The following is a 226,165-nucleotide window of genomic DNA, read 5'->3' as shown; positions in this document are numbered from 1 at the left end:
CGTACTTCATGAAGAGCCCGCCGGAGCAGTACAGCGACTCCGAGGCCCGCGACGCCGTCGAGGCGTTCATCCGCGGGGACGTCGAGCGCTGACCGTCGCGCGCTGGTTATCGCGCGCTGATCACCGGGCCGGCGTGCCTCCCTACCCTGGGGGCATGCCGGCCCGACCTCGTCTGCTCGCCCTGCTGCTCGCCCTCACCGTGGCCGTGCTGGCCGGGTGCAGCAGCGGCGGGTCCGCCGCCGACCGCACCCCCGGCGACCCGATCACCGAGGACGAGGCGCAGACGCTGGCCGGCCTGCTGCACCGCAACTACACCGAGGGCGGCGCGGACTTCACCATCACCGCGCCCTACGCGGAGGGCACGGTGCTGACCCTCACCGGCGAGATGGACTTCCGCCAGGGGATCGGCCGCGCGCAGGCGGTCACCACCTACGGCAACGGCCAGCCCGACGACACCCGCACGCTGTTCTTCACCACCGCCGACCTCTGGTACGGCGACGTCCCCGGGCTGACCGAGGCGATGGCCGCGGCCGGGCGGCCGGGCACCACCTACCTGGAGCGGCCGATCGCCACCACCCAGGCCAACGGGACGGCGTCGCTGGTCGACGTCCTGGTGCAGCTGCTGCCCAACCTGTCGCAGCGGGCCGACGACGACCCCCGCTCCTTCCTGGAGCGCGACTACACCTGGCAGGGCCAGCGGTCGGTCAACGGACAGCTCGCGGCGGCCTACCGGACCGGCAACGGCGCGACGATCGTCGTGTCCGCCGAGACCCGGATGCTGCTGCAGTACACGACCCGGCTGCCCGACCAGACCTTCGAGGTCACGATCACCCTCAGCGACCCGGGCCCGCGCACGATCACCGTGCCCGGCGAGGCCGAGACCGCCCTCGCGTCGGACTACCCGCAGGTCGCCTCCGAGCTGGGCTTCTGACCCCGGTCACGCAGAACGGGAGGGACGGTCTCTTCCCCAGACCGTCCCTCCCGCAGCCCCCAGTCTGCCAGACCGGGGAGCCCCCGGCGAGCCTCCTGGGGCGCTAGTTCTGCGTGGGGTCGGACGTCGCCGTGGCCAGCACCGCCCGGGCCCCGGTCTGCCGGCGGAGCACCCGGTGCCACAGCGCGGCGCCCTCCTCGGCCGACAGCACGTCCTCGGCCCGCGCGGCCACGCAGGCCCACGCACCCTCGGCCATCTCGCCGCCCAGCTGGCCCGGTGACCAGCCCGCGTAGCCCGCGAAGACCCGCAGGCCCTGCACCGCGGGGGCCAGGTCGTCGGGGTCGCCGTCCAGGTCGACCAGGTGCACGTCGGCGTCGACCGGCTGCAGGCCCGCGCCGCCGTCGGCGCACACGGCCAGCCCCAGCGCGGTCTCGCTCTCGCACGGCCCGCCGACGTGGAACACCCCGGGCGCGGTGGCCAGGTGCGCCCAGCCGGGCAGCACGTCGGAGATGCGCACCTCGCTGGGCCGGTTGAGCACCACCCCGACCGTGCCGGTGGCCGAGTGGTCGACGACGTAGACGACGGTGCCGGCGAAGTTCGGGTCGCCCAGCACCGGCATCGCCACCAGCAGGCACCCGGGCCGGACGTCGGCGATCCGCCCGAGGGTCAGCGGGGGGGCGGCCGCACCGGGCGCCCGGCCGGCCGCCGGGGCGGTCGGCCGGCGGTCCGGGTCTGGCGACGGGGGCACCGCGTTCATCGCGCCCAGTGTGCCCCAGGACGGTCGCCTCCGGGGGCGAACACCGCCCGCCGGCCGACCGTAGGGTGCGCGGGTGTGGGGGGACGGACGGCGACGGCACGCCGGTTGCTGGGGCGGCCGGACTTCCGCCGGCTGCTGCTGACCCGGCTGACCGCGCAGTTCGGTGACGGGGTCTTCCAGGCCGCGCTGGCCGGTACCGTGCTGTTCAACCCGCAGCGGGCCGCCGACCCCGTCGACGTGGCCGCCGGGTTCGCCGTGCTGCTGCTGCCCTACTCCGTGGTCGGCCCCTTCGCCGGCGTGTGGCTGGACCGCTGGAGCCGCCGGCAGGTGCTGCTGGTGGCCAACGTGCTGCGCGCCGCCCTGGTCGCCGTCGTCGCCGCGCTGACCGTCGCGGGGGTGGACGGCCCGGCCTACTACCTGGCCGGCCTGGCCGTGTTCTCGGTCAACCGGTTCGTGCTCTCGGCGCTCTCGGCGGGGCTGCCGCACACCTGCGACCGGGCCGAGCTGGTCCCGGCCAACGCGCTGAGCACCACCGCCGGGGCGGTGGCCGGGGTGCTGGGCGGCGGGGTGGCCATCGGGGTGCGCGCGCTGGTCGGCGGGGACGACGCCGGCTACGCCGCGCTGGCGCTCGCCGCCGCGCTGCCCTACCTGGTGTCGGCGACCGTCGTCGCCGGGTTCGCCCGCGCCCACCTGGGCCCCGACCACTCCTCCCGCGCCGCCACCGTCTCCGCCCGCGACGTGCTGCACGGCATGCTCGCCGGCGCCCGGCACGTGCTCGCCTCGCGGGCGGCCACCTGGGTGCTGTCGGTGATGGCGGTGCAGCGGGTCTGCTTCGGCCTGCTCACCCTGCTGACGCTGCTGCTCTACCGCGGCGACCTCGAGCCGGTCGGGCCCTTCCCGGTGGGGCTGGCCGGGCTGGCGCAGGTGCTCGGCGCCGGGGCGCTGGGCACGCTGCTGGCCGCCGCGGCGACCCCGCCCGCCGTCCGCCGGTGGGGCAAGGCCCGCTGGACGACGGCGGCGCTGGTGCTCGGCGGGGTGGGCCAGCTGGCCCTGGGCCTGCCGTTCCTGGCCCCCACCGTGGTGGCCGCCGGGTTCGTGCTCGGCTTCGTCGGCCAGGCGGTGAAGATCTGCGTGGACAGCACGCTGCAGGAGGTCGTGCACGACGACTTCCGCGGCCGGGTGTTCTCCGTCTACGACACCCTGTTCAACGTCACCTTCGTGGCCGCCGTGGTGGTCGGGGCCCTCGCGCTGCCGGGCTCCGGCCGCAGCGTGCCGGCGCTGGCCGTCGTCGCCGCGCTCTACCTGGCCGCGGCGCTGGCCAACGGCCTGCGCGGGGCGCGGGCGGTCAGCGCGCCCGCCACCAGCTGAGCAGCTCGGCCTCGGCGACGTCGGGGTCCAGCGGGCCCCGCTCCAGGCGCAGCTCCTTGAGGAACCGCCAGGCCTCGCCCACCTCGCGGCCCGGCGGGATGCCCAGCAGCTCCATGATCCGGTTGCCGTCGAGGTCGGGCCGGACGCGGGCGAGGTCCTCGGCCGCGGACAGCTCGGCGATCCGGCGCTCGAGCGAGTCGTAGGTCGCCGACAGCTGGGCCGCCCGCCGCTTGTTGCGGGTGGTGGAGTCCGAGCGGACGAGCTTGTGCAGCCGGGCGAGCAGGTCCCCGGCGTCGGTGACGTAGCGGCGCACCGCGGAGTCGGTCCACTCGCCGGACCCGTAGCCGTGGAAGCGCAGGTGCAGGAAGGTCAGCCGGGAGACCTGCTCGACGACCTCCTTGGGGTACTTCAGCGCGGTCAGCCGCTTGCGCACCAGCTTGGCGCCGACCACCTCGTGGTGGTGGAAGGACACCCGGCCGCGCGGTTCGTGCCGGCGGGTGGCCGGCTTGCCGATGTCGTGCAGCAGGGCGGCCAGCCGCAGCACCAGGTCCGGGGACGGCGAGTCCGGGTCGGCCAGGTCCAGCGCGATGGCCTGGTCCAGCACGGTGAGCGAGTGGGCGTAGACGTCCTTGTGCTGGTGGTGCTCGTCGATCTCCATCCGCAGCGCGGAGAGCTCGGGCAGCACGACGTCGGCCAGCCCGGTGGACACCAGCAGCTCCAGCGCGGCGCGCGGGGCGTCGTTGCACAGCGTCCGGGACAGCTCCTGCTGCACCCGCTCGGCGGTGATCCGGCCCAGCTCCGGGGACAGCGCGGTCATCGCCGCGACCACCTCGGGGGCGGGGACGAGCCCGAGCTGCGCGACGAACCGCACGGCGCGCAGCATCCGCAGCGGGTCGTCGGCGAAGGAGTCCTCCGGCGTCCCGGGGGTGCGCAGCCGGCCGGCCAGCAGGTCGCCCAGCCCGCCGAAGGGGTCGGTGACCGTGCGGTCGGGGCCCAGCGAGACGGCCATCGCGTTGACCGTGAAGTCGCGGCGGGCCAGGTCGTCCAGCAGCGAGGTGCCCCAGGCCACCTCGGGGTTGCGCGACTCCCGGTCGTACCGGTCGGCGCGGAAGGTGGTGATCTCCAGCCGCTCGCCGCGCACCTCGGCGCCGACCGTGCCGAAGGCGATCCCGGTGTTCCACGTGGAACTGGCCAGGCCCTGCAGGACGGCGAGGGTCTGCTCGGGGGTGGCCGAGGTGGTCAGGTCCAGGTCGCCGATCCGGGGCTGCCCGGACCCGGCGGCGAGCAGGGCGTCGCGGACCGACCCGCCGACCAGGTGCACCTCGTGCCCGGCCGCGGTGAACCGCTCGCCGACGAGGCCCAGGACGGGGGTGAGGTCGACCAGCGAGCGGACGGTCTCCTGCACGGCCTCGGGGACCGGCTCGGGCTCGGGACGCGGGGGCTGCTCGGACACGACCAACCAGGCTACTGAGCCCGGTCGCGCTACCCTGCAGGCATGGCTCCGACGGGCGGACGACGGCGCCCGGGCCGACGTCTGCGCCGGGTCGACGAGACCTCCGCCGGCGGTCTGGTGGTCGCCGACGACGACGGCACCGGCCCCCGCGCCGCCCTCATCGGGCGCACCGACCGGCGCGGCCGGCTGCTGTGGTCGCTGCCCAAGGGCCACATCGAGGCCGGGGAGACCCCCGAGGACACCGCCGTGCGCGAGGTGGCCGAGGAGACCGGCATCCTCGGCGAGGTCGTCGCGCCGCTGGGGATCATCGACTTCTGGTTCGTCGCCGACGGCCGGCGGGTGCACAAGACGGTGCACCACTTCCTGCTCCGCGCCGTGGGCGGCGAGCTGTCCGACGAGGACGTCGAGGTCACCGAGGTGGCCTGGGTACCGCTGAGCGAGCTGTCCGGACGGCTGGCCTACGCCGACGAGCGGGCCCTGGTCGAGCGCGCCCCCGGCCTGCTGGCCGACAGCGCGTGACCCGGCGGGCTGCCGGCGGCGCCGGACGCCCCGCGACCCGGGTCCTGCTCGGGGTCACCGTGCTGACGGCGGTGCTCGGTGCCCTGCTGCTGCCCGTCCCCGCCGCGCAGGCCGCCCCGGCCACCGGCGCGACCGCGGCGGCCCCGGTGGCCATCACGATCACCACCCTGGAGCCGCGCACGGTCACCCCGGGCAGCACCGTGGTCGTCGGGATGACGCTGACCAACGACGGCGACGACACCATCACCGACCTGTCGGTGCGGCTGCAGCGCGGCGACCGGCTCACCACCCGCGACGAGCTGACCGCCGACGCCGCGCAGCCCTCGGCCGGGGACGCCGCGCAGGCCCCGTTCCAGCCCATCCCCAGCACGGTCCTCGAGCCCGGCGACGACGCGTTCTTCCAGTTCTCCACCCCCGCCGCCGACCTGGCGCTCACCGCCGACGGCGTCTACCCGGTGCTGGTCAACGTCAACGGCACCCGCGCCGGCCTGGTCGAGCGGGTGGGGGAGCTGTCCACCTACCTGACGGTCTTCGCCGGCACCACCAGCCGGACGACGGTGTCCTGGCTGTGGCCGCTCACCGACCGGCCGCACCGCGACGCCGACGGCACCTTCACCGACGACGACCTCGCCGACGAGGTGTCCGCCGACGGCCGCCTGGACCGGGCGCTGGCCGCACTCGAGGGCCTGCCCGACGGCGGCCGCACGGTGCCGGTGACCCTGGCGGTCGACCCGGCGCTGGTCGAGGAGCTCACCGCGATGTCCGGCGGCTACACCGTCGACGGCGCCCCGGGCGGGGGCGTGGCCGCGGCGGGGGAGTGGCTGTCCCGGCTGCGGTCGCTGGCCGTCGTCCACCCGGTGGTCGCGCTGCCCTACGCCGACGTCGACGCCGACGCCCTGCAGGCCGCCGGGCTGCCGGGTGCGCTGACCCGCTCCCTGCCGGGCACCGTCGAGGGCACCGCGGCCCAGCCCGCCAGGGGCAGCGCCCCCGCGACGCCGTCGGCCACGGCGACGGCGACCACCGAGCCGCCGGCCCCCACGACCAGCGCGGGCGAGCAGGTCCTGGCCGACGCGCTGGACACCACCCCCCGGACCGACCTGGCCTGGCCGGCCGGCGGCGCGGTGCGCACCGACACCCTGGCCACGCTCACCGCGGGCGGGGTCGACCAGCTGGTGCTGGGCCAGGGCGGCTACACCGACGCCGACGCGGCGGTCGGCCGCACCGGCCGGGCCGCCGCCGCCCGGGTGCCGGTCACCACCGCCGGCGGCACGCTGACCACCCTGGTGGCCGACTCCGCGCTGGCCGAGGTGGTCGCCGGCGCCGACACGGCGGTCGGCGGTCCCCGCGTGGCCGAGCAGCGCTACCTGGCCGAGCTGGGCGTGCTCACCTCGCAGCTGGCCGCCGTCGACCCCGCGGTCGCGCAGACGGTGCTGGTGGTGCCGCCGCGGGAGGTGCAGGCCGACCCGGACTGGACCACCCCGATGATGGCCGACACCGCCACCGAGCCGTGGCTGGCGGCGGCGTCCCTCGAGGACCTGGCGTCCGGGCCCGTCGCCGACGCCGGTGACCTGGTGGCACCGGCGGACGACGCCCGCCTGGCCGGGCCGGGCATGGCCTCGGTGGCCGCGGCGGTGGCGGTCCGCGACGACGTCGCCGGCGCGGTGGTGGGCGACCCGGGCACCGTGCTCGCCGGCTACGACGCGGCCGTCTCCCGCGCGGTGTCGGTGTCCTGGCGGGACGACCCGGACGGCTTCACGGCCTCGGCCACGGACCTGCAGCAGACCCTCGCGGCGCTGCGCGGCGAGGTGGGCCTGGTGGCCCCGGCCGACGGCGCCTACAGCCTCGCCTCCAGCGACGCGCCCCTGGTGCTCACCGTCCGCAACGACCTGCCCTTCGCCGTCGACGTGACCCTGGACCTGCAGACCCGCAGCGGCGTGGGCTTCGAGGCGGAGACCGTGCCGGCGCAGCGGCTGGACCCGCTGACCCGCACGGTCATCACGGTGCCCACCTCGGTGCGGCAGTCGGGCAGCTTCACCGTGGTGGCCCAGCTCGCCACCCCGGCCGGCGGGCCGCTGGGCACCGAGGTGCAGCTGCGGGTGAGCAGCACCGCCTACGGCCCGATCACGCTGGCCATCACCATCGGGGCGACCGCGCTGTTGGGGCTGCTGTTCCTGCGCCGGCTGGTCCTCTTCGTGCTGCGCCGCCGGCGCGGTGGGCCCGCCCCGGTCGACGACGACGTGCTGGTGCCCGTGGACGGCGACGCCGCCGGCCCGCAGTCCACCCCGCCCACCCGGAGCCCGGTGTGAGCGGCGGCGGCCACCGCCCCGACGGCGGCCCGGCCTCGGGCGAGGGCCCCACCGTGGCCGAGATCGTGGAGCGCGCCGCCGAGGAGCGGCGCAGCGGGGAGCAGCCGGCCGCGCGGCCCGCGAAGCCCGCCCGCCCGCTGCCGCCCGCGCCCTACGGCGCCGTCCCGCCGCCGCTGGCCGCCCCCTCGGCCAGTGCGCTGGCCGGTCACCCGACGACCGACGACCCCGCCGTCCCGCAGCAGCGCCCCCCGCGCCGTCCCGGGCCCGGCCCGGACCCCCGTCCCGCCGAGCGGCCCGAGCGGCCCGAGCGGCGGCCGGAGGGTGCCAGCGGGCCGGGGACCCGGTTCAGCCCGCTCGGCGCGGCGCTGGCCCCGCCGACCCCGGCGCCGCGGCCGGCCGCCCCCGTGCCACCGCCCGTCGTCCCCCCGCCCGCCGTGCCCCCGCCGCCGGCTCCGGGGCCGGCCGCCCGGTCGGGGGAGCAGGTGTCCTTCCGGACCCGCTTCGTCCCCGGGCCCGACGACACCCAGATCATCCCGGTGCTGCCGCCGGTGCCCGCCCGCGTCGACGAGGACGAGGACACCGGCACCGTCGTCGCCCGCGAGGGCACCCCCGGCGGCAGCCGCGGCATCCTGCGCGCCGCCGGCACCATGGCCGTGGCCAGCCTGGTCTCCCGCATCACCGGCCTGCTGCGCACCGTCGTGATCACCGCGGCGCTGGGTGTGGCCGCGGTCAACGACGCCTACAACACGGCCAACACGCTGCCGAACATCGTGTACGAGCTGCTCCTGGGCGGGGTGCTGACCTCCGTCGTCGTCCCGCTGCTGGTGCACGCCCAGGAACGGGACCGCGACGGCGGGGTCGGCTACGCCCAGCGGCTGACCACGCTGGCGATGGCCGGGCTGGTGGTGATGACCGGTGTCGCGGTGCTGGCCGCACCGCTGCTCACCCGGGCCTACGGCATCGCCGGCGACCCCGACCAGGTCGCGCTGGCCAACTGGCTGGCCCGGCTGCTGCTCGTGGAGATCGTCTTCTACGGGCTCGGCGCCCTGGCCACCGCGATCCTCAACGCGCGCGGCGTCTTCGGCTGGCCCGCCTGGGCGCCGGTGCTCAACAACGTCGTGGTGATCGCCACCGCCGGGCTGTTCGTGGCGGCCAGCGGGCCCGGGCCGCTCACCCCCGTCTCCATCACCCCGACCCAGGTGTGGCTGCTCGGCGTGGGGACCACCCTGGGCATCGCGGTGCAGGCCCTCGTGCTGGTGCCCCAGCTGCGCAAGGTCGGGGTGCCGCTGCGTCCCCGGTGGGGCCTGCGGGGCTCGGGTCTGGGCGAGGCCGGCACGCTGGGCCTCTGGGTGGTCGGCTACGTCGCGATCAGCCAGGTCGGGGTGCTCGTCGCCACCCGGGTGGCCAACGCCGCCGGGCGCATGTCCGAGCAGGCCGGCCAGGAGGGCGGCCTGGGTTCCGCCGGCTTCGCGAACGTGAGCCTGCTGTTCCAGATGCCCTACGGGATCATCGGCGTCGCGCTGCTGACCGCCCTTGTGCCGCGGATGAGCCGGGCGGCCAGCCGGCACGACGTGCCCGGCGTGGCGGCCGACCTGTCCCTCGGCATGCGGCTGTCCGCGGTCGGCCTGCTGCCGGTCACCGCACTGCTCGTCGTGCTCGGGCCCGCGCTGACCACCGTGGCCTTCGGGCACGGGGAGACCTCGCTGGAGCAGGCCCGGGCGATGGGCACCGCCCTGGCCCTGGGCGCCTTCGGCCTGCTGCCGATGGCGGTCACGCTGCTGCAGCTGCGGGTCTTCTACGCGATGAAGGACGCCCGCACGCCCACCCTCATCCAGGTGGCGATGGTGCTGGTCCGGGTGCCGCTGCTGCTGCTGGTCCCCGTCCTGGTCGAGCCGCAGCACGTGGTGGCCGGCCTGGTGGTCGCCACCTCGCTGACCTACGTCGCCGGCTGGGTGGCCGGGGACGTCGCGCTGCGCCGCCGGCTGGGCGCCGTGCGCACCGGCGACACCGCCGGCCCGGTGCTCAAGCTGCTGGCCGTCTCGGTCGTCGCCGGCGGCGTCGGCTGGGGTGCGGTGCACCTCACCAGCGGAGTCGTCGGGACCTCGGTCACCGGGTCGCTCGTGACCCTCCTCGTCGGTAGCCTGGTCATCGGCGTCGTGGTCGTCATCGGCGTCGTGCTGGCGAAGGTCCCGGAGGTCTCGGGGCCGGTCGCGGCCGTCCGGGCACGTCTGGGCGGGGCACGGCGGTGAGCGACCCGGCTCCGCGACCGGCGCGCGACGGTGCCGGCAGGGGACCAGGGAGGTCGGCAGCGTCCGTGACGTCGACGACCACCGGCCTGCCCGACCGCTACCGCCCGATCGACCAGCTCGCCCCCGACGAGCCGACCGCCACCGGCGTCATCCGGTCCTGGCGGGCCCGCGACCGCGTGCTCAACCGCGACGTCGCGCTGCGCGTCCACACCCCCGGTGGCCCGGCCGCCCGCGAGTGGATCGCCCGCGCGCTGACCGCCGGCGGGCTGGCCACCCCCGCCCTGTCGATGGTCTACGACGCCGCCGAGGGCACCCCCGACGACAGCCCCGCCGCCTACGTCGTCAACGAGTGGATCGAGGGCCAGTCCCTCGCCGACCGGCTGGCGTCGGGCCCGCTGCCCGAGCGCGAGGCCCGCACCGTCGTCCGCCGGCTGGCCGAGGGCGTCGCCGAGGCGCACCGGGTGGGCCTGGCCGTCGGCGGGCTCACCCCCGAGCACGTCGTGCTGCGGCCCGGTGGCCTGGTCGGCCTGCTCGCCGTCCCCGCCGCCGAGGGCACCGTCCCCGGCGACATCGCCGCGCTGGGCGCCCTGCTCGAGCTCTGCCTGACCGGCCGCCGCGGCGACGAGCCCGGCAGCGAGCCGCCGCACATCGTGCAGCCCGACCTGGCCGCGCTGGTCCGCCGCGCCCGCTCCACCGAGCCGGGCACGGCGCTGTCCAGCGTCGCGGCGATGGCCGCGCTGCTGGGCGACCGGCCGCGCACCGGCCACACCGCCCCCCAGCTGGCCGTCCGCGGCGACGAGTCCGAGAGCGGCTGGCTGCGCAAGCTGCGCGACCGCCGGGACGCCGAGGACGCCGCCGCGGCCGCCGCCGGCCGCCCGCTGCGCCGCGACGACGACGCCGTGCCCCTCTCCCGCGACAGCTACCCGCCGGTGCCGCGGGTCACCGCCGAACGCGACGAGGAGGACGACCTCGACTGGGGCTCGGCCTTCGCCGGCGAGGACGACGACGAGGTGGTCGAGGACGACACCCGGGCCGCCAGCTGGCGCCGCAGGCTCGTCGTGGTCGGCCTGCCGCTGCTCGCGCTGGTGATGGTCGTGGCCGCCGGCTGGTGGCTGGGCACCAACGTCATCTCCGCGGCCAGCAGCGTCGACGACGTGCAGGGCTCCACCCCCAGCGCGTCGGCCGGCGCCGGCGGCGAGGACGAGGGCGGCGACGAGGGCACCGCGGCCGGCACCCCGCTGCAGATCAGCACCGCCGAGGTGTTCGACCCCTTCGGCGACGGCGAGCCCGAGAACGACCAGGACGTCCCGCAGTCCTACGACGGCGACCCGGCCACGTCCTGGCCGACGCTGACCTACCGGGGCTCGGCCGAGTTCGGCAACCTCAAGCCCGGCGTGGGCGTGGTCTACGACCTGGGGTCGGAGCAGTCGCTGTCCGGGGTCACCGTGACCGGGTCCGAGGGCGCGACCGTCGAGGTCCGCACCGGCGACTCCGCCGACGGCGACCTGGACTCCTACGCGGTGGGCGCGCAGGGCGACCTGACCGGTGGCGCCGACGAGCTGTCCTTCGAGTCGCCGGTCACGACCCGCTACGTGCTGGTCTGGGTCACCGGTCTGGTGCCCACCGACGGCGGCTTCCAGGCCGACCTCGCCGAGGTGTCCCCGCTCGCAGCGGGCTGAGCCCCGGGAATGCTCGCCCTAGGCTGTCCGTTGTGCCGCCCGTGACGAACGACCAGCCCACCCCCGGCCCCGCTGTCTCGGCCCCCGGCGACCCCGGGCAGTCCCCGGCGATCCCGCCCGCCGAGCACGACGGCGTGCGCGACCTGATCATCATCGGGTCCGGTCCGGCCGGGTACACCGCCGCCACCTACGCCGCCCGCGCGAACCTGCACCCGCTGGTGTTCGAGGGCTCGCAGTTCGGCGGTGCCCTGATGACCACCACCGAGGTGGAGAACTTCCCGGGCTTCCCCGAGGGCATCCAGGGCCCGCAGCTGATGGACGACATGCGCACCCAGGCCGAGCGCTTCGGCGCCGAGCTGGTGCCCAGCGACGTCACCGAGGTCGACCTCACCGCCACCCCCAAGGTGGTCAAGGTCGGCGACGAGGTGCACCGCGCGCACGCCGTCATCGTGGCCACCGGGTCCAAGTACCGGTACCTGGGCCTGGAGAACGAGGCCCGCCTGCTCGGCCACGGCGTCTCGGCCTGCGCCACCTGCGACGGCTTCTTCTTCCGCGACCAGGACATCGCCGTCGTCGGCGGTGGCGACTCCGCGATGGAGGAGGCCACCTTCCTCACCCGGTTCGCCAAGTCGGTCACCGTGGTGCACCGCCGTCCCGAGCTGCGCGCGTCCAAGATCATGCAGAAGCGCGCCCAGGAGAACGAGAAGATCCGCTGGGCACTGGGCAAGCAGGTCACCGACGTGCACGGGGAGAACCAGGTGCAGTCGGTGACGCTGACCGACACCGAGACCGGCGACACCGAGACCATGGACGTCAGCGGCCTGTTCGTGGCCATCGGCCACGACCCGCGCAGCGAGATCTTCGCCGGCCAGCTCAAGCTGGACGACGAGGGCTACATCCAGGTCGAGCACCCGACCACCCGCACCAACGTCGACGGCGTCTTCGCCTGCGGCGACGTCGTCGACCACATCTACCGACAGGCCATCACCTCCGCCGGCACCGGTGCCGCGGCCGCGATCGACGCCGAGCGCTGGCTCGCCGACACCTTCGACGAGCGCTGACCCCCCACCCCCCGCGCACGACCCGAGAACAAGGAGCACCCCATGGCAGGCAACACCGTGAAGGTCACCGACGACAGCTTCGCCACCGACGTGCTCGGCAGCGACAAGCCGGTGCTCGTGGACTTCTGGGCCGAGTGGTGCGGCCCGTGCAAGATGGTCGCCCCGGTCCTCGAGGAGATCGCCTCCGAGCACGGCGACAAGCTCACCATCGCCAAGCTGAACATCGACGAGAACCCGCAGATCGCCCGCGACTACCAGGTCATGTCGATCCCGACCATGACGGTGTTCCAGGGCGGCAAGCCGGTCAAGAGCATCATCGGCGCCAAGCCCAAGGGCGCGATCCTCTCCGACCTCGCCGACTTCATCTGACGCACCCGGACGGGGGGTGCGGGCCGAGCGGCCCGTACCCCCCGTTCGTGCGTTCCGGGGGCCCCCGCCCTCGCCGCGACCGCCCGGCAGGACGACAATCGGTGCTGACCCGGACACACCCAGACTGGAGCGACCCCCGCGTGCAGATCCTGCTCCCCGGCAGCGCCGGCCCCGCCGTCGCGGAGGTCCAGGCGGCCCTGCGCGGTCTCGGCCTGCTGACCACGCCGCCCGGTGGTCCGGACGTCTACGACGAGGCCACCGCGCTCGCCGTCCGGCACTTCCAGCAGGTGCGCGGGCTGTCGGTCGACGGCAGGGTGGGCGAGGAGACCTACCGCGCGCTCACCGAGGCCCGCTGGTCGCTCGGCGACCGGCTGCTGCGCTACGACCCCGAGCGCCCGATGCGCGGGGACGACGTGCACAGCCTGCAGGAGCGGCTGCTCGAGCTCGGCTACGACGCCGGCCGCGCCGACGGCATCCTGGGTGCCGAGACCGAGGCCGGGCTGCGCGGGTTCCAGCGCGACTACGGGCTCACCGTCGACGGCACCTGCGGCCCGGGCACCCTGCGCGCGCTGCGCCAGCTGGGCCGCCGGGTCACCGGCGGGCGCCCGCAGCTGCTGCGGCAGAGCGCCGGCATGGTCGAGTCCGGCCCGCACCTGATCGGCCGGATCATCGTCATCGACCCCGGCCACGGCGGCGAGGACACCGGCTTCACCGTCGGCGAGACCACCGAGGCCGACCTGGTCTTCGACCTCGCGTCCCGGATCGAGGGCCGGCTGGCCGCCGCCGGCGCCACCGTCTACCTCACCCGCGGCCGCCGCGGCGGGCCCTCGCCGGAGGAGCGCACCGGCTTCGCCAACTCCGCCCGCGCCGACCTGTTCGTCTCCCTGCACATGGAGGCGCACGGCTCCCGGCACGCCCGCGGGGTGGCCAGCTACTACTACGGCACCGGGTCCGGGGCGTCGTCCACGGTCGGCGAGGAGTTCGCCAACCTGCTGCGCCGCGAGGTCATCGCCCGCACCGGGATGCTCGACTGCGGCTCGCACGCCAAGACCTGGGACCTGCTCCGGCTGACCCGCATGCCGGCGATCCGGCTGGACTGCGGGTACCTGTCCCACCCGGTCGACCGCCAGCTCCTGCTGGACGCGCGGCTGCGCTCGACCATCGCCTCCAGCGTGCTGGCCGCCGTCCAGCGGCTGTTCCTGCCCGCCGAGGCCGACCCGCCGACCGGCACCTACCAGCTCTCCACCCCGGCCTAGCGGCCTACACTTCCCCGGGTGACCTCGACGCCTGACCGCCCGGTCAGCGCGTCGGCCCCCGTGCCGGCGCGTCACCCGCGGCTGGACCCGCTGGCCGACCGCTACGCCGCCCGCACCCACGGCATGAAGAGCTCGGAGATCCGGGCCCTGTTCTCCGTGGTCAGTCGGCCCGAGGTGGTCTCGCTGGCCGGCGGCATGCCCGCCGTCACGGCCCTGCCCCTGGACGCCGTGGGATCCATGATCGGCGAGCTGGTCTCGGGCATGGGCGCGCAGACCCTGCAGTACGGCTCCGGCCAGGGCGACCCCCGGCTGCGCGAGCGGATCTGCGACGTCATGGCGCTGGAGGGGATCACCGACGCCTCGCCGTCCGAGGTCGTCGTCACCGTCGGCTCCCAGCAGGCCCTCGACCTGGTCACCCGCGTCTTCTGCGACCCCGGCGACGTCATCCTGGCCGAGGCGCCGTCCTACGTCGGCGCGCTCGGGGTCTTCCAGGCCGCGCAGGCCCGGGTCCAGCACGTCGCGATGGACGACGACGGCCTGGTGCCCGAGGCCCTCGAGGACGCCCTCGTCGAGTGCCGCGCCCGCGGCGACAAGGTCAAGTTCCTCTACACGATCCCGAACTTCCACAACCCGGCCGGCATCACGCTCACCGAGGAGCGCCGGGCGAAGGTCATGGAGATCGCCGACCGCTACGACCTGCTGGTCGTGGAGGACAACCCCTACGGCCTGCTGGGCTTCGACCGCGAGCCGATGCGCGCGCTGAGGGCCCGCGACGCCGAGCGGGTCATCTACCTCGGCTCGTTCTCCAAGACCTTCTCCCCGGGCCTGCGCGTGGGCTGGGTGCTCGCGCCCCTCGCCGTCCGGGAGAAGCTGGTGCTGGCCACCGAGGCGCAGGTGCTCTGCCCGCCCTCGCTCACCCAGTACGCCGTCGCCCGGTACCTGGACACCCAGCCCTGGCAGCAGCAGATCAAGACCTTCATCGAGCTCTACCGCGAGCGCCGCGACGCCACCCTGGAGTCGCTGGCCGCGCTGATGCCGCCGGGCACCACCTGGACCAGGCCCGACGGCGGGTTCTACGTCTGGCTCAAGCTGCCCGACGGCCTGGACGCCAAGCTCATGCAGCCCCGCGCGGTGAGCGCGCACGTGGCCTACGTGCCCGGCATCGGCTTCTACGCCGACGGTCAGGGCAAGGAGTACATGCGGCTGTCCTACTGCTACCCCGAGCCCGACCAGATCCGCGAGGGCGTGCGCCGGCTGGCCCGCGTCGTGGAGGCCGAGCTCGACCTGCACACCACCTTCGGCGCGGTCGACACCGGGCGCTTCCGCGCGGTCCGGCCGGCCACGCCGCAGGTGCCCGCCGTCGAGCCGATCACCGGCCCGGCGTCCTCCGACCAGGTCGGTGACCAGCCGTGACCACCCAGCCCGTCGACACCGACCCCGGCACCGACCTGCTCCGCGCCGTCGTCCTGGCCGGGGGCCTCACCTTCGAGCGCGAGGTCAGCCTGTCCTCGGGCACCCAGGTGGTCGAGGCCCTGCTCCGCGCCGGCCTGGACGCCGAGCTGCGCGACGCCGACGCCGACCTGCTGCCCGGCCTCGCCGCGGCCCCGGCCGACGCGGTCTTCATCGCCCTGCACGGCTCCACCGGTGAGGACGGCGCCGTCCGCGCGGTGCTGGACCTGGCCGGCATCCCCTACGTCGGTTCCCCCGCCGCGGCCTGCCGCCTGGCGTGGGACAAGCCGGCCGCGAAGTCCGTCGTCCGCTCCGCCGGGGTGACGACGCCGGACTGGGTGGCCCTGCCGCACTCCACCTTCCGCGAGCTCGGCGCCGGTGCCGTGCTCGACCTCATCGTGGCCCGGCTGGGTCTGCCGCTGATGGTCAAGCCCGCCTCCGGCGGCTCGGCGCTCGGCGCGCAGAAGGTCACCCGGGTCGAGGACCTGCCCGCCTCGATGGTCAGCTGCTTCGCCTACGGCGACACGGTGCTGGTCGAGCGGTTCGTCGACGGCATCGAGCTGGCCGTGTCGGTGGTCGACCTGGGGGAGGGCCCGCGGGCCCTGCCGGCCGTGGAGATCGCGCCCGAGTCCGGCGTCTTCGACTACACCTCGCGCTACACCCCCGGGCTGACGGAGTACCACACCCCGGCCCGGGTGGACGACGACGTCGCGCAGCGGGCGGCCGACGCCGCGGTCACCGTGCACCGCGCGCTCGGCCTGGCCGACCTGTCGCGCACCGACCTGATCGTCGACGCCGAGGGCGCCGTGCACTTCCTCGAGGTGAACGTCTCCCCGGGCCTGACCGAGACCTCGATGTTCCCGATGGCGGTCGAGGCGGCCGGTCACCGGCTCGGCGACGTCCTCACCCGGTTGCTGCACCAGGCCGCCGCCCGGCGCTGACCGCTGGTTCCGTCGGTGACGGAACCAGCGGTCAGGCCGGGGGCTGGCTCCGGCCGGTGATCTCCGGCGCCATCATGCCGACGATGCGCTGCAGGTCGTCCACCGAGCCGAACTCGACCACGATGCGGCCCTTCGCCCGGCCGATCTGCACCTTGACCTTGGTCTCGAAGGCGTCGGACAGCCGGTGGGCGAGGTCCTCCACCCCGGGTGCGGTGATGGTGCGCCCGGACTTCCGCTTGGCCTCCGGCTCGTGCGCGACGGCGAGGGCGACGGCCTCCTCGGTGGCGCGCACGCTCATGCCCTCGGCGACGATCCGGGTGGCGAGGGCGTCCATGGCCTCCGGGGTGGGCAGGCCGAGCAGCGCGCGGGCGTGCCCGGCCGACAGCACGCCGGCGGCGACCCGGGTCTGCACCTTCACCGGCAGCTTCATCAGCCGGATGGTGTTGGTGACCTGGGAGCGGCTGCGCCCGATCCGGCCGGCCAGCTCCTCGTGGGTGGCGCCGAACTCCTCGAGCAGCTGCTGGTAGGCCGCGGCCTCCTCCAGCGGGTTGAGCTGCACCCGGTGGATGTTCTCCAGCAGCGCGTCGCGCAGCATGGCGTCGTCGGAGGTGTCCCGGACGATCGCCGGGACGGTCTCCAGCTCGGCGGCGCGGGCGGCACGCAGCCGCCGCTCGCCCATGATGAGCTCGTAGCCGCCCTCGCTGCGCTCGCGGACCACGATGGGCTGGAGCAGGCCGAACTCCTTGACGGAGTGGGTGAGCTCCTCCAGCGCCTCGTCGTCGAAGACGAGCCGGGGCTGCTTGGGGTTGGGGACGACGTCGGTGACGGCCACCTCGCGCAGCTGCGCGCCGGGGATGCCGGCCACCTCCTCGGGGCGGTCGGCCACCGGGGCCAGCGCCGGTGCCGGCGCGAGGCCTGCGGCGGCGCGCTCGGCGGCGGCCTCCACGGCCTCGGCGGCCCGGGCGGCCGGGGTCGCGGTCGCCGCGGGGGCGCTGGTGGGGATCAGGGCCGCCAGGCCCCGGCCGAGTCCGCCGCGCTTGGTCATGAGTCCTCCTGGGTTCGGGTCGCCACGGACTGACCGAGGACGAGGGCGTTGAGCGGCGGGGCGGCCGGGGGAGCCGCGGCGGGCGAGGGCTGGGCCGGCACGAGGGGCTGCAGCGCGGCCCCCCGGACGGCGAGCTCGCGGGCGGCCTCGACGTAGCTGGTCGACCCCCGGGAGCCCGGGTCGTAGGTCAGCACCGACTGGCCGTAGCCCGGCGCCTCGCTGACCCGGACGTTGCGCGGGATGACGGTGGACAGCACCAGCTCGCCGAAGTGGTTGCGCACCTCGTCGGCCACCTGGTCGGCGAGCTTGGTGCGACCGTCGTGCATGGTGAGGAGGATGGTGCTCACGGTGATGCCGGGGTTCAGGTGCGCGCGGACCAGCTCGATGTTGGAGAGCAGCTGGCCCAGACCCTCGAGCGCGTAGTACTCGCACTGGATGGGGATGAGCACCTCGTCCCCGGCGACCAGCGCGTTGAGGGTGAGCAGCCCCAGCGACGGCGGGCAGTCGATGAGCACGTAGTGCGGCCGCTCGTCGGCGGGCAGCGCATGCAGGTGCGCCTCGATGGCCCGGCGCAGCCGGTGCTCGCGGGCGACGACGCTCACCAGCTCGATCTCGGCGCCGGCCAGGTCGATGGTGGCCGGCACGCAGCGCAGGTTGGGCGAGGCGGTGGTGGGGTGGGTGACCTCGCCGAGCGTGGCCTCCCCGACGAGGGCGTCGTAGACCGACGGGGTGCCGACGACGTGCTCGACGCCGAGGGCGGTGCTGGCGTTGCCCTGCGGGTCGAGGTCGATCACCAGCACCCGGAGGCCGAACAGCGACAGCGCCACCCCGAGGTTGACCGTCGAGGTCGTCTTGCCGACGCCGCCCTTCTGGTTGGCGATCGTGAGCACCCGGATCCGCCCCGGCGGCGGGAACGGGTCCTGCTCCCCGGCGTGCAGCACCCGGGTGGCGCGCATCGCCTCCATCGCGATGGGGCTGTCGAACTCCGCTCCGGCCGGCGGGAGGTCGGCGGCCAGACTGCTGCGCAGCCGTTCGCCCGGGTCCGTCATGCCGAAGTCCTCCTCACCCGGGACGGGTTCCACGTGGAACACGCTCGGGTCGCTGTAGCCAGTTCCACGTGAAACGCCAACCGTGGAATTCCGCGGTCCAGCCTACGGGTCGACGAGTCGACGGCGGGTGGTCCGCTCAGCGGCCGGTGCGGGTCATGACGACGACCTGCGTGGCCGCCTCGCCCAGGTCGGCCCCGACCGGGCGGACGTGCACGTCGCGCATGCCCGCGGCGGTCAGCTCGGGCACCAGGTCGGGCACCTCGGCCGCGGCCTTCGCCCCGACCAGGGCGACCAGCTGTGCACCGGGCCGCAGCATGCCCCGCACCCAGCCCACGAGCCGGGGGAGCGGTGCGACGGCCCGGGCCGTGACGACGTCGACCTGGCCCACCGCCCGGACGACGGACCTCTCCTCCGCCCGGCCGCGGACCACCGACCAGTCGGTGCCCAGCTCCTCGACGACGTGGGTCAGGAACTCCACCCGGCGGGCCATCGGCTCCACCAGGGTCAGTGCGAGGTCGGGCCGGGCCAGCGCGAGCGGGATGCCGGGCAGACCCGCCCCACTGCCCACATCCACCACACGCGCCCCGTGCGGCACGGCCTCGGCGACCGCGACGCTGTTGAGCACGTGCCGCTCCCACAGCCGCGGGACCTCGCGCGGGCCGATGAGCCCGCGCACCACGCCCTCGCCGGCGAGCAGCTCGACGTAGCGGCGAGCGCCGGCCAGCTGGTCGCCGAAGACCCCCGCCGCCGTGGGCGGCTCCATCGGCAGCGCCGCGGTCGGCGGCTCGACCGGCAGCTCGCCGGCCGGGCCGCCCACGCCGTCGGTCACGAGGCCGGCAGGACCACGACGCGGCGGTTCGGCTCCTCGCCCTCGGACTCGCTGCGGACGCCGTCGGCGGCGGCGATGACGTCGTGCACGACCTTGCGCTCGAACGGGTTCATCGGCGCCAGGCGCTCAGCGGTGCCGCTGGCGGCGACGCGGGCGGCGGCCTGGCCGGCCAGGTCGGTGAGGTCGGCGCGGCGCTTGGCCCGGAAGCCGCCGATGTCCAGCATCAGCCGGCTGCGGGTGCCGGTGGACTGCGCGACCGCGAGGCGGGTCAGCTCCTGCAGGGCCTCCAGGGTGGCGCCGCCGGCGCCGATGAGGGTGGTCAGCTCACCGCCGACCACGGCCACCGAGGCGCGGTCGCCCTCGACGTCGAGGTCGATGTCGCCGTCCACGTCGAGGATGTCGAGCAGGCGCTCGAGGTAGTCGCCGGCGACGTCGCCCTCCTGGACGAGCAGGTCGTCCTCCTCGTCGTCGTCCTCCTCGTCCTCGCCGTCCTCGTCGGTCTCGTCCTCGGTCTCCTCGTCGGTGTCCTCGAGGACGTCGACGGGCTCGACCACGGCGTCCGCGTCGACCGGGTCGGCGTCGGGCAGGGCGGTCTCGGTCCCGCTGGTGTCCGGTGCGGTGCTGCTCTGCGGGGTGCTCACGTGGTCTCCTCCTGGGGGAGTGCCGGCGGCCGGGGGTGGACCCGGAGGTGGGGGAGGCGCGCCGCGCGCGCCGGGGGTGGGCTCAGCGCCGTTTGCGCTTGCCCCGGTTGGCGGGGCCGGCCGAGCCGCCCGAGGTGCGCGGCCGGCTGCCGCCGCCGGGACGCCCGCCGTTGCTGCCGTTCGCGGTCCCCGGGTCGGTCGGCGTGGGGTCGACCGGCGTGGCCCCGGCGTCGGGGGTGGGGTCGGCGGTCGGCGCGCCGTCGGCGTCGACGGTCGAGGACGGCGCGACCGGGCCCCGCTTGGGCCGGACCGGCTTGGCGCCGGGCTTCGGGGCGAGCAGCTTGGGGTCGATCCTGGGCTTGTCGGCCTCGGCCTTGGCCAGCGCGGCCGGCGACCCGGGCGGGGGCATCTTCTTGAGGATGTAGAACTGCTGGCCCAGGGTCCACAGGTTGTTGGTGAACCAGTACAGCAGCACCAGGATCGGGAAGAAGAAGCCCGAGACGAACAGGCTGATCGGCATGCCGTAGAGCAGCAGCTTCTGCACGGTGGCGGCCTGGCCCTCGACCGGGCCGGAGCGCTTCTGGATCTGCTTCTGCGTGTAGTACGTCGTGAAGCACATGATCAGGATCAGGATCATCGCGACGACGCGGATGTTGGTGTAGCTGCCCCCGGTCAGGCCGAGGATGGCCTGCTCCTTGTCGCCCACCATGTTGAACGAGGCGGCGATCGGGGCGCCGAACAGCTTGGCGTTGGCGGCCTGCTGCGTGAGGTCGAAGTCCCAGCTGTACAGACCCGGCTTGCCCGGCGCGATGCGGCGCAGCACGTGGAACAGACCGATGAAGATCGGGATCTGCGGCAGGATCGGCAGGCAGCCGGCCAGCGGGTTGACCCCGCGCTCCTTCTGCAGCGCCATCATCGCCTGGCTGAAGCCCTGCTTGTCCGCGCCGTACTGCTTGCGCAGCTTCTGGATCTCCGGCTGGATCTCCTGCATCGCCCGCTGGCTCTTGACCTGCTTGACGAACAGCCGGAACAGCAGGATGCGGATGGTCACCACGAGCATGACCACCGACAGCGCCCAGGCGATGCCGCCCGCCGGGTCCAGGAACGTGGAGAACAGTGCGTGCCACTGCTTCATCACCCACGCGATCGCGGTGTACAGCCAGTCAAGCAACGCGGGCCTCCGTGGGCGCGGGCGAGGGTGGGGACGCTGTGCCAGACGAGTGGACCAGCTGGGCGGTTCCGGGGACGAGGTCGATGCCGCCACGGTGCCAGGGCGCGCACTTGGCGATGCGCACCACGGTCAGCCAGCCCCCGCGGGCGGCGCCGTGCACCTGCACCGCCTCCTGCGCGTACTCGCTGCAGGTGGGGGTGAAGCGGCAGCGCGGGCCCAGCAGCGGGCTGATGCCGCGCCGGTAGAAGCCGATGAGGCCCAGCAGGGCCCGGGCGCCGGTGCTCACCGGGTGCCCAGCACGCGGTCGAGACCGCGGGACAGGTCCCGGCGCAGGGTGTCGGTGTCGGCGTCGGCCGCCTCGGGGCGGGCCCGCACCACCAGGTCCGACCGCGGCGGCAGACGGTGCAGCTCGTCGCGCACCAGGTGCCGCAGCCGGCGGGTCACCCGGTGGCGGCAGACCGAGTTGCCGACGGTCTTGCCCACCACGAAACCGGCCCGCGGCCCGGGAGGGGGGTCACCAGGACCCCCGCCACGGACGACGGGCCGTTCGGGGAGGTAGTGCACGACCAGGGTCGGGCGCCCGGCACGCCGGCCGGAGCGGACGACCACGGTGAACTCCGGACGCCGGCGCAGGCGGGCCTGCGCAGGCAGCACGTCAGGCGGAGAGCTTCTCGCGGCCCTTGCGGCGACGGCCGGCAAGGATGGCGCGGCCCGCGCGGGTACGCATCCGGAGCCGGAAGCCGTGGGTCTTGGACCGGCGACGGTTGTTCGGCTGGAACGTGCGCTTGCTCACGAGGTGCTCCCACTGACGACGACGAGGTGGTGACCACCGGTCGGGCGGTCACGCGGCGGTGCCGGGCGGCGACCCGGCGGTGCGCCGGACCCCTGCCTGCACCGAGGCTGGTGGCCTGCACCCAGCGCCGGGACCGCGTGGCGGGCACGCAGCAACCGTCCGCTGTGCACAGACGCGGACCAGCATAGCCGAGCCGGCGACCTGGCCGGTGGACGGCCGCCGGGGACCCCGGGAGGGCCCGTCGCGGGGACCCACCGAACCACACCGGTGTCGTTGCCCGCCTGTGGACGGTGCTGTTAGCGTCGCCTCGCTCTCCACCGGTCGACACGGCCGCCCCGGGCGGTCCCGACCGCGGTCGGACCCTCCCCGGCAGCCGGCCCGGTCCACACCCCCCGCCTGCACCCTGACCTGGGCGGACAACCCGGACCGGCCCGACCGGGGCACGCCCGGCCACAGCACGTCCCCAACCGTCGTCCACACTCTGTGGACAGTGGTGTGGACCCCGCCCGGACCCCGGTCCACACCGGTGGATCCACCCGGGGACGACGCACCGGCACGGCAGCCGCGCACCGGGCGCACAGCAGGGGCACGACGGGGACGGAAGGGACGGAAGTCGATGGCCGACACCACCGGCGAGCTGGGACCGGTCTGGGACCGGATCCGGGAGCGCCTGGCCGGCGACCTGACCCGCCAGCAGAACGCGATGCTCGGGCTGACCCGGCCGCTGGGCCTGGTCGAGGGCGTCTTCGTGCTCGCCGCGCCGAACGAGTTCACCCAGACCGTGCTGGAGTCCCGGATCCGCACCGCGCTCACCGAGGCCCTGACCGCCGAGTTCGGCAAGGAGACCAAGGTCGCCGTCCAGCTCGAGGACGCCCCGCCCAGCCGGCCGGAGCCGACCCGGCCCGAGCCGCGCCCCGAGCGGGAGCGCGCCGAGGACCGTCCCGCCGAGCGCCCGGCCGACACCTGGGACGGCGAGCGCCGCGAGCCCGACCGGTACGACGCCGACCGTTACGACGCCGACCGCCGCGAGCCCGACGGCTGGGACAGCGACGCCCGCCAGCGCGGCGAGCGCGACCGCGACGCCGAGGACCGCGCCGCCCGCGCCCAGGTCGACGACGGGCGCACCGCGTTCGGCGTCCGCACCGACGTCTGGCTGCCCGAGTCCGGCGACGGCCGCGACTGGTCGCGCGGCAACGGCAACGCCCCGGCCTGGGACATGCCGCGCAGCGACCCCCGCCGGCCCGCGCCCTGGGACGGCCCCGACACCGACGCCGACCCCGCCACCGGCCCGTCCCGCCGACCGGCGGCCGGCCGCCCCGGTGGCGGTGACCTGGGGCTGAACCCCAAGTACGTCTTCGACAGCTTCGTCATCGGCAACAGCAACCGGTTCGCCCACGCCGCGGCCGTCGCCGTCGCCGAGGCGCCGGCCCGGGCCTACAACCCGCTGTTCGTCTACGGCGACTCCGGTCTGGGCAAGACCCACCTGCTGCACGCGATCGGCCACTACGCGGCGCGGATGTTCCCCGACGTCCGGGTCCGGTACGTCTCCACCGAGGAGTTCACCAACGAGTTCATCAACCTGGTGCACTCCGGCCGGGCCGAGGACTTCCGCCGCCGCTACCGGGACATCGACTTCCTGCTCATCGACGACATCCAGTTCCTGGAGCGCGCCGAGCGGACGCAGGAGGAGTTCTTCCACACCTTCAACACGCTGCACAACGCCAGCAAGCAGATCGTGATCACCTCCGACCGGCCGCCGAAGAAGCTGACGACGCTGGAGGACCGGCTGCGCACCCGCTTCGAGTGGGGGCTGATCACCGACGTCCAGGCGCCCGACCTGGAGACCCGCATCGCGATCCTGCGGAAGAAGGCCTACGGCGAGCGGCTGCAGGCCCCCGACCCGGTGCTGGAGTTCATCGCCAGCAAGGTGCAGACCAACATCCGCGAGCTCGAGGGCGCGCTGATCCGGGTCACCGCCTTCGCCAGCCTGAACAAGCAGCCGGTCGACCTGGCGCTGGCCGAGCTGGTGCTCAAGGACCTGATCAGCGACGAGCAGGGCCCGCAGATCACCGCGGCGATCATCATGGCCGCCACCGCCGAGTACTTCTCCGTGACGATGGAGGAGCTGCAGGGCGCCAACCGCAGCCGCACGCTGGTCAACGCCCGGCAGATCGCGATGTACCTGTGCCGCGAGCTCACCGAGCTGTCGCTGCCGCGCATCGGGGCCTCCTTCGGCGGCAAGGACCACACCACGGTCATGCACGCGGTCAAGAAGATCACCGGCCTGATGGGCGAGCGCCGCGCCACCTACACCCAGGTCACCGAGCTCACCGCCCGCATCAAGTCCCGCGCCCGCCAGTAGCGGCCGCCGCGGGTCGACAAACCCGTTCATCCCCAGATCTGTGCACAGGGTGGGGACTGCCGGTCCCCATGTCGACCGGCCCCGTACCCAGGCCACCCACGGGTTCTCCCCGGTCCGTCCCCCGGACGGGTGCGTTGGGGATCCACCGGGGGTGGGGGCGGGACAGCGGGTGGACCGACCGTGGACGCGGACGGTCACCGGTGGAGAACGGCCGACGAATCCCCATGTCGACCCCAGGTGACCGGTCACCGGCCCACACCGCGCCAACAGCCGCGCACCGGCCCTGACCTGCACGGACGGCCCCGGTCCCCAGTACCCACACCTGTGATGACGAGGATGAGGGAGTTCTCTCGAGGAGTTCTCGAACCACACCCTGGGTGTGCACGTGCGGTCGACGAGTCGACCCGAGCAGCACCAGGAGGAGCGGGGAGGGGCATTCGACGCCGACCGCCCCGGCAGGGGAGACTGTCGCCCGCACCGAGACAGGACCCGCAGGACGACGAGCAGGGGTGGACGACGACATGAAGTTCCGGGTGGCGCGCGAGGTGCTCTCCGACGCGGTGGCGTGGACGGCGCGCAGCCTGCCGCCGCGGCCGTCGGTCCCCGTCCTGGCCGGCATCCTGCTGGAGGTGCAGGGCGCCTCCCTGTCGGTGTCGGGCTTCGACTACGAGGTCTCCGCCCGTGCCGAGGTCGACGTCTCCTCCACCGAGGACGGCCGCGCGCTGGTCCCGGGCCGGCTGCTCGCCGAGATCGTCCGGGCGCTGCCGCCGCACCCGGTCGACGTCGTCGCCGAGGGCGCCCGGCTGGCGATCAGCTGCGGCAACGCGAAGTTCTCCCTGCCCACCCTGCCGGTCGAGGACTACCCGTCCCTGCCCTCGCTGCCCTCGACCGCCGGGGTCGTGGACAGCGACGCCTTCGCCGAGGCGGTGGGCCAGGTCGCCGTCGCCGCCGGCCGCGACGACACCCTGCCGATGCTCACCGGCGTCCGGCTGGAGATCGAGGACGACCGGGTCACCCTGGCCGCCACCGACCGCTACCGCCTCGCCGTCCGCGAGTTCGCCTGGCGCCCGGAGGTCTCGGGCCTCTCGGCCGCCGTTCTGGTCCCCGCGCGCACGCTCGCCGACGCGGCGAAGACGCTGACCGGCGGGCCGGAGGTCGTGCTGTCGCTGTCCTCGGGCGGTGCCGGCGAGGGCATCCTGGGCCTGTCGGGCAAGGACCGGCAGACCACCACCCGGCTGCTGGACGCCGAGTTCGTCAAGTACCGCGCGATCATGCCGAACGAGTCGGCCTCCCACGCCCTGCTGCCGGTGGGTGCCTTCACCGACGCGGCCAAGCGCGTCGCGCTGGTCGCCGAGCGCGGCACCCCGCTGCGCTGCGAGTTCACCCCCGGCCAGGTCACCCTGCGCGCCGGCGGCACCGACGACGAGGGGCAGGCCGAGGAGCGCTGCGACGTCGAGTTCGACGGCGACCCGCTGACCATCGGCTTCAACCCGACGTTCTTGCTCGACGGCCTGGCCTCGGTGCACACCGAGCGCGCCCGGATGGACTTCACCAGCGCGCTCAAGCCCGCGGTGCTGTCGGGCCACGAGGAGCCAGCCGAGGACGGCGCCCCGCGCCCGGGTTCCTACCGCTACCTGATCATGCCGGTGCGCCTGCCCGGCTGACCCGCCGCGCGACCCCGGCCCGGGGCGAGCACGATGGGCACCGCCCGGGGGCAGTGCCGCCCGCACCGGGGACGAGACCGACTCGAGGAGGACCGGCGTGCAGCTGGGGTTGATCGGACTGGGCAAGATGGGCGGCAACATGCGCGAGCGTGTCCGCCGGGCCGGGCACGAGGTGGTCGGCTACGACCGCTCGCCCGAGCTGCAGGACGTCGACAGCCTCGAGGCGCTGGTCGGCGCCCTGCAGGCGCCGCGCGTGGTGTGGGTGATGGTCCCCGCCGGCGACCCGACCCGCGAGACCGTCGAGGCGCTGGGCAACCTGCTCGAGGACGGCGACGTGGTGGTCGACGGCGGCAACTCGAAGTTCACCGACGACCAGGTGCACGCCGACCTGCTGGCGAAGAAGGGCATCGGCTACGTGGACGCCGGGGTCTCCGGTGGTGTCTGGGGCCTGCAGAACGGCTACGCCCTGATGGTCGGCGGCTCGAAGGAGGACGTCGCCAAGGTCCAGCCGATCTTCGACGCCCTCAAGCCGCCGGTCGACAAGGAGAGCGATTCCCCGGCCGGCGAGGGCGCGGGCTTCGTGCACGCCGGGCCGGTGGGCGCCGGGCACTTCGCCAAGATGGTCCACAACGGCATCGAGTACGCGATGATGCAGGCCTACGGCGAGGGCTACGAGCTGCTGGCCGCCGTCGACCTCATCGAGGACGTCCCCGGCGTCATCGCCTCCTGGACCCAGGGCACCGTCATCCGCTCCTGGCTGCTGGACCTGCTGGTCCGCGCGCTGCAGGAGGACCCGGGCCTGGAGGACATCACCGGCTGGGCCGCCGACTCCGGCGAGGGCCGCTGGACCGTCGAGCAGGCGATCGAGCACGCCGTCCCCATGCCGGCGATCTCGGCGTCGCTGTTCGCCCGGTTCTCCTCCCGGCAGGACGACAGCCCGACCATGAAGGCCGTCGCGGCGCTGCGCAACCAGTTCGGCGGCCACGCCGTCCAGGCCGCCAAGGCCCGTGAGGTCGAGGACCCGGCCTGAGTTGTACGTACGACATCTCCAGCTCGGGTCCTTCCGGAGCTGGGAGGCCGTCGACCTGGCACTGACGCCGGGTCCGACGGTCCTCGTCGGCCGCAACGGCCAGGGCAAGACGAACCTGGTCGAGGCGGTCGGCTACCTGGCGACGCTGGGCAGCCACCGGGTGTCCTCCGACGCCCCGCTGGTCCGGCACGGCGCCGCCCAGGCGGTGGTCCGGGCGGCGCTGCGCAAGGAGGACCGGGAGCTGCTGGTCGAGGTCGAGATCAACCCGGGCAAGGCCAACCGGGTCCGGGTCAACCGCTCCCCGCTGCCCCGGCCGCGCGAGCTGCTCGGGCTGGTCAAGACCGTGCTGTTCGCCCCCGAGGACCTCGCCCTGGTCCGCGGCGACCCGACCGAGCGGCGCCGGTTCCTCGACGACCTGCTGGTCAGCCGCACGCCGCGGCTGGCCGGGGTGCGGGCGGACTACGAGCGGGTGCTCAAGCAGCGCAACGCCTTGCTCAAGACCGCCAAGCTCGCCCGCGGCAACCTGGCCACGCTCGAGGTGTGGGACGGCCACCTCGCCGACCTCGGCGGCCAGCTGCTCGCCGCCCGGTTGCAGCTGGCCGCCGACCTGGACCCCTTCGTGACCGCGGCCTACGAGGGCGTGGCCGGGGAGGGCGCCGACCGCGCGCGGCTGGGCTACACCAGCACCGTCCCGCTGGCCGGCGACGGGACGGCGTTCCTGCCCGGCATCGGCGTGCCCTCGGCGGCGGAGCTGACCGCCGCGCTGGCCCGCCGGGTGGAGGAGCGGCGCAAGGAGGAGGTCGACCGCGGGGTCACCCTGGTCGGCCCGCACCGCGACGACCTGGTGCTGCACCTGGGCCCGGCGCCGGCGAAGGGGTACGCCAGCCACGGGGAGTCCTGGTCGTTCGCGCTGGCGGTGAAGCTGGCCTGCTTCGCGCTGCTGCGCGCCGACGGCGAGGAGCCGGTGCTGGTCCTCGACGACGTCTTCGCCGAGCTCGACGCCGGCCGGCGCACCGCGCTGGCCGAGGTGGCCGGCACCGCCGAGCAGTGCCTGATCACCGCCGCGGTGGCCGAGGACGTGCCGGCCGCGCTGCGCGGCACCCGGGTGCAGGTCGCGGCGGGGACGGCGACCGTCCTCACCGCCGAGGTCGACGGACCGGCCGCCGCGGAGGAGGCTGGGCCGGTGGGTGAGGCGCATGGGTGAGGACCGGCCGGCCCGGCCCAGCGACATCGCCCGGGCCGCGCTGGACGCCGCCCGCGCCGCCTCGGCCGCCCGCCCCCGCCCCACCCGCCGCCGGGTGGCCGGGCCGCGGCGCTCCTGGACCGGCGCCCACCCGGGCGCCGACGACCCGCAGACCCTCGGCTCGCTGGTGGACTCCCTGGTCAGCGCCGAGGACTGGGGGGAGCGCACCAAGGTCGGCTCGGTGTTCGGCCGGTGGGACTCCCTGGTCGGGCCCGACATCGCCGCGCACTGCGCGCCCCAGTCGCTCAGCGAGGGCGAGCTGACCGTCGTCGCGGAGTCCACCGCGTGGGCCACGCAGCTGCGGATGATGGCCCCGACCATCCTCGGCAAGCTGCACAACCAGGTCGGCGGGGACGTCGTGACCCGGTTGCGCGTTGTCGGTCCGACGGCACCCAGCTGGAAGAAGGGCCCCCGCACCGTCCGCGGGCGCGGCCCCCGCGACACCTACGGCTAGTCCCACGAGGAGAGCACCTGATGAGCACCCCCCGGAACGACGGCTTCGACGACCGTCCCGAGGACCAGCGCGGCTGGACCGAGCCCACCCACCTCGGCCAGGGCGGTGGCCAGGGCGACCAGGGTCAGCAGCAGCCCGGGAGCAGCTGGGAGCCCCCGGGCTGGTCGCTGCCCGACGCGGCCCCCGACCGGCCCGCCCAGCAGCCTCCCGCCCAGCAGCCACCGGCCCAGCAGGGCGACCGCGAGCCGACCCAGGAGTGGGAGGCCACCCCGCCCCCCGCGCAGCAGTGGGGCCCGCCGGCCCAGCAGCAGCCCCAGCCGTGGGACGCCCCGCCGCAGCAGGCCCCGCCGGCCCAGGAGGAGCGGCGCGGGCTGTTCGGCCGCCGTCCGCGCAAGCCCTCGGAGATCGAGCAGGCGTTCATGCCCAAGGGCGGCCCGTCCGGCGACCTGGCCGCCTGGGGTGCGGCGTACGGCTGGAGCGCCTCCGACGGCACCGCGCCCGAGGACGCCCCGCTGGCCCAGCTGGTGCAGAGCGCCCCGGTGCGGCCGGCGAAGTCGGAGGTGCCCAGCAACGTGCTGCGCGGCCGCGCCGACGGCGTCGACCTGGTCGCCTTCGACGTCGTCGCCCCCTACGGCCGCGGCTGGGTGGCCACCCACGCCATCACCGCCGCGCCCGTCCTCGGCCAGGTCCCCGGGTTCCGGCTGACCCCGGCCCGGTTCTGGCGGCACGGCACCGGCGGGCTGCTGCAGCTGCCCAGCGGTGACCAGGAGTTCGACACCCGCTGGGTGCTGCTGGCCGCCGAGGACTCCCCGCAGCTGCGCCGGCTGGTCGAGGACCCCGTCGTCCGCCAGCTGCTGCTCGGCTCCGACGACGGCGACGAGCTGTGGTCGGCGGTCGGGTTCGTCGCCGCCGTCCGGCCCGACGGGCAGCGCCCGCTGCTCGTCGAGCACCACGCCCGGATCCTGGCCGCGGTGGTGGGCGCGCTCGCCGCAGGGCGGTGACGCAGGCCCCCCGCCCCGCGGGGGCCGGGGTCCGCGAGCTGTGGCCCCTGCTCCGCCCGCACCGCCGCGCGCTGGCCGCGGCCGCCGTGCTGTCCCTGGTCTCGGCGGCCGCCGCGCTCGCCCAGCCGCTGCTGGTCTCGCGGGTGGTCGACGCGGTCGGCGCCGGCCGGCCGCTGCTGCCGGTGGTCGCCGCGCTGGTCGTCGTCCTGGTCGCGGCCGCCGTCCTCGGGGCGGGCCAGCAGTACCTGCTGCAGCGCACCGCCGAGGGCGTCGTCCTCACCACCCGGCGGACGCTGGCCGACCGGCTGCTGCGGCTGCCCGTCGCCGAGTACGACCGGCGGCGCACCGGTGACCTGATGAGCCGGGTCGGCGCCGACACCACGCTGCTGCGGGCCACGGTCACCAGCGGCGTGGTCGAGGTCGGCGGCGCGCTGGTCGTCGGGATCGGTGCGCTGGTGGCGATGGCGCTGGTCGACGGCGTGCTGCTGCTGGTCACCGTCGGGTCGGTGAGCATCGGCGTGGTCGTGGCGGTCGCCGCGGCCCGGCGGGTGCGCCGGCTGTCCCGGCAGGCCCAGGAGCAGGTCGGGGCGATGAGCGCGGCGGTGGAGCGGGCGCTGTCGGCGGTGCGCACCATCCGGGCCAGCGGGGCGACCGCCCGCGAGGTCGACACGGTCGGCGCCTCGGCGCAGCGGGCCTGGGCCGCCGGCGTCGCGGTCGCCCGGCTGCAGGCGCTGGTCTCCCCGGCCAGCTCGATCGCCGTGCAGGGCGCGTTCCTCGCCGTCCTCGGCCTCGGCGGCTACCGGGTGGCCACCGGCGCGATCGGCGTCGCCGACCTCATCGCGTTCATCCTCTACCTGTTCCTGCTGGTCATGCCGCTGGGCCAGGTCATCCGGGCCTACACCGAGCTGCAGACCGGGCTGGGTGCGCTGGCCCGCGTGCAGGAGGTGCTGGCGCTCGAGCCCGAGGACGACGACCGGCCGCAGCGCCCCGGCACGACCACCGCGCCGCGGCTGCCCGCCCCCGGTGCAGCCACCCCGCTGCTGGAGCTGCGCGACGTCGAGTTCGGCTACGGCGACGGCACGCCGGTGCTGCACGGGGTCTCGTTCTCCGTGCCCGCCGGCAGCCGCACCGCCGTCGTCGGCCCCTCCGGCGCGGGCAAGTCGACCCTGCTGGCGCTGGTCGAGGGCTTCTACCCGCTGACCGGCGGGTCGGTGCGGTGGGCCGGCACCGACGTCCGGGAGCTGCCGCGCGCCGCGCTGCGCGCCCGGATGGGCTACGTCGAGCAGGAGGCCCCGGTGCTGGCCGGCACCGTGCGGGAGAACCTGCTGCTGGCGGCCCCGGACACCCCCGAGCCCGAGCTGTGGCGGGTGCTCGCCGACGTCGGCCTGACCCCGGTCGTCGAGCGGTCCGAGCTGGGCCTGGACGTGCTGGTCGGTGACGACGGCGTGCTGCTGTCCGGCGGGGAGCGGCAGCGGCTGGCCATCGCCCGGTCGCTGCTGGCCCGCCCCGCGCTGCTGCTGCTCGACGAGCCGACCGCCAGCCTGGACGCCCGCAACGAGGCCCTGCTCCGGCAGACCCTCGACGCCGCCGCCCGCGACCGCGCCCTGCTGGTGGTGGCCCACCGGCTGTCCACGGTGCGCGACTCCGACCAGATCGTGGTGCTGGAGGGCGGCCGGGTGGTCGCCGTCGGCACGCACGACGAGCTGGTCGAGACCGACCCCCTCTACCGCGAGCTCGCCACCGCCCAGCTGCTCGTCTGAGTGGCGGCTGTGGGCGGCACGGTCCACGCTCTCCCGCACCACCGCGGAGAGGGGCAGCCGATGGCCACCACCGAGCAGCAGACCCAGCCGGAGCTCGAGCGGGTGATGGGTCCCGGCCTGCTCCTGCTGTTCATCGTCGGCGACGTGCTGGGCACCGGCATCTACGCCCTCACCGGCCAGGTCGCCGCCCAGGTCGGCGGCATCGTGTGGGCGCCGTTCCTCGTCGCCTTCCTCGTCGCGCTGGTCACCGCGTTCAGCTACCTGGAACTGGTCACCAAGTACCCCCGCGCCGCCGGCGCCGCGCTGTACACGCACAAGGCCTTCGGCGTGCACTTCCTGACCTTCCTGGTCGCCTTCGCGGTGATGAGCTCGGGCATCACGTCGGCGTCCACGGCCGCGCGGGCGTTCAGCTCCAACGCCGCGGCGGTGTTCGGCCTCGACCTGGGCGAGGGCATCGGCATCACGCTGATCGGCCTGGGCTTCATGGGCCTGGTCGCGGTGGTCAACCTGCGCGGGGTCGGCGAGAGCGTCAAGGCCAACGTGGTGCTCACCTGCGTCGAGCTCACCGGCCTGCTGGTCGTCATCGGCGTCGGCGCCTGGGCGCTGGGCCTGGGCGAGGGCGACCTGTCCCGGGTCACCGAGGTCGACACCGGCGACCAGAGCCTGCTCGGCGGGGTCATCGCCGCCACCGGCCTGGCCTTCTTCGCGATGGTCGGCTTCGAGGACAGCGTCAACATGGCCGAGGAGTGCAAGGAGCCGCGGCGGATCTTCCCCCGCGTGCTGCTCACCGGGCTGGCCGTCACCGGCGTCATCTACGTGCTGGTGTCGATCTCGGCGATCTCCCTGGTGCCGGCCGACCGGTTGTCGCAGGGCGACACCCCGCTGCTCCAGGTGGTGCAGGCCGGGGCGCCGGGCTTCCCGCTCGGGCTGTTCGGCGTCATCACGATGTTCGCCGTCGCCAACTCGGCGCTGATCAACATGCTGATGGCCAGCCGGCTGGTCTACGGCATGAGCCGCGAGGGCGTGCTGCCGCCGCTGCTGGGCCGGGTCGGGCCGCGCCGGCGCACCCCGGTCACCGCCATCCTGTTCACCACCGCGCTGGCCTTCGGGCTCATCACCTTCGTCGGCGCCGTCCCCGACCTGGGCGGGACGACGGCGTTGCTGCTGCTGGTGGTCTTCGCGGTGGTCAACGTCGCGGTCCTGGTGCTGCGCCGCGACCGGGTGGACGCCGACCACTTCCGGACGCCGGCCCTGCTGCCCGTCGTCGGCGCCCTGGCCTGCGCCTACCTGGCCACCCCGTTCGCCGGCCGGCCGGTGGTGCAGTACCAGATCGCCGGCGTGCTGCTCGCCGTCGGCGTCGCGCTCTGGGCGGTCACCGTGCTGGTCAACCGGCGCACCGGGACGACCACCCGGCTGGACCCCGAGGCCCTCTCCGGCGACGGCCCGGTCAACTAGCCGCCGAAGGCGGCTCAGGGTCCGTGACGGACGCCGGGGCAACACAGGTGGTGGTCGAGCTCCTCCTGGTGCGGCAGAGGTGACGTCAGGGCCCGGACGGCGCGGTTCTGTCGGCGGGACCCGGTACGATCGAGGGGTCGTACCGCCAGCAGCCCGCTGAGCGCCGTCCTGCGCGTCCCGCCCTCCCCGGCGGGCCCCGCCCGGCCGGCCGGCGGCTCGCGCGAGAAGAAGGGCCCCACGTGGCTGGATCCGGCAAGCCTGCCGAGCAGAACTCCTACTCCGGTAGCTCGATCACCGTCCTCGAGGGGCTCGAGGCGGTCCGCAAGCGCCCCGGCATGTACATCGGCTCGACCGGCGAGCGCGGCCTGCACCACATGGTGTGGGAGGTCGTGGACAACGCCGTCGACGAGTCGCTGGCCGGGTTCTGCGACACCGTCCGGGTCACCCTGCTCGACGACGGCGGCGTCCGGGTCGAGGACAACGGCCGAGGCATCCCGGTCGACATGCACCCGGTGCAGAAGCGGCCCACCGTCGAGGTCGTCCTGACGATCCTGCACGCCGGCGGCAAGTTCGACGGCAAGTCCTACGGCGTCTCCGGTGGTCTGCACGGCGTCGGCGTCACCGTGGTCAACGCGCTGTCCACCTCGCTGGACGTCGAGATCTGGCGCGACGGCACCGAGTACGCCCAGCACTACACCGAGACCGTGCCCGGCGAGCTGCGCACGATCGGGTCCACGAAGAAGCGCGGCACCGCGATCACCTTCTGGGCCGACCCGGCGATCTTCGAGACGACCACCTACTCGTTCGAGACCATCCGCCGCCGCCTGCAGGAGATGGCCTTCCTGAACAAGGGCCTGACCATCGTGCTGCGCGACGAGCGCCGCAGCACAGCGGTCGCGGAGTCCGCCGCCGAGGACCTGCTGACCTTGGAGGCCGACCCGGCCGGCGAGGCCGAGAAGCCCTTCGAGCCGGTGGAGATCACCTACCGCTACGACGGCGGCCTGTCCGACTACGTCCGGCACGTCAACGCCAAGAAGAACCCGATCCACAAGTCGGTCATCGCCTTCGGCGCCGAGGGCACCGGCAAGAACGACACCGCGATGAGCCTCGAGGTCGCGATGCAGTGGTCGGAGTCCTACTCCGAGTCGGTGCACACCTTCGCCAACATCATCAACACCCACGAGGGCGGCACCCACGAGGAGGGCTTCCGCGCGGCGCTGACCTCGATCGTCAACCGGTACGCCGTCGAGAAGAAGCTGCTCAAGGACAAGCCGGAGGACAAGCTCTCCGGCGAGGACATCCGCGAGGGCCTGGCCGCGATCGTCTCGGTGAAGCTGGGCGACCCCCAGTTCGAGGGCCAGACCAAGACCAAGCTGGGCAACACCGAGGTCAAGGGCTTCGTGCAGCGGGTCTGCAACGAGCAGATCGGCCACTGGTTCGAGGCCAACCCGGCCGAGGCCAAGACCATCATCACCAAGGCCAGCTCCGCCGCCCGCGCCCGCCGCGCCGCGCAGGACGCCCGCAAGCTCGCCCGCAAGAGCCTGCTGTCGGTGTCCGGCCTGCCCGGCAAGCTCTCCGACTGCCGCTCCACCGACCCCGCCCGCAGCGAGGTCTACATCGTCGAGGGCGACTCGGCCGGCGGCTCGGCGAAGTCCGGCCGCGACTCGATGTTCCAGGCGATCCTGCCCATCCGCGGCAAGATCATCAACGTCGAGAAGGCGCGCATCGACCGGGTGCTGAAGAACACCGAGGTCCAGTCGATGATCACGGCCTTCGGCACCGGCATCCACGACGAGTTCGACATCAGCAAGCTGCGCTACCACAAGATCGTGCTGATGGCCGACGCCGACGTCGACGGCCAGCACATCTCCACGCTGCTGCTGACCCTGCTGTTCCGGTTCATGCGGCCGCTGGTCGAGGGCCAGTACGTCTACCTCGCCAAGCCCCCGCTGTACAAGATCAAGTGGGGCGGCAAGCACGACGACGAGTACGCCTACTCCGACCGCGAGCGCGACGCGCTGGTCAAGGCCGGCGCCGAGGGCGGGCGCAAGGTCAAGGAGGAGATGATCCAGCGCTACAAGGGTCTGGGCGAGATGAACGCCGGGGAGCTGTGGGAGACCACGATGAACCCCGAGACCCGCATCCTGCGCCAGGTCACCCTCGAGGACGCCGCTGCCGCCGACGAGATCTTCAGCGTCCTCATGGGCGAGGACGTCGAGGCCCGCCGCTCCTTCATCACCCGCAACGCCAAGGACGTCCGCTTCCTGGACGTGTAGCCGGGCCCGTCCGGGCCCGATCGGGCCAGGACGGCGTCGCCGGCCACTGCGGCGACACCTCCCAGCCACCCGGGCGTCGCCCAAACCCCTTGTCGACCTGGACTTTTGTCCACCGCTGTGCACTCACCTGTGGAGAACCGAACCGTGACCGAGCCCGTGAGCACCGACCGCATCGAGATGGTCGACCTCCAGCAGGAGATGCAGCGCAGCTACATCGACTACGCGATGAGCGTGATCGTCGGCCGCGCCCTGCCCGAGGTGCGCGACGGCCTCAAGCCGGTGCACCGCCGCGTGCTGTTCGCCATGTACGACCAGAACTTCCGCCCCGACCGCGGCTACGTGAAGTGCGCCCGCCCGGTCGCGGAGGTCATGGGCAACTACCACCCCCACGGCGACACCGCGATCTACGACGCCCTGGTCCGCCTGGCCCAGCCGTGGTCGATGCGCTACCCGCTCATCGACGGCCAGGGCAACTTCGGCTCCCCGGGCAACGACCCGGCCGCGGCCATGCGCTACACCGAGTGCCGCCTGACCCCGCTGGCCATGGAGATGCTGGCCGGCATCAACGAGGAGACCGTCGACTACCAGGGCAACTACGACGGCCGCACCGAGGAGCCCGTCGTCCTGCCCTCGCGGGTGCCGAACCTGCTGATCAACGGCTCGGCCGGCATCGCGGTCGGCATGGCCACCAACATGCCCCCGCACAACCTCCGCGAGGTGGCCGAGGCCGTCTACTGGATGCTCGACCACCCCGAGGCCGCCGCCGAGGAGGCGCTGGCCGCGTGCATGGAGCGGATCAAGGGCCCCGACTTCCCGACCCACGGCCTCATCGTCGGCCGCGACGGCATCGAGGATGCCTACCGCACCGGCCGCGGCTCGGTCCGCATGCGCGCGGTGGTCGCCGTGGAGGAGGACTCCCGCGGGCGGGTGCAGCTGGTCGTCACCGAGCTGCCCTACCAGGTCAACCCGGACAACCTCGCGGAGAACATCGCCGAGCAGGTCAAGGACGGCCGGCTGCAGGGCATCTCCGAGATCGCCGACGAGTCCTCCGACCGCGTCGGCCGCCGCCTGGTCATCACCCTGCGCCGCGACGCGGTGGCCAAGGTGGTGCTCAACAACCTCTACAAGCACACCCAGCTGCAGACCTCCTTCGGCTGCAACATGCTCTCCATCGTCGACGGCGTGCCCCGCACGCTGCGGCTGGACGAGCTCGTCCGGTACTGGGTCGTCCACCAGATCGAGGTCATCCAGCGGCGCACCCGCTACCGGCTGCGCAAGGCCGAGGAGCGCGCGCACATCCTGCGCGGCTACGCCAAGGCCCTCGACCAGCTCGACGCCGTCATCGCCCTCATCCGGGCCAGCGCCTCGGCCGAGGCCGCCCGCACCGGCCTGATGGAGCTGCTCGAGGTCGACGAGGTGCAGGCCCTGGCCATCCTCGACCTGCAGCTGCGCCGCCTGGCCGCCCTCGAGCGGCAGCGGATCCTCGACGAGCTGGCCGAGATCGAGGCCACCATCGCCGACCTGCAGGCGATCCTGGACTCCCCGGAGCGGCAGCGGCAGATCGTCCGCGACGAGCTCAAGGAGATCGTCGACAAGTACGGCGACGACCGCCGCACCCAGTTCGTCGCGCACGACGGCGACGTCTCCATGGAGGACCTCATCGCCGAGGAGCAGGTGGTCGTCACGATCACCCGCACCGGCTACGCCAAGCGCACGAAGGCCGACCTCTACCGGTCCCAGCGGCGCGGCGGCAAGGGCGTCATGGGCGCGACCCTCAAGCAGGACGACCTGATCCAGCAGTTCTTCGTGGGCTCCACCCACGACTGGATCCTGTTCTTCACCAACAAGGGCCGGGTCTACCGGGCCAAGGCCTACGAGCTGCCCGAGGCCGCCCGCACCGCGCGCGGCGCCCACGTGGCCAACATCCTGGCCTTCCAGCCCGACGAGAAGATCGCCCAGGTCATCCAGATCAAGGACTACACGGTCGCCCCGTACCTGGTGCTGGCCACCGCCGGCGGCCAGGTGAAGAAGACCCGGCTGGCCGACTTCGACTCCCCGCGCAGCGGCGGCGTGATCGCCATCAACCTGCGCGAGGGCGACGAGCTGGTCGGCGCGGCGCTCATCGACCCCGAGCAGAACCTGCTGCTGGTCACCCGCAAGGCCATGAGCATCTGCTTCAAGGCCGACGACGTGCAGCTGCGGCCGATGGGCCGGGCCACCGAGGGCGTGCGCGGCATCTCGCTGTCCGACGACGACCAGCTGCTGAGCATGATCGTGGTGACCGAGGGCGTCGACGTCCTCGTCGCCACCGAGGGCGGCTACGCCAAGCGCACCGGGATCGAGAACTACCCGGAGCAGAACCGCGGCGGCAAGGGCGTGCTCACCGCCGACCCGAAGGCCCGCAAGGGCGCCCTGGTCGGTGCGCTGTCGGTGGTCCTCGGCGACGAGCTGTACGCCATCACCTCCAGCGGTGGCGTCATCCGCACCCCGGTCAACGGCGTCCGGCACAACAAGGACCGGGCGACCATGGGCGTCAAGCTCATGAACCTGCCCGAGGACGTCTCCATCGTGGCGATCGCCCGCACCACGGACAACGACGAGCCCGAGGCCGGGGGCCAGACCACGATCTGACCAGCACCGTGTCCGGCAAGCCGTGCGCCTTGCGTCGAGCAGGGCGCGCGGCGTGCCGGTCGGGCGCGGGGCCCCGCTGACAGCTCGCGCGCCTAGGGTGGGGAGGATGCCGGTCCCCGGCGCGGGCCGCGAGGTCCGGGCCGGGACGGGCTGAGACGACCGAAGTGCGGACGCCGCCCAGACAGGTGGGTCCGGGCGCGACGGGGACGGGCCCCGGGACGGAGAACGGCATGAGCGACCGGACGCAGGGCTCGGTGCAGACCGACGACGCCGGGGCGGCCACCGACCCGGAGACCAAGGCCATCCCCACCGAGAAGCCCGGCTCCGCCCCGTCCGCCGCCCCCGCCGCGGCGCCGGAGACCCCGGCGGCCGGGTCGACGTCCGCGAGCTCGAAGCCGTCGGGCAACGGCAACGGTGGCAAGCCGTCGGGCAAGCCCGCGGTCGCCCCCGGCTGGGGAGGTGCGGCCCCCACCGGCACCGCGCAGGCCGCGTCGGCCCGTCCGGCCGGGCAGCCCCCGGCGGGGCCCACCCAGCCGGCCGCCCCCACCCAGCAGCCCGCGAAGAAGTCGGCCCCCGCGGCCGACCGACCGGCCCAGGCCGCCCGGCCCACCGGCCAGCAGCCCGCCGCCCGCCCGGCCGACCAGCGCCCCGCCGCTGCTGCGGCGGCCGCCGCGGGTGCGGCCGCCCCCCGGGTCGGCGCCGCCCAGACCGGTGTGCGCCCGGCCAACCGCGACGCCGGCGCACCCCGCCAGACCGCGAACCGTCCGCCGGCCGGGGCCCGCGTCGCCGAGGCGCCGGCCCGCCCGGCCGCGTCCGAGCAGGGCGAGCGCACCGGGGTCCGCGGCGCGGTGAAGGGCGGCAAGGGCCCCCGTCGCGCGCGGCTGCAGCTGCGGCACATCGACACCTGGTCGGCGCTGAAGATCTCCCTGGTGCTGGCCATCGCGCTGTTCTTCGTCTGGATGGTCGCCGTCGGCGTCCTCTACGGCGTGCTCAGCGGCCTGGGCGTGTTCAGCACGCTCAACGACCTCATCGGCCAGCTGGGCTCCGCCTCCGGCGACTCCACCGGCGAGGTCATCACCCCGGGCATCGTGTTCGGCGGGGCGGCGGTCATCGGTGCGGTCAACATCGTGCTGTTCACCGCGCTGTGCACCGTCGGCACCTTCGTCTACAACCTGTGCGCGGACCTCGTGGGCGGCCTCGAGGTCACCCTGTCCGAGCGCGACTCCTGACGCGGCACCCCCGGTCGGCGGCGCCGGCCGGGGGCCACGTATGCTTTCCGAGGTTCACGGGCCTGTAGCTCAGGCGGTTAGAGCGCATCCCTGATAAGGATGAGGCCGGAGGTTCAAGTCCTCCCAGGCCCACCCGTGCACTGCCCCACCCTCGAGGAGGTCGGCCCCGTGCTGAAGAAGGTCGCCGTGGCCGCCCTCGCGGCGGGCACCCTGTTGGCCCTGCGCAAGCGGACGGCGGCCCAGGGCGACCAGGGGCTGTGGGCCGAGGCCACCAGCAGCCCCGACGCCGTCCGGACCACGCACCGCTAGCACCCCCCGGGGACGTAGCTCAATTGGTAGAGCACCGCCTTTGCAAGGCGGGGGTCAGGGGTTCGATTCCCCTCGTCTCCACGCTGGTCCTCCTGCTCGCCGGCTGCGGCGGGCCGGCCGACGACACCGGCCGGGGCGGTCCGACCGCCACCCCGCCGAGCACCGTGGGCCCCTCCCCGGCGCCGACCACGACGGCCGCGCCGACGTCGGCCGAACCGGTCACCACCGAGGCCGACTGCCCCTACCTCGACACGTCGTTCGTCGAGGACACCGTCGGCCAGCGCACCCCCACGGTGACCACCACCGGCGTCCCCGGTGGGCCACCGCCGACCTGCACCTTCACGAAGCCGAACGGCGAGCCCGCGTTGGTCGTGGAGATCAGCCAGGCCGCCGACGCCACCGCCGCGCAGACCGCCGCGGTCGAGCGCGTCGCCCCCCTCGGCGGCACCGCGGTGCGCGACGTCGGCGACGGCGGCGGGATCGCCGTGGGGCCGCAGACCGTGCTCGCCGTCGCCGACGGCACGCTGGTCGTGGTGGTCACGGTCAACCAGGAGTCCAGCCTGCAGGCCCGGGAAGTCGCGCAGACGGTCGTCGGGGCGGTCTGAGCGGCCCATCCCCGCAGGTGGGACGATGGGGGGCGTGACCGAATCGACTCCTGCGCGGCGCGCAGTCCTGCACACCAACCACGGCGACATCACCGTGGACCTGTTCCCGGACCACGCCCCCAAGACCGTCGCCAACTTCGCCGAGCTCGCCGAGGGCAGCCGGGAGTGGGTCGACCCCCGCACCCGGGCGAAGACCACCGACAAGCTCTACGACGGCACCGTCTTCCACCGGGTCATCGACGGCTTCATGATCCAGGGCGGCGACCCGCTGGGGCAGGGCACCGGCGGCCCCGGCTACCGCTTCGGCGACGAGTTCCACCCCGACCTGCAGTTCTCCAAGCCCTACCTGCTGGCCATGGCCAACGCCGGCCCGGGCACCAACGGCTCGCAGTTCTTCATCACCGTCACCAACACCCCGCACCTGAACAACAAGCACACGATCTTCGGCGAGGTGGCCGACGACGCCTCCCGCCAGGTCGTCGACGCCATCGCCAAGGTCCCCACCGCCCGCGGTGACCGTCCGCTCGAGGACGTCGTCATCACCTCGGTCGAGGTGCAGCGCAGCTGAGCACGCCCACCGGTCCCGGGGGTGCGGGCGAGCAGCCCGCGCCCCCGGTGCCCACCTGCTACCGGCACCCCGACCGGCCCACCCGGATCTCCTGCGTGCGGTGCGGCCGCCCGATCTGCCCCGAGTGCATGAACTCGGCCTCGGTGGGCTTCCAGTGCCCCGAGGAGATCGCCGACGCCCGGCGCACCGTCCGCACCCCCAGGCGCACCACCGGCATGCGGGTCGCCGGCCGCCGCTGGGGCACGGTCACCCTCGTCCTCATCGCGATCAACGTCGCGGTCGCCGTCGCCACCGCGGTCTCCGCGCTGCTGGCCGGCGGCAACCCCGTCCGGTCCTTCGCCTCCCCGCTGACCGGCGAGCTGCTCACCGCGCCCGTGCTGGTCGACCAGGGCGAGTGGTGGCGGGTGGTCACCAGCGCCTTCACCCACGCCAGCCTGGTGCACCTCGCGCTGAACATGCTGGCGCTGCTGCTGTTCGGCTCGGAGCTCGAGCGCATGCTCGGCAAGGGCCGCTACCTCACCGTCTACCTCGTCTCGGCGCTGGGCGGTGCGGCGTCGCTGCAGCTGTTCGGCTCCTACGTGGGCGGCGTGGTCGGCGCCTCGGGCGCCATCTACGGCCTGCTCGGAGCCTTCGGCGTCGTCCTGGTCCGGCAGAAGCAGGACCTGCGCGGGCTGCTCACCCTGCTGGCCATCAACCTGGTCATCAGCCTGCTCCCCGGGGTCTCCCTGCTCGGCCACCTGGGCGGGCTCGTCGCCGGCGCCGCCACCGCGGCCGTGCTGCTGTGGGCCCGTCGTCGCACCGCGCTCGCCGCCGCCGGTGTCGCCGCCCTCGTGGCGGTCCTGCTGCTGCTCACCTTCGGCGGCATCCGCTAGGGGCGGTGCCCCAGCAGCTGGGCGCCGACCCGCTCCGGGTCGGCGCCCAGGTCCCGCCGCCCGAGCACCAGCAGGACGGTGTCGTCGGCGGTGTCCTCCAGCTCCAGCGAGGTGCTGCGCACCCCCAGCCGCCGGCCGGTGCGCACCCGCGCCCGCAGTCGACCGCGCGGGATCACCGTCCGCCGTCCCGGCGTGCGCACGACGACCTGCTCGTCGTCGGCGGTCAGCCGCGGCCGCAGCAGCAGGTCGCGGACGACGACGGCGGCCAGCAGCAGCGCCGCTGCACCCACCAGCACCCGGCCGGCGGTGTCCACGCCGAGCGCGGCGACCCCCAGCGCGAGCGCCGCCGCGGCGGCAACGGCGGTCTCGAGCGGGCGGGTCGACCACTGCTGCGGACCGGGCACGGCAGCCAGCTTCCCAGCCCGTCCGTCCACCGGTGCGGGCCCGTTGTCCACAGGCTGCGGGGCGACGGTGCGACGCGCCGTCCGACCTCGGCGTTCGTGCTGCGCGCCACCATCCGAACACGCCCGGTGACCGGGCCCGGGACGGGGTCGTCACGGTCCACGAGTCGACTTCTCCACACCTGTGTGCACAGGTGGGGACAGAAGAACAGAGGTGTAGTTACGCGGGTGGACCCTCCGCACCATCCGTCACAGCCCGGACATCGGTGCAGGTCAGAGCGGTGCGCACCGGCCGCCGGGTTCCACACTCGGTGGACAAACCTGGGGGCGGTCGTCGACCGGCGCTGTGGACCCGGTCGCCGGCCTGTGCACACACCGACCGCCGCCGTGGGGGTCGACATCTCGACCCCGACCGGACGGGTTCGTCCCACCCGCCCTGCGGGCAGAGCCGGCAACCCACAGGCTGGACGGGTGCAGGTACTGGTGACGGGTGCGTCCGGGTTCGTGGGTGGTCGGCTCGCGCCGGCCCTGGTCGAGGAGGGGCACCAGGTGCGGGCCATGACCCGTCGCCCCGAGCGGTACTCCGGGGCCGGGGAGGCGGTGCGCGGGGACGTCTCCGACGCCGCCTCGCTGCGGGCCGCGCTGGAGGGCTGCGACGCCGCCTACTACCTGGTGCACAGCCTCGACTCCTCCGACTTCCAGGACAAGGACGCCGAGGCAGCCCGCACCTTCGGCCGAGCCGCCGCCGACGCCGGGGTGCGCCGGATCGTCTACCTCGGCGGCCTCGGCGACGACGCCGACGACCTGTCGGCGCACCTGCGCAGCCGGCGCGAGGTGGAGCGCCTCCTCGGCGAGGGCGGGGTCCCGGTCACCGTGCTGCGGGCGGGCATCGTCGTCGGCCACGGCGGCGTCTCCTGGGAGATGACCCGCCAGCTGGTCGCCCACCTGCCCGCCATGGTCACCCCCCGCTGGGTGCACACCCGCACCCAGCCGATCGCCGTCGCCGACGTGGTGCGCTACCTGGTGGGCGTGCTGGAGGCCCCCGAGGCCGAGGGCCGGGTCTACGAGGTCGGCGGGCCCGAGGTGCTGGAGTACCTCGAGATGCTCACCCGGGTCGCCGAGATCCAGGGCCGGCACCTGTTCGTGCTGCCCGTGCCGCTGCTCAGCCCGCAGCTGTCCTCCCGCTGGCTGTCCCTGGTCACCGACGTCGACCTGCAGACCGGTCGCTCGCTCATCGACTCCATGAGCAACGAGGTGGTCGTGCGCGACCACAGCATCCGCGACGTCGTGCCCTTCGAGCCGATGGACTACGACCAGGCCGTGCTGACCGCGCTCGGGGAACGGGCGGCCGCCCGGCGGAGGGCCTCCCGGGGGCGGCCCCGGCACGGCGGGCTGCTGGCCCGGGGAGCCCGGGCGTGAACCTGCTGGGCCGGGCGCCCCGCGGCCGGCTGGACCGCGCCGTCCTGCGGCTGGCCGAGCGCACCCCCGACTGGCTGATCGACCCCGTCCCGCGCGACCACCGGGAGACCGACGCGGCCTTCCGGCGGCGCCGTCGGATGACCGGGGCGTTCTCCGTGCTGGGCGCCGGGATGCTGGGCCTGTCGCTGTCGCAGAAGCCTGACTCCAAGGAGTTCTACGGCCTGACGATGGCGGTGGCCGGCACCTGGGTGGCCGGCGGCATCGCGTCGGGCCCGCTGCACCTGGGCTGGATGCGGTCGGCCCGGGAGACGGTGCACCGCCCGGTGGTCACCCCGGTGCTCACCGGTGCGGGCGTGTTCGGCCTGTTCTACGGGGCGGCGCTGGTCGCCAAGCGGATCCCGGTGCTGAACCGCGCGGTCACCCGCATCCTGCGCTACGCCCACCAGGGCAACCCGGCCCTGGTGACGATGACGACGCTGACCAACGGGGTGGCCGAGGAGGTGTTCTTCCGGGGCGCGCTCTACGCGGCCGCCGGGACGACCCACCCGGTGCTGAAGTCCACCGCGGTCTACGGGCTGGCCACCACCTCCACGCGCAACCCGGCGCTGGTGCTGGCGTCGGTGGTGATGGGCGCGCTGTTCGGCTGGCAGCGGAAGATCACCGGGGGCATCCAGGCGCCGGTGCTGACGCACCTCACCTGGTCGGCGCTGATGCTGCGCTTCCTGCCGCCGCTGTTCGCCGACCAGCCCTCGATCGAGGCCGAGACCTCGCAGCAGGAGAACTGAGGGCGGCTACCGCCAGCGCATGCTCATGACCAGGCCGGCGACCATGGCGCCGAACCCGATCGCGAAGTTCCACGCCGACAGCGACACCATGAAGCCGATCTTGTCGCCGGCCACGTAGTAGACGACGATCCAGACCAGGCCGAGCAGCATCAGCGCGATCATCACCGGGGCGTACCAGCGCGGGCTGGGCTGCGCGGCGCGGGCCTTCGAGGCGCTCGAGGGCAGCACACCCTCGGGCGGGGTGTACACCGACTTCTTGCGCACCTTGGACTTGGGCACCGCGACGACTCCTCGACCTTGCACATCGGCACTGCTGATCTGATCGGGCACCAGCCTAAGCTGCAGGCATGCGGAGAAGGGGTGGTGACCCGCGGCGGCGGGCCTGGAACGCCCTGGTCCCGGTGGTGGCGCTGGCCGCCGGTCTGCTGTTCGCCACCTCCGGGCAGACCGCCCGCGGCACCGACCTGCGGGCCGGCGACGTCACCGAGCTCGGGCAGCTGATCCAGCAGATCGAGCGCACCGGTGACTCCCTGGAGGGCCAGCTCGCCCAGCTGCAGGCGCGGGCCACCGCCCTCACCCAGGCCGAGGCGGGCCGCAACGACGAGGTCGCCGCGGCCACCGCCGCCGGCACCGCCGAGGAGAGCTCCGCCGGCTTCACCCCGGTCAGCGGGCCCGGCGTCGAGATCACCCTGGACGACGCCCCCGAGACGGCATCGGGCACCCCGCCCCGCGGCGCCACCCTCGACGACCTGGTCATCCACCAGTCCGACGTCCAGGGCGTGGTCAACGCGCTGTGGGCGGCCGGGGCCGACGGGGTCACCGTGATGGGCCAGCGCCTCATCGCCACCAGCGCCGTCCGCTGCGTCGGCAACGTCCTGCTGCTGCAGGGCCGCACGTGGTCCCCGCCGTTCGTCATCACCGCCGTCGGCGACGCCGACGCCATGCGCGAGCGGCTCGGCCAGTCCTACGAGGTGTCGCTGCTGCAGCAGGCCGTGGACCGCTTCGGCCTCACCTACCGGGTGACGGACAGGTCCCAGGTCGACCTGCCCGCCTACGATGGCGCGCTGGACCTGCAGTACGCCTCGGCCGCCGGCTGAGGACCGGGGGCGGGGCTCGGGGAGGAACCATGGACGACGCGGACACCGGCGGCCTCCGCCGCGGCCGGCACGCGCCCGAGGAGCCCGCCGCGCCGGAGCCGCAGCCGGTGCCGGAGGACGCCACCGTCCGGCACACCTGGCAGCCCGACCTGTCCCGCCCCGAGGCGCCCACCGGCCGGCACGCCGTCGTCCAGGACGAGCACGTCGTCCAGGACGAGCACGCCGCCCCGGACGGGCCCGCGGACGACGACGAGCCCGCCGCCCGGCCGGCGCGCACCCGCGGGGACCTGGTGCGCACCGGCGTCCGCGGTGTCGGCCAGCTGCTGGTCACCGCCGGGCTGGTGGTGCTGCTGTTCGTCGTCTACGAGGTGTGGATCACCGACCTCACCAGCGACCGCAAGCAGGACGCGCTGTCCCAGGAGCTGCGCGAGGACTGGGACGGCGGGGACGACCCGACGGTCCCGACGCTGCCCGACGGTGGCATCTCCGAGGTGCCGCTGGGCCAGGGCTTCGCGTTCATCCGCATCCCCCGGTTCGGCGCCGACTACGTCAAGGTCATCCTCGAGGGCACCGACGAGGACGAGCTCGTCGAGGGCCCGGGCCACTACGTGGACTCCGCGATGCCCGGCGAGCAGGGCAACTTCGCCCTCGCCGGCCACCGGGTGGGCAAGGGCTCGCCGTTCCTGGACCTGGACCAGCTGCAGGCCGGCGACCCGATCGTCATCGAGACCGAGACCACCTGGTTCGTCTACCGGGTGCTCGGCGACGACGACCCCAACGGCATCCCGGGCCAGCAGATCGTGCTGCCCACCGACGTCTCGGTCATCGCGCCGACCCCCAACGGGCCGCTGACCGGCCCGGCGAGCGGGGCCTACCTGACCCTGACCACCTGCCACCCGAAGTTCTCCGCGCGCGAGCGGCTCATCGTGCACGCGGTGCTCGACGGCGACCCGATCCCGAAGGCCGACGCCCCCGACGGGCCGCCAGCGCTGAGCGAGGGCTGATGTACACCTGGATCTGGCGGCACCTGCCCGGCGGGACGGCGGTCAAGGCCGTGCAGGCGCTGGTGCTCGTGCTGGCCGTCTGCGCGCTGCTGCTGTTCGTGGTCTTCCCCTGGGTCGAGCCCAAGCTGCCCTTCAACGACGTGACGGTGGACCAGTGAGCGAGCGAACCATGGGCACGGCCGCGCGGGTGCTCGTCGTCGACAACTTCGACAGCTTCGTCTACAACCTGGTCCAGTACCTGGGCCAGCTCGGCGTCCCCAGCGTGGTGCGCCGCAACGACGCCGTCTCGACGGACGACCTCGGCGATCTGGACGTGGCCGGTGTGCTGCTGTCCCCCGGGCCGGGGACGCCCACCGACGCCGGGGTGACCGTGCCGATGGTGCGCGCCGCCGCGGAGGCCGGCGTGCCGGTGCTGGGGGTCTGCCTGGGCCACCAGGCCATCGCCGAGGCCTTCGGCGGGGACGTCGTCCGGGCGCCGGAGCTGCTGCACGGGAAGACCAGCGAGGTCGTCCACGACGGCGAGGGCGTGCTGGCCGGCCTGCCGTCGCCGTTCACCGCGACCCGCTACCACTCCCTGGCCGTGGAGTCCTCGACCTTCCCCGACGAGCTGGAGGTCACCGGGCGGACCCCCTCGGGCATCGTGATGGCCCTGCGGCACCGCGAGCTGCCCATCGAGGGCGTGCAGTTCCACCCGGAGTCGGTGCTCACCGAGGGCGGGCACCAGCTGCTGGCGACCTGGCTGCGCCAGTGCGGCGTCGAGGTCGACCAGGAGCTGGTGGACAGGGCCGCCGCCGCCGCGAAGCGGCTGCTGACGGCGGTCGGGTAGGGCCCCGCCCCGGTCAGTTGTCGGGCTGGCCGGGGATGGGGATGCCGGTGCCCGTGCTGGGCGCGGTGGTGGTCGTCGGGGCCGACGTCGTCGTGGTCTCGGTGGGCACCGGGACGGCGATGAGCACGGTGATCTGGTCGTCGGCGGTGGCCTGCTGACCGGCCTCGGGCTCGGTCCCGATCGCCTGGCCGGCGGGGACGTCGTTGCTCTCGGCGTTCTGCTGGGTGATGTCGGTGAACCCGGCTGCCTGCAGCGTCGCCCGCGCCTGCTCGTAGGTCTGCCCCCGGACGTCGGGGATCGGCGCGCTGCCGGTGGAGACGCTCAGCGTGATGACCTGGTTCTCCGGGTTCGCCTGGCTGCCCTGACCCGGGTCGACGCCGATGACCTGGCCGGCGGGCTCCGTGCTGGCCTCCTGCCGGCTGTTCACCCGGGTGAAGCCGGCGTTCTCCAGGTTGGACCGCGCCTCGTCCTCGGTGAGGCCGACGACGTTGGGGATGGCCACGGTGTCCGGGCCGGCGCTGACGACCAGCGCGACCTCGGTGCCCTCGTCGACGGTGGTGCCGGCGGCGGGGTCGCTGCTGATGACCGAGCCCTCGGCGACGTCGGAGCTGGCCTGCGTGGTCACCGGGCCGGCGGCCAGGCCGGCCTGCTGCAGCGCGGTCGCGGCGGCGGCCTGGGTCTGGCCGACCAGGTTCGGCACCTGGACGCTGGCGGTGGTGGGCTCGGCCGGGGTCTCGTCGTCCCCGCCGCTGTTGAGGCCGACGAGCAGCGCGACGATGCCGGCGAGCACCAGGATGCCCGCGACGACCAGGGCGATGATGCCGCGGCGACGGCGCTTGGCGGCGGCCTCGTCCTCGTCGTCCCAGTGGTCGTCCTGGCCGGGGTAGCCGCCGGCGGCCGCGCCGATGTAGGAGGTCCGCTCGGCGTCGCCCATGACCGGGGTGGCCTCGACCCGCTGGCCGGCGACGGCGCGCAGCAGGTCGCTGCGCATCTCGGCGGCGGACTGGTAGCGGTTGGCCGGGTTCTTGCTCATGGCCTTCAGCAGGATGGCGTCGAGCTCCGGCGGGACCTCGGGGTTGATGGAGGACGGCGTCCGGGGGTCCTCGCGCACGTGCTGGTAGGCGACCGCCACCGGTGAGTCGCCGGTGAACGGCGGGGCGCCGGTGACGAGCTCGTAGAGCAGGCAGCCGGCGGAGTAGACGTCGGAGCGGGCGTCCACGCCCTCGCCGCGGGCCTGCTCCGGGGAGAGGTACTGGGCGGTGCCGATGACCGCGGCGGTGGAGGTCATGGTGGCGGCGGAGTCGGAGACGGCCCGGGCGATGCCGAAGTCCATCACCTTGACGGTGCCCTGCGGGGTGATCATCACGTTCCCGGGCTTCACGTCCCGGTGCACGATGCCGTTGCGGTGGCTGAAGTCCAGCGCGGCGCAGATGTCGGCGGTCAGCGACATGGCGCGGGAGGCCTCGAGCCTGCCCTCGCGGCGCAGCACGTCGCGCAGCGTCTCGCCCTCGACGTACTCCATGACGATGTACGGCGTGGCGCCGGTGGTGGTGCGGTCCTCGCCGGTGTCGTAGACCGCGACGATCGCCGGGTGGTTCAGCGACGCGGCGGCCTGGGCCTCGCGGCGGAAGCGCACCTGGAAGGAGGGGTCGCGGGCGAGGTCGGAGCGCAGCACCTTGACCGCCACCTCGCGGCCCAGCCGCAGGTCCCGACCCCGGTGCACCTCGGCCATCCCGCCGCGGCCGAGGACACCACCGATCTCGTAGCGCTCGCCGAGCACCTGCGGGGTGGTCATCGGGGGTCCTCTCGGGGGGTGTCCGGGGTGTCCGGACCATCGGGCAGCGTAGGCGATCCGGTCGTGCACACCGGGGAGGCGCCGGTCACGGCACCGTCTGCCCCTCTGCCGTCGACTCCGTGGTCGTGGTCGGGGCCTGCGTGGTCGTCGTGGTCGTCTGCTGCGCCGTCGTGGTGGGCGCGGCGGTCGTCGTCCGCGGGGGCTGGGTCGTGGTCGCCGGGGGAGCCTCGGTGGTCTCCTCGGGGGCCTCGGTGGTCGGCTCCTCGGGCTCCTCGGTGGTCTGCTCCGCGGAGCTCTCCGAGGTCTCCGGCGCCGACTCCGAGGTGGTGGCCGGCGGGGCCGAGGTGGTGGTGGCCGGGGTGGTCGTCGTCCCCGGGTCGCGGGCCTCGTCGTCGCCCCCGCCGAGCAGGGTGAAGGCCAGCACGGCACCGAGCACCAGCAGCAGCACCGCGGCCGCGGCCACCCAGGGCCACGGCGAGCGGCGCCGGCGGCCGTCGTCCTCGTCGTCCCAGTCGTCGTCCCCGCCGTCGACCGGCGGGCCCTGGATCGGCGGCATGGTGCGCGGGGCGGTCGCGGGGCCACCGGCGGCGCCGAGGGCGCCCGCGGCGGCCAGCGCACCGGCCGCACCGGCGGCGACGGGACCGATGACCTGGGTGCCGTCGCCGCCGGCGACGGGGATGTAGGCCGTGGTGGCGGCCGACGTCGCCGGGCCGGGGCCGCCGGCGGCCACCGCGCGGGCGGCCGCGGCGAAGGCACCACCGTCGGGGAAGCGGTGCGCGGGGTCCTTGGCCAGGGCCTTCTCGATCAGCGCCTGCACCGGGCCGGGCACGGTGGGCGGCAGCGGCGGCGGGGGCCGGTTGATCTGGGCCAGCGCGATGGCCACCTGGGAGTCGCCGTCGAAGGGCCGGTTGCCGGCCAGGCACTCGTAGCCCAGGACGCCGAGGGAGTAGACGTCGGAGGCGGCGGTGACCTGGAAGCCCTGCGCCTGCTCGGGGGAGAGGTACTGCGCCGTGCCCACGACCATGCCGGTGCGGGTCAGCGGGGCGGCGTCGCGGGCCCAGGCGATGCCGAAGTCGGTCAGCTTGACCACGCCGTCGGGGCGGACCATGAGGTTGCCCGGCTTGATGTCGCGGTGCACCACCCCGGCGCGGTGCGCGGCCGACAGCCCCTCGCCGGCCTGGGCGAGGACGTCCAGGGTGCGCTCGGGGGAGAGGGTGAGCTCGCGGTCGAGGATCGACACCAGCGGCTCGCCCTCGACGTACTCCATCACCAGGAAGGCGACCTCGCGGCCGTCGGTGTCGGTGATCTCGCCGTAGTCGTAGACCGAGGCGATGTTCTGGTGCGCCAGGCCCGCGGTGTGCCGGGCCTCGTTGCGGAAGCGCTCGAGGAAGTTGCGGTCGCCGGTGTACTCGCTCTTGAGCACCTTCGCCGCGACCGTGCGGCCCAGGGTGCGGTCGGTGGCCCGCCAGACCTCGCCCATCCCGCCGGTGGCGATCGGTGCGGTGATCTCGTACCGGTCGGCGAGCACGCTGCCCACGCGGAGCGTCATCAGTTCCCCCCGCGGGCGGCCAGGTAGGCCGACATGACCTGCTGCGCCACCGGTGCCGACAGGTCGCCGCCGGTGCCCTGCCCGCCCTGGATGAACACCGCGACGGCGATCTGCGGGTCGCCGTCGGGCCCGGCGTAGCCGACGAACCACTGGTTGTCGTCGGAGTCGGCGGTGGTCTGCGCGGTGCCGGTCTTGCCGCCCACGGTGTACCCGTCGATCTGCGCGCGCCGGCCCGAGCCGTTCTCCACGACGCTGACCATCATCTGCTGCAGCTGCTGCGCCACCTCGGAGGAGACCGGCTCGCCCATCTCGGTGGGCTCGGTCTGGTCGACCACGCTGAGGTCGGGCGCCTGCAGCTGGTCGACCAGGTACGGGGTCATCAGCGTGCCGTCGTTGGCGATCGCAGCGGCGATCATCGCCCCCTGCAGGGGCGTGATCTGCACGTTCTGCTGACCGATGGAGGCCACCGCCAGCTGCGCGTCGCCGTCGATGTCGCCCACGGTGCTCTCCGCCACGGTCATCGGCACGTCGAACTGGCCCTGGTCGATGCCGAAGGCCTCGGCGGCCGACCGGATGCGGTCCTCGCCGAGCTCGACGCCCAGCTCGGCGAAGGCGGTGTTGCAGGAGATCGTCAGCGCGTCGATGAGCGGCTGCTCGCCGCTGCCCGAGCAGGACTCGCCGTTGTAGTTGTTCAGCGGCCGGCTGGTGCCCGGCAGCACGTACTGCTGCGGCGCGGGCACCACGGTGTCGGGGGTGTAGCCGTCCTGCAGCGCGGCGGCCGAGGTGATCAGCTTGAACACCGACCCCGGGGAGTGCCGCTCGGAGATCGTCGCGTTGGTCCGCGGGTCGGGGTCCTGCGCGGACAGCTGGTCGGAGTAGGCCCGGATCGCCGCCGGGTCGTGGCTGGAGAGCTGGTTGGGGTCGTAGCTGGGGCTGCTGACCATGGCCAGCACCGCACCGGTCGCCGGGTCGAGGGCCACCACGGCGCCGTCCACGCCGCCGAGGGCGTCGAAGGCCGCCTGCTGCGCGGCGGGGTCGATGGTGAGCTCGACGTTGCCGCCGGAGGGGTCGCGGCCGGTGAACAGGTCGGCGATGCGCCGGAAGGCCAGCCGGTCGTCGGAGCCGGAGAGGATGTCGTTCTCGGCGCGCTCGATGCCGCTGTTGCCGTAGACCAGCGAGTAGTAGCCGGTGACCGTCGCGTAGACCTCGGCGTTCGGGTACTGCCGCAGGTAGGTGAGGGTGTCGTCGGTGGCCACCGACTGGGCGACCGGGTTGCCGGCGACGACGATCGCGCCGCGCTCCCGGTCGTACTCCTCGGCCAGGATCCGGGTGTTGGACGGGTTGGCCCGCAGCTCCGAGGAGCGCACCACCTGGATGTAGTTGGCGTTGAGGATCAGCAGCGTGAACAGCACCAGCACGCTGATCGCCACCTTGCGCAGCGGCGAGTTCACGGCTTGACCACCTCGGTGAGCGCCTCGCCGAGCTTGGGCGCCGGCGGCGTGGGCGGGGCGGAGGGACGGCGGGCGGCGTCGCTGATCCGGACCAGCAGCGCCACCAGGCCGAAGTTGGCCACCAGCGACGACCCGCCGTAGGCGACGAACGGGGTGGTGAGGCCGGTCAGCGGCAGCAGGCCGGTGACCCCGCCGAGGACGACGAACACCTGCCACGCCACCCCGAAGGCCAGGCCCGCGGCCAGCAGCTTGCCGAACCCGTCGCGGACCACCAGCGAGGTGCGCAGGCCGCGCTCGACCAGCACCAGGTACAGCACGACGACCGCGACCAGGCCGAACAGCCCGAGCTCCTCGCCCAGCGCGGCGGCGATGAAGTCGCTCTTGGCCACCGGCACCTGGTCGGGGCGGCCCCCGCCGAGGCCGGCGCCGAACAGCCCACCGGTGCCCAGGCCGAACAGCGACTGCACGACCTGGTAGCCACCGCCGTCGGGGTAGTAGGCGAAGGGGTCCAGCCAGGTGTCCACGCGCACCCGCACGTGGCCGAACAGCTGGTAGGCCACCGTGCCGCCGGCGGCGAACAGCAGCACGCCGATGAGCAGCCACGAGGCCCGCTCGGTGGCGACGTAGAGCATGACCACGAAGATGCCGAACAGCAGCAGCGAGCTGCCCAGGTCGCGCTCGAAGACCAGCACCAGGATGGACACGCCCCAGGCGACCAGCACCGGCCCGAGGTCACGGGCGCGCGGCACCTCCAGGCCCAGCACCCGGCGGCTGGCCAGGGCCAGCACGTCGCGCTTGTCGACCAGGTAGGCGGCGAAGAAGATGACCAGGCAGATCTTGGCGAACTCGCCGGGCTGGATGGAGAAGCCGGCGACCCGGATCCAGATCTTGGCGCCGTTGACCTCCGACAGCGCCGAGGGCAGCACCGCGGGGATGGCCAGCAGCACCAGGCCGACGAGGCCGATCGTGTAGGCCAGCCGGGACAGCGCCCGGTGGTCGCGGACGACCAGCAGGACGGCGACGAACAGCACCAGGCCGACGGTGGCCCACAGCAGCTGGGTGGGGGCGTCCTCGCGGGCCGACACCGACTCGCCGAGGGCGTTCGCGGCGATGTCGAGGCGGTGGATCATCGACAATCCGATGCCGGTGAGGACGGCGACGCAGGGCAGCAGCAACGGGTCGGCGTAGGGCGCGACCTTGCGGACGACGAGGTGCGCGACCAGCCACAGCCCGGTGAACCAGGCGCCGAAGGTGGCGATCTCCGGGCTCGGCGACCCGGTGACGGTGATGTCGACGATGGTCTGCGCGGCCAGGGTGATGACCACCGCGAAGGCCAGCATGAGCAGCTCGGTGCCCCGCCGCTTGGGCGGCGTCGTCACCCCGGGCGCCTCGTTCCGGGGGTCGGTGCCCGGACCGGCCGCGGGGGCGGGCACTAGTCCGCCTCCCGGCAGTCCACCCCGGGCTCCTGCGTCCGGGTGGACGACGACGTCGTGCTGGTGGTGGGCGCGCTGCTGGTCGGCGTGCTGCTCACCGTGCGGCACTCGGGCAGCCGCAGCTCGAGCAGGTTGGACAGGATGCGGTCGGCGTCGTCCCGGTCGTCGGCCTCGATGCCGGACTCGACCCGGCTGCGCGCGGCCTGGGTGAGGTCGGTGAGCGCGAGGTCGGTGGGGGTGTCGAGCCGGTAGAGGTCGATGCCGACCAGCGAGGCGTTGATGCCGCGGTAGACCCCGACGTCCCCGCCGTCGACGGAGCGGACGAACCAGTGGTTGCCCACGAAGGCGTAGAAGCCGACGGCGGCGGCGCCGAGCACCACCACGACGCCCAGGGCGAGCAGCGCGGTGCGCAGCGGCCGGCGGCGCCTGGGCGGCGGGGCGCTGGTGGCCACCGACGCGGTGGGGGTGGCCGGCCGGGGGTCGGCGAGCGCGGCGCGCCCGGCGGCCGACCGGGGGTCGACCTCGCGCTGCCCGCGGTTGTCCCCGGCCGCGCCGTCGACCACCGGGTCGATGGAGGCGCTGCCGTCGTCGTCGACGACGTCGGCCACGATGCAGGTGATGTTGTCCGGGCCGCCGCTGCGCAGGGCCAGCTCGACCAGCCGGTCGGCGGTGGCCTGCGGGTCGGGGTCCCGCAGCGCCTCGGCCATGGTCTCGTGGCTGACCACGCCGGACAGGCCGTCGGAGCACAGCAGGTAGCGGTCGCCGGCGCGGGCCTCGCGCATGGACAGGTCGGGCTCGACGTCCTGGCCGTTGAGGGCGCGCAGCAGCAGCGAGCGCTGCGGGTGGCTGTTGGCCTCGTCCTCGGTGATCCGGCCGTCGTCGATGAGGGTCTGCACGAACGTGTCGTCGTGGGTGATCTGGTTGAGCTGGCCGTCGCGCACCAGGTAGGCGCGGGAGTCGCCGACGTGGCACAGCGCCAGCCGGCCGCCGGCGAACAGCACCGCGGTGAGCGTGGTGCCCATGCCCTCGAGCTCGGGGGACTCGCGGATGACCTCGCGCAGGTGCTCGCTGCCGTCGAAGACCGCGTTGCGCAGCGAGGAGAGCATGTCGCCCGAGGGCGCGTCGTCGTCCAGGTGCTCGAGGGCGGCGATGACCACCTTGCTGGCGACGTCGCCGGCCGCGTGGCCGCCCATGCCGTCGGCGACGGCCAGCAGTCGCGGCCCCGCGTAGACCGAGTCCTGGTTGCTGCCGCGGATGAGGCCGCGGTCCGATCGCGCCGCGTAGCGCAGCACCAGGGTCATGAGCGCAGCTCCAGCACTGTCTGTCCGATCCGGATCGGCTGGCCGGGGGCGACCAGGAGCGGGCCCTGCACGCGCTGCTGGTCCAGGTAGGTGCCGTTGGTGGAGCCGAGGTCCTCGACGTACCACTGCCCGCCGCGGTTGGTCAGCCGGGCGTGGCGGGAGCTGGCGAAGTCGTCGGTGAGCACGAGCGTGGAGTCGTCGGCCCGGCCGATGAGGATGGCCTGCTCACCCAGGGTGATCTTGGTGCCGGACAGCGGGCCGGCGGTGACCAGCAGGTTCTTGGGGCCGCGGCCACCGCGCTTCTTGCCGGCCTGGGCGCGCGGGGGGACCGAGGAGACCCGGCCGGTGCGCCCGCCCAGCAGGTCGGCGCGGACCACCCGGAACGCGGCGAACACGAACAGCCAGAGCAGCAGCAGGAACCCGAAGCGGAAGACCTGCAGCACGATCTCGGCGGTCATGCGCCGTCCTGCCGGTAGACCAGCACGGAGTGCCCGATCCGGATGACGTCGCCGTCGGACAGCGGCTGGCGGCCCACGCGGCGGCCGTTGACCAGCGTGCCGTTGGTCGAGCCGAGGTCCTGCACGCTGGCCACCGGCCCCTCGAGGACGACGTCGACGTGCTTGCGGCTGACCCCGGTGTCGGGGAGGCGGATGTCGGCCTCGGTGCCGCGGCCGATGACGTTGCTGCCCGCGCCGAGGACGTGCCGGGTGCCCGGGCCGTCGACGACGAGCACGTGGGTGACGCCGGGGCGCTGGCCGGAGCGGCCGACGACCGACGGGCCGGCCGGCTCCTGGCCGCGCAGCGAGGGCAGCGGCGGGAGCGGGGGCAGCCCGGGGCGGGCGGGCGGCGGGGGCGGCGGCGGGCCGTCGTGCCCGGGCACCGGACCGCCCCAGTCGTCGGCCAGGTCGGTCGCGAAGCGCTGGGGACGCTGGCCGGCGCGCGGGTCGGCGACGTGCGAGGCGACCTCGAACACGCCGGTGTGCAGCTCGTCGTCGCGCTCGAGCCGCACCTGCACGTCGCCGAAGGTCTGGAAGCCCTCGTCGTCGACGTGCTCGGCGACCATGTCGGCGAGCTCCGCGGCCAGCTGCTCGGACCACTCGCTGAGGTTGTCGTAGTCGGTGGGGCCCAGCCGCACCTCGTAGACGTTGGGGACCAGCACGCGGCCCTCGCCCATCACCTTGCGCTGCTCGGTGGCCTCGCGCTGCAGGGCCTTGGCGATCTCGGCCGGGTGCACCTTGCCCTTGAAGATGCGCGCGAAGGCCAGGCCGACCATGCCCTCGAGGCGACGCTCGAAGCGCTGCAGCACACCCACAGTCGCTCCCTACGCTCGGTTGACCTCCCACTGACTGGCAGCCGATCGTAACCGGGCACCGGGTCGGGGACCGGTCGGCGAGCGCGCGACGCCCCGACGAAAGCTGCTCGCGGGCCCCTGCTAGTGTTCTCCCTCGCCAGGGCAAGTGGCGGAATGGCAGACGCGCACGGTTCAGGTCCGTGTGTCCGAGAGGACGTGGGGGTTCAACTCCCCCCTTGCCCACAGCGCAGACGAGAGGCCCCACCCGATCCGGGTGGGGCCTCTCGTCGTCTGCGGCGCGCCGGTCAGCGTCGGGCCGGTGCCACGCGGGTGGTCAGTGTGCGGGCCAGCAGCACCGCGCCCCAGGGGCCGACCACCCAGACCGGCCAGGGGTAGGAGAAGCCGCCGGCCAGGGACGACGTCAGGTAGACCGCCCACACGACGAGGGCGACGGTCAGGTACCCGCGCCACGCCTGGCGGAGGTCGCCCCCGCCGCAGCTGCCGTAGGTCGCGCGCCGCTCGACCGGGCGCGGCGCGGGCGGCTGCCCGGGCAGGTCGGCGGTGAGCGGGGCGAGGTCGGCGTGGGTGCGCGCGGCGTAGGCGGCGGCCAGGCGCTCGTCGTACTCGACGACGGTGAGGCGACCCTCGTGGAGGGCCCGGCCGAGGACCTCGGCGACGGCGGTGCGGTCGGTGTCGGCGGCGCGGATCTCGGTGGCGGGCATGCACCGAGTCTTCCCAGCTCAGCCCCGCGCCACCACTGACACCTGTCACCGATGTGCTGGTCGGCCCGTCACGGGTAGGGCGCTCCCATGACCTCCCGCGACACCGCCGCCGCCGTCCTGGACCAGCACGGCACTACCTACGCGGCCGAGGCCGGCATCCGGCTGGCCGACACCCCCGCCCCGCTGTGGCAGCTGCTGGTGCTGGCCGAGCTGCTCTCCGCCCGCATCGACGCCGGCATCGCGGTCGCGGCCACGACCGAGCTGCTCGACGCCGGCCTGACCACCCCCGACCACATGCTCGAGGCCAGCTGGCAGGACCGGGTCGACGCCCTGGGCCGCGGGCACTACCGCCGCTACGACGAGCGCACCTCCCGCCAGCTCGGCGACCTCGCCGCCCAGGTGCGCGACCGCTGGCACGGCGACCTGCGCCGGCTGGCCGCCGAGGCCGACGGCGACGCCGACCGCGCCGCCGCGCTGCTGCAGGAGTTCCCCGGGTTCGGCCCCACCGGCGCCCACGTGTTCCTCCGCGAGGCGCAGGCGGTGTGGCCCTGGCTGCGGCCGCACCTCGACGACCGCGCGCTGCGCGGCGCCGAGCGGGTCGGCCTGCCCACCGACCCGGCCGCGCTGGCCCGCCTGGTCGACGGCGAGGACCTGGCCCGCCTCGCCGCCGGCCTGGTCCGGGTGTCCCTGCTGGGCAAGGGGGAGGAACCGCTCGCCGGCTGACCCCTCGCCGGGTGCACCGAGCCGTGGTGAGGTGACCCCGTGCCGATCGACCCGCACTTCCCGCCGTTCCTGCAGCGCCTCGTCGACCTCGGGGCCACCCCGCTGGTCCGCGGCGACGCCGCCGTCGACCGGGAGCGCTACCGCGCGCTGTCGCTGGCCCGCCGCGGCGAGGGCTACCGGCCCGAGCCGGTCGCCGACGTCGAGGACCGCACCGTCGCGGGCCCGGCCGGCGACCTGGCGGTGCGGGTCTACCGGTCCGGTCTCGGCCGGGTGGGCGGGCAGGCGCGGCCGGTGGTGGTGTGGCTGCACGGCGGCGGCTGGGCGGTCGGCGACCTGGACACCCACGACCCGGTGTGCCGCGCGGTGGCCAACCGGCTGGGCGCGATCGTCGTCGCCGTCGACTACCGGCTGGCGCCCGAGCACCCGCACCCCGCCCCGCTGGACGACAGCGTGGCCGCCGTGCGCTGGGCCGCGGAGCGCTGGCCGGCCGCCCCGCTGGTCGTCGCCGGGGACAGCGCCGGCGCGGGGCTCGCCGTCGGCGTCGCGCTGCGCTGCCGGGACGAGGGCGGCCCGGTGCTGGCCGCGCAGCTGCTGGCCTACCCCGGCCTGGACCCCACGATGGCCATGCCGTCGGTGGAGGAGAACGCCACCGGCCTGTTCCTCGAGAAGTCCGACATGCGGCAGTTCTGGGACTGGTACCTGCCCGACGGCGGCGACCGCTGGACCGCCCCGCTGGGCACCGACCTGACCGGGCTGCCGCCGGCGGTGGTCGCGACCGCCGAGTTCGACCCGCTGCGCGACGAGGGCGACACCTACGCCGTCGAGCTCGCCGCCGCCGGGGTGCACGTCGTCCACCTGCCCGGGCCGGGCCTGGTGCACGGCTACTTCGGGCTGACCGAGATCGCGCCGGCCGCCGCCGTCCGCCGGGCCGAGGTGCTCGACGTGCTGGCCGACCTGCTCGGCATGCCCGGCGTCGTCCCCGAGGACGCCGCCTGGCCGACCACCGAGCCGCTGGGCGCCTGGCTGGAGCGCGGCACCGCCCGGGTCGCGGTCGACCTGCGCGGCGGCGGGCTGCGCCGCCTCGCGGTCGGGGACTGGGACGTGCTCGACGGCTACCCCACCGGCGAGGTGCCGAAGGGACGGCGGGGTGGGCTGCTGCTGCCCTGGCCGAACCGGCTGCGCGGGGGCCGGTGGTCCTGGCGCGGCGCGGACCTGCAGCTGGACACCGCCGCCGGGGGCGCGGCCATGCACGGCCTGCTGTCCTGGCAGCCCTTCGGCGTGCTGGCCCGCACGCAGGACACCGTCACCGTCGGCACCGTGCTCGAGCCCCGGCCGGGCTACCCGTTCCGGCTGGCCGTCGCGGTGGACTACCGGCTGGACCCGGACCGGCTGACCGTCACCGTGCGGGTGCGCAACGCCGGCACCCACGACGCCCCCTTCGGCGTCGGCATGCACCCCTACCTGCACGTCGGGTCCGAGGACGACGGCGCGGTCGGCGCCGCGACGCTGCAGGTGCCCGCCCGCACCCGCCTGGACCTGGACGGCGGCCTGCCCACCGGCGGGCGGCACGCCTTCGACGGGGCGGTCGGCACCATCGGCGACCGCGCGCTGGACGACGCCCTCACCGACCTGGTGCGCGACGACGACGGCTGGGCGCGGGTACGGCTCGCCGGCCCGGCGGGGGAGCTGGAGCTGGCCGTGGACGGGCAGTGGCCGTGGCTGCAGGTCTACACCGGCGACACCCTGCCCGAGGGCCAGCGGCGGCGGAGCCTGGCCGTGGAGCCGATGACCTGCCCGCCGAACGCGCTGGCCGACGGTGCCGACCTGGTCGTGCTGGCGCCCGAGGAGACCTGGTCGGGCAGCTGGACGCTGAGCTGGCGGCCCGCCTAGAGGTCGCCGCGCCTGGCCAGCTGGCGCAACCGCTCGAACACCCGGGCCCGCACCTGGTCCTGGGCGCGCTCGGGCCAGTCGGTGAACACCAGCGAGGCCTCGAGCCGGCCGTCGGTGACCGGGAAGCCCCGCCGCACCTCCGCCGGGCCGGAGACCACCCGGTCGTCGCCCAGGTGCAGGGTCACCGTCAGCGCGTCCAGCACCGCGGGCCAGCCCTCGGTGACGGTCCAGCGGCCGCGCACGCCGGTCTCGGACAGGTCCAGCGTGGTGCCCTCGACGCTGCGGGCGCCGTCGGTGAGCACGGCCGGCAGCAGCACCTCGGCGCGCACCGCACCCCGGCGCTGGCCGTCGCGGACACTGCCCAGCGGCTCGAGCCGCCAGGTGGGCTCGCCGTCGGTGACCACCTCCAGCACCCGGGCGGTGCGGGCGCGGGGGCCGCGGCGGGAGGACCAGATCAGCTCGACGTCCTCGCCGACGGGGACGCGGATCCGCCGTCCGGTCCGGTCCTGCGCGACGGTGACCACGAGGACGCCGTCCCCGGGCTGGTCCTCGGGCACGAAGGACACCAGCAGGTCGTCCCGGTCGGGCACGTGCACGTCGAGCACGCTGCGGGGGCCGGGCAGCTCCTCGCCGTCGGTCATCTGGGTCGCTCCTGTCTCGGTGGCGGCGACAGGCTGGCACGCCGCACGGCCTCCGTGCAGCACCCGGCGCGCGACACTGACCGCATGCAGGTCCTCGAGCTGTGGCGCTACCCGGTCAAGTCGGTGCAGGGCGAGCGGTGCGACGCCGTCGACGTCGGCCCGGAGGGGTTCGTCGGCGACCGGGCGTGGGCGCTGTTCGACACCGCCACCGGCTACGGCCTCACCGCCCGCCGGGTGCCCGAGCTGCTCTTCGCCGCCGCCCGCACCACCGGTGGCCGGCCCGACCTGGTGCTGCCCGACGGCACGGTGACCGGCGACGACGCCGTCCTCTCGGACTGGGTGGGCCGGTCGGTGGAGCTGCGCCCGGCCAGCCACCCCGGGCCGCGGACCTACGAGAACCCCGCGGACCTGGAGACCGAGTCGCGGTGGAACCCCTTCTCCGGGGCCGACGGCGCCTTCCACGACAACGCCGGCTCGCGGGTCACGCTGCTGTCGACCGGGTCCACCGGCGACTGGTCGCCGCGGCGGTTCCGGGCCAACGTGCTGCTCGACGGAGCCGGCGAGGACGGGCTGGTCGGCCAGCGGGTGCGGCTGGGCACCGCGGTGCTCGACGTCGTCGCCCCGGTGGCCCGCTGCGTGATGACCACCCGGCCCCAGCCCGGCGGGATCGGCCGGGACACCGCGGTGCTCAAGACCATCCACCGCACGCACGGGGGCACGCTGTCGGTGGGCGCGGTGCCCAGCAGCGGGGGCCGGATCGCGGTCGGCGACGAGCTGCGGGCATGGTGAACCCCGTGCAGACCGTGGAGCTCCGCCCGGGCGAGGACGTCATCCGGCTGGGTCAGCTGCTGAAGCTGGTCGACGCCGTCCCCACCGGCGCGCAGGTCAAGGACGTGCTCGCCGAGGGCACCGTGCAGGTCAACGGCGAGCCCGAGGACCGCCGCGGGCGCCAGCTGCACGCCGGCGACGTGGTGAGCATCGAGGGCCTGGGCGACGTCCGGGTGGACCGGGCGCCCTAGCCCAGCGACGACAGCGCAGCCACCAGCAGCGGCGCGAACGCCGGCTCGGTGGCCAGCACGACCCGGTGCTCCGGCCGGCCCGGGTGCACCCCGCCCACCACGGTGCGGCCCCGCTCCTCGCCGTCCCCGGTCGTGACGACCACGGGCCCGGTCAGCTCGCGGACGACCTGCACCGCGTCGGTGAGCAGCGCGGCGGCCAGCGGGTCGTAGAGGACGGCGAGGCGCTGGCCGAACACGCCGCGGTAGAACTCGCCGTAGACGTCGAGCATCCGGCCGATCGCGCCGACGACGGGGGAGGCGTCGGCGCGCAGCTCGTCCAGGTCGGCGGCCTCCAGACGCTGCCGCCGGGCGGCGTCCACCGGGAGCGCGGTGACCGGCCACGGCGCGGCGAAGACCAGGTCGGCGGCCTCCGGGTCGTTCCAGATGTTGGCCTCGGCGTGCGGGGTGATGTTGCCCGGCTCGGTGAACGCCCCGCCCATGACCACCACGTCGCGCACCAGACCGGGCAGCTCGGGGTCCGCGTCGAGGGCGGCGGCCAGGTTGGTCAACGGGCCGATCGCCAGCACCCGGAGGGCGCCGCGGTGCTCGTGCGCGAGGTCCAGCAGCAGCTGCACCGCCCCGCGGGGGTCCAGCACGCGGTCGGTCGGCGGGAGCTCCACGTCGCCGATGCCGTTGGTGCCGTGCACGTCGGGGGCGCCGCCGGCGTAGGCGCGGGTGCGGAAGTCGCGGGTGCCGGCGGCCACCGGGATCGCGGGGGCGCCGAGGAGGTCCAGCACCTGCAGCGTGTTCCGGGCGGCGCCGGCGGCGTCGAGGTTGCCCGACACGGTGCCGATGCCCACCAGCTCCAGCTCGAGCCGGGTCAGCAGGAACGCGATCGCCAGCACGTCGTCGATGCCGGGGTCGCAGTCGAGGAACACGGGCGTGCGGGCGACCACGACGGGGACTCCTCGGGACGGCGGACGGACCCGGCGGACGGTACCGGCCCCGCCCGCGGCGGCCGCGGCCGGCGGCGACGTCCCTAGCGGGGCTGGCAGGAGGGGCACCACCAGACCTTGCGGTTGCCCATCTCGGCGACCTCGACCGCCGTCCCGCACCGGAGACAGGGCTCGCCCTCCCGGCGGAAGACGTAGAAGGCGTCGTCCCGGCTGACGTGCCCGTCGGTCCCCGGACGGTCCGCGGGGTCGGTGGTGATCTCCTTGCCTCCGCGCTCGACGGCGTCCTTCATCACCCGGCGCATCTCCGACCACATGGTGGAGAACTCGTCCTCGGTGACGTCGACCCCGGGCCGGTGCGGGTCGACGCCGGCCAGGAAGGGCACCTCGGCCCGCCAGATCAGCCCCGCGCCCGCGGTCACCGCCTGGTCCAGCAGCAGACCGCCGATGGGCTTCCTGGACTTCCGCACCTTGGCCCAGGCGACGTCGGGGTCGGCGTCGTCGCGCAGCGGGTCGGGTCCGAGCTTGGCGACGGCCTTGTCCAGGCCCTCCTCGTCGACCAGCGTGCAGGTGATCGCGCCCCGCAGCTCGGCGCTGCGTGCGGCGTCCCCGCGGCCGGAGCGCAGCCGCAGCCGGACGTTGGAGTCGTCGGCCTTGACCACCGGCCGGCCGGAGAGCTGCTGGTGGTCGTGGTCCCACCAGGTCCAGCCGCCGATCAGCCCGAGGTGCACGTGCAGGTACTGCGGGGCGTCGCCGGAGAACCGCAGGAACAGGTTCTTGCCGAAGGCCTCGGTGCTGCGCAGCGTGCGCCCGTCCAGCGCGGCCGCACCGGTGGTGAACCGGCCCTGCGGGCTCTCCGCGTGCACCACGTGGCCGCCCATCGCCTCGTCGAACCGGCGGGCGTCGACGTGGATCATGTGTCCCTCGGGCATGGGCACTGTGTACCTGCACGTTCCACGTGGAACGGTGACGGGGTGGCTCGCGTGCTGAGGGTGTCCGGTCCGCTCGACTTCGCCGCGATCCGCGCGGAGTTCGAGGTCCCCGCGGAGTTCCCGGCCGACGTGCTGGCCGAGGCCGACCGGCTCGCCGCGGACCCCCCGCTGCCCGACCACGACGCCACCGACCTGCCGCTGGTCACCATCGACCCGCCCGGCGCCCGCGACCTCGACCAGGCCGTGCACCTGGCCCGCACGGACGGCGGCTACCGGGTCTCCTACGCCATCGCCGACGTCGGCGCCTTCGTGGCACCGGGCAGCGCGCTGGACGCCGAGGCCCGCCGGCGCGGCCAGACCGTCTACTGCCCCGACGGCCGCACCCCGCTGCACCCGCCGCAGCTGAGCGAGGGCGCGGCCAGCCTGCTGCCCGGCCAGCTGCGCCCGGCCGCGCTGTGGACCATCGACCTGGACGCCGACGGCGAGGTGACCGCGGTCGACCTGCGCCGGGCCCGGGTGCGCAGCCGCGCCCAGCTGGACTACGAGTCGGTCGGCGAGCAGCTGCCCGCCGAGCTGGAGCTGCTGCCCGAGGTCGGCCGGCTGCTGCAGGCCCGCGCCCGCGACCGGGGCGCCATCGAGCTCGGCACGCCGTCCCAGGAGGTCGAGCCCGGCCCGGACGGCGGCTGGACCGTCGTGTTCCGCGGCCAGAGCGCCGTCGAGGGCTGGAACGCGCAGATCTCCCTGCTCACCGGCCGCTGCGCCGCCCGGCTGATGCTCGACGGCGGCGTGGGCATCCTGCGCACCCTGCCGCCCCCGGACCCCGGCGCGGTGGCCGCGCTCCGGCGGCTGGCCCCCGGCCTCGGGGTGGCCTGGCCGGACGGTGCGACCCCGGGCGAGGTCATCGCCACCCTCGACCCGGCCCGCCCGCAGCACGCCGCCTTCCTCGACGCCGCCACGTCGCTGCTGCGCGGCGCCGGCTACACCGCCTTCGACGGCGAGGCGCCGGCCGAGCCCGGGCACGGCGGCGTCGGCGGGCCCTACGCGCACGTCACCGCCCCGCTGCGCCGGCTGGTCGACCGGTTCGGCACCGAGGTCTGCCTGGCGGTGGCCGCGGGGGAGCAGCCGTCCGCGGAGATCCGCGCCGCGCTGCCGGAGCTGCCCGCGCTGATGGCCGCCTCCGACCGGCGCACGCACGCCGTCGAGCGGGCCGTCGTCGACCTGGTCGAGGCCACGCTGCTGGCCGACCGGGTGGGCGAGGTGTTCGATGCGGTCGTGCTCGACGCCGACGACGACCGCGCCACCGTGGTGCTGCGGGACCTGGCCGTGCAGGGCCGCGCCGACGGCCGGTTCGAGGCCGGCGAGGTCGCCCGGGTGCGGGTGGACGTCGCCGACCCGGCCACCCGCACGGTGCGCTTCCAGGACGCCCGGTGAGCCTGCTCGCCCAGCGCCTGCAGGGCTTCGGGACGACGGTCTTCGCCGAGATGAGCGCCCTGGCGGTGGCCACCGGCTCGGTCAACCTCGGTCAGGGCTTCCCCGACACCCCCGGCCCGGCCGAGGTGCTCGACGTCGCCCGGGCCGCCATCGGCACCGAGCTCGACCAGTACCCGCCCGGCCCCGGCCTGCCGGTGCTGCGCGAGGCGGTCGCCGCGCACGTGCAGCGCTTCCGCGGCCTGGCCCACGACCCGGCGACCGAGGTGCTGGTCACCGCCGGCGCCACCGAGGCCCTGGCCGGCGCGCTGCTGGGCCTGCTGGACCCCGGCGACGAGGTCGTGGTGTTCGAGCCGCTCTACGACAGCTACGCCGCCTGCATCTCGATGGCCGGCGGTGTCGTCGTCCCGGTGCCGCTGCGGCCACCACCGCCCGGGGAGCCCGGCCGGTGGACCTTCGACCCCGCCGAGCTGCGCGCCGCGGTGGGGCCCCGCACGAAGCTGGTGCTGCTCAACACGCCGCACAACCCGACCGGGAAGGTGTTCGACCGGGCCGAGCTGGAGCTGGTGGCCGAGGTCGTCCGCGAGCACGACCTGGTGGCGCTGACCGACGAGGTCTACGAGCACCTGGTGTTCACCGGCGCGGAGCACGTGTCGCTGGCGGAGCTGCCCGGCATGCGCGAGCGCACGCTGGTGGTCAGCAGCGGCGGCAAGACCTTCTCGACCACCGGCTGGAAGGTGGGCTGGGTGTGCGGCCCGGCCGAGCTGGTCACCTGCGTGCGGACGGCGAAGCAGTTCCTCACCTACGTCAACGCCGGCCCGTTCCAGCCCGCGATCGCCGCCGGCCTGGGCCTGCCCGACGCGTTCTTCGCCCGGGTCGCCGCGGACCTGGAGCACCAGCGCGACCTGCTCGTCGCCGGGCTGGCCGAGGCCGGGCTGCTGGTGACCATCCCCGAGGCCACCTACTTCGCCACCGTGCGGGTCGACGGCGACGGGCTCGCCTTCTGCCGCGAGCTGCCGCACCGGGTCGGGGTCGTCGCCGTCCCGATGTCGGCGTTCTACCTGCCCCAGCACGCCGAGCTCGGCCGCGACCTGGTCCGGTTCGCGTTCTGCAAGCGGCCCGAGGTGCTCGCCGAGGCCGTCCGGAGGTTGACCGCAGCATGAGGATCGCCGTCGTCCAGCACGACATCGTCTGGGAGGACCGGGCGGCCAACCACGCCCGGCTGGCGGGGCTGGTCGACCGCGCGGTGGGCGCCGGCGGCGAGCTGGTGCTGCTGAGCGAGACGTTCTCCACCGGGTTCTCCATGCGGCACGGCATCGGGGAGCCCGAGGGCGGGTCGTCGGCGCAGTGGCTCACCGAGCAGGCCGCCCGGCACGGCGTCTGGGTGGGCGGCACCAGCGCCGAGGTCGCCGACGACGACCCCCGGCCCTACAACTCGTTCGTGCTGGCCGGGCCCGACGGCACCGTGCACCGCTACCGCAAGCTGCACCCGTTCACCCACACCCGCGAGCACGACTACTTCCGCGGGGGCTCCGCGCCGGTGACCGTGCAGGTCGGTGACCTGCGGGTGAGCCTGTTCGTCTGCTACGACCTGCGCTTCGCCGACGAGTTCTGGGCGCTCGCGCCGGACACCGACGTCTACCTGGTGCCGGCCAACTGGCCCGCCGCCCGCCGGCTGCACTGGCAGACCCTGCTGCAGGCCCGGGCCATCGAGAACCAGGCCTACGTGGTCGGCTGCAACCGGGTGGGTACCGCCGGCGACGGCACCGGGCACGCCGGCGACAGCCGGGTCGTCAGCCCGCTCGGCGAGCTGCTGGCCACCGCCGCCGGCGAGGAGACGGTGCTGGTCGCCGAGGTCGACCCGGCCGAGGTCGCCCGGGTCCGCGACCGCTTCCGCTTCCTGCAGGACAGGCGTCACTCCTCGGGCTGAACGCCGACCAGGCGGACCTCCTCGGCGTCGAGCTGGGCCATCACCCGGCGCAGCACCAGGTCGTCGATGGCGTGCAGGTCGCGCAGCCGCACCACGGCGTCCCGCTTGTCGCCCAGCAGCGCCAGCCGCAGCCGCCGCTCGGACTCCGCCTCGGCCAGCACCGCCTTCTTCGCCGCCCGGTGGTCGGGGTCGGTGACCCGGCCGTCGCTGAGCACCTGGGTCAGGTGCAGCTGCCGCTCCCGCGCCTCGTGCGCCTCCCGCACCCGGGCGACGACGGCCTCGGGGACGCCGAGCTCGGCCGCCCGGACGTCCAGCGCCGCCTGCGCGGCACCCAGGGCCTCCCGCTGGGCCAGCAGCTCCTCCTGCGCCTCGGCCGGGTCGGGCTGCAGCCGGGAGAACCGGATGACCGCGGGCAGGGTCAGCCCCTGCACGACCAGCAGCACCACGATGACGCCGAAGGTCACCAGGAGCACCAGGTCCCGGCCCTCCAGCGGCCCGCCGGCCGCCGTCGTCGTGGGGACGGCGAGGGCCGCCGCCAGCGACACCGCCCCCCGGAAGCCGGCCCACTGCCCGGGCAGCCGACCACGGAACCCGACCCGGCGCAGCCGCTGGGCGGGCCGGCGGTCCAGCGCCCGGATGACGAAGGGCAGCGTGTTGCCCCAGACCAGCCGGGTGCCGGCGACGGTGAGCGCGACCCAGAGCGTGGCCACCACGCCGGTCCAGATCTCCCCGGCGGTGCGCCCCTCGACCACGGCGTGCAGCTCGAGGCCGACCAGCACGAACAGCGACCCGTTGAGCAGGAACGTGGTCAGCGACCAGAACCCGGCGGCCTGCACCCGCGCGGCGGGGGAGACCACCCGGGTGGCGATCTGGGTCAGCGTCAGCCCGCAGGTCACCACCGCGACCACGCCCGAGGCGTGCAGCAGCTCGGCGGGCAGGTAGGCCACGAACGGGGTGAGGACGCCGACCACGTTCTCCAGCCGGACGTCGGTCAGCCGCCGGCGCAGCTCGGTGACCGCGAAGGCCAGCGCCAGACCCACCGCGATGCCCCCGGCGTAGGAGCCGACCAGCCGCCAGGCCACCCCGCCCGGGCCGACGTCCAGCGTGCCCACCGCCACCCCGACCGCGACGCCGAAGACCACCAGCGCGGTGCCGTCGTTGACCAGGCTCTCCGCCCGCAGCAGCGTCCGCGCCCGGCGCGGCAGCAGCCCGGCGACGGTGGCGATGGCGGTGGCGTCGGTGGGCGCCAGCACCGCGCCCAGCACGAACGCCATCGGCCAGGACAGGCCCAGCGCGTGCCCGACCACCGCCACGGTGCCCGCGGTGACCAGCACCAGGCCCACCGACATCAGGCTGATCACCCGCAGGTCGGCCCGGATCTGGCGCAGCGAGATGGTCAGCGACTCCCAGTACAGCAGCGCCGGGAGGAAGAGGAACAGGACGACGTCCGGGGGCATCTCCACCCCGCCGACGCCGGGCAGGAAGCCGACCACCGTGCCCAGCGCGAGCAGCACCAGGGGCGGCGGGAGCCGCACCCACCGGGCGAGCAGCGAGCCGACCAGGACCAGGACACCGACGACCACCACGACCTCGAGCGCGTGCACGCCCTCGATCCTTCTCCTCAGACCGGCGGCAGCACCAGTTCCGCGGCCAGCGCCCGGTGGTCGCTGCCGGGCAGGTCGTGCACCTGGAAGGAGGCCACGCCGATCCGGCGGTCGGCCAGCACGTGGTCCAGGGTGAGCCGGGGCTGCGGACGCCTCTCCGGCGTCCAGGTGTGCACCAGCGCGCGGCCGGTCCGCGCCCCGGCGTCGGCGTAGCCCCGGGCCAGCAGCCGGCGGTAGGTGGCGTGGTCGGGGGTGGCGTTGAAGTCGCCGGCCAGTACCCGCAGCACGCCGCCGCCGGCCGCGGGCAGCTGCGCCATCTCCTGCTCCCAGCGGCGGGTGCGCCGCGCGGTCACCGGCGGGTCGGTGTGCACCGCCATGACCTCCAGGTCCGGCGCGCCGGGCACGGCCAGCCGGACGACGGGCTGCTCGAACCGTCCGGGCGCGGCGGAGCGCTCCAGCACCTCCAGCCGGGTCCACACCGCGCCGCCGGCCGCCGGGGGCGCCCCGGGCCGGTGGCCGCGCACGTGCTCGCTGGGCAGCAGGTCGGGCAGCCCGGCGGCGCGGAACCCCCGGTCGGCGGCGGGGGTCAGCTCCACCAGGCACAGCACGTCGGCGTCGAAGGACGCGACCAGGTCGACCAGGACGGCGGGGTCGGCGCGGCCGTGCAGCAGGTTCGCCGACACCACCCGCACCCGCGGGCCCGGGCCAGGCGGGGGAGCGGCGACGGTGCGGCCCGCGGTGGCACCGGCCAGCACCCCGGCGGCCGCGGCGGCCACGGCGGTGGCGACCGGGGCCCGCCGGGCTGCCGCCAGGGCCAGCGGCAGCACCGACGACGCCGCCGCGTACGGCACGAAGGACAGCGCCGGCACCAGGGGCCAGCCCCGCTCGGTGCCGGTGGCGCGCAGCCCCGCGCACACCGCCCACGGGGTGGTCAGGGCCAGGGGCAGCAGCTCGCGCCGGAGGGTGCTCATCACCGGCCATGATCGACCACGGGGTTGCCGTTCATCTGGCTGAGGTAGAAAGCGCACCTCAGACCGCAGGACGACGAACCAGGAGTGGGTGCAGCGTGGCGACCGAGCACACGGAGATCGAGCGGAAGTTCGACGTCGAGGAGACGTTCGCGCTGCCCGACCTCGCGGGGGTGCCCGGGGTGGCCTCCGTCGGCGCCCCGGTGGTGCACGAGCTGGCGGCGACCTACTACGACACCGCCGACCTGCGGCTGGCCCGCGCGCGGATCACGCTGCGCCGCCGCACCGGCGGGCCGGACGACGGCTGGCACCTCAAGCTGCCGGCCGCCGCGGGGGCCCGCCGCGAGCTGCACTCGCCGCTGGGCCGGGCGCTCAAGGCACCGCCGCGCGCGGTGCTGCAGCCCGTCCTCGGCGTCGTCCGCCGCGCCCCGGCCGGCCAGGTCGCCACCCTCGCGACCCGGCGCACCGTCGTCCCGCTGCTGGCCGAGGACGGCCGGGTGCTCGCCGAGGTGGCCGACGACCAGGTCACCGGCACCGCGCTGCCGGCCGCCGCCGGCGAGGCCGCCGTCGTCACCACCTGGCGCGAGGTCGAGGTCGAGCTGGTGGACGGCGACGAGGAGCTGCTGGGCGCGGTCGGCGCCGAGCTGGTCGTCTCCGGCGCCCGCCCCTCGGCGTCGGCGGCGAAGCTGACCCGGGTGCTGGCCGACCGGCTCGCCGGCCCGCCGCCGGCCCCGGTCGCCGACGAGGCCGACGACGAGGACGACGCCGGCGACGACGAGCCGCCCGCGATCGAGGAGCCGCTGCCCACCGGCAAGAAGGCCCGCGCCAAGGAGGTCGCCCGCCGCGCGGAGGCCGCGAAGAAGGCCGCCAAGGAGGCCAAGAAGGCGAAGAAGGCCGCCGCGAAGGAGGCCGCGGAGGCCGCCCGGCTGGCGGCGGTCCCCAAGGCCGGCGAGGTCGTCGTCGCCGCGCTCGGCGGGCAGCTGGAGGCGCTGCAGCGGGCCGACCTCATGGTCCGCACCGGCGTCCCGGACGGCGTGCACCAGGTGCGCGTGGCCGCCCGCCGGATCCGCAGCGTCCTGGCCGCCTACCGCCCGGTGCTCGACCGCACCCGCACCGACGCCGTCCGCGACGAGCTGCAGTGGCTGGGCCAGGAGCTGTCGGGCACCCGCGACGCCGAGGTGTCCCTGGAGCACCTGCGCGAGCTGGTCGCCGCCCAGCCGCCGGAGTTCGTGCTGGGCCCGGTGGCCGCCCGGCTGCAGCAGGCCGAGACCCAGGGCGGGACCCAGGGCACCGACCACGCCGTCGCCACCCTCAGCCTCTCCCGCTACCTGAACCTGCTGGACACCCTGCACGCGCTGGTCGCGGCGCCGCCGCTGGGGGAACGGGCCACCGAGCCCGCCGCCGCCGTGCTCGCCGACGTCCTGCGGCACACCGTCAAGCGGCTGCGGAAGCTGGTCGACACCGCCGAGGACGCCGAGTTCGCCGAGGACGGGGACGCCCCGCACGGCGCGGCCGAGAGCCCCTACGAGCTGGCGCTGCACGAGGTGCGCAAGGCCGGCAAGCGGGTCCGCTACACCGCCGAGGTCGCCGCCCCGGTGCTGGACGCCGGGGGGAAGAAGAACGGCGCCGTGATGGGCGTGGTGGACGCGATGAAGCAGTTGCAGGACGTGCTGGGCGACCGGCAGGACACCGTGGTCACCCGCGAGCTGTGCCGCACCCAGGGCCTGGCCGCCTTCGCCGCCGGCGAGAACGCCTGGACCTACGGCCGGCTGCACGCCCTGGAGGAGATGCGCGCGGTGCAGGCCGAGCGCGACTTCTGGGCGCTGTGGCCGACGCTGGGCCCCGTGCTGAACGGGGTGACGCGCGGGAAGTGACACTGGCACCGTGATCGCCTTCGGTGCCGTCGTCTCCCTAGCGATGGTGCTGCTGCACGGGTTCCTCTGGTTCCGGCTCGTGCGCAGCACCACCCGCCCGGGGGTGCTCCGCCGGTGGCTGACCGTCGCGGTCGTCGTCCTGGCCGTCCTGGTCGTGGCGGCCGTGGTCGGCCGGCGGTCGCTGCCCTACGCGGTGCAGACGCCGCTGGACTGGGTCGGCTACACCTGGCTCGGGCTGGCGTTCTACCTGTTCCTGGCGCTGCTGGTGCTCGAGCCGGTGCGCTGGGTGCTCCGGGCCCGGCAGCGACGCGCCCCGGCCCCGGCACCGGAGCCCGCGCCCGAGCCGGCGGCGGCCGAGGACCCCGCGCCCGGGCCCGCGGACGTCTCGCGGCGGCTGTTCCTGGCACGGTCGCTGGCGGTCACCGCCGGCGTCGCGGCGGTGGGCACCGCCGGGTACGGGCTGTGGGCGGCGAACTCCGCGCCGCTGGTGCGGCGGGTGCCGATCCGGCTGGCGGGCCTGGCCCCGGAGCTGGCCGGCTACCGGATCGTCACCTTCTCCGACGGCCACCTGTCCGCGACCTACGGCGGACGCCGGTTCGAGCGGCTGGTGGAGACGGTCAACGCCCAGCAGCCCGACGTCGTCGCCGTCGTCGGCGACCTGGTCGACGGGTCGCTGGCCGAGCTGCGCGAGGAGGTCGCGCCGCTGGGCGACCTGGTCAGCCGGCAGGGCGCGTTCTTCGTGACCGGCAACCACGAGTACTTCGTGCCCGACACCGAGGAGTGGTTGCGCCACCTGCCCACCCTGGGCGTGGACGTGCTGCGCAACGAGCGGGTGGAGCTCGGCCGCGGCGGGGCGGTGTTCGACCTGGCCGGCATCGACGACCGGACGGCGGCGGCCTCCGGGCTGCCCGGCCACGGCGCCGACCTCGACGCCGCCCTCGACGGCCGCGACGACAGCCGGCCGGTGGTGCTGCTGGCCCACCAGCCGGTGCAGGTGGAGCAGGCCCGGGCGGCGGGGGTGGACCTGCAGCTGTCCGGGCACACCCACGGCGGGCAGCTGTGGCCCTTCGACTACGCCGTGCTGCTGGACCAGCCCGCGGTCGAGGGCCTGTCGCAGCAAGGCGACACGCAGCTCTACGTCACCGCCGGTGCGGGCTACTGGGGCCCGCCGATGCGGGTGGGCGCCCGCCCCGAGGTGACCGTGATCGAGCTGCAGCCGCTCTAGCTCAGATGGACCGGAGGGCGGTGAACGCCTCGTCGATCAGCTCGACGAGCGGCCGGGTCCCGCTGGTCCCGGCCCAGCGCAGGAACGCCGTCGTCGACGCGCTCAGGCAGGCCGACAGCACCACGACGTCGGCCGCGCCCTCGGAGGTGGCCAGGTCGACGCCGAGGACCTCGGCGAGCGCACCCGCCGACGCCCGCTCGCGCTCGTAGGCGCGGCGGCGCAGGGCCGGCTCGGCGCGCACCAGCTCCCAGCGACGGATCGACTCCGCGCGGGCGTGCTGCTCGATCTCGGCCACGATCGCGTGCAACCCGACGCGGATCCGCTCCGGCAGCGGCAGGTCGGCCGGCGTGCGGGAGAGGTGGCCGCTGATCCAGGCGAGGTCCTGGTCGGGGAGCACCACGTGCTCCTTGGTGCGGAAGTAGGCGTAGAAGGTGGGCACCGAGACGTCGGCCGCCTCGGCGATGTCGGCCACCGAGACCGCCTCGTAGCCGTGCTCGGCGATCAGCTCGTAGGCGGACTCGGTGAGCCGGCGGCGCGTGGCGTCGCGTTTCAGAGCTCGCCAGTCCTGTTGTGCCACCTGCGCATCGTCGCAGGTCGCGGGCCAGCGCGCGGCCGACAGGGCCGTCAGCGGGCCAGGTTCGGGGCGACGACGGCGGCCAGCAGCTCGGCGACGAGGGCGTCGGCGACCTCGGCCGGGTCGGCACCGGTCAGCCACCGGGCGACCAGCACGGCGCCGGCGGCCTCCAGGGCGAGCACCGGGAACGCGCCGGCGGGGACGTCGCCGCGCGTCTCCGCCCGGTCGACCACGGCCCAGACCGCGGCCGGCCAGTCGCCGACCGGTCCGGCGGGCAGGTCGGCCTGCAGCGGGGCGGCCGGCCCCAGCGCCGGCACCGTGCGCCGCCACGCCCGGGCGCGCGGCGAGGCCAGCGCACCGGCCAGGGCGTGCAGCAACGCCCCCGAGTCGGCGGTGAGCGCGCCGCCGTCCTCGGGGACCAGGTCGGGCTCGGTGCTGCCGAAGGCGTCACGGACGAGGTCGTCCTTGCTGCGCCAGCGCCGGTAGATGGTCGCCTTGCCGACGCCGGCCCGGCGGGCCACCTCGTCGAGGGCGCAGGCGTCGAGGCCGCCCTCGCACAGCAGCTCGAGCGCGGCGTCCAGGATCGCCACGTCCAGGGCCGGGTCCCTCGGTCGGCCGACCGGACGGGGGGCCGGTGGCGCGGTCCGGCTGGTCATGCCAGGGCCTCCTGCGACTCTGGAACAGGGTGTTCCGGAATGCTAGCTCCCCGAGATCCCGCCGGGGAGGGGGTCGCGCCGGGGTGCACTCGTCATGACGTCCGGACGTCTTGCGATCGAGTACCTTTCCGGTCGTGAGCGCGGACACCGGACCCAAGTACCTGGCCGTCCGCGAGCACCTGCGGCGCCGGGTGCTGGAGATGCCCGAGCACGCGCTCCTCCCGCCCGAGCCGGTGCTGTGCGCCGAGTACGGCGTCAGCCGGATCACCCTGCGCCGGGCCGTGGACGGACTGGTCGCCGACGGCCACCTGGTGCGCGAGCAGGGCCGGGGCACCTACGTCACCCGCCCCGGCATCCGGCACGAGTACCGCGAGAGCTTCGTGCACCGCATCGCCGGCTTCCACTCGGTGATGACCGAGCAGGGCGCCCAGGTCGGCACCACGGTGCTGGGCCAGCAGGTGCTCACCGCCCCGGCCGCGGTCGCCGCCGAGCTGCGGCTCGAGCCCGCCGACCAGGTCGTCGAGCTGGTCCGGCTGCGGTCGGTCGACGGGCTGCCCAACCACGTCGTGCGCTCGTTCCTCCCGGCCGAGGACTACCCCAAGGCGGCCACCGAGGACTTCGGGCACGGCTCGCTCTACGAGTTCCTGCGCCGCGAGTACGAGGCCGACCTCGCCCGGGCCCGGATCGTCGTCGACGTGGGCACCGCGGCCGCCGAGGAGGCCGAGGTGCTGCAGGTCGTGGCCGGGTCACCGCTGCTGGTGGTCCGCACGACCGTGTTCGACGGGTTCGGCAACCCGCTGGTGCACTCGTTCTCCCGGCTGCGCCCCGACGTCAGCCAGGTGGAGTTCGAGGTGTCGGTCGGCGGCCGCTGACCCGTGCCGCAGGTCGGCGTCCTACCGTCGTCGTCGTGACCACTGCCAGCGGCACCCGCCGGGTGCCCCAACGCCGGGAGGACGTCTGGCGCGCGCTGGCGGTCCTGCACCCCTACTGCGCGGTCTGCGACGTCTCCTACGTGGTGTCCGGCCCCGTCGGCACCGGGACGACGTTCGTCTGCGCGCCCGGTGAGCTCGCCGAGGGCGCGAGCCCCAGGGACGGCGCCCCGCGCGGCACGATCGTGGAGTGGCGGCCGGCCCGCGTGGTGGTCACGAAGCTGGAGCTGACCCCGGAGACCTGGACGACGCGGATCGAGCTGGCCGACGCCGGCAAGGGCGGCGCCGAGGGCACCGACGTCACGATCACCGTCACCCACGAGCCGGCCCGGGGGTCGCGGCTGGTCCGCCTCCTGCAGCGCAGCTCCCTGCAGCGGCTGGTCGAGCGCACGGTCGACGGCGAGCTGGCCAAGCTGCCCGCCCACCTGGAGCAGGCGCTCGCGGAGGGCTGACCAGCCGGGGAACCCTCCCCGCGCCCGGGCGTTGGTCTCGTGTGACCGCGCACGCACTGGAGTGGCAGCGGGCGGCGGCCGCCCTCATCCGGGCCATGCCCCGGCACCGGCTGGTCGGCAACGGCATGCAGGCCGCCGACGCCGACGAGCTGCACGCCCGCGTCAGCGCCGGATCGGCGTGGTCCGAGGTCGCCTCCCGGCTGGCCCGCCGGCACACCGCCGCGGCGATGGCGGCCATCGAGGCCGGTGACCGGGCGACCGCGCGCGACCGCTTCCTGCGCGCCGCGACGTGCTACAGCTTCGGCCAGGTGCCGCTGGAGGACGGCGCGGCCAAGCGGGTGCTCTACCGCGACCTGGTCGACGCCTTCGGCCGGGCCGGCGCCCTGCTGGACCCGCCGGCCGAGCACGTGCTCGTGCCGTGGCGGGGCCGCAGCCTGCGCGGCTGGCTATTGCGCCCGGCCGGCGTCGTCCGCCCGCCGGTGGTGGTGGTGCTCGGCGGCATCGACGCCTGGCGCGAGGAGTACGCCGCCGGCGCCGAGCTGGTCCGCGACCGGGGCGTGGCGCTGTTCCTGCTCGATGCGCCCGGGCAGGGCGAGACCCGGGTGCTCGGCGGCCTGCACCTGGACCGCGACGTCCGGCTGGCGCTGTCCGCGGCGGTCGACCACGTGCTGGCCGACCCCCGCCTGGGCGACCGGGTCGCGGTGTGGGGCAACAGCATGGGCGGCCACCTGGCCGCCCTGCTGGCCGCCCAGGACCCGCGGATCGCCGCCTGCGTGGTCACCGGCGGCACGGTGCGCCCGGCCGAGACGCACACCCGGTTCCCGCGGTTCCTGGCCAAGGTGCAGGCCATGCTGGGCCTGGACCCCGAGGCGTCCCGCACGCTGATGGACGACCTCGAGCTCGACGCCGCCACCCTCGCCGGGCTGACCTGCCCGCTGCTGGTGCAGCACGGCACCCGCGACGCGGTGTTCAAGGTGGCCAACGCCCGGCACCTGCACGACCTGGCCGCCTCGGCCGACCGCACCTGGCAGGAGTGGCCCGACGGCGACCACTGCGTCGACAACCACGCCGACGAGAAGTACCTGGCCGTGGCGCGCTGGCTGGCGCCCCGGCTCACCGGTCGCTGGTGACGGCCTCCCGGTAGTCGGGGTAGGTCGCCAGCACGTCCTCGATCTCCACGATGTCGGGGAAGTCGGGGACCTCCTGGTGCTTGCGCAGGAACACCACGGTGCGCTCGACCAGGTCGGCCTCGTCGCCGGCGTCGACCCCCAGCTCGGCCAGCGCCTCGGGCGTGAGCCGGAACCAGGTCTCCATCGTCTCCTCGCCGTCGGTGAGGCGGACGACGTACTGCCCGTCCCCCTGGGGCTCGATGTCGTAGTCCTCGTTCGCGGTGGGGCTGCTCATGCGTGGGCCCCTACCCGTGCCCGGCGGCGATGACTCAGACCGTGACCGACTCCCCAGGCGCGATGCGCGCGTACTCGCCGGGGACGCCGGGACCGTTCTCGCCGAGGAAGTTCGCCCCGACCATCAGCCCGGTCTCGTTCAGCAGCCCGTCGTGCACGGCGTAGGACCGCGACGGCTGCACCTCGCGCACGTAGTCGATCAGCTCACCGGTCTTCGACCACGGGGCGTGCAGCGGGAGCAGCAGGGTCTCGACGCCGCCCTCGGGGACGGTGAGCGCGTCGCCGGGGTGGAACACCCGGCCGTCGACCAGGAAGCCGACGTTGGCGATGCGCGGGATGTCGGGGTGGATGACCGCGTGCCACTCGCCCTGCACCGCGACGTCGAACCCGGCGGCGGTGAACGCGTCGCCGTGGCCCACGACGTGCACCCGCTGGCCGGCGTCCAGCTGCTCGGCGACCGAGCGGTTGGTCCACACCTCCAGCGCGGGGTCGGCGTCGAGGGCGCGCCTCGTGCGCTCGACGTCGAGGTGGTCGAAGTGCTCGTGGGTGATGAGCAGCGCGCCCGCGCCGTCCCAGGCGGACTCCTCGGTGAAGGCACCGGGGTCCAGGAGCAGGCGGCGGTCGCCGTCGGACAGGACGACGCAGGCGTGCCCGTGCTTGGTGAGCTGCATGGCCGCACCGTGCCACGGCATGCGGTCCGGCGCATGCGGTCCAGCGAACCCGCAGGTCACAGCCAGGTCCGGCCAGGTGGCGGACACGCCGTGGCGACCTGCGGGGCATCCCGCTTGACGGGCAGGAGCTGACCAACCCGGACGGGTGGTTTCGTGACCGGTGTCCCTGCGGGCGCCCTGCGCGGACGCCGACGGTGGGGTCATGAGCGAACTCGTCCTGACCCTCGCCGCCGCCCAGGGCCGCACCACCGGCATCTGGCACGCCGTGGAGCTGCACCGCAGCCCGTCCGAGCTGGACGGTGCCTGTGAGGTCGCGGTGTGCGGTGCCCTCGCCCGCGTGGACGTCGACCAGACCTGGGACGGCGCCGACGAGGACGCCTGCGAAGCCTGCGCCGACCTCCTCTACTGATCGAGCGCCCACCCCACCCCAACCACCCACCCCAACCACCCACCCACCCCAACCACCCACCCACCCCACCAGTCGGGCGTCGATGGACGCTGGTCGATCACTTCGGCGGCAGGATGATCGATGACCGTCCATCAACGGCGCGCTGCTGGGGCGGACGCGCGATCAACGTCGCCTTGCGGGCCCAGTGGGCCCGGGTGATCTCCTCCTGCGTCGCCGGCGGGTCGCGGTGGGCGCGGGCGTGGTCGATGCGGAGCGTCACCCACCCCCGCGCCAGCACGGCGCTGTCGCGGCGGCGATCCCGGGCCCAGTTGTCGGGGCTGCGGTGGTAGGCGGCCCCGTCGAGCTCGATGCCCAGCTGCACCTCCTCGATCACGGCGTCCAGGTGGACGGTCCCGATCGCGGTCTGCAGCGCGTACTGGAGCTGCACCGGCGGCAACCCGGGCACGTCCAGGAGCTCGGTGAGCCCCCAGATCTCGAACTCGCTCTGGCACCCCCGCGCGATCTGCTCGAGCAGGTGGCCGAGCGCCCGCCGCGCCGGCAGCCTGCTCCGCGCCGCCAGCTCCTCCTGCAGGTGGTCGACCGCCACCCGCTTCCTGCGGCAGGCGCCGATGACCGCGCCCCGGGCCACCTCGACCTCCCGCGGAGTGCCGCGACGGGCGTGTGCGTGTCCCCACGCGGTCAGCAGCGAGTCGACGTCCGCCGTGATCGGCAGACCCTGCGCCACCGGGCCGGACGGGGCCGGACCCACGTGCACCCGCAGCCAGTCCGGCCGCGCGACGGCCACGTGCCGCGCCGGTCCCACCGCGACGTGCACCAGCGGGCCGGGGTCGGCCACCAGGTCGGACAGGTACAGCGCACTGCGCCCGCAGAGCCGACCGCCGGTCCAGAGGGTGGCGGCCGCGGCACGGGTGCGCCACGTCCCCGCCCGCGACGGCAGGACCAGGACGCCGGGGAGCGGCCGGAGCAGACGCCCGTGGCGGACCCACCGGGTCACGCTGGCCGGCCCGACCACCTCGACCACGTCCGCGCTGCGCCGGGCACCGTCCGCACCGAGCAGCTCCACCAGATCGATCGCCACGCCCGCAGCGTGCGGCGGCCGGCGATCAGCGGTGGCCGGCGAGGAGATCTGTGGACGAGGACCCACGATGTGGACGCCCGCCGACCCCACCTGCTACGCGCCCGCGGCTGCCCCTGCGGTGAACCGTCGATCGACGCCTGTCGACCACTCGGGCCGGCGAATGATCGATCAGCGTCGATCGACGCCCGCCACGGGGGTGGGGGGTGGGGTGGAGGAGGCGGGGGGTCAGTTGCCCTGGAAGTCGGGCTTGCGCTTGCTCAGGAAGGCCTCGACGGCTTCCTGGTGGTCGTGGGTGTGGCCGAGGGCGCTCTGCAGCTCGGCCTCCTTCGCCAGGGTGGTCTCCAGGGAGTCGGTCGCCGCGGTGGCCAGGACCTCCTTGACCGCGCGGAAGGCGGCGGTGGGGCCGGCGGCCAGCTGCGCGGCCAGCGCCTGCGCGGTGGCCAGCACCTCCTCGGCCGGCACGACCCGGTGCACCATGCCCCACTCCGCGGCCTGCTCGGCGGTGAACGGGGCCGGCAGCAGCAGCAGCTCGGCGGCGCGCGAACCGCCCACGCAGTGCACCAGCCGGGAGGCCAGCGCGGAGTCGCTGCCCAGCCCGACGCCGACGAACGCGGTGGTGAACTTCGCCCCCGCCGCGGCCACCCGCAGGTCGCCGGCCAGCGCCAGGCCCAGCCCGGCCCCCGCGCACGCACCGTTCACCGCGACCACGACCGGCACCCGCAGCGCGGCCAGCGCCAGCACCATCGGGTTGTACTCGGCCGGGACGACGTCCAGCGCCGGCCGGCCCTCGCGCAGCTCCTCCACGTGCTGGGCCAGGTCCTGGCCGACGCAGAACGCCTTGCCGGTGCCGGTGAGCACGACGGCCCGCACGGAGGCGTCGTCGGCCAGCGCCCGCAGGTGCTCGGTCAGCGACCGGCGGATGTCGTGGGTCAGCCCCGGGGCGGGCAGGGTCAGGGTCGCCACGGCCCCGTCGTCGGCACGCTGGACGGACATCGTCGTCTCCTCAGCTGTAGTCGTGGAACCCGCGGCCGGTCTTCCGGCCCAGGTCACCGGCGGCCACCTTGTCACGCAGCAGCTGCGGCGGGGCGAAGCGGTCGCCCAGCTCCCCGGCCAGGTACTCGGCGATCGCCAGCCGCACGTCCAGGCCCACCAGGTCGGTGGAGCGCAGCGGGCCCATCGGGTGCCGGTAGCCCAGCTCCATGGCGGTGTCGATGGCCTCGGCGTCGGCCACGCCCTCCTCGAGCATCCGGATCGCCTCCAGGCCGAGCAGCACGCCCAGCCGCGACGAGGCGAACCCGGGGGAGTCGCGGACGACGATGCCGGTCTTGCCCAGCGCATCGGCCCAGCCCAGCGCGGTCGCGACGACGTCGTCGGCGGTGTCGGCGGCCCGCACGACCTCGACCAGCCTGGACGCCGGCACCGGGTTGAAGAAGTGCATCCCGACGAACCGCTGCGGGCGCTGGAGGGCCGCGGCCAGTTCCGTCACCGACAGCGAGCTGGTGTTGGTCGCCAGCACCGCGTCGGGGCCGATCGCGCGCTCGGCCGCCGTCAGCACCTCGACCTTGAGCGCGGGCACCTCCGGCACCGCCTCGACCACGAGCTCGCAGTCACCGGGCAGCTCGGCGGGGGTGTCGACCATGGTCAGCCGGGCGGCGGCGTCCTCGACGGACCCGGACAGCTTGCCGCGGCGGGCGGCCTCCCCGAGCCCGGCCACGATGCGCTCCTGCGCGGCAGCAGCTGCCTCGTCGCCGGCCTCCACCACGTGCACGGTGGCCCCGGTGCCCAGCAGCACCTGGGCGATCCCGCCACCCATCCGGCCGCCGCCGACGACCCCGACGGTGCGTGCCATCAGACCCGCTCCACCAGCATCGAGACGCCCTGGCCGACGCCGACGCACAGCGTGGCCAGGCCGCGGCGGCCGCCCTCGCGCTCCAGCCGGCCGACCAGGGTGACCAGGATGCGGGCGCCGGAGCAGCCCAGCGGGTGGCCCAGGGCGATGGCGCCGCCGTCGGCGTTGGTGATCTCCTCGTCGATGCCCAGCCGGCGCAGCACGCCGAGGGACTGGGCGGCGAAGGCCTCGTTGAGCTCCACGGCGTCCAGGTCGCCGACCGACCAGCCGGCCTTGGCCAGCGCCTTCTCCGTGGCCGGCACCGGCCCCAGGCCCATCACGTTCGGCGCGACCCCGGCCGAGGCGGAGACCACGACGCGGGCGCGGGGCGTCAGCCCGTGGCGCTCGACGGCCTCGGCGGAGGCCAGCACCAGCGCCGCGGCGCCGTCGGACAGCGGCGAGCTGTTGCCGGCGGTGACGATGCCGTTCTTCCGGAACACCGGCTTGAGCGTGGCCAGCGACTCGATCGAGGACCCCGGGCGCGGGCCCTCGTCGCGGGTGACCGTGACGGTCTCCTTCTTGCCGGCGACCTCGACCGGCACGAGCTCGGCGTCGAACCGGCCGGCCTCCTGGGCGGCGACGGCGCGGGTGTGGCTGCGCACGGCGAAGGCGTCGCACTCGTCCCGGGTCAGCCCGTCGAGTGCGGCGATCTCCTCGGCGGTCTCGCCCATCGACAGGGTGATCTTGCGGGTGCGCGGGTCCTCGGGGTGCTCGACGCCGCGGTCGTGGGCGGCGAAGGTGGGGTTGGTGAACCGCCAGCCCAGCGAGGTGTCCACGACCTCGCCGGGGCGGGCCCACGGGGTGCCGGGCTTGGCCATCACCCACGGCGCGCGGGTCATCGACTCCACGCCGCCGGCGATCGCCAGGTCGAGCTCCCCGGCGCGGATCGCGGCGGCGGCCGAGGCGGTGGCGGTCAGCCCGGAGGCGCACAGCCGGTTGGTGGTGAACCCGGGGACGGTGTCGGGCAGCCCGGCCAGCAGCACCGCCATCCGGGCGACGTCCCGGTTGTCCTCCCCGGCCTGGTTGGCCGCGCCGAGCACGACCTCCTCCACGGCGTCGGCCGGGGCGCCGGAGCGGCGCAGCGCCTCCCCGACCACCAGCGCGGCCAGGTCGTCGGGCCGCACCCCGGCCAGCGCGCCGCCGTACCTGCCCTGCGGTGTGCGGACGCCGTCGACCAGGAACACCTCATTACCGACCATCCGGTCAGGAAAGCGGACGGCGGGCGCCCGGGCAAGTCCCCGTTCCCGTCCAGTGGTCGCCCAGCGTTCATTTGACTCGTTCAAGATTAGGGGGCAGGGTGGGGACGTGCCGACGACGCCGGAGCTGGAGCAGGCCCTGCGGGGCGCCGCGCTCCGGGTGACCCGGCCGCGGCTCGCCGTCCTGGCGGCACTGCGCGGGCACGCGCACGCCACCACCGACGAGGTGCTCGGGCTGGTGCGCGAGCAGCACCCGGAGGTCTCCCACCAGGCCGTCTACGACGTGCTGCGCGCCCTGACCGCCACCGGCCTGGTCCGTCGCATCGAGCCGCAGGGCTCGGTCTCGCGGTACGAGCTGCGCGTCGGGGACAACCACCACCACCTCGTCTGCCGCTCCTGCGGCGTCATCGCCGACGTCGACTGCTCGGTCGGCGCGGCTCCCTGTCTGGCCCCGTACGAGGACCACGGCTTCGTCGTCGACGAGGCCGAGGTCATCTACTGGGGTCTCTGCCGCGCGTGCGCGGCACCCACCGTCCTGCCCACCCTCGAGAACCCAGCAGAGAGAGGCACGCGATGAGCGAGCACGACACCACCGGGGTCGACAAGACCCAGGACAAGGCGCAGACCGCCAGCACCAGCGAGAGCGAGAACCCGGCGATCAAGTCGCCGGAGCCGGTGCACGGCGGGCGTCCCCGCACCGAGCAGGACTGGTGGCCCAACCAGGTCGACCTGCGCGTGCTCGACCGCTCCACCCCCGAGGCCGACCCCTACGGCCCCGACTTCGACTACGCCGCCGAGTTCGCGAAGCTCGACGTCGAGCAGCTCAAGCGCGACGTCGTCGAGGTCATGCACACCTCGCAGGACTGGTGGCCGGCCGACTGGGGCCACTACGGCCCGCTGTTCATCCGCATGTCCTGGCACGCCGCCGGCACCTACCGCAGCGCCGACGGCCGCGGCGGCGGCGGCGAGGGCGGGCAGCGCTTCGCCCCGCTCAACAGCTGGCCCGACAACGCCAACCTGGACAAGGCCCGCCGCCTGCTGCTCCCGATCAAGCAGAAGTACGGCCGCAAGATCTCCTGGGCCGACCTGCTCGTGCTCGCCGGCAACGTCGCGCACGACGACATGGGCCTGAAGACCTTCGGGTTCGCCTTCGGCCGCAAGGACCAGTGGAAGCCCAGCGAGGTCTTCTGGGGCCCCGAGGACACCTGGCTCGGCGACGAGCGCTACGCCGACGCCGACAGCCCGCTCGACCTCGACGAGGGCCACCTGGCCGCGGTCACCATGGGCCTGATCTACGTCAACCCCGAGGGCCCCCAGGGCAGGCCCGACCCGGTCGCCTCCGCGCACGACATCCGGGTCACCTTCAGCCGCATGGGCATGAACGACGAGGAGACCGTCGCCCTCATCGCCGGTGGGCACACCTTCGGCAAGACCCACGGCGCCGGCAACCCCGAGCTGGTCGGCCCCGAGCCGAACGGCTGCCCGGTGCACGGCAACGGCCTGGGCTGGAAGAACGAGTTCGGCACCGGCAAGGGCGCCGACACCATCACCAGCGGTCTCGAGGGTGCCTGGACCCCCACGCCCACGAAGTGGGACAACACCTACTTCGAGATGCTGTTCTCCTACGACTGGGAGCTGGGCGAGAGCCCGGCCGGTGCCAAGCAGTGGGGCCCGAGCAACCCCGAGGCGCAGGAGCTCGTCCCCGACGCGCACATCGAGGGCAAGAAGAACCCGCCGATGATGGCCACCACCGACATGGCCCTCGTCCGCGACCCCGGCTTCCGCGAGATCTCGGAGCGGTTCTACAAGGACCCGGAGTACTTCGCCGACGCCTACGCCCGCGCCTGGTTCAAGCTGCTGCACCGCGACATGGGCCCGGTCTCCCGCTACCTGGGCCCCGACGTCCCCTCCGAGGAGCTCGTCTGGCAGGACCCGGTCCCGGCCGTCGACCACGAGCTCGTGGGCGACGCCGAGGTCGCCGACCTGAAGCAGCGGCTGCTGGCCAGTGGCCCGTCGGTGTCCCAGCTGGTGCACCTGGCCTGGTCGGCGGCGGCGTCCTACCGCGACACCGACAAGCGCGGTGGCGCCAACGGCGGGCGCATCCGGCTCGAGCCGCAGCGCGGCTGGGCGGCCAACGCCGGTGTCGACGAGGTCATCCCGGCGATCGAGCAGGTCAAGGCCGACTTCGAGGCCGAGACCGGCAAGCGCGTCTCCTTCGCCGACCTGGTGGTGCTCGCCGGCACCGCCGCGGTGGAGAAGGCCGCCGCCGACGCCGGCGTCCCGGTGACCGTGGGCTTCACCCCCGGCCGCACCGACGCCACCCAGGAGCAGACCGACCCGGACAACTTCGCGTGGCTCGAGCCCAAGGCCGACGGCTTCCGCAGCTACCTGCTGCCGGGCAGCAAGCTGCAGCCCGAGCAGCTGCTGGTGGACAAGGCCTTCACCCTGGGCCTGACCGCCAAGGAGATGACCGTGCTGGTCGGCGGCCTGCGGGTGCTGGGCGCCAACACCGGCGGCGTGCAGCACGGCGTGTTCACCGACCGGGTGGGCGTGCTGAGCCAGGACTTCTTCCGGACGATCCTGGACCTCGGCATCCAGTGGCGGACCTCGCGCGACACCGAGGACGTCTACGAGGGCGTGGCCGCCGACGGCTCCGTGGCGCGCACCGCCACCGCCGCCGACCTGGTGTTCAACTCCAACGCCATCCTGCGCGGGATCGTCGAGGTCTACTCCTCCGACGACGCGGCCGAGCAGTTCGTCCAGGACTTCGCGAAGGCCTGGACGAAGGTCATGGACAACGACCGGTTCGAGGTCAAGGCCTGATCTGAGCGCACAGGGGCCTCAGGGGTTCTCAGCTCGCTGGGAACTTCCTGGGGCCCCTGGTCGTACCGGCGGCAGCGGTTCTAAGGTATGCCTGCCCTCAGCTCCTGCTGGGGGCTTCCGTCTGTCCGGAGGCTGCCGTGGGTGCGCTGTTCTTCCCCAGCTACCTGATCGGCCTGCGCGAGGGCCTGGAGATGGTCCTCGTCGTCAGCGTGCTGGTCGCCTACCTGGTCAAGACCGGACGTCGTCGGCACCTGGCGCCCGTGTGGGCCGGGGTCGGCGCCGCCGTCGTGCTGTCCGTCGGGTTCGGCGCGGTGCTGTCCTACGTCTCCTCCACCGTGCTCGGCGGGCCGGGCCAGGAGCTCTTCGACGCCATCACCTCGGTGGTCGCGGTCGCCCTGGTCACCTGGATGATCTTCTGGCTGCGGCGCACCGCCCGCCGGCTGTCCGGCGAGCTGCGCGGTCGGCTCGACGACGCCGTGGGCCTGGGTCTGGGTGCCGTGGTCGGCATCGCGTTCGCCTCCGTGGTCCGCGAGGGCCTGGAGACCACGCTGCTGTTCTTCGCCTCCGCCCAGGGCGCGGTGAGCGCCACCCCGCTGGTGGGCCTGCTCGCCGGGCTGGCCAGCGCCGTCGTCCTCGGCGTGCTGCTCTACCTGGGCGCCGTCCGCATCGACCTGTCGCGCTTCTTCACCGTCAGCGGCGTGCTGCTGGTCTTCGTCGCCGCCGGGATCTTCAAGTACGGCATCCACGACTTCCAGGAGGCCGGCGTCCTCCCCGGCCTGACCACCTACGCCTACGACGCCTCGTCCTGGCTGCAGCCCGGCAGCTGGTGGGGCGCGGTCCTGGACGGCGTCCTCCACGTCTCGGCCCAGCCGTCGGTGCTCGAGGTGGTGGCCTACCTGGCCTACCTCGTACCGGTGCTGGTGCTCTTCCTCCTCCCCGGCCGCCCGGCCCGGACCACCCCCACCCCGAAGACCACGGAGCACGTCGATGCGCACGCGTAGGACCCCCCTCGTCGCGGCCGGGGCCGCCGCCCTCACCCTGCTGGCCGCCTGCGGCGGCGGCTCGGGCTCCGGTGCGGACGCCGCCGGCGACGCCTCCGACGAGATCGCCGTCACCGCGTCGGACTCCACCTGCGAGGTCGGCACCAGCGAGCTGGCGGCCGGCACCCACCAGTTCACGGTGACCAACACCGGCTCCTCCGTCACCGAGTTCTACGTCTACGCCGAGGGCGACCGGATCATGGGCGAGGTCGAGAACATCGCCCCCGGCGTGGCCCGCTCGCTGCTGGTCGAGCTGCCGGCGGGGGAGTACCAGACCGCCTGCAAGCCCGGCATGACCGGCGACGGCATCCGCAACGCGCTCACCGTGACCGGCGAGTCCGAGCAGCTCTCCGACGACGAGCAGCTGCAGGCCGCCGTCGCCGACTACACCCGCTACGTGGGCAGCCAGGTCACCGCCCTGCAGGAGCAGACCCAGGCCTTCGTCGCCGCGGTCGAGGCGGGGGACGTCGCCGGCGCGCAGGCGCTCTACCCGGTCGCGCGCACCTACTGGGAGCGGATCGAGCCGGTGGCGGAGAGCTTCGGCGACCTCGACCCGCGGGTCGACGCCCGGGAGAACGACGTCGCCGAGGGCGAGACGTGGACCGGCTTCCACGTGCTCGAGCGCGACCTGTGGGTCACCGGGGACCTCTCGCAGTCCGGCCCCGTCGCCGACCAGCTGGTGGCCGACATCGACGAGCTGGCCACCCGGGTCCAGGACCTGCAGCTGCAGCCCCTCGACCTGGCCAACGGCGCGCTGGCCCTGCTCGACGAGATCGCCAGCGGCAAGGTCACCGGCGAGGAGGAGCGCTACTCCCACACCGACCTGTGGGACTTCCAGGCCAACCTGGACGGCTCGCAGGCCGCCGTGCAGTCGCTGCGCCCGGCCATCGCCGAGGCCGACCCCGACCTGGCCGCCGCGCTGGACAGCGCCTTCGCCGCCACCCAGGCCGAGCTCGCCCAGTACGCCAGCGGGGACGGGTTCGTGCTCTACACCGCGCTGACCCCCGAGCAGGTCCGGGGCCTGTCGGACTCGCTGAACGCCCTCGCCGCGCAGGTCAGCCAGGTGCCGGCCGTCGTCGCCGGCTGATGGGGGGGATCCGGGCGCAGGGCGGGGCACGCAGGGGACAGTGGGTGCCGTGAAGCTCTCCCGCCGCGACTTCTTCGGGGCCGCCGGCGTCGGGGCGGCGGGTGTCGTCGCCCTGGGCGCCGGGGGCGTCGCCAGCAGCCGGGCCGCCGCGCCCGCCGACCAGGGGACGACGACGGTCTCCGACGCCGTGGAGTTCCACGGCGCCCACCAGGCCGGCATCACCACCCCGGCGCAGGACCGGCTCCACTTCGTCGCCTTCGACGTCATCACCGACGACCGGGCCGCGCTGGTGCGGATGCTGCAGCAGTGGACGCAGGCCGCCCGCCGGATGACCCGCGGGCAGGACGCCGGCCCGGTCGGCGCGGTCGCCGGTGGCGACTACGCCCCGCCGGACGACACCGGCGAGGCGATGGGGCTGCCCCCGGCGGGGCTCACGCTGACCATCGGCTTCGGGCCCACGCTGTTCACCGCCGCCGACGGGACCGACCGGTTCGGCATCGCCGACCGCCGCCCGGCCGCGCTGGTGGGGCTGCCGGCCTTCCCCGGCGACGAGCTCGACCCGGCCACCAGCGACGGCGACCTGTGCATCCAGGCCTGCGCGAACGACCCCCAGGTCGCGGTGCACGCGGTGCGCAACCTGGCCCGGATCGGCCAGGGCCTGGTCGGCGTCCGCTGGTCGCAGCTGGGCTTCGGCCGCACGTCCTCGACCACCTCGGACCAGGCCACCCCGCGCAACCTGTTCGGGTTCAAGGACGGCACCGACAACCTCAAGGCCGAGCAGACCGCCACCCTGGACCGCTTCGTCTGGGTCGACGACCCGGGTTCCTGGATGGACGGCGGGTCCTACCTGGTCAGCCGCCGGATCCGGATGCTGGTCGAGGTGTGGGACCGGCAGGGCCTGCGCGACCAGGAGCAGACCATCGGCCGCACCAAGGGCAGCGGCGCCCCGCTGGGCCAGCGGGCCGAGTTCGACCCGGTCGACCTGTCCGCGCTGCCGGCCACCTCCCACGTCTCGCTGGCCCACCCGACGAACGCGGGGACGGCGATCCTGCGGCGCGGCTACAGCTTCGTGGACGGCTCCGACGGCCTCGGCCGGCTGGACGCCGGGCTGTTCTTCCTCTGCTACCAGTCCGACCCGGCCACCGGGTTCGTGCAGGTGCAGCGCAACCTGCGCACGGACAAGCTGAACGAGTACGTGCAGCACACCTCGTCGGCGCTGTTCGCCTGCCCGCCGGGCCTGGCCGGCGAGGACGACTGGTGGGGCTCGGGCCTGTTCGGGTGAGCGACCCCGCCCGGGAGGGGGCAGCATGGTCCGGGTGTCGCAGCCCCGGGTCCTCGCCGACCGCTACGAGCTGCGCTCGCTGATCGCCACCGGGGGCATGGGCCAGGTCTGGCGGGCGCACGACCAGCGGCTGTCCCGGCCCGTCGCGGTCAAGGTGCTGCGCAGCGAGTACGCCGGTGACCCGGAGTTCCTGGCCCGGTTCCGCGCCGAGGCCCGGCACGCCGCGCTGCTGGGCCACCGCAACGTCACCGCCGTCTACGACTACGGCGAGACCGACGCCGACGGCGGCGAGCACCTGGCCTGGCTGGTCATGGAGCTGGTGCCCGGGGACTCCCTCGCCGCGGTCCGCCGCCGGATGGGCGCGCTGCCCCCGGAGCAGGTGCTCGAGGTGGTGGCCCAGGCCGGCGCCGGGCTGGGTGCCGCGCACGAGGCCGGCATCGTGCACCGCGACGTCAAGCCCGGGAACCTGCTGCTGCGCCCCGACGGCTCGGTCGCCGTCACCGACTTCGGCATCGCCTGGTCCGCGGAGAGCGTCGCGCTGACCCGCACCGGCCAGGTCATCGGCACCGCGCACTACCTCTCGCCCGAGCAGGCCCGCGGACGCCCCGCGACACCGGCCAGCGACGTCTACGCCCTCGGCATGGTCGCCTACGAGCTGCTGGCCGGACGGCGGGCCTTCGACGGCGAGAGCTCGGTCGCGGTCGCCCTGCAGCAGCTGCACGACGAGCCCGACCCGCTGCCCGACGAGGTGCCCGCCCCCGTGCGCGACCTGGTCGCCGCGATGCTGGTCAAGGACGCCGCCCACCGGCTGGCCGACGGCGACGCGGTGGTCGCCGCGGCCGACCGCGCCCGCCGCGAGCTGGGCGCCGAGGACGAGCCCACCGAGCTGCTCACCCTGGTCCCGCCGCCCGCGGTGACCGCGCTGCTGTCGCCCGAGCTCGACCCCGGCACGGCCACCACCGCCCCGCCGGGCCCCCGGCGGCACGTCCGGCGGCGGATGCTGGTCGCCGCGGTGGCGACGGCGCTGCTGCTCGTCGGCGGGGCCACCGCGCTGCTGGTCGGGCTGGGCGGCGGCAGCAGCCCCGCCGAGGCCGGTGCCACCCCGACCTCCACCTCGGCCACCCCCGACCCGATCACCCTCGACGCCGCCGACTACACCGGCCGGCCGGTCGAGGAGGTGGTCGCCGAGCTCACCGCGCTGGGCCTGTCGGTGACCACCGAGGAGGTCGCCGGGGACGGCTCCACCGCCGGCCTGGTCACCGGTGTCGACCCGGCCGGCACCCCGCTGCAGCCCGGCACGTCGGTGACGGTCTCCTACGGCTCACCGGCACCGGCCACCACCGAGCCGACCACCGAGGCGCCGGTGACCTTGCAGCCGCCGGCGACGGTCGTCACCACGCAGGCGCCCGCGCCCGCACCGGAGCCGACGGCGGCACCCACGACCGAGGCGGCCCCCGCCCCGGGCAACGGTGGCGGCCCGGGGAACGGTGGTGGCCCGGGGAACGGTGGTGGACCCGGCAACGGCGGCCCGGGCAGCGGCGGGGGTCCGGGCAACGGCGGCCCGGGGAACGGGAACGGCGGCGGGCCGGGCGGCGACGGCCCCGGGCGGGGCAACGCGAAGCCCTGAGCCGTCGCACACGCGCCTGACCTGGGTTTCTGGGGCATCCGCGCCCCGGCTGCCAGGATGGGGTGCGTGCACGAGCTGGAGACCCGCGTCCTGGGCGACCGCTACGAGCTCCGCTCCGTCATCGCCACCGGCGGCATGGGCCGGGTCTGGCGGGCGCTGGACCTGCGGCTGCGCCGACCCGTCGCGGTCAAGCTGCTGCGGGGCGAGTTCGCCGGCGACGCCGAGTTCATCGCGCGCTTCCGGGCCGAGGCCCGGCACGCCGCGCTGCTGCGCGACGAGCACGTCGCGGCGGTCTACGACTACGGCGAGACCGGGGCGGACGGCGAGCAGCTGGCCTGGCTGGTCATGGAGCTGGTCGAGGGCGAGCCGCTGTCGGCGCTGCGCAGGCGGGAGGGCGCGCTGGACGCCGACCGCGTCGTCGACCTGCTGCGCCAGGCCGCGTCCGGTCTGGCCGCCGCGCACGCCGCCGGGGTCGTGCACCGCGACGTCAAGCCCGGCAACCTGCTGGTCCGGCCCGACGGCAGCCTGACCATCACCGACTTCGGCATCGCCTGGTCGGCGGCCAGCGTCTCGCTGACCGGCACCGGCGAGGTCATCGGCACCGCGCACTACCTCTCGCCCGAGCAGGCGCAGGGCCGGCAGGCCACCGCGGCCAGCGACGTCTACGGCCTGGGCATGGTCGGCTACGAGCTGCTGACCGGCCGCCGGGCCTTCCCCGGGGACAGCCCGGTCGCCGTCGTGGTGCAGCAGATCCACGAGGAGCCCGAGCCGCTGCCCGACACCGTCCCGGCGGGCGTGCGGCAGCTGCTGGCCGCGATGCTGACCAAGGACCCGGCGCAGCGGCTGGCCGACGGCGCCGCGGTGCTGGCCGCCGTCGAGCGGCTGGTCGAGCGCGGCCTGGGCCCGGCCACCGAGAAGCTGCCCCCGGCGCGGCACCGGCGGGCGGCCGCGCCCCGGGCCGGTCGCCGACGGCGGGTGCTGCTGGGCACCGGCGCCGCGGCGGGCCTGGCCGGCGTGCTCGCCGCCGGCGCGCTGCTGCTGGGCGGCACGGAGGGCACCCCCGCCGCCGAGGCCGCCCCGGCCACCGGCTCCGCCGCCGTCCCGACCCCCGTGCCGTCCGCGCCGGCCGACCCGGCGGCCCCCGCCGGCAGCGGGGCGGGCTGGTCCGCGCCGCCCCCGGTGCCGCAGCTGGGCGCGGCCACCGGCACCGGGCTCGGCCAGGCGGTGCCCACCACCCCGGCGCCCACCACCACGGCGGCGCCCAGCAGCACCGGCACCGGCGGCGGCGACGAGGACGGCGAGGACGACGACCGCGGTGGCGGCCGCGGCGACGGGCGCGGCGACGGGCGGGGCGGCGGGTTGGGGGACCTGGTCCCCGGCTGGCCGTTCCCCGGCCGCGGCGACTGAGGGCTCAGGAGCCCCGTCGGCGCAGCCACACCCCGCCGGCGAGGAGCGCGGTGGCCAGGGTCAGCACGAACCCGCGGTCGCTGGCCCCGCCACCGGGGAACACCACGACCAGCAGCCAGAACAGCGCCAGCGCACCGGCGCCGGCCGCACCCACCTGCCAGGCCTGGCCGCGGCTGAGCCCGCCGCGCCTGGGCGCGTGCGGCACCAGGGCCACCAGCGCGGCGAGCACCGCGAACACCGACCAGGCCGGCACCGCCGACCACACGGTGGTGCCCGCGGGGGACAGCGACAGGCCCACCACCAGCAGCACCAGACCGACCACGCCGAGGACGGCGGCGGTCAGCGCGGCGCGGTCGGCGGAGCTGCGCGGGCGGGCCGCCACGCGGGGGCCGGTGGAGACCTCCGGGCCGGGCAGCGGCGGGGGCACCGGCGCCGGACCGGCCATCGGGCCGGTGGGCTGCGGCGGGTACGCCGGGTCGTAGGCCGGCTCGGTGGCGTGGCCGGGGGAGGCCGGGTCGTACGGCGGCTCGGCGCGGGCCCCGGACTGCTCGGGACGGGGCTCCGGACGGGACGGCGGGTACGGCGGCTGGCTCACGCGGGCCACCGTAACGGCGCCTAGTGTCGGCCGCGTGGGAGCACGCGCGGGCATCGTCGTCACCGGCACCGAGGTCCTGACCGGCCGGGTCACCGACCGGAACGGGCCGTGGCTGGCCGAGGAGCTGCGCCGCCTTGGGGTCGACGTCGGCTCGGTGGTGGTGGTCGGCGACCGGCCCGAGGACCTGCGCGCGGCGCTGGCCTTCCTCGCCGCGAGCACCGACCTGGTCATCACCTCCGGCGGGCTCGGCCCCACCGCCGACGACCTGACCGCCGAGGTGGTCGGCGACTTCTGCGGCCGCCCGTCGTCGGTGGACGAGGAGCTGGCCGCCCGGATCGGCGCGGTCGTGGCGCGGCTGATGTCCCGCCGGGGCTGGCGGGTCGACCCGGCCGCCACCGAGGCGGGCACCCGCAAGCAGGCCCGGGTGCCCGCGGGCGCGGTGGTGCTGGAGCCGGTCGGCACCGCGCCCGGCCTCGTCGTCCCCCCGGCGTCCGGCGACGGCCCGCCGGTCGTCGTCCTCCCCGGGCCGCCCAGCGAGCTGCAGGGCATGTGGCCCGCCGCGCTCGAGGCCGCACCGGTGCGCGTGGTGCTGGAGCGGGCGCAGGAGCTGCGGCAGGACACCCTCCGGCTGTGGGGCACCCCGGAGTCCGAGCTGGCCGCCACGCTGCGCCGGGTGGACGACCAGCTCGGGGGGCTGGAGATCACCACGTGCCTGCGGGACGGCGAGCTGGAGATCGTCACCCGGTACGCCCCCGGTGCGGCCGGGGCGTACGCCCGGCTGGTCGACGCGGTGCGCGGCGACTACGCCGCGACCCTGTTCAGCGAGGGCCCCGAGGTCGACGCCCTGGTCGCCGGCGCGCTGGCCGACCGCGGGCTCACGGTGGCCACCGCGGAGTCCTGCACCGGCGGCCAGCTCGTCGCCCGGCTCATCGACCGGCCGGGTGCCTCGGCGTGGGTGCCGGGCGGGGTGGTGTCCTACGCCAACAGCGCCAAGGAGCAGCTGCTCGGGGTCCGCGCCGACACGCTGGCCACGGTCGGCGCGGTCAGCCCCGAGGTGGCCCGGCAGCTGGCCGACGGCGCCCGCGACCGCTTCGGCGCCGACGTCGGCATCGGCGTCACCGGCATCGCCGGGCCCGGCGGGGGCAGCCCGGACAAGCCGGTGGGCACCGTGCACCTGTGCGCGGTCGGGCCCGACGGCGCGGTCACCCGCTCCCTCGTCGTCCCCGGGGACCGGGCGGCCTTCCGCAAGCGCACCGTCACCGTCGGCATGCACCTGCTCCGGGCGCTGCTGCTCGGCGGCCCTCCGGCATGATCAGGTTCCACGTGGAACCGCGATGGGCAGGAGGCCCGGCATGAGCTCGCTGCGCCTGCACGCCACCGGCGCCGTCCACCCCGACGAGGCCTGGGACCGCTACCTGCACCCGGCGAAGTGGTCGGACTGGTCGCCGCAGATCCGCGGCGTGGAGACCGACGCCGTCCGCATCGACCCGGGCGTCACCGGCCGGGTGGTGGGTCCGCTCGGTCTGCGTGCCCCGTTCGTCGTCGACGCCGTCGACGACGCGGCGCGGGAGTGGACCTGGTCGGTCGACATCGGCCCGGGCACCCTCGTGCTGGTGCACTGGGTGCGCCCCGGGCCGGAGGGCGGGACGACGACCGGGCTCAAGGTGTCCGGCCCGTTCCTGCCCGTCGTCGGCTACGTGCCGCTGGCCGCCTTCGCGCTGCAGCGGCTGGTCCGTCCCTGACGGGTCGTACGGTCGCGGGGTGAACGCCACCCACACGGTGACCAACCAGGTGCCCCCGCTGGTCGGGCACGACCCGGTCGCCGGTGACACCGCGCTGCGGGAGGCCTGCCTGCGGCACGCCGACGCGCTGACCCTGGACTCCCTGGAGGAGCTGGGCGCGCTGGCCGGCAGCGAGCAGGCCGCCGAGTGGGGCCGGCTGGCGAACGAGGTCCCGCCGCGGCTGCGCACCCACGACCGCACCGGCCACCGCATCGACGAGGTCGAGTTCCACCCGGCCTGGCACGAGCTGATGACCGCCGCCTTCGCGCACGGGCTGGGCGGCACCCCGTGGGCGCTGGCGGCGGCGGACGACGCGCACGCCCACGTCCGGCGGGCGGTCGGCTACCTCGGCTGGACGCAGGTGGAGGCCGGGCACGGCTGCCCGGTGACGATGACCTACGCCGTCGTGCCCGCGCTGCGCCGGGCGCCGGAGCTGGCGGTGGTGTTCGAACCCGGCCTGACCTCCACGACCTACCAGTTCGGCCTCGCCGACCCCCGCACCAAGGCGGGCCTGGTCGCCGGCATGGGCATGACCGAGAAGCAGGGCGGCTCCGACGTGCGGGCCGGCACCACCCGGGCCACCGCGCGGATCGACGGCACGTACCACCTGACCGGGCACAAGTGGTTCACCTCGGCGCCGATGAGCGACCTGTTCCTGGTGCTCGCGCAGACCGAGGAGGGTGTCTCCTGCTTCCTGGTGCCGCGGATGCTGCCCGACGGCGAGCGCAACGTCTTCCGGCTGCAGCGGCTCAAGGACAAGCTCGGCGACCGGTCCAACGCCTCCTCCGAGGTCGAGTTCGACCGCACCGTCGGCTGGCTGGTCGGCGAGCCCGGCCGCGGGGTGCCCGCGATCCTGGACATGGTCACCACCACCCGGCTGGACTGCGTGCTGGGCTCGGCGGCCACCGTGCGGGCCGCGCTCACCCAGGCGCTGCACCACGCGCGGCACCGCTCCGCGTTCGGCGCGCTGCTGGTCGACCAGCCGCTGATGCGCAACGTGCTGGCCGACGTCGCGGTGGAGAGCGAGGCGGCCACCGCGCTGGCGATCCGGCTGGCCGCCGCGCAGGACGCCGGGGAGTCCGACTTCCTGCGGCTGGCCGGCGCCGCGGCGAAGTTCCACGTCTGCAAGCGCACCCCCGCCGTCGTCGCCGAGGCCCTCGAGGTGCTCGGTGGCAACGGCTACGTCGAGGAGTCGGTGCTGCCCCGGCTCTACCGGCAGTCGCCGCTGAACTCGATCTGGGAGGGCAGCGGCAACGTCATCGCCCTGGACGTGCTGCGGGCGATGGCGCGCGACAGCGCGTCGGTGGCCGCGGTGCTCGCCGAGGTGGAGGCCGCGGCCGGCGCCGACGACCGGTTCGACGCCGCGGTCGCCCGGCTGCGCGCCGAGCTCGCCGACCCCGAGGACCTGCCCTTCCGCGCCCGCCGCGTCGCCTCGCTGCTCGCGCTGTGCCTGCAGGGGTCGCTGCTGCTGCAGCACGCCCCCGGCGCCGTCGCCGACGCCTTCTGCGCCACCCGGCTGGCCGGCGACTGGGGCAGCGTGCTCGGCACCCTGCCGGCCGGGACGGCGGCCGTGGAGATCGTCGAGCGGGCGGTGGTCGCCCCCGCCTGAGGGTGGGAACCTGGGCGGGGTGACGCAGCGCAAACCCGAGGGCATGTCCTTCGAGACCTGGGTCGACCACCAGATCCGCACCGCCGACGAGCGCGGCGCCTTCGCCGACCTGCCCGGCGCCGGCAAGCCGCTGCCCAAGGACGACGGCCCGCAGGACAGCTACGCCTGGGCCCTGGCCTGGGCCCGCCGGCAGGAACCGGGTGCGGCCTTCCTGCCGCCCTCCCTCGCGCTGGGCCGCGAGCGCGACGACCTGCCCGACCGGCTGGCCGCGCTGCACCGGGAGGACCGGGTGCGGGCCGCCGTCCGGGAGTTCAACGACCGGGTGGCCGCCTCGTGGCGCACCCCGCTGGACGGGCCGCCGGTCGTCGTCCGCCAGCACGACGAGGAGGCGCTGGTCGCCGCCTGGCTGGCGTCCCGACCGGCCCCGGAGCCCGCCGCGCCGCCCGCCGCCGCGCCCGCCCGTCGCCGTCGGTGGCGCCGGTCCCGCTGACCCGGCCCCCCGTGTGACGGCTGCGGCGGGAGGGACGACGCGCGCCCCCGGCTGCGGGGGGAGACGGGAGGACGGCGTTAGCGTGGGGCCGATGGCGATCGACCTGAGGCGGCGGCTGGCGCACCCGCGCCCGGTCCTGCCCGGGCCCGGCGACCGGCCGGTCGTGCCGCCGCTGTTCACCCCGCGGCTGCGGCTGCGCCCGGTCCGCCCGGCCGACGGCGACGCCGTCGTCGCGCTGCACGGCGACCCCGAGGTCATGCGCCACCTGGGCACCGGCCGCCCCGTCCCCGCCGCGCGGGTGCGCAACCGCGACCTGCCGCGGCTGCTGGCCCACCACGGCCCGCTCCCGCTGGGCTACTGGGCCGCCGAGGACCGCGCCACCGACGCCTTCGTCGGCTGGTTCGAGCTGCGCCCGATGGTGACCGAGACCGTCGCGGCGGTGGAGCTGGGCTACCGGCTGCACCGCTCGTACTGGGGGCGCGGGCTGGCCACCGAGGGTGCTGCGGTGCTCGTGGACGCCGCGTTCGCCAGCACCGACGTCGACGAGGTCGTGGCCACCACGCTGGCGGTCAACACCGGGTCCCGGCGGGTGATGGAGAAGCTGGGGCTGACCTGGCGGCAGACCTACACCGAGGACCGCACGGCCCCCATCACCGGCGCCGAGCTCGGCGAGGTCGAGTACGCGGTGACCCGCGCCGAGTGGCGGCCGCAGCGCCTGCAGCCCTTCCACCGGCGGCAGCCGCGCCGCCGGCTGGTCCGCCGCGCCTGACCCGTCAGCGGCCCCGGTCCAGCAGCAGCAGCGCGTAGCCGGCCAGCGAGGGCGCGTCGGTGAACCCGCCGGACCGGATCCGCGCGACCAGCTCGGCCTCGGGCACGAAGGCGTGCACCATGTCGGCCTCGGTGACCTCCCGCGCGGTGGGGCCCGGGGTGAGCCCGGTGGCCAGCCACACGTCGAACTCCTGGTTCGACAGACCCGGCGTCACGTCGAGGTGGCCCAGGTGGCGCAGGTCGGCCGCCCGCAGCCCGGTCTCCTCGGCCAGCTCGGCCCGGGCGAGGTCCTCCGGCGTCCCCGACCGGCCGTGCGACCAGGTGCCCTGCGGGAACTCCCAGCAGCGCCGGCCGACCGGGTGCCGGTGCTGCTGCACCAGCCAGAACCCGTCGTCCTCGGCGGCGATGACCAGTGCGAAGTGCGGCTTCTCCACCACCCCGTAGACCCCGGTGCTGCCGTCCTCGCGGACGACGACGTCCTCCCGGACCCGGGTCCAGGGGTTGCGGTAGACCTCGCGGCTGCTCGTGGTGCGCGCCCGCGCAGCCTGTCAGCCGGTGAGGACCCCGGCCCGGCGGGTGACGGCGAGGACGGCGCGCAGGTGGCCGGGCAGCTCCTGCTTCACCTGCGACAGGGCCTCGCAGGCCGGGACGCCGGGCACCAGCGCCCTCCGGTGGGCGTGCGCGTGGGTGCGGGTGGTGGCCAGCAGCAGCGCGGCCGCCCACGGCGCGTCGACGTCGGGCAGCTGCTCGGCGATGGTGGCGGTCAGGCCCTGCTCGGTCTCGGTGAGGATGGTGCGCTCGTAGCTCGCCAGCACCGGCGAGGAGTCGATCTGGCCGGCCATCGCCAGGTTGTCGGGGTCCTCCAGCGAGTGCAGGTAGCCCATGGTCCGCTCGGTCAGGTGGCGCACCAGGACGTCGGCCGGCTCCTCGCCGTCCTCCGCCGGGGGCAGCTGCGGCATCTCCAGGGCGTAGGCGACGCGGCCGAGGAAGAACAGCGCCTCCTTGCTGGGCGCGTGGTTGAACACGGTCTGCACGGCGACGTCGGCGGTCTGGGCGATCTGCAGCACGGTGGTCTGCTCGAACCCCTGCGCGAGGAACAGCGCGCGGGCGGCGGTGACGATCTGCTCCCGTGTCCGCTCGCGTTTGCGGTCCCGCCTGCTGAGCTCGGTCAGGACGCCTCCCCTGTCGATCCTGTGCACCAGCGGGGAACTGTAGGAGACCTGGAACGAGACCGTCCAGCACCGGCGGGCGTGACGGCTGCGACGATGCCCTGGTGGAGACCCCCCGGAGACGGCGCGCGCGGCGTGCCACGGCACCCGCCGGACCCCCGGAGCGGGTGACCCCCGCCCCCGCCGCGGCCCCCACCGCACCGCCGACCCGGCACACTGACCCGGTGACCGCGACCGAGACCACCGAGGCCGGCTCCGTCGTGGCCGCCGACCGCGCACCCGACCGCCCCGCGCTGGACCTGCTGGTCTGGGACGCCCCCAACATCGACATGACGCTGGCCACCGTCATCGGCGCCCGGCCCACCGCGGCCTCCCGGCCCCGGTTCGACGCCATCGCCGCCTGGTTCGTCGGCGGCGCCGGCGAGGCCGGCCGCGGCGGGGCCGACGACGTCGAGGCCTGCGTGTTCGCCAACGTGCCGCCGCAGCACGTGACCACCCTGCGCGGCTGGGTGGAGGCGCTGCGCAGCTTCGGCTACTCCGTCTTCGCCCGGCCCAAGAGCCGCCCGGACGACGACATCGACCAGTCGATGCTCGACCACATCGAGGTCCGGGCGAACAGCCACACGCTCCGGCGGCTGGTGGTGTTCTCCGGCGACGGCCGCAACTTCGCCGAGCCGCTGGAGGACCTCGCGCGGTCGGGCACCGACGTCGTCGTCGTCGCCTTCTCCGAGGTCGCCGGCTACGCGATCAGCTCCGACCTGCTGCACTTCGTGGACATCGAGGACGTGCCGGGGGCCTTCGCCGCGCCGCTGGACCGGGTCCGGCTGGACTCCCTGCCGCCGGACGGTGCCTGGCTGCGGCCGACCAAGAGCCTGCGCGACGCGGCGGCCGCCTACTCGACCCGGCACCCGTGACCCCGGTCGAGGACACCCCGCCGGAGGGCAGCCGCACCGACCCGGGGACCGGCGGGTTCGCCGCGGTCGTCCCCAGCCCGCGGGAGCCGGTCGACCCCGCGCCGGCCGCGGGCAGCGTGCTGGTCCCCGGCGAGACGGTGTGGCGGATCGAGAAGGCCACCCAGCACGCGGTGTTCGTCGACGCCGCCGACTACTTCGCCACGCTCAAGCAGGTCGTGCTGCAGGCGCAGCGGCAGGTGCTGTTCATCGGCTGGGACTTCGACCCGCGCATCCGGATGGACCCCCGCTCCCCCGGCCGGGGCCGCGACGACCGGGTCGGCCGCGTGCTGGCCGCCGCCGTCGAGCGCAACCCCGACCTGTTCGTCGGCGTGCTGCAGTGGGACCTCGGCATGCTGGAGGCGCTGGGCCGCGGCCTGGCCCCGCTGGTGCTCATCAACCGGCGCACCCCCGACCGGCTGCAGCTGCGGGTCGACGCCCACCACCCCCTGGGCGGCGCGCACCACCAGAAGATCGTCGTGGTCGACGACTGCCTGGCCTTCGCCGGCGGCATCGACGTCACCGCCGACCGGTGGGACACCTCCGAGCACCTGGACCGCCAGCGGCACCGGCACCGGCCCCGCTCGGCTCGCACCACGCAGCCCTGGCACGACGTCACCAGCCTGGTCTCCGGCCCCGCCGCCGCGGCGCTCGGCGACCTGGCCCGGCGCCGCTGGGCCGCGGGCACCGGCGAGGACCTGGACCCGGTGGAGGGCGTCGAGCACTGCTGGCCCGACCAGGTGCCGGTGCTGCTGTCCGACGTCGACGTCGCCATCTCGCGCACCCGGCCCCGGCACCGCGACTGGGGGCTGGTCCACGAGATCGAGGACCTGTGGCTGGCGATGATCGCCAGCGCCCGCACCTGCGTCTACATCGAGAGCCAGTACTTCGCCAACCGCCGCATCGCCGAGGCCATCGCCGAGCGGCTGGGCGAGGAGGACGGGCCCGAGTTCGTCGTCGTCAACCCCGAGACCGCCGACGGGTGGCTCGAGGAGAAGGCGATGGGCACCGCCCGCGCCAAGCTGCTCGGCATGGTCCGCAAGGCCGACGTGCACGGCCGCTTCCGCATCTACGTGCCGGTCACCGAGCAGGGTGCGCCGATCTACGTGCACGCGAAGGTCTGCGTCGTCGACGACCGGGTGCTGCGCGTGGGCTCCTCGAACCTGAACAACCGGTCGATGGGCCTGGACACCGAGTGCGACCTGACCATCGAGGCGCCGCACGACGAGCGGCGGCGCGAGGAGATCGCCGCCGCCGTGCTCGGGGTGCGCGACCGGCTGCTCGCCGAGCACCTCGGGGTCGGCCCGGACGACGTCGCCGCCGCGGTCGCCGCGCACGACGGGTCGCTGCTGGCCGCCGTGGAGGACCTGCGCCGGGACACCGGCCGGTCGCTGCGGCCCTTCACCCCGCCCCGCCAGGGGCTGATCGACGCCCTGCTCGCCGATACCGAGCTGCTGGACCCGGAGCACACGCCCTCGAAGGTGCAGCGGGTCGTCGGCCGGGTGCAGCGCCGGGGCCACCGCCGCCTGCGCGCCTGAGCGCCGGTTAGGGTGCCCTCACATGGACGGGCACCCGAGGACCGCGTCCGGCCTGCTGCGCCGGGCGCTCCGGCGCCATCCCCGCCGGCTCGGCGCAGCCACCCTGCTGCTGTCGCTGCACCAGGCCTGCGAGGCGCTGGTCCCCGTCGCGATCGGGGTGACCATCGACCGGGCGGTCGCCACCGGGTCGCTGCCGGCGCTGCTGGCCTGCCTCGGCGCCACCGCCGTCCTGTTCGTCGTGCTCTCCCAGGCCTACCGCTACGGCGCGCGGCACGTGGTCACCGGCTGGTTCACCGAGACCCACCTGCTGCGGGTGGAGGTCGCCGCCCGGGTGCTCGACCCGCACGGCCTGCGCGACGCCCCGCCCTCGGGTGAGCTGCTCAGCACCGCCACCCACGACGCCGAGCGGGCCGGCCGGGTCATCGAGGCCGCGTCGCTGGTGGTCGCGGGCACGGCGGCGCTGGTGGTCTCCGCCGTCGGCCTGCTCGCCGTCAGCGTGCCGCTGGGCATCGGCGTCCTGGTCGGCACCCCGCTGCTGGTCGGCCTGCTGCAGCTGCTGAGCCCGTGGCTGACCCGGCGCACCGCCGTCCAGCAGGCCGACGTCGCCCGCACCGCGGGCCTGGCCACCGACCTGGTCCGCGGCACCCGGGTGCTGCGCGGCATCCGCGCGGAGGACGCCGCCGCAGACCGCTACCGGCGCACCAGCGGGACGGCGCTGGCCTCCACCCTGCGCGCCGCGGGGGCGATCGGCGCCTACCGCGGCGCGACCGTGCTGGGCAGCGGCCTGTTCGCCGTCGCCGTCGCCGGGGTGGCCGGCGCGCTGGCCCTCGACGGGCGGATGACGGTCGGCCAGCTGGTCACCGTGGTCGGTCTGGCCCAGTTCCTCGCCGAGCCCGTCGGCCTGCTCGGGTTCGCCGGGCAGAAGGTGGCCGAGGCCCGGGCGTCGGCGGCCCGCCTGGTCGGGGTGCTGGCCGCCGAGCCGGTGCACCCGCGCGGCGCGGTCCCCGCGCCCGGGCCGGGGGCGCTCGCGGTGCCGGCGGCCGGGTTCCACGTGGAACCGGGGGAGACCGTCGGGGTGGTCGCACCCGACCCGGCCGACGCCGCCGCGCTGGTGGCGCTGCTGGGCGGGCGGCGCCGTCCCGAGCCGGGGGAGCTGCTGCTCGACGGGGCCGACGTCGCCGGGCTCGACCCGGCCGCCGTCCGGGCCCGGGTGCTGGTCGAGCCGCACGCCGTCGTGCTGTTCGAGGGCACGCTGCGCAGCGCGGTCGACCCCGCCGGGCTGGCCCCGGACGCCGCGCTGGCCGAGGCGCTCGCGGCCGCCGGTGCGGCGGACCTCGCCGACCTGGAGCTGCCGGTCGCCGACCGCGGCCGGTCGCTGTCGGGCGGCCAGCGGCAGCGGGTGGGCCTGGCCCGCGCGCTGCTGCGCGCCCCCGAGGTGCTGGTGCTGCACGACCCGACGACGGCGGTCGACGCGGTCACCGAGGGCGACGTCGCCGACGGCCTGGCCCGGCTACGGGCCGGGCGGACGACGGTCCTGGTCACCAGCAGCCCGGCGCTGCTGGGCCGCTGCGACCGGGTGGTGGTGCTGCACGGGGGCGCGGTGGCCGCCACCGGCACCCACGGCGAGCTGGCCGGCCGGGCCGACTACGCCGCGGCGGTGCTCCGGTGACCGCCCCGCTGCTGCCGGTCGCCACCCCGCGCCGGGCCGGCCGGGTGGTGTGGGCGGAACTGCGCGCCCGCCCGCTGGCCACCGCGGCCGCCGCGCTGTCCGCCGTCGCCGCGGCCGCCGCCGGGCTGGTGGCCCCCGCGGTGCTGGGCCGGCTGGTGGACGCCGTCGACACCGGGGCCCCGTCGGTGTGGCCCTACGTCGGGGCGCTGCTGGCCGCCGCGGTGCTGGCCGCCGTCCTCACCGGGGTGTCCGCCGTCCTGGTCGCCCGGCTCGGCGAGACGGTGCTGGCCCGGCTGCGGGAGGCCGTCGTCGACCGGGCGCTGCACCTGCCCTCGGCCGTGCTGGACCGGGTGCGCGGCGGCGACCTGCTGTCCCGGGTCGGGGACGACGTCGCCAAGGTGGCCGAGGCGGTCACCAGCGCGCTGCCGCAGGTGGCCTCGGCCGGGCTGACCGTGCTGCTCACCCTGGTCGGCCTCGGCGCGCTGGACTGGCGGCTCGCCCTGGCCGGGGCGGTCGCGCTGCCGCTGTACGTGCTGGCGCTGCGCTGGTACCTCCCGCGCTCGGCGCCGCGGTACGCCGCCGAGCGGGTGGCGATGGGGGAGCGGGCGCAGGCGCTGGTCAGCTCGCTGCAGGGCGTGGACACCGTGCACGCCTACGCCGACGAGGACCGGCACCGCGCGGTGGTCGACGAGCGGTCGGGCCAGGCGCTGCGGATCACCCTGGGCGTGTTCCGGCTGTTCACCGACTTCGGCTGGCGGATGAACCGCGCCGAGTACGTGGGGCTGGCCGCCGTCCTGGCCGTGGGGTTCGCCCTCGTCCGGTCCGGCGACGTCACGGTCGGCGCGGTGACCACGGCGGCGCTGCTGTTCCACCGGCTGTTCGGCCCGCTGGGGCTGCTGCTGTTCACCTTCGACGACGTGCAGTCCGCCGGTGCCTCGCTGGTGCGGATGGTCGGGGTCGCCGACCTCGACGTGCCGCCGGCGCCGGTGCCCGCCACCGGCCGGCCGGTGGTCGAGCTGCGCGGCGTCGGGCACGCCTACGATGGCCCGCCGGTGCTCGCGGACGTCGACCTGGTGCTGGCGCCGGGCGAGCGGGTCGCGCTGGTCGGTGCGTCGGGGGCGGGCAAGACCACGCTGGCCGGGGTGCTGGCGGGGGCGCTGCAGCCGGTGGCGGGCGAGGTGCTGGTCGACGGCGCCGCGGTGGACCTGCGCGCCCACGTCGGTCTGGTCAGCCAGGAGGTGCACGTGTTCGCCGGGACGCTGGCCGACGACGTCCGGCTGGCCCGGCCGGGGGCGACCGACGCCGAGGTCGCCGCCGCGCTGACCACCGTGGGCGCGGACTGGGCGCTGGCCCTCGGCCTGGACGCGCTGGTCGGCGAGGGCGGGCAGGAGCTCACGGCCCCGCAGGCCCAGCAGCTGGCGCTGGCCCGGCTGGTGCTCGCCGACCCGCCGGTCGCGGTGCTCGACGAGGCCACCGCCGAGGCGGGCAGCGCGGGGGCGCGGGACCTCGAGGAGGCGGCGCTGGCCGCCACCGCGGGCCGGACGACGCTGGTGGTGGCGCACCGGCTCACCCAGGCCGCCCGCGCCGACCGGGTGGTGGTGCTGGCCGCCGGCCGGGTGGTCGAGCAGGGCACCCACGCCGAGCTGGTGGCCGCGGGCGGCCGCTACGCCGACCTGTGGTCGGCGTGGACCGCCCGCGGCTGACCGGTCACATCCGGGCGGCGGCGGCCTTGATCGCCTCCCGGATGCGCACGTAGGACCCGCAGCGGCAGACGTTCTCGATCGCGTCGATGTCGGCGTCGGTCGGGTTCGACGTCCGCCGCAGCAGCGCGACGGCGGCCATGATCTGGCCCGGCTGGCAGTAGCCGCACTGCGCGACGTCCTGCTCCAGCCAGGCCTCCTGGACGGGGTGCAGCTCGTCCGGGTCGTCGGACCAGGTCCCCGCCAGGCCCTCGATGGTGGTGACCTCGCGGCCGGCCACGTCGGCGGTGGGCGTCACGCACGGGTTGATCGCGGCGCCGTCCAGGTGGCTGGTGCAGGCCTTGCAGACGTCGATCCCGCAGCCGTACTTCGGCCCGGTGACGCCCAGCTTGTCCCGCAGCGCCCAGAGCAGGGGCAGGTCCGCGGGGGCGTCGACGGTGACGGTCTCGCCGTTGAGCTGGAAGGTGTAGTTCGGCATCTCGGTCTCCTGGCTCAGCGGGGGAAGGGGGTGAAGTCGACCGGGAACTCGATCGGGAAGCTGCGCGGCTTGGTGCCGGTGGCGCGGGCGTAGGCGTTGGCCACCGCCCCCACGGCCGCCGGCACGCCCAGCTCGCCGGCGCCGCCGGGCTCCCCGGTGGCCGGGAGGATGAACACCCGCGCGTCCCGGGGGCTGTCGGCCTGCCGGGTGTAGTGGAACTGCGAGTAGCTGCCCTCCAGCGGCAGGCCGGCGTCGATGTGCAGCCCGGCCCGGAACGTCGTCCCGATCGCGTCGGTGAGCCCGCCCAGCAGCTGGGACTCCAGGCCGCGGGGGTTGATCGGGCGGCCGACGTCGGCGGCGATGGTGGCCCGGGTGACCCGGGGCCGGCGCGGGTCGGTGGCGTCGACCTCGACCAGGCAGGCGGTGCAGGACTTGTACTCGGCGTGGAAGCCGATGCCCTGCGCCGTCCCGCGCGGCAGCGAGCGGCCCCACTGGCCCTCGGTGGCGACCTTGTCCAGCACCGCGCGGAACCGGTCGCTCTTGAGGAACTCGCGGCGGAAGGCGACCGGGTCCTTGCCGAGCTTCGCCGCGATCTCGTCCATCAGCACCTCCTCGGCGCCGCGGGTGTTGGCCGAGTAGACCGACCGCCACGAGCCGGTGTGCATCTGCAGCGGCACCTCGTTGAGCAGGTGCGTGGTGACGCCGAGCTGGTAGGGCGAGTGCACGGTGGTCAGGAAGATCGTCTGGGCGAAGCTGAGGTTGCCGCCCACCGGCAGGCTGGCCGCCACCGAGGTGAGGATCTCGCCCAGCCCGTGCCGGGTGTCGGTCTCGCCGCTGGCCACCCGGTGCTCGAAGGTGAGCACCTGGCCGGCGGCCACGGTGGCCCGGATGCGGTGGAAGCTCGCCGCGCGGGCCCGGCCGTGCCTCATGTCGTCGATCCGCGACCACATCAGCTTCACCGGCTTGCCGGCGGCCTTCGAGATGCGAGCGGCCTCGAGCGCGGCGTCGAAGAACAGCCGGCGGCCGAAGGAACCGCCGCCCTGGGTGACGTGCACGGTGACGGCCGACTGCGGCAGGCCGAGCTCGGCGGCGATGGTCTGCTGCGCCACGATCGGCGACTTGAGCCCCGACCAGATCTCGGCCCGGTCGCGGCGGACGTCGGCGATCGCGGAGTTGGTCTCCATCGGCGCGTGGCTGACCATCGCGAAGTCGAACTCGGCGTCGACGGTGGTGGTGAGCAGCGGCGGGACGGCGAAGGGCAGGGTGGCCGCGCGCAGCTTCTGCTGGATCGTCGCGTTGCTCTCGCCGTCGACCGTGCCGGGGCCCCAGGTGACCTGCAGCGCCTCCTTCCCGGCCAGCGCCTGCCCGAACGTCTCGGCCAGCACCGCGACCCCGGTCGCGACGGTGACCACGTCGACGACGCCGGGCATCGCCTTGACCGCGGCGAGGTTCTGCACCGACCGCACCGTGCCGTTGATCGACGGCGGGCGGCGGACCATGGTCGGCAGCGCGCCGGGGACGACGTCGAGGTCGAGGGTGTAGTCCATCTGCCCGGTGACCATCCGGCGGGCGTCGACCCGGTTGGTCGGGGTGCCCACCAGGCGGGCGGCCGACGGGGGCTTGGGGGTGGCCACCACGACGGCCAGGCCGGGGTCGGCGGCCGCGGCGGACAGCTCGGCGTAGGTCGCCGTCCGGCCACCCGGGCCGCTGACGACGCCGCCGGACACCGTGAGCACGGACGGCGCGGTGCCCCAGCGGGCGGCGGCCGCCGCCAGCAGCCGGGCGCGGGCCTGGGCGGCGGCGGCGCGGACCGGCCCGTAGACGCTGCGGATGGTGTTGGACCCGCCGGTGAGCTGGTTGAACACCAGCTCGGGCCGGGCGTCGGCGAGGGTGACGTCGACCTGGTCGAGGGGCACGTCGAGCTCGTCGGCCAGCAGCATGCCGACGGCGGTGGTGATGCCCTGCCCGACCTCGGCGCGGGGCAGGGCCAGGCCGACGCGGCCGGCGTCGTCGACGGTGACCACGATGAGGTTCGCGGTGGGCGCGGCGGCCAGGATCAGCGCGTCGCCGAGGTCCAGGACCTCCGCCGGTGCCGGCAGGGAGGGCACGACGGCCTGCGCCGTGCCGGGGGCGAGGCCGTCCGCGCCGATGCGCGCGGCGACGGCCAGGGTGGGTGCGGCCACCAGGTAGGTGAGGAACTGGCGGCGGCTGTGCTCCCGCGACGGGTGCTGCACCGGCTCCTGCGTGTCGTGCTCGGGCGTTCCCAGGCTCACAGATGACCCCTTCGTCAGCTGCTGGTGGTCGGAGGACGTGCCTGCGCGCGGTCACCGACGGGTGACAGCGCGCACCTGGTCAACGCACAGCTGTGGCTCGGGTCACGCATGATCGCCATGGAATCGTGACCATCTGCTCATGTTCCGCCGATGCGCGACATGTTGTCCCGTAACTCCGCGGCTGCGGAACCGGATGGCCGCCGGGTGACCGCGGTGGCACCCTGCCGGCGTGACCGAGCTGGCCGACGTCTTCTGGGCGGCGCACACCGACCTGCCTCGCGAGGCGCCGGGCTCGGTGCGCACCACCGAGCTGCTGCTCGCGCTGGCCGGCCCGCTGCCCGACCGGCCGCGCACCGTGGACGTCGGCTCCGGCACCGGCCCGGCGTCGGTGCTGCTGGCGGAGCTGACCGGCGGCGAGGTCACCGCGGTCGACCTGCACGCCCCGTTCCTCGCCGCGGTCACCGAGCGGGCCCGCGGCGCCGGGGTGGCCGACCGGGTGCACCCGCTGCGGGCGTCGATGGACTCTCTGCCGCTGCAGCCGGGGTCGGTGGACCTGGTGTGGGCGGAGGGCTCGGCCTACGCGGTCGGGGTGGACGCGGCGCTGGCGGCGTGGCGGCCGCTGCTCGCGCCCGGCGGCGTCGTCGTCCTCACCGAGGCCGAGTGGACGACGGCCGACCCCGCCCCGGGTGCCCGTGCCTTCTGGGACCCCGGCTACCCCGCGATGCGCGACACGGCCGGCAACGTCGCGGCCTTCCGTGCCGCCGGGTGGGTGGTGCAGGCGGCCTACCTGCTGCCCGACGCCGACTGGGCCGCCTACTACGACCCGCTGGCCGCCCGCATCGAGCAGCTGCGCGCGGAGGGGGTCGACCCGGCGCTCCTGGACCAGGTCGGCGAGGAGATCGCCGTCCGGGAGGCCCACGCCGGCGACTACGGCTACACCGGCTACGTGCTGCGCCCCCGCTGATCAGACCGGCGGGACGGCGGCGCGCTGGAAGAGGCGGGACAGCACGATCTCGGTCTGCGTGCCGGTGACGTCGGGCAGGCCGCGGATGCGCTGCAGCACCTCCTCCAGGTGCCGCACGTCGCGGGTCTGCACCTGCAGGACGGCGTCGGGCGCGCCGGAGACGGTCCAGGCGCTCACCGCCTCGGGCAGCGCGCCGAGGTCCTGGGTGAGCCGTCGGGGGGAGACCACGCCGGAGTAGGAGACCTCGACGTAGGCCTCGGTCGACCAGCCCAGCGCCGCCGGGTCGACCACCGCGGTGAACCCGCGGATCGCACCCGAGGCGACCAGCCGGTCGACGCGGCGCTTCACCGCGGGGGCGGAGAGCCCGACCTCGGCGCCGATCTCGGCGAAGGTGGCCCGGGCGTCGCGCTGCAGCGCGGTGACGATGCCGCGGTCGATGTCGTCGACGTCCACCGGCGGATCGTTGCACTCCAACCGGCTGAGAAGCAACGGATCGACGGCAGGACGCAAGATCCGGGGATCGACTGCGCCCGAGCTGCGCCCGACGATGGTCGGCGTGACCTTCCCCGTCCAGCAGGCCGCGCCTGCACCCGTGCGCACCGCGCGCACCCGGCACTTCGTGATGTGCCCCCCGACCCACTTCGACGTGGTGTCGGTGCTCAACCCGTGGATGGACCCCGCCGTCCCCGTCGACCGCGACCGGGCGATGTCGCAGTGGTCGGGGCTGGTCGCGGCCTACCAGTCCCTCGGCCACCGGGTCGACCTGCTGGCGCCGGGCCCCGGCCTGCCGGACATGGTCTTCGCCGCCAACGGCGCCCTCGTCGTCGGCGGCCGCGCGCTGGGCGCGGCCTTCCTGCACCCCGAGCGCCGGCCCGAGGCCGCGCTGCACCGGGAGCTGCTGGCCGACCTCGGCATCGCGGTGCACGAGCCGGTGCACACCAACGAGGGCGAGGGCGACTTCGCTGTGGTCGGTGACCTCGTGCTGGCCGGCACCGGCTTCCGCACCGACCGCGCCGCGCACGCGGAGGCCCAGGAGGTGCTCGGCGTCCCGGTGGTGTCCCTGCAGCTGGTCGACCCGCGCTTCTACCACCTGGACACCTGCCTGGCCGTCCTGGACGACCGCACGGTGGCCTGGTTCCCGGCCGCGTTCTCGGCCAGCAGCCAGCAGGTGGTGCGCACGCTGTTCCCGGGTGCGGTCGAGGCGACCGAGGCCGACGCGCTGGCCTTCGGGCTGAACGCGGTCAGCGACGGCCGGCACGTGCTGCTGCCGGTCGAGGCGACGACGCTCGCCGCGGACCTGCGGGCGGCCGGCTTCGAGCCGGTCGGGATCGAGCTGGACGAGCTGGTGAAGGCGGGGGGCAGCGTCAAGTGCTGCACCCTTGAGCTGCGACAGGAGGAACGGGCATGACCGCGTTCGTCGGTGTGCAGGACATGGCGGGGCTGCTGGCCGCCACGGGCGTGGGCCCGGCGATCGCCCAGGTCGCCGAGCGGGTGCACGCGGACTTCGTCCGCTGGGCGCAGTTCGACAAGACCCCGCGGGTGGCCAGCCACTCGCCGGTCGGCGTCATCGAGCTCATGCCCACCAGCGACGGGCAGCGGTACGGGTTCAAGTACGTCAACGGCCACCCGACCAACCCCGAGCGCGGCTTCCAGACCGTGACCGCCTTCGGTGCGCTGGCCGACGTCGACACCGGCTACCCGCTGCTGCTGGCGGAGATGACCCTGTTGACCGCCGTGCGGACGGCGGCGACCTCCGCGGTGGCCGCCCGCGCGCTGGCCCGGCCGGACTCGCGACGGCTGGCCCTGGTCGGCGCCGGCAGCCAGGCGGAGTTCCAGGCCTGGGGCATGCGCACCGCGCTCGGGATCACCGACCTGGCCGTCTTCGACCCCGACCCGGCCGCCGCGGCCAAGCTGGTGCGCCACCTGGAGCCGGCCGGGTTCACCGTCACCGTGTGCGCCACGGCCGGCGAGGCGGTCCGCGGTGCCGACGTGGTCACCACCTGCACCGCGGACAAGGCCCGAGCGCTGGTGCTCGACGCCGCCGACGTCGCCCCCGGCACCCACCTCAACGCCATCGGCGGCGACTGCCCCGGCAAGACCGAGCTGCCCGTCGAGCTGGTCCGTGCCGCGAACGTGTTCATCGAGTTCGAGCCGCAGACCCGGGTCGAGGGCGAGATCCAGGCGCTGCCGGCCGACTCGCCGGTCACCGAGCTGTGGGAGGTGCTCGCCGGCCGCCGTCCGGGCCGCACCCGGGCCGACGAGGTGACGCTGTTCGACTCTGTCGGGTTCGCCGTGGAGGACTTCAGCGCGCTGTGCTGGCTGGCCGACGCCGTCCGGGGCACCCCCTGGTCGACCGAGCTGGACCTGGTCGCCGACCCGGCCGACCCCAAGGACCTCTTCGGCCTGGTCGCCGCGGTGGGCGCCCCGCTGCCCGCCTGACCCGATCGGGTGGCGCGTCCTCTTCTGTTGTGCGCAACGGGGTGTCACACTCCACGCAGTCGGGTGCACCGGGTTCGAGAAGTGGGCCCGGTGTGCACGGCCCCGCCGGCCTTGCACCCGTCCGACCGGTTGCGCATGATCGGCCGCGCGGGGACCGTCGAGACGACCGAGGGGTGAGCACGTGCCGGAGGCGGCCGTCGACCTGCTGGAGCTGGTGGCCACCGCGCCGGACACCGCCGGCTACCTCGAGCAGCTGACCGCCAGCGCCGTGGAGCTGGTCCCGGGGGCCCAGGCGGCCAGCCTGACGCTGGAGCAGCGGGGCCGGGACCGCACGGTCGCGCTCAGCGGCGACCTTGCCGTCGCCGGCGACGAGCGGCAGTACCAGCTCGACGACGGCCCGTGCCTGGCCGCGCTGCGGGACGGCGCCGTGGTCGACGCCCCCGATCTGGCCACCGAGACGCGGTGGGCGCCCTACGGGCAGCGCGCCGCCGCGGCCGGGGTCGCCGCCGCCCTCTGCCTGCCGCTCACCCTGGCCAGGCCCACCCGCGGGGCGCTCAACCTCTACGCGGCGCGGCCGCACGCCTTCACCGAGCAGGACCTCGCCGCGGCGCGCGGCTGGGCCGAGGAGGCCAGCGCGGCGCTGGTGCTGGCCCGCTGGATCCACCAGTACGACACGCAGGTCAACCAGCTGCGCGAGGGCATCGTCAGCAACCAGCTCATCGGCCAGGCCACCGGCCTGCTGATGGCCGAGGCCCGGTGCACCTCCGAGGTGGCCTTCCAGACGCTCAAGCGGCAGAGCCAGCACAGCAACGTCAAGGTCGTGGTCATCGCCGAGCGTCTGGTCCTCGGGCACGACCAGGCCACCGCCGACGCCGGGCCGGCCGGCAGCTAGGACCCGCCCCGCAGGATCCGGCGGGCCGCGGCGGTCAGCTCGGCCACCAGCTGCTCGTCGACGCCGGAGTGGGCGAGGAGCTCGACGCTGCGGTGCAGCGCGTCGTCGGCCACGGGGACGCCGACCACGCCCTCCGCCGTCCGGTCGGCGATCGAGGCCGGCACCAGGGAGATCCCCAGCCCGGCCGCCACGTAGGCCGAGACCAGCAGGTAGTCGTCGCTGCGCGCCCGGGCCCGCGGCCGGAACCCGCTGGCCGCGGCGGAGGCGCGCAGCAGCAGCTCGATCGGCTCGTCGGGCTGGGCGGACAGGATCCAGTCCTCCTCGGCCAGGTCCTCGAGCTCCACCCCGGTCAGGGTCCCGGCCAGCCGGTGCCCGGCCGGGACCAGCAGGCTCAGCGGCTCCTGCGCCAGCACCCGCCGGTCGCAGCCCGGCGGCAGCGGGCGGGTGTCGGCCGCGCTGGTGTAGACCACCGCCGCGTCGACCCGCAGCTCGGCCAGGTCCCGGCGCAGCAGGGCGACCTCGGCCTCCCGGACGGTGATCCGCACGCCCTGCGCCCGCGACCAGGCCAGCAGGTGGGGGAGCAGCAGCAGGCCGGCCGAGGGGTAGATGCCCAGCACCACCCGGCGCCGCCGGTCCCGGACGAAGGCCCGCACCTCGGCCAGCGCCCGGTCGCTGCGCTCCAGCACGGCCCGGGCGTGCGGCAGCAGCTCGGTGCCCGCCGCGGTCAGCCGGGTGCCGCTGGGCGCCGCGGCGACGGCCGGCGTCCCCAGCTCGCGGGCCAGGCCGCGCAGGTGGTGGGTGACCGTCGGCTGGCTCCACCCGAGCTCGGCCGCCGCGCGGGAGACCGACCCGGTGTCGGCGACGGCGCGGAGGGCGGCGAGCTGGCGGAGGTCGAGCACACCGGGTGCATACCAGGTATGGGGCGATCCAGGGATGAGGCTCTTCTTCCTGGGGGGTCGCGGCGGCCACGATGTCGCCGCCGGGGCGGCAGGCGCGCCCGGGACGACGCTCGAGGAGGGGGCGGCATGACCGCAGTGGCCGACCCGGTCGGGACGCAGGACCGGGCGCTGTCCCGGGCCGAGCTGGCCGTGCTGGACGCGATCGACGAGCAGGCCGTGGTCGAGGAGCTGGTCCGCTCCATCCGGGTGCCCAGCACCACCGGCTCGGACGCCGAGTCCGAGGAGCAGCACCAGCGGGCGGCAGCGCTGGCCCGGCTGGGGTTCGACGTCGACACCTGGTCGCTGGACCTGCCCGCGCTGACCGGGCACCCGGGCTTCCCCGGCACCGAGGCCCCGCGCACCGAGGGCGTCGGCGTGGTGGGCGTGCTCGGCCCGGCCGGGGTGCCCGCGCTGGTGCTGCAGGGCCACGTCGACGTCGTCCCCACCGGTGACCTGGCCAAGTGGGTCGACCGCGACCCGTTCAGCGGCGCGGTGCGCGGCGGCGCCGTGCACGGCCGCGGGGCCTGCGACATGAAGGCCGGCTGCGCGGTGAACCTGGGCGTGGCCCGGGCGCTGGCCGCCTCCGGGGTGCGGCTGGAGCGGCCGTTCGCGGTGCACTCGGTGGTCTCCGAGGAGGACGGCGGGCTGGGCGCCTTCGCGACGGTGGTGCGGGGCCACCGGGGCGAGGCCGCGGTGATCACCGAGCCCACCAGCGGACGGGTGCTGGTGGCCAACGCCGGCGCGCTGACCTTCGAGCTCACCGTGGACGGCCGCGCCGCGCACGGCAGCACCCGGCTGGAGGGGCACAGCGCGGTCGAGGCGTTCCTGCCGGTGTTCGCCGCGCTGGTCGAGCTGGAGCGCGAGCGCAACGCCGCCCCCGACGCGCTCTTCTCCGGCCAGCCGCTGCCCTACCCGATCTCCGTCGGCACGCTGCGCGCCGGCGACTGGGCCAGCAGCGTGCCCGACGTGCTGGTCGCCGAGGGCCGGATGGGCGTGCAGCTCGGCGAGGCGCCCGAGGACGCCCGGGCCGCGCTGCGCCGGGCCCTCGACGACGTGGCCGCGCGCGACCCGTGGCTGCGCGACCACCCGGTCCGGCTGGCCTGGACCGGCGGCCAGTTCGCCAGCGGCCGGCTCGCCGCGGGCCACCCGCTGATCGGCGAGGTCACCCGCGCGGTGCGCGACGTCGAGGGCCGGGCGGCGGCCACCGCGGCGGCGCCCTACGGCAGCGACCTGCGGCTCTACACCGGCCTGGGCGGCATCCCGACGCTGCAGTACGGGCCCGGCGACGTCCGGTTCGCGCACGCACCGCGGGAGCAGGTGCGCATCGACGAGCTGCTGCGCACCACCCGCACCCTGGCCGTGCTCGCCGCCCGCCGCTGCGGCGCCCACCTCTGACTCCCAGCGATGATCAGGGAGGTTGATCGAAGTCCGTCCTCCCTCGCGAGATCTGGTGCAGGAGGACGGACATCGGTGCAGGACGACGGCGTCAGCGCAGGCGGGTGACCACGGCCTCGGACGGCGGCACCGGGTGGCCGTGGGTGCACCGCACCTGCGCGACGACCTCGCCCCCGCACCCGGCGTGCGCCACCGCGATCGGCGGCCCGCCGGGGACGCCGGCGTGCGCGTCGCCCCACTGCCGCAGCGCGGTGATCACCGGCAGGAAATCCAGCCCGGCCGGGGTCAGCCGGTACTCCTGCCGCACGCGCCGGCCCGGCTCCCGGTAGTCGGCCCGCTCGAGCAGCCCGGCGTCGACGAGCTCGGCGAGTCGGCGGGCGGTCATCGGCTCGCTGAGCCCGGTGCGCACGGCGAACTCGGCGAACCGCCGGGTACCCAGCGCCGCCTCGCGCAGCAGCAGCAGCGACGACCGGGACCCCACCAGGTCCAGGGTCGCGGCGATCGTGCAGTGCTCACGGACACCGGTCGGCGCGTCCATCCCCACCTCGCTTGTGCGCAGTTGAGCCAGGTGCCACAGTGTGCTGGCTCAATCCCACTGTAGCCAGCTGGCCGGAGGCCCCGTGCAGACCGACGTCGACACCACCCGCCGGCGCACCCTGGCCACCGCGGCCGGGTCCACGCTGCTCGTGCTCGCCGTCTTCGTCACCCCGCTGGGCACCGGCGTGCGGACGGCGACGGAGTTCGGTGCCGGGCCCGGTGCGCAGGCCTGGCTGCTGTCCTCCATGAGCGTCGGGCTGGCCGCCGCGCTGCTCACCGCCGGGGTGCTGGCCGACGACCTGGGACGGCGCCGCGTGCTGGTGGCCGGGCTGGCGCTGGTCGCGGCCGGCGCCGCGGTCGCCGGGCTGTCCTCCGGCACCGTGCCCTTCGTGGTGGGCCGGCTGGTCCAGGGCGTGGGCGGTGCCGCGGTGCTGGCCGGGGCGCTCGGCGTCATCGGCCAGGTGTTCCCGCCCGGGCCCGACCGGGCGCGCGCAGCCGCGGTGTGGGGGGCCAGCGTCGGCGCGGGCACCGGGTTCGGCGGGGTGGCCACCGTGCTGCTCGACCACGGCGCGCAGTGGCGGGTGACCTACCTGGTCACCGCCGTCGTCGGCACCGGCGTCGCCCTCGTCGCCCACCGCACGCTGCCCGGCGCCGTCCCCGCGCCTCGGCGGCGGCCCGACGTCGCCGGGGCGGTGCTGCTCGCCGGCGGCCTGAGCGCGCTGCTGGCCGGCCTGGTGCAGTCGCGCAGCGGGACCGGCCCGGCGGGCGCCGTCCTGCTGGTCGCGGGCGTCCTGCTGCTCGCCGCGTTCGTCGTCGTCGAGCGGCGCAGCCCGGCGCCGATGGTCGACCTCGCGCTGTTCCGCGCGCCCGGGTTCCGGGCGGCGACCCTGGGCGCCCTGCTCACCGGCGGCGCCATGGTGGGGCTGGCGTCCTACCTGCCCTCGATGGTCCAGCGCGGCCTGGGTGCCTCGCTGCTGGCCGCGACGCTGCTGGTCCTGTTCTGGTCGGCGGTCAGCACGGCCACCGCGGTCGCCGTCCGCTGGCTGCCGTCGGTCGACGGGCGGCTGCTGCTGACCGGGGCGCTCGTGGTCGCCGGCCTCGGCATGGCCGGCCTCGCGGTCGTCGGCACCGGCAGCTCGCCGTGGGTCCTGCTGCCCGGCCTGCTGGTCTACGGCGCCGGGTACGGCGGGGCCAACGCCGCGCTGGGCCGCGAGGCCGTCGCCCACGTCCCCGCCGACCGCGCCGGGATGGGCAGCGGCGCCAACAACACCGCCCGCTACGTCGGGGCCGCGCTCGGGACGACGGTCGTGGTGCTGGTGGCCTCGTCGGCGGGGCCCGCCGGGACGGCCGCGGGCCAGCTCGCCGGCTGGGACCGCGCGGCCCTCGGGTGCGGCGCGGTCGCCGTCCTCGGGGCCGCGGTCGTGTGGGCCACCGGGCGCACGCGGGCCCCCGCACCGGCTAGCGTCCGGCCATGACGACCTTCTTCATCGTGGTGGGCGTGCTCGTGGTGGCCCTGCTGGTGGCGATGCTGATGCACGACCGGCGGGCGCGGGCACGGGGCGCACGGCTGGACCCCGACGTGGGCCGGCAGGTCGGCCGCGGGCACGCGAACCCGGACGCCTACCGCGGGTCGTCGGGCAGCACGCCCACCGGGTGGGGGATGGGGAGCGGCAGCGGGAACTAGCCGCAGGACCCCACCGAGATGCCGTGCGAGGTCAGCCACGGCACCGGGTTGCGGCGGTCGGCGTAGAGCCCGCCGTAGTGGGTCTCCACGTGCACGTGCGGGCCGGTGGACTGGCCACGGTTGCCCACGGTGGCGATCTGCTGCCCGGCCGACACGACCTGGCCCGGCCGCACGGTGAAGCTCTCCACGTGCCCGTACAGGGTGACCACGCCGTCGGGGTGCTGCAGGTAGACCGCCTGGCCGAACCCGCTGGCCGAGCCGGCGTCGAGCACGACCCCGCCCTCGGGGGCGTAGATCGGGGTGCCGATGGGTGCGGCGATGTCGATGCCGTAGTGCGTCGTCCCCCAGCGGGAGCCGTAGCAGGAGGTCACCCGGCCCGAGACCAGCGAGCCGTCCCCGGTGCTGCTCACGCTGGCCGCCGCGACCGACGCCTCCGCCGCTGCCGCCGCTGCCGCGGCGGCGTCCTCGATGCCCTGCGCCTCGAGCAGCGCGGTCTGCGCGGCGAGCAGCTGCGCGTCCAGGTCGGCCTTCTGCGCGTTGACCGCGTCGAAGGACTGCTGGGCGGCGACCAGCTGCGCCTGGGCCGCGGCGTCGGACTCCGCGGCGGCCTGCGCGGCGACGTCCAGCCGACCGACGGCCTCGGTCGCCGCGGCGTCGGCGGCCTGCTCCTGGTCGCGCTGCGCCTCGACGGCGTCCAGCCGGCTGGTGCGGTCCAGGCCGAGCTGCTCCATGGTGGCCGCGCGCTGCAGCACGTCCTGGGGGCTCTCCGCGTCCAGCAGCACCTGCGCGGTGCCGAAGGACTGCTGGCCCATGAACGCCTCGCGGCCCAGCGTGGCCACGTCCTCCTCGGCCACCTCGGTGGCGGCCTGCGCCTGCGCGAGGGCGGCCGCGGTGGCGGCCTGCGCCTGCCGCGCCGCGGCGAGCTCCTCCTGCGCCACCCGGTCGGCGTCGGCGGCCGCCTCGGCCAGCACCGTGGAGCGGGCGAGCTCGTCCTCCGCGGCGGCGACGAGCGCGGCCACCCGGTCCACCTCGGCCTGCGCGGCAGCGACCGCGGCGGTGTCGGCCGGGGCGGCCGCGGCCGGCGGGACCGCCGTGCCGAGAGCCAGGAGTGCCCCGAGTGCGAGGACGGCGAGCCGGGGACGCATTGGGCCGACGCTAACCGACGGTCACCGCCGATGTCACGGTCGGGTAACGGACCGATCCGTCACGCCGCGCCTCAGGCGAGGCTGCCCCGCGGGCTCGGGGTGGCCCCGGGGACGGCGACGCCCGAGGTCAGGCGCGCCCAGACGTGCTTGCGGCCGCCGTCGGCGGACCAGCCGTGGTCGACCGAGAGCTGCGCCACCATCGGCAGCCCCATGCCGCCCAGTGCGGGGTCGCGGTCGACCGCCGGCACCGGGGGCCGGTCGACCGCCTCGTCGGACAGCGACAGCACCCAGCCGTCGGCGGTGGCCACGATGACCGCCTCGACCGCGCCGCCGCCGTGCCGCAGCGCGTTGGAGGCCAGCTCCTCGAAGGCGAGCAGCAGGCCCTCGCGGGCGTCCTCGGTCGAGGACGACGTCAGCGACGGGTGCGCGAGGCGGGCGCGCAGGTCCATCCGCACGCGGGAGGCGTCGTGCACGCTCGGGAGCTGCCAGCGCCACACGTCCCCGGGGACGTCCGGCACCGGGGACGACGGCCAGGCGGCATCGGCAGGCACCGGGACCTCCCCTTCTCGGACGGTGTCGGTCGGAACTGGGCCCATCCTGACCGACCTCGTCGGGACGCGCAGCCGGAAGCCGCGGGGGAGACTTCCGGGGTGACGAGCGCCGGCACCCTGCCCGATGACCTGGTGCAGCTGCGCGACCGGCTCGCCGCCGTCCCCTTCGCCCTGGACACCCCGGGCCGGGACGCCGCCGTCCGGGCGGTCCGGTCGGTGGTCGACCAGGTCGACGACCACCTGCTGCCGCGGCTGCGCGACGTCGACGCGCCACTGCTCGTGGTCGTCGGCGGCTCGACCGGCGCGGGCAAGTCCACGCTGGTCAACAGCCTGCTGCAGGCCGAGGTCACCCGGGCCGGCGTGCTGCGCCCGACCACCCGCACCCCGGTGCTGGTCTGCGCCCCGGCCGACCGCGGCGCCTTCGCCGACGACCGGGTGCTGCCGGTGCAGGTCGAGGTGCACCCGGCGGTCCCCGAGGGCCTGGCGCTGGTCGACGCACCGGACGTCGACAGCGTGGTGGAGGCCAACCGCGACCTCGCCGGCCAGCTGCTGTCGGCCGCGGACCTGTGGGTCTTCGTCACCACCGCGGCCCGCTACGCCGACGCCGTCCCGTGGGACCTGCTGCGCACCGCCGCCGAGCGCGGCACCGCGCTGGCCGTCGTCCTCGACCGGGTGCCGCCGGAGGCCACCCGCGAGGTCGCGGCCGACCTGGCCGGGATGCTCGAGCGGGCCGGGCTCGCCCAGGCCCGGCTGTGGGTGGTCGAGGAGCGGCCGCTGGTCGACGGCTTCCTGCCCGAGGACCAGGTCGCCCCGCTGCGCGGGTGGCTGCGCGGGCTCGCCGCCGACGCGGAGGCCCGGGCCGAGGTGGTGCGGCAGACCCTGGTCGGGGCGCTGGCCAGCCTCGACGACCGGGTGGCCGGCATCGCCCGGGCCGTCGACGAGCAGGCCGCCGCCGCGGGCGCGCTGCACACCGCCGCCGACGCCGCCTACGGGCGGGCCGCCACCGCCGTCGACGAGGGCGTGCGCAACGGCACCCTGCTGCGCGGGGAGGTGCTGGCCCGCTGGCAGGAGTTCGTGGGCACCGGGGAGTGGATGCGCTCGCTGCAGGCCGGCATCGGCCGGCTGCGCGACCGGGTCACCGCCGCGGTCACCGGCCGGGCCACGCCCGCCCAGGACCTCACCGGCGCGCTGGAGAGCGGGGTCGAGCGGCTGCTGCGCTCGGCCGCGGAGACCGCGGCCGAGGACACCGTCACCGCCTGGCGCGGGCTGCCCGGCGGCGCCGGGGTGGTCGCGGGCCGGGAGCGGGACCTGTCCACCGTGGGCCCGGGGTTCGCCGAGGACGCCGGCCGCACGGTGCGCGACTGGCAGGGCGCGGTGCTGGAGCTGGTCCGCGGTGAGGGGGCCGGCAAGCGGTCCCGCGCCCGGCTGCTGTCCTGGGGCGTGAACGGCGCCGGCGCCGTCGTCATGGTCGCGGTGTTCGCGCAGACCGCGGGCCTGTCCGGCGCGGAGGTCGCCGTGGCCGGCGGGACGACGGTGGTGGGCCAGCGGGTGCTCGAGGCGGTGTTCGGCGACTCCGCGGTGCGCCAGCTCGCCGAGCGGGCCCGCCGCGACCTCGACGAGCGCACCGGGGCGTTGCTCCACGTGGAACACCGCCGGTTCACCGAGCTGCTCGACGGCGCGGCCGGCCCGGACGACGCGGTCGCGCTGCGGGAGAGCGCGCGCACCGTGGCGGCGGCCCGTGGCTGAGCGCGGGCTCACCGACCGCCTCGGCGGGCTGCGCGAGGCGGTCGAGGCCGCCGAGGGCCGGCTCGAGGTCCCCGAGGTGGGCCGGGCACGCACCCTGCTGGCCAAGGCCGGTGCCCGGCAGGCACTGGGCGAGGCCACCGTCGTCGCGCTGGCCGGGGCGACCGGCAGCGGCAAGTCCACCCTGTTCAACGCGCTGTCCGGGGCGCAGGTCAGCACCCCGGGCGTGCGCCGGCCGACCACCGGCACCGCGCACGCCACCGTCTGGGGCGAGCCGCAGGACGCGCTGCTGGACTGGCTGCAGGTGCCCCGCCGGCACCTGCACGTCCCCGACCCCGCGCTGGACGGCCTGGTGCTGCTCGACCTGCCCGACCACGACAGCGTGCGGCTGGAGAACCGGCTGGAGGTCGACCGGCTGGTGGAGCTGGTCGACGTCCTGGTCTGGGTGCTGGACCCCGAGAAGTACGCCGACGCCGCCGTCCACGACCGCTACCTCCGGCCCCTCGCCGGGCACGCCGGCGCGCTGCTGGTGGTGCTCAACCAGGCCGATCGGCTGCCCGGGGCCGACCTGGCCGCCATCTCGGGCGACCTGCGCCGGTTGCTGGACTCCGAGGGCCTGGCCGACGCCGCGCTGCTCCCGGTCAGCGCCCGCACCGGCGCCGGGCTGCCCGAGCTGACCCGGTTGCTCGCCGACCGGGTCGCTGCGCGCCGCGCGGCCACCGAGCGGCTGACCGCCGACGTCCGGGCCGTCGCCCGCGACCTGCAGCAGCACTGCGGGATGTCGTCGTCCGGCGCGCGCAGGGCCGACCGGGCCGCGCTGACCCGGGCGCTGTCCGACGCCGCCGGGGTGCCCGCGGTGACCTCCGCGGTGGAGCGCTCGACCACGAAGGCCGGGACGGCGGCCACCGGCTGGCCGGTGGTGCGCTGGCTGGGCGCGCTGCGCCCGGACCCGCTGCGCCGGCTGCACCTCCAGGCGGGGGCGCGCAGCTCGCTGCCCGAGGCGGGGGCGGTGGAGCAGGCCGGGGTGGCCACCGCCGTCCGCCGGGCCCGCGACGCCGCGGGGGAGGGCCTGCCGCTGGGATGGGCCGACGACCTGCGCCGGCGGACCGAGGTGAGCACCGAGCGGCTGGCCGACCGGCTCGACCAGGCCGTCGCCGGCACCGACCTCGGGTCCGACCGCACGCCGCTGTGGCAGCGCGGGGTCGGTGTGCTGCAGTGGCTGGTCACCGCGGCGGCGCTGGTCGGGGCGCTCTGGCTGCTGGTCCTGGTGGTGCTGGGCTGGCTGCAGGTCGCCGACCTGGTGCCGCTGCCGCGGGTCCAGGGCGTCCCGCTGCCCACCCTGCTGCTGGTCGGTGGGCTGCTGGCCGGGTTGCTGCTCGCCGTCCTGGTGCGGCCGTTCGTGGCGTTCCGGGCGCGCAGACGCGCCCGCACGGTGCGCCGCCGGCTGGACGACGCGGTCGCGGCGGTCGGCCAGGCCGAGGTGCTCGACCCGCTGACCGCCACCACCGCCGACCACGACCGGTTCTGCGCCGCGGTGGCCCGCGCCGCCCGCTGAGCGGCGCGGGCCCCGGCGTCAGTTGAGCGGGCGGACGCCGTCGGGCAGGTTGCCGCCGCGCAGGGCGGAGACGGCGAAGTCGGCGAACGCGGTCAGCGCCAGGCGCTGGGTCCACGGGCCGAAGGACACCCGGGCGACGCCGAGCTGCTGCAGCCGCTCCTGCGGCAGCGAGCCGGGGACGTTGATCACCGAGACGCGGCGCTCGCCGATGCCCTCGACCAGCTTCACCACGGTCGGCTCGTCGAGCTTGCCGGGCACGAACACGCAGGTGGCGCCGGCCTCCAGGAAGGCCTTGCCGCGCTCGACCGCGTCGGCCACCACGTCGGCGCGGGGCCGGTCGCCGGCCTTGACGAAGGCGTCGGTGCGGGCGTTGAGCACGAACGGCACGCCCTCGGCCTCGCCGGCGGCGACGACGGCCTCGACCGCGGCCACGGCGTCGGCCAGCGGCATCATCCGGTCCTCGAGGTTGGCGCCGACGACGCCCACCCCGATCGCCTTGCGGACGGTCTCGCCCGGGTCGCCGTAGCCGGCCTCCAGGTCGGCCGAGACGGGCAGCTCGGTCGCGGCGGCGATCCGGCCGACGGCCTCGATCATCGTGTGGACCGGGATGTGCTCCCCGTCGGGGTAGCCGTAGGAGGCGGCGATGGAGTGGCTGGCGGTGGCCAGCGCCTTGGTGCCGGGCAGGTCGGCCACGACGGTCGCGCTGATGACGTCCCAGACGTTGACGACGGTCAGCAGCTCGGGGGCGGTGTGCAGCCGGGCCAGTGCCTCGGCCTTCTCGCGGTTGCTCATGGGGGGAGTCAAGCGGACGGCGGGACGGCCCGGCCGGTCGGATCGGCCGGCGGCACCGACTCCGGCGGCATGCCCGAGACGTCCAGCCGCAGCAGCAGGCCGGTCATCTCCAGCGGCCCGGTCACGATCCGGGAGGTGGCGACCACCCGGACGCCCTTGCCCGTGGCCTCGGGGTGCTGGCTGACCCACACCAGCGCGGTGACCCCGGCCGAACCGAAGAACGTCACCCCCGACAGGTCGACCACCAACCGGTCCGGGGCCTCCCGCAGCGCGCCGAGCAGGGCCGCCTGGAACTCGGGGCCGTGCGCGGCGTCCAGCGTGCCGGCCACCCGCGCGACCAGCTCGCCGTCGTGCGGCCCGTCCCGGTGCAGCGTGAAGCCGGGCTCCTCCGGACGGCCGTGGACCGTTTCCATGCCTCACCTCATGGGCCGCCGTGCGGGCGGCCAAACCTCGGGCGTGACCACATCGTGACCGGTCCCGGCGTGCGACGGGTGGGGCTGCTGTGACAACGTCGGGTGGTCCAAGAAACGGATCGGGGCGTTCCCGGTTTCCTCCCGGGAGGTGTTCCCCGCCGTGTGGCAGTACCTCGTCGACCGGCGCGAGCTGATCGCGTTCCAGGCCTACCAGCACGTCAGCCTGGTGGTGCAGTGCGTCCTGCTGGCCACCGTCATCGGCGTCGGGCTGGCGGTGCTGGCCTACCGCAGCCCGCGCATCACCGGCCTGGCCAACGGGGTGTCGGCGGTGGGGTTGACCATCCCGTCCTTCGCCCTGCTGGGCCTGCTGCTGGCGCCGTTCGGCTTCGGCATCACCCCGGCGGTGATCGCCGTGGTCTTCTACGCGGCGCTGCCCGTGCTGCGCAACGCCGTCGTCGGCCTGGCCGGGGTGGACCAGTCGCTGGTGGAGAGCGCCCGCGGCATCGGGATGAGCCGCTGGGCCACCCTGCGCCGGGTCGAGCTGCCGCTGGCGTGGCCGGTGATCCTGGCCGGCGTCCGGGTCTCCACCCAGATGGTGATGGGCATCGCCGCCGTCGCCGCCTACGTCCTCGGCCCGGGCCTGGGCAGCCTGATCTTCTCCGGACTCTCCCGGCTGGGCGGCGCCAACGCGCTCAACGCCACGCTCGTCGGGACCATCGCGATCGTCCTGCTGGCCCTCGTCCTGGACGTGGTGCTGGTCGTGGTCGGTCGCCTCACCACCTCGAGGGGCATCCGTGTCTGAGACCGTCACCGACCAGCGCACCGTCAGCGGGGTGTCCATCCGGCTGGAGGGCGTCACCAAGCGCTACCCCGGGCAGCGCACGCCCGCCGTGGACTCCGTGGACCTGGAGATCGCCGCCGGCGAGACGGTCATGTTCGTGGGCCCCTCGGGCTGCGGCAAGACCACCCTGCTGAAGATGCTCAACCGGCTCATCGAGCCCAGCGGCGGGAAGATCTTCCTCGGCGACGAGGACGTCACCGGCCAGGACCCCGACCGGCTGCGCCGGCGGATCGGCTACGTCATCCAGGCCGGCGGCCTGTTCCCGCACATGACCGTGGGCACCAACGTCGGGCTCGTGCCCGGCATGCTCGGGTGGGACAGGGCGCGCATCGCCGAGCGCACCGACGAGCTGCTGGACCTCGTCGGCCTGGACCCCGAGGTGTACCGCGACCGCTACCCCAAGGAGCTCTCCGGCGGGCAGCAGCAGCGCGTCGGCGTGGCCCGCGCGCTGGCCGCCGACCCGCCGGTGCTGCTCATGGACGAGCCCTTCGGCGCGGTCGACCCGATCACCCGCCAGCGGCTGCAGGACGAGCTGCTGCGCATCCAGGAGGAGCTGGGCAAGACCATCGTCTTCGTCACCCACGACTTCGACGAGGCGGTCAAGCTCGGGGACAAGATCGTCGTCTTCGACGTCGGCGCGCGGGTCGTGCAGTACGACACCCCCGAGGCGATCCTCGCCGAGCCGGCCGAGGACTACGTCGCCGACTTCGTGGGCGCCGGCGCCACCCTCAAGCAGCTGACCCTCACCCGGGTGTCCGACACCGAGCTGCACACCCCGGTCACCGCCGCCGTCGGCGAGGACAGCGCCGCCGTCGTCGCCCGCGCCGAGGAGGCCGGCGAGCGGTACGTGGTGGTCGTCGACGGCCGCGGCCGGCCGGTGTCCTGGCCCTCGGTCGCCGAGCTGTCCCGCACCACGTCGGTGCCGGGCACCCGCGACGACCGGCTGCCCGTGGTCGGCCTTCGGTCCACCCTCAACGACGCGCTGGACACCATGCTGGCCGCCAGCCAGGGCGGCGTGGTCGTCACCGGACGGCGGGACGCCGTGGCCGGCGTGCTGGTCGTCGAGCAGGTCATGGCCGCCATCCAGTCCACCCGCAGCGAGGTGCGCGGATGACCGCCGCGGTCGACCCCGCCGTCGACGTCGAACCCGGCGGACGGCGCAGCGGCGTGCCCTGGCGGGCCCTGGCCCTGCAGCCGGTGCTCGTGCTGGTCGCCCTCGGGGCCTTCGCGGTCTGGCGGTCCGGCGCCGAGCTGACCGACGCCGAGGCCCGCCCGCTGGGGTGGGGCGCGCTGGGCGGCACCGTCGTCGACCACCTCGAGCTGGTCGCCGTCGCCGCCGTCGTCGTGCTGGTCGTCGGCATCCCGCTGGGGGTGCTGCTCACCCGCGGCCCGTTCCGGCGGGCCACCCCGCTGGTGCTGGGCGTGGCCAACACCGGCCAGGCGGCCCCGGCCATCGGGCTGTTCGTGCTGCTGGCGACCTGGCTGGGCTTCGGCTTCCGGTCGGCGGTCGTCGCGCTGGTGCTGTACTCCGTGCTGCCGGTCCTGCGGAACACGATGGTGGGCCTGCAGGGGGTCGACGCCCGGCTGGTCGAGGCCGGCCGCGGCATGGGCATGAGCGCCCTCTCCGTCCTGCTGCGGGTCGAGCTCCCGCTGGCGGTGCCGGTGATGCTCTCCGGCGTCCGCACCGCGCTGGTCCTCCTCGTGGGGACGGCGACGCTGGCCACGTTCATCGACGGCGGCGGGCTCGGGCTGCTCATCACCACCGGCATCAACCTGAACCTGGACTCGCTGCTCTACAGCGGCGCCCTCCTGGTCGCGCTGCTGGCGCTGGCCGTCGACTGGGTCGGGCGGGTCGTGGAGACCCTGGCCCGGCCGAAGGGGTTGTGACCGTGCGCCGCACCGCCGTCGCCCTGCTCACCGCGCCCGTGCTGCTGGCCGGGTGCGGGCTGCAGGCCGCCAACCAGTACACGCCCGACGCCGGGCCCGCCGCCATCCAGCCGGTCGCCGGCAGCGAGGGCGTCGAGCTGGTCGTGGGCAGCAAGAACTTCACCGAGCAGCTGATCCTGGGCAAGATCGCCGTCATCGCGCTGCAGACCGCGGGGTTCGACGTGCTCGACCGCACCAACATCCCGGGGTCGGTGCCGGTGCGCACCGGCGCGGTCAACGGCGAGATCGACATGAACTGGGAGTACACCGGCACCGCCTGGCTGACCTACCTCGGCGAGGCCCAGGGCATCCCCGACCGCACCGAGCAGTACGAGGCGGTGCGCGAGGCCGACCTGGCCAACGACCTGACCTGGCTGCCGCCGGCGGAGATGAACAACACCTACGCCTTCGCCATCCGCAGCGAGGCCGCCGCCGAGCTCGGCGTGGCGACCCTGAGCGACGTCGCGGCGCTGCCGGTCGAGGAGCGCACGTTCTGCGTCGAGGCGGAGTTCGCCAGCCGCAACGACGGCTTCGTGCCGATGCTGGAGGCCTACGACCTGCCGCTGGGCAGCCCGGACGGCGTCCCGCGCGACAACGTGTCCACGCTGGACACCGGCGCGGTCTACACCGCCACCGACCAGGGCGCCTGCAACTTCGGCGAGGTCTTCACCACCGACGGCCGGATCGAGTCGCTGGACCTGACCGTGCTCGAGGACGACCGGCAGTTCTTCCCCGCCTACAACGTCGCCCCGGTGATCTCCACGCCGACGCTGGAGGCGCACCCGGAACTGGCCGACGTGTTCGCCGAGATCACCCCGCTCATCACCGACGACGTGATGATCGAGCTGAACCGGCGGGTCGACGTGGACGGCGAGGAACCGGTGGACGTGGCGCTGGACTGGATGCGCTCCGAAGGCCTGGTCACCTGACGTCTGGTCTCCTGGTGGGGTGGACTTCGACGACGTCGCCGACGAGCTGTACGCGCAGCTGCCCGCCGACTTCATCGGGGCCCGCACCGACGCCGTCGCCGAGGCCAAGCGCACCGACAAGGGCCTGGCCCGGCGGATCGGCGAGCTCGGCAAGCCCACGCTGGCCGCCTGGACGGTGAACCTGCTGGTCCGGGAGTCCGGCGACCAGGTGTCCGAGCTGGTCGAGCTCGGCGACCTGCTCCGCCGCGCGCAGGACGACCTGGACCCCGAGCAGCTGCGCGCCCTGGACAAGCAGCGCCGGCAGGTGGTGCGCGCGCTGGCCCGCGAGGCCGCCAAGCACGCCCGCCGGGCCGGCCACCCGGTCAGCGACGCCGTCGTCGTCCAGGTGGAGGAGACCCTCAAGGCCGCCGTCGCCGACCCGGCCGCCGCGGAGGTGGTGCTCGCCGGCCGGCTCACCGGCGCGCTGACCTACAACGGCATCGGGGCCCCCTCGGAGACCCGGACGACGACCGGCCGCCCGCCCCGCCGGCCCGCCGCAGCGCCCGAGCCGCCCCCGCCGCCGGTGGACCTGGACGCCGCGCGCGCCGCCAAGGCCGACCGGGCCGCCCGGCGCGAGGCCGAGGAGAAGCTGCGGGAGGCCCGTACCGCGCTGCGTGCCGCCCGGTCCGCGGTGGACGACGCGGCCGGCGAGGCGGAGCAGGCCACCGCCGCCGCCAAGGAGGCCGCCCGGGCGGCCGGGGCCGCGCGCAAGGAGCGGGAGGACGCGCAGGCCCGGGTGGCCGAGCTCGAGGCGGCGCTGGAGCAGGCCCGGGAGCGGGCGGCGCAGGCGGACGAGGAGACCGGCACCGCCGAGGCCGAGGCCGACCGTGCCGAGGCCGACCGGGCCGCCGCCGAGGAGGACCTGCAGCGCGCGGAGGCCGACCGCGACCGCGCCCAGCAGCTCGTCGACGACCTGTCCTGAGTGGTGCCACCGCAGGAGCACTGCGGTGTGGAACTGGGCGTGAGCCTGACCGACGACGACGGCGCGGCCTGCGGCTGCACCTCGACCTCTGAGGACCGGGTCAGTTGATGATCTCGGCGCGTTCTCCGTGGAGCAGTGCGGTCAGCCGGTCCCGCCAGCCCTGCAGCGCCTCCGGGGTCAGCCGGGTCCAGTCCTCGACCTCGCGCACCACCCGGAGCGGCTGCGTGCTGCGGTAGGACCGGGTGGGGTTGCCGGGGAACTTCTTGTCCGTGACGTTCGGGTCGTCCTCGAAGGGGCCGGTGGGCGCCACCTCGTAGACGTGCGGGGCCCCCGCCCCCGACCGCAGCTCGACCGCGATCTCGGCGGCCAGCCCGGCGCCGTCGACCAGCGCGGTGAAGTAGACGTGGTTCATCATCATCTCGGGCCGGTAGTTCGACGGCCGCCCGGCGGTGAGCAGGTCACCAGGCCGCAGCGCGGCGGCCGTCCCGTGGAAGAACGGCCCGGTCTCGTCGGCGGCACCCACCCGGCCATCGTGCCGCGCCCGCGCACCGCGCGGAAGCCGCCGGGCTCAGTCCCCGTACGAGCACACCCGGCTGACCAGGAACTCCACCGCCGCCTCGCTGTCCACGGTCTCGGCGACCGCGACGCCGTGCTCGGCCACCGTGCGGCGGTCCACCAGCGTCTGCCCGCGGGCCGCGCCCAGGGTGGTGCCGACGACGACCTCGCGCCGCACCGTGCCCAGGGTGCCGGGCACGATCGCCTCGGTCAGGGCCAGCGCGTCGTGCACGCAGACGCCGTCGATGCCGTAGCGGTCGCGGGCGGCGTCGACGTACTGCCGCAGGAACCCCGCGGCCGCCGCGCCCACCGTCCCGGCGCCGCGGAAGCGCTCGATGCCGGCCTGGGTGAGCACCGTGGGGAGGGTGACGTCCAGGCCGACCATGGTCACCGGCAGGCCCGACCCGAGCACCGCCGCGGCGGCCTCCGGGTCGGCCCAGGCGTTGAACTCCGCGGCCGCGGTGACGTTGCCGCCGCGGGTGGCCGACCCGCCCATCCAGACCACCCGGCCGATGCGGGCCGCGGCCTCGGGGAACACGTGCAGCAGCAGCGCGAGATTGGTCAGCGGGCCGATCGGGGCGACGGTGACGGTGCCGGGCTCGTGGGCCAGGAGCAGCTCGGCCAGCGCCACGACCGCCGGGCGCGGGTCGACCGGCACGGGGGAGGGCGGCAGCTCGACCCCGCCCAGGCCCGCGGCGCCGTGCACGTGCCCGGCCCGCTCGGGCAGCGGGTGCACCAGCGGCCCGGCGGCACCGGCGGCGACCGGGACGTCGGAGCGGCCGGCCAGGTGCAGCACCCGCAGCGCGTTCTCGGTGACCTGCGCGAGCTCCACGTTGCCGTGCACGGTGGTGACCAGCTGCAGGTCGACCTCCGGGCTGGCGAGGGCGAGCAGGATCGCCAGGGCGTCGTCGATGCCGGGGTCGGTGTCGATCACCAGCGGGGTGCGGTCGGCCACACGGGAGAGCCTGCACCACTAGCATGCAGGCCGTGCACCAGGGCATCGACGACTTCGCCATGCCCGACCCTGCGCAGGTGCGCGCCGCCACCGACCTGCTGCGGATGCTGAGCGACCCCACCCGGTTCTCGGTGCTGTGGGCGCTGGCGCAGGGCGAGAGCAACGTGGCGTGCCTGGCCGAGCTGGCCGGCACCTCGCCCACCGCGGTCAGCCAGCACCTGTCCAAGCTGCGGCTGGCCGGGCTGGTGCAGGGCCGCCGCGAGGGCACCTTCGTCTACTACACGGTGGCCGAGGGCCCGCTGGGCACGCTGCTGGTCCAGGCGCTGCGCGCGGTGGGCGCCGACCCCGCCGTCGACTCAGCCACCGTGCGCCGGCACTGACCCCGCCCGTCACACCCGACACGCCCGCCCCACGCGTCGCGTCCTGAGGTCACCGACCTCCTCCTGCGACCCGACCTGCGGAAACGCCGCCTCCAGTCGACTTGTGGCCCACCGGACGGGCCGGTCACCGACCCGCGACGCGGCCCGCACAACGGTTCGGTCACGCGCCTCGGTGAGCGTGTCCGCGCGGCGTCGTCCCGGCCGTCACAGCAGCCACTCTTCTCCCTGACCGCAGTCCCTTCCCCGGCTGCGGCCCCAGCTTCGCAAGGAGAGGAGAGACCCATGCCCGAGTCGCTGCAGTACCCGGTCATCCGGCCCAGCAGTGCTGCTCGGCTGCGGGTCGCCGGCGAGACCCGGCGCGATGCGGCACCCCCGCTGTCCGCCCTGACCTCGGCCCAGCGGGTCGAGCTCGCCCGGCAGGCCGTCGCCGCGCACCGGCCCGCCGGCCGGTACCCGGCGCCGCAGGCGTTCCCGGTCGCGCGGTTGGTCGCCGCGCCGCCGGCGCGCCCGCGCCGTCGTCCGGTCCCGGTCCTGACGCTGGTGCGCCTGGTCACCTGGATCCGGGCGGCCTACCACCGCCTCGGGTCCTGGGGCGCGGGCCCGGACGGCGCGAACCTCGCCTGGGGCCGGCCCGTGCCGCCGCCGGTCGCGCCGGTCGCGCCGGCCGCCCGGCACCGCGCACCGGACGACGACGACCCGGTGCCCATGCGGGAGCTGCCCAGCACCCCCCGCGTCCCCGTGGCGCCCCCCGAGGCGCTGCGCACCCGTCCCCGCCCGGCGGCCACCCCGCCGCGGCGGGTGGCGCTCCCCGCGCCGGTCCCGTCGGGTCGTCCTGTGCAGCGGACGGCGCGGCGTGCGGTGGTCCGCGGGGTGGCGTGGAGCTCGTCCCGGTCGGCACCGGGCACGCTGCGACCCAGCGGCGGGGCTTCTAGGTTGGACCGGTGTTCACGACCCGTCCCGAGCTCTCCGGGACCTTCGGCATGGTCGCCTCGACGCACTGGCTCGCCAGCTCGGCCGGGATGGCGACGCTCGAGGCCGGCGGCAACGCCTTCGACGCCGCCGTCGCCGCAGGGTTCGTGCTCCACGTCGTCGAGCCGCACCTCAACGGCCCGGGCGGCGAGGTCCCGGTCGTCTTCGCCCGCGGCGGGTCCGGTGGGCTCGCGGGCCGGGCCGCCGTGCTCTCGGGCCAGGGGGTCGCCCCTGCCGCAGCCACGATCGACGCGTTCGAGGCACTCGGTCTCGAGCTGGTCCCCGGTACGGGCCTGCTCGCGGCCACCGTCCCCGGTGCCGTCGGTGCCTGGCTGACCCTCCTCCGCGACCACGGCAGCCTGCCGCTGGACGCCGTCCTCCGCTTCGCGATCGAGTACGCCGAGTCCGGCCACCCGCTCTCCCCACGGGTGGCAGCGACCGTCGCCTCGGTCTCCGAGCACTTCACCACCCACTGGCCGACCTCGGCCGCCACCTGGCTCGCCGCCGACGGAGCTCCTCCGGAAGCCGGTCGCCTGTTCCGCAACCCCGTCCTCGCCTCCACCTACCGCCGGCTGCTCGACGCAGCGCGCGGGCCCTCCCGGGAGGCGGGCATCGATGCGGCGCTCGCGGCCTGGTACTCCGGATTCGTCGCCGATGCGATCGACGTGTTCTCCCGGCGCCCCGTGCGCGACGACTCCGGTCGCGACCACGCGGGCTTCCTCACCGGGCACGACCTGGCCAGCTGGCAGCCGACGTACGAGCCCCCGGTCACGACCGACTGGCGAGGGTGGGACGTCTCGAAGGCCGGGCCGTGGTCCCAGGGACCGGCGCTGCTCCAGGCGCTGGCGATGCTGGACGGGGTCCCCGCGCTGGCACCGGGTGCAGGAGCCGGGCAGCAGACACCATCCGCCGAGGTCGTCCACGCCACCGTCGAGGCGGTCAAGCTGGCCATGGGCGACCGCGAGGCCTGGTACGGGGACGTGCCCGACGTCCCGATCCCGCAGTTGCTCGACCCGCAGTACACCGCCGAGAGGCGGGCGCTCGTCGGTGGCACCGCAAGCCTGACCTTGCGGCCCGGTGCACCGGACGGGCGCCCGCCCCGGCTCCCCCGGCACGTGACGGACCCGTCCGGGAGCTTCGCCACCGGCGCCGGCGTCGGGGAGCCCACCGTGGCCCGCACCGGCGAGCACATCACCGAGGCCGACGGCACCACCCGCGGCGACACCTGCCACGTCGACGTCGTCGACCGCTGGGGCAACATCGTCTCGGCCACCCCGTCGGGGGGCTGGCTGCAGAGCTCGCCGACCATCCCCGAGCTGGGCTTCTGCCTCGGCACCCGGGCGCAGATGTTCTGGCTCGACCGCGGCCTGCCCAACTCGCTGGCCCCGCGCAAGCGGCCGCGCACCACGCTCACCCCGACCCTGGCGCAGGACCGGTCGACCGGCCGCTGGCTGGCCTTCGGAACCCCGGGCGGGGACCAGCAGGAGCAGTGGCAGCTGTGCTTCTGGCTGGCGCACACCGTCCGCGGCCTGGACCTGCAGGCCGCCATCGACGCCCCGGCCTGGCACACCACGTCGTTCCCGTCGTCGTTCTACCCGCGCGAGACGGTGGCCGGCGAGGTCGTCGTGGAGTCCCGGCTGGGCGAGGAGGTCATCGCCGACCTGCGCGGGCGCGGGCACACCGTGGTGGTCGCCGACCCCTGGTCGCTGGGCCGGCTGTCGGCGGTGTCCGCCGACCCCTCGACCGGCCTGCTGACCGCGGCCGCCAACCCCCGCGGCATGCAGGGCTACGCCGTCGGCCGCTAGGCACCGGGCGGGGTCAGCGGGGGAGGAGGGCCCAGACGCTCTTGGAGCCGCCGACGGTGTGCCAGCCGTGCGCGGTGGACATCTCGGCGATCAGGTAGAGGCCCAGCCCGCCCTGGCTGGGGTCGCGGCCGATCGCGGGGGTGGGCGGCGAGACGGCCGCGGAGTCGCAGACCTCGACCAGCCAGGACCGCTCGTGCGGGGCCACCCGGGCCACGACGCCGGCGCCGCCGTGCCGCAGCGCGTTGGAGGCCATCTCGTCGAAGGCGAGCACCACCCGGTCGACCAGCTCCGCGGCCCGCGGGCTGTCCGGGTCGCCGACGGACTCGACCAGGTGCCGGCGCAGCTGGGCCCGCACCCGGGGCAGCTGGGAGACGTGCTCCAGCGGCCAGACCTGGCCCGGCGGGGCGTCCGGCGGTGCCGCCGACGGCCACACCGGGCTCGCCGTGTCGCGGTCCACGCGGGTGCTCCTCGTCGTCTGTGCTCAGGTCGCGGGGGCGCGCGAACCCGGGACAGTCGACCACGGACGGTCCGGTCCGGCACGCCGGGGGGTCACCCGGGCCTCACCCTGCGGCCAGGTGCGCGACCCGTCCGACCGTCGTCCAGTTGCGGCCGGTGCCGGTGGTGCCGAGCAACCGCGGCCACGCCCAGCCCGCGACCGGCGTCCCCATCACCCCGTCGGGCAGCCACAGGTGCAGGTCACGGCCGCGCAGCGCCCACGCCCCCTCGCCGTCCCCGGCGGCCGGGACGGCGGCCACCGCGCCGGGGTCGGGCACGACCGGCAGGAAGGTGACCAGGTAGCGGGAGGGGTCCAGGTCGACTCCGGCGGGCAGCGCGACCGGCCCGCCGGCGACGACGCCGGCGACCTGCCCGGCCGAGCGGACGACGACGGGGACGTCGTGGCCGAACTCCGCGGCGATGCAGGCCCGCACGTCGGCGGCCAGCTCCTCCTCGCCGAGCTCGGTGCCCAGCACGACGTTGCCGCTCTGCAGGTGGGTGGCCACGTCGCGGTGCCCGCGCGCGGTCAGCGCCTCGCGCAGCGGACCCATCGCGATCCGCTTCGCCCTCCCCACGTTGACCCCGCGCAGCAGGACGACGGACCGGGCCACGGCACGCACCGTAGGGCGCGGGGCCCCCGGACACGAGTCTGTGACCTGGCTGTGACCCGGACCCGGCAGTCTCCCGCCATCCGACGGGACGACGGGTCCCGGGGAGGGGGAGCAGCGATGGCGACGACGAAGGCCACCAAGGTGCGGCGCGACCCGGCCGACCCGGACGGCATGCCGCCCTGGGGCGTCGCCGTCCCGCTCGGGCTGCAGCACGTGCTGGCCATGTTCACCTCGAACCTGACCCCGGCGATCCTGCTGGCCGGCGTCGTCGGCGCCACCACCGGCGAGGCGGTCCTGCTGGTGCAGGCCGCGCTGCTGTGCGCGGGCCTGGCGACGCTGCTGCAGACCATCGGCATCGGCCCGGTGGGCAGCCGGCTGCCGCTGATGATGGGCTCGGGCTTCGCGTTCATCGCCGTCGCGGTCCCGCTGGCCGCCGAGCGGGGGCTGCCCGCCGTGCTGGGCGGGGTGCTGGTGACCGCGCTGGTGCAGGTGGCCATCGGCCTGGGCATCCACCGGATCGCGTTCCTGTTCCCGCCCGTGGTGACCGGCACGATCATCCTGGTCATCGGCCTGGGTCTGCTGCCCAGCGGCATCAACCTCGCCGCCGGCGGCGTGGGCAGCCCGGACTTCGGGTCCTGGACCAACCTCGGCGTCGCCGCCCTGGTGCTCGTGCTGACCGTGGTGCTCAACCAGTTCGCCCGCGGGCTGGCGAAGTCGGCGTCGGTGCTCATCGCGGTGGTCGTGGGCTATCTGGTGGCCATCCCGCTGGGCCTGCTCGACCTCTCCGCGGTCGGCGAGCGGCCGGTGGTGGCCTTCCCGACGCCGTTCGCGTTCGGGGTCTCCTTCGAGCTGGTCGCGATCCTGTCGATGGCGGTCGTCGGCGTGGTCAACATGGTCGACTCGGTGGGCACGGTGCACGCGGTGACCGAGGGCGGCGCCGGCCGGCCGGCCACCCGCAGGGAGCTGCGCGGCGGGATCCTCGCCGAGGGCGGGTCCGCGGTGCTCGGCGGCGTCTTCGGCGCGCTGCCGACCACGATGTTCAGCCAGAACATCGGCCTGGTCGCCCTCACCAAGCAGATGAGCCGGCACGTGGTCACCATCGGCGCCTGCGTGCTGGTGCTGCTGTCGGTGCTGCCCCAGCTGGCCGCGGTGCTGGCCGCCATCCCGCCGGCGGTGCTCGGCGGCGGTGTGCTGGTGCTGTTCGGCATGGTCTGCGCGATCGGCATCGAGCTGCTCAGCAAGGACGGCCTGACCAGCCGGTCGCTGCTGATCCTGGCGCTGTCGATCGGCCTGGGCCGCGGCATCGCGTCAGCCCCCGACGCGATCGCCGGGGTGGTCGGCGAGTGGGGCGCGCTGTTCAGCTCCGGCATCGTCGTCTCGGCGCTCGTGGCCATCGTGCTCAACCTGGTGCTGCCCGGCCGCACGGTGCCCGCCCCCGAGCCGCCGTCCCCGGCCGAGCCGTTCGTCGAGGCCGCGGTCGAGGCCCGCGACGAGGAGCACCCCCGCTGAGGGCCGGCACCCGAGGGCTCCACAGGGTGGGGCCCTAGGGTGCCGGTGATGGCGAAGCCGGGGCTGCTCGAGGTGCGCGACCTCTCCGTCGGCTACGGCGGCGAGGCGGTCTGCGCACCGGTCACCGTCGGCGTCGCCCCGGGCACTGCGCTGGGCCTCATCGGCCCCAACGGTGCCGGGAAGTCGACCGTGCTGCAGACCGTCGTCGGCCTGCTGCCGCCGATCGCGGGCACGGTGGAGTTCGACGGCCGGCCGGTCGACGAGCGGGAGGCCGCCTTCCGCCGGGACGTCGCCACCGTGCTCGACGACGACGCCTTCTTCCCCTCCCTCACCGGCACCGAGCACCTGCTGCTCACCGCCCGCGGGCACGGCGTGGCCGACGCCGAGCAGGTGGTGGCCGAGGAGGTCGAGGAGTTCGGCCTGGCCGACCGCGCGCACGCGCTGCCCTCCGCGCTGTCCTCGGGCCAGCGACGGCGGCTGGCGCTGGCCGCCGCGTTCGTCCGGCCCGCCCGCCTGCTGGTGCTCGACGAGCCCGAGCGGCGGCTGGACGCCCAGATGCGCCGCCGGCTGGCCGCGCGGATCGCCGCCGAGGTCGCCGACGGGCTGACGGTGGTGTTCGCCAGCCACGACCCGGAGTTCCTGTCCACCGTCGCCCGCCGGGTGCTGGTGGTCGACGACGACGCCTGCTCGGTCGTCTCCCCGGGGGACGCCGTCGCCGCCCTGCACGCCGGGTGAGCGGTACGGCCGAGCTCACCGGGGTCGGCGTCCGCCGGTTCACCCGGCGGGCCACCGCCCGCCGCGCCGACACCAGCTGGCTGACCCTCGGCGGCGACGTGCTCTCCGCGCTGACCACCGCCGGCGTGGTCGTCGCGGTCCTCGGCGGGGCGTTCTCCGCGCTGCGTGGGCGGATCGCCGCCCGCCCGCCGGCCCCGGCCACCGACCTGCCCGGTGAGCTCACCGCCGCGGTCGCCGCGCTGGTGGTGGCCGCCGGGGTGGTCGCGCTGCTGTCCCGGCTCGGCCCGCTCAGCGCGACCCCGGCCGCCGCCGCGTGGTGGTTGCCGCTGCCCGCCGACCGCCGCGGCCTGCTGCGCGGTGACCTGCAGCGGGTGGGGGCGGTGGCGGTGGTGTCGGCGGTCGTCGTGGCGCTGCCGGTGGTGCTGGCCGCGCCCGCCGCCCCGACCGTCGCCGAGGCCGCGGTCACCGTGCTGGCCGCCGCCCTGCTCGCGCTGACCGCCGTGGGGGTGCTGGTGCTGCTGCAGGCACGCGCGCTCACCGGCTGGGTGGCTCCGGTCGCCGGGTCGCTGGCCACCGCCGCCGTCGTCGTCCCCGCGGTCCTGGGCACCGTCGGTCCGGCCGGGCCGGCCCCCACCTGGGCGCCCACCGCCCCCGACCTGCCGCTGCCGGTGCTCGGCGGCGTCCCGCTGCTGGTGGCCGCCGTGGCGCTGCTGGCCGCGGACCGGGTCGGCGGCCGGGTGCCGGCCGGGGCGCTGCGCGAGCGGGGGACGGCGGTGCTGGTCGCCTCTGTCTCGGCGCTGTCGCTGGACACCCGCGAGCTCGGCCGGGCGCTGGGCACCCCCGTGCACCCGCCGCGCCGGGCCCGGCGCTGGGCGCGGGTGCGCACCCCCTGGCAGGCGGTGGTGGCCGGCGACCTCGCGGTGACCACCCGCTCGCCCTGGCGCTGGGGCCAGCTGGCCATCGGCACGGCGCTGCCGGTGCTCGCGGCCCGCACCGACGGCCTGGGCGGCGTCCCGGCGCTGGTCGCGGTCGCCGTCGTCGCCGGCTGGTCGCTGGCCGCGGTCGCGCTCGGGGAACCGGCCCGCCAGGCGCACGGCGCGCCCGCGGCCGACCGGCTGCTGCCGCTGGGCGCCCGCGACGTCGTCCGGGCCCGGGCGGTGGTGCCGCTGGCCGGGCTGATGGTGGTCTGCGCGGTGTCCGCGGGGCTGGTCGGGCTCGGCTGGGAGTGGGCGGCGCTGGGCGCGGCCACCGCACCGGCCTGGGCGGGGGCCGCGGTGCGCGGCGGCTACCGGCCCGAGCTGGACTGGTCGGGCCCGGTGCTGTCCTCGCCGATGGGCGCGGTGCCCACCGGCGTGGCGGTGACCCTGGTCCGCGGTCTGGACCTGGGGGTCCTCGGCACCGTCCCGCTGGTCGCCGGGCTGCTGCTGGGCGCGGTGCCCCCGCTGCTGCTCGGCGTCGCGCTGGGCTGGTCGCTGCTGCTGGGCCTGGTGGCGGTGGAGACCGCGCGGAGGACGGGGCCCTAGCCCCCGACGAACAGCGGCGCCCAGGTGCCGGCCAGCACGCTGGTGGTCACCGCGACCGCGGCGACGGCCACCGCCCCGGCGACGAACAGGTGGTCGCGGGCGCGCAGCACCGAGCCGCGGGCGTTGGTCCGCCGGATCCCGGAGTCGAAGCCGCGGGCGTCCATCGCGGTGGCCAGCCGGCCCGCCCGCCGCACCGCCCCGACCAGCAGGGTGAACGCGATGCCGGCCACCAGCCGGGCCCGGGCCACCGGGTTGCGGCCGGCCTCCACCCCGCGGGTGCGCCGGGCCAGCTGCACGGTCTCGAACTCGGCCACCAGCAGCGGCACCAGGCGCAGCGCGGCCAGCGACCCCACCGCCACCCGCGGCGGGAAGCGCCAGTGCACGGTCAGCGCGTCGGCCAGCCGCACCGGGTCGGTCGAGGCCACCAGCAGCACCCCGGGCAGCGCCAGCCCGACCACCCGCAGCGCGATGCCCAGGGCACCCAGCAGCCCGGCGTCGCCGAGGACGACGTTGACCACGGCCAGCGTCCCCGCGCCCAGCAGCAGCGGCCAGGTGCGCAGCAGCAGGGTGCGCGGGTCGGTCAGCCCGGCCGCGGGCAGCAGGCACAGCTCGGCGGCGACCACGACGGCGGGCGTGACGGCGTCCAGGGTCGCCAGCAGCGCCAGGCTGACCGCGACCGCGGCCAGGACCTGCGCGCACGGGTTGATCCGCGACAGCGGCACGTCGGGGGCCGGGCCCAGCGACAGCGACGCGGTCACAGCCCCACCTCGGCGTCGGCGAGCACGTCGACCAGGTCCCGGTCGTGGGTCACCGCGGCCACCGCGCAGCCGGCGGCGCGCTGCTCGGCCAGCAGGGTGACCAGCTCGCGCCAGGTGGCGGCGTCCTGGCCGAAGGTGGGCTCGTCGAGCACCAGCACGGCCGGCGCGGTGGCGAGCGCCGTGGCCACCGAGAGCCGGCGCTGCTGGCCGCCGGAGAGGGTGAACGGGTTGGCGTCGGCGAAGGGGGCCAGGCCGAGGCGCTCCAGCAGCTCCTCGGCGCGGGCCCGGGCGGTCGCCGACCCGCTGCCGCTGCGCAGCGGGCCGAGCTCCAGCTCGTCGCGCAGCCGGCCGGTGAGGAACTGGTGCTCGGGCTGCTGGAACACCGTGCCGATCCGGGTCACCAGGTCGCCGGCCCGCCAGCGGTGGGGACGGCGTTCCCCGCGCACGGCGAGCTCGGGCGCGGCCCGCACCGCGCCGGTGGTGGGCGCGCGCAGACCGGCCAGCAGCAGCGCCAGCGTCGACTTCCCGGTGCCGTTGGGCCCGGTCACCGCCGTCACCGTGCTGGCGTGCAGCTGCAGCGAGGTGGGGCGCAGGGCCGGTGTCGTCGTCCCGCGGTAGGTGAACCCGGCCTGCTCCGCGCCCAGCCTGGCCGGCCCGGCGGTCGCGGCGGGCAGCACCAGGCCGGCGGCGCGGGGGACCGGCGCCCAGCCGGGCGGGTGCTCGACCAGCCCACCCTCGCGCACCTCGACCACCCGGTCCACCAGCGGCAGCCACGGGGCGGCGTCGTGGTCGACGACCAGCAGCGTGGTTCCACGTGCAACCACGACCCGCGCGACGGCCTCGCGGACGACGGCGGCGCCGGCCGGGTCGAGCTGGGCGGTGGGCTCGTCGAGCAGCAGCAGACCGGGACGGCGGGCCAGCGCGCCGGCCAGCACCAGCCGCTGCTTCTCCCCGCCGGACAGCGCCTGGGTGGGGCGGTCGCGCCCGTACCGCCAGCCCACCGCGGCCAGCGCGTCGTCCACCCGCGGCCAGATGACCTCGGGCGGCAGACCCGCGTTCTCCAGGCCGAAGGCGACGTCGTCCCCGGCCCGGGTCATCACCAGCTGGGCGTCGGGGTCCTGCATGAGCAGGCCGAGCCGGTCCCGGGCGGCGGCCGGGGGCTCACCGTCCACGGCCAGCTCGCCGGTGACCTCGGCGGCCTCGGGGTCCAGCAGCCCGGCCAGCGCGGCGAACAGGGTGGACTTGCCCGCCCCCGAGGCGCCGGTGACCAGCACCCGCTCGCCGGGGGCGACGTCCAGGTCGATCCCGGTCAGCGCCCAGGCCAGCCGGCCGGCGTGCCGTACCGCCAGCCCGCGGGCCCGGACGGCGGCCGGCCGGGCGGCTCCCCGGCCGGCGACCGCGACCGGCTGCTCAGACGCGGCTGCGCCCCGAGGCGAAGGAGCTCAGCGCACCGGTGCGGGCCAGCGCCCGGACCAGCAGCAGGCCGAGCACCCCGGCGACCACCACGCTGCTCAGCACGGTCAGCACGGTGTAGGGCACCTTGACGCCCCAGAAGGACACGGCGGGGTAGTAGAGCGTGAGGTCCAGCAGGGAGGTGGACAGCCCCGCGGTGACGGCGGCCAGCACCGCGGTGCCCCAGCCGAAGCGGCGGTAGCGGGCCAGGGCGAAGCCCAGCTCGCCGCCCAGGCCCTGCACCAGGCCGTAGACCACGATGATGCCGCCGTAGGGCGAGGCCAGCAGGCTCACCGCGGCGGCCAGGGTCGAGGCGAACGTGGCCGCGCCGGGCTTGCGCACCAGCAGCCCGGCCACCAGGCCCGGCATCAGGTAGACGCCGTTCATCACCCCGGACACCGGCGGGACCAGCGCGATCGCCGAGTTCACCAGGTTCCACAGGATGAACACCACGCCGAAGGCGACGCCGAGGACGGCGGTGGTGACGATGTCCACGGTGCGCCACTTCGCGGTGGTGACGGGACGGTCCTGCACGGACATGTGCTGCTCCAGACTCCCTACGCCGGCATGACCCGGTTCAGGTTCGAGGGTCTGCGGTTGCCCGCACTCTCAGCGCCGAGGCGCTCCCCTGTCGGTGTGTTCGGTTGTGCGCGGAAGACTAGCCGGTGGTCAGCGCCCCCGGCGACGTCACCCGCGCGGCCAGCCAGCCCGGCAGCTCCGCGGCCGGCATCGGCCGGGCGTGCAGGTAGCCCTGGGACAGGTCGCAGCCCAGCCGCTCCAGCTCGCGCAGGGTGGGCTCGTCCTCCACGCCCTCGGCCACGACCCGCAGGCCCAGCCGGTGCGCCAGGTCGATCGTCGAGCCCACGATGGCCGCCGTCCGGGCGTCGGTGCGCAGGTCGGCGGTGAACGAGCGGTCCAGCTTCAGCTCGCCGACCGGCAGCCGCCGCAGGTAGCCCAGCGATGACCAGCCGGTCCCGTAGTCGTCGATGCTCAGCTCGGTGCCGAGGCCGGCCAGCGCCGTCAGCACCCCGCGGACCTGCGGGGAGTCGCCGGCGAACACGTTCTCGGTGACCTCCAGGACGAGGTCGGCGGGGTCCACCCGGTGGTGCAGCAGCCGGGCCAGCAGCCGCTCGGGCAGGCCCTCGTCGAGCAGGTTGCTGGCCGAGAGGTTCACCGACATCCGCAGCCGCACGCCGTCGGCGCGCCAGGCGGCCAGCTGCGCGACGGCCAGCTCGACCACCCGCTCGGTCAGCGGGCCGATGAGCCCGTGGGCCTCCGCCAGCGGCACGAAGGACGCCGGCCCGGTCAGCCCGCGCTCGGGGTGCGCCCAGCGCACCAGCGCCTCCGTGCCGACCGGCTCGCCGGTGACGACGTCGACCTGCGGCTGCACGTGCAGCACGAGCTCGTCGCGGACCAGCGCCAGCCGCAGCTCCTCGACCAGCCGGAGCTGCCCGGAGGTGTCGTCGTGCCGGGCGGGGTCGTGCAGCACGGGCCCGGCGCGCAGCCGCTTGCTCTCCCGCAGCGCGGTCGCCGCGCGCACGAACAGCTGCTCGCCGTCCTCGGCGGACCCGGCGGCCAGGCCCATGCTGGCGGTCACGTGCAGCCGCAGCCCGCCGACGGTGAACGGCTCGGCCAGCGCCGCGGTCAGCCGGGCACCGAGCTCGCCGGGGTCGGTGGGCGGCAGGCCCGGCGGTGCCGACGCGACGACGGCGAAGTCGTCCCCGCCGAGCCGGCCGAGCACGCAGGTCGCCCGGAGCACCCCCTGCAGCCGGTCGGCCACCTCGACGAGGAGCTGGTCCCCGCCGCGGCTGCCCAGGCCGTCGTTGATGGTGCCGAAGTCGTCGACGTCCAGGACGGCGAGGCACACCTGGTCGCCGCGGCCGGCGACCTCGGCGATCCGGCGCAGCAGCGCCCGGCGGTTGGCGGTGCCGGTGAGCTCGTCGGTGCTGGCCTGCTGGCGCGCCTCGGCGAGCTGGGTGAGGCCGCGCAGCCCGCGCAGCAAGCGGGCGCCGCAGACCACGGTGGTGAACCCGGCCAGGACCACCACCACGCCGCTGACCCGGGTGGCTGCCGCGGCCAGCACCGCGACCGCGCCCAGGAGCAGCGCCAGCGCCTCGCCGGCGGTCAGCGCGCCGTCCCGCCGGTCGGGGGGTGCCGGGCGGGGCCGCATCGCCGCGGCGGTGGCGAGCAGCGCGGCGGCCGTCGCCAGGGGGAGCGGGGCCCAGCCTGCCTCCGAGATGCCCAGCGCCCGGGCCCACACGGGGACGACGACGACCGAGGTGGCCGCCGTGGTCAGCCAGCTGCGGGGGTCGCGGACCCCCGCCGACAGCGGCGTGAGGACGGCGGCCAGCAGCAGGACCGCGCTGACCGCCGCGGGCAGCTCCAGCAGCAGCCGGGCCGTCGGCGGGCGGTCGGCGAGGGGCCCGCCGTGCGCCGTCCACGTCTCCAGCCCGGCGAGCACCAGGGCCCCGGCCGCCGCGCCGGTCCACGCCTCGTACCGGCGCTGCAGCAGCCGGTGACCGCGGTTCCACCGGACCAGACCGCTGTACAGGGCCGGGAACGCCGCCGTCGTCAGCACCGCCGGCACGACCGACCAGGCCCCGCTCAGGTCGAGGGAGAGCTGGGCCAGGCGGTAGAGCGCGTTGCCGCCGAGCAGGGCGGCGCCGAGCGCCACCCGGGTCCACGTGGCGCGCTCGGCGGGCGTGCTGCGGGCCCGCCGCAGGCACAGCCAGGTCGCCCCGGCGAACGCGGTCGTGACGCCGACCCGCGCGGGGACGGGGTGGCCCGCGGCCACCAGACCGGCCACGACCACCGCGGCACCGAGGACGGCGGCGAGCAGCCGGGCCGGGCTCGGTGGCGGGGTCACCCCTTCCCCTTCGGCCGCCGGGGGGCATTGCTGGACCCGACGCCTCCGGTGCCCCCCGGACGGGGGTGGACCGGCCGGGTCGGCGGCCCGGCGGGTCACCTGGTAGGACGGTCGGCGGACCTACCGGCCGGTAGCGCACCCGGCCGCCCGGTCGGCGGCGGCGCCCGGCCTCCGAACCAGGAGGAGACAGCAATGGCGCAGGCTCAGCGGACGGCGATCGTGACGGGTGCGGCCCGGGGGATCGGGGCGGCCATCGCCACCCGGCTCGCGGCCGACGGGATGTCCGTCGCCGTCCTCGACCTCGACGAGGGCGCGTGCGGCGCCACCGTCGAGGCGATCAGGGCCGCCGGCGGCGACGCCGTCGCGGTGGGTGCCGACGTCTCCGACGAGGCCTCGGTGGCCGCGGCCGTCGACCGGGTCGCCGAGCAGCTCGGCGGGCCGACCGTGCTGGTCAACAACGCCGGCATCACCCGCGACAACCTGCTGTTCAAGATGAGCACCGCCGACTGGGACGCCGTCATGGGCGTGCACCTGCGCGGGGCGTTCCTGATGAGCCGGGCGGCGCAGAAGCACATGGTCGAGGCCGAGTTCGGCCGGATCGTGAACCTGTCCAGCGTCTCGGCGCTGGGCAACCGCGGCCAGGTCAACTACTCCGCGGCCAAGGCCGGCATGCAGGGCTTCACCAAGACCCTGGCCATCGAGCTGGGCCGCTACAACGTGACGGCCAACGCCATCGCGCCTGGGTTCATCGAGACCGAGATGACCGCGGCGACCGCCGAGCGGGTCGGCATGCCGTTCGAGGACTTCAAGGCGGCCGCCGCCAAGCAGATCCCGGTCGCCCGGGTCGGCCAGCCCGAGGACATCGCGCACACCGTGTCCTTCCTGGCCAGCGAGGGCGCCGGGTTCGTCTCCGGGCAGGTCATCTACGTGGCCGGCGGCCCGCGCGACTGACCTGCCGGGCGGCCCGCTGACCTGGGGATGGTTGGCGGGCCGCCGCAGCGGGGATGACGTCCCGGTCCCACGAGGGCTGGAGACCACGGCCGGAGTGACGCCGCGAGACGCTGGAGTCCCCGCATGCCGTTCGACTGCACCGCCGAGTCCGCCCACTTCGCCTGCTCCCTGGGGCTGGTGCTGCGCCAGTACGCCCGCGAGCTCGACTGGGCCGACGGCGGCGTGGTCGAGCTCGGCACCGGGGACGCCCGCGCGGTGTCCGAGGTCGTCGCCGGGCTACCGGGTCTGGCCGTCCGCTCCTGGGACGTCGACGCCGCCTCGGTCGACGAGGCCCGCGCCGTGGTCGCCGAGCACGGCGTCGCCGGGCAGTACACCGTCGAGCACGGGGACTTCTTCGCCGGGAGCGCCGGGTCGCCCGCCCGCACGGTGATCACCAACCCGCCCTACCTGCCCGCCCCGGACGGCGACCTGCAGCTGCCGGGCCTGTGGGGTGGCCCGGACGGCAACGCGCTGCTGCTGCGGGTGCTGGAGGGGCCGTGGGAGCACGTGGTCGCCGCGGTGGCCAGCTACGCCGACCCGGTGGGCACCCTGGCCGCGGCGGCCGACGCCGGGTTCCGGGTGGCCAGCTTCCTGGCCATGCCGCTGGAGCTCGGCCACTACAGCCGTGAGCCCAAGGTGCTGGCCCGCATCCGCGAGCTGGTCGACGCCGGCCGCGGCTGGGCCGACGAGGACTCCTACATGGTCGCCGTCGCGCTGCTCACCCGGTCGCCCCGGATCGCCGGCGACCGGTCGGCCGAGCTGGCCGGCGCGCTGCAGCTACCCGTCCCCGCCCTCGCCGCCGCCTGACCCGGCGGCCGGCCGGCGGACCATCGCCCAGGCCGGCAGCTCGTGGTCCACGGCGGTGCGGGTGGCGTGGGTGACCGCGAACCCCTGCCGCTGCCCCCAGGTGACGGCCAGCCGGGTGTAGGCGGTCAGCGCGGCCGGCACGCCCTCGGCGTCGCACCGCTCGAGCACCGGCCGGCAGACCCGCGCGGCCAGGCCCGCGTGCCGGCGGTCGGCCAGCGTGCCGAGCATGACCAGCCGCCAGTGCGGCTCCTCGGGCAGGCCCTGCTCGGCCAGCCGCTCGCTGGCCAGCACCACCGGCTGCCGGCTGCCCAGCATCCGGGGCAGGTCGCGGTCGAGGACGGCCCGCAGGTCGTCGGCCACCGGCGGCGGGGACGGCGGCGCCCACACCGCGACGGCCGAGCCGTCGTCGGTGGTCCACACCGAGTCGGTGTCCAGGCCGCGCAGCACGGCGAGCTCGCACCAGCGGTGCAGCCGCTGCGCCCGGCCGTCCTCGGGCAGCGCCCAGCCCGACCAGCGGTAGTCCGCCCACGCGCGGGCCAGGGTGGCCGAGATGCGGGGGACGTCGGGACGGCGGGCCGGGCGGACACCCCGGGCGGACTCGGTCACCGGCCCACTCCACCACGACCGGCACTCCGGTACCGGCGGGGTCCGCATCCCCAGGTGGGGGTGGGTGCCCTGTGCGCCGCCCCCACCTGCGCCGATGGGGCTGTGTGACGTCCCGACCCCTCCGCGCCGGACTGCCCCTGTGGGTGCACCTGGCCGCCCTCGTCCTGGTCCCGCTGCTGGGCGTGGCCGCCTTCGCCACGTTCCTGGTGGCCCGCGCCGGCGCGGATGCGGGCGCCGCCGCGGAGGCCGACCGCGCCGTCCGGTCCGCGGCCGCCCTGGCCACCGCCGCCGGGGCGGTCGACCGCGAGGTGCTGCCCATGCTCACCGCTGCCGCCCTGCGGGACCCGGCGACCGCGCAGAGCCTCGGGGTGCCCGCCGCCTTCGCCGACGCCGCGCTCGACTCCGCCCGCACCGGTCTCGCCGCCGCGCGGGCGGCCACCGACGCCGCCCTCGCGGCGGCGGGCGCGGGTGCGGGGCCGGCGGCCCGCGACGCCGAGCAGGGCGTGGCCGCCCTCCGCGCCGGCATCGACGCCCCGGGCCAGGACCTGGACTCCCTCGCCGACGCCTACTACGGCATGGGCGACGTCGCCGACGCGCTCGCCCGCGCCTCGCAGGCCGCCGTGTCGACCGCCGTGGACACCGACCTGTCCGCCGCCACCGTGGCCGCGGTCGCCGACGTGGACCTGGTGGCCCGCTACGTGCAGGCCAGCAGCCGGCAGCTGCCGCAGTTCCTGGGCCGGACCTTCGCCGGCAGCACGGGCCTGTCCACCGGGGACTCCTGGCCGCAGGCCCAGGCCGACTACACCGCCGCGGCGCTGGGGCTGTCCGGCCTGCGCGCCCCCGCCCTGGTGCAGGCCTGGGCGCAGCTGCAGGCGACCGGGGCCGCCCGGTCGCTGGCCGCCGTGGTCGACACGGCGCCGGCGGACCCCGCCCCGCTGCCGTTGCTGAGCATCACCGGGCTGATCACCGCGGCCGACGAGCGGTCCACCGGCGCCGACGGGCTGCTGGCCGTCGCGGTGGCCGACGCGGTCGACGCGGCGGGCGCCGACCGGGCCGCGGCCGACTCCGAGCGCACGGCGACCGTCGTGGCCGGCGGACTGGTGGCCCTCCTCGCCGTCGGTGCCGCCTGGCGCCTCGGCCGGACGGTCACCCGGTCCCTGGCCGCGGTCGCCGGCCAGGCCGCGCAGGTCAGCCGCGGGTCGCTGGTCGCGGTGCCGGTGACCGGCCCGCGGGAGGTCCGCACCGTGTCCGGCGCGCTGGACGACGCGGTGGCCAGCCTGCGCCGCATCCAGGACCAGGCCGCCGCCGTCGCCCGGGGCGACCTGGACAGCCCCACCCTGTCGCAGTCCCTGCCGGGCCCGCTCGGCGAGGTCGTGCACGACTCGGTGCAGCAGCTGGTCCGCTCGGTGCAGCTGCGCGACCGGCTGCAGTCCGAGCTGGCCCACCAGGCCGCGCACGACCCGCTCACCGGTCTGCCGAACCGGGCCCAGGCGCTGCAGCTGGTCGACGCCGCGCTCGCCCGCGGCCAGCGCGCCGGGACGATGGTCGGCGTCCTGTTCGTCGACCTCGACGGGTTCAAGGCGGTCAACGACCGCGCCGGGCACGCCGCCGGCGACGCGGTCCTGCGGCAGGTCGCGGCCCGGCTGGCGGCCGGGGTGCGGGCCGGGGACACCGTCTGCCGGCTGGGCGGTGACGAGTTCGTCGCGCTGGTGGAGCCGGTGGACGACGTCCGGGCGCTGGTGGCGCTGGCCGAACGGCTGGTGGCCGCCGTCGCGGAGGACGTGCTGGTCCCGCACGCCAACGGCAGCGAGGTCGCCGTGCACGTGGGCGCCAGCATCGGGGTGGCCTTCTCCCAGGACGGGCAGCTGGTCGGGGAGACCCTCATCGCGCAGGCCGACGCCGCCGCCTACCTGGCCAAGGCGCGCGGCAAGGGCCGGGCGGAGCTGTTCGACGACGAGCTGCGCACCCGGATGGCCGCCCGCCGTGACCTGGACGCGCAGCTGCGCGAGGCGCTGGCCGGCGGCCGGCTGCGGCTGGTCTACCAGCCGGTGGTCGAGGTGGTCAGCGGCGAGGTGGCCGGGTGGGAGGCGCTGGTCCGGTGGGACCACGACGGCCGGTCGGTGCCGCCCGCGGAGTTCATCCCGGTGGCCGAGGACTCCGACCTCATCTGCGACCTGGACGCCTGGGTGCTGCGCGAGGCCTGCACCCAGCTGAGCGCGTGGCGGGCCAGCCGCGGCGACGTCGACGGGGGCCCGACGATGTCGGTGAACCTCTCCGGCCGGCACCTGGCCGACCCCCGGGTCGTCGACCACGTGCGGCACGCCCTGGAGGTCGCGGAGCTGCCCGCCGGGCTGCTGGTGCTGGAGGTGACCGAGACCGTCCTGGTCGACTCCCCGGTCGCGATGGAGCACCTGGCCCGGCTGCGGGGGCTCGGCGTCGGCATCGCCATCGACGACTTCGGCACCGGCTACACCAGCATCGGGCAGCTGGGCGCGATGCCGGTCGACACGCTGAAGATCGACCGCTCCTTCGTCGCGTCGGAGGACCCCGCGCAGCGGTCCCTGGTCACCCTGATGATCCAGACCGCGCACATCCTCGGCCTCGGCGTGGTCGCCGAGGGAGTGGAGCGGGTGTCCCAGCTCGACGACCTGCGCGACGACCGGTGCGACCGGGCGCAGGGCTACCTGATGGACCGCCCGCTGGAGCCGGCCGACGCGTTCACCCGGTACGGGGCGGTGCTCTCGCCGTCGGCGGGGGTCAGCTGACGGCGGTCCCCGGCTGCGGCCGGATCACCAGGATCGAGCTGGTCGCGGTGGCCAGCAGCCGGTCGTCGGCGTCGGTCAGCCGGGCCTCGGCCAGCGCCGTCCGCCCGCCGAGGTGGGTGACCGTGCCGGTGCAGCGGACCGGACCGGTGCGGGTGGTCATCGCGCGCAGGAACTTCACCGTGAGGTCCAGGCTGGTGTAGCCGACCCCGGCCGGGAGCATCGAGTGCACCGCGCAGCCGGTCGCGGAGTCCAGGACCGTGGCGTACACCCCGCCGTGCACCGAGCCGATCGGGTTGTAGTGGTACTCGGCCGGCTCGATCGTGAACACGACCTTGCCCGGCTCGACCGACTCCAGGCCCATGCCCAGGGTGGCGGCGATCGGGGCGGCCGGCAGCCGGCCCTCGGCGATGCCGCGCAGCACGTCGATGCCGGCGCTGGTCATCACCTCGGCCGCGGACTCCATCGGGTCGCCCCAGGTGTAGGTGCGCTCACGGGTCATGGGCGGGACCGTAGTCGGCATGGTGCGGCTGACCGTGGGGGAGCTCGTCGTCCGGCCCTGGCTGCCGACCGACCTCGACGCGGTCTGGGCCGCGCTGCAGGACCCGGCCATCCGGCAGTGGAACGGCAGCGGGGCGCGGTCCCGGGCCGGGGCGGCGGAGTGGCTGGCCCGTCGCAGCGAGGGCGAGGACCACGTGTCCCGCGCGGTGGTCGACACCGGCGGGCTGCTGCTGGGGTCGGTGTCGCTGCACTCGATCCACGACGGCGGGGCCGAGATCGGCTACTGGGTGGTGCCGGCCGCGCGGGGGCGCCGGGTCGCGCCGCGGGTGGTCGACGCGGTCGTGCGCTGGGCGTTCGCCGAGCTGCGGCTGGAGCGGGTGGAGCTGGCGCACGCGGTGGGGAACACGGCGTCCGGGCGGGTCGCCGAGCGCGCCGGGTTCGTGCTGGAGGGCCGGCTGCGGCAGTCCTACCGGTACGGCGACGGCCTCCGGCACGACGAGCTGCTGTGGTCGCGGCTGCCTCTTGACAAGGAGCCAACTGACATCTGAGATGTCAGATGTGGAACGGGTACTGCTGCGGGACCAGGCGCTGGTCCGGCTGCGCGAGGCCATCGTCAGCGGCGAGCTGCCGCCCGGCGGCGTGGTCAAGGACGCGGAGCTGGCCGGCCGGCTCGGGCTGTCGGTGGCGCCGGTGCGGACGGCGCTGGCGCGGCTGGCCGACGAGGGCCTGGTCGAGTCCAAGCCGCAGAGCCACACCCGGGTCACCGCCGTCGTCCCCTCGGTGGTGCACGACGCCGCCGTCGTCGTCCGCGCCATGCACGAGCTCGCGGTCACCACCGCCGTCCCGCTGGTGGCGGACGAGGACCTCACGGCGATGCGCGACGCCAACGCCCGGTTCGCCGCCGCCGTGGCCGCCGGGGACGTCGACACCGCGCTGACCTGCGACGACGAGCTGCACGACGTGCTGGTCGACCGGGCCGGCAACGGCGCCGTGCGGGCCACCGTCGACCGGTTCACCCCGCTGGTCCGGCGGCTGGAGCGGCTGCGCTTCGGCGCCGCCCACGGCGCGGACTCCGTCGACCTGCACGACCGGCTGATCACCGCCTGCGCTTCCCGGGACGTCGAGGCCGCCGTCGCCACCACCACCGCCATCTGGACGGCGCTGCTGTCCGAGCTGACCGAGGAGAACCCGTGACCACCCTGGCCGACTTCCCCCGCACGAACCTGCTGTTCGGGCCCTCGCCGGTGCACCGGCTCGACCGGCTCACCGAGCACCTCGGCGGCGCCGCGGTGTGGGCCAAGCGCGAGGACTGCAACTCCGGCATCGCCTACGGCGGCAACAAGACCCGCAAGCTCGAGTACCTGGTCGCCGACGCCCTCGCCCAGGGCTGCGACACGCTGGTCTCGATCGGTGGCGTGCAGAGCAACCACACCCGCCAGGTCGCCGCGGTCGCCGCGCACCTGGGCCTGGCGTGCGTGCTGGTGCAGGAGAGCTGGGTCGACTGGCCCGACCCGGTCTACGACAAGGTGGGCAACATCCTCGTCTCGCGGCTGGCCGGGGCCGACGTCCGGCTGGTCAGGGCCGGGTTCGGCATCGGGTTCAAGGAGTCCTGGGAGTCCGCGCTCGCCGAGATCACCGCGCGCGGCGGCAAGCCCTACGCCATCCCGGCCGGCGCCTCCGACCACCCGCTCGGCGGCCACGGCTTCGCCGGCTGGGCCTACGAGGTGGCGCAGCAGGAGGAGGAGCTGGGCGTCTTCTTCGACACCGTCGTCGTCTGCTCGGTGACCGGGTCGACCCAGGCCGGCATGGTCGCCGGGTTCGCCAAGCTCGAGGAGGACGGCGGGCGCCCGCGCCGGGTGCTCGGCGTCGACGCCTCCGCCAAGCCCGCGGAGACCCGCGACCAGGTGCTGCGCATCGCCCAGCGCACCGCCGCCGCCATCGGTCTGCAGCGCCCGCTGACGCTGGAGGACGTGGAGCTCGACGAGCGCTTCCACGCGGGCACCTACGGCATCCCGGACGACACCACCCTGCGCGCCATGGAGACCGCGGCGCGCACCGAGGGCATGGTGACCGACCCGGTCTACGAGGGGAAGTCGATGGCCGCGACCATCGAGCTGGTGCGCAGCGGCGAGATCGCCCGCGACGCCACGGTGCTCTACGCCCACCTCGGCGGTCAGCCCGCCCTGAACGGCTACAGCGCGCTGTTCTCCTGACCGTCAGGCCGGGGTGGGGTGCCGGCGGGTGAGCACCGCCGCCCCGGCCGACAGCGCCAGGACCAGCACGGCGAGCGCCACCGCGGCCGTCGTCAGCGACGACGCGGTGGCGATCTCCCCGACCCCGACCACCGGCACGGTGATGCCGAGGTAGGCCACGACGAAGAAGCTCGACGTCACCGCTGCCCGCTCGTCGGGCGTGGCCAGCCCACCCACCCGGGCGACGGCGGACTGGAAGCTGAACCCGACGCCCGCACCCCCGACGACGGCGGCGAGCAGGAACAGCGGCAGCGACCCGGTCGCCAAGGCCAGGACGACGAGGGCGGTGCCGGCCGGCAGCAGGCCCGCGCCGACCAGGGCGGCCCGGTCGGGGTCCCACCGCTGCACCAGCAGCTGGCAGCCCACCGCGGCGGCGAACATGACCGCCACGGACAGCCCGACCAGCTGCGGTCCCGGGTCGCCGAGCTCCTGGCCGAGGAACGACGACGTCAGCGAGGTGAACAGCCCCAGGACGGCGAAGGCCGCGAACCCGCCCACCGCCGCGGCGGCGAAGCGCGGCCGGGTGCCCCGCGGCACCGACAGCCGCTGCGGCCGCACCGCGCCGGCCAGCCCGCCGGTGCGCGGGCGGGTCTCGGGCACCGCCCCGAGCGCGAGCGCCGGCAGCAGCAGGACCAGGAAGGCCAGGTAGGGGGCGATCGTCGGGCCGGGCAGGTGCTGCGCCACCACCCCGGAGACGACCGGCCCGAGGCCCAGGCCGCCCATGTTGGCCACGGTGGCCAGCGTGGTCGCCGTCCGGCGATCGGGGTGCAGCTCGGCGATGGCCGCCGTGGCCGTCCCCGTGGTGAGCCCGACCGAGAGCCCGGACAGCACCCGCGCCACCAGCAGCCCCGGCAGGGTCGGGGCGAGCAGGAAGACCAGCGTGGAGACCACCGCGGTGCCCACGGCCAGGGCGAGGACCGGACGGCGGCCCACCCGGTCGGACAGCCCACCGCCGAGCAGCAGCGCGGTGAGGGTGCCCACGGCGTAGGCGGCGAACACCACCGTCACCTGCAGCTCGGACAGCTCCAGCGACCGCACGTAGAACGGGTAGAGCGGCGCCGGCACCGTGCCGCCCAGCATGACGACGGTGAAGACCCACCCGACCAGCCACACCGCACCGCGTCCCCGCACGGCCCGACGCTAGCCGCGCCGGGCCGGGCCGGTCAGCGGGGCCAGGTGAAGAGGTCGGCTCCGCGCGTCACCCGGGAGCCGGCGGCGACGTCGGGCATGGTGTCGGCGGCGGCGTCCATGACGACCACCGGGCTCACCGGCGACATGCCGGCCGCCCGCACCGCGGCGACGTCCACCGTCACCACGCGGTCGCCGGCGGCCACCTCGTCGCCCTCGGTGACGTGCAGGGTGAACGGGGCGCCGTCGAGCTTGACCGTGTCGATGCCGACGTGCACCAGCACGCCGCGGCCCTCGGGCGTCAGCACGATGAACGCGTGCGGGTGCACCTTGAGCAGCCGCCCGGACACCGGCGCCACGACCTCCACCGCGCCGGCGCCCTCGGCGGGCTCGACGCCCACGCCGGCGCCGACCATCGAGGCGGCGAACACCGGGTCGGGGACCTGCTCGATCGACAGCAGCGTGCCGTCGAAGGGCGCCTGGACCCGCAGGCTCACAGCAGGTCGTTGACGTCGTCGGCGAGGGAGTCCGCCTCCGGCCCGACCACGACCTGGACCACGGTGCCCGACACCAGCACGCCGTGGGCGCCGGCGGCCTTGAGGGCGGCCTGGTCGACCAGCGAGGCGTCGCGGACCTCGGTGCGCAGCCGGGTGATGCAGCCCTCGACCTCCTCGATGTTCTGGGCGCCACCCAGCCCGGCGACGATCTGCTCGGCCTTGTCCACGACATCTCCTCCAGGTCCGGTACGGGGTGGTTGACAGGGAGCGAACAGGTTCGCCATCCTCCCGGTCAACTGGTCATGACCGGACCGTACCGGCTGGCAGTCCACCACGGAACCAGGAGATGAACCGATGAGCTTCCTCAACGCACCCCCGAGCGGGGTGAAGGGCCTCGGCGGCCTGCAGCGCCTCGGCCGCAGCCTGATGCTGCCCATCGCGGCGCTGCCCGCCGCCGGTCTGCTGCTGCGCCTGGGCCAGCCCGACATGCTGGGCTCCTTCGGCTGGCTCGAGGGCACCGCGTCGGTGCTGGCCGGTGCCGGCGGCGCGCTGTTCGACAACCTGCCGCTGCTGTTCGCGGTCGGCATCGCCATCGGCTGGGCCAAGAAGGCCGACGGCTCCACCGCGCTGGCCGCCGTCGTGGGCTACCTGGTGCTGCAGGGCGTGTTCAAGGCGATGAGCCCGATCATGCTGGGCGCCGCGGCCGAGGGCGAGACGCAGGAGCTCATCAACTACAGCGTGCTCGGCGGCGTGGTCACCGGGCTGATCGCCGCGGTGCTCTGGCAGCGCTTCTACCGGATCAAGCTGCCCACCTACCTGGCCTTCTTCGGCGGCCGGCGGTTCGTCCCGATCATCACCTCGCTGGTCATGATCGTGGTCGGCGTCCTGCTGTCGTTCGTCTACAGCGCCTTCAACACCGGCCTGACCAACCTGGGCGAGGCCGTGGACGCCAACGCCGTGGTCGGCGGCGGGATCTTCGGCACCGTCAACCGGCTGCTCATCCCGCTGGGCCTGCACCACATCCTCAACTCGGTCGTCTGGTTCGTCATCGGCGACTACGACGGCGCCACCGGCGACCTCAACCGGTTCTTCGCCGGCGACCCGTCGGCCGGGACCTTCATGACCGGCTTCTTCCCGATCATGATGTTCGCGCTGCCCGCCGCCGCCATCGCCATCTGGCACGAGGCCAAGCCGGCCCAGCGCAAGGTCGTCGGCGGCATCATGCTGTCCACCGCGCTCACCGCGTTCCTCACCGGGATCACCGAGCCGCTGGAGTTCTCCTTCCTGTTCGTCGCGTGGCCGCTCTACCTCATCCACGCGGTGCTCACCGGCACCTCGCTGGCGCTGACGAACGCCCTCGGCATCCACGACGGGTTCACCTTCTCCGCCGGGTTCTTCGACTACGCGCTGAACTTCACCCAGGCCACCAAGCCGCTGCTGATCATCCCGATCGGGCTGGCCTACGCGGCGGTCTACTACGTGCTGTTCCGCTTCGTGATCCGCAAGTGGAACCTCAAGACCCCGGGCCGCGAGGAGGACGCCGAGGCCGTCGTCGCCAGCACCGACGACGCCGCGGCCCCGGCCGCCACCCCGGCCACGGTCACCGCGACCACCGCCACGGGGATGGCCGACGACCGGACGACGTCCTGACCGTCCTGCGCGGCCGGCTGGTCACCGGCGGTGCGGTCGTCGACGACGGCGTGGTCGCCGTCGTCGGCGACCGCGTCGGCTACGCCGGGCCGGCGGCCGGCTTCGGCGGCGACCTGCCGCCGGCCGCGCCCGACCGCCTGCTGCTGCCCGGCCTGGTCGACCTGCACTGCCACGGCGGCGCCGGCGGCGGGTTCCCGGACGACGACCTGCCCGCCGTCCGCACCGCCGCCGCGCACCACCGCCACCACGGGACGACGACGCTCGTCGCCAGCCTGGTGTCCGCGCCGCCCGCGCACCTGCACGAGCGGCTGGACCTGCTCCGGCCGCTGGTGCAGGCCGGCGAGCTGGCCGGGGTGCACCTGGAGGGCCCGTTCCTCGCGCAGGCCCGGTGCGGCGCGCAGGACCCCGCCGCCCTGCTGCCCGGCGACCCGCGGCTGCTCGACGAGCTGCTGGCCGGCGGCGGCGTGGTCTCGGTGACCCTGGCCCCGGAGACCGCGCACGCCGACGAGTTGGTCGAGGTCTGCCGGGCGCACGGGGTGCTGCCCAGCTTCGGGCACACCGACGCGACCGCCGCGCGCACCACCGAGGCGCTCCGGTCGGCCACGGCGACCGGCCGGGTGTCGGCCACCCACCTGTTCAACGGGATGCCGCCGATGCTGTCCCGCGCCCCGGGCCCGGTGGCGGCGTGCCTGGCCGCCGCCGGCCGCGGCGAGCTGGTCGTGGAGCTCGTCGCCGACGGCGTGCACCTGGCCCCGGAGACCGTCGCGATGGTGTTCGACCTGGTCGGGCCGGCGCAGGTGGCGCTGGTCAGCGACGCCATGGCCGCGGCCGGCATGCCCGACGGCGACTACCGGCTCGGCGCCCTCCCGGTGACCGTGCGCGACCGGGTCGCCCGCCTCACCACCGGCGGCGCCGTCGCCGGGGGCACCGCCCGGCTGGTGGACGTCCTCCGCAGCACCGTGTCCGCCGGCGTCCCGCTGGCCGACGCCGTCCGGGCAGCCACCCGGACCCCGGCCGACCTGCTCGGCCGCACCGACGTCGGCCGGCTGGTGCCCGGCGCCCGGGCCGACGTCCTGGTCACCGATCCCGAACTCGTGCCGGTCGCGGTCCTCGCCGCCGGCGTCCCCCTGGAGGTCTGACCGTGGAGGTCGTGCTGCTGCCCACCCCCGAGGACTGCGCGCGCGTGGTCGCCGACGCGGTGGCCGGGTCGGTCGCCGCGGCGCAGGAGGGCGGTCCGGTCGCGCTGGGCCTGGCCACCGGGTCCTCGCCGCTGCTGGCCTACCGGGAGCTGCTCGCCCGGCACCGGGCCGGCGCGTTCCCGACGGAGGGGGTGACCGCCTACCTGCTCGACGAGTACGTGGGCCTGCCGGCCGGCCACCCGGAGTCCTACCTGCAGACGATCCGGCGGGAGATCACCGACGAGCTCGGCATCGCCGCGCACGGGCCCGACGGCTCGGCGGCCGACCCGCTGCGGGCGGCGCTGGACTACGAGGCCCGGCTGCGGGCGGCCGGGCCGGTCGCCGTCCAGGTGCTGGGCATCGGGGCCAACGGGCACCTCGGGTTCAACGAGCCCGGGTCCTCGCTGGTCAGCCGCACCCGGGTGAAGACCCTCACCGAGCGGACCCGCACCGACAACGCCCGCTTCTTCGACGGCGACGTCGAGGCGGTGCCCCGGCACGTGATCACCCAGGGCCTGGGCACGATCCGCGAGGCCCGGCACCTGGTGCTGGTCGCCACCGGGGGCGCCAAGGCGGCCGCGGTCGCCGAGGCGGTGGAGGGTCCGCTGAGCGCCTCGTGCCCGGGGTCGGTGCTCCAGCTGCACCCGCACGTGACGGTGGTGGTCGACGAGGCGGCCGGCTCGCGGCTGACCCGGGCCGCCCACTACCGGTACGTGCTGGCGCACAAGCTGGCCGACCAGGGCTGGTGACACCATGAGCGCCGTGCCCGAGCCGCTGATCGTCGACGGGCTGGTGCCCAAGCACGAGCAGCTGCGGGTCCGGTTGACCGAGCTGGCCGCGCGGCTGCCGGCCGGGTCGCCGCTGCCGGGGGAGCGCCAGCTGTGCGTGGAGCACGGCGTCAGCCGGATCACCGTGCGCGAGGCGATCGGCCAGCTGGTCAGCGAGGGCGTGCTGGTGCGGGTGCGCGGCAAGGGCACGTTCGTGGCCGAGCGCAAGGCGCGGTCGAAGCTGCACCTGGCCTCTTTCCACGAGGACATGCGGCGGCTGGGGCTGACGCCGTCCACCGTGGTGCTGTCGGTCGACCGGTCGGTGCCGCCGCCGGCCACCCGCCGGGCGCTGGACCTGCCGGCCGGGACGCCGGCCTGGCACGTGCGCCGGGTGCGGCTGGCCGACGGGCAGCCGATGTCGATCGACGACGGCTGGTACGTGGCCGACCTGCTGCCCGACCTGGGTGACCGCGACCTGTCCGGGTCGCTGTACACGCTGCTGGCGCAGGAGTACGGCTGCCCGATCGACCGGGCCGAGCAGACCGTCCGCGCGGCCGAGGTCGACCGGGCGACCGGGGTGCACCTGGGGCTGGCGCCGGGCCGGCCGGTGCTGGTGTTCGACCGCATCTCCTGGAGCCGCGGCCGCCCCGTGGAGCACGACATCTCGACCTACCACGGCGAGCGGTACGAGGTGCAGATGACCGTGGAGCTCGGCGAGCGCTGACCCACGGAGGGCACCGGCCCGGCCGTCGTCGACGGCCGGGCCGGTGCCGTGCGCCTCAGCGGGCGCGGCGCGCGGTGTGCAGCAGGCTCGCCCCGGCCGCCAGGGCCAGCAGCCCCGCCAGCAGGAGGGCGCCCAGGTCGCTGCCGGTGTAGGCCAGCGAGCCCGCGGAGGCCTGCGGGGAGGACGAGCCGGTCACCACGGGGGCGACGCGGTCGACGGCCGGGTGGTCACCGGTGACGGGGTGCTGCGCGCCCTGCGGGTGGTCCACCACCGGCGGCTCCGGGTCGGTGACGACCGGGGGCTCCTCGGTGGCCGGCGGGGTGGTCGCCGGGCCGCAGTCCGCCGCGGCGGAGCCCAGCAGGCCGATCGCGGTGCCGCAGACGGTCACCGGCACGTCGACGTCCACACCCGGGCCGCCGGGGCCGCCGGTGCCCGGGGTGCCGGTGCCGGGGGTACCGGTGCCGGGGAGGGCGCAGTCGCCGGCGGCGTCGCCGAGCAGGCCGATGCCGTTGCCGCAGACCGCGACCGGGACGTCCACCTCCAGCCCGCCGCCGGTGCCCGGGGTGCCGGTGCCGGGGGTGCCGGGGTTGCCGGTGCCCGTGCCCGTGCCGCCGGCCGAGGTGCAGGTGCCGGTGGCGTCGTCGAGCAGGCCGCCCCCGTTGCCGCAGGCGGTCACCGGGACGTCCACGTCGATGCCCGACCCGCTGCCGGCGCCGGTGCCCGTGCCGGTGCCGGTGCCGGTGCCGATGCCGGTGCCCTGCTCAAGGGTGCCGGTCCCGGTGCCGCCGAGGCCACCGACGCCGTTGCCGCCGACCAGGACAGGGACGTCGACGTCGATGCCGCCGGACTGGTCGTCGGTGGCCGGCGCCGGGGTGGTGCAGGTGCCGGCCGCGTCGCCGAGGACGCCGATCCCGTTGCCGCAGGCGGTGACCGGGACGTCCACGTCGACGCCGCCGTCGGTGGCGGGGGCGGGGGCCGGGGTGGTCGAGCCGGTCGAGCCGGTCGCCGCTGCGTCGCCGAGGACGCCGACCGCGTTGCCGGTGACGGTCACCGGGAGGGCGACGTCGACCCCGCCGCCGCCGTCCGTGGCGGGTGCGGGCGCCGGGGCCGGGGTGCCGGCCTGGGCGGTGCTGTCGCCCAGGACGCCGACCGCGTTCCCGCTGACGGTGATCGGCACGGAGACGCCCAGCGCCCCGGCGTCCAGGCCGAGGGTGGCGTCGGGGGCGGCGGTGCCCGTGCTGCTGGCGTCGCCGAGCAGGCCGATCGAGTTGCCGCTGACGGTCACCGGGACGGCGACGTCGAGGCCGTCGCCGGCCGAGGCGATCCCGCTGCCGAGGGCCACCAGGCCACCGGTCAGCAGGGCCGTCTGCAGGCCGCGCTTGATCCACACGTTCATGGCAGAGCTCCTTCGAGAGGTCCGGGTGAGGGGGACCGGTCCCGCACAGCGGGCGGGCCGGGGAGTGCCGGGCTCGGCGCGCAGAGGCCGAGCGGGGCGTCCCGTCAGTCGGGCGAGAAGGAGGGGTCGGACGCAGGGCCGGCCAGGGCGTCCCGGGCGGCCAGCGCCGCCGCGGCGGCCGCGGCGGAGGAGGTGGGCCCGACGGCGGCGGACAGGTCGGCCGCCTGGTCGGGGGTGGTCGGGCCACCGGTGCTGCCGGCGGAGCCGGAGGTGACCGGGGCCGGGGTCGAGGGCAGCCCGGGGAGCGGGGCGGTCGGCACGGCCGGCTGGACGTCGTCGGCGACCGCTGTGGCGGCACCGGTGGCCGCGCCGGGGACGGGGACGGGCCGGGTGGAGGCGTCGGTGGCGGGGGACACCGCACCGGCGGCCGGGGAGGCGGGCCCGCCGGCGGTGACCGGCTCGTCCGTCGTCGGGGTCGGTCCTTCCGCGACCGGGGTGAGCTGGTCCGTGACCGGGGCCAGGGCACCGGTGACCGGGGTCAGGACGCCGGTCACGGGCGACAGCGTGTCCACGGCCGGGGCCAGCGCGCCGGTCAGGGGAGCCAGTGCCCGCAGGGCCGGGGTCAGCGCCTCCAGCACCGGCGACAGGGTGCCGGTGACCGGGGACAGCGCGCCGACCACGGGGGTCAGGGCGCCGGTCGCCGGGGCGAGTGCGCTGGTCAGCGGCGCGGTGGCCGTCGCGACGGGGTGCGTCACCACACCGACGACCGGGGCCGCCGTGGACGCGACCTGGGCGACGACGGGGGCGACGACGGGGGCCACGGCGGCGGCGACCGGCGCGCTCACCGGGGCGACGGGCGCGACCACGGCGGGGACCGCCGGCGCCGCGCTGCTCACCACCGGCGCGACGACCGGCACGACGACCGGGGCGGCGACCTGCACGACGACCGGGGTGGCGACCTGCACGACGACCGGGGTGGCGACCTGGGGGACCGCGGCGGCCCCGCCCTGCACGACCGGGGCCACGACCTGCGCGACGGGCGCCGTCACCTGCTGCACGACGCCGCCGAGCAACGACGGCGGGGCGGCCGGTTCCTGCGCGGAGGCGGCGGCCTGGCCGGCCAGCCAGAGACCGGCGCCCATCCCCGCGACGGCGAGCGTGCGGAGGGCGACCCGGGACAGGCGCGCAGGGCGAGGGGATGCGGACATCCAGCTCACCTCCGAACACGCATGGTCATCGGGCGACCACATCAAGTTATCTTCCGGAACGGTTCCGGGCAGCTCCCGCGGCGTCCCCCGATGGGCTGGACCGCGGGGACGGACGGTCACGTTCCGTGAGGGCGGGAAGGTCGTCCCGCCGTGGCGACGTTGGCCCCACCCATGCACACCCCGCGCACGACCACCGCGATCGCCGCCCTGCGCCCGGGCCCCGTCGACGCCCCCGACTCCTTCGCCACCGTCGAGCTCGAGCTGCCCCCGATCGGCCCGCACGACCTGCTGGTCGACGTCCGGGCGGTCTCGGTCAACCCCGTCGACGTCAAGGTCCGGGCCTCCTTCGACCCCGCCGGCGCGCCGAAGGTGCTCGGCTTCGACGCCTCGGGCGTCGTCGTCGCGACCGGTGCCGAGGTCACCCGGTTCGTCGTCGGCGACGAGGTGGTGCACGCCGGGTCGATCGCCCGCCCGGGGACGAACGCCGGGCTGCACGTGGTGGACGAGCGGGTCACCGGGCCCAAGCCGACGTCGCTGACCCACGCCGAGGCCGCCGCCCTCCCGCTGACCGCGATCACCGCGTGGGAGGTGCTGTTCGACCGGCTGGGGCTCACCGCCGCGAGCACGGGCACCCTGCTGGTGGTCGGCGGCGCCGGCGGGGTCGGCTCGATGGTCACCCAGCTCGCCCGCGCCCGGACCGGCCTCACCGTGGTCGCCACCGCCGCCCGCCCGGAGTCGCAGGAGTGGGCCACCGCGATGGGCGCGCACCACGTGGTCGACCACGCCGACCTGGTGGCCGCCGTCCGCGCCGTCGCCCCGGACGGCGTCGACCACGTGGTCAGCGCGTACTCCGACGGCAACGTGGAGGCCTACGCCGAGCTGCTCCCGCTGCACGGCACCGTCGTCGCCGTCGACGACCCGGTCGGGCTGGACCTGGTGCCGCTCAAGCCGAAGAGCCAGGGCTGGCTGTGGGAGTTCATGTTCGCCCGTCCGCTGCACCGGCCCGAGGACGCCTACCAGCACGACCTGCTGGTCGAGGTCGCGCGGCTGGTCGACGCCGGGAGCCTGCGGACGACGGCGCGCACCACCCTGACCGGCATCACCGAGGAGAACCTGCGCGCGGCCCACCGCCAGGTGGAGTCCGGCGGGGTGGTCGGCAAGGTCGTGCTCGCGCGCGGGTGACCCGGGTCTCATCACCGAGGGTGGTCGTGGCCCGGGGTGGGTCACCCGATCGTGGTCGGTCTTCCCTCCCGGGCCGCGCCCTGGTTACGTGCTGCCACGCCAGGCCACCAGCGCGAGGAGACCGATGCCGACCGAGCCCGCCAGCCGCACGCCCGTCCGGGTCGAGCGGCTGCAGACGATCCCCGGCGAACTGGTCGACGGCTTCTACGCCCTGTACACGGCCGCGTTCGAGCCGCTGCGGGTGCTCGCGGCGGCCCGGCACGTGCTGACCGCCGACGAGTTCGCCGAGGAGATGGCCGACGAGCGGATCGACAAGTACGTGGCCTTCGACGAGACCGGGACGGCGGTCGGGCTCACCACGTTCACCGGCGACCTGTCCTCGGTGCCGTGGATCGAGCCCGCCTACTTCGCCGCCCGGCACCCGGAGCACGCCGAGCGCGGCGCGATCTTCTACCTCGGGTTCACCCTGACCGACCCGCGCGCCCGCCGCGGTCGGGTGTTCCGGGCGACGCTGCAGCCGATCATCGACCGCATGGTGGCCGCGCGGGGCGTCGTCGCCTTCGACATCTGCGCCCACAACGACACCGTGCAGCACCTCTCCCGGGGCGTCGAGCGCGCGATCGGCGCCGCCTGCGACAGCACGATGCGCGCCCCCGACGTGCAGACCTACTACGAGATGGTCGTCCACGGCCCCAAGGCCGCCTGAGCACCGGTCAGGCGGGGAAGGGGTTGCGCGCGAGGCCGAGCTGGCTGACGCCGAGGTAGCCCGAGCGGAAACCGGCCTCGCAGTAGGCGAGGTAGAACTCCCACATCCGGCGGAAGGTGCCGTCGAAGGCGCCGTCCAGGGTCGGCCAGGCGTCCAGGAAGCGGTCGCGCCACAGGTGCAGCGTGTGCGCGTAGTGCGGGCCCAGGTCGCGCCGCTCCACCACCGACAGGCTGGTGTGCGCGGCCAGGTTGTCCTCGATGGAGCGGATCGAGGGGATGATCCCGCCCGGGAACACGTACTTGTGGATCCAGGTGTAGCTGCGGCGGGTGGCCATCATCCGGTCGTGCGGCATGGTGATCGACTGCAGCCCGACCCGCCCCCCGGGCGCGAGCAGGGTGTCCAGCGCGGTGAAGTAGGTGGCCCAGAACTTCTCGCCGACCGCCTCGATCATCTCCACCGAGACGACGGCGTCGTACCGGCCGCGGGCGTCCCGGTAGTCGCACAGCTGGACGTCGACCAGGTGGTCCACCCCGGCGTCGGCGGCCCGGGAACGGGCCAGCGACTGCTGCTCCGACGACAGCGTCAGCGTGGTCACCCGGGCGCCGCGCTGCGCGGCCCGGATGGCCAGCCCGCCCCAGCCCGACCCGATCTCCAGCACGTGCATGCCCTGCCCCACCCGGGCCAGGTCCAGCACGCCGTCGATCTTGCGGCGCTGGGCGTCCTCGAAGGAGTCCCCGGGCTCGAACCAGGCCGACGAGTAGCTCATCGTCTCGTCGAGGAAGGCCTCGAAGAGCTGGTTGGACAGGTCGTAGTGCCGGCTGATGTTGTGCCGGCTGTTCTCCTTGGTGTTCTCCTCGCCGATCGGCTGGGTGCGCTCGACCAGGTGCCGCAGCCGCTGGAACGCCGGGTGCACCAGCGAGGACATCCGGGCGGCGAACGGGGTCAGCAGGTCGGCCAGGTCGGTGCCCGGCCCCGTCGTCCAGTCGCCGGTCATGTAGGCCTCGCCGAAGCCGATCTTGGCGTCGGCGCCCAGGCGGTGGAAGACGTTCGAGGGGTGCACCAGGCGCATGACGGGGGCATCCCGGTCGCCGGCGCCGAGCACGGTGCCGTCGGGGGACTCCACCCGCACCGGCAGCGTGGACACCGCGTGGCGGAACAGCCGCTCGGCGACCGCCGCGCGCAGCGGCGAGCGGGGCGCGGTCGCCAGCCCCGGCCAGTGCGCCTCGTCGGGACGGGGCACGGGGAAGCGGGCGTCCTCGTGGCGGCCCGGGTTGTGGTGCACCGTCGTCATGACCTGTCCTCGTTCGCGTGCTGGGAGTGCTGCCGGGGGGCGTTCGTGCTGACCCCCGGGACCGGATCGTGCGGCGGCCGGGGGACGACCGGCAACCGGCGCGCCCACAACCGGATGCCCTGCCACCGGATGAGCGCGGCCACCCACAGGCTCATGAGCGGCCAGCGGAGGATCGTACGGACGACGGTGCCGGTGCCCGCGGCCCGTGCCCGCCCCCGCAGGGTGGCCACGAACGGCGTGCGGCCGCCGACCTGCAGCGCCATGGTCACGTGCAGCTGGTCGCCGGGGCCGCTGAACCGCATGAGGTAGCGACCGTCGACGGTGTTGAAGGGCGAGACGTAGAAGTCCTTCTCCGCCTCGGCGCGGCCGGCGTCGTCGGGGTGCAGCAGGTAGGCGTGCCGCTCCCCGTAGGTGTTGTGCACCTCGGCGACGATGCAGGCCAGCGAGCCGTCGGACCGGTAGCACCAGTGCGTGGACAGGGGGTTGAACACGTGCGGCCCGCTGCGCGCGTTGGCCATCATCACCACCCGGGCGACGTCGTCCACCCCGTGCAGGGCGGCGAAGCGCACCACGTTGTCCTTGATCGGGGCGGCGGGGTCGCCCAGGTGGTCGGCGGCGGTGAACCGGGCCGCCCAGCGCAGCCCGCGCGGCAGCCGGGGCAGGTCGTCGAGGTCGACCAGCCACAGGTAGCCGCCGTACTCGAAGGCGTTCTCCAGCGGGTGCGTGCGGCGGTGCCCGACCTGGACGTCGTAGAGCGCGGGCAGCGTGGTCGGCGCCCAGTCCACGAGCCCGGGGCGGACGGCGGTCACCAGCCGCTGCCCAGGGACTCCGCGGCGCGCACGCCCGACGCGCAGCCGTCCTCGTGGAACCCCCAGCCGTGGTAGGCGCCCGCGAACGCCGTCCGGCCGGTGTTGAGCGAGGGCAGCCGGCGCTGGGCGGCGACCGAGGTGGGCGTGTACTCCGGGTGGTCGTAGACCATCCGGCGCAGCACGGTCGAGGGGTCGACCCGCTCGGTGGCGTTGAGCGACACCAGGTAGTCGACCGGCTCGTCGACGGCGTGCAGCTTGTTCATCCAGTACGTGACCTGCACCGAGGTCGTGTCCACCGCGCAGCCGGGCATCCGGTAGTTCCACGACGCCCGGGCCCGGGTCGCCGTGGGCATGATCGAGGCGTCGGTGTGCAGCAGGGTCTCGTTGCGCGAGTAGCTGAAGGCACCGAGCACCTCGCGCTCGTCGGCGGTGGGGTCGGCCAGCAGGGCGAGCGCCTGGTCGGGGTGGGTGGCCACCACGGCGACGTCCGCGGTGTGCCGCTCGCCGTCGGCGTCCACCAGCTCGACGCCGTCCACGTGGCGGGTGAGCGCGGTGATGCCGGCACCGGTCTGCACGCTGGTGAGCCCCTTGGCGGCCTTCTCCACGTAGGCGCGGGAGCCGCCGGTGACCGTGCGCCACTGCGGCGAGCCGCTGACCGAGAGCATCCCGTGGTGGGCGAGGAACCGGAACAGGTACAGCGCGGGGTACTGCAGCGACGTGCCGGTGCCGGAGCTCCACACGCAGGAGACCACCGGGACCATGAAGTGCCGGACGAAGTAGTCGGAGTACCCGCCGAGGGTGAGGAAGGCCCCGAGGGTCAGGCCGTCGAGGTCCCCGGTGCCGCCGGTGCCGCGCTCGTGGTCGGCGCCGGCGAGGTCCACCAGGCGCTGGGCCTGGCGGTGGAACTTCTTCACCTCGACGAGCATCCGCAGGTAGGCGGGGTTGGCCACCTGCTTGCGCTGGGCGAGGACGCCGGGCAGCCCGCGGGCGCCGGCGTACTCCAGCCCGCAGCCCTCGCAGACGATGGACATGCTCATCTCGGTGGGCTGGGTGGCCACGCCGAGCTCGCGGAACAACCGCAGCAGGTTCGGGTAGGTCCGCTCGTTGTGGACGATGAACCCGGTGTCGATCGGGATCACCCGGTCGTCGGGGGTCTGCACGTCGTGGGTGTGCGCGTGCCCGCCGAGGCGGCCGTCGGTCTCGAAGAGGGTGACGTCGTGGGTGCGCTGCAGCAGGTAGGCAGCGGTGAGGCCGGAGACCCCGGAACCCACGACGGCGGCGGTCGGTCGGTTGTGCACGGCGGACATCTTCTTCTCCTCGGCAGGCGGAACGCCCGCCGGTACCGCTGAGAAGGTCTACAGCGGGACGGCGAGGCCCTCCGGGCTCGGCTGCTGGAGAGCGTTCGCGACATCGGCGCGCATCGGTTCGAGGCCGGTGCCGGCGAGCACGACGTCGCGGGCGAAGGTGTGCCAGGTGTGCGCCCGGCGCAGCATCGAGTGCCCGCCCGGCAGGGTGAACCGGGCGACCCGCGCACCGGCCCGCCGCGCCCGCACGGCGAAGTCGGCCGAGAGCCTCGCCGGCACCCACCGGTCGCCGCGGCCGTGCAGGATCGCCACGGTCTGCCCGCGCAGCTGCATCACCGGCTCGCCCGGGGGCGTCCAGGGCGCGAGCGCACAGACGGCGGTGACCTGCGGGTCGCCGCCGGCCTTGAGCGCGGCCCGCCCGCCCATCGAGTGCCCGACCAGCACGACCGGGACGTCGCGGCCGTGCTCGGCGCGCAGCTGCTCGATCGCCCACTGCACGTCCTTGTAGGCGTCGGCGGCCTCGCCGTTCCAGCCCGCGACCCGGTAGCGCACCAGCGCGGTCTCGATGCCGCGCCCGCCCAGGCCGTCGCGGACGAACCGCTCGAAGGCGCGCATCCGCACCAGGGAGAGGGCGCGGTCCTTGGGCGGGGCCAGGCTGGCCGCGGTGCCGCCGTGGCAGAACAGCGCCACGCCGCGGGTCTCGCCGTCGACGGGCTGACGCTCGAGCTGGGGATCGGTCACCTGCACCGTTCGATCGTCGGCCGTCTGCGGTTCGACCGCACCCCAAGGGGTGACCGGAGCCGTTGTGCTCTGCACCGCACCCGGTGGCGTGCCGAGATGCAGCCCATGACCTCGTGGCTCGCCGGCCGGCGCACCGGTTCGTCGCTGGCCGCCCCGGAGTGGGCGGCGCGGCACCGCTGGACGACCCGCGCCGCGCTCGTGCAGGCCGGGTGCCTGGCCCTGCTGACCGGCGCCCTGGACCACGGGCGCGGCGCGGCGGCGCTGGCGCTGCTGGCCACCGGGCTGCCGGCCGTGCTCGCCACCCGCGAGACCTGGCCCACCCGGGTGCGCACCGTGCTGACCACGCTGTCCCTGACCACCGGCGCGGCCCTGCTGGTGCCGGTCACCGGCGAGGGCGAGGCCTTCACCTGGATGCTGCTGGCCATCGCGGTCTGCGCGCTCTACCAGGACTGGGTCATCGTGCCCACCGCGGTGGTGGTCGCCGTCGTCGACTTCGCGGTCGTCGTCTTCCGCCCCGACCGGCTCGACCCCTACGACCTGCTGCCCGTGGTGGCCACCCTGCTGGTCTGCCTGGTGCACCACCGCACCTGGCAGCTGGCCGAGGACACCGCCCGCACCGACCCGCTGACCGGGCTGGGCAACCGGCGGCTGCTGGCCGAGGCCACCGACCGGATGCTGCGCCAGGACGGCCCGGTGAGCGTGCTGTTCTGCGACCTGGACGGCTTCAAGGGCGTCAACGACAGCCGCGGCCACCAGTTCGGCGACCAGCTGCTGGCCGAGGTCGCCGGACGGCTGGGCGCCGGGGTGCGCAGCGGCGACCTGGTGGTGCGCCTGGGCGGCGACGAGTTCGCCGTCCTGGTCCCCGGGCCGGCCGTGCACGCCGCCGACGTCGCCCGCCGGCTGCAGACCGCCATGCGGGTGCCCGTGCAGCTCACCGGCCGGCCGGTGACGGTGACCGCCAGCATCGGGGTGGCCACCACGGCCACCGCCGTCCGCCGGGACGCCGAGGAGCTGCTGCGCAACGCCGACGTCGCGATGTACCAGGCCAAGGCCACCGGCCGCGACCGCATCGTCACCTTCGCCCCCGGCATGGCCGAGGCCGTGCTGGACCGGGTCGAGCTCGCCGAGGACCTCACCGCCGCGCTCGCTGCCGGCGACCAGTTCTCCCTGCACTACCAGCCCGTCGTGACCCTGCCCGAGGGCCGGGTGCACGGCCACGAGGCGCTGCTGCGCTGGCGGCACCCCACCCGGGGGCCGGTCCCGCCGCTGCAGTTCGTGCCGATCGCCGAGCGCACCGGCGCCATCGGCCCGCTCGGGGCCTGGGTGCTGCGCCGGGCCGTGGCCGACGCCGCCGCGGGGCTGGCCGGGCAGCCCGGGCCCAGCCGGGTCGCGGTCAACGTCTCGGCGGTGCAGCTGGCCGACGAGGGCTTCGTCGACGGCGTCGCGGCCGCGCTGGCCGAGAGCGGGCTGCCCGCGCAGTCGCTGGTCCTCGAGGTGACCGAGAGCGTGCTCGCCGACGACCTGGACGCCGTCTGCGCCCGGCTGCAGGCGGTGCGCGACCTCGGCGTCCGGATCGCCATCGACGACTTCGGCACCGGCTACTCCAGCCTGTCCTACCTGCGCCGGCTGCCGGTCGACATCGTCAAGATCGACCGCAGCTTCGTCACCGACCTGGCCCGTGGCGGGTCGGCCACCACCCTGGTCGCCTCCATCCTCGAGCTGGCCCGCAGCCTCGCGCTGGACGTCGTCGCCGAGGGCGTGGAGACCCCGGTGCAGCAGGCCGCGCTCGCCGAGCTGGGCTGCACCTTCGCCCAGGGCTACCTGTTCGGCCGGCCCGCCCCGCTGGACCCCGCGCCCCGGGCCCTGCAGCTGGACTGAGCAGGTTGCGGGCCGGTCTTACATTCGGGGGCATGTCGTTCTTCTCCCGCGCCGCCAAGACCCAGCCGGTGTCCGCCGAGGACGCCCTCCCGGGCCGCTCCGCCGAGCTGCCGCACGTCCCCGAGGTGCACGCGGTCAACGGCAACCGGATCAAGCCGCCCTTCCCCGAGGGCCTGCAGACCGCCGTCTTCGGCGCCGGCTGCTTCTGGGGCGTGGAGAAGGTGTTCTGGCAGCTGCCGGGCGTCTACTCCACCGCGGTCGGCTACGCCGGCGGGCACACCCCGAACCCCACCTACGAGGAGGTCTGCTCGGCGCGCACCGGGCACACCGAGGTCGTGCTGGTGGTCTTCGACCCCGCGCAGATCTCCTACGACGTGCTGCTCAAGGAGTTCTGGGAGGAGCACGACCCCACCCAGGGCATGCGCCAGGGCAACGACGTCGGCACCCAGTACCGCTCGGCGGTCTACTACGCCACCGACGAGCAGAAGGTCGCCGCCGAGGCTTCGCGCGAGGCGTACCAGGCCCGGCTGCACGCCGCGGGCTACGGCGAGATCACCACCGAGATCCTGCCGCTGGGCGAGTTCTACTACGCCGAGGACTACCACCAGCAGTACCTGTACAAGGTCCCGAACGGCTACTGCCCGGTCAACGGCACCGGCGTGAGCTGCCCGGTCGGCCTCACCGGCGTCTGAGCGGCCACCCCCTGGTCCAGCGTTGATCAGGGAGGTTGATCCACGTCCGTCCTCCTGCACCAGATCTGGCGCAGGAGGACGGACTCCGGTGCAGGAGGACGCCGCCGCGGGCCGGTCAGGCAGAGTGGACCGGGTGGCCTTCCTCGACCAGCTCCGCCGTGCCCCCGACGTCGAGGCGCCCGACCTGGTCGCCGTCGACGCCACCGACCGGCTGCTGCTGGACGAGGCCGCGGCGGCGATCGCCGTCCACCCCGACGGCGTGCTCACCGTCGGCGACACCCACGGCGCGCTGACCCTCGGGGCGATCGCGCTGCACGGCGCGACCGGGGTGCGGGCGCACACCGACCTGCGGGTGGCCGAGCTGGCCCTGGCCGCCAACGCCGAGCGCACCGGCACCACCGGGTTCACCGTGCTCCCGCAGCTGGACGCCACCGGCGCCCGGGTGGTGCTGGTCCAGGCACCCAAGGCGCTGGACGCGCTGCGCGAGGTCGCCGAGGTCGTCGCGGCGGGGGCGGACCCCTCCGTCACCGTCTACGTCGGCGGGCGGGTCAAGCACATGGTGCACGCGATGAACGACGTCCTGGGCGACTCCTTCACCGACGTGCACGCCACGCTGGCCCGGCAGAAGTCGCGGCTGCTGGTGGCCACCGGCCCGCGCCCGGGTGAGCCGTCCTTCCCCCGCTCGGCCGAGCACCCCGACCTCGGGGTCACCGTCGTGGCCCACGGAGCCGCGTTCGCCGGCACCAAGGTCGACCTCGGCACCCGCGCCCTGCTGTCCCAGCTGCCGGCCGCGGGCGGCGGCAGCGCGGTCGACCTGGGCTGCGGCACCGGCGTCCTGGCCGTCGCGCTGGCCCGGGCCGGCTTCGACGTGCTGGCCTCGGACGCCTCCGCCGCGGCGGTCGCGTCGGCGGCGGCCACCGCGGCCGCCAACGGCGTCGCCGACCGGGTCCGGGTCACCCGGGACGACGCCCTGGCCGGGGTCGAGCCGGGCAGCGTCGACCTGGTGGTGTGCAACCCGCCCTTCCACCAGGGGACGACGGTGCACGCCGGCATCGCCGACCCGCTGTTCGCCGCGGCGGGCCGGGTGCTGCGCCCGGGCGGTCAGCTGCTCACCGTCTACAACTCGCACCTGCCGCACCGGGCGGCGCTGCGCCGGCTGGTGGGCCCGACCCGTCAGCTCTCCCGCGACCCCCGGTTCACCGTCACGGCCTCCACCCGGCTCTGAGTCACGGCTGCAGCGAGGCGAACAGCTCGTCGGGCAGGGTGCGGGCGACGACCTGCTGGGCCAGCGTGCGCACCTTGGTGTTGGTGTGCGAGGACAGCACCCGCAGCTGGCTGAACGCCTCCTCGGGGGTGACGCCGGTGCGGGCGGCGAGCATGCCCTTGGCCTGCTCGATCACCGCCCGGTGCGCCACCGCCTCGCGCAGCTGGTCCACCTCGTCGCGGGCCCGGGCGTACTCGTGCACGTTGGCCAGCACGACGCCGACGGCGGGCAGCTCGGTGGTCAGCGCGGCCACGGTCTGCTCGCCGAGGGCGCCGGCGTCGCAGGAGTACAGGGCCAGCGCGACGCCGAGCCCCTCGACCGGGACCGGGACCGGCAGCGCCGCGCAGCCCAGCGCGCCCTGGCGGACGGCGGCGGCGCGGAACTGCGGCCAGCGCTCGTCGGTGCGGACGTCGGGCAGCAGCTGGGTCTGCGCCGTGCGCGCGGCGGTGACGACCGGGCCGGTCCCGGCGACCCGCTGGGCCTCGTCGAGCTCGTGCGCCAGCAGCCCGGTCCAGGCGGAGCTGGTCGCGCCCGCCGGCGTGGCGGTGGTCAGCGACACGGCGTCGGCGGCCGGCACCGCGGCCAGCACGGCACGGGTCAGCAGCTGGTGCACGTCGTCGGGGGTGTGCTCGCGCAGCAGCAGACCGAGCAGCTGGTCCGCCACACCGCCGGCGGGGTCGCGCCGGGGGTCGGCAGCCTGCGATGGGGACAACCGGTACCTCGCCCTCCGGCCGTGCCCGGACGTCCGGGTACGGCCTCGAGTGCGGTGCCGCGGGGTCGCGCGCCTCGTCCTCGACGTCGACCGGCCGACTGGGTGGAGCACCGAACCCGACCAGAATAATGACTGCGCGGGTTCCGCTAACAGGTGGCCCGGTGTCAGTGCGCGAGGCCCCCGCGGCGGTTGACCACCGGGGGCTGCACCGACCAGGGGAAGTCGATCCAGGCGTCGGTGCGCTTCCAGACGTAGTCGCACTTCACGACCGAGCGGGGCTTCTCGTAGACCACCGCGGAGCGCACCTCGGCGACGTAGCCGGCGCAGAAGTCGCGCACCAGCTCCAGCGTCTTGCCGGTGTCGGCGACGTCGTCGGCGATCAGCACGTTCGCCCCGGTGAGGTCCACCCGGTCCAGGTTGGGCGGCAGCATCACCGGCAGCTCGAGGCGCTCGTCGACGCCGGTGTAGAACTCCACGTTCATCACGAAGAGGTTCTTCACGTCCAGCGCGTAGCCCAGCGCCCCGCCGAGGAAGAGGCCGCCGCGGGCGATGGCCAGGATGAGGTCGGGCTCGTAGCCGTCGTCGGCGACCTGCTGGGCCAGCGCGCGGCCCGCCGTCCCGAAGAGCTCGTAGGTCAGCGTCTCGCGTTCCGGTGCCGTCACGCCGTCATCCTGGCACCCCGCTCAGCGCTCGAGCAGGGCCGCAGCGACCTGGGCCGCCACCGCGGCGTTGTTCTCGGCCAGCGCGAGGTTCGCGGGGATCGACTCGCCGTCGGTCTCGGCCTCGATGCGGGCGAGCACGAAGGGGGTCACCTTCGGGCCGCGCACCCCGGCGTCGTCGGCGGCGGCCAGCGCGCGCAGCATCTTCGCCTCGATCTCGTCGGCCGGGATCTCGGCGGCCTCGGGGATCGGCACGGTCAGCAGCACGCCGTTGTCCTCGCGCAGCCGGTTGCGCAGCACGCCCGCGACGGTGGCGGCGTCCTCGACCCGGTGCGGCACGGGCAGGCCGACCGAGCGGGAGTAGAAGGCCGGGAAGAAGTCGTGCTGCCAGCCGAGCACGGGGACGCCGATGGCCTCGAGGTGCTCGAGCGTGCGGGGCAGGTCCAGGAAGGCCTTGGCGCCGGCGCAGACGGTGACGACGGGGTGGCTGGCCAGCGCGTCGAGGTCGGCGGAGACGTCGCCGGAGACCTCCACGCCGCGGTGCACGCCGCCGATGCCGCCGGTGGCGAAGACCTCGATGCCGGCGGCGTGGGCCAGCGCGACCGAGGCCGACACGGTGGTCATGCCCTCGGCCCAGCGCTGCGCGATCGCCACGGGGACGTCCCGCTCGGCGACCTTGGAGCTGCCGGTGAGCACCCGGTCGACGTCCTCGGGGGCCAGGCCGACCCGCGGCCGGCCGTCGAGCACGGCGGTGACGGCGGGGACGGCACCGGCGCTGCGGACGGCGGCCTCGCAGCGGTCGAGGGCCTCGCGGTTGCCCGGTGCCGGCAGGCCGAGGTTGGAGAAGATGGTCGACTCCATGGCGACGACGGGCGTGCCCTCGGCCAGGGCGGTGGCGACCTCGTCGGCGACGACGAGACCGATGCGGTCGGCGGTGCTGGTCATGCGGTGTCTCCCAGGGGGGTCGGGTCGAGGACGGCGCCCGGCTGCTGCAGGACGCGGGCGGCCAGCGCGTGGCCGGCCCGGACGGCGGGCACGAGGCCGGCGCCGGTGGTCGAGGTGGCGGCGAGGGCGGTGAGGAACCCGGCGGCGAACGCGTCGCCGGCGCCGGTGGTGTCGCGGACGGCGGCGACCGGGTCGACGGGCACCCGGGTGGCGGCGCCGTCGGGCGTGGTGACGGTGGTCGGGGCGGCGCCGGCCTTGACCACGGTGGTGCGTGCCCCCGGGACCGGGCCCAGGGCCAGGGACTCCTCGCCGTTGGCGATGAGCACGTCGGGGTCCAGCCGCTCGATGGCGGCCCGCAGGGTGTCCGCGCCCAGCCGGGTGACCAGGTCGACGGAGGAGACGTCGACGCTGGTCAGCGCACCGGCGGCGCGGGCGGCGGTGAACAGGGTGGCCACCGCGGCGGCGGGGCCCGGGGTGGCCAGCGCGTAGGCGGGGGCGTGCACCACGGCCGCGCCGTCGACCCAGGACGGCGGCGGGTCGGCCAGCTCGGCGGCGGCGCCCCGGTCGGGGACCATCGTGCGCTCGCCGGCCGGGTCGACCAGCACCACGATGCTGCCGGTGCGCCCGGCCCGCTGGACCGCCACCTCGACACCGGCGGCCTCGAGCTCGGCGGTGAGCGCGACGCCGAGGGCGTCGTCGCCGACCCGGCCGACGAAGCGGCTGGCGGCCCCGGTGGCGGCGGCGAAGACCGCGACGTTGGCGGCGCTGCCGCCCCGGGTGCGCACCACCCGGCCGGGGTTGTCGGTGCCGTGCTGCAGGGGGCCCTCGGTCCAGACGACGACGTCCTCGACGACGTCGCCGATGCAGACCAGCACGGGACCCTCCTCCGGCGTTAAGCGCTTAACCCGACGGTATCACGGGGGTCCGGTGCTGCCCCGCACGACGAGGTGGGCCGGCAGCACCAGCGGCGCCGGGTCCACCGCCGTCCCGTCGATCACCCGGGACAGCAGGACGGCGCCGCGGTGGCCGAGCTCGCGGGCCGGGAGCGCGACGGTGGTGAGCGGGGGTGCCGAGACCGCGGCGAAGGGGATGTCGTCGAAGGCGGCCACCGACAACCGGCCCGGCACGGGGACCCCGGCGGTGGCCAGCGCGGACAGCACGCCGAGGGCCTGCACGTCGGTCGCGGTGACGACGGCGGTGGCCCCGGACCCCAGCCAGCCCTCCAGTGCGGCCGCGGCCCGGCCGACCGCGCCGGCCAGGTCGATGCCGGAGCGGTCGCCGGTGACCACGGCGCCGGGCACCCGGCGGGTGAACTCCCCGGTGAACGCCGTCCGGCGCTCGGCGAAGGTCGACCAGGGCCGGTTGCTGTCCAGGAACACCACGTGCCGGTGGCCGAGGTCGGCCAGGTGGGCGGCGAGCTCGCGGGCGCCGACGGTGACGTCCATCGAGACCTGGTGGCCGCCCGCGGCGGGGTCGTCCAGGTGCACGACCGGGAGGTCGGGGCGGCCGGCGGGCAGGGTGCCGGGGTAGTTGATGAGCACGCCGTCGACGGTGGCCGCGCCGACCGGCTCGGTGTCGGGCTCGGCGTCGTCGGAGGCGAGCAGGAGCAGCAGGTGGCCGGTGCCCTCGGTGGCCTCGGCGATGCCGGCGGCCGCGCCCGCCGCGACCTGGGCGGTGAACGGGTTGGTCATGTCGTGGGCCAGCAGCGCGACCTGGCGGCGCCGGCCGGTGGCCAGGGCGCGGGCGGAGGCGTCGGTGACGTAGCCGAGCGCGGCGATGGCGTCCAGCACCCGCAACCGGGTGGCGGGGGAGACCCGGCCCTCGGCCTTGCCGTTGACGACGAAGGACACCGTGGCGACCGAGACGCCGGCGCGGGCGGCGACGTCGACCGCCCGGGCCCGGCGGGGCGGTCTGGTCATCGCTGGACTGCCCTCCTCCGGTGCTGGTCGGACGATAACCCGCCGTGGTCGTCCGGTGCTTGACGGAATCCCACCCCCCGCCGTTGTGCGGAGCGGCCCGGGCTGGGAACGTCGGGGTCTCCATTCCCGAACGGAACGAGCCACCGTGACGCCCCCACCCCGAGAGCCCGCCGACCCGACCGTCGCGCGACGGCGCGGACGCGGTCGGCCGCGGGACGAGGAGCTGACCGGCCGGCTGCTGCACGGCGCGCTGGACCTGGTCGCCGAGCAGGGGCTGGGCCGGCTGAACGCCGATGCGCTGGTCGCGCGCACCGGGTCCGGGCGCAGCGGGCTCTACCGCCGGTGGTCGGACATGAGCAGCCTGGTGGCCGACGCGCTGACCCAGGAGCCCCTGGTCCCCGAGGCGGCCGACACGGGCAGCCTGCGCGGGGACCTGCTGGCGCTGTTCGAGCCGTGGCGGCACCCGCTGACCTCCGCCGAGCAGACCGCGGCGGCGCTGCTGGGCCCGGCCGCCCACGACGACGCGCTGCGCACCGCCCTCGACGCGGCGGTCGTCGAGCCGCTGGCCGCGGCCGTGGCGGCGGTCGCCGACCGGGAGGGCCACCGCGGGCGGCCGGTGCCCGACGACCGGCGGCGGCTGGTCGGCGTCGTCGTGCAGGCGCTGTGGTGGGAGCGGTACGTGACCGGGCGTCCGGCGAGCAGTGCGGCCGAGGTCGAGGAGATCGTCGACCGGGCGGTGCTGCCCCTCGTCGACCGGACCTGACCGGTCTGCTAATTTTCGGCAGTTCGTGTCCCGCAATCGCGAGCCCGTCCAGTCCGTGGCGGCCAGGGACCCGTCGTCGAGGAGCGTCCGGTGGTCCCAGCCCCTCCGCGTGCCGGTGCGCGTCGATGAGCCTGGTCGAGCGGTTCCGGCACGAGCTCGCGCGCACCCCGGACGGGGACCTGCTGCCCGACCGGCTGGCGCGGGTCTGCACGGCCCTGCTGCCCGTCGACGGCGCGGGCCTGTCGGCCGCCCTCCTGCCCGACCACCGGTTGCCGCTGGGGGCCAGCGACCCGGTCGCGGCGGCGGCCGAGCGGCTGCAGTTCACCCTGGGCGAGGGGCCCTGCCTGACGGCGCAGCAGACCCGCACCCGGGTGGTGGCGGCGACCGTCGAGGAGCTGCGCGACCGGTGGCCGGTCTACACCCTGCAGCTGACCGGGCTCACCCCGTTCTGCAGCGTGCTGTCCACCCCCGTGGGCGGGTCGCTGTCCGGCGTGGTCGCCCTGGACCTGTACCGGTCGGCGTCCGGCCCGCTGGCCGAGGACGTGCTGGCTGCGGTGGCCGACGTCGCCGACGCGGTGGGCGAGGCCCTCGCCGGCGACCTGGCCGAGGACGGCGACCTGCAGCTGGGCCTGCCGCCGCTGCTGCGCACCCCGGCCATCGACGCCCGGCAGCGGGTGTGGCTGGCCATCGGGCAGCTCGCCGGCGTGCAGGGCAGCACGACCAGCGCGGCCCTGGCCACCCTGCGGGCGCTGGCGTTCCGGCACGGCATCGACATCGACGCCGCCGCCGACCGGGTGCTCACCGGCGAGATCACGCTGCCCGCCCCCTGAGCCCGCCGGGCGGGCTCAGACGAACCCGGGGGTGCCCTGCCAGGCGACCTCGGCCGGGGGGACGTCGTCGCGCAGCACGGTGCCCTCGATGAGCCCGTAGGGCCGGTCGTCGGCGTGGTAGACGACGTCGGGGTTGTCCAGCCCGAACGCCGACAGGTCCTGCAGGAAGTGGTGCTTGTTCGGCATCGACAGCCGGACCTCCGCCACCTCGGGCACGGTCTCCAGCACCGCGGCGCCCATCGCGTGCAGGGTCTGCTGCAGCGCCAGCGAGTGGGTCGACGCGAAGGCCTCGAGCATCGTCGTCCGCACCGTGTCGAACACGCCGTGCCAGTCCAGGTCGGTGCCCAGGTAGCGCCAGCGGGCGGTCACCGCGGTGGCCAGGATCCGGTCCCGGGTCTCGGCCAGGGTCGTGTAGGCGTCGCGCGGGAAGCCCCAGAACTCCGACCCGGTGGTCTTGAGGACGACGAGGTCGGTCAGCCCGGCGACGACGTGCAGCCGGGAGTCGTCGGCGGTGACGACGGCCGTGCGCACCTCCGCGCCCGCCCGGCGGAACGCGTGGTCGTGGGGCTGCCCGCCGACGGTGATCCGGTCCCAGCCGTAGGACTCGACCGCCACCCGGGCGCCGCTGATCCACGGGTAGGACCCGGCGAAGTGGGTGGCCAGCCGGATGCCGAAGGCCTCCGGGGAGGCGATGCCGTCGCGCGCGAAGGCGAAGACGGTGTTCTTCTGCGCGTCGGTGGTGAGCACGTGCGCGTTGTCGCCGGTCAGGTGGGCTGCCGAGAAGTCGCCGCGCAGCGCGGAGCTGACGTTGAGGTCCACGAGGGAGTGCTGCGGGGTGGAGCGGTCGACCGCGACCACCCGCACCTCGGCCTTCCCGTACTGGTTGGGTCCGAGCACGATCGCCATGGCGTCACCTTCCCCGATCTCGATGTCAGCGGTGTTGCACGTGGAACCTCACCGCAGCGGGAAGTCCCGACCCCGCTCGTCCTCCGGCCGGGGGCCGCGGATGCGGCGGTCCGCCTCCTGGATGGGCGTGTCGTTGATGCTCGCCTCCCGGCGGCGCATCAACCCGTGCTCGTCGAACTCCCAGAGCTCGTTGCCGTAGCTGCGCCACCACCGGCCGGCGTCGTGCCACTCGTACTGGAACCGGACGGCGATGCGGTCGTCGGTGAACGCCCACAGGCTCTTGCGCAGCGCGTAGTCCAGCTCGCGCTCCCACTTGCCGGTCAGGAAGGCGACCACCTCGGCCCGGCCGGTGAGGAACTCGTCCCGGTTCCGCCAGAGGGTGTCCTCGGTGTAGGCCAGGCTCACCCGGTGCGGGTCGCGGCTGTTCCAGGCGTCCTCGGCGGCCTGGACCTTGGCGGCGGCCGTGCCGGCGTCGAAGGGCGGGAAGGGGGGACGGGGCTCGGTCACGGGGACCCCTCTCAGCTGCCGCGGTAGGTGGAGAAGGCGAAGGGCGCCAGCAGCAGCGGCACGTGGTGGTGCGCCGCGCCGTCGACGACGGTGAAGTCCAGGCTCACCGTCGGGTAGAAGGTCTCCCGGCCCTGCTCGGCGAACCACGGACCGGTGGCGAAGACGACCCGGTGGGGGCCGGTACCGGTCTCGTGGTCGGCCAGCCGGAACCGGCCGTCGGCGTCGGTCACCCCCTCGGCCACCAGCGAGGAACCGGCGAACAGCTGCACCACCATGCCCGCGGCGGGGCGGCCGAGCACCGAGTCGAGCACGTGCGTGGAGACGCTCACGACGCCACCAGCGCCCGCACCCGCAGCTCGGTGATCTGGGCCAGCTGCTCGACCACCTCGGGCCGCTCCTGGTCCTCGGTGTGCCCCAGCCGGCGCTGCAGCTCGGCGAGCATCTCCTCCGGGGACCGCCCGGCCGCCCGGACCAGGAAGACGTGGTCGAACCTCGCCTCGTAGTCGCGGTTGCCGGCCAGGATCGCCTCCCGGACGTCGTCCCCCGCCCCCGACATGGCGGCCTGCTCGCGGCGGGACGACGACGCCTCCGCCGACTCCCCGGACACCCGGTCGCCGATCCGCGGGTGCGCGGCCAGCGCCTGCGCCACCTCGGCCCACGGCAGCGCGCGGGAGACCTCGCCGGCCCAGCCGACCAGCGCGTCGACCGACTCGTAGGGGCGTCCCGACGCCACGGCGGGGGCGAACGGGGCGGCCGCGTTGCACGCTCGCAGCGCCGTCGTCACCTCGTCGTCGTCGGCGGTGTTGAAGCTGGCCAGGTCCACGGCTGCGAGGATGCCAGGACCAACCCCGAGTCGAGGAGTGCGCGTGGCCGACGTCCCCGTAGACGTGCAGGTGGTCGGACCCGAGGTCGAGCGGTCGGAGGAGGTGCTGACCCCCGAGGCGCTGCAGTTCGTCGGCACCCTGCAGCACCTCTTCGGTGCCTCCCGCGACGAGCTGCTCGCCGCCCGCGCCCGCCGGCGGCAGGCCGTCGCCGACGGCGAGCCGCTGGACTTCCTGCCCGAGACCGCCGACGTCCGCGCCGGCGACTGGTCGGTGCCGCCCCCGCCGCCGGGCCTGGTCCGCCGCCGGGTGGAGATCACCGGCCCCACCGAGCCCAAGATGGCGATCAATGCGCTCAACTGCGGCGCCGACGTCTGGCTGGCCGACCTCGAGGACGCCAACACCCCGCACTGGCGCAACGTGGTCACCGGCCAGCTCGTGCTGCGCGACGCCGTCCGCGGCTCGCTGTCGTTCACCAGCCCCGAGGGCAAGCACTACGCCGTCCGGCCCGACGCCGTGCTGCCCACGATCGTGCCCCGCCCGCGGGGCTGGCACCTGGACGAGCGGCACGTGCTGGTGGACGGCGCCCCGGCGGTCGGCGCCCTCGTCGACGCCGGCCTCTACCTGTTCCACAACGCGCGGGCCCAGCTCGACCGCGGCAGCGGCCCCTACTTCTACCTGCCGAAGATGGAGAGCCACCTCGAGGCGCGGCTGTGGGCCGACGTCTTCGTGCACTGCGAGCGCGAGCTCGGCCTCCCGCGCGGGTCGGTCCGCTGCACGATGCTCATCGAGACCATCCCGGCCGCCTTCGAGATGGAGGAGCTGCTCTACGAGCTGCGCGAGCACGCCACCGGTCTCAACGCCGGCCGCTGGGACTACCTGTTCAGCGTGGTGAAGGTCTTCCGCGACGCCGGGCCGGACTTCGTGCTGCCCGACCGCTCCGCGGTGACCATGACCGCGCCGATGATGCGGGCCTACACCGAGCAGCTGGTGGCCACCTGCCACCGCCGCGGCGCGCTGGCGATCGGCGGCATGGCCGCGCAGATCCCCAGCCGGCGCGACGCCGAGGCCAACGAGCGCGCACTGGCCAAGGTGCGCGAGGACAAGACCCGCGAGGCCGGCGACGGCTTCGACGGCTCCTGGGTCGCCCACCCCGACCTGGTCCCGGTCTGCCGCGAGGTCTTCGAGGGCGTGCTCGGCGACGCCGACAACCAGCTGGGCACGCAGCGGGACGACGTCCACGTCACCCGTGAGCAGCTGCTGGACGTCGCGGGCGTCCCCGGCGAGCGCACCGAGGCGGGCCTGCGGGCCAACGTCGAGGTCGGCATCCGCTACCTGGCCGCGTGGCTGGCCGGCAACGGCGCGGTCGGCATCCACGGCCTCATGGAGGACGCCGCCACCGCCGAGATCAGCCGCTCCCAGGTCTGGCAGTGGCTGCGCAGCGGCGTCGTCCTGGACACCGGCGAGACGGTCACCCCCGAGCTGGTGCACCGGGTCATCGAGGAGGAGGTCGCCGGGATCGGCGAGCTGGACCGGCTCGACGACGCCCGCCGGCTGTTCGAGCAGGTCGCGCTGGCCGAGGACTTCCCCGACTTCCTCACCCTGCCCGCCTACTCCCTGGTCGACTAGTGGACGAGTCGGTGCTCGCCGAGCTCGACCGGGCGCTGGAGCCGGTCGACGCGGCCCGGGCGGCGGCCTACCCGGGCGAGGCGCCGACCCGCCAGCCGGTGCACACCTGCTACGTCCCCGCCGACGCCGTCGTCCCCGGGCTGGTCGTGTCCTGGGGCCGGCAGGCGCTCGAGGCCCTGGACGAGCACGGCCTGCCCGACCTCGGGCTGCCCGGTGAGCTGGTCGAGCAGGTGCTGCCCCGGGTGCGCGCCAAGCTGGCCGACGAGCCGGTCGAGGACCTGCGGGTGGACAGCGAGGACGGCTACCGCGGCCCGCCCGACCGCGAGGACGACGACGTGCGGACGGCGGCCGCCGTGCTGGCCGCGGAGCCGGGCCTGCCGCCGTTCTGGGGCACCCGGGCCAAGTCGCTGGAGGGCCCGACCCGCCGCCGCGGCGTCCGCTCGCTGGACCTGTTCCTCGGCGGGCTGGCCGGCCGGGGCCGCGCGGTGGTCACCCTGCCGAAGGTGACCGCGGTCGAGCAGGTCGCGGCCTTCCTGCCGGTGCTCGACGCGCTGGAGCAGGCGCACGGGCTGGCGCTCGACCTCGAGCTGCAGGTGGAGACCCCGCAGGCGGTGCTGGGCGCCGACGGCGCGGCGACGCTGGCCGCCATGCTGCACGCCGGGCGCGGCCGGGTGACCGGGCTGCACTACGGCACCTACGACTACTCGGCCTCCCTCGGCATCTCCGCCGCCCACCAGGCCAGTGACCACCCGGCCGCCGACCACGCCAAGGCCACCATGCAGGTCGCGGTGGCCGGCACCGGTGCCCGCGCGGTCGACGGCTCGACCAACGTGCTGCCGGTGGGCGACCGGGCCGCGGTGCACCGGGCCTGGCAGCTGCACGCCGGGCTGGTGCGGCGGGCGCTGGAACGCGGCTTCTACCAGGGCTGGGACCTGCACCCGGCGCAGCTGGTGACCCGGTACACGGCCACCTACGCGTTCTTCCGGGCCGCGCTGCCGGCGGCCGGGGCCCGGCTGGCGGCCTACACCGCCCGGGTGGACGGCGGGGTGCTCGACGAGCCGGCGACGGCGAAGGCGCTGGCCGCGGTGCTGCTGCGCGGGCTGGACTGCGGCGCGCTGGACGCCGGCGAGGTCACCGCGGCCGCGGGCGTCGACCGCGCGGGGCTGGACGCACTGGCCGGGCGCCTGCCACGGTGAGCGCCGACACGCCGTATGTGCGCGCTCACAGTGCCGTCCGGGAGGATGCCCGTGCAGGTCAGGGGCTCGAGGGGGACCATGGCGGCCGGACGTGCGCGGCCCCTGTCGGTTGCGCACCGCCGAACCGGTCATGATGACGCGGTCGATCGGGTTCCGTGAGCGGGGAGGAGGGCACGTGCGCGTTGACGTGGACGCCGCACCCCAGCGGGTGCACGGCCTGGTCGCACCGTCCACCGACGACGAGCTGCTGACCGCCGTCCTCGGCTGGGCGCGGGCCGGCCTCGCCGCCGGCGACCTCACCGTGGCCGTCGTCCTGCCCTGGGTGGCCGAGCACGTGCGCGCCGAGCTGCCCGGGGTCGAGGTCTGCGAGCTCGGTGCGGTGACCCCGCGGGCGCCCGACGGCATCGCCGTGCAGCTGGAGCTCGCGCGGCGCGCGGCCGCCGAGGGCCGGCGGCTGCGGGTCGTGGGCCAGCTGCACGAGGACGCCGACGCCCTGCGGGTCTGGGACGAGCGGGTGCGCAGCGAGGTCGCCTACGAGCACGTCCTCGGCTCGGTCCCGGTGAGCACGCTGTGCGTCTACGACCGCCGCACCACCCCGCCCGCCGTGCTGCAGGCCGCACTGCTGGCCCACCCGCAGCAGCAGGTCGACGGTCGGATCCTGGCCAACCCCGCGCACCTGGCCCCGGCCGAGGCGGTCGCCGCCCTGGGCACCCCGGTCGAGCCGCTGCAGGCCACCGAGCCGGTCTTCGCCGTCGACGACGTCCCCACGCTCCCCGAGCTCCGGCACGCGCTGTCGGCGGCGCTGCGCGGCCGGTTCGCCGACCGGGACACCGAGGAGGACGTGCACCTGGCGGCCAGCGAGATCGCCGCCAACGCCTTCCGGCACGGCGGCCGGCCGGTCTCCGCCCGGGTCTGGGCGGACGCCGACCGGGTCGTGGTGTCGATCTCCGACGGCGGGCGGGAGGGCTTCGACGGCCGGCTGGCCGGCTACCGGCCCGCGCACGGCGACGACCTCTCCCACGGCGGCATGGGCCTGTGGCTGGCCCGCAAGCTGTGCGACCACGTCGACGTCGAGGGCGCCGCGACCGGGTCCACGGTCCGGCTGACCACCGCGACGGACCCCCGGGCTTGACGCGGGCGGTACCTCACCGCTGAGGTAAGCGGGTGATCGTGGTGACGGCGGCCGGGGGCAGCACGGGGACGGCGGTGGTCCGCGCACTGCGGGCCCGCGGGGAGCAGGTGCGCGCCGTGGTCGGCAGCCGGCGCCCGCGCCCGGAGCTGGACGGCCTGGGCGCGGAGGTGGTGGTGGCCGACCTGGTCGGCGACCCGGGCGGCCTGCCGCTCGGCGGCGCCGACGCCCTGTACCTGATCTGGCCGAACTTCGAGCCCTCCGAGGCCGCCGGCGCACCGACCGCCTTCCGCGCCGCCCGCGCCGCCGGGGTGGGCCGGGTGGTCTACCACTCGGTGCTGCGCCCGCAGCTGCGCTCGATGCCGCACCACGCGGCCAAGGACCGCGCCGAGGAGGCGCTGGACACCGCCGGGGTGCCGTGGCGGGTGCTGCAGCCCTGCGCCTACGCCGACAACCTCGACGCCGCGCTGGCCACCGCGGCGGCCACCGGCGAGCTGCGCAGCGCCTGGGGGCTGGTGCAGGCGCAGTCCTTCGTCGACCTGCGGGACGTCGCCGACGCCGCCGCCGTGCTGCTCACCGAGGACGGCCTGGACGGCGGCACCTTCGAGGCGGTCGGGCCGGCCGCGCTCACCGCGCGCGACGTGGCGGCGGCCATGGCGCAGCGGCTGGGCCGCCCGGTCACCGCCGTCGACGCCCGGGCCCCCGAGCGCGACGACTACGCCGGCCGCTGCCTGCGCACGATGCTCGACCACTACCGGGCGCACGGGTTCACCGGCAGCCCGCGGGTGCTCACCGACCTGCTCGGCCGGCCGCCCCGCACCTACGCCGAGCACCTCGAGGAGGTCGCGGCATGACCGGTGACGCGATGGACACCATCCTGGCGCAGTGGGCCCGGGAGCGCCCCGACCTGGACTGCTCGCCGATGGGCATCATCGGCCGCATCTCCCAGCTGCAGCGCGAGGTGCACCTGGCCCAGCGGGCCACCTTCGCCCGGCACGGCCTGGACGCGCCGTCCTTCGACGTCCTTGCCGCGCTGCGCCGGGCCGGGGAGCCCTACCAGCTGACGCCCACGGCGCTGATGCGCACGGCGCTGGTCACCAGCGGGGCCATCACCCAGCGGCTGGACCGGCTGGAGGAGAAGGGCCTGATCACCCGGGAGCGCAGCGAGGCCGACGGGCGGGCCGTCGTCGTCACGCTGACCGAGGCCGGGCGCACCGCGCTGGACACCGCGCTGCCCGACCACCTGGACACCGAGCACGGCATGCTGGCCGGCCTCAGCGCCGAGGAGCGGGAGCAGCTGGCCGACCTGCTGCGCCGGTTCCTCGTCGCGCTGGGCCGGGTCCCCGACCGGGAGACGTCAGAGCAGCTCGGCGGCTGAGGTCCACGGCAGGCCGTGCGCGGCGGCGACCGGCTCGCTGGTCAGCTGCCCGCCCAGGCTGGTGAGGCCCTTGGCCAGCACCGGCGAGGACGCCGCCGCGCCGCGGATCCCGGAGTCGGCGACGGTGACCAGGTAGGCCAGGGTCGCCGAGGTCAGCGCGAGGGTGGAGGTGCGGGCGACCGCGCCGGGGATGTTGGCCACGCAGTAGTGCACGACGCCCTCCTCGACGTAGGTCGGGTCGGAGTGCGTGGTGGGCCGGCTGGTCTCGAAGCAGCCGCCCTGGTCGATGGCGATGTCCACGGCGACGCTGCCCGGCCGCATCGAGGCGACCATCTCGCGGCTGACCAGCTTGGGGGCCTTGGTGCCCGGCACCAGCACGGCGCCGATGAGCACGTCGGAGTCGGCGACGTACTGCGCGAGCCGGGCGCGGTTGGGCTGCACCAGGTCCAGCCGGCCCTCGAAGACGTCGGAGAGGTAGGCCAGCCGGGCGGGGTTGGTGTCGAAGACGCGCACGATCGCCCGCATGCCGACCGCGATCTTGGCCGCCTCGGTGCCGGAGACGCCGCCGCCGATGATGGTCACCTTGGCCGCGGGGGTGCCGGGGACGCCGCCCATGAGGATCCCGGCGCCGCCGGCGGGGCTCTCCAGGTGGTGCGCGGCGGCCTGCACGGCCATCCGGCCGGCGACCTCGCTCATCGGGGTCAGCAGCGGCAGCCGGCCGTCGGCGGTCTGCACCGTCTCGTAGGCGATGGAGTCGATCCGCCGCTCGAGGAGGAAGTCGGTCAGCGAGCGGTCGGCGGCGGCGTGCAGGTAGGTGAACAGCTGCTGGCCCTCGCGGAAGCGGTGGTACTCCGCGGGCACCGGCTCCTTGACCTTGACCACCAGGTCGGCCTCGGCGAACACGGCGTCGGCGTCGGCCACCACCCGGGCGCCGGCGGCGGCGTACTCCTCGTCGGTGAACCGGGAGCCCGTCCCGGCGCCGGACTGCACGAGCACCTCGTGCCCGTGGTGCACCAGCTCGGCCGCGCCGTCGGGCTGCAGGGAGACCCGCTGCTCGTTGTCCTTGATCTCGCTGGGGATGCCGACGCGCACGATGTCCTCCTGGGTGACGGGTGACACCATCTCAGCGGTCCGCTGCGGCCGACGACCAGAGGAGCCGAACAAGTGCGCACAGATCGACCGCTCCACCGCACCGGGTGCGGTGATCGGCGGTGAGCGGGGTGCCCCGCCGAACGCTGGACGACGTCGACCGCCGGCTGCTGGAGCTGCTGCGCGCCGACGGACGGCGGCCGAACAACCAGCTGGCCGCCGCGGTGGGGCTCTCGCCGTCCACCTGCCTGGCGCGGGTGCGGGCGCTGGTGGCCGACGGCGTCATCACCCGGTTCACCGTCGACCTGGACCCCGAGGCCGTCGGGGACCCGCTGCAGGCGCTGGTCTCGGTGCGGCTGCGCCCGGGCGCGCGGCACCAGCTGACCACCTTCGCCGACGGGCTGCGCCAGCTGCCGGAGGTGGCCCAGTTCTTCTACCTGGCGGGGGCGGAGGACTTCGTCGTCCACGTGCGGGCCCGGGACACCGCGCACCTGCGCGACTTCGTCACCGACCGCATCTCCACCCAGCCGATGGTGGCCGCGACCAACACCAGCCTGATCTTCGAGCACGGGCGCGGCCGGTGACCGCGCCCGCCCCGGCTCAGTGCGAGCTCTCGCCGGCCGGGAGGGCGGCGTCGACGTCGGGCACCCAGTGCACCGCGCCGTCGAGGGAGAGGACGACGACCTCGTGCACCTCGGCCGGCAGGTCCAGCCCGGCCAGCAGGGTGGTGGTCGACTGCGCGGCGGCGGCCACGGCGCGCTGCACGTCGGCCGCGGCGGTGGTGGCCTCGAGGTAGAACACCTCGGGCACGTGCGGGTCCTCGCGGACGGCGGTGCCCTCGGGGGCCTCCAGCCGCAGCGCCACGCCCACCTCGAAGGCGTGCCGCAGGTCGGTCTCCACGACCGCGCAGGTCACGAACGACTCCACGTCTTCTCCTCGTCTCCGTCCACCGCCACCCGGACCCGGCCGGTGCTGGAACGGGTGGGTACACGGTGTTCGCAGCCGGGGATGCCCGTCAATGGGGAACACATGCCTCAGCGCTGAGAGATCACCCGGTGGAGTCAGTCCAGTCCACGAGCGGGTCACGGCGGCGCCGGGCACAGTGGCACGGGTGACCGACCCGGCGGCGGCCTACCGCGCATCCCTGCCCGAGGGCTGGACCACCGAGCTGGACCTGCGCGCGTACGACCGCACCGGCGTGCCGGTCGTGGCCACGGTCTGGCGCTCCGCCGACGGCACCCGGTCCGGCCACGGCGTCGGCTACGGCGCCACGGAGGCCGCCGCGGCCATCGGCGCGTGGGGCGAGCTGGCCGAGCAGGTGCTGCTGGACGACGCACTGCTCCACGTGGAACCACGCACGGCCACGCACCGCGAGCTGGTCGCCGAGCGCGGCGCCGACCGGGTGGCCGACCCCCGCACCCTGGTGCTGCCGGCCGGCGCCGACCCCGACCGGCCGCTGCGCTGGCTGCCCACCACCCGCTGGGCGACCGGCGAGGAGGTGCTGGTCCCCGCCGAGTTCGTCGCCCCGCACGCCGGGGGGATCGCGGCCGACCCGCCCCCCGGGGGCTGGCTGGTCACCCCGATCACCAACGGCATGGGCGCCGGGGACACCGCCGAGCGGGCGGTCGCGCACGGCATCGGCGAGCTGCTGCAGCGCGACGGCGACACCGTCGACTTCCGCGCCCTGGACACCGGCCGGGTGGTCACCGGCATCGACGACCCGCAGACCGTGGCGCTGCTCGACGCGCTGGCCGCCGCCGGCCTCGACGTCACCGTGAAGCTGGACAGCACCGAGTTCGCCGTCGTCGTGCACGCGGTGGCCCGCGACGCCGCCGCCGACCCGCCGGTGGTGCTCAGCGCGGTCGGGGAGGCCGCGGCCCCCGACCGGGCGGAGGCGGTGCGCAAGGCGGTGCTGGAGCTGGCCTCCTCCCGGGCCCGGCGGGCGTTCGCGTTCGGCCCGCTGGACCGGGTCCGCGCGCTGCACCCGGACTACCTGGCCGCCGAGCTCGCCGTCCCGCTGCCGCCGCAGGAGGAGCGCGCGCTGGCCGCGATGACGGCGTGGGACGGGCTGACGGCGGCGCAGCTGGACGGGCTGCTCGCCCCGATGTGGCGGCGCACCTCGGAGGTGGCCTTCGCCGACCTGCCGACCTCCGCCGTCACCGGGCCCGCCGACACCCTGGCGCTGTACCGGGAGCGGCTGGCCGGGTTCGACCTGCTGGTCGCCCCCGTCCGCGTCGGCGACGTGCACGTGGCCAAGGTGCTGGTGCCGGGGCTCGAGGTGGAGACGCTGTCCTACGGCCGGATCGGCGAGCGGGTGCTGCGCCGGCTGCTCGACCGCGGGTCGGACCTCGTCGGGCTGGGGGCGCCGTCCGGGGACCGGCGGCCGGTGGTGCTCACCCCCGAGGCCACCGAGCGGGTGGGCGGCCCGGCCTGGCTGGACGTCGCCGCGGTCGCGCGCACGGTCGGCGAGCTGTACCCGCTGTACCGGGAGCCGACCCGGCACGCGCCGCAGCGGGCGGCCTGATCAGCGCAGCCCGCTGCGCGCGACCCCCTCGACGAACTGGCGCTGGAAGAGCGCGAAGACCACCAGCACCGGCAGCGTCGACAGCAGCGCCATGCCCATCAGCGCCGGGTAGTCGGTGCCGTACTCGCCCTGCAGGAACGACAGCCCGATCGGCACGGTGAACAGCTGCTGGTCGTTGAGCACGATCAGCGGCCAGGCGAACTCGTTCCACCGGTACATGAAGGTCAGGATCACCAGGACGGCGATCAGCGGCTTGCTCATCGGCAGCACCACCGACCAGAAGATCCGCAGGTGGCCGGCGCCGTCGAGCCGGGCGGCCTCGAGCACCTCGTCGGGGATGCCGAGCATGAACTGCCGGCACAGGAAGATGCCGAACGCCTCGGCGGCCCGCGGGATGATCACCGCCCAGTAGGAGTTGATCCAGCCCAGCCCCGCGACCAGCTGGAACTGCGGCACCATCACGACCTGCACCGGGATCATCAGGGTCGAGACGATCATGATGAACACGACCTGCTGGCCGCGGAACCGGTACTTGGCGAGCACGTAGCCGGCCAGCAGGTTCAGCGTCACCGACAGCGCCATGGCCACCAGCGCGATGGCGGCGGAGTTGAGGAAGAACTGGCCGAAGGGCAGCAGGGTGAATGCCCGCCGGAAGCCGTCCAGCGTCGGGTTCTCCGGGAAGAACCGCAGCGGCCCGCTGGTCAGCGCGCCCTGGTCGCTGAAGGCGGTGACCACCATCCAGTACAGCGGGAACAGCATGACCAGCGCGCCGGCGACCAGGCCGACCGCGCGCCAGGAGGCCCAGCCGGCGCCGGCCTGGAGCGACCGGCCGGTGCGGGGGGCCCGGCCGGTGCGGGGGGCGGCGGTCACAGGTCGGCCTCCTGGGCGCGCTGCCGGCGGTACCAGAGCGCGGTGAGCACGGCGATGAACAGGTAGGTGACGACGCCGATGGTCGCCGCGTAGCCCTGCCGGCGGGCGTCGAAGCCCTCGGCGTAGGCGTAGGTCACCAGCATCTCGGTGGCGTTGCCGGGCCCGCCGCCGGTGAGCACGTAGACGATGTCGAAGACCTGGAAGCTCTCGATGACGCCGAGCACCACCAGGAAGATCGTCGTCGGCTTGAGCAGCGGCACCACGACGTACCGCAGCCGCTGCCAGCGGCCGGCGCCGTCGGTCTGCGCGGCCTCCAGGTACTCCTTCGGGATCGACTGCAGCCCGGCCAGGTAGACCACCATGACGAAGCCGATCTTGGTCCAGATGCTGATCAGCACCAGGGAGCCCATGGCGCCCACGGCGTCGGACTGCCACGGCACGCCGTCCAGGCCGGCCGACCGCAGCAGCCGGTTGATCACCCCGACGTTCTCGTTGAAGATCCACCGGCCGGCGACGGCGATGACCACGCCGCTGATCACGTACGGCACGTAGTAGATCGCCCGCAGCACGCCGCGCCCGCGCAGCGGCTTGTTCATCGCCAGCGCGATGCCGAGGCCGATGACCAGCGACACCGGCACGGTCAGCAGCGCGTACAGGCCGGTGTTCGCGGTCGCCCGCCAGAAGGTGGAGTCGCCGAACAGCTCGGTGTAGTTGTCCGCGCCGACGAACTCCCGGGGCCCGAAGCCCGAGGAGGAGTAGAAGGACAGCCACACGGTGGCCAGCAGCGGCAGGAAGAGGAAGACGCCGAAGACCAGCAGGTTGGGGGAGAGCAGCCCCCAGGCGGCCAGCGAGTCGCGGGAGACGCGCCGCCTCCGTGGGGGGTCCGGGCGGGGGACCGGAGCGGTCACCGCGGCCGGCGCCGCCGTCGTCACGCCAGCCGCCCGGTGATGTCCTCGGCGAGGTCGGCCAGTACCCGGCCGGGGTCGTCGCCGGACAGGAACGCCTGCTCGAGCCGGTCGACGATCGAGGAGTTGACCGCGTTGAACTGCGGCACGGTCACCTGCGCCGAGAGCTCGGGGGTGATGGTGGTGGCCTGCTCCACGAACAGCTCCATGAGGTCGGGCCGGACGGCGTAGTCCAGCTGCTGGCCCAGCAGGGCGGTGCGGGTGGGCAGCACGGTGGCCTGCTCGCAGAACAGCGCCTGCTGCTCGTCGTCGGAGAGGAAGGCCAGGAAGTCCGCCGCGGCCTCGGGGTTCACCGACTGCGCGGTGGCCACCACCGCGTTGCCGCCGAGGTCGGCCGAGGCCCGCTCGTCGGCCGGCAGGAACGTGGCACCGTACTCCCGGCCCGCGGAGACGAACGCGGGGTCGATGGTGGGCAGCAGGAAGTCCCCGGCGAAGACCATCGCGATCGTGCCGGTGGTGAACAGCTCGTCGACGTAGGAGCCCTTCGTGGACGTCGTCGGCGGCACCAGCCCGTCGGTGAAGAAGGCCTGGGTGAAGGCCAGGGCGTCGCGGCCCTCGGCGCTGTCGATCGCCGGGCCGGTGAGGTCGTCGGTGAGCAGCCGGCCGCCGCGCTGGTCGACCCAGTTCAGCCACCGGTAGGCCCCGGCCAGCTGCCAGTTCACCCCGAAGGCGAACTGCGCCTCGGCGGTGGGCAGCCCCGCCGCGACCGACCGGAACTCCTCCCAGGTCCAGGCGTCGTCCAGGCTCGTGGGGATGCGGGCGCCGGCCAGCGCCTCGGTGTCGTAGAGGACCAGCGAGGTGTCGGTGTGGTGCGGCACGCCGTACACCCGGCCCTCGCTCTGCACCGCGGAGACGAAGGCGTCGCCGAACCCCTGCAGGAACCCCCCGGGCAGCAGGTCGGTGAGGTCGAGCAGCGCGCCGCCGGCGGCGTAGATGCCGATGTCCTGGTAGGTCACCCGGAACAGGTCCGGGCCGCGGTTGCTGGCCAGGTTCGCGTCCACCCCGGTCAGCGCCTCGGAGAACGGGACCACGTTGAACACCACCGGGACCCCGCTGGTCGCCGTCCAGCGCTCGGCGACGGTGCGGAACGCGGCGAGCTCGGCCTCCCCGGCCCAGAGCGTGAAGCTCAGCCGGCCCTCGGTGCTGCCGGTGCCGTCACCGCTCTGCAGGGCGAACCCGGTGCCGCAGCCGGTCAGGGCCAGTGCGCCGGCCGCCGTCGCGCCCAGGAACCCCCGCCGGGACAGCCGTGAGCTGATCACCGCCCGACCTTGGGGCCTGGTGCGTCCGGGCACCACTTGATCTTGTGAACGTCCTTTGCGCAGTCAGCGGAGGCGTTCCACCGCGGCGTTCGAGGTCCACAACCGGATGCCCGACTCCGCGACCGCGGCGTCCCCCGGGGCGGCCGGGTCGAAGGGCGTGCCGCCCAGCCAGGCCCACCCGGCCGGACGGCGGCCGATCACCTCCGTGAGCCGGGCCAGCGGGCGCAGCACCTGCCGGTCGACGTCGGCGGGGGTGCGCACCGACGCCGAGCTCGCGTGGGTGGCCGAGTGCCCGCACACCACGTGCCGGCCGGCGAGGTCGGCCAGGTCGTCCCAGGTCATCGCCAGCGGGGCGTCGCCGGGGAGGTCCTCGTCCAGCACGCCGAGGTCGTGCTCGGCGGCGAAGGCCCGCTGCTGCTCCGGCGGGCAGTCCAGGAACTCCGTCGGCGGGTAGAACCAGCCGACCAGGCCCAGCTCCTCGCACAGCGGCGCGGCGACCTGCACGGCGCTGGCGAACCCGTCGAAGAAGGCGGGGACGACGCCCGGCCGTGGGTCGGCCCACCGGCCGGTGTCCAGCGCGGTGTGCAGGTCGGCCTCGGTGACGGGGGAGAAGCGCTCGGCGTACCAGGTGAGCTCCCGCCGCAGCTCCTCGGCGTGCGAGGCGGGGGTGTTGTGCCAGTTGACCACCCGCAGGTGCCGGCCGTGCAGGACCGCGTCCACGACGGCGTCGGCCTCGGCGTCCCGGGTCCCGTGGTCGGGCCGGCCGGTGTCGCCGGGCCGCCACGCCGCCAGCCCGCCGCCTCCCCCACCCCCGCGCCCACCTTGGGTGCCCGGGCGGAGGTGCAGCAGGGCGAGGGCGGCGAGGGCGTCCTGCACGGTGGTGTCGGGGTCGGCGGCGCGCAGCACCTCCCAGGCCCGCCGGACGTCGGCGGCCAGCGCGCGGTCGGCCGGGTCCGGGGTGCCGGTGGTCGCCGTCCCGGTGCGGTCCAGGAGCGCCACCAGCATCGCGACGCCGGCCCGGTCCTCGTCCTCGGCGGCCACCGCGCGGGCCGCGGCGAGCAGCTCGGCGTCGGTGGTCACGGCCCCGATGCAACCACCGGCCGGCGCCCCCCACCGGCCGAGCGGGGTGGCCCGGCGGGGGAGGACCGTGACGTCTCCCGGACGCCGACCCGCCCGGTCCTGACGGCCTGCGTGCGCCGGGGCGCGGTCCGGCGAGACCTAAAGTGCTTTTCCGTGACCGATCCCAGCAAACCGGCGACCATCTACGACGTCGCCGAGCACGCCGGGGTCAGCATCTCCACGGTCTCCAACGTGCTCAACAAGCCCGACCGGGTGGCCGCCGCCACCCGCACCCGGGTGCTGCAGGTGGCCGACGAGCTGGGTTACCTGCCCAAGGCCACCGCCATCGACCTGGCCCGCAAGCAGACCGGCCGGATCGGCGTCGTCGCCCCGTTCTCCACCTACCCCAGCTACCTCCGGCGGCTGGTCGGGGTCATGCGGGCCACCCGGGCCCAGCCGGTGGACATCTCGCTGATCGACCAGGAGTCGGCCGCCACCGCCAGCTCCCCGCTGCTGGCCAGCATGCCGATCCGCGGCGTGGTCGACGGCCTCGTCGTCATGGGCGCCCCGATCGAGGCCAGCACCGAGGAGCGGCTGGCCAGCCGCGGGCTCCCGGTGGTCCTCGTCGACGCCGACAGCGACCGGTTCAGTGTGGTCAACATCGACGACCACGGCGCCGGCCGCCGGGCCGCCCGCTACCTGCTCGACCTCGGGCACCGCCGGATCGGCTACCTGTCGGAGGCGCAGGCCTCGGACTACGAGTCCCAGGCCCGCCGCCGGCTGGGCGGTTTCCGCGACGAGCTTGCCGCCCACCCCGACGTCGTCCTCGCCACCACCCAGGCCGAGGGCACCATGGCGGCCGCCCGCGAGGCCGCCCTCGCCCTGCTGGACGGCCCGGACCGGCCGACCGCGGTGATGGCGCACTTCGACGACCTGGCGCTGGGCGTGGTGCACGCCGCCGCCGAGCTGGGGCTGGACGTGCCCGGCGACCTGTCGGTGCTCGGGTTCGACGACGGCCCGGCCGCCGAGGCAGCCGGTCTGTCGACCGTGCGGCAGCCCTTCGAGGAGTCCGGCTCGGTCGCCGCGGGCCTGCTGCTGGAGGCGATCGGCGGGGCGACCCAGCGCCGGATGACCCTGCTGGACTGCACCCTCGTCGAGCGGCGGACCACCGCGCCGCCACGGTGACCGAAGTGTTGTAAAGAGCTTTATGCAAAGTCCTTGACGGTTGTGACCCGTCCCACTTACGGTTCGCGGGCTGCCGCAGAACGCGGCCGGTCCGACACCGAGGAGTGCGTGTGAACACCAGAACCGGGCGCCGCCTGGTCACCCGAGCAGTCGTGGGCGCATCGGCGCTGTCCCTCGTCCTGCTGGCCGGCTGCAGCGCGCCGGGCGCGGACGGCTCCGCGAGCGGCCAGGACGAGGACCGCGAGATCAGCACCGAGCTGACCAGCGAGGACGTCGAGCTCGACTTCTACATCGAGACCGGCTTCCCGATCGCCCAGGAGCTGGCCGACGAGTTCACCGAGCAGCACCCGAACATCACGTTCAACATCCGCAGCGACCAGTTCGCCGTCCTCACCGAGAACGCCTCCCGCGTCATGGCCGGCGACGACGCCCCCGACCTGATCCGGCTGCCCCAGCTGGTCGACCCGGCCCGCGACGGCCTGCTGCTCGACCTCGACCCCTACTTCGACGCCTACGGCTGGGACGCCTTCCCCGAGTCGCAGCTGCAGCAGATGCGCATCTCCGACGACGCCCGCGGCTCCGGTTCGCTGTACGGCATGGGCATCGGCTACTCGGTGACCGGCGTCTACTGGAACAAGGCGATCGGCGCCCAGCTGGGCATCACCGAGGCCCCCACCACGATCGACGAGCTCGAGGCCGACATGGCCACCGCGGCGGCGGCCGGGCAGCAGCCGATCATGCAGTTCAACGACATCGGCGGCATCGCCTTCCCGTTCCAGGCGCTGTACAACCAGCTGGCCGACCCGACCGACATCGCGGACTGGACCTTCCAGCAGCCCGGGGCCACCATCGACAACCCCGAGGCCACCGAGGCCATGGCCACCATCCAGGAGTGGGCCGACGCCGGGTACTTCCCCGCCGACGCCAACAGCCTGGACTACACGACCATGATGGGCCGCTTCTCCGGCGGCGAGGGCCTGTTCATGTTCAACGGCGACTGGGAGTCGGCGAACCTGGCGGAGTCCATGGGTGACGACGTCGGCTTCTTCCTGATGCCGGGCACCGAGGCCGGCGCCGCGCCGGTCGCCATGGGCGCGCCGAACAGCTACACCATCCCGGCCAAGGCCGAGCACCCCGACGAGGCGGCCTTCTTCCTGAACTGGCTGCACACCGACGAGACCGCGCGCAGCATCATCGTCAACTCCTCGGGCGCCAACCCCGGCGGCCCGACCGACCTCGAGATCCCCGAGGCGGCCAACCCGCTGACCGAGCAGACCCTGGCCGCGGGTGCCACCGTCGGCTCCGACGGCACGCTGGTCGACTTCGTCGCCAACGCCACCGCCGGGATCTACGCCGGGTCGATCCGGCCCGAGCTGCAGTCGCTGATCGACGACCGCACCACCCCCGAGGACGCGGTGGCCGCCATCCAGGCCGCGTACGAGGACGAAGTCGGATCGTGAGCTCCTCCGTCGTGGCCGCCCCGGTCCCGTCCCTCGTGGACGGGGCCGGGGCGGCCACCCGCCGGCGGCGCCCGGTCGGGCGCCGCCGCTGGGGTCAGCTGATCTGGGTCGCCCCGGCCCTGGCCGTCTACGCCTTCTTCGTGCTCCGCCCGCTGATCACCTCGGTGCAGTACTCGCTGTACGAGTGGAACGGCATCGGGGTCGCCACCTTCGTCGGCGGCGCCAACTACGTCGAGGTCCTCACCGACCCCGAGCAGCTCGGCATCATCGCCAACGCGGTCGTGCTGGTCCTCTTCTTCACCGTCATCCCGGTCGCCCTCGGCCTGCTGGCCGCAGCGCTGATGCACGGCCTGCCGTCGGGGTCGTTCACCACCGTCTCCCGGTCGGTGCTCTTCATCCCCCAGGTCATCCCGCTGGTCGCCGCCGGCATCGTCTGGGACTGGGTCTACTCGACCAACGGCATCGCCAACCAGCTCCTGTCGGCCGTCGGGCTCGGCGGCATCACCCGGCCCTGGCTCGCCGACTTCGACACCGCGCTGCCCGCCGTCGGCCTCATCGGGTCCTGGGTCCAGCTGGGCCTGTGCACCCTGCTGCTGCTGACCGGCATCGCCAAGATCGACCCCTCGCTCTACGAGGCCGCACGGCTGGACGGCGCCAGCCGCCTGCAGGTGTTCCGGCACGTGACGCTGCCCGGCCTGCGCCGGGAGATCGGCGTCTGCGTGACGGTCACCATGATCGCCGCGCTGGCCAGCTTCGACATCGTCTACATCACCACCCAGGGCGGCCCGGGCAACCAGACGATGGTCCCCGGCGTCGAGATCTACCGGCTGGCGTTCTCCGAGCGCGAGGTGGGCCAGGCCTCGGCGATGGCCGTCGTCCTCATGGTGCTCGTGCTGGTCGCGATCCTGCCCGTGCAGCGCCTGACCCAGCGGAGCGACCAGTGAACGCCAGGACCCGCAGCACGCTGGCCGGCCGCGGCCTGCTCGTGCTGTTCATGATCGCGACGCTGGTCCCGTTCGTCACGATCTTCTCCACCGCGCTGCAGCCCCAGGGCAGCATCCCCACCGGGGTCAGCTGGCCCGACGACCCGCAGTGGCACAACTTCGTCGACGCGTTCCGGGTCGCGAACCTGGGCCCGCTGCTGGGCAGCAGCCTGCTCATCGTGCTCGGCGTCGTGCCGGTCGCGCTGCTGTTCGCCGCGCTGGCCGGCTACGGCCTGGCGCAGCTGAAGGTGCCCTTCGCCGGCGCGCTCTTCCTGGTCTTCGTCGCCGGGCTGACGATCCCCTTCGAGTCGCTCATCACCCCGCTCTACTACCAGATGCAGGAGCTGGGGCTGCTGGGCAGCCGGTGGGCGATCATCCTGCCGCTGATCGCGCTGTTCATGCCCTTCGGCGTCTTCTGGATGCGGGCCCACTTCCAGACCGTGCCGGTCGAGCTCAGCGAGGCCGCGGCGCTGGACGGCGCCGGCCCGTGGGGGGCGTTCCGGCGGATCCACCTGCCGCTGGCGGTGCCCGCGCTGTCCTCGCTGGCGATCCTGCTGTTCCTCTGGACCTGGAACCAGTTCATCCTCGCCATCGTCATGGTCGACGACCCGCTGAAGCGGACGATGGCCGGCGCCCTGGGTGCCTTCCAGGGCCGCTACGGCACCGACATCGTGCTGCTCTCGGCCGGCGCCCTGCTGATCATGGCGCCGACGATCGTGGTGTTCCTGGTCTTCCAGCGCCAGTTCTCCCAGGCCCTCCTGCAAGGCGCCGTCAAGGGCTGACCGGCCCCCTCCCGACAGGACCTCCCGTGCCCCAGTACGACCTGCCCCTCGCCGAGCTGCAGCGCTACCGCAGCTCGGCCACCCCGCCCGCCGACCTCGACGCCTTCTGGACCCGCACCCTCGACGCCGCCCGCGAGGTGGCCTCCCCGCCCAAGGTGCAGCCCGTCGACAGCGGCCTGTCCGTCGTCGAGGTCTCCGACGTCACCCTCAGCGGCTTCGACGGCGAGCCCGTCAAGGCCTGGTACCGCCGGCCCGCCGGGGTGACCGGCGACCTGCCGGTCGTCGTCCGCTACCAGGGCTACACCGGCGGCCGCGGCCTGCCGCACCAGGTCGGCCCCTACCCGCTGGCCGGGTACGCCGTGCTCGAGGTCGACAGCCGCGGGCAGGGCACCGGCTACGGCTGGGTGGGCGACACCCCCGACCCGCACGGCCACGGGCCCTCCTACCTCGGCGGGTTCATGACCCGGGGGCTGCTCGACCCCGAGGAGTACTACTACCGCCGGCTGATCACCGACGCCGTGCTCGCGGTGGACGCGGCCCAGCAGCTGCCCGGCGTCGACCCCTCGCAGGTCGTGGTGGCCGGGATCAGCCAGGGCGGTGGCATCGCGCTGGCCGTCTCCGCGCTGCGCGACGACCTGGCCGGGGTGATGGCCGACGTCCCGTTCCTCTCGGACTTCCCCCGGGCGGTGGTGACGGCGACCGCGGGTCCCTACCCGGAGATCGCGGCCTACCTCGCCAGCCACCGCGACCACGTCGACCGCGTCTTCGCCACGCTGGCCTACGTGGACGCGGCGGTGCTGGTGACCCGGTCGACGGCGCCGGCGCTGTTCTCGGTCGCGCTGATGGACAACGTCTGCCCGCCCTCGACGGTCTACGCCGCCTACAACGCCTACGCGGGGGACAAGCAGCTGCGCAGCTACCCCTTCAACGACCACGAGGGCGGCCAGTTCCACCAGGAGGCCGAGCAGCTGGCCTGGCTGCGGCAGCTCCTGCACCCCTGAGACCCCGGTCGTCGCCGGTGCCCGCCGGCCCGGCGACGACCGGCCCCCACCCGGGGTTGAGCGGGCCCGCCGCGGGGGAGAGAGGCCCGGTGGGCGTGGACAGGAGAAACCTGCGGCGGGTCATCGGTGCGTCGGCGGCGGTGGTGACGGCGCTGCAGGCCGGCACCGCGGCGCTGGCGCTGCGCACGGGACGGCGGGACTACGCCGACGGCGTCTGGGGCCCCGGCCTGGCCGCCGTCGCGCTGACCGGCGCGGCGCTGGGCACCGGCGACCGCACCCGGCGGTGGGCGCTGGCCGCGCTCACCACGGCCTGGGCGGTCCGGCTGGAGTCGCTGATGCTGCGTCGGCTGCGCGGCAGCGACACCGAGGACGAGCGGTACACCGAGTTCCTCGAGGGCGACTCCACCCCGCGGGTGCTGGCGAAGGTGTTCGGCACCCAGGCCGCCGCGCAGCTGCTGGTCTCCGCCCCGCTGCAGCTGGCCGCGGCCAGCACGCTGCCCCGCTCGGCCCGCCGCTGGCTGGTCCCCGCCGGCGTGACCGTCGCGGTGGCCGGCGCGGTGGTGGAGGCCGTCGCCGACCGGCAGAAGTCGGCCTACGCGCAGCGCGACCGGGACGAGCGGCCCGACGTCCTGGACACCGGGCTGTGGGGTGTCTCCCGGCACCCGAACTACCTGGGCGACTCGATCATGTGGGACGGCGTCTGGCTGGCCGGTGCCGCCTCCGCCCCCGGCGGCTGGCTGGTCGCCGCCCCGGCCGCGATGACCTACTTCCTCGTGTACGCCACCGGGGCCAAGCGGACCGAGGACAGGATGGGCGACCGCCCCGCCTACCAGGACTACCAGCAGCGGGTGCCCTTCTTCTTCCCCGGCACCTGAGCGCGGGCCGTGCCCACCGTGTGGCCCGGCTGCTCTGCTCCGCGATCTGCTCCCTCGACGGCATCGTCGCCGAGCGGTACGCGGTGCGGCGCTAGAGGTGCACCGGCTGCCCGGTGGTCTCCAGCACCGACAGCCACAGGTCCCCGCGCGGGTCGACCTGGTTGCGCGAGCGGGTGACCAGCGGGATCGGCAGGTTGACGAACCGGCCGTGCCAGCGGCCGGCGACGATCGCGGTGCGGCCGGCCATCGCGGCGTGCACCGCGGCCTGCGCCAGCCGGGTGCAGTAGACCGAGTCGTGGCTGTTGGCCGGCACGCTGCGGATGGCGTAGCCCGGGTCGACGTAGCGCAGCTGGAACGGGACCCCGCTGGCGCCGAGGTGGGCGCCGATCTCGTCGCGCAGCTTCTTGCCGATGTCGAACAGCTTCGCGTTGCCCGAGGCGTCGGCGCCGCCCTCCACCCCGGCGAACATGTCCTGCCCGTAGCCCTCGGCGACCACCACGACGGCGTGGCCCTGGTCGGCCAGCACCTTCTCCACGTGCGCCAGCACGCCGCGCTCCCCGCCCAGCGGCATGGCCACCTCGGGGATGAGCACCAGGTCGACGTCGTCGCTGGCCAGCGTCGCGTAGGCGGCGATGAACCCGGAGTGCCGGCCCATCAGCTTCACCAGGCCGACCCCGCCGCGGTGCGAGCGCGCCTCGGTGGCCGCCGACCGGATCGACTCCGCCGCCCGGCCGAACGCGGTCTGGAACCCGAAGCTGCGGTCGATCCAGGGGATGTCGTTGTCGATGGTCTTGGGGACGCCGACGACCGCGATGGGCAGGCCCTGCCGCATCGCCTCGTCGGCGATGGCCTGCGCCCCGCGCAGCGACCCGTCGCCACCGACGACGAACAGGATGTCGATCTGCCGCAGCCGCAGCGTCTCCACCATCACCCGCGGGTCCTGGCTCCCGCGGGAGGTGCCGAGCACCGTGCCGCCCTGCTGGTTGATGTAGCGGACCGACTCCGGGGTGAGGTCCATCGGCTCGTCGCCGTGCGGGGTCAGGCCCAGGTAGCCGTCGCGGAAACCGGTCACCGAGTGCACGCCGTAGTGCTCGGCGAGCTCGCCGACCAGGCCGCGGATGACGTTGTTCAGCCCCGGGCACAGCCCGCCGCAGGTCACGATGCCGACCTTGGTCTTCTTCGGGTCGAAGAACAGCGTGCGGCGCGGGCCGCCGGGCTCGAAGGTCGGCAGCTCCTCCACCGGGACGCCGCGCCGGGCGGCCATGCCCAGGGTGCCGTCGACCAGCACCCGGTCGTGCTCGCCGACGTAGTGCAGGGACTCCCCGCGCTCGAGCAGGCCGCTCTCCAGCGGAGAGGGGATGGTCAGCTCGCCGAGGGTGCGGACGGCGAGGTCGGCCGCCGTCAGCTCGAGCTGCTCGTCGGTGTCCACGGCCCCCAGTGTGCCCTGTCCCGGGCCCCCGCCGGGACCCCGGCTCGCCGCTGACCTGCACGAACGGGGTAGACGTCCCAGACGTGTTCTCGCCCGGAACACCCCTGGTCGGAGGCCCGTTCCCACTCCCGTGAGCTTCTCCCTGGCCGCGCTCGGCGACTCGATCGCCTACGGCACCGGCGCCGCCCGGCCCGACGACGCGATCGGCCCGCGGCTGGTCCGGGCGCTGGCCGAGGACGGCGTCGACGCGACCCTGCAGGTCGTGGCCGTCCCGGGCGCGGTGTCGGCCGCGCTGCCCGGCCAGGTCCGCCAGGTGACCCGGTGCGACCTGGCGCTGGTGGTCGTCGGCGCCAACGACCTCACCCGGCTCGTCCCCCCGGCCGCCGCGGCCGAGCAGCTGGGCGCGGCGGTCCGCGACCTGCGGGTGCTCGGTGCCGACGTCCTCGTCGTCCCCGCGCCCGACCTGTCCGCGGTGCCGTGGGTGCCGCCGGCGTTCCAGCAGCTGGTCGCGGTGGCCAGCGGCGAGCTGCAGCGCCGGCAGACCGACGCCGTGCGGGCCGCCGGCGGGGTGGCCGTGCCGATCGGCAGCGAGCTGGGCGACCGGTTCCGGGCCCAGCCGGCGCTGTTCTCCGCCGACCGCTTCCACCCCTCCTCGGCCGGCTACGCGCTGATCGCCGAGGCGCTGGTCCCGGTCGTGCGGTCGGTGGCCCGGGGGCGCACCGCCGCCTGATCCCGGGTGGCCGGGGGCGGTGCGAGGTCCCCATGATGGCCAGCGGGTGGAGCCGACGCCCGTGGTCCCGTCGAGAGGCCCTCTGTGCCCCGCCCGTCCCTGTCCCCCGGGACACCCCTGTCCGCCGTCGCCGCCCGGCTGTCCGTCCCGCCGCCCGCGGTCGACCTGCCGGTCACCGACCTGGTCACCGACTCCCGCCGCGTGCGCCCGGGGGACCTGTTCGGCTGCGTGCGCGGCGCCCGCGCCGACGGCCACCGGCTCGCCGCCGCGGCCGTCGGGGTCGGGGCGGTGGCGCTGCTGGCCGACCGGCCCGAGCGGCTGCCCGCCGGGCTCGGCGTGCCGGTGCTGGAGGTGCCCTCGGTGCGGGCCGCGTTGGGGCCGGCCGGCGCCCTGCTGGCCGGGGACCCGGCGGACCGGCTGCGGGTGGTCACGGTGACCGGCAGCAACGGCAAGACGACGACGAGCACCCTGCTGGCCGGCGCGCTGGACCGGCCCGCTGCCCGCTGCGGGCTGCTCACCACGGTCGGTGCGCGGGTGGGCCGGCACACCCGGGCCACCGAGCTGACCACCCCCGAGGCGCCCGACCTGCACCGGCTGCTGCGCTGGATGGTGCAGCGCGGGGCCGTCGGCGCCGTCGTCGAGGCCTCCTCCATCGCCCTGGACGTCGGCCGGCTGGACGCCCTGCCCGCGCAGCTCGCCGTCTTCACCGGCTTCGAGGCCGACCACCTGGACCACCACGGCACCGTCGAGCAGTACTGGGCCAGCAAGGCCCGGCTGTTCGCCCCCGACCGCACCCGGGCGGCCGTCGTCGTGGTCGACGAGCCGTGGGGCCGGCGGCTGGCCGACCAGGCCCGGGTGCCGGTGACCCGGGTGGGGCACGGCGCCGACTGCGACGTCCGGGTGCTCGAGGGCTCGTCGGGGGCGGCGGGCACCGAGGTGCTGCTCCAGGTCGGCGGCGGGCGCCACCGGGTGCGCACCCCGGTCGTGGGCCGTGCGCACACCACCAACCTGGCCGCGGCCTGGGCCGCCGCCGTCCGGCTGGGCCGCGACCCCGCCGCCGTCACCGCCGCGCTGGCCGCCGTCCACGCGCCACCCGGGCGCGGCGAGCTGCTCAGCGCACCCGGCGCACCGCTGGTGGTCGTGGACTACGCGCACACCCCCGGCGCGCTCGCCGAGGCCCTGGTCACCGCGGCGCAGCTGCGGCCCGCCGGCCGGGTGCACCTGGTGCTCGGTGCGCGCGGCGCCCGGGACCGGTGGAAACGGCAGGGCCTGGGCGCCGCCGCGCGGGCCGCCGACGAGGTCTGGCTGACCAACGAGGGCAGCCACGGCGAGGACCCGGCGGCCATCGTGGCCGAGCTGGCGGTGGGGCTGATCGGCTCCGCGGCCGGGGTGCGCACCGTGCTCGACCGGCGCACCGCGATCACCGCGGCCGTGGGCGAGGCCGGCCCGGGCGACGTCGTCCTGGTCGTCGGCCGGGGCCACGAGACGTTGCTGCAGGACGCGCCCGGGGCGGTGGACCCCGCCCGCGCGGAGCGGTTCGCCGACGCCGAGGTGGCCCGGGCGGCCCTGGACGGGCGCCGCCGGGCCGCCGGTTAGTCCTCCTCGGCCTCCCGGGCGCGCAGCTCACGGGTGGCCATGCCGCCCTCGCCGCCCTCGTCGCGGGGGCCGGCGTGCAGTTGTGCCTCGGCGGCGGACTGGTCCTTCTCGTCGGGTTCGGTCATGCGGCCCAGCCTGGGGGCTGGGCCGCACGACCGCACGACCTACAGGACGTCGAACTCGTTGAACGCCGCGCCGCCGGAGAGGGTGGCGTAGCCGGGGCCGCGGTCGAAGAACGGCTCCTCGCCGGTGCGGGCCGCGCGCATCTCCTCGCGCAGCGCGTCGGTGGCGGTGAGGTCGGCGTCGCCGTCGTCGTCGACGACCACGCCGTAGTCGCGGCGGGCGCCCTCGACGCTCACCTTCAGCCACGCGATGTCCTGCAGCACCTCCTCGACCGGGCGGTCCAGCGGGTCGCCCCAGCCGCCGCCGCCCGTCGTCCGCACCCGCACGACCGTGCCGGCCTTGAGCGGCTCGGCGTCGGCGAGGGCGTCGACCTCGTGCTCGTCCGGGCCGCCCGGGTCGACCGTGATCTGGAAGGGCCGGCCGGCCTTGCCGCCCTTGACGCCCCAGCAGGCCAGGATCGAGCGGTCGGCGATGGACATGAAGTGCGCGTCGCGGAGCACCCGGATGTGCTTCTCGTAGCCGCAGCCACCGCGGTACCGGCCCGGGCCGCCGGAGTCCATCGCCAGGCCCAGGGCCTCGATCCGGAGCGGGAAGCGGCCCTCGGTGAACTCCGTCGGCAGGTTCCGGGAGTCGGGGACGACGTGGATGGTGTCCTCGCCGTCGGCGTAGTACCGCCCGCCCGAGCCGCCGCCGAGCACCTCGCGCATGAGGTAGGGCTCGCCGTCGACGTCCGTGCCGTAGACGCCGGTGTAGCGGATCGTCTCCTGGTCGGCGGGCATCCGGCCGCCGGTGGCCTTGGCCAGCACACCGGCCAGCACGCCCAGCAACCGCAGGATGACGAACGTGCGGGCGTTGGTCGGCGCGGGGAACACCGGGGTGAGCAGCGTGCCCTTCTCCGGGAACCGCATCTCGATCAGCGGGACGACGCCCTCGTTGACGTCGAGCTCGGCCATGCGCTCCGGCGTCGCCGCCAGGTTGCGCAGGATGGGCGCGAGCCACTTCTTGAGGAAGTTGCCGTCGGAGTAGTCGCCGCAGTGGTTGATCGGGCCCTTGGCCTGCGGGCCGGTGCCGGTGAAGTCGATGACCAGCGGGACCTCCGCGGAGGAGTCCATGGTCAGCGTGATGCGCTGCCGGTGCAGCATCGGCTCGTCGACGCCGTCGTGCTCGGCGTAGTCCTCCCAGACGTAGGTGCCGTCGGGGATCTGGCTGAGGATCTCGGTCCGGTAGACCTCGGTCGAGTTGGCCAGGATCGCGTCGAAGCAGGCCTCCACCGCCGCGACGCCGTACCGCTCGAACAGCTCGCCCAGGCGGCGGGCGCCGGCCAGGCAGGCCGAGCACTCGGCGTCGAGGTCGGCGGCCAGCGAGTCGGGCATCCGGGAGTTGCGCGTCATGATCTTCAGCGCCGACTCGTTGGGGACGCCGCGGTCCCACAGCTTGATCGGGGGGACCATCAGGCCCTCCTCGAACATGCTGGTCGCCGCCGAGGGCATGGAGCCCGGGACGGCGCCGCCGATGTCGTCGTGGTGGCCGAAGGCCTGGATGAACGCGACGACCTCGCCCTCGGCGAAGACCGGCACCGTCACGCACAGGTCGGGCAGGTGGCCGATCCCGCCCTCGGACAGGTAGACGTCGTTGTGGAAGAAGACGTCGCCGACGTTCATCTCCGCGATCGGGTAGTCGCGCACCACCGGCTGCACCAGCGCGGAGTAGGAGCGGCCGGTGAGCTTGCGCAGCTGCCGGTCGTGGATGCCGGCCCGGAAGTCGTGCGCGTCGCGGATCATCGGGGAGCGCGAGGTGCGGCCGATGGCGGTCTCGACCTCCATCTCGATCGCGGCCAGCGTGCCGGCGACGATCTCGACGAGCACCGGGTCTGCAGCGGTCATCGCGAGGTCTCCTTGGTGAGCAGCAGGTTGGCGTAGCTGTCGACGGTGGCGCGGAAGCCGGGGTGCACCGGGACCGTGGAGCCGAACTCCTCGACGATCGCCGGGCCGGTGACGACGTCGCCCGGCTGCAGCTGGGTGCGGGCGTAGAGCGGGGTGTCGACCCAGTCGCCTCCGGAGGACGGCGCCGTCGACACTGCGTCGAAGAAGACCCGGCGGGTGCCGGTGACGGCGTCGGCGACCGACCCCTCGGTGCGGTCGGGCCGGGCCACGAGGTCGGGACGGCGGATCGGGCCGATGCCGCTGACCCGCAGGTTCACCCACTCCACCGCCTGGCGGGGGTCGGTGCGGAAGTCGTAGCCGTAGAGCTGGTGGTGCGCGGCGTGGAACGCGTCCGCCACCGTGGCCAGCGCGGCGTCGTCGAGCTCGCCGTCGGGCACGGGGACCCGGACCTCGAAGGCCTGGCCGACGTAGCGCAGGTCCGCCGTCCGCTGCATGCGCTGGTCGTCGCGGGCGAAGCCCTCGCCGTCCAGGGCGGTGCCGGCCCGGGCCTCGAGCTCGGCGTAGGCGCTGGCCACGGCGCCGGCGTCCAGCGCTGTGTGCTTGGCAATCATCGTCTGCACGTAGTCGTTGCGGACGTCGACGGTGAGCAGGCCGAACGCGCTGACGTTGCCCGGGTTCGGCGGCACCAGCGTGCGGGGCAGACCGAGGATGTCCATCAGCCGGCAGGCCAGCAGCGAGCCGGAGCCGCCGAACGTGGTCAGCGTGAAGTCGCGGACGTCGAGGCCGCGGGCCACGGTGACCTGCCGCAGCGCGTTGGCCTGGTTCCAGGCCGAGATCTCCAGGATCCCGGTGGCGGTCTTCTCCAGCGACAGCCCGAGCTCGCCGCCCAGGGTGTCCAGGCCGCCGGTGGCCGCCTCGACCGACAGCGGGATCTCCCCGCCCAGCAGGTGCGGGGGGATCCGGCCGAGCACGACGTGCGCGTCGGTGACGGTGGGCTCGGGGCCGCGGCTGGGGTAGCACATCGGGCCGGGGTCGGCGCCGGCGCTCTTCGGGCCGACCTTGAGGGTGCCCTCGGGGGCGATCCAGGCGATGGAGCCACCGCCGGCGCCCACGGTGACGACGTCGATCATCGGGATCTTGGACGGGTAGGCGCCGACCGTGCCCTCGGTGGTGAGCGCGGGCTCGCCGTCGATGACCACGGTGACGTCGGTGGAGGTGCCGCCGCCGTCGCAGGTGAGGATCCGGTCGAACCCGGCGGTCTGCGCGATGAGCGCGGCCCCCAGGGCGCCGGCGGCCGGGCCGGAGAGCATGGTGGTGATCGGCTGGTGCACGACCTCCTCGGCGGACAGCACACCGCCGTTGCTCTTCATGACGTAGAAGGGGACGCCGGGGGCGATCTCGTCCAGCCGCGACCGGATGCTGGTCACGTAGGCGCCGACCTTGGGCTTCACCGCGGCGTCGACCAGCGTGGTGACCGACCGCTCGTACTCGCGGTACTCGCGCAGCACGCCGGAGGACACCGACACGACGCAGTCGGGGTGCACCTCGTGCAGCACCTCGAGCATGGCCCGCTCGTGCGCGTCGTTGGCGTAGGCGTGCAGGAAGCAGACGCCGACGCAGCCGATGCCGGCGTCCTTGAAGAACTGCGCGGCGGCGACGGCCTGGTCGCGGTCGAAGGGGCGCACCTCGGCGCCGGTGTGGTCCAGCCGCCCGCCGACGGTCTTCACCAGGTCGGCCGGGACGATGCGCGGCGGCTTGACCCAGAAGTAGCTGTTGCCGTAGCCGTCGGGCACCGACTGGCGGGCGATCTCGAGCACCGATGCGTAGCCCTCGGTGGTGATGAAGCCGATCCGGTCCAGCTTGCCCTCGAGCAGCTGGTTGGTGGCCACGGTGGTGCCGTGGCTGACCGCGGTGACGGCGTCGCCGTCCAGGCCCATGAGGTCGAGGACCTTCTGCACGCCGGCGAGGAAGCCGTCGGCCGGGTTGCCGGGGGTGGACGGCGTCTTCGTGGTCGTCGTGGCGCCGGACTCCTCGTCCACCGCGACGACGTCGGTGAAGGTGCCGCCGGTGTCGATGCCGATGCGTACCCGCCTGCTCGTCATGACCGATAACTTAGCGCTGAGGTATTTCCAGCGGAAGACGTCCACGTCAGAACATCGGACCCGGATGAGGGTTGGGTCACAGTCCGTGCGGGAAGACGTGTCCCGGGGTTGCAGCTACCGGCGGCATCCGCCATGCTTGGTACCTGTAACCGGGTGTTACACGCAACCATCACGGAGGGTCGATCCCATGACCAGCACGCTGCCGCGCACCGACCAGCTGTCCGCCGCCTTCTCGGCCGCCGACCGCGACGGCGAGGCGGTCGCAGCGAGGCTGCTGGACTCCTCCCGCCAGCTCTCCTACGACCCCACCACCGAGGTCGACTGGGACGAGCCGCTCGACCCGGCCCTGCACGGGCTGAACCCCGAGTGGAGCACGCTGTACGGGACGGAGCTGTGGGACGAGATGACCGAGGAGCAGCGGGTCACGCTGACCCGGCACGAGGTCGCCTCGATCATGAGCACCGGCATCTGGTTCGAGATGATCCTGCAGCAGATGCTGCTGCGGGAGCACTACGCCGGTGACACCACCCGCAAGGACTTCCAGTTCGCGCTCACCGAGATCGCCGACGAGTGCCGGCACTCGCTGATGTTCGCCCGGGCCTGCGAGAAGCTCGGCGCCACCGGCTACGCGCCCAAGCGCAGCGGCATCGAGCTGGGCCGGTTCTTCAAGACCTTCGCCGACGGCGAGCGCGCCTTCGGGGCGGCGCTGGTGGCCGAGGAGGTCCTCGACGTCATGCAGCGCGACTGGATGCGCGGTGAGGACGTGCTGCCGCTCATCCGCACCACGAGCCGGATCCACGTGGTCGAGGAGTCCCGGCACATGACCTACGCCCGGCAGGAGATGCGGGAGAGCCTCGAGGGCATCAGCGCCCCGCGCCGGCGCACCACCGCCACCCTGCTGGCGATCGTGACCGCCGTCGTGGTCACCAACCTGGTGCACCGCGACGTCTACACCGCTGCCGGCCTGGACGCCGACCGCGCCGAGCGCGAGGCCGCGGCGAACAAGCACCACCACGCGATGATGCGGACCAGCAGCCGGCACCTGATGACCTTCCTGGGCGAGTGCGGCATGCTCACCGCCCCGGCCAAGGCGATCTACCGCCGCCTGCACATGCTCTGAGGGGCACCCCATGGCGTTCGCGATCACCCAGAACTGCTGCTCGGACGCCTCCTGCGTCTCGGTCTGCCCGGTCAACTGCATCCACCCCACCCCGGACGAGCCCGGGTTCGGGCAGACCGAGACGCTCTACGTCGACCCGCGGACCTGCATCGACTGCGGTGCCTGCGCCGACGCCTGCCCGGTCGACGCCATCGCCCCGACCTGGCTGCTGCGCCCCGAGCAGCAGGTGTACGCGCAGGTCAACGCCGACTGGTTCACCCGGCCCGACGCCCCGGCCGCCCCGGTGTGGGACGCCCCGCGCTTCCCGACCGTCGACCTGTCGGCCATCGGCCGGCTCGAGGTCGCGATCGTGGGCACCGGCCCGGCCGCGGTCTACGCGGCGCAGTCGGTGCTGCGCGCCACCGAGGCGCGGGTGACCTTCCTGGAGCGGCTGGCCCACCCCGGTGGCCTGGCCCGCTGGGGGGTGGCCCCCGACCACCCGGGCACCCGCCGCGTGCTGGAGCACACCTCCGCCGTCCTGGACCACCCGCGCGTCACCCTGCGCACCGGCGTCGAGGTCGGCCGCGACGTCAACCCCGCCGAGCTGGCCCGCCGCTACGACGCCGTCCTCTACGCGACCGGGGCCGCTGGGGACCGCGCCCTCGACGTCCCCGGCGACGAGCTCGCGGGCAGCGTCTCGGCCCGCGAGGTCGTCAACTGGTACACCGGCCACCCCGAGGCCGCGCCCGTGGACCTGTCGCAGGTGCGCCGGGTGGTCGTCGTCGGCACCGGCAACGTGGCCCTGGACGTCGCCCGCATGCTGTCCTCCGACCCCGGCCGGCTGACCGGTACCGCGACCTCGCCGGCGACGCTCGAGGCGCTGCGCACCAGCGCGCTGCGCGAGGTGGTGGTGGTGGGCCGGCGCGGGGCCGAGGACGCCGCCTGCAGCTCGTCGGAGCTGCGCGCGCTCACCCACCTGCCCGGCGTGCGCACCGTGCTGTCGGGCAAGGCGCCCGACGACGCCCCGCCCGGGTCCAAGGCCGAGCTGTTCGCCGGCCTGGACCGCTTCGACGACGACCTCGCCGCACCGCCGGAGCCGGGCCGGCGCATCGTGTTCGCCTTCGGCCAGGCCACCCGCGAGCTGGTGGGCGAGGACGGCCGGGTCACCGGCATCGTGCTGGGCTCCTCCGAGGGCGACGTCACCGTGCCCGCCGAGCTGGTGGTGCGGGCGATCGGCCACCGCGGCACCGAGCTGCCGGGCCTGCCCTTCGACGCCGGGACCGGGCGGGTGCCGCACGAGGCCGGCCGGGTCACCGGCGCGCCGGCCGGCACCTACGTCGTGGGCTGGGCCAAGCGCGGGCCCTCGGGCGGCATCGGCGCCAACCGGCCGGACGCCGAGGAGACGGTGGGCTCGCTCCTGGCCGACGCCGCCGCGGGCGTCATCGGCCGCCGTCCCTCCCGCCGCCGCTGACCCCTCCCTGTGCAGCGTTGATCAGGGAGGTTGATCGAACTCCGTCCTGGTTCACCAGATCTCGTGCACCAGGACGGACGTGGATCAACTCCCCTGATCAACGCTGAGCGGCCGGGGTCAGCCCTGGGCGAGCTCGGCGAGGTGCTGGGTGTCGCGCCAGCCCTGCAGCCGCGACTCGTAGTCCTTCGTCGCGATGCCCAGCGGCGCGGTGCCGAAGAAGACCCGCAGCGGCGGGGCCTCGCTGTCCACGAGCTGCAGGACGGCGGCGGCGGACGCCTCCGGGTCGCCGGGGGTCGCGACCCGGGCCTTGCGCTGCTCGGCGGCCTTGACCCGGAAGTCGTCGTAGGCCGGGTTCGGGGTGGCGTGCTTGGCCGAGGCGCCGGGCCAGTCGGTGTCGAAGCCGCCCGGCTCGATCAGCGTGACGTGGATGCCGAAGTCGGCGACCTCCGCGGCCAGCGCCTGGGAGAAGCCCTCCAGCGCCCACTTCGAGGCGTTGTAGATGCCGATGTTCGGGAAGGCGGAGATGCCGCCGATGCTGGACACCTGCAGCACGTGGCCCGAGCCCTGCTCGCGCAGGAACGGCAGCGCGGCCTGGGTGACCCACAGCGCGCCGAAGACGTTGGTCTCGAACTGCGCCCGCGCCTCGGCCTCGGAGACCTCCTCGACCATGCCGAACTGGCCGTAGCCGGCGTTGTTGACCACGACGTCGAGCCGGCCGAAGTGGGCGTGCGCCCGCTCGACGGCGGCGAAGACGGCCGCGCGGTCGTCGACGTCGAGCTGCACGGGGAGGACGCGATCACCGAACCGGGCGACGACGTCCTCCAGCGAGGCGGTGTCGCGGACGGTGGCGGCGACGGAGTCACCGCGCTCGAGGGCGGCGATCGTCCAGGCGCGGCCGAAACCGCGGGAGGCGCCGGTGATGAACCAGGTCTTCGACATGCCTGGTGCCAGCGCCCCCCGCGGCCGGGGTGTTCCCGTCAGCGGCGGTCGTCGTCCCGGGGGTGCTGCTCGTCGGTGATCCGCGGCAGCTGGGCGGTGCCGGGCTCGTCGGTGCGCGGCTGCTCCTCGGCCCAGATCGGCGGCTCCTCCGCCGGCCGGTCGTAGGCCTGGTAGGGGTCGGGCGCGGCCGAGGAGGCGGTCGACCCACCGGACGGCGTGCCGCCCGACCAGGGCTGCGGCGACCCGTACTGCTGGCCGTAGTGCTCCTCGGACGTCGGCGGCGGGGTCATCGACTGCGGGTCGTAGACCTGGGTGGGGTGCTGGTCGGCAGGCTGCGGCGGGTAGGGCGCGGCGGCCGGGGCGACGGCCCGCTCCTGCGCGGCACGCTCGGCGGCGGCCCGCTCGGCCGCCATCCGCTCGGCCTCGGCCTGCTGGGCGCGCTGGCGCTCGGCCTCGGCCCGCTCGGCCTCCTGGCGGGCGCGCTCGGCGGCCTCGCGCTCCTCCCGGATGCGGCGCTGCTCGGCGGCGATCCGGTCGGCCTCGGCCTGCAGCACCTCCGACGCCGGCCGCGCGGCCTGCGCCTCGCGGCGCATGTTCGGCGCCTCGGCCTCGACCTTGCTCAGCGCGTTCTCCCAGCGCTGCCGCATCGGCACGATGCCGCCGCCGCCGACGGCCACCACGACGACGCCGACGACGGCGACCAGGATCGCGTAGAGGACGGCGTTGACCACGTTCTGCGCGATCTCGAGCTGGTCGAGCGCGGCGATGATGCCGAGGGCCAGGACGACGGTCGAGGCGGCGGTGGCCAGGGTGCGGGCGTAGGACAGCGACCCCAGCGCGTTCTGCACGACCAGCCGGACGGCGGCGGCGACGGCCGCGGCGATCACCAGGATGAGGATCGCGACGAAGACCTTGGGCAGGTAGCCGATGATCGCGGCGAGGTAGTCGCTGATCGGGTTCTGCCCGAACACGCCGAAGGCGGTGGACAGGACGAACAGCATCACCGCGTAGAAGAGGATCTTCGCGAGGATCGCCGAGGCGTCGTACTGGCTGCCCTGCAGCAGCTTGCGGACGCCGCCGCGCTCGACGGCCCGGTCGAAGCCGACCTTCTCCAGCACCTTCGTCAGCAGCTTCTCCAGCGCCTTGGCGACGAAGTAGCCGACGACGAGGATGATCACCGCCAGCAGCAGCTTGGGCAGGAACGCGACGACGTCCCCGAGTGCGTTTCCTACTGAGTTGCCCATGTCTGGACCTCCTGGTGGGGGTTGCGGCTCGCCACACCATGCCCGAGCCCGCCGCGGACCACCCGTCGAGGAGCCGGACGGATCAGTCCTTCTCCTCCGGCCGGCCGATGCCGGCGACGTAGAGGGTGAGCAGCACCGCGCCCGGGGCGGTGACGAACAGCGGCCACGGGAAGACCAGGTCGGCGGTGCCGAGGCTGACCGCGGCCCAGGTCACGACGTTCACCACCAGCACGCAGGCCCAGATGATGGTGAGGACCCGCATCGCGGTGCCGCCGCCGGTGTCGCTGAACACCGCGGACCGGTCGCGCCGGGCCGGGTGCACCGACGCGGCGGTCACCTCGGGGGAGGGCAGGGGGCCGAGGTCGGCGGTGACGGCGTCGAGGTCGCCGCGGGTGCGCGCGGCCCAGACCAGGCGGGCGCGCTCGTCGAACTCGCGCAGCTCCAGCTGGCCGACCTCGACCGCCCGCCGCAGCCGGGTCTCGACCAGCGCGCGGTCGGCGTCGGACACCCGCAGCTGCGAGGGCGGAACCGGGTCGCTCACGACCCGCATCCTGGCACCGTCAGTTGATCATCGTCATCCGCAGGCGGGACACGCCGTCGGCCGGCGCGTGCCGCCTGCAGCTGACGATGATCAACTGCGGGGGTGGCAGGGGATCAGCTGCGGCGGCCCAGGAGGTAGCCGACGAGGACGCCGAGCAGGGTGAGCACGCCACCGCCCACGGCGGCCAGGGCCAGCTCGGCCGGGGCCGCACCGGCGCCGCCGCCGGCCGCGGGGGCCGCGAACCGGGTGGGGGCTGCCGACGGGGTGGTCTCGGGGGACGACCCGCCGTGCACCGCGGTGTCGCTGACGGCAGCCGCCGACGGGGTCACGTCCGCGTTCGCCGGCGCCTGCGCGGCCGGGGCCGTGCCGGTCAGCTCGGCGTCGATGGCGGAGAAGAACTGCCCGGCCAGCCGCTTGGCCACCCCGGTGATCATCCGCTGGCCGACGCCGGCGACCGCGCCGCCGACGACCGCGTCGGCGTCGTAGCTGAGCTTCGTGCCGCCGTCGACGGCCTCCAGCGTGATCGGCACGGTGGCCCGCACCGAGCCCGGACCGCCCGAGCCGGAGGCGTGCATGACGTACCGGGTGGGCTGCTCCTTGTCGGTGAGCTTCACCTCGCCGGCGTAGACCCCGCGGATGGCGCCGACGCCGACCGAGACGGTCATCGCGTACTCGTCCTCGCCGGTGCGCTCCAGCCCCTGGCAGCCGGGGATGGTGCGGGCCAGCACGGCCGGGTCGGTGATCGCCGCCCACACCTCCGCCGGCGGGGCGGACAGGGTGGCGGTGCCGTCGAGCTTCACGCAGGTGCTCCTTCTCGGGTGGGGACCCGCTCCGCGTCGGGGTCGCGGACCAGGTCGTAGAGCTCGGTGGGGGAGATGGGCATGGCGGCGATGCGCCGGCCGACGGCGTCCTCGATGGCCGAGGCGATGCACGCGGTGCCCGGGATGACGCCGGCCTCGCCGGCGCCCTTGAGGCCCAGCGGGTTCAGCGGCGACGGGGTCTCCTGGTGGTCGATGACCACGTCGGGGACCTCGCTGGCGTAGGGCATGAGGAAGTCCATGAACGAGGCGTTCTGCAGCTGGCCGTCGGCGTCGTAGGCCATCCGCTCGTAGAGCGCACCGCCCACGCCCTGGGCGACCCCGCCGTGGACCTGGCCCTCGACGATCATCGGGTTGACGATGTTGCCGCAGTCGTGGACCACGGCGTAGTCGACGACGTCGATCTCCCACGTGGTCGGGTCGATCTCGACCACGGCGGCGTGCGCGCCGGAGGCGAAGGTCGACCGGATGGGGGAGTAGTAGTCGACGTGCTCCAGGCCGGGGGCGTCGCCGACGGCGACCGGCGGCTTGGAGTCGTCGCCGGGCCCGGCGAACTGGGTGGCCTGCCGGGCGGCCTCGTCGAAGGCGTACCGCAGCGGGTTGGAGAGGACGGCGACGGTGCGCAGCGGGATCGAGGCGCCCGGGGTGCCCTTGACCTGGACCAGGCCCTCGTCGATCTCGAGGTCCTCGACGTCGGCCTCGAGCACGTCGGCGGCGATGCGCAGCGCCTTGGCCCGCACCCCGCGGGCGGCCAGCGCGATGGCGTTGCCGCTCATCACCGCGGCGCGGGAGGCGAAGGTGCCCACCGCGTAGCCGAAGCGCCGGGTGTCGCCGGTGGTGACCTCGACGTCCTCGATCGGGACGCCGAGCTCGTGCGCGACGATCTGGGCGAACGCGGTCTCGTGGCCCTGGCCCTGCGAGGTGAGGCCGGTGGAGACCAGCACCTTGCCGCTGCCGAGCACCTGCACGTGGCCGCCCTCGTAGGGGCCGGGGCCGGTGCCCTCGACGTACATGGCCATGCCGACACCGAGCTGCTTGCCGCGCGACGCCGCCTCCTCGCGCCGGGCGTCCATCGAGTCCCAGCCGACCAGGGCGACGAGCTTGTCGAGCAGGCCCTCGTAGTTGCCCGAGTCGTAGATGACCGGCCGGCCGTCCTGGAACGTCAGGTGGTGGTCGTAGGGGAACTGGTCGGGCCGGATCAGGTTGCGCCGGCGCACCTCGGCGCGGTCCAGGCCGAGGTCCTGGGCGATCCGGTCCATCGTCCGCTCCATGGCGTAGCAGCCCTGGGGCCGGCCGGCGCCGCGGTAGGGCGTCACGATGACGGTGTTGGTGTAGACGCTGTCGATGCGCACCCGGTAGACCGGGATGGCGTACGGGCCGACCAGCTGGGTGGCCGTCACGATCGGCACGATGATCCCGTAGGGCGTGTACGCGCCGTTGTCGTGCCAGCCCCGGACGTCGAGCGCGGTGACCCGGCCCTCGTCGTCGTAGCCGACGGTGATCTCCTGGCGCTGCTCGCGCTCGTGCGCGGAGGAGATGAAGTGCTCGCGGCGGTCCTCGGCCCAGTGCACCGGCTGGCCCAGCGCGATGGCGGCCATGGGCACGAGCAGCTCCTCGGGCCACGGGTGCACGATCTTGACGCCGAACCCGCCGCCGACGTCGGGTGCCACGACCTCGACCTTCTCCAGCGACAGCTGCAGCTTGGCCGCGATGGCCGCGCGCACCGAGGTGGAGGCCTGGGTGGAGGTGTGCACCCGCAGCGAGGCGTCGTCGTGGTCCCAGACCGCGTGCACGCCCTTGCCCTCCATGGGCATGCAGGCGCTGCGCTCGATGTACTGGGTGAAGCTCAGCGTGTGCGTCGAGGCGGCCAGCGCGGCCTCGACGTCCCCGGTCTCCTGGTGGTGCCGGGCAGCGACGTTGTCGGGCACGTCCTCGTGCACGGCGTGCGCGGCTTCCCGGGCGGCGTCGACGCCGACGACGACCGGCAGCTCCTCGTAGGTGACGACGATGCGGTCGCAGACGTCCTCGGCGACGTACCGGTCGGTCGCGACGACCATGACCACGGCCTCGCCGACGTGCTGCACGACGTCGCGGGCCAGCGGGTAGCCGGTGCGGGGTGCGGTCAGCTGCGGGTGCGGGATGAGCACGGGCAACGGCTCGGCCATCGGGCCGACCAGGTCCTCGTAGGTGTAGACGGCGACGACGCCCTCGACGTCCAGCGCCCCGTTGACGTCGATGCCGGTGATCCGGGCGTGCGCGTAGGGGCTGCGGACGAAGGCGGCGGCGAGCGCGCCGTGGCCGATGTCGTCGGTGTACCGGCCGCGCCCGGTGATCAGCCGGAGGTCCTCGCGCCGGCGGACCGGCTCGCCGAACAGCTTGGTGGTCATGCGTGGCCTCCTGCCGCGTCCTTCATGAGGCCCGCGGCGTGCCGGCAGGCCTTCTTGATGTTGGCGTAGCCGGTGCACCGGCAGAGGTTGCCGCCGACGATCTCGTCGACCTCCTCCTCGGTGATGTCGGTCGAGGCGTCGCGCGCCTCGAGGCCGGCGGCCATGGTCATGAGGAAGCCGGGGGTGCAGAACCCGCACTGCAGGGCGTGGCACTCGCGGAAGGCCTCCTGCACCGGGTGCAGGACCTCCCCGCCCCGGCCGTCGTCGCGGGCCAGGCCCTCGACGGTGGTGACCGCCTTGCCGTCGACCTGCACGGCCAGCACCAGGCAGGAGCGCACCGGGGTGCCGTCGACCAGCACGGTGCAGGCGCCGCACACGCCGTGCTCGCAGCCGACGTGGGTGCCGGTCAGCTCCAGGTCGTGCCGGAGCGCGTCGGACAGCAACCGGCGCACCGGCACGGTCGTTTCACGTGGCACACCGTTGACGGTGACGGTGATGGCGCGTTCGGTGGTGACCTCGGTCGTCGGGTGGTTCATCGGGTCTGGGCCTCCTCGGCGGCGCGGGCGAGCGTGCGTTCGGTGAGGACGCCGACGAGCAGCCGGCGGTAGTCCGCGCTGGCGTGCAGGTCGCCGTCCGGGTCGACCAGGGTGCGGGCCAGGTCGGCCGCGGCGGACCAGTCGGCCTCGGCGACGGTGCGGCCGGCGACGGCCTCGGTCAGGTCGTGCACCTCGGGGACCAGGCCCACGGAGATGTAGGCGGCCCGGACGGAGGAGACCCTCGAGTCCTCGTCGAGGGTCACGGTGACCCCGGCGCCGCAGACGGCGTAGTCGCCCTTGCGGCGGGACACCTCCTCGAAGGCGGTGCCGCTGCGGGGCGGGAGCGCGGGGAAGAACGCCTCGGTGACCACGGCCGGGCCGTGCACGGAGGTCTCCAGGGGGCCGACGAAGAAGTCGGCCCAGTCGACGGTCTGCGGACCACCCGGCGTCGCGACGGTGACGGAGCCACCGGTCAGCGCCAGCACGGAGGTCATCTCGCCGGAGGGGTCGGCGTGGGCGATGGAACCGACGGTCGTGCCGCGGTTGCGGATCGCGGGGTGGGCGACGTTCGCCGTCGCCCGGGCCAGCAGCGGTTGGACCCGCGCGGCCTCGGCGTGGTGCAGCAGGTCCACGTGGCGGACCAGGGCCCCGACCCGGACCCCGTCGCCGCTGACGGCGACGGAGTCCAGGCCGGGGATCCGGTTGATGTCCACGAGCGTGGCCGGGGAGGCCAGCCGCATGGACAGCAGGGGGAGCAGCGACTGCCCTCCGGCCAACACCTTGGCGCCGTCCTCGGCGAGGAGGGTCAGCGCCTCGTCGAGCGAGGTGGGGTCGGCGTAGCCGAAGGGCGCGGGCTTCACGGGTTGCGGGTCTCCCTCTCGATCGTGCGGGTGGTGGTCTGCTGGTCCAGGGAGGACGGGTCGGCGCCGCCGGCGTCGTGGGCACCGGCGTTGCCCAGCGCGGGGCCGGTGCCGTGCCGGAAGCCGTCCTCGGACAGCAGGGCGTCCTTCATGTCCCGGGGCGCGAGGGCGCGGGCGACGTGCCAGCCGGCGACCGCCACGATCGTGCCCAGCGCGATGCCGCCCAGGGAGAAGTTGTCGGTGAAGACCAGGGTCACGTTGCCGATGCCGATGATGATCCCGGCGGCCAGCGGCACCAGGTTGATCGGGTTGGCGAAGTCGACCCGGTTCTCCTTCCAGATCTTGGCGCCCAGCAGACCGATCATCCCGTAGAGGACGACGGTGATGCCGCCGAGGACGCCGCCGGGGGTGGCGTTCACGATCGCGCCGAACTTCGGCACCAGGCCGAGCAGGATCGCCACGACCGCGGCCACGTAGTAGGCGGCGGTGGAGTAGACGCGGGTGGCCGCCATGACGCCGATGTTCTCGGCGTAGGTGGTGGTGGGGGAGCCGCCGACCGAGCTGGCGATCACGGTGCCCACGCCGTCGGCGAAGACCGCGCGGCCCATGACCGGGTCGAGGTCGCGCTTGGTCATCTCGCCCACGGCCTTCACGTGGCCGGCGTTCTCGGCGACCAGCGCGATGACGGCGGGCAGCACGAGCAGGGTGAAGTTCAGCGAGAAGCTGGGCGCGGTGAAGGTGGGCAACCCGAACCAGGGGGCCGCGCCGACGCCGGAGAGGTCGACCCGGTCGTGCACGGTGGCCTCGGTGGCGCCGCCGAGCACGGAGGTGATGGGGCCGGCGGTGGCGTCGAGCAGCAGGGAGAGCAGGTAGCCGAAGACCAGGCCGAGCAGGATGGAGATGCGGGACCAGAAGCCGCGCAGCGCGAGCGAGGCGACGATGACGAAGGCCATCGTGGCCAGGGCGACCCACTGGTCCTGGGGCCAGTACGTCTGCGCGGCGACCGGGGCCAGGTTGAACCCGATGAGCAGCACGACGGCGCCGGTGACGGCGGGCGGCAGCACCTTGTTGACGACGCGGACGCCGGCGACCTGGATCAGGATGCCGACCAGGGCGAGGACGACGCCGGCGACGAGGATCGCGCCGACCTTGTCCGAGACCCCGCCGCCCTGGGCGGTGATGGCCGCGACGCCGCCGACGAAGGCGGCCGAGGTGCCGAGGTAGGAGGGCACCTTCCCCTGCACGATGAGCAGGAAGACGATGGTCGCGACGCCGGACATCATGATCGCGAGGTTCGCGTCCAGGCCCATGATCAGCGGGAAGACGAAGGTCGCGCCGAACATGGCGACGACGTGCTGGGCGCCGATGCCGACGGTCAGGGGCCACGAGAGCCGCTCGTCGGGGGCCACGGCCTCACCGGGCGGCGGGGTCTTCCCGTCGCCGTACAACTTCCACCCGAACGCCATGACGTCCTCCTGCTCGGTGCGGCCTCAGCCGGCCGCGGGCGCTCTCCGGTGGGCACGATCCCGCCGGGCGCGGCCACTGTGACACCGACCACCGACACTACGGAAGTACCTCAGCGCTAAATCTTCGGGTCCGTGATGTTGCCCGAAGATTTCTCTCACCGCTGAGATACTTCCGCGGTAGCGTCGCGGCGTGAGCGACTCCGTGCACGTCTCCCTGCGCAGCGGCGTCTACGCCGACTCGGTCAAGCTGATGCAGGTCAGCAAGGCGGTCGGGGCCCGCGACGGCGTCACCGCCGTGCTGGTCGCGATGGCCACCCCGCTGAACCTCGAGCTGGCCGCCGGCATGGGCCTGGCCCCCGACGAGGACGCCAAGCCCGACCAGCTGCTGGTCGCACTGCGTGCCGTCGACGACGCCGAGCTGGCCGCCGCCGTCACCGCCGTCGAGGTCGCGCTGACCGCCCGCGAGGAGCGCGGCTCGGCCGACGCCATCCCGCCGCGCACCGTCGGCTTCGCCCTCGCCGAGGAGGCCGAGACCCCGCTCGCGGTGGTCAGCGTCCCCGGCCCCTACGCCGTCGCCGAGGCCATGGACGCCGTCGCCGCCGGTCGCAGCGTGCTGGTCTTCTCCGACGGCGTCCCGGTCGAGCACGAGGTCGCGCTCAAGGCCGCCGCCCACGAGGCCGGCGTGCTGGTCATGGGCCCCGACTGCGGGACGGCCATCGTCGGCGGCGTCGCCCTCGGCTTCGCCAACGTCGTCCGCCCCGGGCCGGTGGGCCTGGTCGCCGCGTCGGGCACCGGCGCGCAGCAGGTCAGCTGCCTGCTCGACATGGCCGGCGTCGGCGTCAGCCACGTGCTGGGCACCGGCGGGCGCGACCTGTCCGCCGCGGTCGGTGGCCGCGCCACCCTCGACGCGCTGGCGATGCTGGACGCCGACGACGCCACCGAGCGGGTGCTGCTGGTCAGCAAGCCCCCGGCCCCCGAGGTCGCGCAGGAGGTGGGGAGGACGGCGGCCGGGCTGGCCACGCCCTTCTCCAGCGCGGCGCTGAGCCCCGACAGTCCCGACCTCACCGCCGCCGTCGAGGCGCTGCTGCAGGACATGGGCGCCGACGTCCCGACCTGGCCCAGCCGGCCCGGCGCCGACCGCGAGGTCCCCGAGGGCGCGGTGCTCAAGGGCTTCTACTCCGGCGGCACCCTGGCCGACGAGGCGATGCTGGTGGCCGCCCCGGTGCTGGGCGACGTCCGCAGCAACACCCCGTTGAAGCCGGAGCTCGACCTGGGCGCCGACTTCGGCGCCGCCGGCCACGTCGTCGTCGACTTCGGCGACGACGCGCTGACCGTCGGCCGGGCGCACCCGATGATCGACCCCACGCTGCGGCTGGAGGCGATCGCCGGTCTGGCCGCGAGCGGGGAGCCCGCCGTCCTGCTGCTCGACGTCGTCCTCGGGTACGGGGCCGACCCCGACCCCGCCGGCGCACTGGTGCCGGCCATCCGCGACCTGCCGTTCCCCGTCGTGGTGGGCCTGGTCGGCACCGAGGGCGACCCGCAGGGGTGGTCCCGCCAGGCCGATGCGCTGGCCGCCGCCGGCGCGCACGTGTTCGCCTCCAACTCCGCGGCCACCCGGTTCGCGGTCGACCTGATCGGGGCCTGAGAAGTGAGCAGCCTGCTGACCGGACGCCCGGCCGTGGTGGCCGCCGGCGTCGACGTCTTCTCCGACGCGCTGCGCGCCCAGGGCGTCGGCGTCACCGACGTCGAGTGGCGCCCGCCGACCATCGGCTCGGCCGACGACCTCACCCAGCTCGCCCTGGACCCGCGCCGCGCCGCGGCCAACCGGGTCGCCGTCGAGCGCGTGCTGGCCAGCCGGTCCACCCTCACCGACGTCCGCCCGGCCACCGAGGTGCTCGGCCTGACCGGCCGCACCCTGCTGCACTCCGGGCCGCCGCTGACCTGGGAGACCGCCTCCGGGCCGATGCGCGGCGCGCTCATCGGCGCCTGCCTGTTCGAGGGCTGGGCCGACACCCCCGAGGCCGCCGAGGCACTGCTCGCCTCGGGCGGCGTCGAGCTCGACAGCTGTCACCACCACCGTGCCGTCGGCCCGATGGCCGGCGTGACCAGCCCGTCGATGTGGATGTGGTGCCTCACCGACCCCACCGACGGGCGCGAGGCCTACAGCAACCTCAACGAGGGCCTGGGCAAGGTGCTCCGGATGGGCGCCTACGGCCCCGAGGTCATCGAGCGGCTGCACTGGATGACGACGGTGATGGGCCCGGTGCTGCAGGCCGCCGTCCGCTCGCGCACCGAGCCGCTGGACGTCACCGGGATCCTCGCCCAGATGCTCCAGATGGGCGACGAGGCGCACAACCGCAACCGGGCCGGCTCGCTGATGACGCTGCGCGAGCTGTCGCCGTCCATCGTCGCGGTCGACGCCCCGAAGTCCGACATCGCCGAGGTGCTGCGCTTCATCGGCGGCAACGAGCACTTCTTCCTCAACCTCGGCATGCCCAGCGCGAAGCTCGCGATGGACGCCGTCGGGTCGGTCCCGGGCTCGACGATGGTCACCACGCTGGCCCGCAACGGCACCGAGTTCGGCATCCGGACGGCGGGCACCGGCGACCGCTGGTTCACCGCCCCCGCCAACACCCCGGTCGGGCTGTTCCTGGGCGACTACGGCCCCGAGGACGCCAACCCCGACATCGGCGACTCCGCGATCATGGAGACCTACGGCATCGGCGGGTTCTGCATGGCCGCCGCCCCGGCGATCGTCCGGTTCGTCGGCGGCACCGTGCCCGACGCGCTGGCCACCACCGAGCGGATGTACCAGATCACGCTGGCCGAGAGCCCGGCGATGCAGGTGCCGATCCTCGGCTTCCGCGGCGCGCCGACCGGCATCGACGTCCTCAAGGTCGCCCGCACCGGGTGGCTGCCGCAGATCAACACCGGCATGGCCGGCCGGGTCGCCGGCACCGGTCAGGTCGGCGCCGGTCTGGTGCAGCCGCCGGCGGCCTGCTTCGAGCAGGCCGTCGCCGCGCTCGCGGAGGAGTCCCGCGCCGCCCTCGTCTGAGGACGGCGCGGGCCCGGCCCGTCAGCGGATCAGCGTGCCCAGGTCCACGGGCAGCTGGATGCCGGTGACGTGCCGGGCCTCGTCGCTGGCGAGGAACGCCACGGCGTTCGCGATGTCCTCGGGCTCGGAGTACTGGTCCGGCAGCGCCTGCATGAAGATCGGCGCCAGGGTCTGCGCGTGCGCGGCGATCAGCGGCTGCAGGTCGTCCACGGTCATCCCGGTGGCCACGCCGTGCGGGTGCACGGTGTTGACCCGGATGCGGTGCTGCGCCAGCTCGTTGGCCAGCGACTTCGCGTACCCGACCACGCCGTGCTTGGTGGCCGCGTAGGCGGACAGGAACGGCAGCCCGCGCAGCCCGGCGACCGAGCTGGTGATGATGATCGACCCGCCGGTGCCCTGCTCGAGCAGGGTCGGGATGGTGGCCTTGGCGGTGTGGAAGACGCCGGTCAGGTTGACCGCCACGGTCTCGTTCCACTGCTCGAGGGTGATCTCCCAGCTGTTGCCGGCCGAGCAGATGCCGGCGTTGGCGACGACGACGTCCAGGCGGCCCAGCTCGGCCACGCCGTCGGACACCGCGGCCGACAGCGCCGCGAAGTCGGCGACGTCGGCCTGCCGGGCGACGATCCGCCGGTCCTGGGCCTCGACCAGTCGCACGGTCTCGGCCAGGTCGTCGGGGGTGGCGCCGGCGTAGTGCGTGGTGGCCGGCTGCGCGCAGACGTCCACGGCGATGACGTCGGCGCCCTCGGCCGACAGCCGGACGGCGTGCGCCCGGCCCTGGCCGCGGGCGGCCCCGGTGACGAGGGCGACCTTGCCCTCGAGACGGCGGGCGGGACTGGTCATGCGGATCTCCTCGGCGGACAGGTGGCACTGAGTGCCATGTGGTGCGGGTCACCGTACAGACCGGCCGCGGCGTTGCCCAGGGCTCTCCCGCTAGCGTCCGGTGCGTGCCCGACGGAACCCGGCCCGACGTCCAGCAGGCGGGGGAGCGCGCCGACCTGACCGGCCTCGGCCGGCCCGAGCTCGCCGAGCTGCCGGCCCGCCTGACCGACGACGAGCGGGTGCTCGACGTCGGCACCCCGATGCACGAGGGCGTCTTCGGCCTCCTCGTGCTCACCGACCGCCGGCTGCTGTTCCTCAAGGTGGGCAAGCAGGCCACCGAGGTCGCCGTACCGCTGCGGGAGGTCCTGGGCGTCGAGTGGAAGCGCTCCTTCCGCGGCCGCAGCCGGCTGGCCGTGCAGACCACCACCGGGGAGCTCGCGTTCACCGAGCTGTCCAACGAGCACGGTGCGGCGCTGGAGGGCGGGCTGCGCTCGATGGCCCGCCGGCACCCCCGCGCCGCCGCGCCCGCACCCCGCCCGGCGGCCCCCGCGCCGGGGCCGCAGCAGGGCGGGCTGCGGCTGGACCTGCACGGACGCCGCGCGGTGGTGACCGGTTCGTCCCAGGGCATCGGGCTGGCCATCGCCACCGGGCTGGCATCCGCCGGGGCCGCCGTCGTCCTCGTGGCCCGCGACCCCGCGCGGCTGGGTGCCGCGGCCGAGCAGGTGCGGACGGCGGTCGACGGCGCCGACGTCACCACCGTGGCCACCGACCTCGCCGCCGACGACGGCACCGCCGCCCTGCTGGCCGCCGTCCCCGACGCCGACGTGCTGGTCAACAACCTCGGTGTCTTCGGGGCCCAGCCGGCGCTGGAGATCCCCGACGAGGAGTGGCGCCGCTACTTCGACACCAACGTGCTCACCGCCGTCCGGCTGCTGCGGGCCTACCTGCCCGGCATGCGCGACCGCGGCTGGGGCCGGGCGCTGCAGATCGCCAGCGACAGCGCCGTCGCGACCCCGGCCGAGATGGTGCACTACGGCGTCTCCAAGACCGCCCTGCTCGCGGTCTCGCGCGGCTTCGCCAAGGAGGTGGCCGGCACCGGCGTCACGGTCAACTCGGTCATCGCCGGGCCCACGCACACCGGCGGCGTCGAGGACTTCGTCCGCTCGCTGGTCGGCGCCGACCTGCCCTGGGACGACGCCCAGCGCGAGTTCATGCGGGTGCACCGGCCGCAGTCGCTGCTGCAGCGGCTCATCGAGCCCGAGGAGATCGCCGCCATGGTGGTCTACCTGGCCTCGCCGCTGGCGTCGGCGACCACCGGCGGCGCGCTGCGGGTCGACGGCGGCTACACGGACTCGATCCTGCCGTGACACCGGCGCAACACCGCTGCGCCAGCCTGGCCGGGTGACCTTCGCCGTCCCCGTCGTCGACATCGCGCCCTACGTCACCGGGACCGGGGACCGGGCGGCCACCGCGGCGGCCATGGACGCCGCCTGCCGCGAGGTCGGCTTCGTGCAGGTCGTCGGCCACGGCGTCAACCCCGCGCTCGCCGACGGGCTGGCCGCGGCGATGGACGCCTTCTTCGCGCTGCCGGCCGGGCAGAAGGCCGGCTGGCGGACCCCGCCCGAGGTCAACCGCGGCTACTCGCCCCCGAGGTCGGAGTCGCTCTCGCTGTCGCTGGGGGTCGAGTCCGCGTCCCGGATGAACGACTTCTTCGAGGCGTTCAACGTCGGGGCCTCCCAGGCCAGCTACCCGCACGCCCCCGGCCTGCCGCAGCCGGACTACGCGGAGAACACCTGGCCCGACGTCCCCGGGTTCCGCGCCGCCGTCGAGGCCTGGTTCGCCGAGGCGTCCCGGGTGGCCCGCACGCTGACCGGCGTCTTCGCCGACGCGCTGCACCTGCCGCCGGACTTCTTCCCCGCCATGACCGGCCACTCGCTCGACGTGCTGCGGATGGTCAACTACGCGCTGCCGCCCGGCACCGTCGAGCTGGACGGCGAGCTGACCGGCATGGGCGAGCACACCGACTACGGCATCGTCACCGTGCTCTGGGCCGACCAGGTGCCCGGCCTGCAGGTCCTGGGCGACGACGGTGGCTGGCACGACGTCTCGCCGGTCGACGGCGCACTGCTGGTCAACCTCGGCGACGTCACCACCCGGCTGACCAACGAGCGGTGGCGCTCGACCTTGCACCGGGTCAAGCCACCGGTGGTCGACGGCACGATCCGGCGCCGCCGCTCCGCGGCGTTCTTCCACGACGGGGACGTCGACGCGGTGGTCGCCGTCCTGCCCTCGTGCCTGGGGCCGGGGGAGGAGCCGAAGTACCTCCCGGTCACCGTCGGCGAGCACGTCGCGGCCAAGCTGCGGGGGTCCCGGGCCGGGGTCGTGAACACCGCCGCCGACCGGGAGGCCGCCCGGGTGCTCGCCGCCCGCGGCTGAGCCGGGGAATCGACCCGGGGCCGGGGAGCTTGGTCGGGGGGACCGCACCCCGAGACCAGGAGGACCCGTGCCCGCCGTCTACACCGCCGTCGCCACCGCCACCGGGGAGGGCCGCAACGGCCACACCCGCTCCTCCGACGGCCTGGTCGACCTCGACCTCGCCACCCCGGTCGAGATGGGCGGTGCCGGCGGGGCGACCAACCCCGAGCAGCTGTTCGCCGCCGGCTGGGCGGCCTGCTTCCTCAACGCGCTGAAGGTCGTCGCGCGTCGGCAGCAGGTGGAGCTCGCCGACGCCGCCGTCACCGCCGAGGTCGGCATCGGCCGCAGCGAGGACGGCACCTTCGGCCTGGAGGCCGCGCTGCACGTGGAGCTGGGCGGCGGCATCGAGCAGGCGGCCGCCGAGCAGCTGGTCGAGGCCGCGCACGCGGTGTGCCCCTACTCCAACGCCACCCGCGGCAACGTGCCGACCACCCTCGACACCACGGTCGGCTGAGGCGTGATCCGCAACGTCGTCGTCGGGCGGCTGCACCCCGACGCCGACCCGGTCGCCGTGGACGCCGCGCTCGCCGCGATCACGGCGCTGGACCTGCCCGGCCGGCTGGACTGCCGGGTCGGCCGGGACGCCGGGCTGCGCGAGGGCGCCTGGGGGTTCGCCATCACCAGCGACTGGGCGGACGCCGAGGCCTACCGGGCCTACGACCTGGACGCCGAGCACAACCGTATCCGCGCCGAGCTGTTCGGCCCGCTGTGCGCCGAGATCGCCCGGGTGCAGTTCGCGGCCTGAACGCACCGGCGGCCCGCACCCGGGTGGGTGCGGGCCGCCGGCGTCACGGGGTCAGGCCTTGATGATGGCGGCGACGGGACCGCCGCCCGAGGGGCCCTGGTGGACGGCGGCGACGGAGACGAACACCGCCGGGTCGCCGGTCACCGAGGCGGCGACGCCGCCGACGGTGGCCTTGATCTGGCGGTGCCAGAACACGTCGGAGTCGTCCAGCATCGCGTTCCGGCGGCCGCGGACGTAGCCGGTCGGGTCGGCCTCGCACTTGAGGAAGACGTTGACCAGCCGGTCGCCGAGGTCGGAGACGTGCGGGCGCTCGGGCAGGTCCAGGCCGGCCTGGCGGATGGCGTCCCAGATGCCGTCCTGGTCCAGGGCGTCCTTCATGACCGAGTGGCCGATCTTGTAGGCGCCGCCGTGGCCGCGGGCGTTGCCGACGACGACGATCTGCGCGCGGTCGAGCTCGACGCCCGACGAGCAGGAGGCGACGGCGGAGTACAGCGAGAGGTCCCGCATGACCTGCTCCTGCTTCGGCAGCTCGATCTCGCCGAGGGCCAGGGCGATGCCCAGCGCGGTGGTGCCGTTGGAGAGGTCCATCGAGCCGTGCGGCTCGTCGTAGTAGGTGTCCTCGCCGCGGGACTTGGCGTCGCGGATGGTCTCGATGGTCAGCAGCGGGGTCTTGGTCTGCACGTAGTGCACGTCGGCGGGGTCGGTGATGCCGGCCTCGGCCATGGCGCGCTTCACGCCCTCGGCGACCTTCTCCACCATCGAGATGCGGCCGATGTCCTCGGGCAGCAGCACGTCGCTCATCGCGAAGCCGACGGTCAGGCGGGGCTCGTCGGTCTTCTCGACCGAGTCCTCGGGCAGCGTGGCGAAGATGGTGGCGTGCGGGCTGATGACGCCGTCGGTGCCGCCGGACCACACGATCGGGATGTCGGCGACCTCCTCCTTGGAGCGGCTGCCCTTCTCCATGAGGACCTCGCGGAAGGCGCGGTCGGCGATGATGCGGGTGTAGTCGTTCACCCCGCCGTTGCCCTCGGTCTTGCCGATGACGGCGACGACCCGGTCGGCCTCCATGACGCCGGAGTCGATGAGCTTGGCCAGCTCGGAGGCGTCGCTGACGTTGTGCAGCGGGACCTTGCGGACCTCGATGGGTGCAGGCACGGGGTGGCTCCTTCTTCTCGGGGGCTTCTCGGGGTGGTCAGGCGGTGACGACGGTTCCGACGGAGTCGCCGGCGACGGCGTCGGCGATGTGCTCGAGCGAGGTGATGACCGCGCGCCGGCCGGGGCCCGAGGCGGCGAACCGCAGCGCGGCGTCCACCTTGGGGCCCATGCTGCCGCGGGCGAACTGGCCGGCTGCGGCCTGCGCCTGCAGCTCGGCGACCGTGACCCGGCCCAGCGGCCGGGAGTCGGGGGTGCCGAAGTCGACCATCACGGCGTCGACGTCGGTGGCGATGACCAGGGTGTCGGCGTCCAGCTCGGCGGCCATCAGCGCGGCGGTGAGGTCCTTGTCGATGACCGCCTCCACCCCGCGCAGGGCGGCGCCGTCCTGCCCGTCGTCGACGACCGGGATGCCGCCACCGCCGGCGCACACGACGACGAACCCGGCGCCGGCCAGCGCGCGGACGGCGGGGGAGTCCAGCACCGACCGGGGCTCGGGGGAGGCGACGACGCGGCGCCAGCCCTTCTCGCCGCGGTCCTCCCAGGTCTGGCCGAGGTCGACGAACTGCTGTGCCCGCTCGCGGGGCAGGAAGCGGCCGACCGGCTTGGTGGGCTCGCGGAACCCGGGGTCGTCGGCGTCGACCAGGGTGCGGGTGACCAGCGCCGCCGTCCGCTGGGCCAGCCCGCGGGACGCCAGGGCGGCGTCGAGCTCGTCGACGACGGTGAAGCCGATCGTCCCCTGGGTCTGCGCGACGTTCCAGTCCAGCGGCACCGGGGGGACCTCGTGCGCGGCCAGCTCGTTCTTGACCAGCAGGTTGCCCACCTGGGGGCCGTTGCCGTGGGTGACCACGACCTCGGCGCCGGTGGCCACGACGTCGGCCACGTGCCCGGCGGCGACGGCGATGGCGGCGCGCTGGGCGCCGGGCGTGGCCGAGCCGTCGGGGCCGGTCATCGCGTTGCCGCCCAGGGCGACCACGACGCGGCGGGGGGAGGTCATGGCGAGACCCTAGCGGGATTTCTCTTAGCGGTGAAGTACTTGTCTCACCGGCGCCAGAAGTCGAACCGGTCGCGCCCGGGCCGGAACCCGGCGGCCTCGACGACGTCGACCGCGAGGTCGAAGCGCTGGCCGACCGCGGTGGGCGTGTGCGCGTCGCTGCCGAAGCTCACCGCCTCGCCGCCCTCGTCGCGGAACCAGCGCACCAGCTCGACCGACGCCAGCGGGCTGGTGGTGTTGACCTCCAGCGCCCGACCGGTCTCCGCCAGGGCGCGGAACACCTCCCGGTACTCGGCCTCGAACGGGCGCTCGGCGTACCGGTCGCGTCCGCCCGGCCAGTACCGGCGGGGGAAGTCCACGTGCGCCAGCACCTCGAAGACGTCGCTGTCGCGGACCATCTGCGCCATCTCGCCCAGGTACCGGCGCATGGTGGCGTCGGCGCCGCTGCGGGTGAGCATCCGGCTCACCCCGACCAGCCGGCCGCCGTCGGTCAGCGAGTGCAGGGACCCCAGCACCCGGTCGACCGGGCCCGCGGCCAGGTGGGCGGCGATGCTGGCCGCGAACAGGTGCGGCTCGCCGGCCTCCACGCCGGAGACGACCCGCAGGTCGGGGAAGCGGTCGCGGCACTCCTCGATCGCCGCGGCGTAGGCCTCGCCGTCGATCGGCTGCTGCTGGGCCGGGTGCCGGTCCACGATGCCGTCCCGGCTGGCCCGGTCCTCGGCCGCCCACACGGTGAAGTCCAGGTGCTCGGTGAACGCGACCGCGGGCAGGCCCGTGCGCACGGCCCGTGCGCAGGTCTCCACCATCGAGGCCGAGGGCCCGGTGTCCCACGAGAACTCGCTGTGCACGTGGTTGTCGGGAGGCAGCATCGTCGTGCATCCTCCCCGGTCGTCCACAGCTGCGCCCGCCGGGCCCGGGTTGTCGTACCCGGTGCCTAGGGTCGGGTGCATGAGCAGCGCCGTGGTGGAGACCGGACTCGCCGACGAGGCCCTCGAGGTGCTGCGCCAGCTCACCGGCCGCCCCGACGCGGTCTTCCGCGAGGGCCAGGACGCCGCGGTCTCCGCGCTGGTCGAGCGCAGCCAGCGGGCCCTGGTCGTGCAGCGCACCGGGTGGGGCAAGTCGGCGGTCTACTTCGTCTCCACCGCCCTGCTGCGCCGGCGCGGTCGCGGGCCGACGCTGCTGGTCTCGCCGCTGCTCGCGCTGATGCGCGACCAGGTCTCCGCCGCCGCCCGGGCCGGCATCGAGGCGGTGGAGATCTCCAGCGCCAACGCCACCGAGTGGGACGACGTCGCCGCCCGGCTGGCCGCCGACGAGGTCGACGTGCTGCTGGTCTCCCCGGAGCGGCTGACCAACCCCCGCTTCCGCGACGAGCAGCTGCCCGACCTGGTCCGCCGCTGCGGCCTGCTGGTCGTCGACGAGGCGCACTGCGTCTCCGACTGGGGCCACGACTTCCGCCCCGACTACCGCCGCATCCGCGAGCTGCTGGGCCGGCTGCCCGAGGGCACGCCGGTGCTGGCCACCACCGCGACGGCCAACGAGCGGGTGGTCGCCGACGTCGCCGAGCAGCTGGGCGCCGGCGGGGTCGAGGTCACCACCGTCCGCGGGCCGCTGGCGCGCGACTCGCTGCGGCTGGGCGTCCTCCGGCTGCCCACCGACCGGGCCCGGCTGGGCTGGCTGGCCGCGCACCTGGACGACCTGCCGGGCAGCGGCATCGTCTACACGCTCACCGTCGCCGCGGCCGAGGAGACCGCGGCGCTGCTGCGCGACGCCGGCCACGAGGTCCGCGCCTACACCGGCCGCCTGGACGACGCCGACCGCAAGGACGCCGAGGAGGCCCTGCGGGAGAACCGGGTCAAGGCGCTGGTCGCCACCTCGGCGCTGGGCATGGGCTTCGACAAGCCCGACCTCGGCTTCGTGGTCCACCTGGGGGCGCCGTCGTCCCCGGTCAGCTACTACCAGCAGGTCGGCCGTGCCGGTCGCGCCGTCGAGCACGCCGACGTGCTGCTCCTGCCCGGGCCCGAGGACCTCGCCATCTGGCAGTGGTTCGCCACCTCGTCGATGCCCCGCGAGGACCACGCCGCCGCCGTGCTCACCGCGATGGCCGACGGCAAGGCCTGGTCGGCCGCACGGCTGGAGACAGTCGCCGACGTCCGCCGCTCCCGCCTGGAGCTGCTGCTCAAGGTGCTGTCGGTCGACGGCGCGGTCGAGCGCGTCCAGGGCGGGTGGCGGTCCACCGGCGTGCCCTGGGTCTACGACGCCGACCGCTACGCCCGGGTCACCCGCACCCGCGAGGCCGAGCAGCGGTCGATGATCGCCTACGCCCGGCCGGTCGACGAGGCGCAGTGCCGCATGGCGTTCCTGCAGGAGGCGCTCGACGACCCGACGGCCGCGCCGTGCGGGCGCTGCGACGTGTGCGCCGGCCCCTGGTACGCCACCGACGTCCCGGCCGGCGCGGCCGAGGCCGCCACCGCCCGGCTCGACCGACCCGGTGTCGAGCTGCCGCCCCGCGCGCAGTGGCCCACCGGCGCCGACCGGCTCGGCGTCGAGGTCAAGGGCAAGATCGCCCCCGGCGACCAGGTGCTCCCCGGCCGGGCGGTCGCCCGGCTGACCGACCTGGGCTGGGGGCAGCGGTTGCGCACCCTGCTCGGGGACGACGGCGTCGGCGGCGTGGCCACGCTGGCCGAGGACCTCGAGGCGCCGCCCCTCGAGGAGGACCCGGACGCCGCCTTCGACGTGTCGCACCGGGTGATCCGCCCCGGCAACGCCTCCGACGCGCCACCCGCCGACGACCTGGTGCAGGCGTGCGCCCGGGTGCTCGCCGCCTGGGACTGGGCCGAGCGGCCGGTCGCCGTGGTGTCGGTGCCCTCGCGCCGTCGTCCGCGCCTGGTCCGCGGGACGGCGGAGGCGCTGTCCCGGCTGGGCCGGCTGCCCTACCTGGGGGAGCTCGACTTGCAGCACGGCGGGCCGACCGGGGGCGCGGGCGGCAACTCCGCCTTCCGGCTGGCCGGGGTCTGGCAGCGGATCACGGTCGGTGAGGAGCTGCGCGACCGGCTCGCCGGGCTGACCGGCCCGGTGCTGCTGGTCGACGACCTGGCCGACTCCAGGTGGACGGTCACGGTCGCGGGCCGTGAGCTGCGCCAGGCGGGGGCGTCGGCCGTGCTGCCGTTCGTGCTCGCGCTCGCCGCCTGAGCTGTCCACAGGGTTCCGCACACCTGTTCGAAACTCGACGGGCGTCGCCCACAGGCTTTCGCACACCTGTTCGAAACCGGGTCTAGGGTGGACCCATGTCCGCCATGCCCGCGCACCAGCCGTCGATGTGGGACCTGGCCGACGAGCCCGTGCTCACACCGCTGCCGGGCCGGGTCGTGCGGCACCCGCTGACCGCCGGCGCGTGGGTCGACCACCTGCCCGGCTGGGTCGAGGGGTCCGACCAGGTGCTGGAGGTTCTGCTGGGCGACATCGGCTGGCGTGCGGACCGGCGGCAGATGTACGACCGCGAGGTCGCCGTGCCCCGGCTCCTGCGGTGGTTCGACGAGGGCGAGGAACTGCCGCACCCCCTCCTGGGCGAGGCACGAAGCCGGCTCGGCGCGCACTACGCGGGCGAGCTCGGCGAGCCCTTCGCCACTGCCGGCATGTGCCTCTACCGGGACGGGCGCGACTCCGTGGCCTGGCACGGCGACCGCATCGGGCGCGGCAGCAGCCAGGACACGGTCGTCGCGATCGTCTCGTTCGGCTCCCCGCGGTCGCTGCTGCTGCGCCCGGTCGGCGGAGGCGACTCCCGGCGCTTCGCCCTCGGGCACGGGGACCTCGTCGTGATGGGCGGCAGCTGCCAGCGGACCTGGGACCACTGCGTGCCGAAGACGAGCAAGGCGGTCGGACCCCGCGTCAGCGTGCAGTTCCGCCCTCGCGGCATCGCCTGAACGGCCTGTCCGCGCTGCTCGGCGGGCTGTGCGGCCCGTTCGGGGAGGGGGCTGGACCCCCCTCCGGGGACCCCCCTGCAGAGGCCTCCGGAAGCCGTGTATGGTTCTCCCTGCACCGCGAAACACCGGCAAGGCCGAAGGGCCGAACCGCGAGCCAGACCCCAGGGTTGACGCGCTCGGATCGTGGAGTAACGTGTAGCAGCCGCCAGGACGGAGAGCCCGAAAGGGCCGATCTTCTGCGCGTCCGCTCTTTGAGAACTCAACAGCGTGCCGAAAGTCAGTGCCAACTGTTTGACCCCTTCAGGCTTGTGGGTCTGGGGGTTTCTGGATTGATGATCAAGATCTGTCAGGTCTTGGTTCTTGGTCTGGGTTGAATTCATCTACGGAGAGTTTGATCCTGGCTCAGGACGAACGCTGGCGGCGTGCTTAACACATGCAAGTCGAACGATGAAGCCAGCTTGCTGGTGGATTAGTGGCGAACGGGTGAGTAACACGTGGGCAACCTGCCCCCGGCTCTGGGATAACTCCAAGAAATTGGTGCTAATACCGGATATTCTTCTTTCACCGCATGGTGGTT

General features: G+C 75.3%; 218 protein-coding genes, 3 tRNA genes, 1 rRNA gene, 3 pseudogenes and 1 riboswitch (1 of these 226 cut by a window edge). Of the genes and pseudogenes, 130 read left to right on the top strand and 95 right to left on the bottom strand.

Features of this window, described 5'->3' with window-relative positions; translation table 11 throughout:
• Together BM158_RS01100 and BM158_RS01095 are read left to right on the top strand one after the other, a co-directional pair.
• Nucleotides 1-92: the 3' portion of an inositol-3-phosphate synthase gene (locus BM158_RS01100; protein ID WP_091553662.1), read on the top strand. 988 nt of this gene lie to the left of the window's left edge; 92 of the gene's 1,080 nt are visible here — the last part of the coding sequence; its start codon lies beyond the left edge, outside the window; it ends in the stop codon at nt 90-92.
• 62 nt (nt 93-154) lie between these two features.
• Entirely contained in the window at nt 155-931 is a 777-nt protein-coding gene (locus BM158_RS01095) for a hypothetical protein (RefSeq protein WP_091553632.1), read from the top strand.
• A 103-nt stretch (nt 932-1,034) separates the two neighbouring features.
• Here BM158_RS01095 and BM158_RS01090 read toward each other — a convergent pair whose 3' ends face one another.
• Complete coding sequence (locus BM158_RS01090) at nt 1,035-1,688, bottom strand: YqgE/AlgH family protein (protein WP_091553630.1); 654 nt, start codon at nt 1,686-1,688, stop codon at nt 1,035-1,037.
• 75 nt (nt 1,689-1,763) lie between these two features.
• On the opposite strand from BM158_RS01090, the gene BM158_RS01085 reads away from it, so the two are divergent.
• Entirely contained in the window at nt 1,764-3,056 is a 1,293-nt protein-coding gene (locus BM158_RS01085) for an MFS transporter (protein WP_091553627.1), read from the top strand.
• Here the strand turns inward: BM158_RS01085 and BM158_RS01080 are convergent.
• Nucleotides 3,034-4,509 (bottom strand): CCA tRNA nucleotidyltransferase, encoded by a 1,476-nt coding sequence (locus tag BM158_RS01080; RefSeq protein ID WP_191328584.1) that lies wholly within the window; start codon nt 4,507-4,509, stop codon nt 3,034-3,036. The genes BM158_RS01085 and BM158_RS01080 overlap by 23 nt on opposite strands.
• Before the next feature lie 42 nt (nt 4,510-4,551).
• Between BM158_RS01080 and BM158_RS01075 the strand changes: the two genes are divergently transcribed.
• From BM158_RS01075 to BM158_RS01035, 9 genes are all read left to right on the top strand, one after another.
• Nucleotides 4,552-5,028, top strand: coding sequence for an NUDIX hydrolase (locus tag BM158_RS01075; RefSeq protein ID WP_091553624.1), 477 nt, complete (start codon nt 4,552-4,554; stop codon nt 5,026-5,028).
• Nucleotides 5,025-7,334 carry a DUF6049 family protein gene (locus BM158_RS01070; RefSeq protein ID WP_091553621.1) on the top strand — a complete coding sequence of 770 codons (2,310 nt, stop codon included), beginning with the start codon at nt 5,025-5,027 and terminating at the stop codon, nt 7,332-7,334. Before BM158_RS01075 ends, BM158_RS01070 begins: the two co-directional genes overlap by 4 nt.
• A complete protein-coding gene (gene murJ / locus BM158_RS01065) occupies nt 7,331-9,583 on the top strand; it encodes a murein biosynthesis integral membrane protein MurJ (protein WP_229827534.1) in 2,253 nt (750 codons plus the stop codon). The genes BM158_RS01070 and murJ overlap by 4 nt, the downstream gene beginning before the upstream one ends.
• Before the next feature lie 65 nt (nt 9,584-9,648).
• Nucleotides 9,649-11,262 carry a protein kinase family protein gene (locus BM158_RS01060; protein ID WP_091553618.1) on the top strand — a complete coding sequence of 538 codons (1,614 nt, stop codon included), beginning with the start codon at nt 9,649-9,651 and terminating at the stop codon, nt 11,260-11,262.
• A gap of 32 nt (nt 11,263-11,294) precedes the next feature.
• A complete protein-coding gene (gene trxB / locus BM158_RS01055) occupies nt 11,295-12,323 on the top strand; it encodes a thioredoxin-disulfide reductase (RefSeq protein ID WP_229827535.1) in 1,029 nt (342 codons plus the stop codon).
• Between the two features lie 42 nt (nt 12,324-12,365).
• On the top strand, nt 12,366-12,692 hold the full coding sequence (gene trxA / locus BM158_RS01050) for a thioredoxin (protein WP_091553616.1): 327 nt from the start codon (nt 12,366-12,368) through the stop codon (nt 12,690-12,692).
• A 140-nt stretch (nt 12,693-12,832) separates the two neighbouring features.
• Nucleotides 12,833-13,948 (top strand): N-acetylmuramoyl-L-alanine amidase, encoded by a 1,116-nt coding sequence (locus BM158_RS01045; protein ID WP_091553614.1) that lies wholly within the window; start codon nt 12,833-12,835, stop codon nt 13,946-13,948.
• 18 nt (nt 13,949-13,966) lie between these two features.
• The gene (locus tag BM158_RS01040; RefSeq protein WP_207506064.1) at nt 13,967-15,361 is read left to right on the top strand and encodes an aminotransferase-like domain-containing protein; all 1,395 of its coding nucleotides are present in this window, start codon (nt 13,967-13,969) and stop codon (nt 15,359-15,361) included.
• Entirely contained in the window at nt 15,358-16,338 is a 981-nt protein-coding gene (locus tag BM158_RS01035; RefSeq protein WP_091553608.1) for a D-alanine--D-alanine ligase family protein, read from the top strand. Before BM158_RS01040 ends, BM158_RS01035 begins: the two co-directional genes overlap by 4 nt.
• Before the next feature lie 31 nt (nt 16,339-16,369).
• Here the strand turns inward: BM158_RS01035 and BM158_RS01030 are convergent, their stop codons facing one another.
• The 8 genes from BM158_RS01030 to rpmH form a co-directional block, all read right to left on the bottom strand.
• On the bottom strand, nt 16,370-17,383 hold the full coding sequence (locus BM158_RS01030) for a ParB/RepB/Spo0J family partition protein (RefSeq protein WP_091553606.1): 1,014 nt from the start codon (nt 17,381-17,383) through the stop codon (nt 16,370-16,372).
• Entirely contained in the window at nt 17,380-18,465 is a 1,086-nt protein-coding gene (locus BM158_RS01025; protein WP_322789640.1) for a ParA family protein, read from the bottom strand. The genes BM158_RS01030 and BM158_RS01025 overlap by 4 nt, the downstream gene beginning before the upstream one ends.
• Nucleotides 18,466-18,568: 103 nt before the next feature.
• Nucleotides 18,569-19,261: a 16S rRNA (guanine(527)-N(7))-methyltransferase RsmG gene (gene rsmG / locus BM158_RS01020; RefSeq protein ID WP_229827536.1), complete on the bottom strand. Its 693-nt coding sequence runs from the start codon at nt 19,259-19,261 to the stop codon at nt 18,569-18,571.
• Nucleotides 19,258-19,902, bottom strand: coding sequence for a Jag family protein (locus BM158_RS01015; RefSeq protein WP_091553604.1), 645 nt, complete (start codon nt 19,900-19,902; stop codon nt 19,258-19,260). The genes rsmG and BM158_RS01015 overlap by 4 nt, the downstream gene beginning before the upstream one ends.
• An 82-nt stretch (nt 19,903-19,984) precedes the next feature.
• Nucleotides 19,985-21,073 (bottom strand): membrane protein insertase YidC, encoded by a 1,089-nt coding sequence (gene yidC, locus BM158_RS01010; RefSeq protein WP_165628799.1) that lies wholly within the window; start codon nt 21,071-21,073, stop codon nt 19,985-19,987.
• Nucleotides 21,066-21,359 (bottom strand): membrane protein insertion efficiency factor YidD, encoded by a 294-nt coding sequence (gene yidD / locus BM158_RS01005; RefSeq protein WP_091553602.1) that lies wholly within the window; start codon nt 21,357-21,359, stop codon nt 21,066-21,068. Before yidD ends, yidC begins: the two co-directional genes overlap by 8 nt.
• Nucleotides 21,356-21,727 (bottom strand): ribonuclease P protein component, encoded by a 372-nt coding sequence (rnpA, locus tag BM158_RS01000; RefSeq protein ID WP_091553600.1) that lies wholly within the window; start codon nt 21,725-21,727, stop codon nt 21,356-21,358. The genes yidD and rnpA overlap by 4 nt, the downstream gene beginning before the upstream one ends.
• Nucleotide 21,728: 1 nt before the next feature.
• Nucleotides 21,729-21,866 (bottom strand): 50S ribosomal protein L34, encoded by a 138-nt coding sequence (gene rpmH / locus BM158_RS00995; RefSeq protein WP_040338882.1) that lies wholly within the window; start codon nt 21,864-21,866, stop codon nt 21,729-21,731.
• Nucleotides 21,867-22,482: 616 nt separating this feature from the next.
• Between rpmH and dnaA the strand changes: the two genes are divergently transcribed.
• The 18 genes and pseudogenes from dnaA (at nt 22,483) to BM158_RS00915 (ending at nt 41,325) form a co-directional block, all read left to right on the top strand.
• Complete coding sequence (dnaA, locus tag BM158_RS00990) at nt 22,483-24,228, top strand: chromosomal replication initiator protein DnaA (protein WP_207506062.1); 1,746 nt, start codon at nt 22,483-22,485, stop codon at nt 24,226-24,228.
• 509 nt (nt 24,229-24,737) lie between these two features.
• On the top strand, nt 24,738-25,892 hold the full coding sequence (dnaN, locus tag BM158_RS00985) for a DNA polymerase III subunit beta (protein ID WP_229827537.1): 1,155 nt from the start codon (nt 24,738-24,740) through the stop codon (nt 25,890-25,892).
• Nucleotides 25,893-25,989: 97 nt separating this feature from the next.
• Nucleotides 25,990-26,922 carry a phosphogluconate dehydrogenase (NAD(+)-dependent, decarboxylating) gene (gene gnd, locus BM158_RS00980; protein WP_091553598.1) on the top strand — a complete coding sequence of 311 codons (933 nt, stop codon included), beginning with the start codon at nt 25,990-25,992 and terminating at the stop codon, nt 26,920-26,922.
• Between the two features lies 1 nt (nt 26,923).
• Entirely contained in the window at nt 26,924-28,126 is a 1,203-nt protein-coding gene (recF, locus tag BM158_RS00975) for a DNA replication/repair protein RecF (protein WP_091553596.1), read from the top strand.
• Nucleotides 28,119-28,619, top strand: coding sequence for a DciA family protein (locus BM158_RS00970; protein ID WP_091553594.1), 501 nt, complete (start codon nt 28,119-28,121; stop codon nt 28,617-28,619). The genes recF and BM158_RS00970 overlap by 8 nt, the downstream gene beginning before the upstream one ends.
• Nucleotides 28,620-28,639: 20 nt before the next feature.
• Nucleotides 28,640-29,620 carry a hypothetical protein gene (locus BM158_RS00965; RefSeq protein ID WP_091553592.1) on the top strand — a complete coding sequence of 327 codons (981 nt, stop codon included), beginning with the start codon at nt 28,640-28,642 and terminating at the stop codon, nt 29,618-29,620.
• A complete protein-coding gene (locus BM158_RS00960) occupies nt 29,617-31,380 on the top strand; it encodes an ABC transporter ATP-binding protein (protein WP_165628798.1) in 1,764 nt (587 codons plus the stop codon). Before BM158_RS00965 ends, BM158_RS00960 begins: the two co-directional genes overlap by 4 nt.
• A gap of 60 nt (nt 31,381-31,440) precedes the next feature.
• Nucleotides 31,441-32,835: an APC family permease gene (locus BM158_RS00955; RefSeq protein ID WP_091553585.1), complete on the top strand. Its 1,395-nt coding sequence runs from the start codon at nt 31,441-31,443 to the stop codon at nt 32,833-32,835.
• Between the two features lie 239 nt (nt 32,836-33,074).
• A complete protein-coding gene (gene gyrB / locus BM158_RS00950) occupies nt 33,075-35,111 on the top strand; it encodes a DNA topoisomerase (ATP-hydrolyzing) subunit B (protein ID WP_091553581.1) in 2,037 nt (678 codons plus the stop codon).
• Between the two features lie 144 nt (nt 35,112-35,255).
• Nucleotides 35,256-37,742, top strand: coding sequence for a DNA gyrase subunit A (gyrA, locus tag BM158_RS00945; protein WP_091553577.1), 2,487 nt, complete (start codon nt 35,256-35,258; stop codon nt 37,740-37,742).
• Nucleotides 37,743-37,972: 230 nt separating this feature from the next.
• Entirely contained in the window at nt 37,973-38,971 is a 999-nt protein-coding gene (locus BM158_RS22185; protein WP_229827538.1) for a DUF3566 domain-containing protein, read from the top strand.
• 58 nt (nt 38,972-39,029) lie between these two features.
• Nucleotides 39,030-39,103 (top strand) — tRNA-Ile (locus tag BM158_RS00935).
• Nucleotides 39,104-39,139: 36 nt separating this feature from the next.
• Nucleotides 39,140-39,280: a DLW-39 family protein gene (locus BM158_RS21625; protein ID WP_165628797.1), complete on the top strand. Its 141-nt coding sequence runs from the start codon at nt 39,140-39,142 to the stop codon at nt 39,278-39,280.
• Between the two features lie 8 nt (nt 39,281-39,288).
• Nucleotides 39,289-39,361, top strand: a tRNA-Ala gene (locus BM158_RS00930).
• Between the two features lie 83 nt (nt 39,362-39,444).
• Nucleotides 39,445-39,885, top strand: coding sequence for a DUF2020 domain-containing protein (locus BM158_RS00925; RefSeq protein ID WP_091553574.1), 441 nt, complete (start codon nt 39,445-39,447; stop codon nt 39,883-39,885).
• Nucleotides 39,886-39,919: 34 nt separating this feature from the next.
• Nucleotides 39,920-40,453: a peptidylprolyl isomerase gene (locus BM158_RS00920; RefSeq protein WP_091556089.1), complete on the top strand. Its 534-nt coding sequence runs from the start codon at nt 39,920-39,922 to the stop codon at nt 40,451-40,453.
• Between the two features lie 47 nt (nt 40,454-40,500).
• Nucleotides 40,501-40,575: pseudogene (locus BM158_RS22830) on the top strand (hypothetical protein); the annotation flags it as partial.
• Between the two features lie 6 nt (nt 40,576-40,581).
• Nucleotides 40,582-41,325, top strand: coding sequence for a rhomboid family intramembrane serine protease (locus tag BM158_RS00915; RefSeq protein ID WP_091556087.1), 744 nt, complete (start codon nt 40,582-40,584; stop codon nt 41,323-41,325).
• Here the strand turns inward: BM158_RS00915 and BM158_RS00910 are convergent.
• Nucleotides 41,322-41,729, bottom strand: coding sequence for a PH domain-containing protein (locus BM158_RS00910; RefSeq protein ID WP_091553571.1), 408 nt, complete (start codon nt 41,727-41,729; stop codon nt 41,322-41,324). The genes BM158_RS00915 and BM158_RS00910 overlap by 4 nt on opposite strands.
• 468 nt (nt 41,730-42,197) lie before the next feature.
• Here BM158_RS00910 and BM158_RS00905 point away from each other — a divergent pair, with 468 nt between their 5' ends.
• Together BM158_RS00905 and BM158_RS00900 are read left to right on the top strand one after the other, a co-directional pair.
• Nucleotides 42,198-43,145: an NAD(P)H-binding protein gene (locus tag BM158_RS00905; RefSeq protein WP_091553568.1), complete on the top strand. Its 948-nt coding sequence runs from the start codon at nt 42,198-42,200 to the stop codon at nt 43,143-43,145.
• A complete protein-coding gene (locus BM158_RS00900) occupies nt 43,142-43,930 on the top strand; it encodes a CPBP family intramembrane glutamic endopeptidase (protein WP_229827539.1) in 789 nt (262 codons plus the stop codon). Before BM158_RS00905 ends, BM158_RS00900 begins: the two co-directional genes overlap by 4 nt.
• A gap of 6 nt (nt 43,931-43,936) precedes the next feature.
• Here the strand turns inward: BM158_RS00900 and crgA are convergent, their stop codons facing one another.
• Nucleotides 43,937-44,209, bottom strand: coding sequence for a cell division protein CrgA (gene crgA, locus BM158_RS00895; protein WP_091553565.1), 273 nt, complete (start codon nt 44,207-44,209; stop codon nt 43,937-43,939).
• 68 nt (nt 44,210-44,277) lie between these two features.
• Between crgA and BM158_RS00890 the strand changes: the two genes are divergently transcribed.
• Genes BM158_RS00890 through BM158_RS00875 form a run of 4 tightly spaced genes read left to right on the top strand, consistent with a single transcriptional unit; the run spans nt 44,278 to nt 46,857 of the window.
• Nucleotides 44,278-45,027 carry a DUF881 domain-containing protein gene (locus BM158_RS00890; RefSeq protein ID WP_091553562.1) on the top strand — a complete coding sequence of 250 codons (750 nt, stop codon included), beginning with the start codon at nt 44,278-44,280 and terminating at the stop codon, nt 45,025-45,027.
• A 29-nt stretch (nt 45,028-45,056) separates the two neighbouring features.
• Nucleotides 45,057-46,031, top strand: coding sequence for a class E sortase (locus tag BM158_RS00885; RefSeq protein ID WP_091553560.1), 975 nt, complete (start codon nt 45,057-45,059; stop codon nt 46,029-46,031).
• Complete coding sequence (locus BM158_RS21620) at nt 46,031-46,189, top strand: hypothetical protein (RefSeq protein WP_091553557.1); 159 nt, start codon at nt 46,031-46,033, stop codon at nt 46,187-46,189. The genes BM158_RS00885 and BM158_RS21620 overlap by 1 nt, the downstream gene beginning before the upstream one ends.
• Complete coding sequence (locus BM158_RS00875) at nt 46,186-46,857, top strand: aminodeoxychorismate/anthranilate synthase component II (protein ID WP_229827540.1); 672 nt, start codon at nt 46,186-46,188, stop codon at nt 46,855-46,857. The genes BM158_RS21620 and BM158_RS00875 overlap by 4 nt, the downstream gene beginning before the upstream one ends.
• Nucleotides 46,858-46,870: 13 nt before the next feature.
• On the opposite strand, the gene pknB is transcribed toward BM158_RS00875, so the two are convergent.
• The 7 genes from pknB to BM158_RS00840 all read right to left on the bottom strand — a co-directional run bounded on the left by pknB (nt 46,871) and on the right by BM158_RS00840 (nt 55,698).
• The gene (gene pknB, locus BM158_RS00870; RefSeq protein WP_091553550.1) at nt 46,871-48,652 is read right to left on the bottom strand and encodes a Stk1 family PASTA domain-containing Ser/Thr kinase; all 1,782 of its coding nucleotides are present in this window, start codon (nt 48,650-48,652) and stop codon (nt 46,871-46,873) included.
• Between the two features lie 85 nt (nt 48,653-48,737).
• On the bottom strand, nt 48,738-50,201 hold the full coding sequence (locus tag BM158_RS00865) for a serine/threonine-protein kinase (protein ID WP_091553548.1): 1,464 nt from the start codon (nt 50,199-50,201) through the stop codon (nt 48,738-48,740).
• Nucleotides 50,201-51,652, bottom strand: coding sequence for a peptidoglycan D,D-transpeptidase FtsI family protein (locus tag BM158_RS00860; RefSeq protein ID WP_091553545.1), 1,452 nt, complete (start codon nt 51,650-51,652; stop codon nt 50,201-50,203). Before BM158_RS00860 ends, BM158_RS00865 begins: the two co-directional genes overlap by 1 nt.
• Complete coding sequence (locus BM158_RS00855; protein WP_229827541.1) at nt 51,649-53,031, bottom strand: FtsW/RodA/SpoVE family cell cycle protein; 1,383 nt, start codon at nt 53,029-53,031, stop codon at nt 51,649-51,651. Before BM158_RS00855 ends, BM158_RS00860 begins: the two co-directional genes overlap by 4 nt.
• A gap of 53 nt (nt 53,032-53,084) precedes the next feature.
• A complete protein-coding gene (locus BM158_RS00850; RefSeq protein WP_091553542.1) occupies nt 53,085-54,386 on the bottom strand; it encodes a PP2C family protein-serine/threonine phosphatase in 1,302 nt (433 codons plus the stop codon).
• Nucleotides 54,383-54,844: an FHA domain-containing protein FhaB/FipA gene (locus BM158_RS00845; protein WP_091066823.1), complete on the bottom strand. Its 462-nt coding sequence runs from the start codon at nt 54,842-54,844 to the stop codon at nt 54,383-54,385. Before BM158_RS00845 ends, BM158_RS00850 begins: the two co-directional genes overlap by 4 nt.
• Entirely contained in the window at nt 54,841-55,698 is an 858-nt protein-coding gene (locus tag BM158_RS00840; RefSeq protein ID WP_091553537.1) for an FhaA domain-containing protein, read from the bottom strand. Before BM158_RS00840 ends, BM158_RS00845 begins: the two co-directional genes overlap by 4 nt.
• Before the next feature lie 139 nt (nt 55,699-55,837).
• Here BM158_RS00840 and BM158_RS00835 point away from each other — a divergent pair.
• A tRNA-Leu gene (locus BM158_RS00835) sits at nt 55,838-55,920 on the top strand.
• A 62-nt stretch (nt 55,921-55,982) separates the two neighbouring features.
• Here the strand turns inward: BM158_RS00835 and BM158_RS00830 are convergent.
• Nucleotides 55,983-56,399, bottom strand: a complete 417-nt coding sequence (locus BM158_RS00830; RefSeq protein ID WP_091553533.1) for a DUF1707 SHOCT-like domain-containing protein — start codon at nt 56,397-56,399, stop codon at nt 55,983-55,985.
• A gap of 87 nt (nt 56,400-56,486) precedes the next feature.
• Between BM158_RS00830 and BM158_RS00825 the strand changes: the two genes are divergently transcribed.
• Entirely contained in the window at nt 56,487-57,122 is a 636-nt protein-coding gene (locus BM158_RS00825; RefSeq protein WP_091553529.1) for an HhH-GDP family DNA glycosylase, read from the top strand.
• A 39-nt stretch (nt 57,123-57,161) separates the two neighbouring features.
• Nucleotides 57,162-59,012, top strand: coding sequence for an aldose epimerase family protein (locus BM158_RS21970; protein WP_109504811.1), 1,851 nt, complete (start codon nt 57,162-57,164; stop codon nt 59,010-59,012).
• Here the strand turns inward: BM158_RS21970 and BM158_RS00810 are convergent.
• Nucleotides 59,009-59,653: a PilZ domain-containing protein gene (locus tag BM158_RS00810; protein WP_091553525.1), complete on the bottom strand. Its 645-nt coding sequence runs from the start codon at nt 59,651-59,653 to the stop codon at nt 59,009-59,011. The two genes, BM158_RS21970 and BM158_RS00810, sit on opposite strands and share 4 nt — an antisense overlap.
• An 84-nt stretch (nt 59,654-59,737) precedes the next feature.
• Between BM158_RS00810 and BM158_RS00805 the strand changes: the two genes are divergently transcribed.
• A complete protein-coding gene (locus tag BM158_RS00805; protein ID WP_091556080.1) occupies nt 59,738-60,442 on the top strand; it encodes an MOSC domain-containing protein in 705 nt (234 codons plus the stop codon).
• Nucleotides 60,436-60,672 (top strand): RNA-binding S4 domain-containing protein, encoded by a 237-nt coding sequence (locus BM158_RS00800; RefSeq protein ID WP_091553521.1) that lies wholly within the window; start codon nt 60,436-60,438, stop codon nt 60,670-60,672. The genes BM158_RS00805 and BM158_RS00800 overlap by 7 nt, the downstream gene beginning before the upstream one ends.
• Here BM158_RS00800 and BM158_RS00795 read toward each other — a convergent pair.
• On the bottom strand, nt 60,669-61,607 hold the full coding sequence (locus BM158_RS00795; protein WP_091553516.1) for a nucleoside hydrolase: 939 nt from the start codon (nt 61,605-61,607) through the stop codon (nt 60,669-60,671). The two genes, BM158_RS00800 and BM158_RS00795, sit on opposite strands and share 4 nt — an antisense overlap.
• An 83-nt stretch (nt 61,608-61,690) precedes the next feature.
• Nucleotides 61,691-62,536: an Fpg/Nei family DNA glycosylase gene (locus BM158_RS00790; RefSeq protein ID WP_091553512.1), complete on the bottom strand. Its 846-nt coding sequence runs from the start codon at nt 62,534-62,536 to the stop codon at nt 61,691-61,693.
• Nucleotides 62,537-62,596: 60 nt separating this feature from the next.
• On the opposite strand from BM158_RS00790, the gene BM158_RS00785 reads away from it, so the two are divergent.
• The 3 genes from BM158_RS00785 to BM158_RS00775 are packed head-to-tail and all read left to right on the top strand — an operon-like array spanning nt 62,597 to nt 65,894.
• Nucleotides 62,597-63,967 (top strand): RNB domain-containing ribonuclease, encoded by a 1,371-nt coding sequence (locus BM158_RS00785; RefSeq protein ID WP_229827542.1) that lies wholly within the window; start codon nt 62,597-62,599, stop codon nt 63,965-63,967.
• Entirely contained in the window at nt 63,964-65,127 is a 1,164-nt protein-coding gene (locus BM158_RS00780) for a pyridoxal phosphate-dependent aminotransferase (RefSeq protein ID WP_229827543.1), read from the top strand. Before BM158_RS00785 ends, BM158_RS00780 begins: the two co-directional genes overlap by 4 nt.
• Complete coding sequence (locus BM158_RS00775; protein WP_091553504.1) at nt 65,124-65,894, top strand: nitrilase-related carbon-nitrogen hydrolase; 771 nt, start codon at nt 65,124-65,126, stop codon at nt 65,892-65,894. Before BM158_RS00780 ends, BM158_RS00775 begins: the two co-directional genes overlap by 4 nt.
• Here BM158_RS00775 and BM158_RS00770 read toward each other — a convergent pair.
• Both BM158_RS00770 and BM158_RS00765 read right to left on the bottom strand, forming a co-directional pair.
• A complete protein-coding gene (locus tag BM158_RS00770; protein ID WP_091553501.1) occupies nt 65,879-67,498 on the bottom strand; it encodes a Na+/H+ antiporter in 1,620 nt (539 codons plus the stop codon). The two genes, BM158_RS00775 and BM158_RS00770, sit on opposite strands and share 16 nt — an antisense overlap.
• A gap of 17 nt (nt 67,499-67,515) precedes the next feature.
• Nucleotides 67,516-68,469: an endonuclease/exonuclease/phosphatase family protein gene (locus BM158_RS00765; protein WP_091553497.1), complete on the bottom strand. Its 954-nt coding sequence runs from the start codon at nt 68,467-68,469 to the stop codon at nt 67,516-67,518.
• Between the two features lie 95 nt (nt 68,470-68,564).
• Between BM158_RS00765 and BM158_RS00760 the strand changes: the two genes are divergently transcribed.
• Together BM158_RS00760 and BM158_RS00755 are read left to right on the top strand one after the other, a co-directional pair.
• Complete coding sequence (locus tag BM158_RS00760; protein WP_091553494.1) at nt 68,565-70,340, top strand: CYTH and CHAD domain-containing protein; 1,776 nt, start codon at nt 68,565-68,567, stop codon at nt 70,338-70,340.
• 10 nt (nt 70,341-70,350) lie between these two features.
• Nucleotides 70,351-71,565, top strand: a complete 1,215-nt coding sequence (locus tag BM158_RS00755) for a metallophosphoesterase (protein WP_229827544.1) — start codon at nt 70,351-70,353, stop codon at nt 71,563-71,565.
• Between the two features lies 1 nt (nt 71,566).
• Here the strand turns inward: BM158_RS00755 and BM158_RS00750 are convergent, their stop codons facing one another.
• Both BM158_RS00750 and BM158_RS21245 read right to left on the bottom strand, forming a co-directional pair.
• Complete coding sequence (locus BM158_RS00750; protein WP_165628796.1) at nt 71,567-72,142, bottom strand: TetR/AcrR family transcriptional regulator; 576 nt, start codon at nt 72,140-72,142, stop codon at nt 71,567-71,569.
• 47 nt (nt 72,143-72,189) lie between these two features.
• The gene (locus BM158_RS21245) at nt 72,190-72,795 is read right to left on the bottom strand and encodes a helix-turn-helix domain-containing protein (protein WP_109504810.1); all 606 of its coding nucleotides are present in this window, start codon (nt 72,793-72,795) and stop codon (nt 72,190-72,192) included.
• 134 nt (nt 72,796-72,929) lie between these two features.
• Here BM158_RS21245 and BM158_RS00740 point away from each other — a divergent pair, with 134 nt between their 5' ends.
• Genes BM158_RS00740 through BM158_RS00730 form a run of 3 tightly spaced genes read left to right on the top strand, consistent with a single transcriptional unit; the run spans nt 72,930 to nt 75,306 of the window.
• Nucleotides 72,930-73,667 carry a GntR family transcriptional regulator gene (locus BM158_RS00740; protein ID WP_229827545.1) on the top strand — a complete coding sequence of 246 codons (738 nt, stop codon included), beginning with the start codon at nt 72,930-72,932 and terminating at the stop codon, nt 73,665-73,667.
• Nucleotides 73,668-73,702: 35 nt separating this feature from the next.
• Complete coding sequence (locus tag BM158_RS00735) at nt 73,703-74,176, top strand: polyketide cyclase (RefSeq protein WP_091553487.1); 474 nt, start codon at nt 73,703-73,705, stop codon at nt 74,174-74,176.
• A 41-nt stretch (nt 74,177-74,217) separates the two neighbouring features.
• Nucleotides 74,218-75,306 (top strand): alpha/beta hydrolase family protein, encoded by a 1,089-nt coding sequence (locus BM158_RS00730; protein ID WP_091553483.1) that lies wholly within the window; start codon nt 74,218-74,220, stop codon nt 75,304-75,306.
• On the opposite strand, the gene BM158_RS00725 is transcribed toward BM158_RS00730, so the two are convergent.
• Both BM158_RS00725 and BM158_RS00720 read right to left on the bottom strand, forming a co-directional pair.
• Complete coding sequence (locus tag BM158_RS00725) at nt 75,290-75,580, bottom strand: hypothetical protein (protein ID WP_091553480.1); 291 nt, start codon at nt 75,578-75,580, stop codon at nt 75,290-75,292. The two genes, BM158_RS00730 and BM158_RS00725, sit on opposite strands and share 17 nt — an antisense overlap.
• Before the next feature lie 34 nt (nt 75,581-75,614).
• Nucleotides 75,615-76,250: an MBL fold metallo-hydrolase gene (locus BM158_RS00720; protein ID WP_091556071.1), complete on the bottom strand. Its 636-nt coding sequence runs from the start codon at nt 76,248-76,250 to the stop codon at nt 75,615-75,617.
• A 202-nt stretch (nt 76,251-76,452) separates the two neighbouring features.
• On the opposite strand from BM158_RS00720, the gene BM158_RS21440 reads away from it, so the two are divergent.
• Entirely contained in the window at nt 76,453-76,659 is a 207-nt protein-coding gene (locus BM158_RS21440; RefSeq protein WP_091556069.1) for a hypothetical protein, read from the top strand.
• A 97-nt stretch (nt 76,660-76,756) separates the two neighbouring features.
• On the opposite strand, the gene BM158_RS00710 is transcribed toward BM158_RS21440, so the two are convergent.
• From BM158_RS00710 to BM158_RS00695, 4 genes are all read right to left on the bottom strand, one after another.
• The gene (locus tag BM158_RS00710) at nt 76,757-77,737 is read right to left on the bottom strand and encodes a DUF559 domain-containing protein (protein ID WP_165628795.1); all 981 of its coding nucleotides are present in this window, start codon (nt 77,735-77,737) and stop codon (nt 76,757-76,759) included.
• 225 nt (nt 77,738-77,962) lie between these two features.
• On the bottom strand, nt 77,963-78,730 hold the full coding sequence (locus tag BM158_RS00705) for an enoyl-CoA hydratase-related protein (protein ID WP_091553473.1): 768 nt from the start codon (nt 78,728-78,730) through the stop codon (nt 77,963-77,965).
• Between the two features lie 10 nt (nt 78,731-78,740).
• A complete protein-coding gene (locus BM158_RS00700) occupies nt 78,741-79,586 on the bottom strand; it encodes a 3-hydroxyacyl-CoA dehydrogenase family protein (RefSeq protein ID WP_091553467.1) in 846 nt (281 codons plus the stop codon).
• Entirely contained in the window at nt 79,586-80,824 is a 1,239-nt protein-coding gene (locus tag BM158_RS00695; protein ID WP_091553463.1) for a thiolase family protein, read from the bottom strand. Before BM158_RS00695 ends, BM158_RS00700 begins: the two co-directional genes overlap by 1 nt.
• A 106-nt stretch (nt 80,825-80,930) precedes the next feature.
• On the opposite strand from BM158_RS00695, the gene BM158_RS00690 reads away from it, so the two are divergent.
• The 7 genes from BM158_RS00690 to BM158_RS00660 all read left to right on the top strand — a co-directional run bounded on the left by BM158_RS00690 (nt 80,931) and on the right by BM158_RS00660 (nt 90,087).
• On the top strand, nt 80,931-81,398 hold the full coding sequence (locus BM158_RS00690; protein ID WP_091553459.1) for a Fur family transcriptional regulator: 468 nt from the start codon (nt 80,931-80,933) through the stop codon (nt 81,396-81,398).
• Nucleotides 81,395-83,644, top strand: coding sequence for a catalase/peroxidase HPI (katG, locus tag BM158_RS00685; RefSeq protein ID WP_091553455.1), 2,250 nt, complete (start codon nt 81,395-81,397; stop codon nt 83,642-83,644). The genes BM158_RS00690 and katG overlap by 4 nt, the downstream gene beginning before the upstream one ends.
• Before the next feature lie 137 nt (nt 83,645-83,781).
• Nucleotides 83,782-84,645, top strand: coding sequence for an iron uptake transporter permease EfeU (gene efeU, locus BM158_RS00680; RefSeq protein ID WP_091553452.1), 864 nt, complete (start codon nt 83,782-83,784; stop codon nt 84,643-84,645).
• Nucleotides 84,632-85,771, top strand: coding sequence for an iron uptake system protein EfeO (gene efeO, locus BM158_RS00675; RefSeq protein ID WP_091553449.1), 1,140 nt, complete (start codon nt 84,632-84,634; stop codon nt 85,769-85,771). The genes efeU and efeO overlap by 14 nt, the downstream gene beginning before the upstream one ends.
• 49 nt (nt 85,772-85,820) lie before the next feature.
• The gene (efeB, locus tag BM158_RS00670) at nt 85,821-87,053 is read left to right on the top strand and encodes an iron uptake transporter deferrochelatase/peroxidase subunit (RefSeq protein ID WP_229827546.1); all 1,233 of its coding nucleotides are present in this window, start codon (nt 85,821-85,823) and stop codon (nt 87,051-87,053) included.
• 25 nt (nt 87,054-87,078) lie between these two features.
• Complete coding sequence (locus tag BM158_RS00665; protein WP_091553442.1) at nt 87,079-88,680, top strand: protein kinase domain-containing protein; 1,602 nt, start codon at nt 87,079-87,081, stop codon at nt 88,678-88,680.
• A gap of 66 nt (nt 88,681-88,746) precedes the next feature.
• The gene (locus BM158_RS00660) at nt 88,747-90,087 is read left to right on the top strand and encodes a serine/threonine-protein kinase (protein WP_229827547.1); all 1,341 of its coding nucleotides are present in this window, start codon (nt 88,747-88,749) and stop codon (nt 90,085-90,087) included.
• A gap of 4 nt (nt 90,088-90,091) precedes the next feature.
• On the opposite strand, the gene BM158_RS00655 is transcribed toward BM158_RS00660, so the two are convergent.
• Complete coding sequence (locus BM158_RS00655) at nt 90,092-90,682, bottom strand: hypothetical protein (protein WP_091553435.1); 591 nt, start codon at nt 90,680-90,682, stop codon at nt 90,092-90,094.
• A gap of 34 nt (nt 90,683-90,716) precedes the next feature.
• Between BM158_RS00655 and BM158_RS00650 the strand changes: the two genes are divergently transcribed.
• From BM158_RS00650 to BM158_RS00630, 5 genes are all read left to right on the top strand, one after another.
• The gene (locus tag BM158_RS00650; protein ID WP_091553433.1) at nt 90,717-91,994 is read left to right on the top strand and encodes a competence/damage-inducible protein A; all 1,278 of its coding nucleotides are present in this window, start codon (nt 90,717-90,719) and stop codon (nt 91,992-91,994) included.
• A gap of 40 nt (nt 91,995-92,034) precedes the next feature.
• Nucleotides 92,035-92,424: an SRPBCC family protein gene (locus BM158_RS00645; protein ID WP_091553429.1), complete on the top strand. Its 390-nt coding sequence runs from the start codon at nt 92,035-92,037 to the stop codon at nt 92,422-92,424.
• 19 nt (nt 92,425-92,443) lie between these two features.
• Nucleotides 92,444-94,072: an acyl-CoA dehydrogenase family protein gene (locus BM158_RS00640; protein WP_091553426.1), complete on the top strand. Its 1,629-nt coding sequence runs from the start codon at nt 92,444-92,446 to the stop codon at nt 94,070-94,072.
• Nucleotides 94,073-94,091: 19 nt separating this feature from the next.
• A complete protein-coding gene (locus BM158_RS00635) occupies nt 94,092-94,562 on the top strand; it encodes a DnaJ family domain-containing protein (protein WP_091553422.1) in 471 nt (156 codons plus the stop codon).
• A gap of 91 nt (nt 94,563-94,653) precedes the next feature.
• On the top strand, nt 94,654-95,331 hold the full coding sequence (locus tag BM158_RS00630) for a GNAT family N-acetyltransferase (RefSeq protein ID WP_091553419.1): 678 nt from the start codon (nt 94,654-94,656) through the stop codon (nt 95,329-95,331).
• A 4-nt stretch (nt 95,332-95,335) separates the two neighbouring features.
• Here the strand turns inward: BM158_RS00630 and BM158_RS00625 are convergent, their stop codons facing one another.
• Together BM158_RS00625 and BM158_RS21965 are read right to left on the bottom strand one after the other, a co-directional pair.
• On the bottom strand, nt 95,336-95,767 hold the full coding sequence (locus tag BM158_RS00625; RefSeq protein WP_091553415.1) for an NUDIX domain-containing protein: 432 nt from the start codon (nt 95,765-95,767) through the stop codon (nt 95,336-95,338).
• Between the two features lie 111 nt (nt 95,768-95,878).
• Nucleotides 95,879-96,529, bottom strand: coding sequence for a TetR/AcrR family transcriptional regulator (locus tag BM158_RS21965; RefSeq protein ID WP_191328590.1), 651 nt, complete (start codon nt 96,527-96,529; stop codon nt 95,879-95,881).
• A 194-nt stretch (nt 96,530-96,723) separates the two neighbouring features.
• Between BM158_RS21965 and BM158_RS00615 the strand changes: the two genes are divergently transcribed.
• Genes BM158_RS00615 through BM158_RS00600 form a run of 4 tightly spaced genes read left to right on the top strand, consistent with a single transcriptional unit; the run spans nt 96,724 to nt 102,359 of the window.
• The gene (locus BM158_RS00615) at nt 96,724-97,413 is read left to right on the top strand and encodes an NYN domain-containing protein (RefSeq protein WP_229827548.1); all 690 of its coding nucleotides are present in this window, start codon (nt 96,724-96,726) and stop codon (nt 97,411-97,413) included.
• The gene (locus BM158_RS00610; protein WP_207506058.1) at nt 97,410-98,987 is read left to right on the top strand and encodes a phospholipase D-like domain-containing protein; all 1,578 of its coding nucleotides are present in this window, start codon (nt 97,410-97,412) and stop codon (nt 98,985-98,987) included. Before BM158_RS00615 ends, BM158_RS00610 begins: the two co-directional genes overlap by 4 nt.
• Before the next feature lie 22 nt (nt 98,988-99,009).
• On the top strand, nt 99,010-100,656 hold the full coding sequence (locus BM158_RS00605) for an ATP-binding cassette domain-containing protein (RefSeq protein ID WP_091553405.1): 1,647 nt from the start codon (nt 99,010-99,012) through the stop codon (nt 100,654-100,656).
• Nucleotides 100,653-102,359, top strand: a complete 1,707-nt coding sequence (locus BM158_RS00600; protein ID WP_207506056.1) for an ABC transporter ATP-binding protein — start codon at nt 100,653-100,655, stop codon at nt 102,357-102,359. The genes BM158_RS00605 and BM158_RS00600 overlap by 4 nt, the downstream gene beginning before the upstream one ends.
• A 4-nt stretch (nt 102,360-102,363) precedes the next feature.
• Here BM158_RS00600 and BM158_RS00595 read toward each other — a convergent pair whose 3' ends face one another.
• Nucleotides 102,364-102,834: a (2Fe-2S)-binding protein gene (locus BM158_RS00595; protein WP_091553402.1), complete on the bottom strand. Its 471-nt coding sequence runs from the start codon at nt 102,832-102,834 to the stop codon at nt 102,364-102,366.
• Nucleotides 102,835-102,848: 14 nt separating this feature from the next.
• On the bottom strand, nt 102,849-105,107 hold the full coding sequence (locus tag BM158_RS00590; protein ID WP_207506055.1) for a xanthine dehydrogenase family protein molybdopterin-binding subunit: 2,259 nt from the start codon (nt 105,105-105,107) through the stop codon (nt 102,849-102,851).
• Between the two features lie 229 nt (nt 105,108-105,336).
• Between BM158_RS00590 and BM158_RS00585 the strand changes: the two genes are divergently transcribed.
• The gene (locus tag BM158_RS00585; RefSeq protein ID WP_091553396.1) at nt 105,337-106,071 is read left to right on the top strand and encodes an SAM-dependent methyltransferase; all 735 of its coding nucleotides are present in this window, start codon (nt 105,337-105,339) and stop codon (nt 106,069-106,071) included.
• Here BM158_RS00585 and BM158_RS00580 read toward each other — a convergent pair whose 3' ends face one another.
• Nucleotides 106,072-106,524, bottom strand: coding sequence for an Lrp/AsnC family transcriptional regulator (locus tag BM158_RS00580; RefSeq protein ID WP_091553393.1), 453 nt, complete (start codon nt 106,522-106,524; stop codon nt 106,072-106,074).
• Nucleotides 106,525-106,627: 103 nt separating this feature from the next.
• On the opposite strand from BM158_RS00580, the gene ddaH reads away from it, so the two are divergent.
• From ddaH to BM158_RS00565, 3 genes are all read left to right on the top strand, one after another.
• Nucleotides 106,628-107,479: a dimethylargininase gene (gene ddaH / locus BM158_RS00575; protein ID WP_229827549.1), complete on the top strand. Its 852-nt coding sequence runs from the start codon at nt 106,628-106,630 to the stop codon at nt 107,477-107,479.
• A complete protein-coding gene (locus BM158_RS00570) occupies nt 107,476-108,510 on the top strand; it encodes an ornithine cyclodeaminase (protein WP_091553385.1) in 1,035 nt (344 codons plus the stop codon). The genes ddaH and BM158_RS00570 overlap by 4 nt, the downstream gene beginning before the upstream one ends.
• A gap of 181 nt (nt 108,511-108,691) precedes the next feature.
• Nucleotides 108,692-109,402: a GAF and ANTAR domain-containing protein gene (locus tag BM158_RS00565; protein WP_091553381.1), complete on the top strand. Its 711-nt coding sequence runs from the start codon at nt 108,692-108,694 to the stop codon at nt 109,400-109,402.
• On the opposite strand, the gene BM158_RS00560 is transcribed toward BM158_RS00565, so the two are convergent.
• Entirely contained in the window at nt 109,399-110,301 is a 903-nt protein-coding gene (locus tag BM158_RS00560) for a LysR family transcriptional regulator (RefSeq protein ID WP_165628794.1), read from the bottom strand. The genes BM158_RS00565 and BM158_RS00560 overlap by 4 nt on opposite strands.
• 126 nt (nt 110,302-110,427) lie before the next feature.
• Between BM158_RS00560 and BM158_RS00555 the strand changes: the two genes are divergently transcribed.
• Nucleotides 110,428-111,735: an ArgE/DapE family deacylase gene (locus BM158_RS00555; RefSeq protein WP_091553374.1), complete on the top strand. Its 1,308-nt coding sequence runs from the start codon at nt 110,428-110,430 to the stop codon at nt 111,733-111,735.
• Nucleotides 111,736-111,826: 91 nt separating this feature from the next.
• Here BM158_RS00555 and BM158_RS00550 read toward each other — a convergent pair whose 3' ends face one another.
• Nucleotides 111,827-112,273, bottom strand: a complete 447-nt coding sequence (locus BM158_RS00550) for a winged helix-turn-helix transcriptional regulator (RefSeq protein ID WP_091553371.1) — start codon at nt 112,271-112,273, stop codon at nt 111,827-111,829.
• Nucleotides 112,274-112,355: 82 nt separating this feature from the next.
• On the opposite strand from BM158_RS00550, the gene BM158_RS00545 reads away from it, so the two are divergent.
• Together BM158_RS00545 and BM158_RS00540 are read left to right on the top strand one after the other, a co-directional pair.
• Nucleotides 112,356-113,747, top strand: a complete 1,392-nt coding sequence (locus BM158_RS00545) for an MFS transporter (RefSeq protein ID WP_165628793.1) — start codon at nt 112,356-112,358, stop codon at nt 113,745-113,747.
• Entirely contained in the window at nt 113,744-113,956 is a 213-nt protein-coding gene (locus tag BM158_RS00540; RefSeq protein ID WP_091553364.1) for a hypothetical protein, read from the top strand. Before BM158_RS00545 ends, BM158_RS00540 begins: the two co-directional genes overlap by 4 nt.
• On the opposite strand, the gene BM158_RS00535 is transcribed toward BM158_RS00540, so the two are convergent.
• Together BM158_RS00535 and BM158_RS00530 are read right to left on the bottom strand one after the other, a co-directional pair.
• On the bottom strand, nt 113,953-115,101 hold the full coding sequence (locus tag BM158_RS00535; RefSeq protein ID WP_091553361.1) for a M23 family metallopeptidase: 1,149 nt from the start codon (nt 115,099-115,101) through the stop codon (nt 113,953-113,955). The two genes, BM158_RS00540 and BM158_RS00535, sit on opposite strands and share 4 nt — an antisense overlap.
• Nucleotides 115,102-115,172: 71 nt before the next feature.
• Entirely contained in the window at nt 115,173-115,652 is a 480-nt protein-coding gene (locus BM158_RS00530; RefSeq protein ID WP_229827550.1) for an ATP-binding protein, read from the bottom strand.
• Nucleotides 115,653-115,751: 99 nt separating this feature from the next.
• Here BM158_RS00530 and BM158_RS00525 point away from each other — a divergent pair, with 99 nt between their 5' ends.
• Nucleotides 115,752-117,398, top strand: coding sequence for a P-loop NTPase family protein (locus tag BM158_RS00525; protein WP_091553357.1), 1,647 nt, complete (start codon nt 115,752-115,754; stop codon nt 117,396-117,398).
• Nucleotides 117,391-118,950: a GTPase gene (locus BM158_RS00520; protein ID WP_091553354.1), complete on the top strand. Its 1,560-nt coding sequence runs from the start codon at nt 117,391-117,393 to the stop codon at nt 118,948-118,950. The genes BM158_RS00525 and BM158_RS00520 overlap by 8 nt, the downstream gene beginning before the upstream one ends.
• 18 nt (nt 118,951-118,968) lie before the next feature.
• Here the strand turns inward: BM158_RS00520 and BM158_RS00515 are convergent, their stop codons facing one another.
• Both BM158_RS00515 and BM158_RS00510 read right to left on the bottom strand, forming a co-directional pair.
• Nucleotides 118,969-119,742, bottom strand: coding sequence for an isocitrate lyase/PEP mutase family protein (locus BM158_RS00515; RefSeq protein ID WP_091553352.1), 774 nt, complete (start codon nt 119,740-119,742; stop codon nt 118,969-118,971).
• Between the two features lie 8 nt (nt 119,743-119,750).
• Nucleotides 119,751-120,155, bottom strand: a complete 405-nt coding sequence (locus BM158_RS00510; RefSeq protein ID WP_091553349.1) for an STAS domain-containing protein — start codon at nt 120,153-120,155, stop codon at nt 119,751-119,753.
• 148 nt (nt 120,156-120,303) lie between these two features.
• On the opposite strand from BM158_RS00510, the gene BM158_RS00505 reads away from it, so the two are divergent.
• From BM158_RS00505 to BM158_RS00485, 5 genes are read left to right on the top strand one after another with little or no spacing between them, the layout of a single operon-like run.
• Nucleotides 120,304-120,957, top strand: a complete 654-nt coding sequence (locus tag BM158_RS00505) for an ABC transporter permease (protein WP_229827551.1) — start codon at nt 120,304-120,306, stop codon at nt 120,955-120,957.
• Nucleotides 120,950-122,110: an ABC transporter ATP-binding protein gene (locus BM158_RS00500; RefSeq protein ID WP_091553342.1), complete on the top strand. Its 1,161-nt coding sequence runs from the start codon at nt 120,950-120,952 to the stop codon at nt 122,108-122,110. The genes BM158_RS00505 and BM158_RS00500 overlap by 8 nt, the downstream gene beginning before the upstream one ends.
• Nucleotides 122,107-122,883 carry an ABC transporter permease gene (locus BM158_RS00495; RefSeq protein ID WP_091553340.1) on the top strand — a complete coding sequence of 259 codons (777 nt, stop codon included), beginning with the start codon at nt 122,107-122,109 and terminating at the stop codon, nt 122,881-122,883. The genes BM158_RS00500 and BM158_RS00495 overlap by 4 nt, the downstream gene beginning before the upstream one ends.
• A 2-nt stretch (nt 122,884-122,885) precedes the next feature.
• Nucleotides 122,886-123,851, top strand: coding sequence for a glycine betaine ABC transporter substrate-binding protein (locus BM158_RS00490; RefSeq protein ID WP_242657447.1), 966 nt, complete (start codon nt 122,886-122,888; stop codon nt 123,849-123,851).
• A gap of 19 nt (nt 123,852-123,870) precedes the next feature.
• The gene (locus BM158_RS00485) at nt 123,871-124,812 is read left to right on the top strand and encodes a hypothetical protein (protein WP_091553337.1); all 942 of its coding nucleotides are present in this window, start codon (nt 123,871-123,873) and stop codon (nt 124,810-124,812) included.
• A gap of 100 nt (nt 124,813-124,912) precedes the next feature.
• Here BM158_RS00485 and arr read toward each other — a convergent pair whose 3' ends face one another.
• Nucleotides 124,913-125,335: an NAD(+)--rifampin ADP-ribosyltransferase gene (arr, locus tag BM158_RS00480; RefSeq protein WP_091553334.1), complete on the bottom strand. Its 423-nt coding sequence runs from the start codon at nt 125,333-125,335 to the stop codon at nt 124,913-124,915.
• A gap of 45 nt (nt 125,336-125,380) precedes the next feature.
• Nucleotides 125,381-126,322, bottom strand: a complete 942-nt coding sequence (locus BM158_RS00475; RefSeq protein WP_091553331.1) for a nucleoside hydrolase — start codon at nt 126,320-126,322, stop codon at nt 125,381-125,383.
• 32 nt (nt 126,323-126,354) lie between these two features.
• Here BM158_RS00475 and BM158_RS00470 point away from each other — a divergent pair, with 32 nt between their 5' ends.
• Nucleotides 126,355-126,702 carry an ArsR/SmtB family transcription factor gene (locus BM158_RS00470; RefSeq protein WP_207506050.1) on the top strand — a complete coding sequence of 116 codons (348 nt, stop codon included), beginning with the start codon at nt 126,355-126,357 and terminating at the stop codon, nt 126,700-126,702.
• Nucleotides 126,703-127,643: 941 nt separating this feature from the next.
• On the top strand, nt 127,644-129,476 hold the full coding sequence (locus BM158_RS00465) for a gamma-glutamyltransferase family protein (RefSeq protein ID WP_091553323.1): 1,833 nt from the start codon (nt 127,644-127,646) through the stop codon (nt 129,474-129,476).
• A gap of 13 nt (nt 129,477-129,489) precedes the next feature.
• Here BM158_RS00465 and BM158_RS00460 read toward each other — a convergent pair whose 3' ends face one another.
• The gene (locus BM158_RS00460) at nt 129,490-129,933 is read right to left on the bottom strand and encodes an ATP-binding protein (protein ID WP_091553320.1); all 444 of its coding nucleotides are present in this window, start codon (nt 129,931-129,933) and stop codon (nt 129,490-129,492) included.
• 103 nt (nt 129,934-130,036) lie between these two features.
• The gene (locus tag BM158_RS21610; RefSeq protein ID WP_165628792.1) at nt 130,037-130,582 is read right to left on the bottom strand and encodes a DUF1697 domain-containing protein; all 546 of its coding nucleotides are present in this window, start codon (nt 130,580-130,582) and stop codon (nt 130,037-130,039) included.
• 117 nt (nt 130,583-130,699) lie between these two features.
• Here BM158_RS21610 and BM158_RS00450 point away from each other — a divergent pair, with 117 nt between their 5' ends.
• From BM158_RS00450 to BM158_RS00440, 3 genes are read left to right on the top strand one after another with little or no spacing between them, the layout of a single operon-like run.
• Nucleotides 130,700-132,091, top strand: a complete 1,392-nt coding sequence (locus tag BM158_RS00450; RefSeq protein WP_091553313.1) for a uracil-xanthine permease family protein — start codon at nt 130,700-130,702, stop codon at nt 132,089-132,091.
• A gap of 48 nt (nt 132,092-132,139) precedes the next feature.
• Complete coding sequence (locus BM158_RS00445; protein ID WP_091556059.1) at nt 132,140-132,826, top strand: ABC transporter ATP-binding protein; 687 nt, start codon at nt 132,140-132,142, stop codon at nt 132,824-132,826.
• A complete protein-coding gene (locus BM158_RS00440; RefSeq protein WP_091553309.1) occupies nt 132,823-134,349 on the top strand; it encodes a DUF6297 family protein in 1,527 nt (508 codons plus the stop codon). Before BM158_RS00445 ends, BM158_RS00440 begins: the two co-directional genes overlap by 4 nt.
• On the opposite strand, the gene BM158_RS00435 is transcribed toward BM158_RS00440, so the two are convergent.
• The 4 genes from BM158_RS00435 to BM158_RS00420 all read right to left on the bottom strand — a co-directional run bounded on the left by BM158_RS00435 (nt 134,346) and on the right by BM158_RS00420 (nt 139,425).
• Entirely contained in the window at nt 134,346-135,107 is a 762-nt protein-coding gene (locus BM158_RS00435; RefSeq protein WP_207506048.1) for an energy-coupling factor transporter transmembrane component T family protein, read from the bottom strand. The two genes, BM158_RS00440 and BM158_RS00435, sit on opposite strands and share 4 nt — an antisense overlap.
• Nucleotides 135,104-136,411 (bottom strand): ABC transporter ATP-binding protein, encoded by a 1,308-nt coding sequence (locus BM158_RS22595; RefSeq protein ID WP_278247556.1) that lies wholly within the window; start codon nt 136,409-136,411, stop codon nt 135,104-135,106. Before BM158_RS22595 ends, BM158_RS00435 begins: the two co-directional genes overlap by 4 nt.
• Before the next feature lie 106 nt (nt 136,412-136,517).
• Entirely contained in the window at nt 136,518-137,099 is a 582-nt protein-coding gene (locus BM158_RS00425; protein WP_091556056.1) for an ECF transporter S component, read from the bottom strand.
• Nucleotides 137,097-137,199: riboswitch (TPP riboswitch) on the bottom strand. It overlaps the preceding gene by 3 nt.
• Before the next feature lie 18 nt (nt 137,200-137,217).
• The gene (locus BM158_RS00420; RefSeq protein ID WP_091553302.1) at nt 137,218-139,425 is read right to left on the bottom strand and encodes a putative bifunctional diguanylate cyclase/phosphodiesterase; all 2,208 of its coding nucleotides are present in this window, start codon (nt 139,423-139,425) and stop codon (nt 137,218-137,220) included.
• 192 nt (nt 139,426-139,617) lie between these two features.
• On the opposite strand from BM158_RS00420, the gene fabG reads away from it, so the two are divergent.
• Nucleotides 139,618-140,376 (top strand): 3-oxoacyl-ACP reductase FabG, encoded by a 759-nt coding sequence (gene fabG, locus BM158_RS00415; RefSeq protein ID WP_091553298.1) that lies wholly within the window; start codon nt 139,618-139,620, stop codon nt 140,374-140,376.
• Nucleotides 140,377-140,499: 123 nt separating this feature from the next.
• Complete coding sequence (locus tag BM158_RS00410; protein WP_091553295.1) at nt 140,500-141,222, top strand: class I SAM-dependent methyltransferase; 723 nt, start codon at nt 140,500-140,502, stop codon at nt 141,220-141,222.
• Here BM158_RS00410 and BM158_RS00405 read toward each other — a convergent pair.
• Nucleotides 141,193-141,828, bottom strand: coding sequence for a hypothetical protein (locus BM158_RS00405; protein WP_091553292.1), 636 nt, complete (start codon nt 141,826-141,828; stop codon nt 141,193-141,195). The two genes, BM158_RS00410 and BM158_RS00405, sit on opposite strands and share 30 nt — an antisense overlap.
• Before the next feature lie 317 nt (nt 141,829-142,145).
• Here BM158_RS00405 and BM158_RS22925 point away from each other — a divergent pair.
• From BM158_RS22925 to BM158_RS22915, 3 genes and pseudogenes are all read left to right on the top strand, one after another.
• Nucleotides 142,146-143,099, top strand: a pseudogene (locus BM158_RS22925) (hypothetical protein); the annotation flags it as partial.
• Nucleotides 143,073-143,714: pseudogene (locus BM158_RS22920) on the top strand (diguanylate cyclase); the annotation flags it as partial. The pseudogenes BM158_RS22925 and BM158_RS22920, both read left to right, overlap by 27 nt.
• 84 nt (nt 143,715-143,798) lie before the next feature.
• The gene (locus BM158_RS22915; RefSeq protein WP_479723822.1) at nt 143,799-144,593 is read left to right on the top strand and encodes an EAL domain-containing protein; all 795 of its coding nucleotides are present in this window, start codon (nt 143,799-143,801) and stop codon (nt 144,591-144,593) included.
• On the opposite strand, the gene BM158_RS00395 is transcribed toward BM158_RS22915, so the two are convergent.
• Entirely contained in the window at nt 144,586-145,092 is a 507-nt protein-coding gene (locus tag BM158_RS00395) for a PaaI family thioesterase (RefSeq protein WP_091553285.1), read from the bottom strand. The two genes, BM158_RS22915 and BM158_RS00395, sit on opposite strands and share 8 nt — an antisense overlap.
• Nucleotides 145,093-145,111: 19 nt before the next feature.
• Between BM158_RS00395 and BM158_RS00390 the strand changes: the two genes are divergently transcribed.
• Genes BM158_RS00390 through BM158_RS00380 form a run of 3 tightly spaced genes read left to right on the top strand, consistent with a single transcriptional unit; the run spans nt 145,112 to nt 147,304 of the window.
• Nucleotides 145,112-145,639 (top strand): GNAT family N-acetyltransferase, encoded by a 528-nt coding sequence (locus tag BM158_RS00390; RefSeq protein WP_091553282.1) that lies wholly within the window; start codon nt 145,112-145,114, stop codon nt 145,637-145,639.
• A gap of 10 nt (nt 145,640-145,649) precedes the next feature.
• On the top strand, nt 145,650-146,285 hold the full coding sequence (locus BM158_RS00385) for a GntR family transcriptional regulator (protein ID WP_423221519.1): 636 nt from the start codon (nt 145,650-145,652) through the stop codon (nt 146,283-146,285).
• Nucleotides 146,282-147,304 (top strand): 1-aminocyclopropane-1-carboxylate deaminase, encoded by a 1,023-nt coding sequence (locus BM158_RS00380; protein ID WP_191328593.1) that lies wholly within the window; start codon nt 146,282-146,284, stop codon nt 147,302-147,304. Before BM158_RS00385 ends, BM158_RS00380 begins: the two co-directional genes overlap by 4 nt.
• A gap of 3 nt (nt 147,305-147,307) precedes the next feature.
• Here the strand turns inward: BM158_RS00380 and BM158_RS00375 are convergent, their stop codons facing one another.
• From BM158_RS00375 to BM158_RS00365, 3 genes are read right to left on the bottom strand one after another with little or no spacing between them, the layout of a single operon-like run.
• The gene (locus BM158_RS00375; RefSeq protein WP_131801948.1) at nt 147,308-148,474 is read right to left on the bottom strand and encodes an MFS transporter; all 1,167 of its coding nucleotides are present in this window, start codon (nt 148,472-148,474) and stop codon (nt 147,308-147,310) included.
• Between the two features lie 32 nt (nt 148,475-148,506).
• Nucleotides 148,507-148,968, bottom strand: coding sequence for a PTS sugar transporter subunit IIA (locus BM158_RS00370; protein ID WP_091553271.1), 462 nt, complete (start codon nt 148,966-148,968; stop codon nt 148,507-148,509).
• Entirely contained in the window at nt 148,965-149,252 is a 288-nt protein-coding gene (locus tag BM158_RS00365) for a PTS sugar transporter subunit IIB (RefSeq protein WP_091553268.1), read from the bottom strand. Before BM158_RS00365 ends, BM158_RS00370 begins: the two co-directional genes overlap by 4 nt.
• A 70-nt stretch (nt 149,253-149,322) precedes the next feature.
• Between BM158_RS00365 and BM158_RS00360 the strand changes: the two genes are divergently transcribed.
• Genes BM158_RS00360 through BM158_RS22590 form a run of 4 tightly spaced genes read left to right on the top strand, consistent with a single transcriptional unit; the run spans nt 149,323 to nt 153,287 of the window.
• Entirely contained in the window at nt 149,323-150,618 is a 1,296-nt protein-coding gene (locus BM158_RS00360) for a PTS transporter subunit EIIC (protein ID WP_091553264.1), read from the top strand.
• 50 nt (nt 150,619-150,668) lie between these two features.
• Nucleotides 150,669-151,757, top strand: coding sequence for an N-acetylglucosamine-6-phosphate deacetylase (locus BM158_RS00355; protein ID WP_207506043.1), 1,089 nt, complete (start codon nt 150,669-150,671; stop codon nt 151,755-151,757).
• A gap of 2 nt (nt 151,758-151,759) precedes the next feature.
• Nucleotides 151,760-152,545 (top strand): glucosamine-6-phosphate deaminase, encoded by a 786-nt coding sequence (locus BM158_RS00350; RefSeq protein WP_091553261.1) that lies wholly within the window; start codon nt 151,760-151,762, stop codon nt 152,543-152,545.
• Between the two features lie 4 nt (nt 152,546-152,549).
• A complete protein-coding gene (locus BM158_RS22590) occupies nt 152,550-153,287 on the top strand; it encodes a GntR family transcriptional regulator (RefSeq protein WP_091553258.1) in 738 nt (245 codons plus the stop codon).
• A 55-nt stretch (nt 153,288-153,342) separates the two neighbouring features.
• On the opposite strand, the gene BM158_RS21235 is transcribed toward BM158_RS22590, so the two are convergent.
• Both BM158_RS21235 and BM158_RS00335 read right to left on the bottom strand, forming a co-directional pair.
• On the bottom strand, nt 153,343-154,683 hold the full coding sequence (locus BM158_RS21235) for a hypothetical protein (RefSeq protein WP_109504808.1): 1,341 nt from the start codon (nt 154,681-154,683) through the stop codon (nt 153,343-153,345).
• Between the two features lie 104 nt (nt 154,684-154,787).
• Nucleotides 154,788-155,891 carry a ribosomal eL19 family protein gene (locus tag BM158_RS00335; protein WP_131801947.1) on the bottom strand — a complete coding sequence of 368 codons (1,104 nt, stop codon included), beginning with the start codon at nt 155,889-155,891 and terminating at the stop codon, nt 154,788-154,790.
• A 150-nt stretch (nt 155,892-156,041) separates the two neighbouring features.
• Here BM158_RS00335 and BM158_RS00330 point away from each other — a divergent pair, with 150 nt between their 5' ends.
• Together BM158_RS00330 and BM158_RS00325 are read left to right on the top strand one after the other, a co-directional pair.
• A complete protein-coding gene (locus BM158_RS00330; RefSeq protein ID WP_207506036.1) occupies nt 156,042-157,073 on the top strand; it encodes a zinc-binding alcohol dehydrogenase family protein in 1,032 nt (343 codons plus the stop codon).
• A 124-nt stretch (nt 157,074-157,197) separates the two neighbouring features.
• The gene (locus BM158_RS00325; RefSeq protein WP_091553245.1) at nt 157,198-157,779 is read left to right on the top strand and encodes a hypothetical protein; all 582 of its coding nucleotides are present in this window, start codon (nt 157,198-157,200) and stop codon (nt 157,777-157,779) included.
• A 7-nt stretch (nt 157,780-157,786) separates the two neighbouring features.
• Here the strand turns inward: BM158_RS00325 and BM158_RS00320 are convergent, their stop codons facing one another.
• Genes BM158_RS00320 through BM158_RS00305 form a run of 4 tightly spaced genes read right to left on the bottom strand, consistent with a single transcriptional unit; the run spans nt 157,787 to nt 161,924 of the window.
• A complete protein-coding gene (locus BM158_RS00320) occupies nt 157,787-159,070 on the bottom strand; it encodes an SAM-dependent methyltransferase (protein ID WP_091553242.1) in 1,284 nt (427 codons plus the stop codon).
• Nucleotides 159,067-159,879: a DUF1365 domain-containing protein gene (locus BM158_RS00315; protein WP_207506034.1), complete on the bottom strand. Its 813-nt coding sequence runs from the start codon at nt 159,877-159,879 to the stop codon at nt 159,067-159,069. Before BM158_RS00315 ends, BM158_RS00320 begins: the two co-directional genes overlap by 4 nt.
• Nucleotides 159,876-161,177, bottom strand: coding sequence for an NAD(P)/FAD-dependent oxidoreductase (locus BM158_RS00310; protein WP_229827553.1), 1,302 nt, complete (start codon nt 161,175-161,177; stop codon nt 159,876-159,878). Before BM158_RS00310 ends, BM158_RS00315 begins: the two co-directional genes overlap by 4 nt.
• A gap of 57 nt (nt 161,178-161,234) precedes the next feature.
• On the bottom strand, nt 161,235-161,924 hold the full coding sequence (locus BM158_RS00305) for an alpha/beta hydrolase (protein ID WP_091556047.1): 690 nt from the start codon (nt 161,922-161,924) through the stop codon (nt 161,235-161,237).
• Between the two features lie 105 nt (nt 161,925-162,029).
• Between BM158_RS00305 and BM158_RS00300 the strand changes: the two genes are divergently transcribed.
• The 3 genes from BM158_RS00300 (at nt 162,030) to BM158_RS00290 (ending at nt 165,719) form a co-directional block, all read left to right on the top strand.
• A complete protein-coding gene (locus BM158_RS00300) occupies nt 162,030-163,802 on the top strand; it encodes a putative bifunctional diguanylate cyclase/phosphodiesterase (RefSeq protein ID WP_165628791.1) in 1,773 nt (590 codons plus the stop codon).
• 32 nt (nt 163,803-163,834) lie between these two features.
• A complete protein-coding gene (msrA, locus tag BM158_RS00295; protein WP_091553232.1) occupies nt 163,835-164,494 on the top strand; it encodes a peptide-methionine (S)-S-oxide reductase MsrA in 660 nt (219 codons plus the stop codon).
• A gap of 133 nt (nt 164,495-164,627) precedes the next feature.
• Nucleotides 164,628-165,719 carry a class I SAM-dependent methyltransferase gene (locus tag BM158_RS00290; protein ID WP_229827554.1) on the top strand — a complete coding sequence of 364 codons (1,092 nt, stop codon included), beginning with the start codon at nt 164,628-164,630 and terminating at the stop codon, nt 165,717-165,719.
• 1 nt (nt 165,720) lies between these two features.
• Here the strand turns inward: BM158_RS00290 and BM158_RS00285 are convergent, their stop codons facing one another.
• The 5 genes from BM158_RS00285 to BM158_RS00265 all read right to left on the bottom strand — a co-directional run bounded on the left by BM158_RS00285 (nt 165,721) and on the right by BM158_RS00265 (nt 169,993).
• Entirely contained in the window at nt 165,721-166,470 is a 750-nt protein-coding gene (locus BM158_RS00285; protein ID WP_165628790.1) for a GAF and ANTAR domain-containing protein, read from the bottom strand.
• Between the two features lie 164 nt (nt 166,471-166,634).
• Nucleotides 166,635-167,132 (bottom strand): phosphoribosyltransferase, encoded by a 498-nt coding sequence (locus BM158_RS00280; protein ID WP_091553220.1) that lies wholly within the window; start codon nt 167,130-167,132, stop codon nt 166,635-166,637.
• A 21-nt stretch (nt 167,133-167,153) separates the two neighbouring features.
• Entirely contained in the window at nt 167,154-168,074 is a 921-nt protein-coding gene (locus tag BM158_RS00275; RefSeq protein WP_091553216.1) for a pseudouridine-5'-phosphate glycosidase, read from the bottom strand.
• Nucleotides 168,071-168,949, bottom strand: a complete 879-nt coding sequence (locus BM158_RS00270) for a carbohydrate kinase family protein (protein ID WP_091553213.1) — start codon at nt 168,947-168,949, stop codon at nt 168,071-168,073. The genes BM158_RS00275 and BM158_RS00270 overlap by 4 nt, the downstream gene beginning before the upstream one ends.
• A 39-nt stretch (nt 168,950-168,988) precedes the next feature.
• Complete coding sequence (locus BM158_RS00265; RefSeq protein ID WP_091553210.1) at nt 168,989-169,993, bottom strand: LacI family DNA-binding transcriptional regulator; 1,005 nt, start codon at nt 169,991-169,993, stop codon at nt 168,989-168,991.
• Nucleotides 169,994-170,138: 145 nt separating this feature from the next.
• On the opposite strand from BM158_RS00265, the gene BM158_RS00260 reads away from it, so the two are divergent.
• A complete protein-coding gene (locus BM158_RS00260) occupies nt 170,139-170,756 on the top strand; it encodes a TetR/AcrR family transcriptional regulator (RefSeq protein WP_165628789.1) in 618 nt (205 codons plus the stop codon).
• A gap of 125 nt (nt 170,757-170,881) precedes the next feature.
• A complete protein-coding gene (locus tag BM158_RS00255; RefSeq protein WP_091553203.1) occupies nt 170,882-171,586 on the top strand; it encodes a hypothetical protein in 705 nt (234 codons plus the stop codon).
• 15 nt (nt 171,587-171,601) lie between these two features.
• On the opposite strand, the gene pucL is transcribed toward BM158_RS00255, so the two are convergent.
• Genes pucL through uraD form a run of 4 tightly spaced genes read right to left on the bottom strand, consistent with a single transcriptional unit; the run spans nt 171,602 to nt 173,822 of the window.
• Nucleotides 171,602-172,492 carry a factor-independent urate hydroxylase gene (pucL, locus tag BM158_RS00250; protein WP_091553200.1) on the bottom strand — a complete coding sequence of 297 codons (891 nt, stop codon included), beginning with the start codon at nt 172,490-172,492 and terminating at the stop codon, nt 171,602-171,604.
• A gap of 48 nt (nt 172,493-172,540) precedes the next feature.
• Entirely contained in the window at nt 172,541-172,999 is a 459-nt protein-coding gene (locus tag BM158_RS00245) for a nuclear transport factor 2 family protein (RefSeq protein WP_091553197.1), read from the bottom strand.
• An 11-nt stretch (nt 173,000-173,010) separates the two neighbouring features.
• Nucleotides 173,011-173,328 carry a hydroxyisourate hydrolase gene (uraH, locus tag BM158_RS00240; protein WP_091553193.1) on the bottom strand — a complete coding sequence of 106 codons (318 nt, stop codon included), beginning with the start codon at nt 173,326-173,328 and terminating at the stop codon, nt 173,011-173,013.
• Nucleotides 173,325-173,822 carry a 2-oxo-4-hydroxy-4-carboxy-5-ureidoimidazoline decarboxylase gene (gene uraD, locus BM158_RS00235; protein ID WP_091553189.1) on the bottom strand — a complete coding sequence of 166 codons (498 nt, stop codon included), beginning with the start codon at nt 173,820-173,822 and terminating at the stop codon, nt 173,325-173,327. The genes uraH and uraD overlap by 4 nt, the downstream gene beginning before the upstream one ends.
• Nucleotides 173,823-173,865: 43 nt before the next feature.
• On the opposite strand from uraD, the gene aceB reads away from it, so the two are divergent.
• The 5 genes from aceB to BM158_RS00210 all read left to right on the top strand — a co-directional run bounded on the left by aceB (nt 173,866) and on the right by BM158_RS00210 (nt 179,152).
• On the top strand, nt 173,866-175,449 hold the full coding sequence (gene aceB, locus BM158_RS00230; protein WP_229827555.1) for a malate synthase A: 1,584 nt from the start codon (nt 173,866-173,868) through the stop codon (nt 175,447-175,449).
• Complete coding sequence (locus tag BM158_RS00225; RefSeq protein WP_091553183.1) at nt 175,449-176,645, top strand: DUF6986 family protein; 1,197 nt, start codon at nt 175,449-175,451, stop codon at nt 176,643-176,645. The genes aceB and BM158_RS00225 overlap by 1 nt, the downstream gene beginning before the upstream one ends.
• A 175-nt stretch (nt 176,646-176,820) precedes the next feature.
• Nucleotides 176,821-177,777, top strand: coding sequence for an ATP-binding protein (locus BM158_RS00220; protein WP_165628788.1), 957 nt, complete (start codon nt 176,821-176,823; stop codon nt 177,775-177,777).
• A gap of 32 nt (nt 177,778-177,809) precedes the next feature.
• Nucleotides 177,810-178,628 (top strand): SDR family oxidoreductase, encoded by an 819-nt coding sequence (locus BM158_RS00215; RefSeq protein WP_091553176.1) that lies wholly within the window; start codon nt 177,810-177,812, stop codon nt 178,626-178,628.
• Nucleotides 178,625-179,152 carry a MarR family winged helix-turn-helix transcriptional regulator gene (locus BM158_RS00210; protein WP_091553172.1) on the top strand — a complete coding sequence of 176 codons (528 nt, stop codon included), beginning with the start codon at nt 178,625-178,627 and terminating at the stop codon, nt 179,150-179,152. Before BM158_RS00215 ends, BM158_RS00210 begins: the two co-directional genes overlap by 4 nt.
• Here BM158_RS00210 and ald read toward each other — a convergent pair.
• Nucleotides 179,132-180,274, bottom strand: a complete 1,143-nt coding sequence (gene ald / locus BM158_RS00205; protein WP_191328595.1) for an alanine dehydrogenase — start codon at nt 180,272-180,274, stop codon at nt 179,132-179,134. The two genes, BM158_RS00210 and ald, sit on opposite strands and share 21 nt — an antisense overlap.
• Nucleotides 180,275-180,372: 98 nt before the next feature.
• Between ald and BM158_RS00200 the strand changes: the two genes are divergently transcribed.
• On the top strand, nt 180,373-180,825 hold the full coding sequence (locus tag BM158_RS00200; RefSeq protein WP_207506033.1) for an Lrp/AsnC family transcriptional regulator: 453 nt from the start codon (nt 180,373-180,375) through the stop codon (nt 180,823-180,825).
• A gap of 16 nt (nt 180,826-180,841) precedes the next feature.
• Here BM158_RS00200 and BM158_RS00195 read toward each other — a convergent pair whose 3' ends face one another.
• Nucleotides 180,842-181,168: a hypothetical protein gene (locus BM158_RS00195; RefSeq protein WP_091553168.1), complete on the bottom strand. Its 327-nt coding sequence runs from the start codon at nt 181,166-181,168 to the stop codon at nt 180,842-180,844.
• Between the two features lie 184 nt (nt 181,169-181,352).
• Here BM158_RS00195 and BM158_RS00190 point away from each other — a divergent pair, with 184 nt between their 5' ends.
• Nucleotides 181,353-182,765, top strand: a complete 1,413-nt coding sequence (locus BM158_RS00190) for a YcaO-like family protein (protein ID WP_165628787.1) — start codon at nt 181,353-181,355, stop codon at nt 182,763-182,765.
• On the opposite strand, the gene BM158_RS00185 is transcribed toward BM158_RS00190, so the two are convergent.
• The 4 genes from BM158_RS00185 to BM158_RS00170 form a co-directional block, all read right to left on the bottom strand.
• Entirely contained in the window at nt 182,766-183,635 is an 870-nt protein-coding gene (locus tag BM158_RS00185; protein ID WP_207506026.1) for a carbohydrate ABC transporter permease, read from the bottom strand.
• On the bottom strand, nt 183,632-184,567 hold the full coding sequence (locus tag BM158_RS00180; protein ID WP_091553162.1) for a carbohydrate ABC transporter permease: 936 nt from the start codon (nt 184,565-184,567) through the stop codon (nt 183,632-183,634). Before BM158_RS00180 ends, BM158_RS00185 begins: the two co-directional genes overlap by 4 nt.
• A complete protein-coding gene (locus tag BM158_RS00175) occupies nt 184,564-185,859 on the bottom strand; it encodes an ABC transporter substrate-binding protein (protein ID WP_165628786.1) in 1,296 nt (431 codons plus the stop codon). The genes BM158_RS00180 and BM158_RS00175 overlap by 4 nt, the downstream gene beginning before the upstream one ends.
• Before the next feature lie 63 nt (nt 185,860-185,922).
• Nucleotides 185,923-186,939 (bottom strand): polysaccharide deacetylase family protein, encoded by a 1,017-nt coding sequence (locus BM158_RS00170; protein ID WP_091553155.1) that lies wholly within the window; start codon nt 186,937-186,939, stop codon nt 185,923-185,925.
• Between the two features lie 153 nt (nt 186,940-187,092).
• On the opposite strand from BM158_RS00170, the gene BM158_RS00165 reads away from it, so the two are divergent.
• The 6 genes from BM158_RS00165 to BM158_RS00140 all read left to right on the top strand — a co-directional run bounded on the left by BM158_RS00165 (nt 187,093) and on the right by BM158_RS00140 (nt 193,204).
• Nucleotides 187,093-188,103 carry a LacI family DNA-binding transcriptional regulator gene (locus BM158_RS00165; RefSeq protein WP_091553153.1) on the top strand — a complete coding sequence of 337 codons (1,011 nt, stop codon included), beginning with the start codon at nt 187,093-187,095 and terminating at the stop codon, nt 188,101-188,103.
• 110 nt (nt 188,104-188,213) lie between these two features.
• The gene (locus BM158_RS00160) at nt 188,214-189,563 is read left to right on the top strand and encodes an ABC transporter substrate-binding protein (RefSeq protein WP_091553150.1); all 1,350 of its coding nucleotides are present in this window, start codon (nt 188,214-188,216) and stop codon (nt 189,561-189,563) included.
• The gene (locus tag BM158_RS00155) at nt 189,560-190,507 is read left to right on the top strand and encodes a carbohydrate ABC transporter permease (RefSeq protein ID WP_207506024.1); all 948 of its coding nucleotides are present in this window, start codon (nt 189,560-189,562) and stop codon (nt 190,505-190,507) included. Before BM158_RS00160 ends, BM158_RS00155 begins: the two co-directional genes overlap by 4 nt.
• Nucleotides 190,504-191,328 carry a carbohydrate ABC transporter permease gene (locus tag BM158_RS00150; protein ID WP_229827556.1) on the top strand — a complete coding sequence of 275 codons (825 nt, stop codon included), beginning with the start codon at nt 190,504-190,506 and terminating at the stop codon, nt 191,326-191,328. The genes BM158_RS00155 and BM158_RS00150 overlap by 4 nt, the downstream gene beginning before the upstream one ends.
• A gap of 26 nt (nt 191,329-191,354) precedes the next feature.
• On the top strand, nt 191,355-192,329 hold the full coding sequence (locus tag BM158_RS00145; RefSeq protein WP_091553147.1) for an acetylxylan esterase: 975 nt from the start codon (nt 191,355-191,357) through the stop codon (nt 192,327-192,329).
• A 95-nt stretch (nt 192,330-192,424) separates the two neighbouring features.
• Nucleotides 192,425-193,204, top strand: a complete 780-nt coding sequence (locus BM158_RS00140; RefSeq protein WP_165628785.1) for a DUF1295 domain-containing protein — start codon at nt 192,425-192,427, stop codon at nt 193,202-193,204.
• Nucleotides 193,205-193,295: 91 nt separating this feature from the next.
• On the opposite strand, the gene BM158_RS00135 is transcribed toward BM158_RS00140, so the two are convergent.
• A complete protein-coding gene (locus BM158_RS00135) occupies nt 193,296-194,633 on the bottom strand; it encodes an ATP-dependent 6-phosphofructokinase (RefSeq protein ID WP_229827557.1) in 1,338 nt (445 codons plus the stop codon).
• 130 nt (nt 194,634-194,763) lie between these two features.
• On the opposite strand from BM158_RS00135, the gene BM158_RS00130 reads away from it, so the two are divergent.
• On the top strand, nt 194,764-195,363 hold the full coding sequence (locus BM158_RS00130; protein WP_229827558.1) for a GDSL-type esterase/lipase family protein: 600 nt from the start codon (nt 194,764-194,766) through the stop codon (nt 195,361-195,363).
• Between the two features lie 84 nt (nt 195,364-195,447).
• A complete protein-coding gene (locus BM158_RS00125) occupies nt 195,448-196,959 on the top strand; it encodes a Mur ligase family protein (protein ID WP_091553137.1) in 1,512 nt (503 codons plus the stop codon).
• Here the strand turns inward: BM158_RS00125 and BM158_RS22585 are convergent.
• Genes BM158_RS22585 through BM158_RS00115 form a run of 3 tightly spaced genes read right to left on the bottom strand, consistent with a single transcriptional unit; the run spans nt 196,956 to nt 201,067 of the window.
• On the bottom strand, nt 196,956-197,084 hold the full coding sequence (locus BM158_RS22585; protein WP_268247909.1) for a hypothetical protein: 129 nt from the start codon (nt 197,082-197,084) through the stop codon (nt 196,956-196,958). The genes BM158_RS00125 and BM158_RS22585 overlap by 4 nt on opposite strands.
• Nucleotides 197,085-197,123: 39 nt before the next feature.
• Complete coding sequence (locus BM158_RS00120; protein WP_091553134.1) at nt 197,124-198,965, bottom strand: hydantoinase B/oxoprolinase family protein; 1,842 nt, start codon at nt 198,963-198,965, stop codon at nt 197,124-197,126.
• Nucleotides 198,962-201,067, bottom strand: a complete 2,106-nt coding sequence (locus BM158_RS00115) for a hydantoinase/oxoprolinase family protein (RefSeq protein ID WP_091553130.1) — start codon at nt 201,065-201,067, stop codon at nt 198,962-198,964. Before BM158_RS00115 ends, BM158_RS00120 begins: the two co-directional genes overlap by 4 nt.
• A gap of 187 nt (nt 201,068-201,254) precedes the next feature.
• Between BM158_RS00115 and BM158_RS00110 the strand changes: the two genes are divergently transcribed.
• Together BM158_RS00110 and BM158_RS00105 are read left to right on the top strand one after the other, a co-directional pair.
• Nucleotides 201,255-202,187, top strand: a complete 933-nt coding sequence (locus tag BM158_RS00110) for an AurF N-oxygenase family protein (protein WP_091553127.1) — start codon at nt 201,255-201,257, stop codon at nt 202,185-202,187.
• 10 nt (nt 202,188-202,197) lie between these two features.
• A complete protein-coding gene (locus BM158_RS00105) occupies nt 202,198-203,637 on the top strand; it encodes an FAD-dependent oxidoreductase (protein WP_091553124.1) in 1,440 nt (479 codons plus the stop codon).
• Between the two features lie 117 nt (nt 203,638-203,754).
• On the opposite strand, the gene BM158_RS00100 is transcribed toward BM158_RS00105, so the two are convergent.
• The 8 genes from BM158_RS00100 to BM158_RS00065 form a co-directional block, all read right to left on the bottom strand.
• Nucleotides 203,755-204,576: an SDR family oxidoreductase gene (locus BM158_RS00100; RefSeq protein ID WP_091553120.1), complete on the bottom strand. Its 822-nt coding sequence runs from the start codon at nt 204,574-204,576 to the stop codon at nt 203,755-203,757.
• Nucleotides 204,577-204,614: 38 nt separating this feature from the next.
• Nucleotides 204,615-205,820 carry a mechanosensitive ion channel family protein gene (locus BM158_RS21960; RefSeq protein ID WP_207506022.1) on the bottom strand — a complete coding sequence of 402 codons (1,206 nt, stop codon included), beginning with the start codon at nt 205,818-205,820 and terminating at the stop codon, nt 204,615-204,617.
• An 82-nt stretch (nt 205,821-205,902) separates the two neighbouring features.
• On the bottom strand, nt 205,903-206,361 hold the full coding sequence (locus BM158_RS00090; protein ID WP_165628784.1) for a DUF1707 SHOCT-like domain-containing protein: 459 nt from the start codon (nt 206,359-206,361) through the stop codon (nt 205,903-205,905).
• 113 nt (nt 206,362-206,474) lie between these two features.
• Nucleotides 206,475-207,161: an SRPBCC family protein gene (locus BM158_RS00085; protein ID WP_091553113.1), complete on the bottom strand. Its 687-nt coding sequence runs from the start codon at nt 207,159-207,161 to the stop codon at nt 206,475-206,477.
• Nucleotides 207,158-209,566, bottom strand: coding sequence for an aerobic carbon-monoxide dehydrogenase large subunit (cutA, locus tag BM158_RS00080; RefSeq protein WP_091553109.1), 2,409 nt, complete (start codon nt 209,564-209,566; stop codon nt 207,158-207,160). Before cutA ends, BM158_RS00085 begins: the two co-directional genes overlap by 4 nt.
• Nucleotides 209,563-210,102 (bottom strand): (2Fe-2S)-binding protein, encoded by a 540-nt coding sequence (locus BM158_RS00075; protein ID WP_091553105.1) that lies wholly within the window; start codon nt 210,100-210,102, stop codon nt 209,563-209,565. The genes cutA and BM158_RS00075 overlap by 4 nt, the downstream gene beginning before the upstream one ends.
• The gene (locus BM158_RS00070) at nt 210,099-210,962 is read right to left on the bottom strand and encodes an FAD binding domain-containing protein (protein ID WP_091553102.1); all 864 of its coding nucleotides are present in this window, start codon (nt 210,960-210,962) and stop codon (nt 210,099-210,101) included. The genes BM158_RS00075 and BM158_RS00070 overlap by 4 nt, the downstream gene beginning before the upstream one ends.
• Entirely contained in the window at nt 210,959-212,428 is a 1,470-nt protein-coding gene (locus tag BM158_RS00065) for a uracil-xanthine permease family protein (protein WP_091553099.1), read from the bottom strand. Before BM158_RS00065 ends, BM158_RS00070 begins: the two co-directional genes overlap by 4 nt.
• Nucleotides 212,429-212,618: 190 nt before the next feature.
• Between BM158_RS00065 and BM158_RS21955 the strand changes: the two genes are divergently transcribed.
• The gene (locus BM158_RS21955; RefSeq protein WP_229827559.1) at nt 212,619-214,073 is read left to right on the top strand and encodes an FdrA family protein; all 1,455 of its coding nucleotides are present in this window, start codon (nt 212,619-212,621) and stop codon (nt 214,071-214,073) included.
• A gap of 3 nt (nt 214,074-214,076) precedes the next feature.
• Nucleotides 214,077-215,483: a YlbE family protein gene (locus tag BM158_RS21950; RefSeq protein ID WP_191328597.1), complete on the top strand. Its 1,407-nt coding sequence runs from the start codon at nt 214,077-214,079 to the stop codon at nt 215,481-215,483.
• A 21-nt stretch (nt 215,484-215,504) separates the two neighbouring features.
• Here the strand turns inward: BM158_RS21950 and BM158_RS00055 are convergent, their stop codons facing one another.
• Nucleotides 215,505-216,323, bottom strand: a complete 819-nt coding sequence (locus BM158_RS00055) for a mycofactocin-coupled SDR family oxidoreductase (protein WP_091553096.1) — start codon at nt 216,321-216,323, stop codon at nt 215,505-215,507.
• A 104-nt stretch (nt 216,324-216,427) separates the two neighbouring features.
• Here BM158_RS00055 and BM158_RS22160 point away from each other — a divergent pair, with 104 nt between their 5' ends.
• From BM158_RS22160 to BM158_RS00035, 4 genes are all read left to right on the top strand, one after another.
• Nucleotides 216,428-217,669 (top strand): SDR family oxidoreductase, encoded by a 1,242-nt coding sequence (locus tag BM158_RS22160; protein WP_229827560.1) that lies wholly within the window; start codon nt 216,428-216,430, stop codon nt 217,667-217,669.
• Between the two features lie 34 nt (nt 217,670-217,703).
• Nucleotides 217,704-218,738, top strand: coding sequence for an isopenicillin N synthase family dioxygenase (locus BM158_RS00045; RefSeq protein ID WP_207506020.1), 1,035 nt, complete (start codon nt 217,704-217,706; stop codon nt 218,736-218,738).
• A 67-nt stretch (nt 218,739-218,805) separates the two neighbouring features.
• Nucleotides 218,806-219,231 (top strand): organic hydroperoxide resistance protein, encoded by a 426-nt coding sequence (locus BM158_RS00040; protein ID WP_091553092.1) that lies wholly within the window; start codon nt 218,806-218,808, stop codon nt 219,229-219,231.
• Nucleotides 219,232-219,234: 3 nt separating this feature from the next.
• On the top strand, nt 219,235-219,522 hold the full coding sequence (locus BM158_RS00035; RefSeq protein WP_091553089.1) for a Dabb family protein: 288 nt from the start codon (nt 219,235-219,237) through the stop codon (nt 219,520-219,522).
• A 51-nt stretch (nt 219,523-219,573) separates the two neighbouring features.
• Here the strand turns inward: BM158_RS00035 and bar are convergent, their stop codons facing one another.
• Genes bar through BM158_RS00020 form a run of 3 tightly spaced genes read right to left on the bottom strand, consistent with a single transcriptional unit; the run spans nt 219,574 to nt 222,537 of the window.
• Nucleotides 219,574-220,677 (bottom strand): barbiturase, encoded by a 1,104-nt coding sequence (gene bar / locus BM158_RS00030; protein WP_091553086.1) that lies wholly within the window; start codon nt 220,675-220,677, stop codon nt 219,574-219,576.
• 37 nt (nt 220,678-220,714) lie between these two features.
• Nucleotides 220,715-221,671: a carbamate kinase gene (locus tag BM158_RS00025; RefSeq protein ID WP_091553083.1), complete on the bottom strand. Its 957-nt coding sequence runs from the start codon at nt 221,669-221,671 to the stop codon at nt 220,715-220,717.
• Between the two features lie 44 nt (nt 221,672-221,715).
• Nucleotides 221,716-222,537, bottom strand: a complete 822-nt coding sequence (locus BM158_RS00020; RefSeq protein ID WP_091553079.1) for a PHP domain-containing protein — start codon at nt 222,535-222,537, stop codon at nt 221,716-221,718.
• 79 nt (nt 222,538-222,616) lie between these two features.
• On the opposite strand from BM158_RS00020, the gene BM158_RS00015 reads away from it, so the two are divergent.
• The 3 genes from BM158_RS00015 to BM158_RS00005 all read left to right on the top strand — a co-directional run.
• A complete protein-coding gene (locus BM158_RS00015; RefSeq protein WP_091553075.1) occupies nt 222,617-224,857 on the top strand; it encodes a RecQ family ATP-dependent DNA helicase in 2,241 nt (746 codons plus the stop codon).
• A gap of 95 nt (nt 224,858-224,952) precedes the next feature.
• Nucleotides 224,953-225,588 carry an alpha-ketoglutarate-dependent dioxygenase AlkB gene (locus BM158_RS00010; RefSeq protein WP_091553072.1) on the top strand — a complete coding sequence of 212 codons (636 nt, stop codon included), beginning with the start codon at nt 224,953-224,955 and terminating at the stop codon, nt 225,586-225,588.
• A gap of 379 nt (nt 225,589-225,967) precedes the next feature.
• Nucleotides 225,968-226,165, top strand: a 16S ribosomal RNA gene (locus tag BM158_RS00005); the annotation flags it as partial.

This window comes from Klenkia taihuensis (assembly GCF_900112525.1).
GTDB lineage: Bacteria > Actinomycetota > Actinomycetes > Mycobacteriales > Geodermatophilaceae > Klenkia > Klenkia taihuensis.
The sequence above is the reverse complement of the archived record's forward strand: the minus strand, read 5'-3'. Positions and strand labels throughout refer to the sequence as shown.

What these genes read in the sequence shown, in the direction of transcription:
- BM158_RS01095 (WP_091553632.1), top strand. Translation starts at nt 155, where the DNA reads ATGCCGGCCCGACCTCGTCTGCTCGCCCTGCTGCTCGCCCTCACCGTG.
- BM158_RS01090 (WP_091553630.1), bottom strand. Translation starts at nt 1,688, where the DNA reads ATGAACGCGGTGCCCCCGTCGCCAGACCCGGACCGCCGGCCGACCGCC.
- BM158_RS01075 (WP_091553624.1), top strand. Translation starts at nt 4,552, where the DNA reads ATGGCTCCGACGGGCGGACGACGGCGCCCGGGCCGACGTCTGCGCCGG.
- trxA (WP_091553616.1), top strand. Translation starts at nt 12,366, where the DNA reads ATGGCAGGCAACACCGTGAAGGTCACCGACGACAGCTTCGCCACCGAC.
- BM158_RS01030 (WP_091553606.1), bottom strand. Translation starts at nt 17,383, where the DNA reads ATGACCAAGCGCGGCGGACTCGGCCGGGGCCTGGCGGCCCTGATCCCC.
- dnaA (WP_207506062.1), top strand. Translation starts at nt 22,483, where the DNA reads ATGGCCGACACCACCGGCGAGCTGGGACCGGTCTGGGACCGGATCCGG.
- BM158_RS00970 (WP_091553594.1), top strand. Translation starts at nt 28,119, where the DNA reads ATGGGTGAGGACCGGCCGGCCCGGCCCAGCGACATCGCCCGGGCCGCG.
- BM158_RS00965 (WP_091553592.1), top strand. Translation starts at nt 28,640, where the DNA reads ATGAGCACCCCCCGGAACGACGGCTTCGACGACCGTCCCGAGGACCAG.
- BM158_RS00955 (WP_091553585.1), top strand. Translation starts at nt 31,441, where the DNA reads ATGGCCACCACCGAGCAGCAGACCCAGCCGGAGCTCGAGCGGGTGATG.
- BM158_RS22185 (WP_229827538.1), top strand. Translation starts at nt 37,973, where the DNA reads ATGAGCGACCGGACGCAGGGCTCGGTGCAGACCGACGACGCCGGGGCG.
- BM158_RS00915 (WP_091556087.1), top strand. Translation starts at nt 40,582, where the DNA reads ATGAACTCGGCCTCGGTGGGCTTCCAGTGCCCCGAGGAGATCGCCGAC.
- BM158_RS00890 (WP_091553562.1), top strand. Translation starts at nt 44,278, where the DNA reads ATGCGGAGAAGGGGTGGTGACCCGCGGCGGCGGGCCTGGAACGCCCTG.
- BM158_RS00885 (WP_091553560.1), top strand. Translation starts at nt 45,057, where the DNA reads ATGGACGACGCGGACACCGGCGGCCTCCGCCGCGGCCGGCACGCGCCC.
- BM158_RS21620 (WP_091553557.1), top strand. Translation starts at nt 46,031, where the DNA reads ATGTACACCTGGATCTGGCGGCACCTGCCCGGCGGGACGGCGGTCAAG.
- pknB (WP_091553550.1), bottom strand. Translation starts at nt 48,652, where the DNA reads ATGACCACCCCGCAGGTGCTCGGCGAGCGCTACGAGATCGGTGGTGTC.
- BM158_RS00865 (WP_091553548.1), bottom strand. Translation starts at nt 50,201, where the DNA reads ATGACGCTCCGCGTGGGCAGCGTGCTCGCCGACCGGTACGAGATCACC.
- BM158_RS00850 (WP_091553542.1), bottom strand. Translation starts at nt 54,386, where the DNA reads ATGACCCTGGTGCTGCGCTACGCGGCGCGATCGGACCGCGGCCTCATC.
- BM158_RS00845 (WP_091066823.1), bottom strand. Translation starts at nt 54,844, where the DNA reads ATGACCGCCGAGATCGTGCTGCAGGTCTTCCGCTTCGGGTTCCTGCTG.
- BM158_RS00830 (WP_091553533.1), bottom strand. Translation starts at nt 56,399, where the DNA reads ATGCCCGCCACCGAGATCCGCGCCGCCGACACCGACCGCACCGCCGTC.
- BM158_RS00825 (WP_091553529.1), top strand. Translation starts at nt 56,487, where the DNA reads ATGACCTCCCGCGACACCGCCGCCGCCGTCCTGGACCAGCACGGCACT.
- BM158_RS00810 (WP_091553525.1), bottom strand. Translation starts at nt 59,653, where the DNA reads ATGACCGACGGCGAGGAGCTGCCCGGCCCCCGCAGCGTGCTCGACGTG.
- BM158_RS00805 (WP_091556080.1), top strand. Translation starts at nt 59,738, where the DNA reads ATGCAGGTCCTCGAGCTGTGGCGCTACCCGGTCAAGTCGGTGCAGGGC.
- BM158_RS00800 (WP_091553521.1), top strand. Translation starts at nt 60,436, where the DNA reads ATGGTGAACCCCGTGCAGACCGTGGAGCTCCGCCCGGGCGAGGACGTC.
- BM158_RS00790 (WP_091553512.1), bottom strand. Translation starts at nt 62,536, where the DNA reads ATGCCCGAGGGACACATGATCCACGTCGACGCCCGCCGGTTCGACGAG.
- BM158_RS00775 (WP_091553504.1), top strand. Translation starts at nt 65,124, where the DNA reads ATGAGGATCGCCGTCGTCCAGCACGACATCGTCTGGGAGGACCGGGCG.
- BM158_RS00765 (WP_091553497.1), bottom strand. Translation starts at nt 68,469, where the DNA reads ATGAGCACCCTCCGGCGCGAGCTGCTGCCCCTGGCCCTGACCACCCCG.
- BM158_RS21245 (WP_109504810.1), bottom strand. Translation starts at nt 72,795, where the DNA reads ATGACCAGCCGGACCGCGCCACCGGCCCCCCGTCCGGTCGGCCGACCG.
- BM158_RS00725 (WP_091553480.1), bottom strand. Translation starts at nt 75,580, where the DNA reads ATGAGCAGCCCCACCGCGAACGAGGACTACGACATCGAGCCCCAGGGG.
- BM158_RS00720 (WP_091556071.1), bottom strand. Translation starts at nt 76,250, where the DNA reads ATGCAGCTCACCAAGCACGGGCACGCCTGCGTCGTCCTGTCCGACGGC.
- BM158_RS21440 (WP_091556069.1), top strand. Translation starts at nt 76,453, where the DNA reads ATGAGCGAACTCGTCCTGACCCTCGCCGCCGCCCAGGGCCGCACCACC.
- BM158_RS00705 (WP_091553473.1), bottom strand. Translation starts at nt 78,730, where the DNA reads ATGTCCGTCCAGCGTGCCGACGACGGGGCCGTGGCGACCCTGACCCTG.
- BM158_RS00700 (WP_091553467.1), bottom strand. Translation starts at nt 79,586, where the DNA reads ATGGCACGCACCGTCGGGGTCGTCGGCGGCGGCCGGATGGGTGGCGGG.
- BM158_RS00695 (WP_091553463.1), bottom strand. Translation starts at nt 80,824, where the DNA reads ATGGTCGGTAATGAGGTGTTCCTGGTCGACGGCGTCCGCACACCGCAG.
- katG (WP_091553455.1), top strand. Translation starts at nt 81,395, where the DNA reads ATGAGCGAGCACGACACCACCGGGGTCGACAAGACCCAGGACAAGGCG.
- efeO (WP_091553449.1), top strand. Translation starts at nt 84,632, where the DNA reads ATGCGCACGCGTAGGACCCCCCTCGTCGCGGCCGGGGCCGCCGCCCTC.
- BM158_RS00665 (WP_091553442.1), top strand. Translation starts at nt 87,079, where the DNA reads ATGGTCCGGGTGTCGCAGCCCCGGGTCCTCGCCGACCGCTACGAGCTG.
- BM158_RS00645 (WP_091553429.1), top strand. Translation starts at nt 92,035, where the DNA reads ATGAGCTCGCTGCGCCTGCACGCCACCGGCGCCGTCCACCCCGACGAG.
- BM158_RS00630 (WP_091553419.1), top strand. Translation starts at nt 94,654, where the DNA reads ATGGCGATCGACCTGAGGCGGCGGCTGGCGCACCCGCGCCCGGTCCTG.
- BM158_RS00605 (WP_091553405.1), top strand. Translation starts at nt 99,010, where the DNA reads ATGGACGGGCACCCGAGGACCGCGTCCGGCCTGCTGCGCCGGGCGCTC.
- BM158_RS00595 (WP_091553402.1), bottom strand. Translation starts at nt 102,834, where the DNA reads ATGCCGAACTACACCTTCCAGCTCAACGGCGAGACCGTCACCGTCGAC.
- BM158_RS00570 (WP_091553385.1), top strand. Translation starts at nt 107,476, where the DNA reads ATGACCGCGTTCGTCGGTGTGCAGGACATGGCGGGGCTGCTGGCCGCC.
- BM158_RS00555 (WP_091553374.1), top strand. Translation starts at nt 110,428, where the DNA reads ATGACCGCAGTGGCCGACCCGGTCGGGACGCAGGACCGGGCGCTGTCC.
- BM158_RS00550 (WP_091553371.1), bottom strand. Translation starts at nt 112,273, where the DNA reads ATGGACGCGCCGACCGGTGTCCGTGAGCACTGCACGATCGCCGCGACC.
- BM158_RS00540 (WP_091553364.1), top strand. Translation starts at nt 113,744, where the DNA reads ATGACGACCTTCTTCATCGTGGTGGGCGTGCTCGTGGTGGCCCTGCTG.
- BM158_RS00535 (WP_091553361.1), bottom strand. Translation starts at nt 115,101, where the DNA reads ATGCGTCCCCGGCTCGCCGTCCTCGCACTCGGGGCACTCCTGGCTCTC.
- BM158_RS00515 (WP_091553352.1), bottom strand. Translation starts at nt 119,742, where the DNA reads ATGAGCAACCGCGAGAAGGCCGAGGCACTGGCCCGGCTGCACACCGCC.
- BM158_RS00510 (WP_091553349.1), bottom strand. Translation starts at nt 120,155, where the DNA reads ATGGAAACGGTCCACGGCCGTCCGGAGGAGCCCGGCTTCACGCTGCAC.
- BM158_RS00495 (WP_091553340.1), top strand. Translation starts at nt 122,107, where the DNA reads ATGACCGCCGCGGTCGACCCCGCCGTCGACGTCGAACCCGGCGGACGG.
- BM158_RS00450 (WP_091553313.1), top strand. Translation starts at nt 130,700, where the DNA reads ATGGCGACGACGAAGGCCACCAAGGTGCGGCGCGACCCGGCCGACCCG.
- BM158_RS00445 (WP_091556059.1), top strand. Translation starts at nt 132,140, where the DNA reads ATGGCGAAGCCGGGGCTGCTCGAGGTGCGCGACCTCTCCGTCGGCTAC.
- BM158_RS00425 (WP_091556056.1), bottom strand. Translation starts at nt 137,099, where the DNA reads ATGTCCGTGCAGGACCGTCCCGTCACCACCGCGAAGTGGCGCACCGTG.
- fabG (WP_091553298.1), top strand. Translation starts at nt 139,618, where the DNA reads ATGGCGCAGGCTCAGCGGACGGCGATCGTGACGGGTGCGGCCCGGGGG.
- BM158_RS00410 (WP_091553295.1), top strand. Translation starts at nt 140,500, where the DNA reads ATGCCGTTCGACTGCACCGCCGAGTCCGCCCACTTCGCCTGCTCCCTG.
- BM158_RS22915 (WP_479723822.1), top strand. Translation starts at nt 143,799, where the DNA reads ATGGCCGCCCGCCGTGACCTGGACGCGCAGCTGCGCGAGGCGCTGGCC.
- BM158_RS00395 (WP_091553285.1), bottom strand. Translation starts at nt 145,092, where the DNA reads ATGACCCGTGAGCGCACCTACACCTGGGGCGACCCGATGGAGTCCGCG.
- BM158_RS00390 (WP_091553282.1), top strand. Translation starts at nt 145,112, where the DNA reads ATGGTGCGGCTGACCGTGGGGGAGCTCGTCGTCCGGCCCTGGCTGCCG.
- BM158_RS00365 (WP_091553268.1), bottom strand. Translation starts at nt 149,252, where the DNA reads ATGGCGAACCTGTTCGCTCCCTGTCAACCACCCCGTACCGGACCTGGA.
- BM158_RS00360 (WP_091553264.1), top strand. Translation starts at nt 149,323, where the DNA reads ATGAGCTTCCTCAACGCACCCCCGAGCGGGGTGAAGGGCCTCGGCGGC.
- BM158_RS22590 (WP_091553258.1), top strand. Translation starts at nt 152,550, where the DNA reads ATGAGCGCCGTGCCCGAGCCGCTGATCGTCGACGGGCTGGTGCCCAAG.
- BM158_RS21235 (WP_109504808.1), bottom strand. Translation starts at nt 154,683, where the DNA reads ATGAACGTGTGGATCAAGCGCGGCCTGCAGACGGCCCTGCTGACCGGT.
- BM158_RS00335 (WP_131801947.1), bottom strand. Translation starts at nt 155,891, where the DNA reads ATGTCCGCATCCCCTCGCCCTGCGCGCCTGTCCCGGGTCGCCCTCCGC.
- BM158_RS00325 (WP_091553245.1), top strand. Translation starts at nt 157,198, where the DNA reads ATGCCGACCGAGCCCGCCAGCCGCACGCCCGTCCGGGTCGAGCGGCTG.
- BM158_RS00320 (WP_091553242.1), bottom strand. Translation starts at nt 159,070, where the DNA reads ATGACGACGGTGCACCACAACCCGGGCCGCCACGAGGACGCCCGCTTC.
- BM158_RS00300 (WP_165628791.1), top strand. Translation starts at nt 162,030, where the DNA reads ATGACCTCGTGGCTCGCCGGCCGGCGCACCGGTTCGTCGCTGGCCGCC.
- msrA (WP_091553232.1), top strand. Translation starts at nt 163,835, where the DNA reads ATGTCGTTCTTCTCCCGCGCCGCCAAGACCCAGCCGGTGTCCGCCGAG.
- BM158_RS00275 (WP_091553216.1), bottom strand. Translation starts at nt 168,074, where the DNA reads ATGACCAGCACCGCCGACCGCATCGGTCTCGTCGTCGCCGACGAGGTC.
- BM158_RS00265 (WP_091553210.1), bottom strand. Translation starts at nt 169,993, where the DNA reads ATGACCAGACCGCCCCGCCGGGCCCGGGCGGTCGACGTCGCCGCCCGC.
- BM158_RS00255 (WP_091553203.1), top strand. Translation starts at nt 170,882, where the DNA reads ATGAGCCTGGTCGAGCGGTTCCGGCACGAGCTCGCGCGCACCCCGGAC.
- pucL (WP_091553200.1), bottom strand. Translation starts at nt 172,492, where the DNA reads ATGGCGATCGTGCTCGGACCCAACCAGTACGGGAAGGCCGAGGTGCGG.
- BM158_RS00210 (WP_091553172.1), top strand. Translation starts at nt 178,625, where the DNA reads ATGACCGGTGACGCGATGGACACCATCCTGGCGCAGTGGGCCCGGGAG.
- ald (WP_191328595.1), bottom strand. Translation starts at nt 180,274, where the DNA reads ATGGTGTCACCCGTCACCCAGGAGGACATCGTGCGCGTCGGCATCCCC.
- BM158_RS22585 (WP_268247909.1), bottom strand. Translation starts at nt 197,084, where the DNA reads ATGACCGAACCCGACGAGAAGGACCAGTCCGCCGCCGAGGCACAACTG.
- BM158_RS00120 (WP_091553134.1), bottom strand. Translation starts at nt 198,965, where the DNA reads ATGACCGCTGCAGACCCGGTGCTCGTCGAGATCGTCGCCGGCACGCTG.
- BM158_RS00115 (WP_091553130.1), bottom strand. Translation starts at nt 201,067, where the DNA reads ATGACGAGCAGGCGGGTACGCATCGGCATCGACACCGGCGGCACCTTC.
- BM158_RS00110 (WP_091553127.1), top strand. Translation starts at nt 201,255, where the DNA reads ATGACCAGCACGCTGCCGCGCACCGACCAGCTGTCCGCCGCCTTCTCG.
- BM158_RS00105 (WP_091553124.1), top strand. Translation starts at nt 202,198, where the DNA reads ATGGCGTTCGCGATCACCCAGAACTGCTGCTCGGACGCCTCCTGCGTC.
- BM158_RS00100 (WP_091553120.1), bottom strand. Translation starts at nt 204,576, where the DNA reads ATGTCGAAGACCTGGTTCATCACCGGCGCCTCCCGCGGTTTCGGCCGC.
- BM158_RS21960 (WP_207506022.1), bottom strand. Translation starts at nt 205,820, where the DNA reads ATGGGCAACTCAGTAGGAAACGCACTCGGGGACGTCGTCGCGTTCCTG.
- cutA (WP_091553109.1), bottom strand. Translation starts at nt 209,566, where the DNA reads ATGACCACCAAGCTGTTCGGCGAGCCGGTCCGCCGGCGCGAGGACCTC.
- BM158_RS00075 (WP_091553105.1), bottom strand. Translation starts at nt 210,102, where the DNA reads ATGAACCACCCGACGACCGAGGTCACCACCGAACGCGCCATCACCGTC.
- BM158_RS00065 (WP_091553099.1), bottom strand. Translation starts at nt 212,428, where the DNA reads ATGGCGTTCGGGTGGAAGTTGTACGGCGACGGGAAGACCCCGCCGCCC.
- BM158_RS00055 (WP_091553096.1), bottom strand. Translation starts at nt 216,323, where the DNA reads ATGACCAGTCCCGCCCGCCGTCTCGAGGGCAAGGTCGCCCTCGTCACC.
- BM158_RS00025 (WP_091553083.1), bottom strand. Translation starts at nt 221,671, where the DNA reads ATGACCTCCCCCCGCCGCGTCGTGGTCGCCCTGGGCGGCAACGCGATG.
- BM158_RS00020 (WP_091553079.1), bottom strand. Translation starts at nt 222,537, where the DNA reads ATGCTGCCTCCCGACAACCACGTGCACAGCGAGTTCTCGTGGGACACC.
- BM158_RS00015 (WP_091553075.1), top strand. Translation starts at nt 222,617, where the DNA reads ATGAGCAGCGCCGTGGTGGAGACCGGACTCGCCGACGAGGCCCTCGAG.
- BM158_RS00010 (WP_091553072.1), top strand. Translation starts at nt 224,953, where the DNA reads ATGTCCGCCATGCCCGCGCACCAGCCGTCGATGTGGGACCTGGCCGAC.